The 230686-nt window shown below is 70.3% G+C and carries 191 protein-coding genes, 2 tRNA genes, 3 rRNA genes, 1 other RNA gene, 11 pseudogenes and 1 riboswitch (2 of these 209 cut by a window edge); of the genes and pseudogenes, 79 read left to right on the top strand and 129 right to left on the bottom strand.

Annotated elements, in window-relative coordinates:
• The 4 genes from OHA19_RS25550 to OHA19_RS25535 all read right to left on the bottom strand — a co-directional run.
• Window positions 1–234, bottom strand: partial view of a JmjC domain-containing protein gene (locus OHA19_RS25550; RefSeq protein WP_405751742.1) — the 5' end (the start) only. 672 nt of this gene lie to the left of the window's left edge; the window shows 234 of its 906 coding nt (coding positions 1–234); the start codon lies at window positions 232–234; its stop codon lies beyond the left edge, outside the window.
• 389 nt (window positions 235–623) lie between these two features.
• Window positions 624–1139, bottom strand: a complete 516-nt coding sequence (locus tag OHA19_RS25545) for a hypothetical protein (RefSeq protein WP_405751739.1) — start codon at window positions 1137–1139, stop codon at window positions 624–626.
• Window positions 1140–1245: 106 nt separating this feature from the next.
• Window positions 1246–2226: a hypothetical protein gene (locus OHA19_RS25540; protein ID WP_405751736.1), complete on the bottom strand. Its 981-nt coding sequence runs from the start codon at window positions 2224–2226 to the stop codon at window positions 1246–1248.
• Window positions 2227–2516: 290 nt separating this feature from the next.
• Window positions 2517–3272, bottom strand: coding sequence for an LPXTG cell wall anchor domain-containing protein (locus tag OHA19_RS25535; RefSeq protein WP_405713021.1), 756 nt, complete (start codon window positions 3270–3272; stop codon window positions 2517–2519).
• 243 nt (window positions 3273–3515) lie between these two features.
• Here OHA19_RS25535 and OHA19_RS25530 point away from each other — a divergent pair, with 243 nt between their 5' ends.
• The 8 genes from OHA19_RS25530 to OHA19_RS25495 all read left to right on the top strand — a co-directional run bounded on the left by OHA19_RS25530 (window position 3516) and on the right by OHA19_RS25495 (window position 10390).
• Entirely contained in the window at window positions 3516–3827 is a 312-nt protein-coding gene (locus tag OHA19_RS25530) for an ArsR/SmtB family transcription factor (RefSeq protein ID WP_405713023.1), read from the top strand.
• A 309-nt stretch (window positions 3828–4136) separates the two neighbouring features.
• Complete coding sequence (locus tag OHA19_RS25525) at window positions 4137–5354, top strand: MFS transporter (protein WP_405713025.1); 1218 nt, start codon at window positions 4137–4139, stop codon at window positions 5352–5354.
• A 120-nt stretch (window positions 5355–5474) separates the two neighbouring features.
• Window positions 5475–6257 carry a peptidoglycan DD-metalloendopeptidase family protein gene (locus OHA19_RS25520; RefSeq protein WP_405751734.1) on the top strand — a complete coding sequence of 261 codons (783 nt, stop codon included), beginning with the start codon at window positions 5475–5477 and terminating at the stop codon, window positions 6255–6257.
• 330 nt (window positions 6258–6587) lie between these two features.
• Window positions 6588–7481, top strand: a complete 894-nt coding sequence (locus OHA19_RS25515) for a hypothetical protein (RefSeq protein WP_405751732.1) — start codon at window positions 6588–6590, stop codon at window positions 7479–7481.
• A 148-nt stretch (window positions 7482–7629) separates the two neighbouring features.
• On the top strand, window positions 7630–8109 hold the full coding sequence (locus OHA19_RS25510) for a GNAT family N-acetyltransferase (protein WP_405713031.1): 480 nt from the start codon (window positions 7630–7632) through the stop codon (window positions 8107–8109).
• Window positions 8110–8534: 425 nt separating this feature from the next.
• On the top strand, window positions 8535–8882 hold the full coding sequence (locus tag OHA19_RS25505) for a hypothetical protein (protein WP_405713033.1): 348 nt from the start codon (window positions 8535–8537) through the stop codon (window positions 8880–8882).
• Between the two features lie 273 nt (window positions 8883–9155).
• A complete protein-coding gene (locus tag OHA19_RS25500) occupies window positions 9156–9710 on the top strand; it encodes an NADPH-dependent FMN reductase (RefSeq protein ID WP_405713035.1) in 555 nt (184 codons plus the stop codon).
• Window positions 9711–9823: 113 nt separating this feature from the next.
• The gene (locus OHA19_RS25495; protein ID WP_405751729.1) at window positions 9824–10390 is read left to right on the top strand and encodes a MepB family protein; all 567 of its coding nucleotides are present in this window, start codon (window positions 9824–9826) and stop codon (window positions 10388–10390) included.
• A gap of 15 nt (window positions 10391–10405) precedes the next feature.
• Here OHA19_RS25495 and OHA19_RS25490 read toward each other — a convergent pair whose 3' ends face one another.
• The 3 genes from OHA19_RS25490 to OHA19_RS25480 form a co-directional block, all read right to left on the bottom strand.
• A complete protein-coding gene (locus OHA19_RS25490) occupies window positions 10406–10972 on the bottom strand; it encodes a hypothetical protein (protein ID WP_405713039.1) in 567 nt (188 codons plus the stop codon).
• A 124-nt stretch (window positions 10973–11096) separates the two neighbouring features.
• The gene (locus tag OHA19_RS25485; protein WP_405751727.1) at window positions 11097–11732 is read right to left on the bottom strand and encodes a TetR family transcriptional regulator; all 636 of its coding nucleotides are present in this window, start codon (window positions 11730–11732) and stop codon (window positions 11097–11099) included.
• A complete protein-coding gene (locus OHA19_RS25480; RefSeq protein ID WP_405751725.1) occupies window positions 11729–13231 on the bottom strand; it encodes an MFS transporter in 1503 nt (500 codons plus the stop codon). Before OHA19_RS25480 ends, OHA19_RS25485 begins: the two co-directional genes overlap by 4 nt.
• Window positions 13232–13454: 223 nt before the next feature.
• Here OHA19_RS25480 and OHA19_RS25475 point away from each other — a divergent pair, with 223 nt between their 5' ends.
• A complete protein-coding gene (locus OHA19_RS25475) occupies window positions 13455–13757 on the top strand; it encodes a hypothetical protein (RefSeq protein WP_405713044.1) in 303 nt (100 codons plus the stop codon).
• Window positions 13758–13829: 72 nt separating this feature from the next.
• On the opposite strand, the gene OHA19_RS25470 is transcribed toward OHA19_RS25475, so the two are convergent.
• Window positions 13830–15197 (bottom strand): DUF445 domain-containing protein, encoded by a 1368-nt coding sequence (locus OHA19_RS25470; RefSeq protein WP_405713046.1) that lies wholly within the window; start codon window positions 15195–15197, stop codon window positions 13830–13832.
• 146 nt (window positions 15198–15343) lie between these two features.
• Between OHA19_RS25470 and OHA19_RS25465 the strand changes: the two genes are divergently transcribed.
• Window positions 15344–16603 (top strand): SGNH/GDSL hydrolase family protein, encoded by a 1260-nt coding sequence (locus OHA19_RS25465; protein ID WP_405713047.1) that lies wholly within the window; start codon window positions 15344–15346, stop codon window positions 16601–16603.
• A 52-nt stretch (window positions 16604–16655) separates the two neighbouring features.
• Here the strand turns inward: OHA19_RS25465 and OHA19_RS25460 are convergent, their stop codons facing one another.
• The 4 genes from OHA19_RS25460 to OHA19_RS25445 form a co-directional block, all read right to left on the bottom strand.
• On the bottom strand, window positions 16656–17366 hold the full coding sequence (locus OHA19_RS25460) for a DUF1707 domain-containing protein (protein WP_405713049.1): 711 nt from the start codon (window positions 17364–17366) through the stop codon (window positions 16656–16658).
• 61 nt (window positions 17367–17427) lie between these two features.
• Window positions 17428–18414 (bottom strand): ATP-binding cassette domain-containing protein, encoded by a 987-nt coding sequence (locus tag OHA19_RS25455; RefSeq protein ID WP_405713051.1) that lies wholly within the window; start codon window positions 18412–18414, stop codon window positions 17428–17430.
• A 32-nt stretch (window positions 18415–18446) separates the two neighbouring features.
• Window positions 18447–19271 (bottom strand): ABC transporter permease, encoded by an 825-nt coding sequence (locus tag OHA19_RS25450; protein WP_405721507.1) that lies wholly within the window; start codon window positions 19269–19271, stop codon window positions 18447–18449.
• A 97-nt stretch (window positions 19272–19368) separates the two neighbouring features.
• Entirely contained in the window at window positions 19369–20169 is an 801-nt protein-coding gene (locus OHA19_RS25445) for an ABC transporter permease (protein WP_405713053.1), read from the bottom strand.
• A 192-nt stretch (window positions 20170–20361) separates the two neighbouring features.
• Between OHA19_RS25445 and OHA19_RS25440 the strand changes: the two genes are divergently transcribed.
• Window positions 20362–22824 carry a transglycosylase domain-containing protein gene (locus tag OHA19_RS25440; protein WP_405751722.1) on the top strand — a complete coding sequence of 821 codons (2463 nt, stop codon included), beginning with the start codon at window positions 20362–20364 and terminating at the stop codon, window positions 22822–22824.
• Here the strand turns inward: OHA19_RS25440 and OHA19_RS25435 are convergent.
• The 3 genes from OHA19_RS25435 to OHA19_RS25425 all read right to left on the bottom strand — a co-directional run bounded on the left by OHA19_RS25435 (window position 22818) and on the right by OHA19_RS25425 (window position 24077).
• Window positions 22818–23138, bottom strand: coding sequence for a DMT family transporter (locus OHA19_RS25435; protein WP_405713057.1), 321 nt, complete (start codon window positions 23136–23138; stop codon window positions 22818–22820). The genes OHA19_RS25440 and OHA19_RS25435 overlap by 7 nt on opposite strands.
• A 39-nt stretch (window positions 23139–23177) precedes the next feature.
• Window positions 23178–23243, bottom strand: a riboswitch (guanidine-III (ykkC-III) riboswitch).
• A 114-nt stretch (window positions 23244–23357) separates the two neighbouring features.
• Window positions 23358–23696, bottom strand: a complete 339-nt coding sequence (locus OHA19_RS25430; RefSeq protein WP_030923137.1) for a co-chaperone GroES — start codon at window positions 23694–23696, stop codon at window positions 23358–23360.
• Window positions 23697–23756: 60 nt separating this feature from the next.
• Window positions 23757–24077, bottom strand: coding sequence for a DUF3618 domain-containing protein (locus OHA19_RS25425; protein ID WP_405713059.1), 321 nt, complete (start codon window positions 24075–24077; stop codon window positions 23757–23759).
• 140 nt (window positions 24078–24217) lie between these two features.
• Here OHA19_RS25425 and bcp point away from each other — a divergent pair, with 140 nt between their 5' ends.
• The 3 genes and pseudogenes from bcp (at window position 24218) to OHA19_RS25410 (ending at window position 25594) form a co-directional block, all read left to right on the top strand.
• Window positions 24218–24685: a thioredoxin-dependent thiol peroxidase gene (bcp, locus tag OHA19_RS25420; RefSeq protein ID WP_405713061.1), complete on the top strand. Its 468-nt coding sequence runs from the start codon at window positions 24218–24220 to the stop codon at window positions 24683–24685.
• A 161-nt stretch (window positions 24686–24846) separates the two neighbouring features.
• Window positions 24847–25496, top strand: a pseudogene (locus OHA19_RS25415) (HNH endonuclease signature motif containing protein).
• Window positions 25497–25508: 12 nt separating this feature from the next.
• Window positions 25509–25594 (top strand) — tRNA-Leu (locus OHA19_RS25410).
• A gap of 44 nt (window positions 25595–25638) precedes the next feature.
• Here OHA19_RS25410 and rdgB read toward each other — a convergent pair.
• The 4 genes from rdgB to OHA19_RS25390 form a co-directional block, all read right to left on the bottom strand.
• Window positions 25639–26241 (bottom strand): RdgB/HAM1 family non-canonical purine NTP pyrophosphatase, encoded by a 603-nt coding sequence (gene rdgB, locus OHA19_RS25405; protein ID WP_405713063.1) that lies wholly within the window; start codon window positions 26239–26241, stop codon window positions 25639–25641.
• 21 nt (window positions 26242–26262) lie between these two features.
• Entirely contained in the window at window positions 26263–26655 is a 393-nt protein-coding gene (locus OHA19_RS25400) for a hypothetical protein (protein WP_405713065.1), read from the bottom strand.
• Window positions 26656–26757: 102 nt separating this feature from the next.
• Complete coding sequence (gene rph, locus OHA19_RS25395) at window positions 26758–27495, bottom strand: ribonuclease PH (RefSeq protein WP_405713067.1); 738 nt, start codon at window positions 27493–27495, stop codon at window positions 26758–26760.
• A 193-nt stretch (window positions 27496–27688) separates the two neighbouring features.
• Window positions 27689–27922, bottom strand: coding sequence for a glucose PTS transporter subunit EIIB (locus OHA19_RS25390; RefSeq protein WP_014156020.1), 234 nt, complete (start codon window positions 27920–27922; stop codon window positions 27689–27691).
• Between the two features lie 223 nt (window positions 27923–28145).
• On the opposite strand from OHA19_RS25390, the gene OHA19_RS25385 reads away from it, so the two are divergent.
• Together OHA19_RS25385 and OHA19_RS25380 are read left to right on the top strand one after the other, a co-directional pair.
• The gene (locus OHA19_RS25385) at window positions 28146–29456 is read left to right on the top strand and encodes a PTS transporter subunit EIIC (protein ID WP_405713069.1); all 1311 of its coding nucleotides are present in this window, start codon (window positions 28146–28148) and stop codon (window positions 29454–29456) included.
• A 269-nt stretch (window positions 29457–29725) separates the two neighbouring features.
• Window positions 29726–30991, top strand: a complete 1266-nt coding sequence (locus OHA19_RS25380) for a PTS transporter subunit EIIC (RefSeq protein ID WP_405713071.1) — start codon at window positions 29726–29728, stop codon at window positions 30989–30991.
• Between the two features lie 90 nt (window positions 30992–31081).
• On the opposite strand, the gene OHA19_RS25375 is transcribed toward OHA19_RS25380, so the two are convergent.
• Entirely contained in the window at window positions 31082–31834 is a 753-nt protein-coding gene (locus OHA19_RS25375; RefSeq protein ID WP_405713074.1) for an MBL fold metallo-hydrolase, read from the bottom strand.
• Between the two features lie 178 nt (window positions 31835–32012).
• Here OHA19_RS25375 and OHA19_RS25370 point away from each other — a divergent pair, with 178 nt between their 5' ends.
• Window positions 32013–32528: a type II toxin-antitoxin system PemK/MazF family toxin gene (locus OHA19_RS25370; protein WP_405713076.1), complete on the top strand. Its 516-nt coding sequence runs from the start codon at window positions 32013–32015 to the stop codon at window positions 32526–32528.
• A 100-nt stretch (window positions 32529–32628) separates the two neighbouring features.
• On the opposite strand, the gene OHA19_RS25365 is transcribed toward OHA19_RS25370, so the two are convergent.
• The 7 genes from OHA19_RS25365 to clpS form a co-directional block, all read right to left on the bottom strand.
• Window positions 32629–33579, bottom strand: coding sequence for a PLP-dependent cysteine synthase family protein (locus OHA19_RS25365; RefSeq protein WP_405713078.1), 951 nt, complete (start codon window positions 33577–33579; stop codon window positions 32629–32631).
• Window positions 33579–33857 carry a MoaD family protein gene (locus OHA19_RS25360; protein ID WP_405713080.1) on the bottom strand — a complete coding sequence of 93 codons (279 nt, stop codon included), beginning with the start codon at window positions 33855–33857 and terminating at the stop codon, window positions 33579–33581. Before OHA19_RS25360 ends, OHA19_RS25365 begins: the two co-directional genes overlap by 1 nt.
• A 123-nt stretch (window positions 33858–33980) precedes the next feature.
• Complete coding sequence (locus OHA19_RS25355; protein ID WP_405713082.1) at window positions 33981–34106, bottom strand: putative leader peptide; 126 nt, start codon at window positions 34104–34106, stop codon at window positions 33981–33983.
• Window positions 34107–34228: 122 nt separating this feature from the next.
• Window positions 34229–34660: a Mov34/MPN/PAD-1 family protein gene (locus OHA19_RS25350; RefSeq protein WP_383722100.1), complete on the bottom strand. Its 432-nt coding sequence runs from the start codon at window positions 34658–34660 to the stop codon at window positions 34229–34231.
• 104 nt (window positions 34661–34764) lie between these two features.
• Complete coding sequence (locus OHA19_RS25345; RefSeq protein ID WP_405713084.1) at window positions 34765–36207, bottom strand: amino acid permease; 1443 nt, start codon at window positions 36205–36207, stop codon at window positions 34765–34767.
• Between the two features lie 303 nt (window positions 36208–36510).
• Entirely contained in the window at window positions 36511–37095 is a 585-nt protein-coding gene (locus OHA19_RS25340) for a DUF2017 domain-containing protein (protein ID WP_405713086.1), read from the bottom strand.
• A gap of 64 nt (window positions 37096–37159) precedes the next feature.
• Window positions 37160–37474: an ATP-dependent Clp protease adapter ClpS gene (gene clpS / locus OHA19_RS25335; RefSeq protein WP_405713088.1), complete on the bottom strand. Its 315-nt coding sequence runs from the start codon at window positions 37472–37474 to the stop codon at window positions 37160–37162.
• 78 nt (window positions 37475–37552) lie between these two features.
• Here clpS and OHA19_RS25330 point away from each other — a divergent pair, with 78 nt between their 5' ends.
• Together OHA19_RS25330 and OHA19_RS25325 are read left to right on the top strand one after the other, a co-directional pair.
• A complete protein-coding gene (locus OHA19_RS25330; RefSeq protein ID WP_405713090.1) occupies window positions 37553–38881 on the top strand; it encodes a nicotinate phosphoribosyltransferase in 1329 nt (442 codons plus the stop codon).
• A gap of 235 nt (window positions 38882–39116) precedes the next feature.
• A complete protein-coding gene (locus tag OHA19_RS25325) occupies window positions 39117–39701 on the top strand; it encodes an isochorismatase family protein (protein ID WP_405713092.1) in 585 nt (194 codons plus the stop codon).
• 65 nt (window positions 39702–39766) lie between these two features.
• On the opposite strand, the gene OHA19_RS25320 is transcribed toward OHA19_RS25325, so the two are convergent.
• Window positions 39767–40111, bottom strand: a complete 345-nt coding sequence (locus OHA19_RS25320) for a hypothetical protein (RefSeq protein ID WP_405751719.1) — start codon at window positions 40109–40111, stop codon at window positions 39767–39769.
• Between the two features lie 124 nt (window positions 40112–40235).
• Entirely contained in the window at window positions 40236–42635 is a 2400-nt protein-coding gene (locus tag OHA19_RS25315) for an immune inhibitor A domain-containing protein (protein ID WP_405751717.1), read from the bottom strand.
• Between the two features lie 371 nt (window positions 42636–43006).
• On the opposite strand from OHA19_RS25315, the gene OHA19_RS25310 reads away from it, so the two are divergent.
• Complete coding sequence (locus OHA19_RS25310) at window positions 43007–43372, top strand: hypothetical protein (protein ID WP_405713098.1); 366 nt, start codon at window positions 43007–43009, stop codon at window positions 43370–43372.
• Between the two features lie 117 nt (window positions 43373–43489).
• On the opposite strand, the gene OHA19_RS25305 is transcribed toward OHA19_RS25310, so the two are convergent.
• A complete protein-coding gene (locus tag OHA19_RS25305) occupies window positions 43490–44152 on the bottom strand; it encodes an RDD family protein (protein ID WP_405713100.1) in 663 nt (220 codons plus the stop codon).
• 111 nt (window positions 44153–44263) lie between these two features.
• Window positions 44264–45934 (bottom strand): RDD family protein, encoded by a 1671-nt coding sequence (locus OHA19_RS25300; RefSeq protein WP_405751715.1) that lies wholly within the window; start codon window positions 45932–45934, stop codon window positions 44264–44266.
• A gap of 212 nt (window positions 45935–46146) precedes the next feature.
• Here OHA19_RS25300 and OHA19_RS25295 point away from each other — a divergent pair, with 212 nt between their 5' ends.
• On the top strand, window positions 46147–46623 hold the full coding sequence (locus OHA19_RS25295) for an SsgA family sporulation/cell division regulator (RefSeq protein ID WP_405751713.1): 477 nt from the start codon (window positions 46147–46149) through the stop codon (window positions 46621–46623).
• Window positions 46624–46691: 68 nt separating this feature from the next.
• Here OHA19_RS25295 and OHA19_RS25290 read toward each other — a convergent pair whose 3' ends face one another.
• Window positions 46692–48059 carry an FAD-binding oxidoreductase gene (locus OHA19_RS25290; RefSeq protein ID WP_405713106.1) on the bottom strand — a complete coding sequence of 456 codons (1368 nt, stop codon included), beginning with the start codon at window positions 48057–48059 and terminating at the stop codon, window positions 46692–46694.
• A gap of 97 nt (window positions 48060–48156) precedes the next feature.
• On the opposite strand from OHA19_RS25290, the gene OHA19_RS25285 reads away from it, so the two are divergent.
• Complete coding sequence (locus OHA19_RS25285; protein WP_405713108.1) at window positions 48157–50010, top strand: tetratricopeptide repeat protein; 1854 nt, start codon at window positions 48157–48159, stop codon at window positions 50008–50010.
• Window positions 50011–50046: 36 nt separating this feature from the next.
• Here the strand turns inward: OHA19_RS25285 and hppD are convergent, their stop codons facing one another.
• Window positions 50047–51192, bottom strand: coding sequence for a 4-hydroxyphenylpyruvate dioxygenase (gene hppD, locus OHA19_RS25280; RefSeq protein ID WP_405713110.1), 1146 nt, complete (start codon window positions 51190–51192; stop codon window positions 50047–50049).
• Between the two features lie 133 nt (window positions 51193–51325).
• On the opposite strand from hppD, the gene OHA19_RS25275 reads away from it, so the two are divergent.
• The 8 genes from OHA19_RS25275 to OHA19_RS25240 all read left to right on the top strand — a co-directional run bounded on the left by OHA19_RS25275 (window position 51326) and on the right by OHA19_RS25240 (window position 57955).
• Window positions 51326–51799 (top strand): Lrp/AsnC family transcriptional regulator, encoded by a 474-nt coding sequence (locus OHA19_RS25275; protein ID WP_405751710.1) that lies wholly within the window; start codon window positions 51326–51328, stop codon window positions 51797–51799.
• A gap of 15 nt (window positions 51800–51814) precedes the next feature.
• On the top strand, window positions 51815–52462 hold the full coding sequence (locus OHA19_RS25270) for an ABC transporter permease (RefSeq protein ID WP_405713112.1): 648 nt from the start codon (window positions 51815–51817) through the stop codon (window positions 52460–52462).
• The gene (locus OHA19_RS25265) at window positions 52455–53726 is read left to right on the top strand and encodes an ABC transporter ATP-binding protein (protein WP_405713114.1); all 1272 of its coding nucleotides are present in this window, start codon (window positions 52455–52457) and stop codon (window positions 53724–53726) included. Before OHA19_RS25270 ends, OHA19_RS25265 begins: the two co-directional genes overlap by 8 nt.
• Complete coding sequence (locus OHA19_RS25260; RefSeq protein ID WP_405713116.1) at window positions 53723–54622, top strand: ABC transporter permease; 900 nt, start codon at window positions 53723–53725, stop codon at window positions 54620–54622. Before OHA19_RS25265 ends, OHA19_RS25260 begins: the two co-directional genes overlap by 4 nt.
• Entirely contained in the window at window positions 54622–55602 is a 981-nt protein-coding gene (locus tag OHA19_RS25255) for a glycine betaine ABC transporter substrate-binding protein (protein WP_405751707.1), read from the top strand. Before OHA19_RS25260 ends, OHA19_RS25255 begins: the two co-directional genes overlap by 1 nt.
• A 91-nt stretch (window positions 55603–55693) precedes the next feature.
• On the top strand, window positions 55694–56320 hold the full coding sequence (locus OHA19_RS25250; protein WP_405713120.1) for a helix-turn-helix domain-containing protein: 627 nt from the start codon (window positions 55694–55696) through the stop codon (window positions 56318–56320).
• Between the two features lie 31 nt (window positions 56321–56351).
• Window positions 56352–56552, top strand: coding sequence for a hypothetical protein (locus tag OHA19_RS25245; protein WP_405713122.1), 201 nt, complete (start codon window positions 56352–56354; stop codon window positions 56550–56552).
• The gene (locus OHA19_RS25240) at window positions 56549–57955 is read left to right on the top strand and encodes an MFS transporter (protein WP_405751704.1); all 1407 of its coding nucleotides are present in this window, start codon (window positions 56549–56551) and stop codon (window positions 57953–57955) included. Before OHA19_RS25245 ends, OHA19_RS25240 begins: the two co-directional genes overlap by 4 nt.
• On the opposite strand, the gene OHA19_RS25235 is transcribed toward OHA19_RS25240, so the two are convergent.
• The 5 genes from OHA19_RS25235 to OHA19_RS25215 form a co-directional block, all read right to left on the bottom strand.
• Window positions 57885–58673 (bottom strand): S16 family serine protease, encoded by a 789-nt coding sequence (locus OHA19_RS25235; RefSeq protein ID WP_405713125.1) that lies wholly within the window; start codon window positions 58671–58673, stop codon window positions 57885–57887. The two genes, OHA19_RS25240 and OHA19_RS25235, sit on opposite strands and share 71 nt — an antisense overlap.
• Before the next feature lie 68 nt (window positions 58674–58741).
• Window positions 58742–58912 carry a superinfection immunity protein gene (locus tag OHA19_RS25230; protein ID WP_405713127.1) on the bottom strand — a complete coding sequence of 57 codons (171 nt, stop codon included), beginning with the start codon at window positions 58910–58912 and terminating at the stop codon, window positions 58742–58744.
• Between the two features lie 294 nt (window positions 58913–59206).
• A complete protein-coding gene (locus OHA19_RS25225; protein WP_124723277.1) occupies window positions 59207–59848 on the bottom strand; it encodes an IclR family transcriptional regulator in 642 nt (213 codons plus the stop codon).
• Window positions 59849–60183: 335 nt separating this feature from the next.
• Window positions 60184–62139 carry a hypothetical protein gene (locus OHA19_RS25220; protein ID WP_405751702.1) on the bottom strand — a complete coding sequence of 652 codons (1956 nt, stop codon included), beginning with the start codon at window positions 62137–62139 and terminating at the stop codon, window positions 60184–60186.
• 207 nt (window positions 62140–62346) lie between these two features.
• Window positions 62347–63975 (bottom strand): hypothetical protein, encoded by a 1629-nt coding sequence (locus tag OHA19_RS25215; RefSeq protein ID WP_405713130.1) that lies wholly within the window; start codon window positions 63973–63975, stop codon window positions 62347–62349.
• Between the two features lie 284 nt (window positions 63976–64259).
• Here OHA19_RS25215 and OHA19_RS25210 point away from each other — a divergent pair, with 284 nt between their 5' ends.
• Entirely contained in the window at window positions 64260–64790 is a 531-nt protein-coding gene (locus OHA19_RS25210; RefSeq protein ID WP_405713132.1) for a hypothetical protein, read from the top strand.
• A 121-nt stretch (window positions 64791–64911) separates the two neighbouring features.
• Here the strand turns inward: OHA19_RS25210 and OHA19_RS25205 are convergent, their stop codons facing one another.
• The 3 genes and pseudogenes from OHA19_RS25205 to OHA19_RS25195 form a co-directional block, all read right to left on the bottom strand.
• On the bottom strand, window positions 64912–66693 hold the full coding sequence (locus OHA19_RS25205; protein ID WP_405713134.1) for a DEAD/DEAH box helicase: 1782 nt from the start codon (window positions 66691–66693) through the stop codon (window positions 64912–64914).
• A 151-nt stretch (window positions 66694–66844) separates the two neighbouring features.
• Window positions 66845–67045: pseudogene (locus OHA19_RS25200) on the bottom strand (type II toxin-antitoxin system death-on-curing family toxin); the annotation flags it as partial.
• Window positions 67039–68520 (bottom strand): MFS transporter, encoded by a 1482-nt coding sequence (locus OHA19_RS25195; RefSeq protein WP_405713136.1) that lies wholly within the window; start codon window positions 68518–68520, stop codon window positions 67039–67041. The gene OHA19_RS25195 and the pseudogene OHA19_RS25200, both read right to left, overlap by 7 nt.
• Window positions 68521–68706: 186 nt before the next feature.
• Here OHA19_RS25195 and OHA19_RS25190 point away from each other — a divergent pair.
• Window positions 68707–68778, top strand: a tRNA-Cys gene (locus OHA19_RS25190).
• Between the two features lie 76 nt (window positions 68779–68854).
• On the opposite strand, the gene OHA19_RS25185 is transcribed toward OHA19_RS25190, so the two are convergent.
• Entirely contained in the window at window positions 68855–69475 is a 621-nt protein-coding gene (locus tag OHA19_RS25185; RefSeq protein ID WP_405713139.1) for an AAA family ATPase, read from the bottom strand.
• Between the two features lie 71 nt (window positions 69476–69546).
• Window positions 69547–70060, bottom strand: a pseudogene (locus OHA19_RS25180) (hypothetical protein); the annotation flags it as partial.
• A gap of 214 nt (window positions 70061–70274) precedes the next feature.
• On the opposite strand from OHA19_RS25180, the gene OHA19_RS25175 reads away from it, so the two are divergent.
• Window positions 70275–71537 (top strand): IS110 family transposase, encoded by a 1263-nt coding sequence (locus OHA19_RS25175; protein WP_405751699.1) that lies wholly within the window; start codon window positions 70275–70277, stop codon window positions 71535–71537.
• Window positions 71538–71759: 222 nt separating this feature from the next.
• Here the strand turns inward: OHA19_RS25175 and OHA19_RS25170 are convergent, their stop codons facing one another.
• The 3 genes from OHA19_RS25170 to OHA19_RS25160 form a co-directional block, all read right to left on the bottom strand.
• Window positions 71760–72122 (bottom strand): transposase, encoded by a 363-nt coding sequence (locus OHA19_RS25170; RefSeq protein WP_405713143.1) that lies wholly within the window; start codon window positions 72120–72122, stop codon window positions 71760–71762.
• Window positions 72123–72212: 90 nt separating this feature from the next.
• Window positions 72213–73670 carry an NF041680 family putative transposase gene (locus OHA19_RS25165; protein ID WP_331754634.1) on the bottom strand — a complete coding sequence of 486 codons (1458 nt, stop codon included), beginning with the start codon at window positions 73668–73670 and terminating at the stop codon, window positions 72213–72215.
• 166 nt (window positions 73671–73836) lie between these two features.
• On the bottom strand, window positions 73837–74280 hold the full coding sequence (locus OHA19_RS25160; RefSeq protein ID WP_405751697.1) for a hypothetical protein: 444 nt from the start codon (window positions 74278–74280) through the stop codon (window positions 73837–73839).
• 199 nt (window positions 74281–74479) lie between these two features.
• On the opposite strand from OHA19_RS25160, the pseudogene OHA19_RS25155 reads away from it, so the two are divergent.
• Window positions 74480–74635, top strand: a pseudogene (locus OHA19_RS25155) (DUF6112 family protein); the annotation flags it as partial.
• Window positions 74636–74850: 215 nt separating this feature from the next.
• On the opposite strand, the gene OHA19_RS25150 reads toward OHA19_RS25155, so the two are convergent.
• From OHA19_RS25150 to OHA19_RS25110, 9 genes are all read right to left on the bottom strand, one after another.
• Complete coding sequence (locus OHA19_RS25150; protein WP_405713146.1) at window positions 74851–77202, bottom strand: xanthine dehydrogenase family protein molybdopterin-binding subunit; 2352 nt, start codon at window positions 77200–77202, stop codon at window positions 74851–74853.
• Window positions 77199–79097, bottom strand: a complete 1899-nt coding sequence (locus OHA19_RS25145) for a 2Fe-2S iron-sulfur cluster-binding protein (protein ID WP_405751695.1) — start codon at window positions 79095–79097, stop codon at window positions 77199–77201. Before OHA19_RS25145 ends, OHA19_RS25150 begins: the two co-directional genes overlap by 4 nt.
• Window positions 79094–79990, bottom strand: coding sequence for an FAD binding domain-containing protein (locus OHA19_RS25140; protein ID WP_405713150.1), 897 nt, complete (start codon window positions 79988–79990; stop codon window positions 79094–79096). Before OHA19_RS25140 ends, OHA19_RS25145 begins: the two co-directional genes overlap by 4 nt.
• A gap of 334 nt (window positions 79991–80324) precedes the next feature.
• Window positions 80325–82004: a beta-N-acetylhexosaminidase gene (locus OHA19_RS25135; protein ID WP_405751692.1), complete on the bottom strand. Its 1680-nt coding sequence runs from the start codon at window positions 82002–82004 to the stop codon at window positions 80325–80327.
• A 4-nt stretch (window positions 82005–82008) separates the two neighbouring features.
• Complete coding sequence (locus tag OHA19_RS25130) at window positions 82009–82857, bottom strand: carbohydrate ABC transporter permease (RefSeq protein WP_405751690.1); 849 nt, start codon at window positions 82855–82857, stop codon at window positions 82009–82011.
• Window positions 82854–83828, bottom strand: a complete 975-nt coding sequence (locus OHA19_RS25125; RefSeq protein WP_405713156.1) for a carbohydrate ABC transporter permease — start codon at window positions 83826–83828, stop codon at window positions 82854–82856. Before OHA19_RS25125 ends, OHA19_RS25130 begins: the two co-directional genes overlap by 4 nt.
• A gap of 2 nt (window positions 83829–83830) precedes the next feature.
• Window positions 83831–85135 (bottom strand): extracellular solute-binding protein, encoded by a 1305-nt coding sequence (locus OHA19_RS25120; protein WP_405713158.1) that lies wholly within the window; start codon window positions 85133–85135, stop codon window positions 83831–83833.
• Between the two features lie 224 nt (window positions 85136–85359).
• Window positions 85360–85653: a DUF3039 domain-containing protein gene (locus tag OHA19_RS25115; RefSeq protein ID WP_072484142.1), complete on the bottom strand. Its 294-nt coding sequence runs from the start codon at window positions 85651–85653 to the stop codon at window positions 85360–85362.
• A 30-nt stretch (window positions 85654–85683) separates the two neighbouring features.
• Entirely contained in the window at window positions 85684–86244 is a 561-nt protein-coding gene (locus OHA19_RS25110; RefSeq protein WP_326765863.1) for a YqgE/AlgH family protein, read from the bottom strand.
• Between the two features lie 276 nt (window positions 86245–86520).
• Here OHA19_RS25110 and murA point away from each other — a divergent pair, with 276 nt between their 5' ends.
• On the top strand, window positions 86521–87861 hold the full coding sequence (gene murA, locus OHA19_RS25105; protein WP_124723249.1) for a UDP-N-acetylglucosamine 1-carboxyvinyltransferase: 1341 nt from the start codon (window positions 86521–86523) through the stop codon (window positions 87859–87861).
• Window positions 87862–88109: 248 nt separating this feature from the next.
• Here the strand turns inward: murA and OHA19_RS25100 are convergent, their stop codons facing one another.
• The 6 genes from OHA19_RS25100 to OHA19_RS25075 all read right to left on the bottom strand — a co-directional run bounded on the left by OHA19_RS25100 (window position 88110) and on the right by OHA19_RS25075 (window position 95520).
• Window positions 88110–88391 carry an HU family DNA-binding protein gene (locus OHA19_RS25100; RefSeq protein WP_037692421.1) on the bottom strand — a complete coding sequence of 94 codons (282 nt, stop codon included), beginning with the start codon at window positions 88389–88391 and terminating at the stop codon, window positions 88110–88112.
• A gap of 402 nt (window positions 88392–88793) precedes the next feature.
• Entirely contained in the window at window positions 88794–90230 is a 1437-nt protein-coding gene (locus OHA19_RS25095) for an NAD-dependent malic enzyme (RefSeq protein ID WP_405713161.1), read from the bottom strand.
• Between the two features lie 452 nt (window positions 90231–90682).
• Window positions 90683–93076 carry a HelD family protein gene (locus OHA19_RS25090; RefSeq protein WP_405713163.1) on the bottom strand — a complete coding sequence of 798 codons (2394 nt, stop codon included), beginning with the start codon at window positions 93074–93076 and terminating at the stop codon, window positions 90683–90685.
• Between the two features lie 104 nt (window positions 93077–93180).
• Window positions 93181–94083 (bottom strand): anti-sigma factor family protein, encoded by a 903-nt coding sequence (locus OHA19_RS25085; RefSeq protein WP_405751687.1) that lies wholly within the window; start codon window positions 94081–94083, stop codon window positions 93181–93183.
• On the bottom strand, window positions 94080–94733 hold the full coding sequence (locus tag OHA19_RS25080; protein ID WP_405751685.1) for a sigma-70 family RNA polymerase sigma factor: 654 nt from the start codon (window positions 94731–94733) through the stop codon (window positions 94080–94082). The genes OHA19_RS25085 and OHA19_RS25080 overlap by 4 nt, the downstream gene beginning before the upstream one ends.
• Before the next feature lie 175 nt (window positions 94734–94908).
• Window positions 94909–95520 (bottom strand): CGNR zinc finger domain-containing protein, encoded by a 612-nt coding sequence (locus tag OHA19_RS25075; RefSeq protein WP_405721510.1) that lies wholly within the window; start codon window positions 95518–95520, stop codon window positions 94909–94911.
• 152 nt (window positions 95521–95672) lie between these two features.
• Here OHA19_RS25075 and OHA19_RS25070 point away from each other — a divergent pair, with 152 nt between their 5' ends.
• A complete protein-coding gene (locus OHA19_RS25070; protein ID WP_405713168.1) occupies window positions 95673–96260 on the top strand; it encodes a GNAT family N-acetyltransferase in 588 nt (195 codons plus the stop codon).
• On the opposite strand, the gene OHA19_RS25065 is transcribed toward OHA19_RS25070, so the two are convergent.
• The 4 genes from OHA19_RS25065 to OHA19_RS25050 all read right to left on the bottom strand — a co-directional run bounded on the left by OHA19_RS25065 (window position 96250) and on the right by OHA19_RS25050 (window position 99761).
• The gene (locus OHA19_RS25065) at window positions 96250–96813 is read right to left on the bottom strand and encodes a GNAT family N-acetyltransferase (RefSeq protein WP_405713170.1); all 564 of its coding nucleotides are present in this window, start codon (window positions 96811–96813) and stop codon (window positions 96250–96252) included. The genes OHA19_RS25070 and OHA19_RS25065 overlap by 11 nt on opposite strands.
• Window positions 96814–96910: 97 nt before the next feature.
• Window positions 96911–97291 carry a DUF4259 domain-containing protein gene (locus OHA19_RS25060; RefSeq protein WP_405751682.1) on the bottom strand — a complete coding sequence of 127 codons (381 nt, stop codon included), beginning with the start codon at window positions 97289–97291 and terminating at the stop codon, window positions 96911–96913.
• 79 nt (window positions 97292–97370) lie between these two features.
• On the bottom strand, window positions 97371–98510 hold the full coding sequence (locus OHA19_RS25055) for a uroporphyrinogen-III synthase (RefSeq protein WP_405721513.1): 1140 nt from the start codon (window positions 98508–98510) through the stop codon (window positions 97371–97373).
• Between the two features lie 240 nt (window positions 98511–98750).
• Window positions 98751–99761 (bottom strand): LysR family transcriptional regulator, encoded by a 1011-nt coding sequence (locus tag OHA19_RS25050; protein ID WP_405713174.1) that lies wholly within the window; start codon window positions 99759–99761, stop codon window positions 98751–98753.
• An 82-nt stretch (window positions 99762–99843) separates the two neighbouring features.
• Between OHA19_RS25050 and OHA19_RS25045 the strand changes: the two genes are divergently transcribed.
• A complete protein-coding gene (locus tag OHA19_RS25045) occupies window positions 99844–101124 on the top strand; it encodes an MFS transporter (RefSeq protein ID WP_405751679.1) in 1281 nt (426 codons plus the stop codon).
• Window positions 101125–101184: 60 nt separating this feature from the next.
• Here OHA19_RS25045 and ssrA read toward each other — a convergent pair.
• The 5 genes from ssrA to ftsE form a co-directional block, all read right to left on the bottom strand.
• Window positions 101185–101554, bottom strand: a transfer-messenger RNA (tmRNA) gene (gene ssrA / locus OHA19_RS25040).
• A gap of 108 nt (window positions 101555–101662) precedes the next feature.
• On the bottom strand, window positions 101663–102151 hold the full coding sequence (gene smpB, locus OHA19_RS25035; protein ID WP_124723236.1) for an SsrA-binding protein SmpB: 489 nt from the start codon (window positions 102149–102151) through the stop codon (window positions 101663–101665).
• A gap of 18 nt (window positions 102152–102169) precedes the next feature.
• A complete protein-coding gene (locus tag OHA19_RS25030) occupies window positions 102170–103357 on the bottom strand; it encodes a S41 family peptidase (RefSeq protein WP_405713178.1) in 1188 nt (395 codons plus the stop codon).
• A gap of 67 nt (window positions 103358–103424) precedes the next feature.
• Window positions 103425–104342 carry a permease-like cell division protein FtsX gene (gene ftsX / locus OHA19_RS25025; protein WP_405713180.1) on the bottom strand — a complete coding sequence of 306 codons (918 nt, stop codon included), beginning with the start codon at window positions 104340–104342 and terminating at the stop codon, window positions 103425–103427.
• Window positions 104343–104365: 23 nt separating this feature from the next.
• A complete protein-coding gene (ftsE, locus tag OHA19_RS25020; protein ID WP_124723233.1) occupies window positions 104366–105055 on the bottom strand; it encodes a cell division ATP-binding protein FtsE in 690 nt (229 codons plus the stop codon).
• 269 nt (window positions 105056–105324) lie between these two features.
• Between ftsE and OHA19_RS25015 the strand changes: the two genes are divergently transcribed.
• Window positions 105325–105525: a hypothetical protein gene (locus tag OHA19_RS25015; RefSeq protein ID WP_385200973.1), complete on the top strand. Its 201-nt coding sequence runs from the start codon at window positions 105325–105327 to the stop codon at window positions 105523–105525.
• Between the two features lie 112 nt (window positions 105526–105637).
• Here the strand turns inward: OHA19_RS25015 and OHA19_RS25010 are convergent, their stop codons facing one another.
• From OHA19_RS25010 to OHA19_RS24995, 4 genes are all read right to left on the bottom strand, one after another.
• Window positions 105638–106621, bottom strand: coding sequence for a hypothetical protein (locus tag OHA19_RS25010; RefSeq protein WP_405751676.1), 984 nt, complete (start codon window positions 106619–106621; stop codon window positions 105638–105640).
• A 379-nt stretch (window positions 106622–107000) separates the two neighbouring features.
• Window positions 107001–108107, bottom strand: coding sequence for a peptide chain release factor 2 (gene prfB, locus OHA19_RS25005; RefSeq protein WP_405713186.1), 1107 nt, complete (start codon window positions 108105–108107; stop codon window positions 107001–107003).
• A gap of 117 nt (window positions 108108–108224) precedes the next feature.
• Window positions 108225–109463 (bottom strand): serine/threonine-protein kinase, encoded by a 1239-nt coding sequence (locus OHA19_RS25000; protein WP_405713188.1) that lies wholly within the window; start codon window positions 109461–109463, stop codon window positions 108225–108227.
• 202 nt (window positions 109464–109665) lie between these two features.
• A complete protein-coding gene (locus tag OHA19_RS24995) occupies window positions 109666–111357 on the bottom strand; it encodes a serine/threonine-protein kinase (RefSeq protein ID WP_405751673.1) in 1692 nt (563 codons plus the stop codon).
• 571 nt (window positions 111358–111928) lie between these two features.
• Here OHA19_RS24995 and OHA19_RS24990 point away from each other — a divergent pair.
• The 5 genes and pseudogenes from OHA19_RS24990 to OHA19_RS24970 all read left to right on the top strand — a co-directional run.
• On the top strand, window positions 111929–115594 hold the full coding sequence (locus OHA19_RS24990; protein ID WP_405751671.1) for an FHA domain-containing protein: 3666 nt from the start codon (window positions 111929–111931) through the stop codon (window positions 115592–115594).
• Between the two features lie 193 nt (window positions 115595–115787).
• Window positions 115788–117149, top strand: coding sequence for an ABC transporter substrate-binding protein (locus OHA19_RS24985; protein WP_405713193.1), 1362 nt, complete (start codon window positions 115788–115790; stop codon window positions 117147–117149).
• A gap of 4 nt (window positions 117150–117153) precedes the next feature.
• Complete coding sequence (locus OHA19_RS24980; RefSeq protein WP_405713195.1) at window positions 117154–118572, top strand: carbohydrate ABC transporter permease; 1419 nt, start codon at window positions 117154–117156, stop codon at window positions 118570–118572.
• On the top strand, window positions 118569–119480 hold the full coding sequence (locus tag OHA19_RS24975; protein WP_405713197.1) for a carbohydrate ABC transporter permease: 912 nt from the start codon (window positions 118569–118571) through the stop codon (window positions 119478–119480). The genes OHA19_RS24980 and OHA19_RS24975 overlap by 4 nt, the downstream gene beginning before the upstream one ends.
• Window positions 119481–119659: 179 nt before the next feature.
• A pseudogene (locus tag OHA19_RS24970) lies at window positions 119660–119968 on the top strand (glycosyltransferase family 2 protein); the annotation flags it as partial.
• Window positions 119969–120030: 62 nt separating this feature from the next.
• Here the strand turns inward: OHA19_RS24970 and OHA19_RS24965 are convergent.
• The 6 genes and pseudogenes from OHA19_RS24965 to OHA19_RS24940 all read right to left on the bottom strand — a co-directional run.
• Window positions 120031–120405 carry a hypothetical protein gene (locus tag OHA19_RS24965; protein ID WP_358945953.1) on the bottom strand — a complete coding sequence of 125 codons (375 nt, stop codon included), beginning with the start codon at window positions 120403–120405 and terminating at the stop codon, window positions 120031–120033.
• A 70-nt stretch (window positions 120406–120475) separates the two neighbouring features.
• Window positions 120476–121990, bottom strand: a complete 1515-nt coding sequence (locus OHA19_RS24960) for a methyltransferase domain-containing protein (RefSeq protein WP_405713199.1) — start codon at window positions 121988–121990, stop codon at window positions 120476–120478.
• A gap of 60 nt (window positions 121991–122050) precedes the next feature.
• A complete protein-coding gene (locus OHA19_RS24955; protein ID WP_405751668.1) occupies window positions 122051–123133 on the bottom strand; it encodes a hypothetical protein in 1083 nt (360 codons plus the stop codon).
• A 347-nt stretch (window positions 123134–123480) separates the two neighbouring features.
• Window positions 123481–127038: a CDP-glycerol glycerophosphotransferase family protein gene (locus OHA19_RS24950; protein WP_405751665.1), complete on the bottom strand. Its 3558-nt coding sequence runs from the start codon at window positions 127036–127038 to the stop codon at window positions 123481–123483.
• 35 nt (window positions 127039–127073) lie between these two features.
• Window positions 127074–127337: pseudogene (locus OHA19_RS24945) on the bottom strand (CDP-glycerol glycerophosphotransferase family protein); the annotation flags it as partial.
• Between the two features lie 44 nt (window positions 127338–127381).
• Window positions 127382–127579, bottom strand: a pseudogene (locus OHA19_RS24940) (glycosyltransferase family 2 protein); the annotation flags it as partial.
• A gap of 119 nt (window positions 127580–127698) precedes the next feature.
• Between OHA19_RS24940 and OHA19_RS24935 the strand changes: the two are divergent.
• Window positions 127699–131235, top strand: coding sequence for a CDP-glycerol glycerophosphotransferase family protein (locus tag OHA19_RS24935; protein ID WP_405751663.1), 3537 nt, complete (start codon window positions 127699–127701; stop codon window positions 131233–131235).
• A gap of 207 nt (window positions 131236–131442) precedes the next feature.
• On the opposite strand, the gene OHA19_RS24930 is transcribed toward OHA19_RS24935, so the two are convergent.
• Window positions 131443–132048 carry a TetR/AcrR family transcriptional regulator gene (locus OHA19_RS24930; protein ID WP_405713206.1) on the bottom strand — a complete coding sequence of 202 codons (606 nt, stop codon included), beginning with the start codon at window positions 132046–132048 and terminating at the stop codon, window positions 131443–131445.
• 142 nt (window positions 132049–132190) lie between these two features.
• Here OHA19_RS24930 and OHA19_RS24925 point away from each other — a divergent pair, with 142 nt between their 5' ends.
• The 6 genes from OHA19_RS24925 to OHA19_RS24900 all read left to right on the top strand — a co-directional run bounded on the left by OHA19_RS24925 (window position 132191) and on the right by OHA19_RS24900 (window position 136126).
• Window positions 132191–133132, top strand: a complete 942-nt coding sequence (locus OHA19_RS24925; RefSeq protein ID WP_405713208.1) for an ABC transporter permease — start codon at window positions 132191–132193, stop codon at window positions 133130–133132.
• Between the two features lie 4 nt (window positions 133133–133136).
• Window positions 133137–133916 (top strand): ABC transporter ATP-binding protein, encoded by a 780-nt coding sequence (locus OHA19_RS24920; RefSeq protein WP_405721518.1) that lies wholly within the window; start codon window positions 133137–133139, stop codon window positions 133914–133916.
• Between the two features lie 105 nt (window positions 133917–134021).
• Window positions 134022–134867: a serine/threonine-protein kinase gene (locus OHA19_RS24915; protein ID WP_405713210.1), complete on the top strand. Its 846-nt coding sequence runs from the start codon at window positions 134022–134024 to the stop codon at window positions 134865–134867.
• A 129-nt stretch (window positions 134868–134996) separates the two neighbouring features.
• A complete protein-coding gene (locus tag OHA19_RS24910) occupies window positions 134997–135338 on the top strand; it encodes a hypothetical protein (RefSeq protein ID WP_405713212.1) in 342 nt (113 codons plus the stop codon).
• Window positions 135339–135347: 9 nt separating this feature from the next.
• On the top strand, window positions 135348–135767 hold the full coding sequence (locus tag OHA19_RS24905; protein ID WP_405751661.1) for a hypothetical protein: 420 nt from the start codon (window positions 135348–135350) through the stop codon (window positions 135765–135767).
• Window positions 135764–136126, top strand: a complete 363-nt coding sequence (locus OHA19_RS24900; protein WP_405751658.1) for an FHA domain-containing protein — start codon at window positions 135764–135766, stop codon at window positions 136124–136126. The genes OHA19_RS24905 and OHA19_RS24900 overlap by 4 nt, the downstream gene beginning before the upstream one ends.
• 80 nt (window positions 136127–136206) lie before the next feature.
• On the opposite strand, the gene OHA19_RS24895 is transcribed toward OHA19_RS24900, so the two are convergent.
• Window positions 136207–141207, bottom strand: a complete 5001-nt coding sequence (locus OHA19_RS24895; RefSeq protein WP_405751655.1) for an NAD-glutamate dehydrogenase — start codon at window positions 141205–141207, stop codon at window positions 136207–136209.
• 389 nt (window positions 141208–141596) lie between these two features.
• On the opposite strand from OHA19_RS24895, the gene OHA19_RS24890 reads away from it, so the two are divergent.
• Window positions 141597–142166 (top strand): DJ-1/PfpI family protein, encoded by a 570-nt coding sequence (locus OHA19_RS24890; RefSeq protein ID WP_405713219.1) that lies wholly within the window; start codon window positions 141597–141599, stop codon window positions 142164–142166.
• Window positions 142167–142240: 74 nt separating this feature from the next.
• Here OHA19_RS24890 and OHA19_RS24885 read toward each other — a convergent pair whose 3' ends face one another.
• A complete protein-coding gene (locus OHA19_RS24885) occupies window positions 142241–142912 on the bottom strand; it encodes an HAD family hydrolase (RefSeq protein ID WP_405713221.1) in 672 nt (223 codons plus the stop codon).
• Between the two features lie 163 nt (window positions 142913–143075).
• Window positions 143076–143582 carry a DUF6912 family protein gene (locus tag OHA19_RS24880; RefSeq protein ID WP_405713223.1) on the bottom strand — a complete coding sequence of 169 codons (507 nt, stop codon included), beginning with the start codon at window positions 143580–143582 and terminating at the stop codon, window positions 143076–143078.
• A gap of 292 nt (window positions 143583–143874) precedes the next feature.
• On the opposite strand from OHA19_RS24880, the gene OHA19_RS24875 reads away from it, so the two are divergent.
• Window positions 143875–144303 carry an Rv3235 family protein gene (locus OHA19_RS24875; protein ID WP_405713225.1) on the top strand — a complete coding sequence of 143 codons (429 nt, stop codon included), beginning with the start codon at window positions 143875–143877 and terminating at the stop codon, window positions 144301–144303.
• Window positions 144304–145639: 1336 nt separating this feature from the next.
• On the opposite strand, the gene secA is transcribed toward OHA19_RS24875, so the two are convergent.
• The gene (gene secA, locus OHA19_RS24870; RefSeq protein ID WP_405713227.1) at window positions 145640–148465 is read right to left on the bottom strand and encodes a preprotein translocase subunit SecA; all 2826 of its coding nucleotides are present in this window, start codon (window positions 148463–148465) and stop codon (window positions 145640–145642) included.
• Window positions 148466–148704: 239 nt separating this feature from the next.
• Here secA and OHA19_RS24865 point away from each other — a divergent pair, with 239 nt between their 5' ends.
• Both OHA19_RS24865 and OHA19_RS24860 read left to right on the top strand, forming a co-directional pair.
• Window positions 148705–149274: a GNAT family N-acetyltransferase gene (locus OHA19_RS24865; protein ID WP_405713229.1), complete on the top strand. Its 570-nt coding sequence runs from the start codon at window positions 148705–148707 to the stop codon at window positions 149272–149274.
• A 66-nt stretch (window positions 149275–149340) separates the two neighbouring features.
• The gene (locus OHA19_RS24860) at window positions 149341–150516 is read left to right on the top strand and encodes a winged helix-turn-helix domain-containing protein (protein WP_405751652.1); all 1176 of its coding nucleotides are present in this window, start codon (window positions 149341–149343) and stop codon (window positions 150514–150516) included.
• A gap of 55 nt (window positions 150517–150571) precedes the next feature.
• On the opposite strand, the gene OHA19_RS24855 is transcribed toward OHA19_RS24860, so the two are convergent.
• From OHA19_RS24855 to mtnA, 7 genes are all read right to left on the bottom strand, one after another.
• Window positions 150572–151321, bottom strand: coding sequence for a response regulator (locus tag OHA19_RS24855; protein ID WP_405713232.1), 750 nt, complete (start codon window positions 151319–151321; stop codon window positions 150572–150574).
• A 183-nt stretch (window positions 151322–151504) separates the two neighbouring features.
• Entirely contained in the window at window positions 151505–152194 is a 690-nt protein-coding gene (hpf, locus tag OHA19_RS24850) for a ribosome hibernation-promoting factor, HPF/YfiA family (protein WP_405713234.1), read from the bottom strand.
• 322 nt (window positions 152195–152516) lie between these two features.
• Window positions 152517–153245: a ComF family protein gene (locus tag OHA19_RS24845; RefSeq protein WP_405713236.1), complete on the bottom strand. Its 729-nt coding sequence runs from the start codon at window positions 153243–153245 to the stop codon at window positions 152517–152519.
• Between the two features lie 113 nt (window positions 153246–153358).
• Window positions 153359–155224 carry an LpqB family beta-propeller domain-containing protein gene (locus OHA19_RS24840; protein WP_405713238.1) on the bottom strand — a complete coding sequence of 622 codons (1866 nt, stop codon included), beginning with the start codon at window positions 155222–155224 and terminating at the stop codon, window positions 153359–153361.
• Window positions 155214–157238 (bottom strand): MtrAB system histidine kinase MtrB, encoded by a 2025-nt coding sequence (mtrB, locus tag OHA19_RS24835; protein ID WP_405713240.1) that lies wholly within the window; start codon window positions 157236–157238, stop codon window positions 155214–155216. The genes OHA19_RS24840 and mtrB overlap by 11 nt, the downstream gene beginning before the upstream one ends.
• A gap of 1 nt (window position 157239) precedes the next feature.
• On the bottom strand, window positions 157240–157929 hold the full coding sequence (gene mtrA, locus OHA19_RS24830) for a two-component system response regulator MtrA (protein WP_187438793.1): 690 nt from the start codon (window positions 157927–157929) through the stop codon (window positions 157240–157242).
• Window positions 157930–157933: 4 nt separating this feature from the next.
• The gene (mtnA, locus tag OHA19_RS24825) at window positions 157934–159082 is read right to left on the bottom strand and encodes an S-methyl-5-thioribose-1-phosphate isomerase (protein ID WP_405713243.1); all 1149 of its coding nucleotides are present in this window, start codon (window positions 159080–159082) and stop codon (window positions 157934–157936) included.
• A 140-nt stretch (window positions 159083–159222) separates the two neighbouring features.
• Between mtnA and OHA19_RS24820 the strand changes: the two genes are divergently transcribed.
• From OHA19_RS24820 to OHA19_RS24800, 5 genes are read left to right on the top strand one after another with little or no spacing between them, the layout of a single operon-like run.
• A complete protein-coding gene (locus OHA19_RS24820) occupies window positions 159223–160425 on the top strand; it encodes a glycerophosphoryl diester phosphodiesterase membrane domain-containing protein (RefSeq protein ID WP_405751649.1) in 1203 nt (400 codons plus the stop codon).
• Between the two features lie 4 nt (window positions 160426–160429).
• Window positions 160430–161119, top strand: a complete 690-nt coding sequence (locus OHA19_RS24815) for a DUF4129 domain-containing protein (RefSeq protein ID WP_405713247.1) — start codon at window positions 160430–160432, stop codon at window positions 161117–161119.
• Entirely contained in the window at window positions 161116–162327 is a 1212-nt protein-coding gene (locus OHA19_RS24810) for a DUF4350 domain-containing protein (RefSeq protein ID WP_405751647.1), read from the top strand. Before OHA19_RS24815 ends, OHA19_RS24810 begins: the two co-directional genes overlap by 4 nt.
• The gene (locus tag OHA19_RS24805) at window positions 162324–163325 is read left to right on the top strand and encodes an AAA family ATPase (protein ID WP_405751644.1); all 1002 of its coding nucleotides are present in this window, start codon (window positions 162324–162326) and stop codon (window positions 163323–163325) included. Before OHA19_RS24810 ends, OHA19_RS24805 begins: the two co-directional genes overlap by 4 nt.
• 10 nt (window positions 163326–163335) lie before the next feature.
• Window positions 163336–164646: a DUF58 domain-containing protein gene (locus tag OHA19_RS24800; RefSeq protein WP_405721520.1), complete on the top strand. Its 1311-nt coding sequence runs from the start codon at window positions 163336–163338 to the stop codon at window positions 164644–164646.
• Window positions 164647–164765: 119 nt separating this feature from the next.
• On the opposite strand, the gene rrf is transcribed toward OHA19_RS24800, so the two are convergent.
• The 4 genes from rrf to OHA19_RS24780 form a co-directional block, all read right to left on the bottom strand.
• A 5S ribosomal RNA gene (gene rrf / locus OHA19_RS24795) occupies window positions 164766–164882 on the bottom strand.
• A 76-nt stretch (window positions 164883–164958) separates the two neighbouring features.
• Window positions 164959–168083 (bottom strand): 23S ribosomal RNA (locus OHA19_RS24790).
• Between the two features lie 298 nt (window positions 168084–168381).
• Window positions 168382–169907: ribosomal RNA gene (locus OHA19_RS24785) — 16S ribosomal RNA — on the bottom strand.
• Together the 16S, 23S and 5S rRNA genes form the textbook arrangement of a ribosomal RNA operon.
• A 688-nt stretch (window positions 169908–170595) precedes the next feature.
• The gene (locus tag OHA19_RS24780) at window positions 170596–171603 is read right to left on the bottom strand and encodes a stage II sporulation protein M (RefSeq protein ID WP_405713253.1); all 1008 of its coding nucleotides are present in this window, start codon (window positions 171601–171603) and stop codon (window positions 170596–170598) included.
• A 120-nt stretch (window positions 171604–171723) separates the two neighbouring features.
• Here OHA19_RS24780 and OHA19_RS24775 point away from each other — a divergent pair, with 120 nt between their 5' ends.
• On the top strand, window positions 171724–172680 hold the full coding sequence (locus tag OHA19_RS24775) for an RDD family protein (RefSeq protein WP_405751641.1): 957 nt from the start codon (window positions 171724–171726) through the stop codon (window positions 172678–172680).
• Between the two features lie 281 nt (window positions 172681–172961).
• On the opposite strand, the gene OHA19_RS24770 is transcribed toward OHA19_RS24775, so the two are convergent.
• From OHA19_RS24770 to OHA19_RS24735, 8 genes are all read right to left on the bottom strand, one after another.
• Window positions 172962–173573 carry a hypothetical protein gene (locus OHA19_RS24770; protein WP_405713256.1) on the bottom strand — a complete coding sequence of 204 codons (612 nt, stop codon included), beginning with the start codon at window positions 173571–173573 and terminating at the stop codon, window positions 172962–172964.
• 164 nt (window positions 173574–173737) lie between these two features.
• Window positions 173738–175195, bottom strand: a complete 1458-nt coding sequence (ahcY, locus tag OHA19_RS24765) for an adenosylhomocysteinase (protein ID WP_405713258.1) — start codon at window positions 175193–175195, stop codon at window positions 173738–173740.
• Between the two features lie 305 nt (window positions 175196–175500).
• Complete coding sequence (locus OHA19_RS24760) at window positions 175501–176502, bottom strand: cation diffusion facilitator family transporter (RefSeq protein ID WP_405713260.1); 1002 nt, start codon at window positions 176500–176502, stop codon at window positions 175501–175503.
• 87 nt (window positions 176503–176589) lie between these two features.
• Entirely contained in the window at window positions 176590–177771 is a 1182-nt protein-coding gene (manA, locus tag OHA19_RS24755; RefSeq protein ID WP_405751639.1) for a mannose-6-phosphate isomerase, class I, read from the bottom strand.
• A gap of 152 nt (window positions 177772–177923) precedes the next feature.
• A complete protein-coding gene (locus OHA19_RS24750; protein WP_405751636.1) occupies window positions 177924–179060 on the bottom strand; it encodes an SIS domain-containing protein in 1137 nt (378 codons plus the stop codon).
• A 76-nt stretch (window positions 179061–179136) separates the two neighbouring features.
• Window positions 179137–179319, bottom strand: coding sequence for a Trm112 family protein (locus tag OHA19_RS24745; RefSeq protein ID WP_124722989.1), 183 nt, complete (start codon window positions 179317–179319; stop codon window positions 179137–179139).
• 504 nt (window positions 179320–179823) lie between these two features.
• Complete coding sequence (locus OHA19_RS24740) at window positions 179824–181260, bottom strand: phosphomannomutase/phosphoglucomutase (protein ID WP_405713267.1); 1437 nt, start codon at window positions 181258–181260, stop codon at window positions 179824–179826.
• Window positions 181261–181323: 63 nt separating this feature from the next.
• A complete protein-coding gene (locus OHA19_RS24735; protein ID WP_385329216.1) occupies window positions 181324–181701 on the bottom strand; it encodes a DUF3499 domain-containing protein in 378 nt (125 codons plus the stop codon).
• Window positions 181702–182023: 322 nt separating this feature from the next.
• Between OHA19_RS24735 and OHA19_RS24730 the strand changes: the two genes are divergently transcribed.
• Window positions 182024–182452 carry a metallopeptidase family protein gene (locus tag OHA19_RS24730; protein WP_405713269.1) on the top strand — a complete coding sequence of 143 codons (429 nt, stop codon included), beginning with the start codon at window positions 182024–182026 and terminating at the stop codon, window positions 182450–182452.
• Window positions 182453–182534: 82 nt separating this feature from the next.
• Here OHA19_RS24730 and OHA19_RS24725 read toward each other — a convergent pair whose 3' ends face one another.
• From OHA19_RS24725 to OHA19_RS24715, 3 genes are all read right to left on the bottom strand, one after another.
• Window positions 182535–184061 carry a DUF5719 family protein gene (locus OHA19_RS24725; RefSeq protein WP_405713271.1) on the bottom strand — a complete coding sequence of 509 codons (1527 nt, stop codon included), beginning with the start codon at window positions 184059–184061 and terminating at the stop codon, window positions 182535–182537.
• Window positions 184058–187888 (bottom strand): glycosyltransferase, encoded by a 3831-nt coding sequence (locus tag OHA19_RS24720; RefSeq protein ID WP_405751634.1) that lies wholly within the window; start codon window positions 187886–187888, stop codon window positions 184058–184060. The genes OHA19_RS24725 and OHA19_RS24720 overlap by 4 nt, the downstream gene beginning before the upstream one ends.
• A 369-nt stretch (window positions 187889–188257) precedes the next feature.
• The gene (locus OHA19_RS24715) at window positions 188258–188521 is read right to left on the bottom strand and encodes a WhiB family transcriptional regulator (RefSeq protein WP_003968728.1); all 264 of its coding nucleotides are present in this window, start codon (window positions 188519–188521) and stop codon (window positions 188258–188260) included.
• Window positions 188522–189233: 712 nt separating this feature from the next.
• On the opposite strand from OHA19_RS24715, the gene OHA19_RS24710 reads away from it, so the two are divergent.
• From OHA19_RS24710 to OHA19_RS24700, 3 genes are all read left to right on the top strand, one after another.
• Window positions 189234–189734, top strand: a complete 501-nt coding sequence (locus tag OHA19_RS24710) for a cysteine dioxygenase (RefSeq protein ID WP_405751632.1) — start codon at window positions 189234–189236, stop codon at window positions 189732–189734.
• A 115-nt stretch (window positions 189735–189849) separates the two neighbouring features.
• A complete protein-coding gene (cofD, locus tag OHA19_RS24705) occupies window positions 189850–190806 on the top strand; it encodes a 2-phospho-L-lactate transferase (protein WP_405751630.1) in 957 nt (318 codons plus the stop codon).
• Window positions 190803–192113, top strand: coding sequence for a coenzyme F420-0:L-glutamate ligase (locus tag OHA19_RS24700; RefSeq protein WP_405713278.1), 1311 nt, complete (start codon window positions 190803–190805; stop codon window positions 192111–192113). The genes cofD and OHA19_RS24700 overlap by 4 nt, the downstream gene beginning before the upstream one ends.
• A 71-nt stretch (window positions 192114–192184) precedes the next feature.
• Here OHA19_RS24700 and OHA19_RS24695 read toward each other — a convergent pair whose 3' ends face one another.
• The 3 genes from OHA19_RS24695 to OHA19_RS24685 form a co-directional block, all read right to left on the bottom strand.
• Window positions 192185–193183, bottom strand: a complete 999-nt coding sequence (locus OHA19_RS24695; RefSeq protein ID WP_405713280.1) for a DNA-3-methyladenine glycosylase family protein — start codon at window positions 193181–193183, stop codon at window positions 192185–192187.
• Window positions 193184–193364: 181 nt separating this feature from the next.
• Window positions 193365–194456: a sugar phosphate nucleotidyltransferase gene (locus OHA19_RS24690; RefSeq protein ID WP_405713282.1), complete on the bottom strand. Its 1092-nt coding sequence runs from the start codon at window positions 194454–194456 to the stop codon at window positions 193365–193367.
• 148 nt (window positions 194457–194604) lie between these two features.
• On the bottom strand, window positions 194605–196083 hold the full coding sequence (locus tag OHA19_RS24685; protein ID WP_405751627.1) for a peptidoglycan recognition protein: 1479 nt from the start codon (window positions 196081–196083) through the stop codon (window positions 194605–194607).
• Between the two features lie 137 nt (window positions 196084–196220).
• Between OHA19_RS24685 and OHA19_RS24680 the strand changes: the two genes are divergently transcribed.
• The 4 genes and pseudogenes from OHA19_RS24680 (at window position 196221) to OHA19_RS24665 (ending at window position 202142) form a co-directional block, all read left to right on the top strand.
• Window positions 196221–196973 (top strand): TIGR03089 family protein, encoded by a 753-nt coding sequence (locus OHA19_RS24680; RefSeq protein ID WP_405713286.1) that lies wholly within the window; start codon window positions 196221–196223, stop codon window positions 196971–196973.
• A 202-nt stretch (window positions 196974–197175) separates the two neighbouring features.
• Window positions 197176–198396 (top strand): annotated as a pseudogene (locus OHA19_RS24675) (LCP family protein); the annotation flags it as partial.
• 223 nt (window positions 198397–198619) lie between these two features.
• Window positions 198620–200419: an LCP family protein gene (locus OHA19_RS24670; protein ID WP_405713288.1), complete on the top strand. Its 1800-nt coding sequence runs from the start codon at window positions 198620–198622 to the stop codon at window positions 200417–200419.
• A 49-nt stretch (window positions 200420–200468) separates the two neighbouring features.
• Complete coding sequence (locus OHA19_RS24665; RefSeq protein WP_405713290.1) at window positions 200469–202142, top strand: LCP family protein; 1674 nt, start codon at window positions 200469–200471, stop codon at window positions 202140–202142.
• Window positions 202143–202210: 68 nt separating this feature from the next.
• Here OHA19_RS24665 and OHA19_RS24660 read toward each other — a convergent pair whose 3' ends face one another.
• Complete coding sequence (locus tag OHA19_RS24660; RefSeq protein WP_405713292.1) at window positions 202211–203224, bottom strand: glycosyltransferase family 2 protein; 1014 nt, start codon at window positions 203222–203224, stop codon at window positions 202211–202213.
• A gap of 277 nt (window positions 203225–203501) precedes the next feature.
• Between OHA19_RS24660 and OHA19_RS24655 the strand changes: the two genes are divergently transcribed.
• The gene (locus OHA19_RS24655; RefSeq protein ID WP_405713294.1) at window positions 203502–204866 is read left to right on the top strand and encodes an LCP family protein; all 1365 of its coding nucleotides are present in this window, start codon (window positions 203502–203504) and stop codon (window positions 204864–204866) included.
• Between the two features lie 50 nt (window positions 204867–204916).
• Here OHA19_RS24655 and OHA19_RS24650 read toward each other — a convergent pair whose 3' ends face one another.
• Window positions 204917–205465, bottom strand: a complete 549-nt coding sequence (locus tag OHA19_RS24650; protein ID WP_405713296.1) for an acyl-CoA thioesterase — start codon at window positions 205463–205465, stop codon at window positions 204917–204919.
• Between the two features lie 119 nt (window positions 205466–205584).
• Here OHA19_RS24650 and OHA19_RS24645 point away from each other — a divergent pair, with 119 nt between their 5' ends.
• Complete coding sequence (locus OHA19_RS24645) at window positions 205585–206850, top strand: LCP family protein (protein WP_405713298.1); 1266 nt, start codon at window positions 205585–205587, stop codon at window positions 206848–206850.
• 60 nt (window positions 206851–206910) lie between these two features.
• Here OHA19_RS24645 and OHA19_RS24640 read toward each other — a convergent pair.
• Window positions 206911–207920 (bottom strand): annotated as a pseudogene (locus tag OHA19_RS24640) (DUF5954 family protein).
• A gap of 97 nt (window positions 207921–208017) precedes the next feature.
• Between OHA19_RS24640 and OHA19_RS24635 the strand changes: the two are divergent.
• Window positions 208018–208755, top strand: coding sequence for an SMI1/KNR4 family protein (locus tag OHA19_RS24635; protein WP_405713301.1), 738 nt, complete (start codon window positions 208018–208020; stop codon window positions 208753–208755).
• 39 nt (window positions 208756–208794) lie between these two features.
• Here OHA19_RS24635 and OHA19_RS24630 read toward each other — a convergent pair whose 3' ends face one another.
• Together OHA19_RS24630 and OHA19_RS24625 are read right to left on the bottom strand one after the other, a co-directional pair.
• A complete protein-coding gene (locus tag OHA19_RS24630; RefSeq protein WP_405753309.1) occupies window positions 208795–209001 on the bottom strand; it encodes a DUF397 domain-containing protein in 207 nt (68 codons plus the stop codon).
• A 3-nt stretch (window positions 209002–209004) separates the two neighbouring features.
• A pseudogene (locus OHA19_RS24625) lies at window positions 209005–209312 on the bottom strand (Scr1 family TA system antitoxin-like transcriptional regulator); the annotation flags it as partial.
• Here OHA19_RS24625 and OHA19_RS24620 point away from each other — a divergent pair.
• From OHA19_RS24620 to OHA19_RS24610, 3 genes and pseudogenes are all read left to right on the top strand, one after another.
• Window positions 209309–209701: an ATP-binding protein gene (locus tag OHA19_RS24620; protein WP_405753307.1), complete on the top strand. Its 393-nt coding sequence runs from the start codon at window positions 209309–209311 to the stop codon at window positions 209699–209701. The pseudogene OHA19_RS24625 and the gene OHA19_RS24620 sit on opposite strands and share 4 nt — an antisense overlap.
• A gap of 203 nt (window positions 209702–209904) precedes the next feature.
• Window positions 209905–210417: pseudogene (locus OHA19_RS24615) on the top strand (helix-turn-helix domain-containing protein); the annotation flags it as partial.
• A 67-nt stretch (window positions 210418–210484) separates the two neighbouring features.
• Complete coding sequence (locus OHA19_RS24610) at window positions 210485–211381, top strand: hypothetical protein (protein WP_405751624.1); 897 nt, start codon at window positions 210485–210487, stop codon at window positions 211379–211381.
• Window positions 211382–211460: 79 nt separating this feature from the next.
• Here the strand turns inward: OHA19_RS24610 and OHA19_RS24605 are convergent, their stop codons facing one another.
• Window positions 211461–212618, bottom strand: coding sequence for an acyl-CoA dehydrogenase (locus tag OHA19_RS24605; protein ID WP_342282166.1), 1158 nt, complete (start codon window positions 212616–212618; stop codon window positions 211461–211463).
• Window positions 212619–212827: 209 nt separating this feature from the next.
• Here OHA19_RS24605 and OHA19_RS24600 point away from each other — a divergent pair, with 209 nt between their 5' ends.
• The gene (locus OHA19_RS24600) at window positions 212828–214171 is read left to right on the top strand and encodes a UDP-glucose dehydrogenase family protein (RefSeq protein WP_405751622.1); all 1344 of its coding nucleotides are present in this window, start codon (window positions 212828–212830) and stop codon (window positions 214169–214171) included.
• A 9-nt stretch (window positions 214172–214180) separates the two neighbouring features.
• Here the strand turns inward: OHA19_RS24600 and OHA19_RS24595 are convergent, their stop codons facing one another.
• Complete coding sequence (locus tag OHA19_RS24595; RefSeq protein ID WP_405713307.1) at window positions 214181–214690, bottom strand: CGNR zinc finger domain-containing protein; 510 nt, start codon at window positions 214688–214690, stop codon at window positions 214181–214183.
• 95 nt (window positions 214691–214785) lie between these two features.
• Between OHA19_RS24595 and OHA19_RS24590 the strand changes: the two genes are divergently transcribed.
• Window positions 214786–215148: a VOC family protein gene (locus tag OHA19_RS24590; RefSeq protein WP_405713308.1), complete on the top strand. Its 363-nt coding sequence runs from the start codon at window positions 214786–214788 to the stop codon at window positions 215146–215148.
• Window positions 215149–215206: 58 nt separating this feature from the next.
• Here the strand turns inward: OHA19_RS24590 and OHA19_RS24585 are convergent, their stop codons facing one another.
• From OHA19_RS24585 to OHA19_RS24575, 3 genes are read right to left on the bottom strand one after another with little or no spacing between them, the layout of a single operon-like run.
• A complete protein-coding gene (locus tag OHA19_RS24585; RefSeq protein WP_405713310.1) occupies window positions 215207–216427 on the bottom strand; it encodes a dipeptidase in 1221 nt (406 codons plus the stop codon).
• Window positions 216428–216433: 6 nt separating this feature from the next.
• Complete coding sequence (purE, locus tag OHA19_RS24580) at window positions 216434–216973, bottom strand: 5-(carboxyamino)imidazole ribonucleotide mutase (protein ID WP_405713312.1); 540 nt, start codon at window positions 216971–216973, stop codon at window positions 216434–216436.
• On the bottom strand, window positions 216970–218109 hold the full coding sequence (locus tag OHA19_RS24575; RefSeq protein ID WP_405713314.1) for a 5-(carboxyamino)imidazole ribonucleotide synthase: 1140 nt from the start codon (window positions 218107–218109) through the stop codon (window positions 216970–216972). Before OHA19_RS24575 ends, purE begins: the two co-directional genes overlap by 4 nt.
• Before the next feature lie 176 nt (window positions 218110–218285).
• Between OHA19_RS24575 and OHA19_RS24570 the strand changes: the two genes are divergently transcribed.
• Window positions 218286–218861, top strand: coding sequence for a GtrA family protein (locus OHA19_RS24570; RefSeq protein WP_405713316.1), 576 nt, complete (start codon window positions 218286–218288; stop codon window positions 218859–218861).
• A 42-nt stretch (window positions 218862–218903) separates the two neighbouring features.
• On the opposite strand, the gene OHA19_RS24565 is transcribed toward OHA19_RS24570, so the two are convergent.
• Window positions 218904–220169 (bottom strand): ATP-binding protein, encoded by a 1266-nt coding sequence (locus OHA19_RS24565; protein ID WP_405713318.1) that lies wholly within the window; start codon window positions 220167–220169, stop codon window positions 218904–218906.
• 51 nt (window positions 220170–220220) lie between these two features.
• Entirely contained in the window at window positions 220221–220898 is a 678-nt protein-coding gene (locus OHA19_RS24560; protein ID WP_072488330.1) for a response regulator transcription factor, read from the bottom strand.
• 492 nt (window positions 220899–221390) lie between these two features.
• Between OHA19_RS24560 and OHA19_RS24555 the strand changes: the two genes are divergently transcribed.
• Complete coding sequence (locus OHA19_RS24555; protein WP_405751619.1) at window positions 221391–222881, top strand: peptide MFS transporter; 1491 nt, start codon at window positions 221391–221393, stop codon at window positions 222879–222881.
• Window positions 222882–223023: 142 nt separating this feature from the next.
• On the opposite strand, the gene OHA19_RS24550 is transcribed toward OHA19_RS24555, so the two are convergent.
• The 6 genes from OHA19_RS24550 to OHA19_RS24525 all read right to left on the bottom strand — a co-directional run bounded on the left by OHA19_RS24550 (window position 223024) and on the right by OHA19_RS24525 (window position 228616).
• Entirely contained in the window at window positions 223024–224388 is a 1365-nt protein-coding gene (locus tag OHA19_RS24550; protein ID WP_405721529.1) for a hypothetical protein, read from the bottom strand.
• Between the two features lie 38 nt (window positions 224389–224426).
• Window positions 224427–225575 carry a hypothetical protein gene (locus OHA19_RS24545; RefSeq protein WP_405713322.1) on the bottom strand — a complete coding sequence of 383 codons (1149 nt, stop codon included), beginning with the start codon at window positions 225573–225575 and terminating at the stop codon, window positions 224427–224429.
• Entirely contained in the window at window positions 225572–226579 is a 1008-nt protein-coding gene (locus OHA19_RS24540; RefSeq protein ID WP_405713324.1) for a hypothetical protein, read from the bottom strand. Before OHA19_RS24540 ends, OHA19_RS24545 begins: the two co-directional genes overlap by 4 nt.
• An 87-nt stretch (window positions 226580–226666) precedes the next feature.
• Window positions 226667–227338 (bottom strand): peptidase, encoded by a 672-nt coding sequence (locus tag OHA19_RS24535; protein WP_405713326.1) that lies wholly within the window; start codon window positions 227336–227338, stop codon window positions 226667–226669.
• 201 nt (window positions 227339–227539) lie between these two features.
• A complete protein-coding gene (locus tag OHA19_RS24530) occupies window positions 227540–228055 on the bottom strand; it encodes an ATP-binding protein (RefSeq protein ID WP_405713328.1) in 516 nt (171 codons plus the stop codon).
• 192 nt (window positions 228056–228247) lie between these two features.
• Complete coding sequence (locus OHA19_RS24525; protein ID WP_266732405.1) at window positions 228248–228616, bottom strand: STAS domain-containing protein; 369 nt, start codon at window positions 228614–228616, stop codon at window positions 228248–228250.
• A gap of 283 nt (window positions 228617–228899) precedes the next feature.
• On the opposite strand from OHA19_RS24525, the gene OHA19_RS24520 reads away from it, so the two are divergent.
• Window positions 228900–229904, top strand: coding sequence for an RNA polymerase sigma factor SigF (locus OHA19_RS24520; protein ID WP_405721532.1), 1005 nt, complete (start codon window positions 228900–228902; stop codon window positions 229902–229904).
• A 107-nt stretch (window positions 229905–230011) separates the two neighbouring features.
• Here OHA19_RS24520 and hutI read toward each other — a convergent pair whose 3' ends face one another.
• Window positions 230012–230686, bottom strand: partial view of an imidazolonepropionase gene (hutI, locus tag OHA19_RS24515; protein WP_405751616.1) — the 3' portion only. The gene runs 501 nt beyond the window's last position; 675 of the gene's 1176 nt are visible here — the last part of the coding sequence; its start codon lies beyond the right edge, outside the window; the stop codon is at window positions 230012–230014.

Below are 230686 nucleotides of genomic sequence, written 5' to 3'. Positions count from 1 at the left end.
ATCAGTACGCCCGTTGCGCATGAATGCATCGCGGTTCAGGGAAGGGTTGGGTGCCTTGACGACTGCGATCTCGTTCGCAGGCACACAGCCGGTTTCCACGTACTCGTCAAGGAAGTCTGCGGTGACCGTGGCATCCAATGCTGTCGATCCGCGCTCGTACACACGGGGTTCATCGGGCCAAGTCGTCAAGAGGTCGACGACACCGTTCTCAGGCAGCAAGAGGCGTAGCGACATGGCGGAGTCTCCTTTCGCGCTACGAAGGTGGGTGGGGACAGGGAACCTCCGGGTGGAAGCGGTTTGGGCAGCACACGGCGGAAAGCGAGAACAGGCTCTTCGACTTGGTGTAGTGCACCCAACTCACTGGGTGTCGTGTTGCTCGCTCTGCTGCCGTTGTTCGGGTATGTGCCAAGGGGTTCCTTGCCGCCATACGGCACCAGCAGCTCAGCACATGACGAGGCCCCGCACCTCCGCAGTTCAAAGCGCCCGGGATCGGTTTGCTGCCTCTCTCCGCACCTCGCGACTCACGCCGGGGCTCAGTGGGCACAAGGGCTTTCGGCGTATCCGCACGTCGTTCGCAGGGGTTTTGCGAGGGTGAGTTGACCGCCCGTCACCCGGCGGGCGGTTCACTGCTCGTCGTCGAGGCCCTGGATGTCGGCGGGCTGTGTTCCGTCGAAGGTCACGAGGATTCCGTGGGGGTCGGCCAGCCGGAGTCGGCTCTCGGTGAAGCGGATCGCCCAGGTCCGGTCGGCCCACACCGTTGCTTCGGGAGCTCCCAGTGGCGGCTCCGGGAGGTCCAGCCAGCTCAGTTCCTCCGCTGTGAGTTCGAAGTGTCGTTCCCGGAGTCGGGTGCGGCAGTACTCCAGGGCCTGGCCGACGAAGACGTCGAAACGGCTCACGACATCGTGAGCGAGTCGGAGGGTGGCCTCGTCCGGCGGGGCGGCCGGCTCGACCAGCAGGCTTGTCGCGACTGGGTCCGCTCCTGCCGGATCCGGGAAGTAGCCGGTCCAGCAGGCCAGCGACGGCGGGCTCTCCACTCGGCTCAGCGCGAGCCCTGCGATGTGCAGGACCGCGGGTAGCTCCGCGTCGGCGCCGGGCGCTTCGGTGCCCGAGCCGCTCGGTGGTGCGCCGTTGTCGGACATGCGCTCAGCATAGGGCGAGCCCGGCCGCGACGATGACCCGCAGCCGAGGTGCCTGGGGGGGTCCGTGTGGTCGCCCTGCCCCGCCCGGTGAAACGTGCCCCGGCCGTCAGGTCCGGCCGGGTGCTGCCGCGGGTGTTGTGTTGATCCGCGCGAAGCGTTCGCGCCACGGGATGTGGTCGGGCTCCGGCGAAGGGGGTGCGGCGTACATGGTGTTCGGTGCGACCAGGCGGCACGGGGTGCATTCCGTCTCGTCCAGCAGGGGGCGGAAGGTGTGCTTCTCGCCCGGGCCCTGGCATTCGATCAGGTCGCGGGGGCGTACGGGGTCGAAGGACTGGGGAATCGTCCGGGCCTCGGGGAGTTTCTGGATGAGGCGGTGGCGGAGGAAGCCGACTGCCGACCGCACGCCTTCCGCCGGGCGTTCGGCGAGCAGGGCGTGGCGCAGGTCGGATTCGCTCAGGCCGCGCTCCAGCCACTTGACCGCCTCGACGGCCAGCTTCGCGGCCTCGCGTACGCCCAGGTGCAGTTCGCGGCGGGAGTGGCGCAGGGAGAGCAGGACGCGTTCGGCGCGGGCCAGCTGGGTGGGGTCTGCCGTCGAGGTCGGGCGCTCCGGTTCGGAGGGTGGGTGGGGAGTGGTCTTATCACCGTGGTCTTCTACCGGTTCATAGCCACCGGCCGCCCGGGCAGTCGGTACGCCGACCGTCGGAAAGTGCGTACTCGGCGACGCGGCGACGAGCGGAGCAGTGAGCGGGGTGGCCGACGGGGTTCTCCGTAAGCGGGATGCCTGCGGCTCCGTCAGGGCGGTGTTCGCGACCAGTTGTTCAGTGATCCAGCGGCCGCCGTCGCCCTGGCTGCGCCACTCGTGCACGTAACCGGCCTCCACCAGTTGCTTCTTCGCCTTCTGGTACGCGCGGCCCTTGATGCCCAGCTTCCGGGCCAGTTCGCTCAAGGGCTTGAAGGTGGCGCTGTCGGGGAGGCCCTGGACGTACAGGATCAGGATCTTCGCGTCGCTGTTCAGACGCGGGTGGCGTACGACATCGTTCGATGCCTTCGTATAGCGCGCGGACGGCGCGATAGCATGACGCAGCATTTCCGGTGGGGTCCTAACCATTTCCACTGGTTGTGTAGGCCCTCGGGTTGGTGTTGTCGCACCGCCGGGGGCCGCTCTGTGTGCGCGTGAACACACGGAGCGTGATGACGTCGTCACCGTATCGCACACTCTTCATCTGCCGCCACGCGAACGGGACTTCGCGCCGTCCTCTCGCCACTCCTGAGTGATGGGGCGCCGGACGGCCGGACGTGCGCATGCCGCTGCCCCCGCACTCCGTCGTGGAGTGCGGGGGCAGCAGGGTGGCGGGTCAGCCGGGTCAGCCGGGTGCGTCAGTGCTGCTGCTGCGCCTTGCGGCGGCGGAGCGCCAGGTAGGCGCCGGCCGCGACGAGCGCGGCGGCGGCTGCGGACAGCAGGCCGACAGGTGCGCCCGTGCCGGTCTCGGCGAGGTCGCCTTCGCTGTGCGCGGACGGCGACGACGACGCGGCGGGCGAGGAAGCCGAAGCCTTCGGGGTGGAGACGGTGCCCGCGGGGGCGGAGGACGTGGGCTCCGTGGGCGGCTGTGCCGGGCCGGTCGGGGTGGAGGGGGTCGACTCGGAGGCGGAGGGCGTCGGCTTGCCACCACCGGGCGTCTCGCCACCCGGCTTCTCGCCGCCCGGCTTCTCGCCACCGGGCTTCTCGTCGCCGCAGTCGGTCCAGAAGACCTTGTGCTTGGCCCGGCCGTGTTCGCCGTCGAAGTTCCAGAACAGCTTGTAGTGACCGTCGGGCAGGGCCTGGTCCGGCGTGCGGCCGTGCCCCTCGGCATCGAGCGTCAGCGAACCGGTCTTCACGGTTTCACCCTTGACGTGGGCGGTCGGGGCCCAGGCCTCGATACGCCAGTCGACCTTCTGGGCGCCGTCGAACCCGAAGGCGTCCAGGTAGAACGTGCACACGTGCGGCTCGTTCTTACGGAGTTCTTCACCGGTCTTGGCATCGTGAATCTTCACGGTGCCGTTGTCCCCGGGGGCGGTGGCATGGGCGGCAGGGGCGAGCAGCATCGCCGCGGTGACGGCAGCTGCGAGCGTGCCTGCGGAAGCAAGTGAGCGCATGGGCAATCCAACAGTGAGAGAAGGGCTTCCGTGGGGGGCGCTTCAGCCTCCTGCGACCACATGAGTCCGTCAAGGAACATCGATACACCTATGCCACCTAACGCATCATTCGTCCCACTGGCCTCGCATAACGATTGAGGACGAGCCGCCGCCGATTGCGCGATTTGACTTGGGGCTACATATCGCGAAAGATAGATGCGTATCGTGGAGAGGCCCGTGGAGAGGCCCAAGGAGAGGTGAGCGATGGACCCCCTGGCCGTACACAAGGCGCTCGCCAATCCCGCGCGCCTGCAGTTCATGCAGTGGCTGAGGGAGCCGGAGAAGTACTTCGACGAGGACTCCTACCGGCAGCAGGAGCTCGGCTTCCACATCGGGGTGTGTGTCGGTGACATCCAGAAGCGGGCCGGACTGGCGCAGTCGGTGGTCTCCGGGTACCTCCAGACCCTGAGGGACGCGGGCCTGCTCGTCTCGGAGCGCATCGGCAAGTGGACGTACTACCGGCGCAACGAGCCGGTGATCGCCGAGTTCGCCGCGTACGTGCGCGACGAGTTGTAGGCCGCCCGCTCCGGCGCTTGCGGCGAAAGAGCGCGCCGGAATGCCCCGGGGCTTCCCGCTCCCGGGTCTCTCGTCGTGACCGGCCGGGCCGGCATTCCGGGCAGGCGGAGTCGGGTTGTGTTCGCGTCGACACCCGGGCCCAATCTCCCGCACCCGGTCCCCCGCGCCTTGTTCCCGGCCGTGGCATCCGTGCTGCGCCATGCGTCCATCGGTACATGACGCCGAGCGAGCCGGGCAATCCCTACCCCCGATGCAATGCATCTACTTTTCTAGATTTAATGAAAGGTTCTGAACGTTCCGATGAGCCCCATGAGAAAGACCTCCCTCACCGTCCTCGTACTCGCCCTCGGCGTGTTCGGGATCATCACCACCGAGATGGGCATGGTCGGTGTGCTCCCCCAGGTGTCGGACGAGCTCGGCGTCACACCGTCCACCGCCGGCTGGCTTGTCGGGGTGTTCGCCCTGGTCATCGCGGTGTCCGGGCCGTTCACCACGCTGCTCGCCTCCGGCATCGACCGCAAGAAGGTGCTCGCCGCCGCGATCGCGGTGTTCGCCGTCTCCAACGCCGTCTACGCGCTCACCACGCAGTACGAGGTGATGCTCGCCTTCCGTATCGTCCCCGCCCTGTTCCATCCCGTGTTCTTCGCGGTCGCGCTCGCCACCGCCGCACGGCTGGTACCGGCGAAGGACGCGACCCGGGCCACGACGACCGTGTTCGCCGGTGTCACCGTCGGCTTCGCGTTCGGTGTGCCGTTGACGTCGTACCTCGCCGAGCACCTGTCCCTGGCGTCGGCCTTCTGGTTCGGGGCGCTCGTCAACCTGATCGCTTTCCTGGGCATCCTGCGGTTCGTTCCGTCGATGCCGGTCGGTCGAGGCCAGCGCGTCTCCTACGGCGCACAGCTGAGCGTCCTCAAGCAGCCCCGGATGTGGCTGACCATCACGTCGGTCGTTCTCGTCTTCGCGGCGATGTTCTCGGTGTACGGCTACTTCGCCGAGTACCTGGGCCGGGTCACGCACATGGACGGTACGTGGGTCAGCGCCATGCTGATGGCGTTCGGCATCGTGATGATCCTCGGGAACTTCGCCTTCGGCAGCCTGCTGCGTCGCAGCCTCGTCGGCACCGTCGTCGCCTACCCGGTGCTGTGCCTGCTGGTCTACGTCCTCCTGTACGCCGCCGGGCCGATGTTCGCCCCGATGGTTGCGGCGGTCCTGGTCTGGGGTGCCGTGCATTCGGGCGGGCTCATCGTGAGCCAGAGCTGGCTCGGGCGGGACGCGAGCGACGCGCCCGAGTTCGGAAACAGCCTCTTCATCTCGTTCTCCAACCTCGGCATCACCGTCGGGACCGCGGTCGGCGGCCGAGTGCTGGCCGAGCACGGCGCGCGGCAGCTTCCCTGGGCAGGGGCCGGATTCGCGATCGCCGCGCTGCTCGTCATGGCCTTGCGGCTGAGGCTGGAACGCGGCGGGGAGCAGTCGGCCGCGAAGGCCGGACGGCCGGAGCCCGCGAGCGCCGGGGAAGGCCGGGCCTGAACGGATCGACCGGCGTAAGGCATCACGGGTTCGGCGGGGATGACGCCACAGGATTGCCGGACATGCCGCGAGCATGACAAGCTCCCGTTCCGTCCTCTCCCCCCACCCATGGAGGCAACGATGCGCCGAAGCATCCGGGCCGGTCTGGCCCTCCTCTTCGCAGGACTCGCGGTCATGGTCCCCGCGGCGTCGGCACACGCCGACGCCGTGGTGACGGTGAGCGTTCCCAGCGGACTTCCGCTCCAGATACGGTCCGCGCCCAGTCTGGGCGCCCAGGTGATCGGCAGCCTCGCCAACGGCAGCAGCGTGACCATCAGTTGCTACGGCCGCGGCGACACCGTGGACGGCATCGGCGGCGCCACCAACGTCTGGAACAAGCTCCCGAACGGCGGCTGGGTCAGCGACGGCTTCCTGGAGACCGGGTCGAACGCACCGGTGGTGCACGCCTGCTCCGACGGCGCCCCGTTCAAACTGCCGTTCCGGGCCGGCAGCGCGTACACCGTGACCCAGACCCCGGGCGAGGGCTACTCGCACAACGACAACTACAACCGGCACGCGGTCGACTTCGCCACACCCACCGGGACCCCGATCGTCGCGTCGGCGGGCGGCACCATCTACTTCGAGGGCTGGAACGGCGCGGGCGGCATCATGGCGCTGGTCAACCACGGCAACAACCGGTGCACCCAGTACGCCCACCTGAGTTCGACGATCATCAACGTCGGCGACTCGGTGGCCCAGGGGCAGCAGATCGGCACCTCGGGTGCCACCGGCAACGTGACCGGGCCGCATCTGCACTGGAACGTCGTCAACTGTGACAGCCAGCTCAGCCGCGAGATCCCCAACACCGTCGAGGCCGGCACCAGTTACCCCACCGGCTCCGCGCCGGTGAGCCGGAACGGCTGACGTCGCCGCCTCCCGGAGGCCCTCGGTGGCCCTCGCGCCCCCGTATCCCGCACGCCGTATTCCGTACCTCGCATCCCGTGTCTCGTCCCCCGACTCCCACTGACGGTCGGGGGACGAGGCCGTTCCGGCCCTTGCGGTGGGTGCCGCCAAACGAGTGCCTCCCTCGCCATCTCCTGGGCGCATCGCCAGGGCTTTCGGGAGACTGACGGCCAGTGCGGTGGTGCCCCTTGAACAGTTCGCACCAAGAGGCGATTTCCGGCCACAACACAACACCCCTTACCCTGCGATACATCGGTCACCAACGGTCGGCCGGGACAGAAGGGCGACACCATGACCTCCGAGACCAGCACACTGGTCACCATCGATGCCACAACTACCCTGCTGGAGGCGGAACTTCCGCGCCTGGAGCAGCAGCAGCAGAGTCTGGAGAAGGAACTCGCGACCGTCACCGAACGCCTGGAGTCGGTGCGTACCGCGCTGACCGCACTGCGCGCTCTGTCGGCCACCCCCGCCACCGCCCCCGCGCCCGCCGTGAGTGCCGACGCGTCCCAGGACGCCGAGACCGCAGCGGCCACCGACGCCGGAACCGCGAGCATTCCCGCCGCCCGCATTCCGCAGCAGGCGCAGGACTCCGTGGACTCTGTGGAGCCCGTGGAATCCGTGGACTCCGCCGTGCAGCCGGAAGCGCCGCAGGAAGAGGAGGTGGCCGCCCCCGCGCGCCGCACCGCCCGCAAGGCGCCCGCCGCGCCCAAGGGCCGCAAGCAGGCCGCCGCCAAGCCGCGCGCTCAGCGCGGCCAGGCCAAGAAGGCCGCCGCCAAGCCCGCCGAGGACACCGAGTCCGTCGCCCCCGCCGCCCCCGCCAAGGCGGCCAAGGCGACGAGGACGGCCAAGTCGACCAGGGCGGCCAAGGACACCGAGACCACCGCACCGGCCAAGGGCGCCAAGGCGACCAAGGACGCCAAGCCCGCGAAGGCCCGCGCGCCGAAGAAGGCCGCGACCGACGCACCGTCCGTCGACGACAGCGGCAGCCTCACCGAGCTGACCATGAAGGTGCTCGCCGAGTCCGGCGACACCCCCGTCCGCGCCCGTGACGTGACGAAGGCCCTGGGGCGCGAGCTCACCCCCAACGGCATCAACACCGTTCGCAGCACCCTGGACCGGCTCGTTGCCACCTCCCGGGCCCACCGCGCCGGCCGGGGCCTCTACCAGGCCCCCGCGAACTGACCCTGTTCCAGCGGCAGTTCGCTGGGATGCCCGGTACCGCCATCGCGGCGGAACCGGGCATCCCCGCGTTGTGATACACGTGGCGGCGGGGACGGCGAGGGCGATTATCCGTTCGATGCGGCAGGACATCGGTCCATAGGCTGCCCGCATGTCTTCATCACTGCGACTCGAAAAGGTCACGTCGGACAACGTCGAGGCCGCCTGCCGACTGAAAGTACGGCCCGATCAGGACGGACTCGTGGAGCCGGTCGCCTGGTCGCTGGCTCAGGCCTATGCCTCCCCCGACACCGCCTGGCCCCGGTTGATCTTCGACGGCGAGCAGCTCGTCGGTTTCGTCATGGCCTTCTTCGACGTCCGGTTCTACCCGGACGATCCGAACGACAACAGGCTGCGCTCCGGACTCTGGCGGCTGAACATCGCCGCGGATCAACAGGGCATGGGGTACGGCCGTTTCGCCGTGGAAGCGGTGTGCGAGGAGATCCGGCGGCGGGGGCAGACACGTGCGACCGTGACCTGGGTTCCCGGTGAGCATGGACCCGAGAAGTTCTACTACAAGCTCGGGTTCCGGCTGACCGGGGAGAAGAGCGAGGACGAGGTCGTCGGTGAGCTGGAGCTCGGCGACGTGTAACGCGCAGCGCCCACCTCGCACTGCGCCGCGACGCGTACTGCTGTGGCGTGAGGTGGACAGCGCCGCGACGCGCTATGGGGAGCGCCGCGACGCGTGGTGCTGTGGCCGGAAACGATCAGGGGGTGGTGGGCCGAGGGGGGTGGTGGGCCGAGCCCCGTCACCCGATGTGAGGCCGCCATGCCTGGTACGCGGTCGCCCCGCCCGGCCGCAGTGTGTCGACCCCGAAGGTCAGCCAGGGGTCGGCAACACCTGCGGCGGCCGGCCCCGGCGGTCAACACGGCGGGACCGGCTCATGACCCGCATGGCCGTCGGCAGAACCGATTCGGCAGCTCACGTCCGGGTGACGGAACCCCTTGGTCGACCGTAATCGCAGGTCGGCAACACAGACTTGGGCCGTTTCCGACCCCCGTACAAGGAGTTCCCCCATGCGTCTTCGCTCCACCGTTGCTGCCGCATTCGGCGCGCTCGCGCTCATCGTCGCCGTGCCGACCTCGGCCGGCGCTGCCACCGGAGACTTCTCGTACACGTACTCCGGTCTCGACGGCTCGCCGCAGGTCGGCTTCCTCCTCGACCCGCCGAGCCGGATGTGCATCACGCTGCCCGAGGTCGCCGACCCCAACTCGTCGTACCCCGCCCACACTCCGTGGAACTTCACCGACTCCAGCGCGACGGTCTTCACCGGTCCCGACTGCGAGGGCGACTACTTCACCCTCCGGCCCAACGGCGGCCACGCCAGCAGCCGGCTGAAGCTCCGCTCGGTCGTCTTCAGCTGATCCCACCGCATCGCTAGGGCCTCTCGTTTGGATCATGCCGGGGTCGCGGGGTCTGGCACGCACACTCCTCCGCCTTGCGATCGCACGCACCAGACCCCGCTCCCTGATCCGGCCTGATCCAAACGAAAGACCCTAGCCGCACCACACGACACCACCCCGGCACGAGCCGCCCCGCGCCCGTGCCGGGGTGGTGTCGTGTACGGGGTCGCTCACGGGGCACGTGCGGACATCCGGAAGCGGGAATGGGGTCGGGCTCAAGTTGGTTGAGCGGGTATGCCGACTCCACCTGTCATCCTCCTGCTGTCCGGAAGCCTGCGCAGGGGTTCGTCCAACGAGACCATGCTTCGGACCGCGCAGGCCGTGGCGCCCGTGGGGGTACGGACCGTTCTCCACGACGGCCTCGCGACGCTCCCGCACTTCAACCCCGACGACGATGTGGATCCGCTGCCGGGTCCGGTGGCGGAGCTGCGTGCGGCGATCGATGGGGCGGACGCCGTTCTGGTCTGTACGCCGGAGTACGCGGGAAGTCTGCCGGGCGCTTTCAAGAACCTGCTGGACTGGACGGTCGGCGGCACCGAGATCTGCGACAAGCCGACCGCCTGGATCAACGCCGCGGCACCGGGGCGCGGCCAGGGCGCGGAGGCCACGCTGCGTACGGTGCTGGGCTACACCGGTGCGGACATCGTGGAGCCGGCCTGCGTACGGATCCCCGTGGACCGCAACGCGGTCGGTCCGGACGGGATCATCACCGACCCGGGCGCACGCGAACAGCTGGGGCAGGTGCTCGGGCTGCTGACGGCGCGGGCCGCGGAGGTCGGGCGGGAGTAGGCGGTCACGGCGCCGGCCCGTTCGGGGCGAGGCGACCGCCACTCGCTCCCCCGCCGGTGCCGCGCACCCGCGCAGTGCGCGACGGCGGGGCAGCTGCTGACAGAATGGGTGAAATGGCAACATATTCCGCGCCTCCGCCCGATCCCCGGCCCTCCGAGCCCTGGCCGGACGGCGTAGCCCTCCACGCCGACCTCCTCGCGGCGAAGGCGCTCGTCTACGATCCGAGCGGGCTCGTGTGCACGCGGCCGGTGCCCGAGGCGGAGAGCGCCGAGTACGCGGCGCACGAGTTCACCGTGGACGGCTCCGCCGTCAGGTTCCGGGTGGCCCGGACCACCCCGACCAAGGCCGGCCAGTTCGTGACGGTGTGGAAGCGGTCCGCCGGTGGTGGGCCGATCCGGCCCTACGACTCCGGGGACCCCGTCGACCTCTTCGTCATCAGCACCCGCGACGCCGACGGCTTCGGACAGTTCGTGTTTCCCCGGGCCGTGCTCCGCGAGCGGGACATCGTGTCCACGGACGGGGCCGGCGGGAAGCGCGCGTTCCGCGTCTATCCGCCGTGGGTGACGACGACCAGCCGTCAGGCCGGCCGTACGCAGGAGTGGCAGGTGGAGTACTTCCTGCCGGTCCCGGACGGCGGGGCCGCCGACCCGGGGCGGTGCCGGGCGCTCTACCGGCCGTGACCGTGTGGCGGCCGGTCAGCGGTAGTCCTCCGGGTGGCCCTGCATCCAGGTGTTGATCCGGTCGCGGGTGCCGATCAGTTCGGAGCGGTGCTTCTCCAGGTTGTCCGTGGAGGTGTCGCCGTTCAGCGTCCTGCGCAGGGCGGCGATCCGGGAGATCGGCTCCTTGAAGTGGCCGGGGCCCTGGGCGTCCGCCTTCATGGCCTTGTCCAGGCGGGCCAGTTCGTCGTGGACCCGGCCCAGGAAGTAGGCGCAGTTCGACGATCCCGGGGTGCAGTCGTCGTACAGCGTGGCCTGGAGCCCCGCGAAGGCGTCACGTACGGCCTCCGGCCTGTTGCGCGCCGCCTCGGCCGCCTCGGACGCCTCCGCCACCGCGTCGGCCTCGTCCTCGGCGTCCTGCGCCGCGGCGGCTTCGTCGGCGGCCTTGGACGCGGCTGCGGCGTTCGCGGACGGCGCCACGTAGGGAACGTCACCGCCCGGGCCCTGCGAGGTCTCCGAGCCGGAGCAGCCCACCAGGAACGCTCCGAGAACCACGGCCGCGACCATGGCCGTTGCTGCGCCGCGCGCATCGGTACGGATAGACATGAGGCCCCCCTCGTCCGGTTGGCCCAGACCTTACATCTCCGCCCGGCTGCCCGGCCCGGCCCAGGCCCCGGCGGCCCGCATGCGGTGCATCGTGCCGATCAGGACTGCCGATCAGGACTGCTGGTCAGGGGCGGTCGATCAGGGACTGCAGTGCGGGGGCGTACAGGTCCGCGATGTGTTCGGCGGTGGCATCGGCGCCGGCACCCTCGCGGTGGAGGCTGAGGGTGGCGCCGAGGCCGAGGAGGTGGCCGGCGATCAGTTCGGCGCGCAGGGCGCGTTCGCGGCCGGGGAGGCGGGTGGTCAGGGCGTCGGTGACCTGTTGGTGGAAGCGGTCGCGCAGCAAGGAGCGTTCGTCGCGGTTGCCGAGCGAGAAGACGACGCGCAGCAGTGGGTCGGACTGCAGTTCGCGGCGCCGGTTCACCAGTGTCACGACCATGTGGCGGCCCAGGACCGCGAGCGGCGCGTCGAAGAGTTCGGCGGCGGCGGGGCCGAAGTCGGCGACGGTGTTGAAGAGTTCTTCCTTGCGGCCGAAGTGCTTGACCACCAGGGACGGGCTCACTCCGGCATCGGCCGCGATGCCCCTGATGGTGACCTCGGCGTACGGACGCTGAGTGAACGCCCGGCGGGCGGCGCGCAGGATCGCGTCCCGGCCGCTGCCCGGGTCGGCGGCGGACCGGGCCGGAGCCGGAACCGGATGCGGAGCCGGAGAAGAAGCCGGATGCGGAGCCGGAGCCGGTGCGGTGGCCTGGCCGCTGGTCATGCGCCCTCCTGGATCGGCGTCGTCCGCGCACCGTCCTTCCGGTCGGCGCGAACGTCGCGGTGCTCTTCGACCGTACCCGTCGCGGGGGTCCGGGCGCCGGGCAGGCACAGGGTGACCAGCAGCGCTGCCAGCGCCGCGCCCGCCGCGACCAGGAAGACCAGCTGGTACGCGTGGAGCGTCGGGGCCGCTCGGCCACCCACCCGGAACGTGATGTTGGCGAGGACCGCCGCCACCGTCGCACTGCAGAACGCCTGCCCGATCGACCGCATCAGTGTGTTGAGGCCGTTGGCCGCGCCGGTCTCGCTCACCGGGACGCCGCGCATGACCAGCGCGGGAAGTGCCGAGTACGCGATGGCCGTGCCCGAGGCGACGACCGTCGCACCGGCGATGATCAGCCAGAGGTTGTGGCTGGTGAAGTAGCGCACCACGTAACCGGTGGCGATCACCCCGGCCGCCAGCGCCAGGCTGACCTTCGGGCCGTACTTCGCGGAGATCCGCGCCGAGACCGGCGAGAGCGCCACCATCATCACGCCGCCCGGCAGCAGGCAGAGGCCGCTGACGACGAGCGAGGCACCCAGCCCGTACCCCGTCTCCTTGGGCTCCTGCACCATCTGCGCGGTGACCAGGGAGTTCGCGTAGAAGGCGAAGCCGATCAGCATGGCGGCGATGTTGGTGAGCAGGACCGCCGGGCGCGCCGAGACCCGCAGGTCGACCATGGGCGATGCCACTCGGAGCTCGTACGCGCCCCAGATCAGCGCCACGACGACGGCCGCCACCAGCAGGCCGACCGTCCGGGTCGAGGTCCAGCCCCAGTCGGCGCCCTGGGTGACCGCGAGCAGCAGACAGACCAGGGCCCCGGACAGCCCCAGCGCGCCGAGTGCGTCGAAGCGGCCGCGGGTGCGCACCGGCGATTCCGGTACGCACCACAGCACCAGCGCGATGTCGATGACGCCGATCGCACCCGAGACCCAGAACATCGTGTGCCAGTCGAAGTTCTCGACGACGAGGGCGGCGACGGGCAGCCCGATCGCCGCGCCGATGCCGAGCGTCGAGCTCATCAGCGCCACGGCGGACAGCACCCGCTCGGGCGGGAGTTCGTCGCGCAGGATGCTGATGCCCAGCGGCAGGACGGCGAGCGCCGCACCCTGCAGGGCGCGGCCGGCGATCAGTACCCCGATGTGGGAGCTGACCGCGCACAGGACCGAACCCACCACCAGCACCAGAAGCGAGGCGACGAGCACCCGCCGCTTGCCGTACATGTCACCGGCCCGGCCCAGGACGGGCGTGAAGACCGCGCCGGTGAGCAGGGTGACGGTGACCAGCCAGCTCGCGGCGGCCGGGGTCGCGCCGGTGAGGGCCGGGATGTGCGGGAGCAGCGGGACGACGATCGTCTGCATCACCGCGACCACGACACCGCAGAACGCCAGCACGCCGACGGCGAAGCGGGGGTGCGGCGCCTCATCGGTGGCGGTGGTCGGGGCGGGTATGTCCGCGGGCATGGCTCTCCGTACGGTGCTCGGCGGCAGGGCGTGGTGCGGGGTGCGGCGGCGAAATCGACGCCGATGTGCAGGGACGAAGCGACGCAGGGGTGCACAAGCGTTCACCACCCAAGGTAAACGCTTGTACACCCCCTCGGCGACCGGAATCCCCCGAGCCGCGTTAGCCTCGAAGCCCCGGGCTCAGGGCCCGGACAACACGGATGAGAAGGCGAAGGTGGCTGCGATGGCGAAGGTTCCGGCAGCGGCGGTGGCGGCGAGCGGGCTGGTCGGCGGGTACGCCGTCGCGCGATGGACCAGGAAGCGGCCGCTGGGCGGGGTCGCCCTCGCCGCCGCGGGCACCGTCGCCGCGTACGAGTGGAACCGGCAGGCCGGGCCGCGCGCGGCCGTCGGGCTGACCACGGCGTACGTCGCCGCGTTCGCCGGTTCGCACCCGCTGGCCAAGAAGGTCGGCGCCTGGCCCGCCGTCTTCGCCGTGGCCGGCACCATGGCCGCCGCGTCGTGGGCGGTCACCCGCCGGGCGGCCTGAGCCGCACGTACGGCAGCACGGGAGGGGGCGGGGGCTCCGAAAAGCCCCCGCCCCCTCCCGTGCCGCGCCGCGCTACGCCCCCAGCGCCCACGACACGGTGTAGATCAGCAGCCCCGCCAGCGCACCCACCACCGTGCCGTTGATCCGGATGAACTGGAGGTCGCGGCCGATGTGCGCCTCGATCTTCTTCGACGTCTGGTCCGCGTCCCAGCTCGCGACCGTGTCACTGATCAGCGAGGTGATCTCCGTGCGGTAGGTCGTGACGACATAGACCGCCGCGTCCTCCAGCCAGCCGTCCAGCTTCGCCTGCAGCCGGTCGTCCGTCGCCAGCCGCGCCCCCAGCGCCATCAGTGAGGCCCGCGCCCGCAACCGCAGCTCGCTCTGCTCGTCCTCCGCCGCCGCGATGATCATCGTGCGCACGGACGACCAGGCCGAGGCGATGACGTCCTGGACCTCACCGCGTCCCAGGATCTCCGACTTCAGCCGCTCCACCCGGGCCCGGGTGTCCGAGTCCGTCTGGAGGTCCGCCGCGAAGTCCGTCAGGAACGTGTCGATCGAGGCGCGCGCCGGATGGCCCGGCATGTCCCGCATCTCCGTGACGAACCGCAGCAGTTCCTTGTAGACCCGCTCCCCGACCCGCTTGTCGACGAACCTCGGTGTCCAGCCCGGGGCCCCGCCCTGCACCGCGTCCATCACCGAATCGCCGTGCAGCACCAGCCAGTCGTGGGCGCGTACGCAGATCAGGTCCACCACCCTGCGATGACCGCCGTCGGCAACGATCTTGTCCAGCATCTTGCCGAGCCCGGGACCGATCTCCGCCGCGTCGGCCCGCCGGGTGATCGCCTCACCCACCACGGCCTGCACATCCGAATCCCGCAACACCTTCAGCGCCCCGCGCAACGCGGTCGACAACTCGGCGGTGACCCGGTCCGCGTGCTCCGGCTCGGCCAGCCACGCACCGACACGGCGGCCGACACCGAGCGCGTGGATACGGCCCCGCACGACATCACCGGAGAGAAAATTCTCGCCGACGAAGGAACCCAGCGATGCCCCCAGCTGGTCCTTCTTGGTGGGGATAATGGCGGTGTGCGGGATCGGCAGGCCGAGCGGACGCTTGAACAGCGCCGTGACGGCGAACCAGTCGGCCAGCGCACCGACCATCCCCGCCTCGGCGGCCGCGGCGACGAAGCCCGGCCAGCCGCCCACACCCGCGCTCTTCGCCCAGGTGGCGAGCACGTACACCAGCGCGACCAGCAGAAGGAGGCCCGTGGCCGTGGTCTTCATCCGGCGCACACCGCGCCGTTTCTCCTCGTCGGCCGCCGTGTACGCGAACGAGGCGAGGGGGGCGGGCCGCGTGCCCGGCGCCCGTGCCCCGTCACGCTCCTGCTGCCGCGCAGCCTCTCCCCCGGCTCCGGCTCCGGTCCTATCGATCCGTTCCATCCGCTCCACCCGTCCGCGTACGCCTCGCCCCCGGTGTCCCGTACGCATTGTCCCTACCTGACCTACTCCCGGGCCGCACGTCGAGTTCCCGAGGCCCTGACCCATCATGGGATCAGTCCGATTGATCATGAGGAGACACACCGCCCATGCCCAGGCGCCACGGGTACGCCCTGCACATCGCCCTCGTGGCGGGCACCGCCGCGCTCGCCGCCGCCGTGGCGTTCGCCGGTTCCCTGCTGTTCTCCGGCTCCGGCACCCGGCCGGAGCAGCTGGCCGTACCCGACCCGCGGTCCGTGGCCCGTACGCCCGCCGCCCCCGCGAACTCCACCGGCCTCTGGGCCGCGACCTGGACCGCGGCCCCCGTCACCGGGATCGCCGACTCCTACAACAGCAGCGCCCTCAACCGCCGCACCATCCGCAACGTCGTGCACACCAGCATCGGCGGCGACGCGGCCCGCATCACCCTCTCCAACGCCTTCGGCACCGGCCCGCTGGTCATGGACCGCGTCACCGTGAACACCCGCCGGGTGACCTTCGGCGGCGCCCGCACCGTGACCGTGGCGGCCGGCGGGCAGATCGTCAGCGACCCCGTCACCGTCCCGGTCCCCGCCGACTCCGACCTCGTGGTCACCCTGCGCACCCCCACCGCCCGGGGGCCCGTCACCGTCCACGAGCGCGGCCACCAGACGTCGTACGTGGACACCGCGTGGGGCACCCGGCGGACCGACGGCTGGCGCTACCTCACCGCGGTCGATGTGCACACCCGGACCGCCGCCGGGACGATCGCCGTGATCGGCGACTCGCTCACCGCGGGCACCGGCTCCTCCCTCGACACGAACAACCGCTGGCCCGACGTGCTCGCCGACCGGCTGGACGGCCGGTACGGGGTGGCCAACGCGGGCATCGCGGGCAACCGCATCCTGCGCGACGGACGGGACGGACACGGCGTACGGGCGAGCGCCCGCTTCGACCGCGACGTGCTGGACGTCGCCGGAGTGAAGGGCGTCGTCATCGCGCTCGGCATCAACGACGTGCAGCAGTCCCCGCAGGAGACCGACCCGCAGCGCATCGCGGACGGCCTGCGCGCCATGACCCTGCGCGCCCACGCCCGCGGGCTCCAGGTCGTCGGGGCGACGCTGATGCCGTACGAGGGGTACGCCACCTGGACGCCCAGGAGCAACGACGTACGGGAACGGGTCAACGCGCTGATCCGGGCGGGCGGGATCTTCGACTCCGTCATCGACTTCGACGCGGCGGCCCGTGACCCCTACCGCCCGACGCGGCTCCGGCCGGCCTACGACAGCGGCGACCACCTCCACCTGAACGACGCGGGCTACCGGCAGCTGGGCTCGATGGTGGACCTGACGACGCTGGCGCACGAGCAGCCCGCGTCCGACCAGCTCTGACGGGCGCCAAGACCAACAGTGCGCCCCGGGGCGCGGCCCCTCTCAGTCCGGCTCAGTCCGACGGACCCTTCTCCAGCCGCCCCCGCCCGCTCCCGCGCTCCCCGTCCAGCTCCCGCTGCCGGTCCCGCAACCGCTCCAGCTCCGCGTCCCTCAGCCGCTGCTTCTCCGCCTTGCTCCGCTTACGCTCCACACCGACGCCGCCCAACAGCGCGAGCCCGGTGATCCGCACCCGCGGGGAGTCCGGCGACGGAACCCCGTCGTCCCTCGAACGCTCCCCGAAACCGCCCATGATGCCGACGCCCCGGACCTCCACGTTCAGCTCCGGCGGAACCGTCACCTGCATACCGCCCATGACCGCGAAACAGCGGATGACCACCTCACGATCCTCGAAGTTCGCCTCGCGCAGATCGATCTCACCACCGCCCCACATCGCGAACGCGGTGAACTTCCGGCCCACCGTCCAGTTCCCCCGCCGGCCGAAACCACCCCAGATCGCGAACGCGCCGCTCGACGTGGCGGGCTTCCCGATCCGGTCCGCCCACCGCTTCTGCGAACCCGTCCGCGCCGGCGCCGCCCCCACCGGAGCCACCGCCGCACCCGGCACCGGAAGATCCCGCACCAGCGGCTCCAACTCCCCATGCGTACGGGCCTTGTAAGCCGCTTCGAGCCGCTGCTCGAACTCCGCCATCTCCAGCCGGCCCTCGGCAACCGCCTCGCGCAGGGTCTCGGCGACACGCTCACGCTCGGTATCGGAAGCACGCATTTCCGGAAGCTCACTTGTCATACCGCCCAGCCTATTGAACGTCCGCGCGCTCGTCCCAGCCCTACATGCCGGTGGCCGACTCATACATCTTCGCGATCACCGCCTCGATGTCCGGCTCCCGCACCGAGAGATCGACCAACGGATAGTCCGCAGCGATCCGGGCGACCAGCGGAGCGGCCGACTCCGAGGCCGGGAAGGCCAGCCACTGCCGCGGCCCCTCCACCTTCACCGTACGGACCGATGGCGCCGACTCCAGCCGGATCGGCGGCAGTTGACGCTCAAGATCGACCACCAGCGTCCGCTCGCTCTCGCCCACCTCGTGCAGACCTGCGAGAGCCCCGTCGTACATCAGACGGCCGTGGTCGATCACCATCACGCGCTTGCAGAGCTGCTCGATGTCCGTCAGATCATGGGTCGTGAGCAGCACCGTCGTGCCGCGTTCGGCGTTCAGATCCCGCAGGAAGCCACGGACCTTGGACTTGGAGACCACGTCCAGACCGATCGTCGGCTCGTCCAGATACAACACCTCCGGATCGTGCAGCAGCGCCGCCGCGATGTCACCGCGCATCCGCTGCCCCAACGACAGCTGCCGCACCGGAACGTCCAACAGCTCACCCAGATCGAGGAGTTCGACGCAGCGGTCCAGGTTCTCCCGGTACCGCGCGTCGGGGATCCGGTACATCCGGTGCATCAGCCGGTACGAGTCGCGCAGCGGCAGATCCCACCACAGCGTGGTGCGCTGGCCGAACACCACACCGATCCGGTGCGCCAGCCTCGTACGCTCCCGCGAAGGGTCGATGCCCGCCACCCGCAGCCGGCCACCGCTCGGGGTGAGGATGCCGGTCAGCATCTTGATCGTGGTCGACTTCCCGGCACCGTTCGGACCGATGTAACCGACCATCTCGCCGCGCGCGACGCGGAAACTGATCGAATCGACCGCCCGCACCTGCCGGCGTTCACTGCGCATGAATCCGGTCTTGCGACGCACGTCGAAGACCTTCTCCACCTGGTCGAGCTCGATGAAGCCGGAGGGGTTTTCCGCGTCCATGTGCGATGCCCTGTCCCGTTCGTAGTCGTGGTTCAACTTCCTGTACTGCGGTACGCGCGCAGCCCCGATCGCCAGCCCAGACCGGCCGGCAGCCAGCACAGACCCGCCACCACCGGGGGCAGGAACGCCACCCAGACCGGCAGATCCAGCGGGTAGTCCCGGCCCAGCACATACAGCGAGGGCAGCCAGTTCACGAAGGCCAGCGGCACCACGAACGTCACCCCGCGCACCAGGTCCTTCGCGAAGACCGACGGCGGGTACTGGAGCAGTGTGTTCCCGCCGTACGTGAAGGCGTTCTGCACCTGCGAGGCGTCCTGCGCGACGAACTGGAACGCCGCCCCCGCCACGAACAGCGCCCCGAAGACCGCCGCCCCGCTCAGCAGCATCATCGGCATCATGGCCACCTTCAGCGGCGTCCACTCGATGTCCAGCGCCACCAGCGCGTACCCCAGCACCAGCAACCCCTGGATCACCCGCCCCAGCCTGCGCAGCGCGAACTGGTCCGCCGCCACCTGGGCGAGCACCGGGACGGGCCGCACCAGCAACGTGTCCAGCGTGCCGTCGCGCACCCGCGCGCCCAGCCGGTCCATCGAGCCCAGCAACAGATCGGCGAGACCGAACGCGGTGCCCGCCACCCCGTACAGCAGGGCGATCTCGGGCAGCGTGTAGCCGCCCAGCCGGTCCACGTGCGAGAACATCAACAGGATCGAGACGAAGTCGAAGGCGGTCGCCGCGAAGTTCCCGAACGCCATCATGGCGAACGAGGCGCGGTACGCCATCGTCGAGCGCAGCCACATCATCGCGATCAGCCCGTACGCCCTGACCCCCTCGACGAACCGGGACCGCTCGGCGAACACCGCATCGGGCCAGTCCGCGGGACGGCCGCCAGGCCCGTCCGCAGGACTGCCGCCAGGCCCGTCCGCCGCCCCGGCCACCTCCACCGCACCGGTCGTGTCAGCCACCCTGGACCACCACCCTCCGCGTCGCCACCGACTGCACCATCCGCCCCACCAGCAGCAGCGCCAACGCCCAGCCGGCCTGGAAGGCGTACGCCCCCACCAGCTCCCAGCCCGGGTACTTGCCCAGGAACACATCGGCCGGCACCTGAAGCAGCGACGACCACGGCAGCGCCCGCGCGACGTCCCCCAGCACCCCGGGGAACAGCGTCAGCGGAAGCAGCATCCCGGAGAAGAACATCCCGGCCAGCCAGGACATCTGCGCCATCCCCGCCCCGTCCAGCAGCCAGAACGCGGAGAGCGCCACCAGATAGCGGATCGCGAAACTGACCACGACGCCGAGCCCCACCGAGACCAGGAAGGCCACCCAGACCCCCGGCGAGGAAGGCAGCGCCAGATCGAAGGCGAGCGCTCCCGCCAGCATCGGCACGATGCCCCGCCCCAGCAGATGGAACGCGGCCCGGCCCAGATCGCCCGCCAGCCACCACAGTTGGAGATCGACGGGCCGGTAGAGATCGACCGCGACGTCGCCGGTCCTGATCCGCTCGATCAGCTCGTTCTCGAAACCGCCGCCCATCATGGAACAGGTCATCAGCAGCGCCTGCCCCAGCCAGACATAGCTGAGCGCCTGGGACATGTCGTAACCACCGAGCTGCGGCCGCTCGTCCCACAACGCCACATAGGTGTACGCGAGGATGAACCCGAACACGGTATTGGTGAAGACTCCGGCCGCCGTGGCGGTCCGGTAGGTGGCGAAGCGCCGGAACTGTCCCGCCGCCACCACCGCGTAAAGCCGCACCGCACACACCCCCCATCGCCGGGTGCCCAACGGCTTTGGACACCAAAGCGCAAGACCCTAGTCCAGCGGGGACGACCGCCGCGACCGCTTTTCGGGGGCCGATCCGGGGTCGATTCAGGGTAGATCCGGCGCTTATTCCACAGAAAAGGGCACTATGGGGGAACTGACCGCGGCCGAGGAGTCTGCACGGACATGAGCGACGACCCACAGCAGCCGAGCGGGGAGAGCGAACCCCGCGGCTGGGCTCCCAGGGACCCGGCCGCCCACGGCACCGCCGGAGCATCCGGCGGACCGGGCGGCGGAGCATCCGGCGGACCAGGCGGCGGACCGGGCGGCGATCCCGAGAGGCCCGGACAGCCCGAGCGACCCAAACGCCCCAAACGCACCGGATGGCGCCGCGCCGTCCCCACCTGGCGGATGGTCCTCGGCACCGTCCTCGTCGTCGCCCTGCTCCTGATCGGCGGCTTCATCGCCGGATACAACCTCGTCGACATCCCGCCCGCCAACGCCACCGCCACCGCCCAGTCCAACGTCTACCTCTACAAGGACGGCAGCGTCATCGCCCGCTCCGGCGAGATCAACCGGGAGAACATCAAACTCGCCCAGGTCCCACTCACCGTCCAGCGCGCCGTCCTCGCCGCGGAGGACCGCGACTTCTACTCCGAACGGGCCGTCGACCTCAAAGCCATGGCCCGCGCCGCCTTCAACACCCTCACCGGCAAAGGCAAACAAGGCGGCTCGACCATCACCCAGCAATACGTCAAGAACTACTACCTGGGCCAGGAACAGACCCTCGTCCGCAAAGCCAAGGAATTCTTCATCGCGGTCAAACTCAACCGCGAGGAATCCAAGAACCAGATCTTCGAGGGCTACCTCAACACCAGCTACTTCGGCCGCAACGCCTACGGCATCCAGGCCGCCGCCCAGGCCTACTACTCCAAGGACATCGGCGAGATCACCACCGCCGAAGGCGCCTACCTCGCCTCCCTGCTCAACGCCCCCAGCGCCTACGACATCGTCGTCCACCCCCAGAACAAGGCCGCCGCCCTCGGACGCTGGAACTACGTACTCGACGGCATGGTCAAGGAGAAGTGGCTCGGCCCGGCCGAACGCGCCACCATGAAATTCCCCGTCCCCGGCAAGGTCAAGCCCTCCACCGGACTCTCCGGACAACGCGGCTACATCGTCCAGGCCGTCGAGGACTACCTCACCGGCAACAAAGTCATCGACGAGGACACCCTCGCCACCGGCGGCTACCGCATCACCACCACCCTGGAAAAGAAAAAACAGAACGCCCTCGTCAAAGCCGTCGACGACAACGTCATCTCCCACACCAGCCCCGACCGCGAAGCCGACCGCAACGTCCGCGTCGGCGGCGCCTCCATCGACCCCCGCACCGGCCGCGTCATCGCCATGTACGGCGGCATCGACTACACCAAGCAGTACGTGAACAACGCGACCCGCCGCGACTACCAGGTCGGCTCCACCTTCAAACCCTTCGTCTTCACCTCCGCCGTCGCCAACCGCTCCACCACCCAGAACGGCCGCCGCATCACCCCCAACACCATCTACGACGGCACCAACAAACGCATGGTCCAAGGCCCCGACGGACCCACCGGCTACGCCCCCGCCAACGAGGACGACATCAGCTACGGACCCATCACCGTCTCCACCGCCACCGACAAGTCCGTCAACGCCGTCTACGCCCAGATGGCCGAGGACGTCGGCCCCGGCAAGGTCAAGCAGACCGCCATCGACCTCGGCCTCCCCGAGAACACCCCCGACCTCACCGCCTACCCGTCCAACGCCCTCGGCGTCGCCACCGCCAGCGTCCTCGACATGACCGAGGCATACGCCACCCTCGCCAACCACGGCCGGCACGGCGCATACGTCCTCGTCGACCGGGTCAGCAAGGACGGCGAAGACCTCGAACTCCCCGACACCGGCCACACCGAACAGGCGGTCAGCCGCGAAGCCGCCGACACCACGACCTCGATCCTCCAGAGCGTCGTCGAGAGCGGCACCGGCACCGCCGCCCAGGCCGCCGGACGCCCCGCCGCCGGCAAGACCGGCACCGCCGAGGAGGACAAGGCCGCCTGGTTCGCCGGCTACACCCCCGACCTCACCACCGTCATCGCCGTCATGGGCCAGGACCCCGACACCGGCGTACAGAAACCCCTGTATGGGGCACTCGGACTCGCCCGCATCAACGGCGGCGGCGCACCCGCCCAGACCTGGGCCCAGTACACCGAAGCCGCCCTGCGTGGCACCACGGCCACCGACTTCGACCTCGAACTCGAAAGCGGCGCCGAGGAACCCGCCCCGCCCACCGACGAGGAAACCAACCCCCAGGACACCGGAACACCCTCCGAGAACACCTCCAGCACCGCGCCCGAAACCCCCGGATCCACCCCGCCCAGCAGCCCGACGATCCCCGGAACCAGCGAACCCGCCACCGGCGGCACCGGCACCGGCACCCCGACCAACGGCACCACGGACAACGGCGGCCAGCAGAACGGCGGCGGCGACAACGGCGGCCCACGCGGCGAGAACAACGGCGGCACAGGAGCCGGGAGCGGGAGCGGGAACGACAGCGGCCGAGGAGGCAGCGAACTCCTCCCCGGCACCCGGGGCACACCCACCCCCCGTCAGTGACCAGAAGTCGCCTTCAGCCCCACAACAGCGACCAGCAACAGACAGACGAAGAAGATCCGGGCAGCGGTCACCGGCTCGTTCAGCACCAACATGCCCAGCACCGCCGCACCGGCCGCACCGATCCCGACCCACACGCCGTACGCCGTACCGATCGGCAGCGTCCTGGCCGCATGGGACAGCAACACCATGCTCGCCACGATCCCGAGGCCCGTGAACACACTCGGCCACAGCCGCGTGAACCCCTCGGTGTACTTCATCCCGATCGACCAGGCCACTTCCAGCAGACCGGCGACAACAAGCAGAACCCACGCCATGACGACACCTCCGACGAGACAGAACACGCGAACAACACGGGTGCGTCGTCTTTTCGAAGCCCGGTACGGCGCGTCTCGTCGGGGTCACACCACGATAGCAAAGAACATGCAAAGGGCCTGGTGACACCGGTCACCAGGCCAATCACCCACAGCCACGGACAAGCGCCGCCCACGAATCGGGCAGGGGCAGGGGCCACGGGGCAGGCGCAGTGGCAGGAGCTACAGATACAGCCCCGTCGAATCCACCGACCCCTCGAACCGATCCGCCGCCACCGCATGCAGATCCCGCTCACGCATCAGCACATACGCCACCCCGCGCACCTCGACCTCCGCACGGTCCTCGGGGTCGTACAGCACCCGGTCACCAGGCTCCACCGTCCGCACGTTCTGACCCACCGCGACCACCACGGCCCAGGCAAGCCGACGGCCGACCGCAGCCGTCGCCGGAATCAGAATCCCGCCACCGGAACGCCGCTCGCCCTCGGGCGTATCGGACCGGACCAGCACACGGTCGTGCAGCATGCGAATGGGCAGCTTGTCGTCGGTGTTCTCGCTCACGCCCCGCAACCTACCTGCCCGCCGCGCCCGCACGCCCCTCCGGGGTGCACGGACCGCGCGTCACCTCTTCCGACGCCGCTTCGACGCCACGACCAGACCCACGACACCCACCGCGAGCAACGCCGCCGGAATCACCCGCTCCAGACGCGGGGCCCCGTCCTCGGACACGAACTGCGCCCTCACGTCCGACACCGCCCGGTTCACCGCGACGAACGCCCGCCCCGCCGTCCGGTCCACGGCCTCGGCGGCCTTCGCCTTCATGTCACCCATGATCGTATCCGGGTGCACCCGCACCCCGATCTCATCGAGCACCACCGCAAGCTGCTCACGCCTGCTGATGATGTCCGCCTCGATCTGCGCAGGGGTCCTGGCATCCGACACTGCGCCGCCTCCGTGGTCGTCGTCCGGTAAACCTTCATCGAAACCTTCATCGACAGTCTGTCAGCTCGACCGCCCGCGCACCCGGCGGCACCCCTATTACGCTCGGTCCCGTACACCCCACGTGCCACCCGAGGAGAACCATGAGCGAGCGACTCCAGCCCGGCGACACCGCCCCCGCCTTCACCCTGCCCGACGCCGACGGCAACGAGATCTCGCTCGCCGACCACAAGGGCCGCAAGGTCATCGTCTACTTCTACCCGGCCGCCCTCACCCCCGGCTGCACCAAGCAGGCCTGCGACTTCACCGACAACCTGGAGCTGCTCACCGGCGCCGGGTACGACGTCATCGGCGTCTCCCCCGACAAGCCCGAGAAGCTCGCCAAGTTCCGCGAGAAGGAGGACCTCAAGGTCACCCTGGTCGGCGACCCGTCCAAGGAGACCCTTGAGGCGTACGGCGCCTTCGGTGAGAAGAAGCTCTACGGCAAAACAGTGACGGGCGTCATCCGCTCCACGATCGTCGTCGACGAGGAGGGCAAGGTCGAACGCGCCCTCTACAACGTCAAGGCCACCGGCCACGTCGCCAAGATCATCAGGGACCTCGGCATCTGAGCCGACCCCTGCCCGACCCCCGGAATGGCCTGCACCACTTCAGCCCCGCCCGAAGCGGCGCAGGCCATTCCGCATCTTGTCGTTTATCGGACGTGACCCTCCGATAAACGACTCGTTGATCCGTACGAGGCTGCGAACGTGTGGGGTACGGAGGGGACCCGATGAGGGCGAGCGCTTACACCCGGGAGCATCTGGAGGATGCGGCCCGAGGGGCACGGACGCTGACGGAGGCGTTGGTGCGGCTGGGGGTGGATCCGAAGAGTTCGACACGCCGGTACGTGTCCGAGCGGATGAAGAGGCTGGGGGTGGACACTTCCCACTTCGAGCGGGAGGTCAAGTGGACCCGGGACATCCTCCAGGCGGCGGTCTCGGCGTCGACGAACATGTGCGAGGTACTGCGCCACCTCGGGCTGGACGTGGTTGGCGGCCACCACACCCACATCAGCCGCCGCATCAAGGCGTACGGCATCGACACGTCGCACTTCGAGGTGGAGCGCCGGGGAGGCAGACCTTGGCGCCCTCGGACGCCGGAGGGCCTGCTCGTCGAGCAACCACCGGCCCACGCCCGACGCATTCCGAGCGACCGGATCAAGTGGGCCATGACGGCCTTGGGCGTGCCGGACGGTGCGCCATGTGCGATACCGAAAGCATCTGGCGGGGATGCCCGCTCCCTCTGGAAGTCGACCACGTCGACGGCAACTGGCGGGACAACCGTATCGAGAACCTCCGGCTTCTCTGCCCCAATTGCCATGCAACGACAGACACCTGGTGCCGAGGCGGCCGGGGTAGGCAAATGGCCGCCGACCGGTAGCATGGCAGCCATGCGGCCGTGGCGAAATTAGGTAGCACGCGCGGGTTTTAGGTGCCCGTGGGAGAAATCCCGTGTGGGTTCGAGTCCCACCGGCCGCACATCTCGACGGGCCGCCCGCGACCGGGCGGCCCGTCGGCGTATCTCACCCCACCAACTCCCGCACCACCGGCACCAACGCCCGGAACGCCTTGCCCCGGTGGCTGATCGCGTTCTTCTCCGCCGGGGTCAGTTCCGCGCAGGTGCGGGTTTCGCCCTCGGGCTGGAGGACCGGGTCGTAGCCGAAGCCGTTGGTGCCGGACGGGGTGTGGCGCAGGGTGCCCGTCAGGCGGCCCTCGACCACGCGTTCCGTGCCGTCGGGGAGGGCGAGGGCGGCCGCGCAGGCGAAGTGGGCGCCGCGGTGGGCCTCGTCGATGTCGGAGAGCTGGGCCAGGAGCAGGTCCAGGTTGGCCTTGTCGTCGCCGTGGGTGCCGGCCCAGCGGGCGGAGAAGATGCCGGGGGCGCCGCCGAGGACGTCCACGCAGAGGCCGGAGTCGTCGGCGATGGCCGGGTGGCCGGTGGCCTTGGCCAGGGCGTGGGCCTTGAGCAGGGCGTTCTCGGCGAAGGTGACGCCGGTCTCCTTGACGTCGGGGATGTGGGGGTACGCGTCCGCGCCGACGAGCTCATGGGTGAGGCCGGCGTCGGCGAGGATCGCGTGGAGTTCGGTGATCTTCCCGGCGTTGCGGGTGGCGAGGATGAGGCGGGTCATGTCACCCAGTATCGGGGGTGGTCAGGGGGTGCAGACCTTGCCGATCTCCGTGGCCGCGTCGGTGACCGGGGAGATGTCGGGGGTGGCGTCGCCCTTGTCGATGGAGTCGCGGACGTTGCCGATGCCTGCCTGGAGGTCGTCGACGGCCTTGCCGAGGTCGGCGTTGTCGGTCTTGTCGCCGAGTTCGCCGAGTGACTTCTCGATCTCGTCGAGGGCCTCGGAGGCCTGGGTGGGGTCGCTGGTGGCGTTGGAGACGGCCTGTTGGAGGTTGTCGACGCTGGTGGCGATGGCGTCAGCGGCGCGGACGCAGTCCAGTGCCTTGTCGACGGCGCCGCAGCCGGACGCGGCGGTGAGGGCGAGGGCGGTCAGGGTCAGCGCGACGGTGATGCGGCGGTGGCGGGCGGCCTTGGCCATGGTGCGGTTCCTCCCCGGGTGCGGATACGCGGACGGGCGCACGGTTCGACCCATGCGCCCGTGTTCGTAACGACGCGTTGTGGTGTGTGCTTGGTTGCTTCTTTACTCGCCCAGGGTGCGGGCGAGGGCGTCGTTCTGGAAGACGGTGAGGTCGACACAGCCCGCGGTGGCGAGGTCGAGGAGGGCGCCGAGTTCCTTGCGGTCGAAGGGGGTGGCTTCGGCGGTGCCCTGGACCTCGACGAAGCGGCCGTCGCCGGTGCAGACGACGTTCATGTCGGTCTCGGCGCGGACGTCCTCCTCGTAGCAGAGGTCGAGGAGGGGGGTGCCGTCGACGATGCCGACGCTGATGGCGGAGACGGTGTCGGTGAGCGGCTTGCGGCCGTGCTTGACGATCTTCTTGTGCTGGGCCCAGGTGATGGCGTCGGCGAGGGCGACGTAGGCGCCGGTGATGGCGGCGGTGCGGGTGCCGCCGTCGGCCTGGAGGACGTCGCAGTCGAGGACGATGGTGTTCTCGCCGAGGGCCTTGTAGTCGATGACGGCGCGCAGGGAGCGGCCGATGAGGCGGCTGATCTCGTGGGTGCGGCCGCCGATCTTGCCGCGTACGGATTCGCGGTCGCCGCGGGTGTTGGTGGAGCGGGGCAGCATGGAGTATTCGGCGGTGACCCAGCCTTCGCCGCTGCCCTTGCGCCAGCGCGGGACGCCTTCGGTGACGGAGGCGGTGCAGAAGACCTTGGTGTCGCCGAAGGAGATGAGTACGGAGCCTTCGGCGTGCTTGCTCCATCCGCGTTCGATGGTGACGGGGCGGAGCTGTTCGGGGGTGCGGCCGTCGATACGAGACATGGCGTCGACTTTATCGGGTGCGGGGGTGGCGTCCGTTCGGGTGCGGGTGGCCCCGGTCGACGGCCGTTCGAGGGCGTCTCAGGCCTCGCCCCGGTGCGTCGCCGGTCCCGTCCGGGTGCGTCACAGGCCCCGTCCGGGGGGCGGGGCCTGTTCGTTGCTGAGCGGCCGGCTCAGCGGGGGTTCGGGCGGCCGGTCACATCATGTCTTCGATGTCGGCGGCGATGGGGTCGGCGTCGGTGCCGATGACGACCTGGATCGCGGTGCCCATCTTGACGACGCCGTGGGCTCCGGCGGCCTTGAGCGCGGCTTCGTCGACCTTGCTCGGGTCGTGGACCTCGGTGCGGAGGCGGGTGATGCAGCCTTCGATCTCGTCGATGTTCTCGATACCGCCGAGCCCGGCGACGATCTTCTCAGCCTTGCTGGCCATGGCCTTCTCCCTGGTTGTTCACATGCGTGCGACGGCCCACCCTGGGTCCGTTTCGTCACCGTAACGCACGTTTGGCCCAGCTTCGCGAGCGGGTGGCTGGACCGTCCCCAATGATGACGATCACCGGTGCCCTGTCTTCCAGGCGGGTTACGCACCGTACCTCAACTGGTCTACACCAGTCTGCAAACGACGGCCGTGCGTGCCTTGTTCCGGGAGGATGCCGATGAGTTCGAGCAGCGCCGCAGTGCCACGGAAGACGTGGTGGAACGGCTTCTTCCAGGGGCTCCAGAAGATGGGCCGCAGCCTCCAGCTGCCGATCGCCGTGCTGCCGGCGGCCGGCATTCTGAACCGGTTGGGCCAGCCGGACGTATTCGGTGACGAGGGCCTGGGCTGGAACAGCATCGCCAAGGTGTTCGCGGCGGCGGGCGGTGCGTTGCTCGACTCGGGGCTCGGTCTTCCGCTGCTGTTCTGCGTCGGTGTCGCCATCGGCATGGCGAAGAAGTCGGACGGTTCGACCGCGCTCGCCGCGGTGGCGGGTTTCCTCGTCTACTACGCGGTGCTGCACGCCTTCCCGGTGGACTGCGCCGCAGGTTCGACGTTCACCTCGGGCGGTACCTGGTTCGGCACCTGTGTGACCGGCGATGCCAAGGTCACGGCGGCCGAGTACCAGAACCCCGGGGTGTTCGGCGGCATCGTGATGGGTCTGCTGTCCGCCTGGTTCTGGCAGCGGTATCACCGGGTCAAGCTGGTGGACTGGCTGGGTTTCTTCAACGGCCGCCGGCTGGTGCCGATCATCATGGCGTTCGTCGGCCTGCTCTTCGCGGGGCTGTGCGCCTGGCTGTGGCAGCCGGTCGGTGACGGTCTGACCAGTTTCTCCAAGTGGCTGGTGGATCTGGACTGGGTGGGTTCCGGCATCTTCGGTCTCGCCAACCGTGCGTTGCTGGTCATCGGCCTGCACCAGTTCCTGAACACCTTCGTCTGGTTCCAGTTCGGCGACTTCACCAAGCCGGACGGCACGGTCGTGCACGGTGACATCAACCGGTTCCTGGCGGGTGACCCGACGGCCGGACAGTTCACCTCGGGCTTCTTCCCGATCATGATGTTCGCCCTGCCCGCGGCGGCGCTGGCGATCTACCACTGCGCCAAGCCGCATCGCCGGAAGGCGGTGGGCGGCATGATGCTCTCGGTCGGCCTGACGTCGTTCGTGACGGGCATCACCGAGCCGATCGAGTATTCGTTCCTCTTCGTCGCACCGTTGCTGTACGGGATCCACGCGGCGCTCACCGGTGTCTCGATGGCGGTGACGTGGGCGCTCGGGGCGAAGGACGGCTTCAGTTTCTCGGCGGGTCTGATCGACTACGTCATCAACTGGAGTCTGGCGACGAAACCATGGCTGATCATTCCGATCGGGCTGGCCTTTGCCGCCGTGTATTACGTGATCTTCCGGTTCGCGATCACCAGGTTCAACCTCCAGACGCCGGGGCGCGAGCCCGACGAGGTGGAGGAGGAGATCGAGAGGAACCTCACGAAATAGCAGATCGGGCGGGCTTCGGGCCCGACCGGAGCAGGCCCCGAAGGCCCTCGGACCCATGTGATCCGGGGGTCTTCGTCGTGTCACCGAGCGTGGATGATCGCTCATGCGAAGTAGTCGGAATTTGCAGGTTCCTTATCTAACGCTCACCGTGCTAAAACTGGTCTACACCACTGAGTGGTCCAGACCACGTGGCGCTCTGCCGCGTTTCTCGAGTCGTCGCCTCCCCCCTCAAACGACCTGGGCGGCGCCTTGCCCCATGGAGGAAGTTGATGTCCACGGCAGACACCGCACCCGCGGTCAGCAAGAAAAAGGGTGCCGGCGTGATGTCGGTCATGCAGCGCATCGGCCGCAGCCTCATGCTGCCGGTCGCGGTGCTGCCCGCCGCCGCGCTGCTGGTGCGTCTCGGCAACGACGACATGCTCGGCAGGGCCTCGTTCCCGGACTTCGTCACCAAGATCGCGAGCTTCATGGCCGCGGGCGGCAACGCGATCCTCGACAACATGGCGCTGCTGTTCGCCGTCGGCATCGCGATCGGCTTCGCCAAGAAGTCGGACGGTTCGACCGCGCTCGCGGCCGTCACCGGCTACCTGGTCTTCCAGAAGGTGCTCGCCACCTTCACCGACAGCAACCTTCCGCAGGTCGCGAAGGTGGTCGACGGCAAGATAGTCATGACGGACGCCCCCGTGGACGCCAAGGTCCTCGGCGGTGTGGTGATGGGCATCGTGGTCGCGTTGCTCTACCAGAAGTTCTACCGGACGAAGCTGCCCGCCTGGGCCGGCTTCTTCGGTGGCCGCCGCCTGGTCCCGATCCTCTCCGCCTTCGCGGGTCTGGTCATCGGCATCGTCTTCGGTTACATCTGGCCGGTCCTCGGTACCGGGCTGCACAACTTCGGCGAGTGGCTGGTCGGTTCCGGTGCGGTCGGCGCGGGCATCTTCGGTGTCGCCAACCGTGCGCTGATCCCGGTCGGAATGCACCACCTGCTGAACTCGTTCCCGTGGTTCCAGGCCGGTGAGTTCGAGGGCAAGAGCGGTGACATCAACCGCTTCCTGGCCGGTGACCCGACGGCCGGACAGTTCATGACCGGCTTCTTCCCGATCATGATGTTCGCCCTCCCGGCCGCGTGCCTCGCCATCGTGCACTGCGCCCGCCCGGAGCGCCGCAAGGTCGTCGGCGGCATGATGTTCTCGCTCGCGCTCACCGCTTTCGTGACCGGTGTCACCGAGCCGATCGAGTTCACCTTCATGTTCATCGCCCCGGTGCTGTACGCGATCCACGCGGTGCTCACCGGTGTCTCCATGGCCCTCACCTGGGGTCTCGGTATGAAGGACGGCTTCGGCTTCTCGGCGGGTGCGGTCGACTTCTTCCTCAACCTCGGCATCGCGAGCAAGCCGTGGCTGCTGGTACTGGTCGGTCTCTGCTTCGCGGTGGTCTACTACGTGGTCTTCCGCTTCGCGATCACCAGGTTCAACCTGCCGACTCCGGGCCGTGAGTCGGACGAGGAGCTCGCCGAGCTTCTCAAGGCCGAGGCGAAGTAATCCTCGCCCGCCGTACGCCGAAGCCCTCACCTCCCCGGCGGGAGGTGAGGGCTTCGGCGTGTCCGCGGCGGGAACCCGACGGGGCGGCTCTCAGATCTCGTACACCGCCCCCGGCACCGCGACCTCCGCCGGTCCGTCGAAAACCACGCGGGCGTCGGCCAGGTTTCGGTCGGCGTCGGTCCACGGCGGGATGTGGGTCAGGACGAGGCGCCCCACGCCGGCGCGGGCTGCGATCTCGCCCGCCTCGCGGCCGTTGAGATGGAGGTCCGGGATGTCCTCCTTGCCGTGGATGAACGATGCTTCGCACAGGAACAGGTCGACGCCCTCGGCGAGTTCGTCCAGGGCCTCGCAGGTCCCGGTGTCGCCGGAGTACGCCAGCGAGCGGCCGCCGTGCTCGATACGGATCCCGAAGGTGTCGACGGGGTGGCAGAGCTTCTCCGTGCGGACCGAGAAGGGGCCGATCTCGAACGATCCCGGCTTCAGCGTGTGGAAGTCGAAGACCTCGCTCATCGCGTGCTCGGACGGGGTGTCGGCGTGTGCGGTGGTCAGCCGCTGCTCGGTGCCCTCGGGCCCGTAGACCGGGAGGTGGGCGGGGCGTCCGCCGTCGTGCCGGTAGTAGCGGACGACGAAGTACGCGCACATGTCGATGCAGTGATCGGCATGGAGGTGACTGAGGAAAATGGCGTCGAGGTCGTAGAGACCGACATGGCGCTGCAGCTCGCCGAGGGCGCCGTTGCCCATGTCGAGGAGCAGCCTGAAGCCGTCGGCCTCTACGAGGTAGCTCGAACACGCTGATCCCGCGGACGGGAACGAGCCGGAGCAGCCGACGACGGTGAGCTTCATGGAGCGTGAACCTCCGAGACGTGGGAACGGGGAGGGTTCGTGCGGTCTGTTGAGCGGTTCGTCGAGCGTAAGGCGCGAAACAGCCGGTCGCTCCTCCACGGCCGTCCGTTGTGGGGGAACTCACCTGCTCTGTCACCGGTTCGATGGAAGCGGTGGTGACGCCGGTACGGTCGGGAACATGGACATGTCCTGGTGGTGGATCGCGCTCGCTCTTGTCGTGCTGCTCGCGCTGGTCGCGGCGGTCGCCGATGGGCGGGGGCGGGGCGGGAGTCGGCCCCGTAGAGGTTCCCGCAGGTCGGCGGGGGCGGCGGGGCCGCGCTCCGGTGGGCGTCCGGGTGGCCGGACGCGGCCGCCGGCGGGGCCCGGACGTGAGCCGGGGCCGGAGCGCGGGCCGCGGCCGGGTGAGATCTGGTGGGCGGAGGTGCCGTACGAGGACGGGCCCGGGGCGAAGGACCGGCCGTGCCTGGTGCTGTCGGTGCGGGGCGACTCGGCGCTCGTCGCGAAGATCACCAGCAAGCATCATGCGGAACGGCCCGGGGTGATCGCGCTGCCTGCGGGGACGGTGGGGGATGCGCGGGACCGGGCGAGCTTCCTGGAGACGGACGAGCTGCGGGAGGTGGCCGTGCGCGGGTTCCGGCGGCGGGTGGGCGTCGTGGACGCGGGGGTGTGGGAGCGGGTGCGGGGGCTGAGCTGAGGTGCGCCCCGCAAGGGGTTACTGATCTCTGGTGGGCGCACCTCGCCAGGGGTTACGGCTCCCTGGCGGGTGCGCCCCGCCAGGGGTTGCGGGCCGGCTCTCAGGCCCAGAGCTGGCCGTGCAGTGTCTCGATGGCCGCTTCGGTCGTCGGGGCCGTGTAGACGCCGGTCGACAGGTATTTCCAGCCGCCGTCCGCGACGACGAAGACGATGTCGGCCGGTTCCCCCGCCTTGACGGCCTTGTTTCCGACGCCGATCGCCGCGTGGAGTGCGGCGCCGGTGGAGACGCCCGCGAAGATGCCCTCCTGCTGGAGGAGTTCGCGGGTGCGGGTGACCGCGTCCGCCGAGCCGACGGAGAAGCGGGTGGTGAGGACCGAGGCGTCGTAGAGCTCGGGGACGAAGCCCTCGTCGAGGTTGCGGAGTCCGTAGACGAGGTCGTCGTAGCGCGGCTCGGCGGCGACGATCTTGACGTCCGGCTTGTGTTCGCGCAGGTAGCGGCCGACGCCCATGAGGGTCCCCGTGGTGCCGAGGCCGGCCACGAAGTGGGTGATGGACGGGAGGTCGGTGAGGATCTCCGGGCCGGTGGTGGCGTAGTGGGCGCCCGCGTTGTCCGGGTTCCCGTACTGGTAGAGCATGACCCAGTCGGGGTGCTCGGCGGCCAGTTCCTTGGCGACGCGGACCGCGGTGTTGGAGCCGCCCGCCGCCGGGGAGGAGATGATCTCGGCGCCCCACATGGCGAGCAGGTCGCGTCGCTCCTGGGAGGTGTTCTCGGGCATGACGCACACGATGCGGTAGCCCTTGAGCTTGGCCGCCATGGCGAGCGAGATGCCGGTGTTGCCGCTGGTGGGTTCCAGGATGGTGCAGCCGGGGGTCAACCGGCCGTCCTTCTCCGCCTGTTCGACCATGTGGAGCGCGGGGCGGTCCTTGATCGAGCCGGTGGGGTTGCGGTCCTCCAGCTTGGCCCAGATGCGGACTTCGTCGGAGGGTGACAGCCGCGGCAGGCGGACGAGCGGGGTGTTGCCCACCGCGGCGAGCGGGCTGTCGTACCGCATCAGTTCATGCCGCCGGCGACGGCCGGGAGGATGGTGACGTTGTCGCCGTCGCTGAGCTCGGTGGAGATGCCGTCGAGGAAGCGGACGTCCTCGTCGTTGAGGTAGACGTTCACGAAGCGGCGGAGCTGGTCGCCGTCGACGATGCGCTCGCGGATGCCGTTGTGGCGGCTCTCCAGGTCCGTGAGGAGGTCGGCGAGGGTCGCTCCGTTGCCCTCGACGGCCTTGGCGCCGTCGGTGTAGGTGCGGAGGATGGTCGGGATGCGGACCTCGATGGCCATGGCGTGGGCTCCTGTCGGAAGCGGAGAAGCGGAGAAGTGGCGTGGGGCGCGCGGCTGGGCCCCCGCGCGGGGGTTGGTGCGTATGTGGGGTGCTACGTGTGCTGCTCGGGCCGCGGGCCCGGCTCAGGCCTTGCGGCCGGCGGGCGGGCGGCTCGTACAGATCGCGCTGGAGAGCCTGCACAGGTCGACGTGCAGCCGCGCGACGAGCAGCATGCCCGGCGTCTTTTCGCTCACGTCATGGAGAACCATGGGCTCATCGTATCGATTCCCGGTCCGTAATCCCGAGTGTGATCTCACCTGGTGGATGCTCGGTGTTCGACAGGTGGACGGGACCGTGGTGGGCGCGGTCCCGTCCGGCCACCAGCCAGGGGTCAGGCGGGTTCGTACGCCTCGACGACCTCGACGTCCTCCTCGGTGATCTCGCCGTCCACGATGCGGTACGAGCGGAACTGGAAGGGGCCAGCGTCGTCGGTGTCCGCGGTGGAGACGAGGACGTAGTGGGCGCCGGGTTCGTTGGCGTAGGTGACGTCGGTGCGGGAGGGGTAGGCCTCGGTCGCGGTGTGGGAGTGGTAGACGATCACCGGCTCCTCGTCGCGGTCGTCCATCTCGCGGTAGAGCTTGAGGAGGTCGGCCGAGTCGAACTCGTAGAAGGTGGGCGAGCGGGCGGCGTTGAGCATCGGGATGAACCGCTCGGGGCGGCCGGTCCCGGCCGGGCCCGCGACCACGCCGCACGCCTCATCGGGGTGGTCGGCGCGGGAGTGCGCGACGATCTGGTCGTGGAGCGCCTTGGTGATGGTCAGCATTTCGCCAGGATAGGCATGCGGCCCCTCCCGTACCGAAGTGCGATACGGGAGGGGCCGCATGGTGGACACGGCGGCCGTCGGGGCGGCCGGGTGGTGGAGAGGGTTCAGTTCTTCGCGAAGGCCTTGTTCTCGGGGTTGCGGGCCTTGAGGACCACGTACGAGATGCCGAGGAGCGCGGCCCAGAGCGGGGCGCAGTACAGCGAGATCCTGGTGTCCTCGTCGATGCCCATCATCACGATGACCATGGCGATGAAGAACAGTGCGAAGACGCTGGTGTACGGGGCGCCGGGGGCCCGGAAGGCGGACTGCGGGAGCACACCGCGGCGGGCGAGGAACCAGTAGCGGATCTGGCTGATCAGGATCATGATCCAGGCCCACATGCCGGAGATGGTGGCGAAGGAGACGACGTAGGTGAAGGCGTCACCGGGCCACTGGTAGTTGATCCAGACGCCGAGGAGCATCAGGGCGGCGGAGAAGGTGGTGCCGACGAGCGGGGTGCCGCTCCTGGTGAGCCGGGTGAAGAACTTGGGGCCCTGTCCGTTGAGGGCGAGGTCGCGCAGCATGCGGCCGGTGGAGTACATGCCGGAGTTGCAGGAGGAGAGCGCGGCGGTCAGGACGACGAAGTTGACGATGCCCGCGCCGAGGCCGAGGCCCATCTTGTCGAAGGCTTCGACGAACGGGGAGATGCCCGGCGAGAACTCGGTCCAGGGGACCACGGAGAGGATCATGATCAGGGCGCCGACGTAGAAGACGGCGATGCGCCACGGCACGGTGTTGATGGCCTTGGGCAGGACGGTCCTGGGGTCCTTGGACTCGCCCGCGGTGACGCCGACGAGTTCGACGGCGAGGAAGGCGAACATCACGATCTGCAGCGTCATCAGGGTGCCCTTGATGCCGTGCGGGAAGAATCCGCCGTCGGACCAGAGGTGGGTGACGGACGCGGTGTCCCCGGCGTCGGAGAAGCCGAGGGTGAGAATTCCGGCGCAGATGAGGATCATGCCGACGATGGCGGTGACCTTGACCATCGAGAACCAGAACTCGAGTTCACCGAAGAGTTTCACCGAGATCAGGTTCACCCCGTACAGAATGATCGTGAAGATCAGTGCGGAAACCCATTGTGGAATTTCGAACCAGAACGTCATGTACTGGGCCGCGGCGGTGACTTCGGTGATTCCGGTGACGACCCAGAACAGCCAGTAGGTCCAGCCGGTGACGAAGCCTGCGAAGGGGCCGATGAATTCGCGGGCGTACTCGGAGAAGGAGCCCGAGACCGGCCGGTACATGAGGAGTTCGCCCAGGGCACGCATGATGAAGAAGATCACCAGGCCCGCGACGGCATAGGCCAGGATGAGGCTGGGTCCGGCCTTGGCGATCGCCTTTCCCGCGCCGAGGAAGAGTCCGGTGCCTATGGCTCCGCCGATGGCGATCATCTGGATCTGACGGGCGCCGAGTGCCCGCTGGTATCCCTCGCCGGCCGGGCCGGCGTCCGCGACCTCTACGGCCTGCCCGCCGCTGTTTCCTTTGTCGTCGACCTGCGTCGATTTCATGTGCCGCGCCTTTCTCCACGCCGATCCGCACCGTTGAGGCTGCGGATCAGTTCCTGATCCCCCCGGATATGGATGGAGTGCCGCCGGTGGTGGCCGGCTCGTGGCGCCCTCGGGAACAGGGGTGGCGTCCCCGAGTGGTCGTGAAGATTTATCACGGCCACTCGGGCGACCCACCGGACGTTATGTGGCGTACACCACAGTAAAAAGCGGACAAGGGTTTCCTGCCGCAGCAAAGGCGACCATTCAGGTGACGGGATCGTTATTCGGATTTGAGCATCCGTTGAGCGAACACTCGATGCCGCCTTACGGCATCAGCGTTTCCACGAGCGTCTCCTGGAGCGCACCGAGCCAGAGATAGGCCATGACCATCGGCTTGCGCGGGTCGCTGTCCGGGAGCCGGTAGAGCGAGCCCGCCTCGCCCTCGTCCTCGTCGGAGACCTCCAGGCGGGTGCCGATGGTGATCCGGAGGTCGTTGAGGGCGCCGAGCCAGTTGCGGCATTCGTCGCCGGTGAGTTCGAGCACGGCGGAGTCGTCCCCGGCGACCGTGAGCGAGTCCAGGGTGCGTACGAGGGCGAGGGCGTCGGTGCGCTTGCGGGCGCGCAGATCGTTCTCGGTGAAGCGGCGGAACTCGGCGGAGGCGGCGCGCAGTTCGCTGTCCTGGTCGCCGTACGCCTCGGGGAAGAGGCGGGCCAGGGCGGGGTCGGCGGGGGGTTCGCTGGGCCCCTGCGCGAAGAGGGCGGCGAGCGGGTCCGCGTCCTCGGCGGGTTCGTCGCCGGGACCGATCAGTTCCAGCAGCTGGACGGTGAGGGAGCGCAGGATCGCGATCTCCACCTCGTCGAGCGCGACGGCCGCGCCGCCGCCGGGGGTGGCCTCGAAGTGGCCGGCCATGGGTTTTCTCCGATGGTGGGTCGGGCGGGGCAGGATTCGGGCGGGGTCCGGGAGGCGGTCCGGTCTAGTTGCGGTCCTGCGTGAGGGTGGCCCACAGTCCGTAGCCGTGCATGGCCTGGACGTCGCGTTCCATCTCCTCGCGGCTGCCGCTGGAGACGACCGCGCGCCCCTTCTGGTGGACGTCCAGCATCAGCTTGTGCGCCTTGTCCTTGGGGTAGCCGAAGTAGGCCTGGAAGACATAGGTCACGTAGCTCATGAGATTGACCGGGTCGTTGTGGACCAGCGTCACCCAGGGGACGTCCGGCTCGGGGACGACGACACTCTCCTCGGCCGATTCGGGACGCGTGATCTCTGTGGGTGCGACGCTCACCCACCCCATGCTGCCACTCGGGAGGGTGCATCGCACAAACGACCCGAGATCTCGTCACTCTGACGAAATAGGGGTAGCATCCGGAACATGAACTCTGCGGACCTTGGGCGACGGGTCGGTGTGCCGTCGACCGCGCTCTTCACCGACCAGTACGAGCTCACGATGGTGCAGGCCGCGCTGAAGGCCGGCACGGCCGATCGGCGCTCGGTCTTCGAGGCGTTCACGCGCCGGCTGCCCGAGGGGCGGCGCTACGGCGTCGTCGCGGGCATCGGGCGGGTTCTGGACGCGGTGGAGAACTTCCACTTCGACGACGAGATGCTCACCTTCCTGCGCGAACAGAACGTCGTGGACGCGCCGACCCTCGCCTGGCTGGCCGATTACCGCTTCAGCGGCGACATCTGGGGCTACCCGGAGGGCGAGGTGTACTTCCCCGGCTCCCCGATCCTGCGGGTCGAGGGCTCCTTCGCCGAGTGCGTGCTGCTGGAGACGGTGATCCTGTCGATCCTCAACCACGACTCGGCGATCGCCGCCGCGGCGTCGCGGATGTCCGCCGCGGCCGGCGGGCGCGGCCTGATCGAGATGGGTGCACGACGCACCCATGAACTGTCGGCGGTGGCCTCCGCGCGCGCCGCGTACATCGGCGGCTTCAGCACCACGTCCGACCTGGCGGCGGGCTTCCGCTACAACATCCCGACCGTCGGGACCAGCGCCCACGCCTTCACGCTGCTCCACGACACCGAGCGCGACGCGTTCCGGGCCCAGGTCGACTCGCTCGGCCGGGGCACGACCCTGCTGGTCGACACGTACGACGTCACCGAGGCGGTCCGTACGGCGGTCGAGGTCGCCGGGGCCGAGCTGGGCGCGGTAAGGATCGACTCCGGGGACCTGCTGCTGGTGGCGCACCGGGTGCGGCAGCAGCTGGACGAGCTGGGCGCCACCAGGACGAAGATCGTGGTGACCTCGGACCTGGACGAGTACGCCATCGCCTCGCTGGCCGCGGCGCCGGTCGACGCGTACGGGGTGGGCACGCAGCTGGTGACCGGCAGCGGGCAGCCCACCTGCTCGATGGTCTACAAGCTCGTCGCGCGTGCCGGGTCCGCCGATCCCGCGGAGCCGCTGCGCCCGGTGGCCAAGAAGTCGCTCGGCGCGAAGTCGTCGGTCGGCGGTCGCAAGTGGGCCGCGCGCCGGCTGGACGAGCACGGGGTCGCCGAGGCCGAGGTGATCGGCACCGGCGCCGTACCGCCGGAGCTGGCCGACCGGCAGCTGCTGGTCGAGCTGGTCAGGGGCGGCGAGGTGATCGCCCGCGAGCCGCTGGACGCGGCGCGCGAGCGGCACATCGCGGCACGGGCGGGGCTGCCGATGTCGGCGGTGCAGCTGTCGCGCGGAGAGCCGGTGATTCCCACCGAGTACATGTGACGGGGGCCGTGCGGTGCGGTGACCGGCACGCCCGGTCACCCCCGCGGCCCCGGACGCCGCAAGGGCTCCGCTCCGTCCCCTCCCTATCCGGGTCCGGAGTCTCTAGGCTCGAATGGGCCCCGCAACGGGCCCACAAGGCTCGAATCCACCCCCCACGAGGTTTGAACCCACCCCCACGCGAAGCTCGAACCCACCTCCACGACCGCCGACCGTCCCCCACCGAAGGACACCCGTCATGCACCGCGCCTTGATCGTCGTCGATGTTCAGAACGACTTCTGCGAGGGCGGCAGCCTCGCCGTGGCGGGCGGCGCCGATGTCGCCGCCGCCGTCACCGACCTGATCGGCGAGGCCCAGGCCGGGTACGACCACGTGGTGGCCACCCGCGACCACCACATCGACCCGGGCAGCCACTTCTCCGACCGCCCGGACTTCGAGGACTCCTGGCCCCCGCACTGCGTGGCCGGCACGGAGGGCGTCGGCTTCCACCCGAATTTCGCCCCCGCGGTCGCCTCGGGGGCGATCGACGCGGTGTTCGACAAGGGCGACTACGCGGCGGCGTACAGCGGCTTCGAGGGCATCGACGAGAACGGCGTGGGGCTGGCCGACTGGCTGCGGGAGCGCCGGATCAGCGAGGTGGACGTGGTCGGCATCGCGACCGACCACTGTGTGCGGGCGACGGCGCTGGACGCGGTCCGGGCGGGCTTCACCACGCATGTGCTGCTCGACCTGACCGCGGGGGTCGCCGAGACGACCACGGATCGGGCGCTGGAGGAGCTCCGCAGGGCGGGCGTGAAGCTGTCCGGCAAGCCGGTGGTCTGAGGCCCTCCCGTACGCCGTGTCCGGCCCGGTGGGCCGGACGGGTGGGGCGGGCGGGGGGACCCGTGTCAGGCCGGCCGCCGGACGGGTATGGCCGGGCGGGCCGGGTGGAGCAGGGCCCGGATCGGATGCCAGAGCTCCTGTGCCCGCTCCGGCCTCGCGCGCCAGAGCAGGCCGTCGGGGTGGTGCAGCACGGCGGTGATCTCGTCGGGGGTGGGCGGCTCGGCGTTGCCGCGGAGGTAGACCGCGCGCAGGCCGACGTTGCGCAGCCGGGTCAGGGCGCGGGCCCGATTGGCCGCGTGCACCAGGACCCGGACCGGGGTGCCCGAACCCGCTCCGTCGGCCGGACTGGCCAGGGTGATCGCCACCACCACACTGCCGTTCGGCAACTTGCAGAACCCTCCGCCTGCCATGCTCCGCGCTCCCCCGTGAGACGTCGTGTCAATAAGCATCTGAACAAGACGCACCTAAACACGATCGGCCGCCGCCCGCTAGAGGGCGACGGCCGATCATGCTCTGACCTGGGGTTATGCGGAACTACTTGTGCGAAGGACCGACCTTGACGGTGATCGTCTGGCCGCTGCGGGGCTCCTTGACGATCGAGATCCGGGTGTTCGTGTCAGGAACCTGAACACTTCCGGTCGGGTTCTCCTTGTACCAGTAGGTGCCCTTGTGGTCGTCGAAGGCCGGGACGCCGCTCTGCGACTTCACCCGGACCGGCGCGTCCGCGTTGTGGAGCGTGAAGGCGTCGGTCGGGTACCAGCTGAAAGGCGAGTCGAACGGCTGGATCCTGTTGCGCATGACCGTGCCGTCGGCCCACTTCAGGGGCTTGGCGTGCGAGTCGACCGGCAGGATCAGGCCCTGGCCCGGGTGCTGCGACACGTTGTTGTCCTTCTGGGACTTGTCCCAGAGCCAGACGAGCAGACCGTTCTGGTACGGGAAGTGCTCGACCCAGTCCGGACGGGTGCCGGAGAAGCCGAAGTTGTACGGGCCGACCTTGAGGGTCTTGTCGTAGCTGACGTACTGACGGTTCTCCGCGATGTAGTACTGCGGGTAGTCCTTGGTGAACGACTCGCCGACGCGGGAGAAGCCCTTGGCGGTCCAGCCGTTGTCGTCGCCCTCGGCGTTGTCCGTGAAGAGCGCGGCACCGTCGGCGGTCACCGAGATGGTGTCCGCGGCGAAGCCGATGCCGCCCGCGCCGCCGTCGGTGGCGTAGCGGAAGCGGACGTCGATCTTCTTGCCCGCGTAGGCGTCCAGCGGGAAGGAGAGCTTCTGGTACTGGCCGGAGACGTCGGTCAGGGCCGGCTTGTCACTGGCGTCGCGCGGGATCGCCTTGCCGTCGGCCGTGCCGTCGATCGCGGTCCAGCTGGTGCCGCCGTTGTCCGACACCTCGGTGTAGAGGTAGTCGTAGTCCTTCTCGATGTCCCACCAGCCCGAAAGGTCCAGGGAAGCCTTGGACTTGCCGGTGAGGTCGACCGAGCGGGTCAGGGTGTTGTTCAGGTTGTCGCCCATGTCGCTCCACCACTGCTTGGAGCCCTCCGCCGGCTTGGTGACGGCGGTGGTGACGGGCTTCTCGGGCAGCGTGACGACGAGCGCCTGCTTGTTCTTGGTGTTGTACTCGGACACACCCAGCTTGTGGGTGGACTTCGTCGAGGCCTTGGCCTCGGCGTAGTCGAGCCAGCCCAGCTGGAGCTTGTCCCAGGCGGTCATGTCGCCGGGCAGGTCACCGATCGAGTCCTTGCCGGTGCCGAGCCAGGAACCGGCCGACATCAGGGACCAGAAACCGACCGAGTTCTCGGCGGTGTTGGTGGTGTCGTAGAGGTCCGGCAGGCCCAGGTCGTGGCCGTACTCGTGGGCGAAGACACCCAGGCCGCCGTTCTCGGGCTGCGCGGTGTAGTCGCCGACCCAGATGCCGGTGTCAGCGATCTGGGTGCCGCCCGCCTTGTTCCCGGCCGGGCCGGTCGCGCCGGCGTCCGTGCCGTAGGCGTACCAGCGGTGGGCCCAGATGGCGTTCTTGCCCTCGACGCCGCCACCCGCGGACTCGTCCTCACCGGCGTGGACGATCTGGAAGTGGTCGATGTAGCCGTCGGGCTCGTTGAAGTTGCCGTCGCCGTCGAAGTCGTAACGGTCCCACTGGTCGTACTTGGCGAGATCCGTCTTGATCTGCTCGGGCGTACGGCCCTTGGCCTTCTGGTCGGCGGCCCAGGCGTTCACGCCGTCCCGGATCATGTCCCAGGCGTTGGCGCAGTTGGTCGAGCCGCAGTAGTTCGAGCCGTAACGGGCCTCGTTGTACGGCACCTTGACCCAGTCGGAGACCTCGCCGTCGACCGAGTAGCGCCCGGAGGACGTCTTCTCGTAGTACGTCTTCAGCGAGTCCTTGCCGGCAGCCTCACCGAAGTAGAGGTCCTGGAAGTGCTCCTGGTTGTAATCGGCCTGCCAGGCGGTGCTGTTGTCCTTCTTGGGGTCCGGCTTGGCTATCTTGTTGTGCAGCGGGCCGGGCGTGCCCCCGTACTTCGGGACGGCCGGCTTCGGGCCGTCGCCGTCCGGGTCGAACATCGTGGTGTTGTCGACCTTGTCGCCGAACTCCACCAGGATCGTGAAGATCTTGTCGGTCTTCTCGCGGCCGAGCTCGACGTACTTCTTGTCGTCGAGCTTGACGACCTTGGAGCCGTCGCGCTTCGCGATCTTCTTGTCGCCCGATATCACCTGTTCGAGGGCGGCCTGACGCTGCGCGTCCTGCTGCTCGCTGAACGGGCCCTTCAGGTCGTGCTCGTTGCCCTTGGCCGACCCCGGGTCACGGCGGTCGATGCTGGTGCTGCTGGCTCCAGGCGCCTTGTCATCTGCCTGGGCCGTGGCGAAAGCTGACGCCGTGGCGGCAGTGGCGGCCATGGCCACGACAACCGCAGCGGCGCGAAGCGCCCGTCTGTTTGTGGTCACTTGATGCAGTCCTCCCCGGCACCCGCGGCTGCGGCCTTGAGTGGTGTGGAGGGGCCGCGCGCGAATACGCGTCACAAGTGACGACATTCGACCGGAGTTACGCGAGAAAAGACAGATCTTGACTTGAACAGGCCAAGTGCACTATGTAGGAGAACGCTTCCGTTATCCGGACGTTCAACAAAGGGCCAACCGTCGCGTCACGGTCCACGGTTGGAGCGGCAAATGACTCCGTGCGCCCCCTGTGCACCGGCCCCCTGGGTTAGGCCACGCTTACCGATGGCCCCGCTCGGGCATCCACCGTCGTAGAGTCGCTTGACCGGGCGACCGTGTCGAGAGACCGCCCATCCGATGTCCCGAGGACGGATACCGCCATGCCGCGTCCCACTGCCGCACAGCTCTCCTACGGTTCGGTCACCGTCATCTTCTCGACCCTCGCCATGCTGCTGCTCTCCCGCACGGAGTCGGGCCTCGGCATCGGCGTCATCGGGACCGCGGCGCTCGCGCTCGGCCTGCTGGTGGCCGTGACCGTACCCCAGCCGTCACACGCGAAAACCGCGAACCGGGCCGGTGCCCGCTCCGCGGTCCGCGTGAACCAGGACGCGGTCTCCGCAGCCGTCGAGGCCGAGGGCCTCGCCCACGACGGGGACCGGGGCGCGGCCCCCGTGCCCCACGAGGCCGCACCGCTCCCCTCGGCCCCCGCGGACGAGCACGCGGGCCGGCACTCCATGCGCCACTGACAGCACGCCTGCCCCCCACCGGGCCACACGGAACCACGGGGGCCTCAGGACGGCATCGAGGGGCCGCGGGACGGCGTCCAGGACCGCGGGGACAGCGTCGCCGAGCGTTGTACGACGTCAGTTGGTCTGGACGACCACCGTCTTCGCCGCCTTGTCCTGCAGGCCCTGCCGGTACGGCTTGTCCGTGAACATGAGCACGATGTTGATCAGCCACCACAGGCACGGGCAGCACAGCAGCGCCGGCAGCCAGAGCACCACGGCCCGCAGGAACGCCGCTCCGGTGTCGGGTACCCGGCCGTCGTTGAGCATCGCGACGCGCAGCTTCAGCAGCCGCTTGCCGATGGTCCGGCCGTCCTTGTGCGTGAAGTACGTGTCGTAGGCGACGTACACGACCAGACCGATCAGCGACCACACCAGCTGGTGCCCGCTGTACGTCTGGCTGAAGACATCGCCGACGCCGTTCCCGCTGCCGTTGTTGTCCGACACCTCGACCGCGCCGCCCCATGGCAGCGAGATCAGATAGAGCGGGATCGAGATGATCAGGAAGTCGATCAGCCGGGCCAGGATGCGCTTGCCGGGCTCCCCGAGCGGCGGCATGCCGGCCAGCGGATCCGCGCCACCGTACGGCCCACCGCCGTAGGGACCTGGATCGTACGGCGGCGGAGGCGGCGGCGGAGCGCTGTCGTACGGCGAGCCCGAAGACGGCGGCGGCTCATTCGGCTTCTTGCGGAACGGGTCGTCCTCGGGCGGCTGACCGGACGTCGGCTGATCGTTGCTCATGGGGGCAGTGCACCCCGGCCCGGAGGTGCCCGCAACGGCTCAGGTGCGTTCGGGGGAACGGCCGGGGCCGACGGCCCCTCACCCGATGGGCCGTCGGCCGACCGGGTGCGGTCAGCCCGCCACGAAGGTGTGTGCCGCCTTGTCGTGCCAGCACTGGCGCCACGGCCGGTCGATCAGGCACCACAGCACGTTGAGCACCCCGATCACGAGGATGCCCAGCACGCCGTAGACCAGCCACCGGCGCAGCGCGGCGCCGAAGGACGGGGCGCCGTGGGACTCGATGTCCCGCACTTCGAGTCCGCAGAGCTTCTTGCCGAGGGTGCGCCCCCACTTGGCCATCGGCAGCGCCTCCAGCAGGACACCCAGCACCAGGAACGCACCGAGCACCGCGCCGAACAGGCCGGCCGTGGTGGAGTCCACCAGCCAGACGGTGACCGTCTCACCGGACAGCTTCGCCGCGTCGATCTTCTCGTCGATGTGGTCCAGCGCCTTCGAGATCAGCGGGAAGCCGATCGCGCCGACGAGCGCCATCAGCACGACGCTGTCGATCAGCCGGGCGGCGAACCGCTTGCCGAGCCCGGCGGGCCTGGCCCCCGCCTGGGCCTGCGCGAGCTGCTGGAAGGGGTCGTCGACCGGGGGCTTCCAGGGCACCACGGGCTGATCCGGCTGAGCACCCTGCGCACCGAACTGCGGGCGGGGCTGCTGAGGCTGGAGCGGTGACTGCTGGGGCTGGGGCTGTTGGAGCTGTTGGGGCTGGAATTGCTGAAGCTGGGGCTGGGGCTGGGCTTGGGGGTGGTGCTGCTGGGCCGGGAGTTGGGGCAGCACCGGCTGGCCGGGCTGAGCGGGCTGGGCCGCCTGAGCGGGCTGATTGGCCTGCTGCGCCCAGGGGGCGGGGTTCTGCGCCGGAACGGGGCTCTGCGCCTGGGCGGAAGGCTGTGCGGCCGTGCCGGGGGCGATCGCGCGGATCGCCATCGTCCCCTCCGGTGCCGCCGGATCGGTCGTACGGCGGGCCGGCGGGCCGCCGCCCTGGCCCACGGCCCGGATCGTGACCGTCCCGTCGGTGGGCGGGCGCCCCGCGTCGCCCTCGCCGGAATCCGTACCTCCGCCAGGGCGGCCCTGACGGCCGATCCGGATCGCGACGGTGTTCTCCGGCGCGGGAGAGCTGGAGGGAGCCGGAGACGCAGAGGCGGCGGGCTGTCGCGGGTCCGGCGCCGGGGAGCGGTCGGCAGGGGTGCGGACCGCCGGGAGGCGATCGTCCGGCACCCGGTCGGCCGGGGCGCGGTTCGCGGGCGTACGCGGATCGCCCTGCCCGCCGGGGTGCCCGCCCTGCTCGCCGGGGTGCCCGCCCTGCCCGCCGGGGTGCCCGCCCTCCTCGCCGGGGTGCCCGGTGCCGCCCCAGGAGACCCGCCGGTCGCGTTCCCCGCCGAAGCCGGTCTGCCGGGAGGCGTCGGCCTGCCAGGCGGTGGCCGGTTCGGGGCGGTTGCCCGCGTTCGGCTCGTCGTCCAGGAAGACCGGGCCGGTCTCTTCCACCGGCGCGGGGGCCGACGGCTGCGCGGCCGACGGCCGGGACTGCGGCTGTGGCTGTGGCTCGGGAGCCGGGGCGGAGGGCTCTGCTCCGGAGGGGGCCGCAGGCGTCGACTCACCCTGCTCAGGGGCGGGGCGGCTCGTGCCTGGCACCCATGAAGCGCCGTTCCAGTACCGGACATATCCGGGAATGGACGGGTCGGGGTAGTACCCCTCGCGGGGGCTTTCTTCACCGGGTGCCGGGGTTGGGGCGCTCATCACCGTGGTCCCGTATCTCTTCGAGGCCTGAATACAACGGGTCCACATCTACCAGACGCCCGCGTACCCCTGGGCCACTCCAGGGGTTTGGGCCACTTTCCCGTTGCCCGGAAATATTTTTCGGAAGTCGCGTAATAGATGGCGGGGAGGGCGCTCTCTCCCTGTGCGGACCGGTCATCAGGCCGGCCCACAGGCACCGGAAGGACGCACTCATGCACACCACCGTGGAACGCGAGCTGGAACTCAAGCTGGTCCTGTCGCCCGAGCACAGCATCCCCCTCCCCGCCCGTCTGACGTACCGCACGGAGGACCCGTACGCCGTGCACATGGCCTTTCACATCGGCTCCGACTTTCCGGTGCACTGGACCTTCGCCCGCGATCTGCTCGTCGAGGGCGTGTTCCGGCCGTGCGGTCACGGGGACGTCCGGATCTGGCCGACCAAGGTCGACCGGCGCAACGTCATCTTCGTCGCGCTGAGCTCGCCCGACGGCAACGCGCTCCTGGAGGTGCCGTCCGCCGCGGTGGCCGCCTGGGTGGAGAGGACGCTGCGGCTGGTCCCGCCCGGCACGGAGACCGAGCGGCTCGGGATCGACGAGGGCCTCGCCGAGCTGCTCGCGCCGCTGCCCGCCGACGACCTGTGGATGCGCGACCCGTGGCCGTCGGACGAGTCGCAGGACGGCGAGGCATGAGCCGACGAGGCGTGAGCCGGCACGGTTCCGCCCGGCCGTCGCGCCCGCCGTCGGAACACCGCCCGCCGTCAGAACACCTTGCCGGGGTTGAGGAGCCCGAGCGGGTCGAAAGCCTGCTTGATGCCCCGGTGCAGTTCGACGCTCACCTCGCCGAGTTCGCGCGCGAGCCACTCCTTCTTCAGCAGGCCCACGCCGTGCTCGCCGGTGATCGTGCCGCCGAGCTCCAGGCCGAGCGCCATGATCTCGTCGAACGATTCGCGGGCCCGCCGGGACTCGTCGGCGTCGGTGTGGTCGAAGCAGACGACGGGGTGGGTGTTGCCGTCGCCCGCGTGCACGCAGACGCCGATGGTCAGGCCGTACTTCTCGGCGACGGCCGCGGTGCCCTCCAGCATGGCGCCGAGCTTCGAGCGGGGTACGCAGACGTCGTCGATCATCGTGGCCGACTTGACGGTCTCCAGCGCGGTGAGCGACATCCGCCGGGCCTGGAGCAGCATTTCGGACTCGGCGGCGTCCTCGGCGGGGACCACGTCGGTGGCGCCCGCGGCGGTGCACAGTTCGGCGACAGCGGCCAGATCGGCCGACGGGTCCGGGGTGTCGAAGGCGGCGAGCAGAAGCGCCTCAGTGGTGTCGGGGAGGCCCATGTTGCCCATCCGGTTGACGGCCCGGACCGTAGTACGGTCCATCAGTTCGAGGAGTGACGGAGTGTGACCACGCTCCATGATCCGGCAGATCGCGTCGCAGGCGCTCGCCGCGCTCGGGAACTCCGCGGCCAGGACCAGCTGCTGCGGCGGCTTGGGCTTCAGCGCGAGCACGGCCCCGACGACGATGCCGAGGCTGCCCTCCGAGCCGACGAAGAGCCGGGTGAGGTCGTATCCGGCGACGCCCTTCGCGGTGCGGCGGCCGGTGGTGAGCAGCCGCCCGTCGGCGAGGACGACCTCCAGGCCGAGTACGTATTCGGCGGTGACCCCGTACTTCACGCAGCACAGACCGCCGGAGGCGGTGCCGATGTTGCCGCCGATGGTGCACATCTCCCAGCTGGAGGGGTCCGGCGGGTAGTAGAGACCGTGCTCCTCGACCGCCCGGGACAGCACCGCGTTGACGACGCCCGGTTCGACGACGGCGATCCGGTCGACCGGGCTGATCTCCAGGATCCGGTCCATCTTCACCAGGGACAGCACGATGCAGCCGTCGGAGGCGTTGGCCGCGCCCGACAGGCCGGTGCGGGCCCCCTGTGGGACGACCGGGACGCGCAGGGCCGTGGCGGTGCGCATGACGTGCTGGACCTGCTCGACCGTGCGCGGGAGCACGACGACGGCGGGCGTGCCCGCCTCGCAGAAGCTCGCCATGTCGTGGGCGTACGAGGCGGTGATGTCGGGATCCGTGATCAGGGCCTCGGCGGGCAGACCCGCACGCAGTTGTTCGAGAAGACCGTTCATGATCCCAGCGTGGCACCCGGGCCCATTGGTGTGAACCCGTCTGCCGCGGCCTTCACAAGGCGCGGTGTGCTCGTATTACTGACGCAGAGTGATCGGCATGGATGTCATGCCGCAGCAGCCTCCGCAGTCCCCCGGTCCGAGCCGCCGCGCTCCCCTTGACGCCTCCGACTTCTCCGGTGCCTCCGCGCTGTCCGCGCTCCTCGACCCGGCTTCGGAGGACGGGCTTCCGCCCCTCTCGCTGCGTACGACGCTGCGCCGGGCGGCCGTTGGCGTGGTGGCGGGTGCGGTGCTGGTGACGGGTGCCGTGGTGGCCGTTCCGGAGGACGGGAAGAAGGCGTCGCGGCCGCCCGTACCCGGCCCGGTCTCGCGTGCGCTGGCGGCGACGGCGGCCGGTTCCCCGGCCTCGCTCTCCGATCTGACGGCGCTGATCGGGGACCGGCAGCAGTGGGTGGGCACACATCCGTCCGACGCGCGCTCCTGGGCGGTGCTGGGGACGGCCTACGTGGAGTGGGGGCGGCGTTCCGCGGACTCGGCGTACTACGGCCGGGCCGAGCAGGCGCTGAAGCGCTCGCTGAACGTCCAGCCGGGTGAGAACGGCAACACGGCGGCCTGGGTGGGGCTCGCGGAGCTCGCCGATGCCCGGCACGACTTCGTCGCGGCGAAGAAGTGGGGCGAGACGGTACGGGCGCGGCAGCCGAAGCAGTGGGCCGTGTATCCGGCGCTGATCGACGCGTACAGCGGTCTCGGGGACCACAGGTCCGTGAAGACGGCGGTGGAGCGGTTCACGGCGCTGCGCGCGGGGGTTCCGGCGCTCATGCGGACGGCACGGATGTACCTGGACAGCGGCCGGCCCGAGGACGCGCTGGCCGACGCGCAGGACGCGGCGGGCCGGGCGGGCACTCCCGCGCAGAAGGCGGAGTGTCTGGCCCTGCTGGGCGAACTGGCCTGGGAGCGGGGCGAGCCGGAGGAGGCGGTCGCGCAGTACGGCGCGGCGCTGCGGACCGACCGCGCCCACCATCCGTCGCTCGCGGGCCGGGCCAGGGCTCTGGTGGCGCTCGGCCGCACGGACGAGGCCCGGCGCGACTACCGGGCGGCTCTGAAGCAGCTCCCCCGGCCCGAGTACATGCTGGAGCTGGGCGAGTTGTACGAGTCGCTGGGGCTGGACGCGGAGGCCGGCGACCAGTACGCACGGTTCCGCGAGGCGCTCGCCCGGGACGAGGACCAGGGCGTGGACGGCGCGCTGCTGCGCGGCCGTTTCGAGGCCGATCACGGGGATCCGGCGGTGGCGGTCGGGCTGCTGGACGCCGAGTGGGCGCGCTCGCACCGCAGCGCGGCGGTGGCGGACGCGCTGGGCTGGGCCCTGCACCGCTCCGGCGACCCGTCCGCCGCTCTGGAGTACGCGGCCCGCGCGGTCGACACGGGCGGGCGGAGCGCCTCGTACGCTTATCACCTGGGCGTGATCCAGAAGGAGCTGGGGCGGTACGGCCCGGCGCGCCGCAATCTGGCGGCGGCCCTGCGCACCAACCCCCGGTTCTCCCCACTGGCCGGACCCGCCGCCCAGGAGACCCTGGACGACCTGGCCGCTCCCCCGCCGGACAGCCCGAGGGGCATGCGGCCGCCGCCCCCGGAGCCCGAGCCACAGGCACCCGAGCCACAGGCACCCGTATCCGTGGCGTCCGCTGCTCCGACGACGCGGGCCGTCGCGCCGGAGACGGAGGCGAGGGCGGAGGCGGCGCCGAAGCCCGCGCCGGAGACGGAGGCGAGTGCGGAGGCGGAGGCGGAGACAAGGGCGAAGGCGGCGTCGAAGCCCGCGCCGGAGACTCCCTGGCGGCAGAGGTCCGCCCCTCGGCAGCCCGAATCGAAGCTCCCCGCCCCGCAGAAACCGCAGCAGCCCCAGCAGTCCCAGCCGCAGCAGCCCGAAACGCCGGAACCGGCCCCGGGCACCCGATGACGGGGCCCGGAGCCGGCCGCGTGCCGACCCGGGAGGTCAGAGGTTGCCGCGCTTCTCCTGCTCGCGCTCGATCGCCTCGAACAGAGCCTTGAAGTTGCCCTTGCCGAAGCCCATCGAGCCATGGCGTTCGATCATCTCGAAGAAGACGGTCGGGCGGTCCTGGACCGGCTTGGTGAAGATCTGCAGCAGGTAGCCGTCCTCGTCGCGGTCGACGAGGATCTTCAGCTCGCGCAGGGTCTCCACCGGCACGCGGGTCTCGCCCGCCCACTCGCCGAGGGTGTCGTAGTAGGAGTCGGGCGTGTCCAGGAACTGGACGCCCGCCGCCCGCATCGCCCGTACCGAGGCGACGATGTCGTTCGTGGCGAGCGCGATGTGCTGGACGCCGGCGCCGCCGTAGAATTCCAGGTACTCGTCGATCTGGGACTTCTTCTTGGCGACGGCCGGTTCGTTGATCGGGAACTTGACCTTGAGGGTGCCGTCGGCGACGACCTTCGACATGAGCGCGGAGTACTCGGTGGCGATGTCATCGCCCACGAACTCCTTCATGTTGGTGAAGCCCATGACCTTGTTGTAGAAGCCGACCCACTCGTTCATCCGGCCGAGTTCCACGTTGCCGACGCAGTGGTCGACGGCCTGGAAGGTGCGCTTGGCGGGCGGCTCGACGATCGGATCGGCGGCGACGTAGCCGGGCAGGTACGGGCCCTCGTAGCCGGTGCGCTCGACGAGGGTGTGGCGGGTCTTGCCGTACGTGGCGATCGCGGCGAGGACGACGGTGCCGTTCTCGTCCTTGACCTCGTGCGGCTCGTCGAGGCCGAGGGCGCCGTGCTCGACCGCGTACGCGTAGGCGGCGCGGGCGTCCGGGACCTCGATGGCCAGGTCGACGACGCCGTCGCCGTGCTCGGCCACATGACCGGCCAGGAAGCGGCCGTGGTCGGTGGCGGCCTTGATGACGGAGGTGAAGACGAAACGGGCCGATCCGTTGGTCAGTACGTAACTCGCCGTCTCGCGGCTGCCGTTCTCCGGTCCGGAGTAGGCGACCAGCTTCATGCCGAACGCCGTCGAGTAATAGTGCGCGGCCTGCTTGGCGTTGCCGACGGCGAAGACGACCGCGTCCATTCCCTTGACCGGGAAGGGGTCGGCCTGCCGGGCTGTCTCGGGGGTGGTGTGCAGAGTCTCAGTCATGTCCGAAGGCTCTCGCCGCTTCGCAAGGTGCGCAATAGTTTGCACATTCACTGGGCAATCTGTACAGCGGATAGGGATGAAGGACGGGCTATCTGTACATGATGACCATCACCTCGAACCTACGGAGCGGACCATGGCGATCGATCATCTGGACGGGCGGCTGATCGTGCTGCTGGCCCGCGAGCCCCGCATCGGCGTACTGGAGGCATCGCGCAGGCTCGGCGTGGCGCGCGGGACGGTGCAGGCACGGCTCGACCGGCTTCAGTCGAATGGCGTCATCCGCGGATTCGGTCCGGCGGTCGATCCGGCGGCGCTCGGCTACCCCGTCACCGCGTTCGCCACCCTGGAGATCAAGCAGGGCCAAGGAGCCGACGTACGGGCCCACTTGACCGGCGTACCGGAAGTGCTGGAGCTGCACACCACCACCGGGCACGGCGACATGCTCTGCCGCCTGGTCGCGCGTTCCAACGCCGATCTTCAACGGGTGATCGACCGGGTTGTCGGTTTTGATGGCATTGTCCGGGCCTCCACGGCCATCGTCATGGAGAACCCGGTTCCGCTGCGGATCATCCCGCTCGTCGAGCAGGCCGCGGAGGACACCGACTGAGCCGAGGAGTGACGTGTGAGCTTCTGGGAGTACCTGGGCAACCAGCACCAACAGCTGCTCACCGACGCGTACCAGCACGTCAGCGCCGTGTTCCAGTGCATGGTCATCGCCACCGCGCTGGGCATCCTGATCGGGGTCGTCACCTACCGCAGCGGCTGGGCGGGGGCACTGGCCATCACATCGACGGCGACGATCCTCACCATCCCCTCCCTCGCCGCGATCGGTCTGCTCATCCCGCTCGTCGGCCTCGGGGTCGCGCCCACCGTGATCACCCTGACGCTGTACGGGCTGCTGCCCGTCGTCCGTAACTCCATCGTGGGACTGCGCGGCGTCGACCCGGCGCTGGTCGACGCCGCGAAGGGCATCGGGATGTCGCGGCTGGCCCGGCTGTGCCGGGTGGAACTGCCGCTCGCCTGGCCGCCGATCCTCACCGGCATCCGGGTCTCCACACAGATGCTGATGGGCATCGCCGCCATCGCCGCGTACGCCTCGGGACCCGGACTGGGCAACGAGATCTTCCGCGGCATCGCCTCGCTGGGCAGCGCCAACGCGCTCAATCAGGTGCTCGCGGGCACGCTCGGCATCGTCATCCTCGCCCTGCTCTTCGACGCCGCGTACGTACTGCTCGGGCGGCTCACCATCCCGAGGGGGATCCGTGTCTGAGACCGCCACCGGGAGTGCCGCCGCCGACAGCGCCGGGCCGGAGAGAACCGCGTCCGGGGCCACCATCCAGCTGGAGGACCTGACCAAGCACTATCCGGGCAATCCCAGCCCGGCGGTGGACAGCGTCTCGATGGACATCAAGGCCGGCGAAACGGTGATCTTCGTCGGCCCGTCCGGCTGCGGGAAGTCCACCACCCTGAAGATGATCAACCGGCTGATCGAGCCGTCGTCAGGGCGGATCAGGATCAACGACGAGGACGTCACCGACATCGACCCGGTGAAACTGCGCCGCAAGATCGGCTACGCGATCCAGTCGTCCGGGCTCTTCCCGCACATGACGGTCGCCGAGAACATCGCCCTCGTACCGAAGATGGTCGGCTGGTCGAAGTCGAGGGTGAAGGACCGGGTCGAGGAGATGCTCGACCTGGTGGGGCTGGATCCGCGGGAGTTCCACGGGCGCTATCCCCGCGCGCTCTCCGGCGGTCAGCAGCAACGGGTTGGCGTGGCACGGGCGTTGGCGGCCGATCCGCCGGTGCTGCTGATGGACGAGCCGTTCGGCGCGGTCGACCCGATCACCCGCGACCACCTCCAGGACGAGCTGATCCGGCTCCAGCACGAACTGCACAAGACGATCGTCTTCGTCACCCACGACTTCGACGAGGCGATCAAGCTGGGTGACCGGATCGCGGTGCTGCGGGAGCGTTCGCACATCGCGCAGTTCGACACCCCGGAGGCGATCCTCACCAATCCGACGGACGACTTCGTCTCGGGCTTCGTCGGGGCCGGTGCGGCACTGAAGCGGCTCAACCTCACCCGCGTACGGGATGTGGAGATGGCCGAGATCCCGACGGTGACGGTCGACGACCCGCTCCAGTCGATCTTCAACAAGCTGCGCAGCGGCCCGCACAACGAGCTGTTGATGCTGGACCGCAGGAACCGCCCGTACAAGTGGCTGCGGCGCGGCGACCTGATGCGGGCCCGGGGTTCGCTGGCGCGGGCCGGGCAGCTGGTCCACGACACGGTGACGCGCGACGCGACGCTGCACGACGCGCTGGAGGCGGTGCTGACCGACAGCGGCGGGCGGGTCGCGGTGACGGGGCGGCGCGGTGAGTTCATCGGGGTCGTCGACATGCAGACCCTGATGAACTCCGTCCATGAACTGCTGGAGGCCGACCGGCTCGCCGCCATCGAGCACCAGCACGATCTGGAGGAGCTGCGCAGCCACCAGACCGAGGCGGAGCTGGAGGGCGGTGCGGGCGCATGAGTCCCAACTCACCGTTGAACCCCGAGTCCTCCCGCCGTGCGCGCTCCGGGCCCCCGGTGCCCTCCTCCGACAAGGACCGCCCGCCCGGCGAGCACGACGTCAAGGGCCACGCCTTCCGGGACGAGGAGGAGGAGCCCGCCCCGCCACCGGCCGGTCCGCCGCGCCGGTTCACCTGGCGCAAGCTGGTGGTGATGCCGGTGGCGCTGGTGATCGTGCTGGCCGTCACGTACCTGTGGATCACCAATGTCCATCTCGACTCGATCGCGCGGAACGCGCTCACCGGCGGCAATGTGCAGCTGCGCTGGTGGCAGCATGTGCGGCTGACCGCGATCTCGACGTTCTGGGTGCTGATCATCGCCATTCCGCTGGGGATCGCGCTGACCCGGCGGCGGCTGCGCAAGGGCGCCCCGGTGGTCACGGCGGTCGCCAACATCGGGCAGGCGACACCGGCGATCGGCCTGCTGGCGCTGCTGGTGATCTGGCTGGGCATCGGTCCGTCGACGGCGATCATCGGCATGGTGATCTACGCGGTGCTGCCGGTCTTCTCCAACACGGTGGCCGGTCTCAAGGCGATCGAGCCGAATCTGGTCGAGGCCTCGCGCGGCATCGGCATGTCGGCGACGGGGACGCTCACCAAGGTCGAACTGCCGCTCGCCGTCCCGCTGATCCTGGCCGGTGTCCGCACGGCGCTGGTGCTCAACGTCGGCACGGCGACCCTGGCCACCTTCGTCGGCGGCGGCGGCCTGGGGGACCTCATCACCTCGGGCATCCAGACCCAGCGGATGCCGGTGCTGGTGCTCGGTTCGGTGCTGACGGTGGTGCTGGCGCTGCTGGTGGACTGGCTGGCCTCACTGGTCGAGGTGGCGCTGACACCACGCGGGCTGGAGGTGGGGTGATGGGTCCGCGGAAGGTGCGTGCCAGCCTGGTGGGGGTGGTGGCGGTGGCGCTGCTGCTCTCCGGGTGCGGGCTGAAGAGCGGCTCGCCGATGGTGGACGACGTGGAGCCGGGCTCGGTCGGCCGGGGGCAGCCGCTGGCCGGTGCCTCGCTGACCGTCACGTCGAAGAACTTCAGCGAGAACATCATCCTGGGCCAGATGATCGGCCTGGTCTTCAAGGCGGCCGGCGCGGAGGTCCTGGACCGGACGAACCTGCCCGGCTCGATCAGTGCGCGCGAGGCGATCGTCAAGGGCGACGCGGACGCGATGTACGAGTACACGGGAACCGGCTGGATCACGTACCTCGGCCATGCGAAGCCGATCCCCGACCCGGTGAAGCAGTGGGAGGCGGTCCGCGACGCGGACCGCACGAAGGGGGTGACCTGGCTGACGCCGTCCACGCTCAACAACACCTACGCGCTCGCCATCAGCCGGAAGAACAACGCGAAGTACCACCTCAGGACGCTCTCCGACGTCGCGGCGCTGGCGGAGAAGGACCCGTCGGCGGTGACGATCTGTGTGGAGAACGAGTTCGCCTCGCGCGACGACGGGCTGCCGGGCATGGAGAAGGCGTACGGGATGTCGGTGCCGGCCGCCAACATCAAGAAGATGGACGCCGGGATCATCTACACCCAGGTCTCCAAGTCCGACTCCTGCCTGTTGGGCGAGGTGTTCACCACGGACGGCCGGATCAAGGCGATGGACCTCCAAGTGCTCGTGGACGACAAGCACTTCTTCCCCAACTACAACGCGGCCCCGGTCGTCCATACCAAGACCTTCGAGAAGTATCCGCAGATCGCCGGGCTGCTCGACCCGGTCAGCAAGAAGCTGACCACCGAGGTGGCCCAGGTGCTCAACGCCAAGGTGGACGTGGACGGGCAGGACCCGCACCAGGTGGCGAAGGACTGGCTGGTCCAAGAGGGGTTCATCAAGGAGGGCTGAGCCGGGGAACCTCCTCGCAAGGGTTTTGTTGCAAAGAACCCGCTGCAAAGAATCTGTTGCAAACAGAGCTTTGCAACTCTACGGTTTACCCATGCCCACACCGCAGGACGGCGCCGAGACCCCCGCCGAAGCCGAGAACGTCCACGAAGCCCAGAACATCCACAAGGTCGATGCCCGCACCCTGCGCGGGCTGGCCCACCCCCTGCGGCTGCGCCTGCTGGCCGCACTGCGGGAGTACGGCCCCGCCACCGCCTCCGGTCTCGCCGACCGGCTCGGCGAGTCCAGCGGCGCCACCAGCTACCACCTCAGGCAACTGGCGGCGTACGGCTTCGTCGAGGACGACCCGGAGCGCGGCAAGGGCCGCGAGCGCTGGTGGCGGTCCGCCCACCGGGGCACCGTGTTCGACAGCGGCAGATTCCTGGCCCACCCGGACCCCGAGGTGCGCGGCGCGGTCGACGTCGTGCTCCACGAGATCGCCACCTCGCACTCCCAGGAACTGAACACCTGGATCGGCACCATGCGCGAATGGCCCGAGGAATGGCGCGAGGGCTGGGACATCAGTGACTTCCAGGTGCGCCTCACCCCGGATCTCGCCGAGGAGCTGATCGGGAAGGTCCACGAACTCATCGAGAGCTACCGGGGCCGGGTCCCGGAGGGCACCGAGGGATCGGCCAACGTCCGCAGCCATGTGCACCTCTTCCCGCGCCCCGCGGAGTAGCCAGCCCCCTCCCGACCGGAAGGACACCGTCATGCACTCCGACACACATCTGCTGCTGCACGGCCTGCGCTCCGCCGAACTGCGGTGGCGGGCCGCGGAGTTCGCCGCCGCACCGGCCTCGTCGAGCACCGGTCTGCGCAGCCGGCTGGGCTGGGCCCTGGTCGGCCTGGGGCTGCGCATCCTGCCCCGCAGTCCCGGCTCCGCCGCCTCCTTCGCAGCCGGTCCGGCATGACCGGCCGGGGGAGCCGCGACCGCATCCCGCTCGTCGCCGTACTGTCCGCCAACTCCATATCCAGAGCCGGTAGTTCACTCACGATGATCGGCGTTCCGTGGTTCGTGCTGGAGACCACGGGAAGCGCCGGCCGGGCCGGTGTCGTGGCCTTCTGCGCGACCCTGCCGATCGTCGTCTCCGCGTTGATCGGCGGACCCGTCATCGACCGGATCGGACGGCGCCGGGTCTCGGTCGCCTCCGACCTGGTGTGCGGCCTCTCCGTCGCCGCCATCCCGCTGCTGCACTACGCGGACGCCCTGGACTTCTGGATGCTGTGCGCGCTGATGGCGGTCGGCGGGCTCATGCACACCCCGGGCGACACCGCGCGCTACGTCCTGGTGCCGGATCTCGCCGAGCTCGCCGGCACCACCCTCGCCCGCGCCGCCAGCCTCTTCGACGCCGTCTCGCGCGGCGCCCGGATGGTCGGGGCGGCGCTGGCCGGCGTGCTGATCGCCCTCGTCGGCGCGGAGACCGTACTACTGCTGGACGCGGTGACCTTCCTGACGTCCGCGCTGCTGATCGCGGCAGGCGTACGGGGGGTGCGCGCGGCCGAGCCCCGCAAGCCCGCGGCACCGGTCTCACTGCGGGCGTACCGCACCGAACTGCGCGAGGGATACGCCTACTTGCTGGGTAATCGGCTGCTGCTGGCGGTCGTGGTGATGGTCCTGTTCATGAACGGCACCGACCAGGGCTGGAACGCCGTCCTGCTCCCGGTGCACGCCTCCTCCGAACTGGGCGGGGCCGCGGACATCGGGCTGCTCACCGCGCTGTTCGGCGCGGGCGGACTGACCGGTGCGCTGCTGTACGGGGCGGTCGGGCACCGCTTCTCGCGGCTGGCCGTGTTCACGGTGTGCGTGCTGCTGTGCGGCGCGCCCAGGTACGTGGTCGCGGCGCTGACCGGGACGACGCTGCCGCTCGCCGTGACCATGGCGCTGAGCGGTCTGGCGGGCGGGGTGCTGAACCCGATCCTGACGACGGTGATCTACGGAACGGTCCCCGACGAGCTGCGCAGCCGGGTCTCCGGAGTCCTCACGGCGGGCGGCGAACTGGCCATGCCGGTGGGCGGTCTCGCGGCCGGCCTGCTGGTCGAGAGCGCGGGCGTGCAGGGGGCACTGCTGGCGATGGGCGGGGTCTACCTGCTGGCGACGCTGAGCCCGCTGGTGTTCCCGGTGTGGCGCACGATAAACGACGCGGGGGTGAGCGGTACGGGGGCGGACAGCGCGGGAACGGGCGGCACGGGGACCGGCGACACGGGGGCCGACGGCGTCCCCGTGCTGACACCGCCCGGTGGGATCAGCAGCTCGGGACCTTGTGCCCCTGCTCCAGTGCCCGGAGCGAGGACACCGCGCTCTTCAGGGTCGTGACCGGAATCAGCCGCAACCCCTTGGGCAGCTCGGCACCCGCCTCCCGGCACTCAGCCTTCGGCACGAGGAAGACGGTCGCCCCGTCGCGGCGCGCGGCCTGAGTCTTCAGCGATACCCCGCCGACCGCCCCGACCTCGCCGTTCGCCTCGATCGTGCCGGTGCCCGCGATGTTGCGGCCGCCGGTGAGATCGCCGCCGGATCCGTCCCCGTCGAGCTTGTCGACGATGCCGAGGGCGAAGAACAGGCCCGCGCTGGGGCCGCCGACGTCGGCGAGATGCAGGGTCACGTCGACCGAGCCGGGCTTCTTCCCGAGGTAGTTCAGGGCGGCGTCGACCGCGGAGTCCTGCGACTTCCGCATGTCGTCGAGGTTGTGCTTCTCGATCTCCTTCTCGGAGCCACCGGTCGGGTAGACGGAGTCGCGGGGCAGCACCGCCCGGTCCGTACGGAACCAGCTGTCGACCACATCACCGATGCCGACCTCGGCGGTGGGCCCGGTCGCGACGATCGTCGTCATCCGCAGCTCGCCCTCGGTGGTCCGGGTCGGCGCTCCCTTGATGCTGATCACCGGCTTGCCGTGATCGTTCCCGAGCACGTTCGCGGTCGAGCCGGGCTGCGCCAGGGTGAACGGCAGCGGCGCGAAGGCGGCCACACCGAACAGGGCGAGGACCGGCAGGGCGCACAGGGCGAGGGCACGGGGACGCGAGAGACGAGGGAGCACCCGCCCAATCTAACCGCCGGGCCCCGGTCGCACGGGCCGGGAGCCCCGTACGCGGCCGGGGAGCGTTCCTACGGCGTCCGCCGGCTCCCCATCGACATGGCCAGGGCGACCACCCAGCCGATGAACGTCCAGCCGAGGAAGAGATTGATCACGAACACCGAGCCGGTGTTCACCCCGCGCCCTGCGGCGATGAAGAAGGGCAGGAAGTACACCGCGATACCCACGATGACGAGAACCACAAAAACGGAACCATCCACCAGATACCCCCCGGAAACGGCCACGCACTTCGGTCAAGGTGTGAGCCCCGAAAACATACGGTCCGGCCGGGCGCCCGCGAAGACATGAACCGGCCAGAAATCCGCCCCGAGTACCGGCCACGATCGGCCCCGCAGGGCCCGTCCGGCCCATCGGCCCTCGGGCCCCGAGGTTCTACGGGCCTGGAGCTTCTCCGGGCCCGCCGGTTCTCCGGGCCAGCCATCAGCCCTCCGGGCCCGCCAAATTTCCGGCCCGTCGCTCTGCCGCCCCCGCCGCCCCTATCGGAGCGCGTCCGCCACTTCCCGGGCCGCGTCCACCACGCGGGGGCCGACGCGCTCGGGTACGGAGTCCGCGAGCATCACCACGCCCACGCTGCCCTCGACCCCGGTCACCCCCACCAGCGCCGCCGCCGCCCCGCTCGCCCCGGCCTCCAGCTCGCCGTGGGTGAGGGTGAAGGCGGTCTCGCCGACCGGTTTCTGACGGGCGGCGAGGATCGCCCGGCCCGCGGCACCCCGGTCCAGCGGGTGGCGGAAGCCGGCCCGGTAGGCCACGTGGTAATCGGTCCAGGTCGGCTCGACGACCGCGACGGCCAGCGCGTCGCTGCCATCGACCAGTGTGAGATGGGCGGTGGCCCCGATGTCCTCGGCGAGCGACCGCAGCGCGGGCAGCGCGGCCTCGCGCACGAGCGGATGCACCTGGCGGCCCAGGCGCAGCACGCCCAGGCCCACTCTGGCCCGTCCGCCCAAGTCACGGCGTACCAGGGCGTGTTGTTCCAGGGTGGCGAGCAGACGGTAGACCACGGTCCGGTTGACCCCGAGTTTGTTGGACAACTCGGTGACGGTCAGACCGTGGTCGGTGTCGGCAAGCAGTTTGAGGACCCTCAGTCCCCTGTCGAGCGTCTGGGAGGTTTCCGCTGTCACGACGCCCTCTCCTCTTTGATGAGCGGCAGCGGCTGATTCCCACGGAATGTGCGCCGCCGGTCCCAGCGGCGACGCACGGAGAGGCCGCCGGCCTGGCCAGGCACCGGCTGCGCCCCGCTGCGGCTCTGCCACGGGGCGTTCATTTTTTGGGACAGTAGCGAGCGAGTCCGCTCAGCGGAAGACCTCGTCCAGAATCCGGGCGTCGTCGGAGCGGGAGTTGGCTTGAAGCAGCATAAGCGCCGGTCAGCGCGGCGTCGGCCGGGTCCTGGAGGTCTACGCGCGTCCAGGTCGGCCGACGCCTTCGCGGCACTTCACGCACCGGAAGTGAACTGCCGTTAACTCACGGTGAATGACTGCTGCACAATTTTTCCGTTCACGAGTACCTCGCAGGCCCGGATCGACTTCGTCGCCGGGTCACGGACGGTGAAGTCGAGGGCGAAAGTGCCGTCGAGTCCGATGACCCGGGTGACGTACGGGTCGGCGGTCTGCTTGCCGTCCGCGGTGCGGCCGGTCACCGAGACCGTGGCGACGGGGGCGAATCCCCGTCCGGTCACCTGGACCGCCGTGCCGACGGGCCCCTCGGGCGGCGAGAGCGCGAAGGACGGTCCGGCGGGCACGGTTCCGCCCTGGACGGTGAACGCCGCCGTCTCGGTGCGCGGGTTGACGAGGACCTCCCGGACCCGGATGGCGACGGTGTCGGCGGCGTTGACCGTGAAGGTCTGCGAGAACGCCCCGTCCAGCCCCACCACCTTGGTCTTCGTCGGGTCGGACGTCTGCGAGCCGTCGGCCCGCAGCCCGACGATGGACACGGTCGCGACCTTCGCGAAGCCCTGCCCGATGACGGTGACGGCGGTGCCCTTCGGACCGGCCGAGGGGGTGAGCACCACGAAGGACGGGGCGACGGTGAGCGGGGTGAGGGCCTGCGCTCCCCCGGCGGTGACCTGGAGCGCGTACACGGCACGCGGGGTGGATCCGGCCACGGTGACCGTGCCGGCGAGCGTGCCGTCGGCGCCGATCCGGAGCGTGGAGCCGCTGATCCGGGCACTGTCGCAGGAGCCGCCGTCGGCGGTGCAGAGCGCGGCGGTGGGCGTGGTGCCGGAGGGCCAGTCACCGCCAGAGAGGGCGATCGTTCCGCCCGGCTTGACCTTCGCCGCGCCCGCGGAGAGCGTCGCGGAGGCGTCGGTCACGGTGAACGGTGTCGTCAGCACAGTGGCCGGATCGTTTCCCTCGTCGACCTGGATCGCGGCGATGGCCGGGTCGGAGACGGTGAACTCGGCGGTGAACGTGCCGTCGGGGGTGCTCTTCACATAGACGGCGGTGTCGTCGAGCGTCGCCCCGCTCGCGTCCAGGCCGACGGTGTTGATCCACCGGTCCTGGAAGTAGTTGCTGCCGGTGACGGAGATGACGCTGCCGACCGGCGCGCCGGAGCGGGAGAGCGCGATGGCCCGCGGCCCGGCGGGCACGAAGGCCTTGACGGTCAGGGGCGCGGTCGCCTCCTTCGTACCGTCGCCGACCTTCACCAGGTACGAGCCGTCGGGCACGGCGCCCGCGGCGGCGAGCACCGCGCTGCCGCTCAGCTCCCCCGAGCCGCTGATGGAGAGGGTGCTGGAGGCGAACTTGCCGGTGTCGCAGCCGCCGCCGTCCGCCGAGCAGAGCGACGGTACGGGGGTGGCGCCGGCGGTCCAGAGGCTGCCGGACAGGGCGACCCCGGTGGAGGGCCGGACGGCGGTGGTGGGCGCGGTCAGGGTGGGCGGATGGCCCGCGGTGCCCTCGGCGGTCACCGTGCCGATGGACCCGCCGCCGCTCGTCACGTCGCACGGGGTCTCGTAGGTGGAGCCGAGCACCTTCGTACGCGTCAGATTGCGTATCGGCGTGAAGTCGATCGGACCGCTCGCGTCGGCCGGGATGAGGAAGTCCCCTTCGTACGGCGGGATTTCAATGGGCTTGCCGGACGGGATGTCGAGGTTGATCTGGGGGCCGGTCACGGTGACCGTGCCGGTGGCGCCGCCGGACATCGCGAAGTCGATGCTGGGGGTGGTGGGCACATCGCTCAGGCTGAGACCGCTGGTGGCGGGGGACGGGCCGAGGGTGACCTTGGCGTGGACCTTGCCGCCCGGGTCGACGATCGCCGGCGAGAGGTCGACGCTCATCTGCTGCGGCCCCGTCGCCTCGCCCTGTCCGGCGGGCAGGGAACAGTGCACGGTCGGGGTGACCGTACCGGCCTCGGCGACGGGCGCGAGTGCGACGGTGCCACCGGTCCAGACGAGCACGGCCCCGGCGGTGAGCGCCACGGCACGGCGTAACGCCGAACCCGGCCCATGACCCCTGCGCGGCCGGTCGGTTCTTCCCGGTCTGACGGACACGGACATGTGTCTCCTCCATGGCTGAGGTGTCGGCTGCGGAATTCCCCGGATTCGGAATGGAGGCGCCCGCCCGCTCCGACGCGATACGGAGCGGACGGGCGCCTCCGGAACTTCCCCTTACGGTTCCCGGAGAATTCAGAGAAGGGTGAGGGTGAGAGTGGCGCTGTAATCTCCTGGCTGGGTGAATCCGGGAACGGTGAGGGTGAGATCGGCGTCGGCGTCGAACCGGCCGCCGGTGAACGGGCGGGAGCCGTCCGGATCCATCCGGCACAGGCTCGCCGCCTCACTCCCGAGCGCGGCGGGCGAACCGGCCACCGGCACCCCCACGCTGCCGCTCTGCGCCGTGCACCTGGGTGTCCACCGGACGGCGTCGGCCGGGATGGTGCCGCCGCCGCTGCTGGTGAAGCCGGAGAGAGTGGCGGTCAGCGACCAGCCGCTGTCGACACCGCGGCCGTCCTCCACCTCGACCCGGTTGAGCCGGGAGCGCTGCACACCGCTGCCGGTGCCCAGTACGGTCGTACCGAAGTCGACGGTGTCACCGTCCTGGACCATGGACAGCGTCCCGGCCCTGACCGAGGTGCTCAGCCGCTGGTCGGCACTGCCGCCGCCCCCTCCCCCGCCGTCGGAGACGGTGAACGGCGCGGTCCGTACGGTCGCCGGATCGTTGCCCTCGTCGGCCTGGACCGCGACGACGGCGTCGGAGGTCACGGTGAACTCGACGGCGAACGTGCCGTCCGAGCCGCTCTTGACGTAGACCGCGCTGTCGTCGAGCCCGGTGCCCGACGCGTCGAGGCCGATGACGTTGATCCAGCGGTCCGGGTTGTAGTTCTTGCCGCTGACCGTGATCACGCTGCCGACCGGCCCGCTGCTCCGCGACAGGGAGATCTCCCGGTCACCGGCCGCGACGGCCTTGACGGTGAGGGCGGCCGTGGCCTCCTTCGTACCGTCGTTGACCTTCACCTCGTACGTACCGTCCGGCACCGCACCGGCCTCGGCGAGGGTGGCCGTGCCGGTCAGCGTCCCGTCACCGCCGATGGCGAGCGTGTTGCTCCTGAACTTCAGCGGATCGCAGCCGCCACCGCCCACCGCACAGAGCGAGGGCACGGGCGCCCCGCCCGGCGTCCACCCCGAACCACCCAGTGTCACCTCGGTGTTGGGGCGTACGGGATCGGCGGGGGCGGTCAGCGTGGCGGGCTCGGAGCCGGTGCCCTCCACCGTGACGCTGCCGACGCTGCCGCCGCCGTCGACGACATCGCAGGGTGTCTCGAAGACCGAACCGAGCACCTTGGTCTGCGTCAGCGTACGGATCGGGGCGAACGAGACGTCCCCGGAGGCGTTCGCCGGGACCAGGAAGTCACCTTCGTAGGGCGGAAGTTCGATGGGCGTCCCGGACGGGATGTCCATCGTGAACTCGGCACCCCGCACCGTGACGGTGCCGGTGGCCCCGCCGGACATGGCGAGGTCGAGGCTGGGGATGGTCGGCACGTCCTCCAGCGGCAGCCCGCTGGTGGCGGGGGACGGCCCCAGCGTGACCTTGGCGTGCACCTTCCCGCCCGGGGCGACGACCGCGGGCGACAGTTCGACGGTCATCTCCTGCGGCCCGGTCGCCTCGCCCTGCCCCGCGGGCAGGGTGCAGTGGACGTTCGGGGTGACCGTACCGGCGGCCCGCGAGCCGGCTGCCGCCGCGTCCTGCGGTACGGGCTGGGCGGTGGCCCCGGCGCAGCTCAGGGACAGTACGAAGCAGGCAGCGAGCAGACCGGTCACGCCGGGTCTTCGTCGTCGTATCACCAGACACCCCTCCATGGCCCATTGATTGCGCACATTGAGGAGGTCGGGTGCCAAGAAGTCAAGAGAGAATTGATTGATCCTTATCTGAAATGCCCGAAAAGCATTTCCATGGGAATTTCAAGTGCCTCTGTGGACATCTATTGACTTCTCTGAAGATCACAGTTTCACTGCTGCCGACATGCCGGGCCCGGCACGCAGATCCACTTCTCAGCTCTTCGGTGAATCTGCGGAATTCAGAACCGGAAGGAGTTCCCCCCGTCATGTCGTCGAATCGAAGACACATCCCGCTCGTACTGGCCGCGGCCTGTTCCGTGGCCGGCGCGCTAGCGCTGGCTCCGACGGCCCAGGCCGTGGCTCCGCTCACCGCGACGGCCACGTACAACTGCGGCGCCTGGGGCAGCGGTCTCGCGACCCTGACCGCCGCCGACTCGGGCACGTCCAAGACCATCAAGATCACGTCCACCGCGATCACGATGCCGGCCGGTACCAGTGCCGACCCGAACAGCATCACGACGACGCTCAAGCTCACCAAGACCTCGGGCGGCGTCACCAGTCAGGTGCAGTTCTCCGGAAAGACCAACCCCGGCATGAGCGGCGGCAGCCCGATCACCCTGGGCCCGCTGAAGCTCACCTCCGGCACCCTGGCGGCGGGTGACAGCACGAACTCCGTGGTGCTGCCCGCACCCCCGAGCTCCACCAACTGGTCACTGCAGATCGTGGCCTCGTCCCCGACGTCGGCCACGGTTCCGTGTGTGGCCACGACGAACCAGTCGGCGCCGTTCGTCTGGTAGCCGGGCCGTCCGTCCAGTAGTCGCGCCACCTCATCCGCACCCGCGTCCGCACGCACGACGCCGGCCCGGGGCGAGGACCGCTGTCCCCGCCCCGGGCCGGCACCAGCACGCCCCCGTCGGCTCACGTCATACGGGTGGCCCACTCCTGGACCTTCTTGATCCGCTGCTGGATCTGTCCGGCCGTGGCCTCCGCGCTCGGCGGCCCGCCGCACACCCGCCGCAGCTCGGTGTGGATCACTCCGTGCGGCTTGCCGCTCTGGTGCGTGTACGCCGACACCATCGTGTTGAGCTGCTTGCGCAGCCCGAGCAGCTGCTTGTGCGTGACCACCGGCCGGGCGTCGGCCGGCTTCTCCAGCAGGTCGGCCTCCTCGGCCGGCCTCTGACGGCTGTGCGCGATCTGCCGCGACTGCCGCTTCTGGAGCAGCAGCTGCACCTGGTCGGGCTCCAGCAGCCCCGGAATCCCCAGGTAGTCCTGCTCCTCCTCGCTGCCGGGGTGCGCCTGCATGCCGAATTCGGCACCGTCGTACAGCACCCGGTCGAAGACCGCGTCGGATTCGAGGGCCTCGAAGGGCAGCTGCTCCTCGGTCTCCTCGTCCTCCAGCTTCTCGGCGTCGGCGAGGAGCTTGTCCTCCTCCGCGAACGGGTTCTCCTCGTCGCTGCCCTTCTTGGGCTTGTCGAGGACGTGGTCCCGCTCGACCTCCATCTCGTTGGCGAAGTCGAGCAGCATCGGAATGGTCGGTACGAAGACCGAAGCCGTCTCGCCGCGCCTGCGCGAACGCACGAAACGGCCGACGGCCTGCGCGAAGAACAACGGCGTGGAGATGGTGGTGGCGTACACGCCGACGGCCAGGCGCGGCACGTCGACGCCCTCCGACACCATGCGCACCGCGACCATCCAGCGGGAATCGTCCCCGCTGAACTGGTCGATCCTCTTCGAGGCGGCCTTCTCGTCGGAGAGGACCACGGTGGCCTTCTCCCCGGTGACCCGCTTGAGGATCTTGGCGTACTCGCGCGCCGATTCCTGGTCGGTGGCGATGACCAGCCCGCCCGCGTCCGGAATGCCCTTGCGGACCTCGGTCAGCCGCTTGTCGGCGGCGCTCAGCACATTGGGGATCCACTCGCCGGTGGGCGACAGTGCGGTGCGCCAGGCCTGCCCGATGGCGTCCTTGGTCATCGGCTCGCCGAGCCGGGCGGCGATCTCGTCACCGGCCTTGGTGCGCCAGCGCATGTTGCCGCTGTAGCTGAGGAAGATCACGGGCCGGACGACGCCGTCGGCGAGCGCGTTGCCGTAGCCGTAGGTGTAGTCGGCCGAGGAGCGCCGGATGCCGTCGTTGCCCTCCTCGTACACGACGAAGGGGATCGGGTTGGTGTCCGACCGGAACGGCGTACCGGTGAGCGCGAGCCGCCGGGTGGCCGGGTCGAAGGCCTCCTGGCACGCCTCGCCCCAGGACTTCGAGTCACCGGCGTGGTGGATCTCGTCGAGGATGACGAGGGTCTTGCGCTGCTCGCAGCGGTTGCGGTGCAGCATCGGCCGTACGCCGACGCCCGCGTAGGTGACCGCGACGCCGTCGTACTCCTTGCTGAGCGGGCCCGCGCTGTAGTCGGGGTCGAGCTTGATCCCTATCCGGGCCGCTGCCTCGGCCCACTGCTTCTTCAGGTGCTCGGTCGGCGCGACGACGGTGATCTGCTGCACGACGTGGTGGTGCAACAGCCATGACGCGAGGGTCAGCGCGAAGGTGGTCTTCCCCGCGCCGGGGGTGGCGACCGCGAGGAAGTCGCGCGGCTGCTCCTGGATGTACTTCTCCATGGCGCCCTGCTGCCAGGCTCGCAGCTTGCCGGCCGTGCCCCAGGGGGCGCGGCCGGGGAAGGCGGGTGAGAGGTGGTGGGAGGCGGTAGTAGTCACGGTCTCCGGTTCGGGTCTCTCGGGTACGTGGGGCGCTGTCCCCGCGGGCCGGAACGGACCCGCCCGCGATACGACAACCGGGCCACCTTACCGGGGGACGGCGCGTGCACCGCCTCGGGCTACGCCGCCCCGCACGGAATTGCGATGGCTCTCACACACCCTCGACGACCAGTTCGCGCAGCCCCTGGGAGATGGCCTTCACCTCGTCCATCTCACCAGTGGCCACCGCGATGACCAGGCGTTCCGCGGCGTCGATGTCCGGATGCAGATCGACCCCGTTCATCGCCAGAAAGGTCACGCACGACAGCCAGGCCGTGCGCTTGTTGCCGTCGAAGAGCGGGCGAACTAACGCTCCCGCACGCGGGCCGCCACCCACGCCCCCACCAGCGCCACCCCCGCCATCGGCAGGAAGACCACCACGAACGCCCCCGGATGAGACCCGCCGGCCCCCGCCTCCGCCGCCCCGTGCACGGCGCCCACCGCTCCGCCGCCCAGCGCGGCGAAGGCCGCTCCGCCCGCGGCCAGCAGCAGTACGTTCGACAGCCCGTCGGAGATCTGGAGGGCGGCCGAGTTCGCCCCCGCCTCCTCCGGCGCCGACAGCTTCAGCAGCAGCACGCTCGTCGATGCGATCACCATGCCCATGCCGAAGCACCCGAAGGCCCAGGCCACGGCGACGGTCCAGACCGGCACCGAGTCGATCAGCACGGAGGGCGCGGCCGCGATCGCGGCGGCGACCAGCACCATGCCGCCCACCATCAGGCGCTCCCGGTACGGCTCCAGGCGCGGCCGGGACTGTACGTACGAACCGAGCGCCCAGGTCCCGCCCCCGGCCGCGAGCGAGAACCCGGCCATCGTCGGACTGAGCCCGCGCTGGGTCACCAGCATCAGCGGTACGAACGACTCGGCGGCGATGAACGACCCGGCCGCCACCCCGCGCAGCAGCACCACGGAGGGCAGCCCGCGCGCCGCCCGTCCGGTGCCGGGCGGCAGCAGCCCCCGCACCGCGGGCACGAGCAGCGCGACACCCACGGCGGCCGGCAGCAGCGCGAACCAGTTCAGCTCCTGCCCGGCGTACTGGAGCAGCGCCGCGCCCAGCGAGATCCCGAGCGCGAGCATGATGCGCCGCCGGTCGTACGGTTCGACGGGCGCCGCCGGATCGGCCGGCCCCGACGCCCGCCGCCGGATCGCGGGCAGCGCGAGCGCCAGCGGGAACACCACGAGGGCCGGGATACCGATGAAGACCCAGCGCCACCCCAGGTGCTCGGTCACACTCCCGGCGGCGAGCGGTCCGACGACCGACGGGATCACCCAGCTCGCGGCGAACGCGGCCAGGATCGACGGCTGCAGCCGCTTCGGGTAGGCCCGGCTGATCACCACGTACAACGCCACGATCACCAGCCCGCCGCCGAGCCCCTGCACGGCCCGCCCCGCAACGAAGATCCACATGCTCCCGGCGGTCCCGCAGAGCAGCAGCCCCGCCGCGAACGCGCTGATCCCGGCGGCGAGCGGCCCCAACGGACCGCGCCGGTCCGCCCACTGCCCGGAGAGCACCATGGCGAAGAGGCTGGTCGTGAAGTACGCGGAGAACGCGAACGCGTACAACGGAATACCGTGCAGCTCACGCGCGGCGACCGGCATCGCGGTCCCCACGGCGGTCGCCTCGAAGGCGATCAGGAACACGACGGAGACGATGCCGACGCTGAGTGCCCGGTAGGTCCGCCCGAGCACCCCTCCGGATTCGACGGACGGCCCGGTCCCGCCGGGCACCTCCGCATCGCCGGCGGTGCCGGTCTCGACACCGGCGTCTCGTGGTTCCAGGGCACTCATGAGCCCAAGGGTAAGGGGCAAGATCTCGTTTGAGCCCTGTCGCGAGACGGTCCTCCGGTCGTCCGTTGGTCGTAGGACCACCACGCCGATCGTGAACGCGGTATGGCAGTCGCATTGCAGCCCGCCCCGCGTTCTTGAGCGGCCGGGGCACCTGGCCCTACGGTCGAACCACGACGAGGAACACACGGCCGTGTGCCCGAGTGGTTGAGGGGCTCGACTGCAACTCGAGTTACACCGGTTCGAATCCGGTCACGGCCTCGAACGACCGGAACGGCTGCCCCGCGACAAAGAGGCAGCCGTTCCGCACGTCCGGCGATCCATACGCCTACGAGATTCAGCGAATGAGAAACTCCGGATCAGCCGCCCCCGAAATCCCCACCCGCGCCCGGTCGAGCCCCGCGAGAACCGCGTCCACCGACTCCTCCACGGTCTGCCCGGAGGTGTCCAGCCAGAGCCCGATCCGCGGCGTCTCCTCCCGCAGCACCCGGTCCAGCGACTCCACGGTCCACCCGGCCCCGTAACCGCTCTTCCCCCGCCCGGCCTCCCGCTCGGCGACGGCCCGCGGCTCCGGAGCGAGCACGACGACGTACAGCGGCCGTGTCCGTACGAGCTCGACGTACCGGGCCAACTCCTCGCCCAGCACCACGTCCTGGACGACGGCGGTCCAGCCCTCGTCCGCGTACGCGTCGGCCGTCATCGCCGACAACCGGTACCGGAGCCGGAGTTGGGCCGCGGCCTCCTCGTACGCCCCCGGCACCATCTCGGCCCGCCCGGACACCACCATCCGCCGGAAGACGTCTCCCCGCACATGCACGGCCCGCGGCAACCGCTCGGCGAGGGCCTGCGCCACGGTGGACTTCCCGGAGGCCATCACCCCGGTGATGAGAACAACGGCGGACCCTGGCCCGTCGCCCTGCTCCGGCTCCAGTTCACCGTCTCCGCCCGCAGCCACCATCACGTCATCGCCCGCCCTTCTCTCGCTCCTACTGCCGGAACGGCTCACTGTAGGACCAGAATTCAGGAGCCTTCCATGGGCGCCTCGGCCATGGACTCGCCGGCCCGGAACACCCTGGTCTTCTCCTCGCGAGTGAGTTCCTCGACCTCTTTCTTGCGCTCGTCCACTGACTTGTCCGAGATGTCCCCAACAAACTGGCCAATGACATGCTCCACGGCGCCGCTGGCCGTATCGCTTCCCAGCGTGATGAGTGTTGCTGCTGTCCCTGCCGCCGCGATCGGTGGCAGACAGAAAGGCGACCCCGGCAGCGACTCCCACGCCGGTTCCGAACTCCATCCAGCCCGACCTCGCCGCCACTGCCTTCTCGTAATCCTCTTGCGTCTTCATGTGTGATGCCACGACCTGATCCGCGCGAGACCGGTCAAGCATGCCCTGCACCTCGGCACCCGTGCCGACCACTGCCCGCGCAGCACCGGGCTTGATCTCACCCTCCGGAGTCACCTGGCGTTCCAGCATGCTGGTGCTGTAGATCTGCTCGGCGTTGGAGACCGTCGCGTACGCGTCGGGGTGCTGGCCCAAAGCACTCTGCGCGGTTTGCTGTCCGTAGTTCGAGCCGGTTGTGCGGATCACCTCTCACCTCTGCCTGAGCCTTCAGCTCTGACACGGACCGAGGACCGTATGACTCGCTGGGGTTGCGAACGGCTGGTGGGATGACGTGCCTTGAGCACTTCCATTAGGGAGCACGCGCACCCTGCACAGGCTCTGGCCTGGGAAAAGAGCCGCGACGAAGGAGGGCCGGATGGAGATCGTCGGGTTACCGACGCCAGTGTTCTGTGGGGTGGACTGGGCCGAAGACCACCACGACATAGCCCTGGTTGACGCCGGGGGAAAGCAACTCGCCAAAGTGCGAATCAGTGACGACGCGGCGGGGTTCGCTCAGCTCACGGCCCTGCTGGCTGAACATGGCGACAGCGAGGACGCCCCGATCCCCGTGGCGATCGAGACATCGCGCGGGCTCCTCGTCGCCTGCCTGCGGGCCACCGGCCGGCCGGTCTTCGCGATCAACCCGCTGGCAGTCGCCCGCTATCGGGACCGTCACTCCGTCGCCCGCAAGAAGTCAGACGCCGTCGACGCCGCGGCCCTGGCCAACATCCTGCGAACCGATATGGCCGCCCACCGGCCGCTGCCCGCGGACTCCGAGCTCGTGCAGGCCATCGCCGTGCTCGCGCGTGCCCAACAGGACGCCGTCTGGGCCCGCGGCCAGGCCCAGAACAAGCTCCGTTCTCAGCTCAGGGAGTTCTACCCGGCGATCCTCGACGCCTTCGCCCAGCACAAACACGGCCTGTGCTCGAGGGAAGCCCGCAGCATTCTGGCTGCAGCCCCGACCCCGACCACGGCGGCGAAGCTGACACGTCGGCGCCTGCAGTCCCTGCTCAAGCAGGCCGGCCGGGTCCGCGGCATCCAGACCGAAGCCGAAAGGCTCCACGAAGTCTTCAAGCGCGAGTATCTCCACCAGCTCCCGCAGGTCGAAACAGCCCTCGGGCATCAGACATCCACCCTGCTCAGGCAGCTGAACACCGCCTGCGACAACGCTGAACAGCTCGAAGAAGCCGTCACGCAAGCCTTCGCAGAGCATCCCGATGCCCCGATCATCCGCAGCTTTCCGGGACTTGCCTCACTGACCGGCGCCCGGATCCTGGCAGAGATCGGCGATGACCGGACCCGCTTCGCCAACGCCGGGTCGCTCAAGGCCTACGCAGGAAGCGCCCCGGTCACCAGGTCCAGCGGTAAGAGCTGCATGGTCATGAGTCGGAAGATCAAGAATCAGAGATTGGCTGCCGTCGGCTATGTCTGGGCATTCGTCTCCCTTACCCGCTCACCAGGCGCCAGAGCCCACTACGACCGCCGCCGAGAGGCCGGCGACCGCCACGTTGCCGCACAGAGGAACCTCTTCAACCGCTTCATGGGAATGCTGTTCTACTGCCTCCAGAACGGTCACATCTACGACGAAGCAATCGCCTTCCCGCAGCCGTCACCCGAACTCGCTGCAGCCGCGGCTTGACGCTTATCGGCGTGGGATGTCTTGTCGCCGCGAACCGCACCCGGTCTCGTGCGCGGTCGCCCGACGTTACGGCCTACCCGCAGCTGCTGCAGGAGCGGCAGCAGCATCGGGGAGTCCCCGGTCTGACCGGACGTGATCAGCGTGACCAGAGGCAGCCCGTTGCCATCGACGAGCTGATGGATCTTCGTCGACAACCCACCCCTGGAGCGGCCGATCCCGTGATCAGGCGGCTCGACCGCTGGATTCGTGTAGTTCGGCCCATCCCCCTGTGGGGCGGATCGTGTTCGTCGCATGCTGATGCGCGCGAGCGATCGTCGAGTCCACCGACAGCGACCAATCGATCAGCCCCTCCGCGTCCGCCTGCGCGGTGAGCGTCGCCAGCACCTTGTCCCAGGTCCCCTCGACAGCCATCCGGTGATGCCACGTCCACACCGTCTGCCACGGTCCGAACACCTCAGGAAGATCACGCCACGCGATCCCGCACCGATACCGGTAGATGATCCCTCGACCATCGACCGCGCATCCGAAAACTTCCGGCCCGGGCGTCCCGTCGGTTTCGGGAGCATCCCCTCGATCAACGACCACTGGGCATCCGAGAGCAACTGAAAACGCGACACGGGACCAGCGTTCCAGCCAGAACGCTCAACCTTTGCCAGACACGCCCTAGCTTGATCTTTAACCTGTGCGGCGTGGACGTGGGGTCGTTGGCTTCTTCGTTCGTCGCTTTGCGGGGGCCGTTTTGCCGACCGTGTGCACGTCGTGGCGTGGGGTTGGCCGGGTGTTCTTGCGGCCGGGTGGCCGGCCTGGGCCGGGGTGGGAGGATTTCGGTGCTCCGGCGGGACAGGCTGCCTTGGGGCGGAGGTGCCGGAAATCGCGGCGGACTCGTGCGGGGGTGAGTCTGTCGGGCGGGCTCGGTTTCTCCCACGGCCGCCGGAGGTCGGCTGCCAGCGGGCGGGCCAGACGTAGCTGGGTGAAGACGGCGAGGATCAGCCAGGTCCAGCGGTCGGCTGCTTCGGGGGTGCGGATCTTGGGGCAGGTCCAGCCCAGGGTCTGCTTGAAGAGGCGGAAGGTGTGCTCGATGTCGAAGCGCCGCAGGAATGCCTGCCAGAGCAGGTCGACCTGGGTGGCGGTGGCGTCGGTGCCCGACCACCACAGCCACACCGGCTTCGGTGTCGCGCCGCTGGGCAGGTGCTCAACCTGCAGGCGGATCACGGTCCCCTCGATGACCGGCAGGGAGCCCAGCTGGGCGGTCCAGGCCGAGCGGTGGGTCAGTCTCGGGTGGAGCCGGTCCCAGGCCCGTGCGGTGGCGGTGCCGTAGAGACGGGTTGCGGTCACCGTCTGCGCGTCGGGTGTGTTCCAGGTGGTCGGGTCGCCGAAGACGAACTCGCCGCCGTGGCGGGGCGGGCGGCCCCGGGCGCCGGGCTCGCGGGGCGGGACTGCACGGCGCAGGACGCGGTCCGAACGCATCCGGCCCAGCACCTGCACCGGCAGATCCTTCAGCAGGAAGGCCAGCCGTGGCACGTCGTATCCGGCGTCCACCACGATCAGAACGTCCGGATCGCCGTCCTTCCACTGCCCGGCCGCCATCAGCCGCTCGACGAGCTCACGCATCTGCCCGGCCGTGACCGTGGCAGCATCATCCCCCGGGGCCAGACGCAGCGCGTCCAGCGGCGCCGTCCACGAACTGCGGCCCGTCTCCAGTGCGCAGATCACCGAGTACGGCCAGCCGGGCACGGGAATGTGCTGGTCCTTGCCCCGCCCGTAGGTGTGACACAGGATCCGCTGCGGTGAGGTGTGCGCGCTGGGCCGCAGCCAGCAGGTGATATCGGCGGCCAGGACCAGCCGGCCGTCCGCCGATCGCGGCAGAGGCACCGCGGTCAGGGCCCGCCGAAGCCGGGCCACATCGACCTCGCCCGCGGCCAGAGCGTCGTAGAGCCCACCATGCCCGCGACGATGCTCGCCCACCAGCGACAGCTCCACCAGCGACCGAACCGGACCATCGGCGCACAACACGGCGTCCGCGAGCTCGAACAACGCATCCGCCCGCCTGGTCAGACAGGAATAGAACTCACCCCGGAAGCGTGACAGTTCCGCAAACGGATCCTGCCGTACGACGCGATGCGACAGACTCATTCCCACGGCCTTCGTGCTGAGTGTTGTGTGTTCCTTGGTCGGATCACATGCTCAGACGAAGGCCGCCTGCACGTACGGCAGTTACCGGTCCGAGTGATCAAGTACGAGGACTCGTTCGGGCCCCGAGGTTAAAGATCAAGCTAGGGATCCGGCCAATGGCTTCGGGTCAGGTCCGCTTGCGGCTCGCGATCTCGCCAGAGAGCTGCTGCACGTGGGCGGGGTCCGCGTCCCGGGCAAGGGCGACGTAGTGGTCCATGACGGCCGGCCGGTAGCGCACGGGCAACGTCTGTCCTGGGGCGAGTCGGGTGAGCTCGGTGATCGTGAGGTCTTCGTCTGCGATACCGCGGAACGAGATGCCGTCGGCGGTCTCCACGTCGAACATCAGGACCACGCGTGGACTGCCGTCGCTGCTGACCTCCCGCCAGTCGACGAGAACGCCGAGCGCAAGCGCCCCCATACGCAGTTCCGCATTGCGCTTCCGTGCATCACTGCTCAGGAGCGGGTTCGGGGCGACGCCCGGGAAGTCGGGCCCGACGCCGAGCGATTCCCGACTCAGGTCGGGCCTGAGCTGCGCCATCAGATCGTTGAGCTTCTTCTTCGAACCGAACATCCTGGCCCCTCCCTCACACCGGTGCCGGAATCTCGGCCTGGCGCTTCGCCTTCACTGCGATCGTACGTCGCGGCCATTCCCGACCTCCGTCGCATCGCCCCGTCCCGATGGGGTCGCCGTCTGCGGTCGCGGACGGGCTCGGTCGGTGCACCTGTCTGTCGGACGAGCCACGTCCGCACGCCGACAGGAGGACCAAGCCGTGATCGATATTGACCCCAACAGTAGCGGGCTTCCGGGGATCGCGCAGTTGCGCGACATCGTGGGCGCGGTGATGACCGTCGGCCTGTTCCCGAGCGTGCTCGCGCTCATCATCTCGGCGATCGTCTGGGGTTTCGGAGCCAACAGCAGCAACCCATAGTGGAGTGGCTGTGCCTTGAGGGGCGGGAAGAGGAGCCTCCTCCGGGCACAAGGCATACGTGGCTTGGCCGGAGGAGGCGTTCGGCCTGACCCACCGAAGCGGAAGCGGACGAGACCCTGAAGCTCGACGACTCCTGAAGGCAGCCGGCGCCTGGTGACACCGCGCACCTCCGGGTTGCGCCCGCAACCCGGAGTGCGTCATCCGCGCGGGGCTCAGGAGTTGGACGCCGCCACCGCTGCCTGGGGCCTAATGGGGAGGCGGTTTATCGGGCGGCCGGTGGCTGCTCGTACGGCGGCGGCCACTGCTGCCGGGGACGTCACCACGGGGACCGCCGACGCGGGCTTGGCGCCGAAGGGGGCCACCACGTCTCGTTCCTCGATGAGTTTGACGATGCGGATCTCGGGGGCGTCCAGGGCGGTCGGGAGGGCGTAGCCGGTGAGGTCGGGGTGGCGGATCAGGCCGCGGGCGCTGCGGAGGTTCTCGGTGAGGGCGGCGCCGATGCCCTGGGTGACGCCGGCCTCGATGCGGGTCGCCAGTTGGGACGGGTTGAGGACGCGGCCGACGTCCTGGGCGACCGCCATCTCCACGACCCGGACGGAGCCGAGTTCGATGTCGACGTCCACCACCGCACGGATCGCGCAGAAGGCGAGGCCGACGAAGGCGTCGCCCTGGCCGGATTCGTCGAGGGGTTCGGTCGGGTGGGGGCGGCACTGGGCGGTGGCCCAGAGTTCCTTGCCGTCCATGGCCTCGGTGACCGTCGTGGACAGCACACCGTCGTACGAGGTGATCTTGCCGTCGGCGATCTGCAGCAGCTCCGTGGACATGCCGAACTTGTGGGCCAGGGGCTGGAGGAGCTGGGTGCGGACCATCTTCGCGGCGCGTTCCACCGCCCCGGCCGAGACCCAGGTGTGGCGGCCGTGCGTCGCCGGGCCGGCCGGGGGCTGGTCGGTGTCGACGGAGGCCACGTGGACCTCTTCGATGCCCAGGGTCTCCTGGACGACCTGGCGGGCGAGGGTCGAGAACCCCTGGCCCGTCTCGACCGCCGCGCAGATGACCGTGGCGATGCCGTCGTGGACCCTGACCGTGGCCGTGGAGACCTCGTCGGCGCCCTCCGCGCCGAGCATGTGGACCATGCCGAGCGCGTAGCCGACCCCCCGGCGCACCGCACCGGGTTCGCCCGCGCCCTCTGGGCCGCCGGGGAGCAGCCAGTCGTCCTCCGGGGCGTCCTTGGGAAGGGCGGGGAGGGGGAAGTCCCGTACGGAGGTGAGGAGTTCGGCGACGGGTGCGGGGCAGGTCACCGTCTGGCCGGTGGGCAGGATGTCGCCGGTGGACAGCGTGTTGCGCAGGCGCAGTTCGACCGGGTCGATGCCGAGCTTGGCGGCCAGCTTGTCCATCTGGCCCTCGTACGCCGCGCAGACCTGCATCGCGCCCTCGCCCCGGACGTGTCCGGACGGAGGGTTGTTGGTACGGACGGCCCAGCCCTCGATGAAGGCGTGCGGGACGACGTACGGGCCGCAGGCGAACGCGACCGCGGCGGCCAGCGACTCGGACGAGGAGTCGGCATAGGCACCCGCGTCGAGCAGGATCTGCGCCTCGACCTTCACCAGCCGCCCTTCGGCGTCCGCGTGGTGGCGGTAGCGCAGCAGCGTAGGGTGCCGGTGGGAGTGGCCGAGGAAGGACTCCTCGCGGGTGGCCGCCAGCTTGACCGGGCAGCCGGTGCGCAGTGCGAGCAGGCCGATCGGGAGCTGGAAGCCGGGTTCCTCGCGGTCGCCGGTCGCGCCGGGGACACCCGTGACGACGATCTTCACCCGGTCCGGTTCGAGGCCGAAGCAGGCGGCGGCCAGATCGCGGTCGGTGTGCGGGTCGGTGGAGGCGGTGTAGATCTCCACCCCGCCGTCGGGGCGGGGGACGGCGAGCCCGGCCTCGGCGCCGATGGGGGCCGGGTCCTGGCGACCGATGCGGTACAGGCCCTCGACGACGGCCTCGCCGGTGGCGTCGGGGTCCCCGTAACGCAGCGGGATATGGCGGATCAGGTTGCCGTCGGGGTGCAGCGGTTCGGCGGCGAAGGCCTGCTCCGGGTCGGTGACCGGGTCGAGGACCTCGTACTCGACGGCGATGGCCGCGGCGGCGAGCCTGGCCGTGTCGGGGTGGTCGGCGGCGACCGCGGCGATCGGCTCGCCGTGGTGGCGGACCAGTTCGGACGCGAAGACCGGGCGGTCGACGACCCGGCGTCCGTACGCGGTCTCCCCCGGAATGTCCTCGTGCGTGATGACGGCCTGTACCCCCGCCATCTCGACGGCGGCCGAGGTGTCGATGGACAGGATGCGGGCGTGCGGGTGCGGGGAGCGGAGGACGGCCGCCCAGAGCAGGCCCTCGGCCCAGAGGTCGGCGGCGTACGGGAAGGTGCCCTCGGTCTTGGCGCGCGCGTCGGCGGGCGGCAGCGAGACGCCGAGGCCGAGTACGGGCGGCTCGGTGTCGGGGCCGTCGGCCGTCGGGGTGGTGCCCGTCGGGGTGGTGATCCGTGTGCTGGTCGCGCTGGCAGCGGTGGCTGCGTCGTTGCTCACGCCATGCCTCCGTCCTGCGGGTGCGACTGGACGCTACCGGCGCCGGGGTTCGCCTGGTGCGGGATTCGGGCCTCGTCGGGCTCCGGGGACGTGGAGTCCGACGAGGCGGGGTCGGTGCCGGTGTCGGCCTCGCGGCCCGCGATGACCTCGTTGACGGCGTCGAGGACACCGCGGTAGCCGGAACAGCGGCAGAGGTTTCCGCAGAGCGCCTGGCGCGTCTCCAGCTCGCTGGGGGCGTGGTTGCCCTCCAGCAGGTCGTGGACGGTCATGGCCATGCCGGGGATGCAGAAGCCGCACTGGACGGCACCGCACTTGGCGAGGGCGCGCTGGACGTCGGACGGCTCGCCGTCCACGGCGAGGCCCTCGACCGTACGGACCTCGCTGCCGGCCGCGGTGGCCGCGGGGACCAGGCAGGAGGCGACCAGTCTGCCGTCCACCTGGACGTTGCACGCGCCGCACTCGCCCTGCGAGCAGCCGTCCTTGGCACCGGCGAGGCCGAGGCGCTCGCGCAGCACGTAGAGGAGGGACTCGCCGATCCAGGCGTCGGTGACGGGGCGGTCGGCGCCGTTCACGTGCAGGACGTAGGAGGCGGCCGGGCGGTCGTCGGGAACGGCGAGCGGGGCGGGGTCGACCGGCTGGGAGTCAACCGGCTGGGGATCGAGGGGCCGGGATTCCTCGGGGGGTGATTCGGGATCGGCCGCCCCGGCCTGTGCGGCCTCCAGAGCCGCTGCCTGCTCCGGGTCCTCGGGCGCGGCCTCCGCCGGCTGCTCGGAGGCGACGTCGCCCGTGTCGGGCTCGGGAGCGGTGCCGGGGACTGCGTCGGGGACGGCGTCAGGGGTGGTTTCCGGAGCGGTTTCCGGAGTGGTTTCTGCAGCGGTTTCGAGGGGGGTGTCCAGGGGCCTTGCCGGCTCGGGGTCCGCGTCGATGGGGTGCGGGGCGCCTCCGTCGGGTACGGGGGCGGCCTCCGTCTCCACGGGGGCAGCGGCCTCGGGGGCGCGCAGGACGTCCTCGTTCGCCACGGACGACGCCTCGGCCGACGGCTGCTGCTGCTCGAACCCGGCTTCCGGCGCGTGCTCCGGCTCTATGTCCTCCAGAAGTGCGGGCTCCGCCGCGAACTCGGCCTCGGGCTCCTCGTGGACGGGTTCCGGGGCCGGCTCCTGCGTCGCCCACGGCGCGGGCGCCCCGCCCGGCAGCGTGGCCGGCGGGGTCCGGTCCCCGTACCACTGGGCGGCCAGGGCCGAGGCCGCGAACTCGCCGGATTCCTCCGGGAGATCACCGTCGGCGACCGGAATCGTCCACTGACCGGTGTGGCCCGCGTGGCCGGTGTGGTCACCGTGCTGCCCGGTGTGGTCACCGTGCTGCCCGGTGTGGTCGACGGGATCGGCGAGCCCCGCCCGGCCGGCCTGGGCCGTGTGGGCGCCGAACTCCGCGGACTCGATGAAATTCCATTGGCCCGTGGCCGCCGGGCTCTCCCGGTACTGCTCCTGCGCGTACGGATCGTGAGGAACCTGCGGGGCCTGGGGGGCCTGGGGGGCCTGCTGCGGGTACGCGTAGTCGTACGGGCCCTGCTGCTGGTTCGGGTCCGGCCAGTGCACCGTCTCGGGGGCCGGCTGCTCCGCCCCCGTACCGCGCTCCTGCTGGCTCTGCGTCTGCACGACCCAACTGCCCGTGGCCGACGGGTCGAGCCCGGCCGCGGGGGTCAGCGGCACGATCATGGGCGGTACGTAGCCGTGGCCGGGTGCGGCCAGCGGGATGTTCGCCAGGTCCTCCGGCGGCAGGTGGACGAAGGCGGTCGCCTCCGCGTCGTACTCGCCGCCCTGCGGCGTCGGCTGCCAGCCCCCGTGCTGCAGGTGCTCCTGCTGCCCGTGCTGATCGTTGCGGTCCTCGTTGCTCACGACAGTGCCCTCCCCAGCGCGCGTCGGGCCAGCGCGGCGACGGTCCGCCGCAGGTGCAGTACGGCGGGGGGCAGCGGTTGCGCCTCTCCCCCGTCCGCGGGTGGTGCCTGGTCCGGGATGCAGGCCGCGGCGACGTACTCGCCGAAGGCGGCCAGCGCATCGGGGGCCAGGCCCCGTTCGCCGTCCCAGTCGATCAGCGAGGCGATCCAGCGTTCGGCCTCCAGCGGCCGCAGCGGCATCGGCGCGATGGCGCCGACCGCGCAGCGCACGCCGCGCCGGGCCGGGTCGAGGACGATCGCGACGGACGCGGTGGCGCGGCCGGGGCCGGTACGGCCGGTGGCCTTCAGGAAGACCTGGGGGGCGTGCAGCAGCGGCACCCGGACGAAGCCGATGAGTTCGGCGGGTTCCAGCATGTCGCGGCCGGCCAGCAGGTGCGAGACCGGGATCTCGCGCCGGGCGCCGCCCGGACCCGCGATGACCAGCTCGGCCTCCAGCGCGGCGAGCACCGGCAGGGTGTCGCCGGTCGCGGCCGCGGTGGCGATGTTGCCGCCGAGCGTTCCGGCGTTACGGATCTGGGGCGGGCCGGCGGCGCGCGCCGACGCGGCCAGTGCGGGGATCAGGGCCGCGAAGTCGGGCCGTCCCATGCGTGCGTGGGTGAGGCCGGCGCCGAGCAGGGCGTGGCCGTCCTGGTAGTGCCAGCCGCGCAGCTCGCTGATCCGGCCTAGGCCGACCAGGCCCGAGGGGCGCAGCAGCCCCTTGTTGACGGCCGACATCAGGTCTGTACCGCCCGCCACGGGAACGGCGGCAGGCATGGCTCCGAGCGCCGCCACGGCCTCGTCGAGCGAGGCCGGCAGCGTCACGGACTGCGTCGCCTGCGGTGCGTGCGTGGTCAACCCAGCTGCCCCTTCCCGGTGTCCCGGCTGTCCGGCTGTTTCGCCGTACGGTACGTGCTCGAAGCCTGGACGTGGCAACTCTGGCACATCTTCGGATCGGACCGACGCGAGGGTCCGCGAAGGGCGTATCCATCCCTGATCAGGGGAATGTTCCCGTTTCACCCTGCTTCGGTGCAGAGTGTGAATTGCAGCTCTTCGGCATGGCTCGTTGCTGATTGTTCCGTTCTGGCGCTTCATTGCCGCGTCCCGCTCCGGCAGGGCGAGTTCCGGACAAAAAAACGCCGGCCGGCCCGCCCTCTCGGAGCGGGCGGCCGGGAACCGGGTGCGGCCGGGATCACACGTTCGGGGGCACCCCGTCGATGGGTCGTCCCAGCACGCCGGGGCGCTGCTGCCGGGGCAACGGGCCGCCCGGCGGCCGGTAGTCGACGCCGAGGGCGTCGAGCCGGGCGTAGTGCGTGGTCATCCGGCGCTCGAAGTCGGCGAAGTCCCGCTCGGCCGGGGCGGGCAGCGGCGACCAGGCGACCTCCGCGAACGCGGCGAGGCGCGGGAAGACCTGGTAGTCGACGCGGGCCCGGTTCTGCATCACCTCGGTCCAGACATTGGCCTGGGTGCCCAGGATGTGACGGGCCGCCTCCTCGGAGAGGCCCGCCGGTACGGGCTCGAAGCGGTAGACGTCCTCCAGGGTGCGGACGAAGCCGATGGGCATCGGCTCGTCGGGGCCGCCGTCCTGACGGTGGTCCAGGTACACGTGCTGCTCCGGGCACATGACGACGTCGTGGCCGGCCTCGGCGGCGGCGATGCCTCCGCCGTAACCCCGCCAGGACGACACCGCGGCGCCCGCCGGGAGGCCGCCCTCCAGGATCTCGTCCCAGCCGATCAGCCTGCGTCCGCGCGCGGTGAGCCAGGTGTCGAAGTGCCGGATGATCCAGGACTGCAGCTCGTCCTCGTTGGCCAGGCCGAATTCCTCGATCCGGGCCTGGGCGACCGGCGACTCCTTCCACTGCTCCTTGCGGCATTCGTCGCCGCCGATGTGGATGAACGGCGAGGTGGCCGTGGGGAAGAGGCCGAGGACCTCCTCGAGGACGCCTTCGAAGAAGCGCAGGGTGCTGTCGGTGGGGGCGAGTACGTTCGCGTTGATGCCCCAGGTGTCCCAGACGGAGAGGGCGGTGGTGTCGACGACGTCGGTGTTGCCCAGTTCGGGGTACGCGGCGATGGCGGCCTGCGAGTGGCCGGGGATGTCGATCTCGGGGACGACCCGGATGTGCCGCTCGGCGGCGTACGCGACGATCTCGCGGATGTCGTCCTGCGTGTAGTGACCGCCGTGCGGGGTCTCGTCCCACAGCTCGGAAGCCCGGTGGCCGTGCTTCGTGCGGGAGCGCCAGGAGCCGACCTCGGTGAGCCGGGGGTAGCGCTTGATCTCGATGCGCCAGCCCTGGTCGTCGGTGAGGTGGAAGTGGAAGACGTTCAGCTTGTGCGCGGCGAGGAGGTCGAGGTAGCGCAGCACGTCGTCCTTGGGCAGGAAGTGCCGTGCCACGTCGAGCATCATGCCGCGCCAGGGGAAGCGGGGGCTGTCCTCGATGTCCGTGAAGGGGATCGCGCGCCGTGTGCCGGGGCCGACGGGTGCGCGGCGGAAGGCCTCGGGGCCCAGGAGCTGACGGAGGGTCTGCGCACCCCAGAAGACCCCGGCGGGGCCGCCGCCGGTGATCTCGACGCTCCGGCCGGTCCCGGTGCTCAGCCGGTAGCCCTCCGGCTCCAGTGCCGGGTCGATGCCCAGCCGGACGGTGTTCGTGGCGTGTTCGCCGCCCGGCGCGAGCGGCAGGCCGAAGGCGGCGCCGAGCGTGGTGCGCAGCCAGCGTTCGGTGCTCTCCGTGCCGGGGGCCGCCGTGATGGTGGTGGACGGGTCGAACAGGAAGCCGCAGCGCCCTTCACCACCGGCGCGCACGGGTGCCGGGACGATGTGCGCGGGGGCCGGGGTCGGGGTCGGGTCCATGTCCTTGGCCGTGTCGACGTACATGGCGTCAGTCCTTTACCGCTCCGCCGAGTCCCGAGACCAGGCGGCGCTGTACGAGTACGAAGAAGACCAGTACGGGAATGGTCATCACCGTCGAGGCTGCCATGATCCCTCCCCAGTCGTTCTCATCGGGTTTGAAGAAGACCAGCAGCGCCATGGGGAGCGTCGACTGGGAGGTGTCGCTGATGATGAACGACTTCGCGAACAGGAAGTCGTTCCAGGTGGAGATGAACGAGAAGACGCTGGTCGCCACCAGGCCGGGGAAGACCAGCGGGAAGAGGATCTGCCACAGGAAGCGGGTGCGGCTCGCGCCGTCGATGTAAGCGGCCTCCTCCAGTGCCTCCGGGACCGCCTTGACGAAGCCGCGCAGCATCCAGATCGCGAACGGCAGCGAGAAGGCGAGGTGCGGCAGGATCAGCGAGCCGAGTGTGTTCAGCTGGCCGAAGTCGCGCATCAGGAAGAACAGCGGAATGGTCAGCGCCTCGACCGGCACCATCTGCGCGACCAGGAACATGATCAGCAGCGTGGTCCGGAAGCGGAACCTGAACCGGGTCACGGCCGTCGCCGCCAGGAAGGCGATCAGCGCGGAGGCGATGACGACCGTGCCGGCGACGAGCAGACTGTTGAGGAAGTACCGCCCGAAGTCGTTCTGTTCGAAGACCCGGCGGAACGAGTCCAGGGACGGTGACAGCGTCCACGGGCGGGGGTCGGTGGACTGGATCTCGCCTGCCGGTTTGAGCGCGGAAAGCACCATCCAGTAGAGCGGGAAGGCGACCGCGGCGGCTATCAGCAGAGTCGCGGCCTCGGCGGCCAGCCGGCCGGGCCGGCGGACGCGCAGCATGGTCCGTGCGCTCACAGTTCCTCCCCCTGGCGCCGCACCAGGCGCAGATAGACGAGCGTGACGGCCAGCAGGATCACCAGCATCACGACGCCGATCGCCGAGCCGAGGCTGTACTGCGAGGACGCGAACGCCTTCTGGTACGCGTACACGTTGAGCACCAGGTTCTGGCCGGCGATGCCGCCGCCGCCCGTCATGACGTAGATCTGGGTGAAGACCTTGAAGTCCCAGATGATCGACTGGATGGTGACGACGACGAGGATCGGCCGCAGCATCGGGGCCATGACCGACCGCCAGATCCGCCACTGCGAGGCACCGTCCAGCGCGGCCGCCTCCAGCACCTCGGCGGGAATCGCCCGGATGCCCGCGTACACGGTCACCATGACGAACGGGAACGAGCACCACAGGACTTCCAGCAGCACCAGCGCGAAGGCGCTGTAGCGCCCGTACGTCCAGGAGAAGTCGCCGAGCCCCAGCACCTTGTTGACCGGTCCGAAGTCGGGGTCGAAGAGGAACATCCAGACCGTGGACCCGGTGATCGCCGGGGTCGCCCAGGCACCGAGCGCGGCCATCATCAGGACGAGCCGCGGCAGGGCCCGGACGCGGGTCAGCAGGACGGCGAGCGCGCAGCCGACGAGCAGGGTGGCCAGTACGCAGGTGGCCGCGAAGACCACGGTCGCCAGGAGCACCTGCCAGAACTGACCGTCGCCGAAGAGCGCCGCGTAGTTCCCGAAGCCCTGGAAGGTGGTCGGTTCACCGCCGCTGACCTGGGCCTGGGTGTACTCCAGGAAGGAGATCAGGCCGAGCTGGTAGATCGGGTAGACGAGCAGCCCGCCGAGCAGGACGAGTGCGGGCAGGAGGTAGAGCCAGGGGGTCCAGCCGGTGCGGCGCGCGGACGGGGCCGGGCGGCGCCGCCGGAGCGGGCGCGGGGCGGCGCCGTCCGCTCCTGACGTGCCGGGCGCTTTGTACGCCGTACTGTTCGCGGTCATCGTCAGCCCGCGTCGGCGAACGCCGCGTCCATCTTCTTCGCCGCGTCGTCCGCGGCCTTCGCCACGTCCTTGCGGCCGCTGACGATCTCCTGGAACATCGTCGGCAGGACCAGCGAGGAGTCGATCTGGCCCCAGCCCGGCGAGGCCGGGACGAACTTGGCGCCCGCGCCCAGCGTCTTGACGAACGGCTCGACGAACGGCTCCTTCTTCGCGGCCGCGTCCCGTACGTCGGTGTAGGTCGGCAGGAAGCCCATCGCGTCGAACATCTTGGTCTGGGTCCGCTTACCGGTCAGGGCCTTCATCAGGTCCACGGCGAGGGTGCGGTGCGGGCTGCTCTTCAGTACGCCGATGTTGTTCCCGCCCGCGAACGCGGGGGCGACGGAGCCCTCGGCGACGCCGGGCAGCGGCACCACCGCGTACTTGCCCTTCACCGAGCCCGCCTCGACGGCCGCGTGGCTGAAGTCGCCGCCGATCGCCATGGCGGCCTTGCCGGAGGCGAAGGCGGTGACGGTCGCGTTGCCGCCCATGGCCGCGCACTTGGCGGCCGGACAGTTGTCGTCCCCGAAGAGCGAGGTGTAGGCCTCGATGCCCTTGCGGGCCTTGTCGCTGTTGATGGCCGCCCGGTACTTTCCGCCGCTCTCGTCGGCGAGTTCGCCGCCGGCCGCCCAGATGAACGGCATCGCGCCGTAGGTGTACGCGCCGCCGACCGCGAGCCCGTACAGGTCCGGCTTCTTCTTGTGGATCTTCTTCGCGGTGGAGACCAGCTCGGCCTGGGTCTTGGGGGCGTCGATCCCCAGGTCCTCGAAGACGTCGGTCCGGTAGTACAGCGCCCGCACGCCGACGAAGAGCGGGGCTCCGTAGACCTTGCCGCCGACCGTCACGGACTGCCTGGCGGTCGGGTCGGTGTCCTTGGCCTCGTCCCAGGCGGCGAACTCGGCGCTCACATCGGCGAGTCCGCCGTCCTTGACGTATCCGGCGGTGTCGGTGTTGCCGTACTCGATGAGGTCCGGGGCGCTCTTGGGGTCGTTGAACGCGGCCTTGATGCGCTGCGCCCGGGTATCGACCGGTATGTACTCGATCTCGACCTTCGCGTCCTTGTGAGCCTTCTCGAAGTCGGCGACCGCCGCGTCGACGACCTGTTCCTTGGGCTTGTTGCCGACCTCCTGGAACAGCCAGACACGCAGCGTGCCGGTCTTCTCGTCCCCCTTGGCTCCGGTGTCGGAGGTCTGCGGCGCACAGGCGGTGGCGGTGAGACCCGCCAGCACAAGCGCCGCGGCCGGGGCGGCAATTCGGGCAGAAAGTTTCATCCGGGATCCCCTACCGGTAGTCGTTGCAACATACGCAACGCACGTTTCGTTCTGCACAACTGGCAGGAGAGTAGGTGCGCACGCAGATGCCGACAAGTGGTCTCTACCACTCTGTGACCCGGCGAAGCAGTCCGTGCAACGCGAAGGGCCCCCGGGGCGCGTGTCGAACGCGCACCCCGGGGGCCCGAAGCGATGGTCGCCGGACGGCTCCGGCCCGCTTCCCGCTACTTCTTGTCCTTGCCGCCCTTGCCCTTGTCCTTGTCGCCACCGGCGCCCATGGACTCGTAGATCTCCTTGCACATGGGACAGACCGGGTACTTCTTGGGGTCGCGCCCCGGCACCCAGACCTTCCCGCACAGTGCGACCACGGGGGTGCCCTCGAGGGCACTCGCCATGATCTTGTCCTTCTGGACGTAATGGGCGTAGCGCTCGTGGTCGCCGTCGCCGTTCGACACCTGCGGCGTCGGCTCCACGAGGGTTCCGGTACCTGCCCCGCGCTCGGGCTCAAGAGTGCTCATAACCGCCAAGGGTACCGACCGCCCGGAGCTTCAGTTCAGCGAAGGGTCGTCCGGATACGTGGCGATCATCGCCAGTTCACTGCGCTGACGGCGCAGGACCGCGCGCCAGAGGTGTTCCGGGCGCGGGGAGGAGACGTCCCCGGGTTCGGACTCGACCACGTACCAGGCGCCCTCGGTCAGTTCGGTCTCCAGCTGTCCGGGGCCCCAGCCCGCGTACCCGGCGAAGATCCGCAGCGAGCCGAGCGCCGCGGCCAGCAGCTCGGGGGGCGCCTCCAGGTCCACCAGGCCGATCGCCCCGTACACCCTGCGCCAGCCGAGCGGACCCTCGTCGCCGGGGATCACGGCCACACCGAGCGCCGAGTCGAGCGAGACCGGGCCGCCCTGGAAGACGACGTCCGGCTCACCGGTCAGACCGGCCCAGGGCGTGAGGATGTCACCGACGCCGACCGGGGTCGGGCGGTTCAGGACCACGCCGAGTGAGCCCTCCTCGTCGTGGTCGAGGAGGAGCACCACCGCGCGGTCGAAATTCGGGTCCGCGAGCGCGGGTGTGGCCACGAGCAGTCGCCCTGTGAGCGAGGACACCTCGGTCATGGCAGAAATGATCCCGCATCTTCACCCGCCGCGGGGACCAAGTGGGCCGCCCGGTCACCGGCCGGGCCGGAGCGCAGCTCAGGGCGCACGGATGCACGGGGAGCGCGCGATCCGGAGGGCCTTGCGGACGGTAACCCTCCGCAAGACCCGGGGAGCAGAGCGTGTTGTGGCGGATTCATGACGTTCGTACACCCCCGGTTCTCTTACGGAATGGGGGTAGTCGGCCATTACTCTTTCGTTTGGCCCCCTGCCCGACCACTCCGGAACGCGAGATTCATGACCGGCACAGACGATGTCCTGCTTGTCCACGGCGGAACCCCGCTGGAGGGCGAGATCCGCGTCAGAGGCGCCAAGAACCTGGTGCCGAAGGCGATGGTCGCCGCGCTGCTCGGCAGCGGGCCCAGCCGGCTGCGCAACGTGCCCGACATCCGCGACGTGCGGGTGGTCCGTGGGCTGCTCCAGCTCCACGGCGTGACGGTCCGGCCCGGTGACGAACCGGGTGAGCTGATCCTGGACCCGACCCATGTGGAGAGCGCCAACGTCGCCGACATCGACGCCCACGCGGGCTCCTCGCGCATCCCGATCCTGTTCTGCGGCCCGCTGCTGCACCGGCTCGGCCACGCGTTCATCCCGGGGCTCGGCGGCTGCGACATCGGCGGCCGGCCGATCGACTTCCACTTCGACGTGCTGCGGCAGTTCGGCGCGACCATCGAGAAGCGGGCGGACGGGCAGTACCTGGAGGCCCCGCAGCGGCTGCGCGGCACGAAGATCCGGCTGCCGTACCCGTCGGTGGGCTCCACCGAGCAGGTGCTGCTGACGGCCGTGCTCGCCGAGGGCGTCACCGAGCTGTCCAACGCGGCCGTGGAGCCTGAGATCGAGGACCTCATCTGCGTACTGCAGAAGATGGGCGCGATCATCTCGATGGACACCGACCGGACGATCCGGATCACCGGCGTCGACCGGCTGGACGGTTACACCCACCGGGCGATCCCGGACCGCCTGGAGGCGGCCTCCTGGGCGTCCGCGGCGCTGGCCACCGAGGGCAACATCTACGTACGGGGCGCACAGCAGCGCTCGATGATGACGTTCCTCAACACCTTCCGCCGGGTCGGCGGCGCCTTCGAGATCGACGACGAGGGCATCCGCTTCTGGCACCCGGGCGGCGCGCTGAACGCCATCGCCCTGGAGACGGACGTGCACCCCGGCTTCCAGACCGACTGGCAGCAGCCGCTGGTGGTGGCGCTGACGCAGGCCACGGGCCTGTCCATCGTCCACGAGACGGTGTACGAGTCGCGGCTCGGCTTCACCTCCGCGCTCAACCAGATGGGCGCGCACATCCAGCTCTACCGCGAGTGCCTGGGCGGCTCCGACTGCCGCTTCGGCCAGCGCAACTTCCTGCACTCGGCGGTCGTGTCCGGGCCGACCCGGCTGCAGGGCGCGGACCTGGTCATCCCGGACCTGCGCGGCGGTTTCTCGTACCTGATCGCCGCGCTGGCGGCGCAGGGCACGTCGCGGGTGCACGGCATCGACCTGATCAACCGCGGCTACGAGAACTTCATGGACAAGCTGGAGAAGCTGGGCGCGAAGGTCGAGCTGCCGGGCGGGGCGCTGGTCTGAGACCGGGCGCCGGACGGCTGCTGACGGGGGTTCGGGGCACTGCCCCGGGCCCCCGTTCCTCGTTTCCGGGGCGTTTCCGGGGCGTTCTGCAGGACGTTCCGGGGCGTTCCGAAGCGTTCTGCGGGGCTCGTACCGGTCCGGCCGGGCCCGAAGCGGGCCGCAGAGGCACAGAACGGGGCCTCTCGGGCCGGTACACCGAAGGGCGGTCACCCTGGTGGGGTGACCGCCCTTCGTCGCGCCTGTGGGGCTTACTTGCCCTTGGCGGCTTCCTTGAGCTTGGAGCCCGCGGAGACCTTCACGCTGTAGCCGGCCGGGATGTCGATCGGGTCGCCGGTCTGCGGGTTACGAGCGGTGCGAGCGGCACGGTGGGTGCGCTCGAAGGTCAGGAAGCCGGGGATGGTGACCTTCTCGTCGCCCTTGGCGACGATCTCACCGACGGTCTCGGCGAGGGCGGCCAGAACGGCGTCGGCGTCCTTGCGAGTCACCTCGGCGCGGTCGGCCAGGGCGGCCACCAGCTCACTGCGGTTCATGTTGTTACTCCCGTGTTCTTCTTGCCTGTGAGGCGTGAGATCGAAGCCGATGCTGCCAGGGCCCTCGGACAGTCCCCGGACCCGGGTCTGTCGTCAGACCCTCGCGCCCGATTACGCATCCTGCCCCCACCTGCGGCGGTAACGCCAATCCGGCACCCTCCGGAGTCACACGAAAAGCGCCACCGCCTCCTCGTGGTGACGTTCCGTCGACTCCCCGAAAGCGTTCCGCAGTGGATGCGGGGCTCGGCGGGACGCGCCGCCCGCCCACCCTAAAGGGGCGTTTGGGGCGTCGCGAACCGCGACGCGCCGTAGGCCGGGCCGACGTGGGCCGGACCGGCCCGGGGCGCCGCGGGAACGCACGGCCCCGGCGGGGACGGCGCCGGGCCCGCGGGCGGATCCGGGTCAGCCGAGGTTGCCCAGGGCCGGCCCGGTACCGGCGGCCGCCTTCGCGGCTTCCCGGACGGCACCGGCGACCGCACCCGCGACCCGGTCGTTGAAGACCGACGGGATGATGTAGTTCGCGTTCAGCTCGTCCTCGGCGACCACGTCGGCGAGCGCGCCCGCCGCGGCGAGCATCATCTCCGTGTTGACGGTGCGGGACTGGGCGTCCAGCAGACCGCGGAAGACACCCGGGAAGACCAGCACGTTGTTGATCTGGTTCGGGAAGTCGGAGCGCCCGGTGGCGACAACTGCCGCCGTCTGGCGAGCGATTGCCGGGTCCACCTCGGGGTCGGGGTTCGCGAGCGCGAACACGATCGCGCCCTCGGCCATGGCCGCGACGTCGGCGCCGTCCAGCACGTTCGGGGCGGAGACCCCGATGAAGACGTCGGCGCCCACGACAGCCTGCTTGAGGGTGCCGGTGACGGACTCCGGGTTGGTGTTGTCGGCGATCCAGCGCAGCGGCGAGTCGGCGTCGGCGGAGACGAGGTCCTCGCGGCCGGCGTGCACCACGCCGTGGATGTCGGCGACGACGGCGTGCTTGACGCCCGCGGCGATGAGGAGCTTCAGGATGGCCGTACCGGCCGCTCCGGCGCCCGACATGACGACCCGTACATCCCCGATTCCCTTGCCCACCACGCGAAGTGCGTTGGTCAGCGCGGCCAGCACGACGATCGCGGTGCCGTGCTGGTCGTCGTGGAAGACCGGGATGTCCAGGGCCTCGCGCAGCCGCGCCTCGATCTCGAAGCAGCGGGGTGCGGAGATGTCCTCCAGGTTGATGCCCGCGAAGCCGGGGGCGATCGCCTTGACGATCTCGACGATGGCGTCGGTGTCCTGGGTGTCCAGGCAGATCGGCCAGGCATCGATGTCGGCGAACCGCTTGAAGAGGGCCGCCTTGCCCTCCATGACCGGCATGGCGGCCATCGGGCCGATGTTGCCGAGGCCGAGCACGGCGGAGCCGTCCGTCACGACTGCGACGGTGTTGCGCTTGATGGTGAGGCGGCGGGCGTCCTCGGGGTTCTCGGCGATCGCCATGCAGACCCGGGCCACACCCGGGGTGTAGATCATCGAGAGGTCGTCACGGTTGCGGATGGGGTGCTTGGACGCCATCTCGATCTTGCCGCCGAGGTGCATCAGGAACGTACGGTCGGAGACCTTGCCGAGGACGACGCCCTCGATGCCGCGCAGCCCCTCGACGATCTCGTCGGCGTGCGAGGTGGAGGTGGCCGCGATGGTGACGTCGATCCGGAGCTTCTCGTGACCGGAGGCGGTCACGTCGAGGCCGGTGACCGAACCGCCGGAGGACTCCACGGCCGTGGTGAGCTGGGAGACCGCTGTGCCGCTCGCGGGCACCTCCAGCCTGACCGTCATCGAGTACGAGACGCTGGGCGCCGTTGCCATGGCCGAGTCCTTCGCTTTCCTTAGCTTCTTTGCCGCGCGACCGGGGCGCTCGCCTCGGACACGCTTCCCGATCGTCGCACCTACTAGCCGGTAGCCGGTAATGACTGCCACTCTTCGGAAAGCGGTTTCCACCATACGAGATACGAGGGCTCCAGCGGAAGCCCTCAGCCGGTCCCGGCCTCATTCGGTATCGGCCATCCACGCGGGGACCGGCTCCGTGGGCGGGAATCCGGCTCCGTAAACAAGAACAGACCCGCGCCACCGGGAGGTGACGCGGGTCTGTCTTCTGGGTCTGACGGCACCGACCCGCCATGCTCGCCTCGCGGCAAGTGGTCGCTCGTAGCGACGAAGGTTGGGCCCGGGGGCTTGGATCGAGCCGGTGCCGACACCAGGCTAACAAAGACCCCGAAGAAGTGATTCCCCGAAGCAGAGGTTGACCCGGAAAACAGGCGTCAGTCCCTCAGCAGGTCCGGTACGCCGTCCTCGTCTGGCAGGTCCCGCTCCCCCGAGACCACCGTGAGCTGCTGCGTCGCACGCGTCAACGCCACGTACAGCACCCGCAGGCCCGCCGGGGACTCGTCCGCGATCTCCGCGGGCGAGACGACCACCGTGGCGTCGTACTCCAGGCCCTTCGCCTCCAGGCTGCCCAGCGCCACCACCCGCTCGCCGAGCTCGGCCAGCCAGGCGCGGGCCTGTGCCCGGCGGTTCATCGCGACGACCACGCCCACCGTGCCGTCGACCTCGCCGAGCAGCCGCCGCGCCTCCTCGCGCACCGAGGCGGCCAGATCGCCGTCCCGTACCGTCTCGAAGCGCGGCTTCACCCCGGTGGAGCGGACCGCGGACGGGGACTCCATCCCGGGCATCGCGAGCGCCAGGACCTTCGAGGCCAGCTCCGCGATCTCCGCCGGGTTCCGGTAGTTGACCGTGAGGGTGAAGCGGCGTCGCGGCCGGGAGCCGAGCGCCTCGTCGCGCGCGTGGGAGGCCTCGTCCGGGTCGGACCAGGAGGACTGCGCCGGATCCCCGACGATCGTCCAGGTGGCGTGCCTGCCGCGGCGGCCGACCATCCGCCACTGCATGGGCGTCAGGTCCTGCGCCTCGTCGACGATGACGTGCGCGTACTCCGTACGCTCCGCCGCCAGCCGCTCGGCACGCTCGCGCTGGGTCTCCTCGCGCTGCGGCATCAGCTCCTCCAGACCGGAGAGCTGGTCCAGCGGGTCGAGCTCGCGCTTCTTCTTCGGCCGGTGCGGTGTGCCCAGCAGCATGTGGAGCTCGTCGAGGATGGCCACGTCGTGCACCGACAGCGGCCCGTTCCCCTCGCTGTCGAGCCGCTTCAGGGAGCGGGCGAAACGGCGCACCTCGCCCTGGTTGAGGACCCGGCGGGCCCAGCGGCCGAGCCGCTTCTCGTCGGCCATCGCGGCGAGCACCCCGCGCGGGGTGAGCTCGGGCCACCAGGCGTTCAGGAAGTCGAGGAAGTCCGTCTCGGTGGAGACGTCCTCGTCGAAGGAGGAGCGCAGTTCGGCGGCGAGTTCGGGGTCGGTGTAGCGACCCCGGCCCGAGGACTTGTTCCACAGGGCGTCCAGCAGCAGCCTGCGGGCGCGCGGGCGCAGCAGGTTGACCGGTGCGGTGCCGCCGAGGACGGACTGCCGGATGCGGTGGAGCTCGTCGGCATTCAGCTCGACGCGGGCGCCGAACGCGACGACCCGCAGCCGGGTGGGGTTGCCCGGGGCCGCGTCGGCGCCTTCCGTGCCTTCGTCGCCGAAGGACAGCTGGCCGTCCCGGTCCGCCGCCGCCCTGCGGGAGGTGCCGGGCTGTTCCAGCGCGCCCCGGGAAGCCTTGCGCAGCACCTGGAGCATCCGCGAGGAGCCCTTGATCCGGGCGACGGCGGGTTCGTCGTAAGTGGTGGCGCCCTCGACACCGGCCGCCTCGTCGGAGAGCGAGCCGACGGCCCGGATCGCGACCTGCCCCTCCTCGCCCAGCGAGGGCAGCACGCCCTCGGTGTACGCGACCAGGAGCGGGGTCGGTGACACGACGAGGATGCCGCCCGCGTAACGCCGCCGGTCCTGGTAGAGGAGGTACGCGGCGCGGTGCAGGGCGACGGCCGTCTTGCCGGTGCCGGGGCCGCCGGAGACCTCGGTGACCGAGGCGGCGGGGGCCCGGATCACCAGGTCCTGCTCGGCCTGGATGGAGGAGACGATGTCCCGCATGGTGTGGCTGCGGGCCTGGCCGAGCGCCGCCATCAGGGCGCCGTCACCGATGACGGGCAGCTTGGCGCCGGCCAGGTACGCGGTCAGCTCGGGGCGCATCAGGTCGTCCTCGACCCCGAGGACCTTGCGGCCCTTGGAGCGGATGACCCGGCGGCGCACGACCCTGCCGGGCTCCTTCGGCGTCGAGCGGTAGAACGGTGCGGCGGCGGGCGCGCGCCAGTCGATGACCAGAGGCGCGTAGTCGGAGTCGAGGACCCCGATCCGGCCGATGTGCAGCGTCTCCGCGATATCGGCCGACCGGTCGTCCCGTACCGCGTCCTCGGCCGGCTCGACGGAGGTGTACGCGCCGTCCGGACCTCGTACGCCGTCCTGGCCGAGCAGCAGGTCGATCCTCCCGAAGAGGAAGTCCTCGAACTCGCTGTTCAGCCGGTTCAGGTGGATTCCGGCCCGGAACACCTGGGCGTCGCGCTCGGCGAGCGCCCCCGGAGTACCGACCTGGCCGCGCTTGACGGCGTCATTCATGAGAAATTCCGCCTCGTGGATCTTCTCCTCGAGACGGTGGTACACACGGTCGAGATGTTCCTGCTCGACACCGATTTCCCGGTCCCGCAACGAATCGACAGCGGCATCCTGCGCGGCCACCGAGGCCCCTTTCTGACGTGCATTGGGCAGCCGTCAACCCTATGCGAAGGGGGACCCGCCGCGCACCTGCCGCGCGTCTCGAAATGGTCTGCCGTGGATCTCGGTCAGGCATCGACCTCGACCAGCCGCCTGTCGTCGAACGTACGCACCTCGAAACGGTCGATCTCGCCCCGGTCCATGGCGGCGCCGCCGGAGACAAGGAGCGGCTGTTCCGCTCCCGGGTACGGGGAGTCCTCGATGCCGTATCCCCACTCCGGTACGGACCAGGAGGTGACGACCTCCTCCTCGCCGGTCCTCGACACCGCGATCAGCCGGCATTTCTGCGGACCCGTGACGTTCCTGAGCTCCAGCACGGTGCTCGTGCCCCAGGGCTTCCTCGCCATGCCGATCGTGGCGTCGACGCGGGTGACGGGGTCGGTGGCCCGCACCTTCTCCGGCATGCGGTCGACGGAGGCATCCCCGGCGGGGCCGGTGGAGCGAGTGGGGCTGGTGGGGCTGGCGGGGTTGGTGGGGTTGGTGGGGTTGGTAGAGCCGGTGGGGTACGGTCCGGCGGCCCGCGTCGTCGGGCCGCCGTCGCCGCTCGTCAGGACCGCGACCACCGGGCCGCCGATGATCAGCGCCACCGCCGCCGCCACCAGACACAGGGAGCGGCGCCTGCGCCGGGCCCGCCCGGCCGTCACCTCGTCGAGCAGCCGCTCCAGCACGCGGGGTCCGGGCTGCCCCGGTACGTACCGGTCGGCGGGGGCGCCCGGCGACACGGAGACCTTCGCGAGCACGGGTCCCAGGCCGACGAGCTCGTCGAGCCGGGCGGCGCACAGCTCGCAGTCGGCGAGGTGCGCCTCGAAGGCGGACGCCTCGGCATCGTCGAGGACCCCGAGAAGGTACGCGCCGGCGGCGTCGTGCCCGGCCCCTTCGGCCGCGTGACCACCAGGACCGCGGGGGGCGACGGGGTCGACGGGGCCGGCCGGACCGAGTCCGAAGGGATCCCACTCGTGGTCGTCGTTCATGCCGTGATCCCCCTCTCCTCCAGCGCGAGCTTCATCGAGCGCAGTGCGTAGAAGACCCGCGACCGTACCGTCCCGCTCGGCACGCCCAGCACCTCGGCCGCCTCGCTGACCGTGCGGCCCTTGAAGTAGGTCTCGACCAGGGCTTCCCGGTGCGCGGCGGTCAGATCGTCGAGCGCCTCGGACAGCGTCATCAGCCACAGCGCCCTCTCCATCTCGTCCTCCGCCGGAACGGCCTCCAGCGGCGACGGATCGGCCTCGGGCGGCCGGGCCCGTCGGCTGCGGTGGCCGTCGATGACGATGCGCCGGGCGACCGTCACCAGCCAGGGCCGGACCGATCCGGTGGCGCTGCCCAGCCGTCCGGCGTTCTTCCAGGCGCGGATGAGCGTCTCCTGCACCACGTCCTCGGCTCGCTGCCGGTCACCGGCGACCAGGCGGAGCACGTACGCGAACAGGGGCCCGGCATGCTCGCGGTAGAGCGCCCGCATCAGTTCCTCGTCCGGGGCGGCGGGCGATGACGAGGCCATGGGAGGGGACGGGGACAGGGGCGAGTGCGAGTGCGAGGGCTCGGGAGGTGGCGGTGGCTGTGTCTGCCCGCCGCGGTGCCGAGCCCTGTGCGGACGATCATCGGCCACGGCCGCATCCTTGCGCACCCGAACCTCCCGGTCGAGACCCTGTGGAGCTCCTAGGTCATCGAATACGGAGGCGGGCCGCGATCCGTTCAAACCTCCCTCGGGTTTCCTTGCGGGCTTCGTCCCGGGCTTCCTCACGGGACGGCCGCGTCGGGCTCCCTCTCGGACTTCCTCTCGGGCTCCCTCTCAGACTTCCTTACGGGACGGCCGCGTCCGGCACCGCCACGGCGGCCGCCCGGCGCCGGTGCCGGGCCACCCGCTCGCGGTTCCCGCAGACCTCGCCGGAGCACCAGCGCCGCCGACGGCCGCGCGAGGTGTCCAGATAGAGGCGGCGGCAGTTGCCGGCCTCGCAGCGGCGCAGTCCGGCCCGGGCCACGGGATCGGTGAGGAGTTCGACGGCGTCACGGGCGACGGCGGCCAGCAGTGCCCCGCACTCGGGATCGGCACTCAGCGTCCGTACCAGCTTGCCGCCCCTGTCGCGCACGGCCCGCAGCCCCGGTGGCGCCTCGGCGGCGAGCGCGTTGACCCGTTCCAGTGCGCTCCCGGCGCCACGGCCGCCGAGCTCGGCCGTCAGCAGCCGTTCGACGCCGGTCCGCAGCTGCCGGAAACGCTCCACCCAGCTCTCGTCCACGGCGTCGAGGTGGGTGCCGTCCGGTACGAGTCCGGCGGCGAGCAGCCAGTCGGCCAGCCGCTCGGCGCAGTCGAGCAGTTCACACGCGCCGGTGGTTCCGAACCCGGTCGCCACCAGATCGAGGCAGGGCCGGCCGGAGTCGAACCGCCAGTCGCACGAGCTCTTACCGGCCGCCATGCGCATGTCACCGCCTCGGGGTCACCGGTGGGGTCTCCCCCAGAGTGCCCCTCCCGGGGCCGGCCCGGAACCCCTGGTGCCCCATGGGCCGTCGCACACGGGGCCGCAGCGGGTGTCCGGCGGCTCAGTGCACGGGCCCGTACGGTGTCCGGATGAGCGACGATCTCGTCACCACCGCCCTCTCGGCCGGCCCGCTCCTGCTCCGGCCCTGGCTGGCCTCGGACATCCCGGCGCTGATCGAGGCGTACCGCGATCCCGCGATGCGCGCCATGCTGCGGTCGCAGATCACGGACGAGGCGGAGGCGGAGCGGTGGCTGCGGGTACGGCAGGAGGGCTGGGAATCCGGCAGTTACTTCAGCTTCGCGGTGGTGGACCGCGATCGCGGGGGCGAACCCGTCGGCAATGTGGCGCTCAAGTACCCCGCGCCGGGCTCCGGCAGCGCGGAGGTCGGCTACTGGACGGCGGCGCCCGCCCGCGGCCGGGGGGTCGCATCGCTGGCGCTCGGGGCGCTCGGTGACTGGGCGTTCGAGACGTTCGCCGGGGACGGGCTGACGCGCCTGGACCTGCTGCACCGACTGGACAACGAGGCGTCCTGCCGGGTCGCGGAGAAGAGCGGGTACGGCTTCGTGGAGGTGCTTCCGGCACGGCCGCCCTGGCCGCTGGACGGGCACCGGCACACACGGCTGCGCACCGGGGGCGTCCGGCGGCCGTCCGCCCCCGGCCGGCCGGTCAGCCCGTAGGCGGACCGTCGTGCAGGATCCGCTGGAACAGGCAGTGGTCGCGCCATTCGCCGTTGATGTGGAGGAAGCGCGGGGCCATCCCGAACTGCTCGAAGCCGCACTTGGTGAGCACCCGCTGCGAGGCGAAGTTGTCCGTCACCGTGCCCGCCTCGACCCGGTGCAGGCCCAGCTCGTCCCTGGCCAGCTCGCAGATCCGCTCCACGGCGGCCGTGGCCAGACCGCGGCCCGCGTACTCGACGTCGACCCAGTAACCGAGCGTCCCGCTGCGGAACGGCCCGAGCACGATGCCGTTCAGGTTGAACGCGCCGATCGCGCGGTCCTCCTCGTCGGCGAGCACCCAGGGCATCACCCGCCCCGCGTCGCGGTCCGCGAGCAGCGCGGCCGTCCGCTCCCGCTGACCCTGCTCGGTGTAGAAGAAGTCGGGCCGCACGGGCTCCCAGGGCCGCATGTACGCGCGGCTGCGGGTCAGCGAGACGGCGAGGGAGGCGGCGTCGGCCGGGGTGACGGGACGGAGCCGTACCTCCGCGTCGAGGCGGTGGAAGTCTTGGGTCATCCCGGCACGCTATCCCGGTGCGATCCCGCCCCGCGCCCGGCCCCGCACCCGGCCCGTACATGGTCCAGTGCCTGCCCGCACCTGCCCCGCGCCCCCCTCACCGCACCGCGTGCGCCTGCTCCCCCAGGGCCACCAGCCGGTCGAAGGTGCGGATCAGCTCCGCGCGTCTGTCCTCCTTGTACCCCTGCTTGGGCTCCAGGCCGTCGATGGTCCGCTCCCACACGTCCATGAACGTCTTCTTCCACTCCGCGACCACCGCGGGCTCCGGCACGCTCGCGCCGACGTGGCCCTGCTCCGCGATGAGGCACAGCAGCTCGACGTTGCACGGCACGGCGACGCCGTCGTACTCGTCGGGCTCCAGGCCGACCGGGTCACCGGCCATCGCCTCCTCGATCTCCGAGACGAGCCGTCCGGTGATGCCCGACAGATGGTCCGCAGCCGCGTCGCTGTCGAAATTCCCGCTGCCCCAGGTACCCACGGGGCCCCCTTTCTCCGGTCTTTCCCCTGTCGCCCCCGTTCTACCAAGGGGCACTGACAACGGAGCACCGGCAGCGGGCTCAGCGGCGATCCCCACCGTCCTCCGCCGGGTCCAGCGCCAGCCGGTAGCCGCGCTTGACGACCGTCTGGATGAGCCGGGGCGTGCCCAGTGCCGTGCGTAGCCGCGCCATGGCCGTCTCCACCGCGTGCTCGTCGGTGCCGCCACCGGGCAGTGCGCGCAGCAGATCCGCGCGGGAGACCACCCAGCCCGGCCGGCGGGCCAGGGCGTGCAGCAGCGCCATACCCGCGGGCGACGCCGGGCGCGGCTCCCCGTCGACGATCACCGCATGGCCCCGGATCTCGACCCGGCGCCCGGCGACCGGCAACGCCGGGGCCCTGGCGGGAAGTTCCTGGCAGAGCAGCTGGACGAGCGGGGCGATCCGGAAGCGTTCCGGCTGGACGGTGCCGATGCCGCGGGCCTGGAGCGGCTGGGCGGTGACCGGTCCGACGCAGGCCACGAGGACGTCGTCGCGCAGTGCGCCCAGGAGCTCCGGGAGCAGCCCGCTTCTCTCGGCCCGGCCGAGCAGCGAGACGGCCGCCGGGGCGCTGGTGAAGGTGAGGGCGTCCACACCGCGGGCCAGGGTGGTGTCGAGCAGCCGGTCGAGCGGGGCGATGTCCTCGGGGTCCGTCCAGCGGTAGACGGGTACGGCGAGGACCTCGGCGCCCGCGGCACGCAGCGACTCGACGAAGCCGGGGAGGGGTTCGCCGTGCAGCTGGAGGGCGATGCGGCGGTCCGCCACGCCCTCGGCCAGGAGCCGGTCCAGTACCTCGGCCATGGACTCGGAGGCGGGTGACCACGTCTCAATCAGCCCGGCGGCCCGGACGGCGCCCTTGACCTTGGGGCCGCGGGCCAGCAGCTCGGCGCCGCCCAGGGCCTCCAGCAGCCGCTCGCCCAGGCCCCAGCCCCCGGCTGCCTCGACCCAGCCGCGGAAGCCGACCGCGGTGGTGGCGACGACCACATCGGGGGCGGAATCGACGATTCCCCGGGTGGCGGCGAGGAGTTCGCCGTCGTCCGCGAGCGGCACGATCCGCAGGGCGGGCGCGTGCAGGACCGTGGCGCCCCGGCGCTCCAGCAGCGCGCCGAACTCCTCCGCGCGCCGTGCGGCGGTGACGCCGACGGTGAAGCCCGTGAGGGGCCCGTGCTGTTCGTCCTCGTGCATGTGGTCTTCCCGGCTCTCGTCCCGCTGCTGCCCGATGATGCCGAGGGGCGAGCCTGCCAATGATGCGTGACGGGGCTGGTTCACCCGTATTTCCCGCCCGTTACGTCACCTGGCACCGAACGGCCGTGCCCGTGCCCGGCCCGGCGAAGGTATACCGCACGCAGCCCGTACGCGCGGGCTCAGCCGGACGGGAGCCGCTGGCCGACGGCCTGGACAGGCCCACAACCCGTACGCGCGGGCTCAGCCGGACCCCAACATCAGGGCCTCGTCGGGCCCGGGAAGCCAGCTGTCGGCGGGGCGCACCAGCCAGCCCTCCTCGGAGCCCAGCCGGGCCGCGGCCTCGCGCAGGGCGTCGAGGCCGGGGTGGCGCAGCCCCTTGCGCCAGACCAGCAGGAGCGGCGAGAGCGGCACCGGCCCGACCAGCGGGCGCACCACGGTGCCCGGCACCGGCGGGAAGTCGACGACGGCGAGCACCGGGTGCCGGGACTTGGCCATGACCCGCTGGAACTCGGCCACTCCTATCGCGAGCGGGGCGGGCGGCGCCAGTTCGATGCCCCGCTCGGCGAAGAGCAACCGGGCGAACTCCGTCCACTCCTTCGTGCGCGGGTTCCCGGCGCCCGCGTAGACGGTCTCACCGGCCAGGTCGCCGAGCGCGACGGCATCGCGCGCGGCGAGCGGGTGGTCGTCCGGGAGCAGTACGGCCATCGGCTCGTACCGCACCGGCTGCACGTCCAGCCGGGCTCGCACCGAGGGGTCGAGTCCGGCGGCGCGGCCGAAGGAGACATCGAGCCGCCCGGCGAGGATCTCGTCCGCGGCCCAGGTCAGACCACTCTCGAACCGGGCCATGAGCTCGCAGTCGGGGGCCAGTTCGCGGGCGCGGGCGAGCACCCGGGCGGCCGCCATGCCGTCGGTGTTGAGGTCGACGAAGAGCGGCCGGGCCGCCGGGTCGGCGAAGGCGGCGGCGAGATCGGCGTGCGCCTCCAGCACCCGCCGCGCGTACGGCAACAGCCGCTCGCCCTCGGCGGTGAGGGCGACCTGCCGGGTGGTCCGCACGAACAGTTCCGCGCCCAGTTCGCGTTCCAGCCGGCGGATGTCGCGGCTCAGCGCCTGCTGGGCGATGTAGAGGCGGGCGGCGGCGCGGGTGAAGTGCAGCTCCTCGGCCACCACGACGAAGGCGCGGAGCAGCCGGGGGTCGGTATGGACGTGGGCGGTACGCGCCCGGATGCTCGTATCGTCAGCTGAGGAGGCCACACCAGAATTTACAACACAGATGCGTGAATCGGTGCGGAGAAGGTGTTGGACCCCGGCGGCCACCCGCCCCGACGCTTGCTCCATGCCGTACGAGAGAAACCCCGCCACCGCCGAGAGTGCCCCCGCCACCGGTCCCCTGCTCGCCGTCTCCGGTGACCTGCTGGTCATCGCCCGGCGCACCGCCCCCGCCCGGCGGGCGTCCACCAACCCGTACCGCAGGCTGCTCGCCACCCCGGGCGCCCGCGCCTTCACCGCGGGCAACCTCATCGCGCGGCTGCCCATGGGCATGTTCAGCGTCAGCGCGGTCATCATGATCGCCGGGTCCCGCGGCTCGTACGCCCTGGCCGGAGCCGTCACCGCGACCGGCCTCGCCGCCACGGCGGTGGTCGCCCCCTGGACGGCCCGGCTCGTCGACCGCTACGGGCAGGCCAGGGTCGCGGTGCCCGCCACCGCGATCGCCGCGCTCGGCTCGCTCGCCCTGCTGCTCTGCGTGCACTACGGCGCCCCGGCCTGGACCCTCTTCGCCTCCTACGCCGCGACCGCCACCACCCCCAACACCGGCGGGATGTCCCGGGCCCGCTGGGCCCATCTGCACCGGGGCGACCCGGCCGCCCTGCACACCGCGAACTCCTTCGAACAGGCCGCCGACGAACTCTGCTTCATGCTCGGCCCGGCCCTGGCCGCGCTGCTGTGCGCGGCGCTCTTCCCGGAGGCCGGAACGCTCGTCGGGGCGATCCTGCTGATGACCGGCGTGCTGATCTTCGCCGCCCAGCGCGCCACCGAACCGCCGGTGGCCCCCCGCACCCACGCGGGCTCCCCACTCCGCACCCGGGGCATGCCGGCGCTGCTCGCCGCCTTCCTCGCCACCGGCGCGGTCTTCGGCTCTATGGAGGTCTTCACGATCGCCCACGCCGGGGGCGCGATCCTGGCACTCCAGGCAGCCGGCTCCGGTGCGGCCGGACTGCTGTACGGATCGCTGCGCCCCGCCACGGACATCCGGCGCCGGCTGCTGATCTGCCTGGCCGGAATGACGGCCCTGATGTCCCTGCCGCTGCTCGCCGCCGCCTCGACCGGCTCGCTGCTCGCCCTCGCCGGCGCACTGCTGCTGGCCGGCGCCGCGACGGCACCGACCATGGTCACCGGCATGACGCTGGTGCAGCGCCTCACCCCGGAGAGCCAGTTGAACGAGGGCATGACGCTGGCCGTGACCGCCCTGCTGGGCGGCATCGCCGCGGGTTCGGCGGCCGGCGGCTGGATGGTCGAGCACACGGGGCAGACGACGGGCTACGCCGTACCGGTCTGCGCGGCCGGCCTGGCACTGACCGTGGCAACCATCGGGGTCCGGGCTCCCCGGGGGCGGTGACCGGCACAAGAACGAGGACCCCGTCGCCGGTGGGCGACGGGGTCCTCGTTCACATGGGAATTGTGGAGATGGCGGGAATCGAACCCGCGTCCAACGGTGCAGAATCAGGGCTTCTCCGTGTGCAGTTCGCTGCGCTTTTCTCAGCCCCGGAGATCACGCGAACAAGTCTCCGACGGGCTCAGCCACTGTTTGATTTCCTTCCAGGCCCCGTGACCGGGTCTAGAAGTTTAGATCCCTTGATGATGCCAGGATCCGGGTCGGGATCACCCCCGGGCTGACACTTCGCAAGTCGCTACTTAGGCAGCGAGGGCGAAGGAATCGCGCTTGGTGTTGGCGATTATTGGTTGCGACATATGGTTTACGAGATCATTGCCGCTTCCTCGACACGCTTCCCCTGCTTCGACATCCGCTGTCGAAACCGATCATCCCCATGTTTTGTTTTCAATGCGTGCACCTGCTGTGAGGTGCAGTGCCATCGTACGTGACCAACGCGCGACGATGCCAGCCTATTCCTGTCGCCGCCCGGCACAGCCGGGTGCTAGGCGCTCCGCTGACGCCTGCGCGCCGCCGAGATCGCGCGGTTGGTCTCCCTCGTGTCCTGCTTCTCGCGGAGGGTCTGGCGCTTGTCGTACTCCTTCTTGCCCTTGGCGAGCGCGATCTCGACCTTGACCCGGCCGTCCTTGAAGTACAGCGCGAGCGGCACGATCGTGTGGCCCGTCTCGCCCGACTTCGACTCCAGCTTGTCGATCTCGGCCCGGTGCATCAGCAGCTTGCGCTTCCGCTTGGCCGAGTGGTTGGTCCAGGTCCCCTGCACGTACTCGGGCACATGGATGTTGTGCAGCCATGCCTCGCCCCGGTCGATCTGGACGAAGCCGTCCACCAGGGAGGCCCGGCCCAGCCGCAGCGACTTGACCTCGGTGCCCATGAGCACGAGGCCGCACTCGTAGGTGTCGAGGATGTGGTAGTCGTGCCGCGCCTTCTTGTTCTGCGCGATGAGCTTGCGCCCTGTGTCCTTTTCCTTAGCCATAGTGCGGCCATTTTCGCACTACGACCCACCCCCGAGGCCACTCAATACTGTCTCGGCCCGCTGCTCGGCCTTCGAGCCGACCGCGAGGTCCGGAGTGATGCCGCGTTCGTCGACGCTGCGCCCCGCCGGGGTGCGGTAGTGGCCCACGGTCAACTCGGCCACCGAACCACCCGGGAGCTTGCTCGGCATCTGGACCGAACCCTTTCCGAAGGTCCGCGAGCCGACGGTGACTGCGCGGCCCCGGTCCTGGAGTGCGCCGGTGAGGAGTTCGGCGGCGCTCATCGTGCCGCCGTCGACCAGGACGACGAGGGGGCGGTCGGTGTCGCCGCCCGGCTGCGCGTACAGGGCGCGCTGCTCGCCGTGGACGTCATACGTGGCGACCAGGCCGCCGTCCAGGAAGGCGGAGGCTGCGGTGACGGCCTCGGTGACCAGGCCGCCGGGGTTGCCGCGGAGGTCCAGGAGCACTCCGGCGTCCGACGGCGCGTCCCGGACCGCGTCACGGACCTTGGCGCCCGAGCCCCTGGTGAACGAGTCGACCTCGATCATCACGGCCCCGGAAGAGGCGGAACGGGGCGGTCCGATACGTCGCACGGTCACCGCCTCGGTGGTGAGCCTGGCCCTGTGCAGCGTCTCGGTCCGCAGGCGGGCACCGCGCCCGATGCCCAGGACGACGGCGGAGCCCGCGGCCGCCTCCGTACGGTCTCCGCGCAGCAGGGCGACGACCTCGGCGACGGGGCGCTTGTCGACCCGGTGGCCGTCGATCGTACGGAGCAGGTCGCCGGGCCGGATGCCGGCCCGGTCGGCGGGGCCGCCGGGATGCACCCGGGCCACCTCGACCTGCCCTTCGGCGGAGCGCTTCGCGGCGATCCCGACGCCGGTGTACGAGCCGTCCAGGGCCTGCTCGAACTCCTCGTACTGCCGCTCGTCGTACACCGCGCCCCAGCGGTCGCCGCTGCGGCTGACGACCTCCTCGGCCGCCTCCTTGCCGGACTCGCCGTCGGCCACGGCCCGCGCGGCGGCGTCGGCCACCTCGTCGCGGTCGACGGTGGAGGCGACGGAACTGGTCTCCAGTGCCTCGGACTTCGCGCTGCCGCGCGGCAACGAGCCGGTGGCCGCCGCGGTGGCCAGCACGCCCGCGAAAACCAATGTCAGAGCCGCCCCGCGGCGCACGCCGCGGGGCCCGAAACACTGCGTGGGGCCCGACATGTCGCCGAGTCTAGGACAACGCCCCCTCGGCGCACGGCCGGTTGACCGCGCGCCGAGGGGGCGCTCGTCACACCTTGAGGTACTTGCGGAGCGCGAAGAGCGCGGCAACAGCGGGCATCAGCAGGCCGATTGCCAGGACCAGGGGCAGCTTGGTGAAGACCGCGTCCCAGCCGATGAAGTCGATCAGATTCAGCTTGCTCTGGAGCGCGAGGCCGCCGTCGATCAGGAAGTACCGGCCCGCCAGCAGCATCACGCAGGCCAGGACGCCGCCGATGAGACCGGCGAACGCGGCCTCCATGATGAACGGCATCTGGATGTAGAAGCCGGAGGCCCCGACGAGCCGCATGATGCCTGTCTCGCGCCGTCGGCTGAACGCGGATACCCGGACGGTGTTCACGATCAGCATCAGCGCGATGACCAGCATCAGCGCCATCACGAAGAGGGCGGCCACGTTCATGCCGTTCATCAGCTGGAAGAGGTTGTCCAGGATGCTTCTCTGGTCCTGGACGGACTGCACCCCGTCACGGCCGGCGAAGGCGGTGGCGACGACCTTGTACTTCTTCGGGTCGTGGAGCTTGACCCGGAACGACTCCTGCATCTGGTCCGGCGTGATGTTGCTCGCCATGGGCGAGTCGCCGAACTGGTCCTGGTAGTGATCGAACGCCTCGTCGGCCGACTCGTGCGTGACCGTCTGGACGGCGTCCATCTTCTTGAGGTCGCCCTCGATCTGCTCCCGCTGCTCCTTGGTGACGGCACCCTTGGCGCACTTGGGCGTCGAGGTCACATCGCTCTTGCTGCAGAGGAAGATCGAGACGTTGACCTTGTCGTACCAGTAGTCCTTCATCGTGCTGACCTGCTCGCGCATGAGCAGCGCGCCGCCGAACAGGGCGAGCGAGAGGGCGACGGAGACGACGACGGCGAAGGTCATCGTGAGGTTGCGACGGAGGCCGACGCCGATCTCCGACAGGACGAACTGGGCGCGCATGGCGTCCTTTCAGTGCTCGATGCTCAGTGCTGGTAGCCGTAGACGCCGCGGGCCTGGTCGCGTACGAGACGGCCCTGCTCCAGCTCGATGACGCGCTTGCGCATCTGGTCGACGATGTTCTGGTCGTGGGTCGCCATGATCACGGTGGTGCCGGTCCGGTTGATCCGGTCCAGCAGCTTCATGATGCCGACGGAGGTCTGGGGGTCGAGGTTGCCGGTCGGCTCGTCCGCGATCAGCAGCATGGGGCGGTTCACGAACGCCCGCGCGATCGCCACGCGCTGCTGCTCACCACCGGAGAGCTCACCGGGCATCCGGTCCTCCTTGCCGCCGAGGCCGACCAGGTCGAGAACCTGGGGCACCGCCTTGCGGATCTCTCCGCGCGGCTTGCCGATGACCTCCTGCGCGAACGCCACGTTCTCCGCAACGGTCTTGTTGGGCAGGAGCCTGAAGTCCTGGAACACGGTGCCCAGCTGGCGGCGCATGTGCGGCACCTTCCAGTTGGACAGGCGCGCGAGGTCCTTGCCCAGGACGTGGACCATGCCCTGGCTGGCGCGCTCCTCGCGGAGGATGAGTCGCATGAAGGTGGACTTGCCGGAGCCGGATGAGCCCACCAGGAAGACGAACTCGCCCTTCTCGATATCGAGAGACACATCCCGTAGAGCGGGACGGCTCTGCTTCGGGTAGGTCTTGGAGACGTTGTCGAATCGGATCACGGATGCACCACGGTCGGCCGGGAGTAGGTGTGCGTGACCATACGCGACCCGGACTGAGGCGTGCAGGCGCGCGTCCGGCGATGGGCGTTTTATGGCGGAACGATACCGGCCGAAAGCGGGTCCGAAGCACGACGGATCGGGTGATGTCCGGCGGGCCGCGCCGAAATCCGCGCGAGCTGGCACAGTGGTAGGGGGAACGGTTGCGTTTCCATGAGCGTTGTGCGGAGAGAAGGCGAATGCGGCTCCGCCGCGCGGGAGGAGGAAAGCGCATGACCTATGACCGACTGGTGTGCGCGAACTGCGCGGCGCCCGTCAACGAGGGCCGTTGCCCCGTGTGCCGGGCAAGCCGTGCGCGGCTGCAGCAGGAACAGGAGCAGGGAATGTTCGCCGGGCTGAACCCGGCGATGCTGGTGGCCCTGCTGGTGGTGCTGCTGGGCGCGCTGGCGCTGCTGGCGCACCAGAGCGTGTAGCCGCGCGCTCCACCCGGTCGCCCGTAGGCGCCGGGGCGTGTACGTGGAGGGGCCCGGGATGCCGATCGGCGTCCCGGGCCCCTCTGTGCCTGTCTGTTACCGCGGGTGGCCCTTAGGCGACCGTACGGCCGCTCATCAGGCGCGGCATGATCCGGAAGCCGATGCCTCCGGCGATCATCGTCGCGGCGCCGACCAGCAGGAACGTGGTCTCGGCGGCACCGGTCTCGGCGAGCTCGTCCTTGCCCTTGCCCTGCTCGACCGGCTGGTTGCCGGCGGAGTCGGGAGTGGTGTTGTCCGCGCAGTTCGCGCCGTCGAGGTCGACGGTGCAGGCGTCGTCGCCACCGGTGGCCGAGCCGGTGGAGGCGTTACCGGTGGTACCGGACGAGCCGCTCCCGGAGGTGCCCGACGTACCCGAGTTGCCGGACGTGCCCTCGGTGCCGGAGTTACCGGACGTACCCGAGTTACCCGAGTTACCGGAAGAACCCTCGGTGCCGGAGTTACCCGACGTACCCGAGTTACCCGAGTTACCCGAGCTACCGGACGTGCCCTCGGTGCCGGAGTTACCGGACGTACCCGAGTTACCCGAGTTACCGGAAGAACCCTCGGTGCCGGAGTTACCCGACGTACCCGAGTTACCCGAGTTACCCGAAGACCCCTCCGTGCCCGAGTTACCGGACGTGCCCTCGGTGCCGGAGTTACCGGACGTACCCGAGTTACCCGAGTTACCGGACGTGCCCTCGGTGCCGGAGTTACCGGACGTACCCGAGTTACCCGAGTTACCGGACGTGCCCTCGGTGCCGGAGTTGCCCGACGTGCCCTCGGTGCCGGAAGAACCCTCCGTGCCCGACGTTCCGGTGCTGGACGTCTGACCCTCGTCGACAGCGCCCGGACCGCCGTCGGAGTCGCCCTGCGGGCCCTTGATGTCGGCGTCGATACCCAGGCCGCCCTCGTCGGCCTCCGCCTTCGCGGAGATGCCGCCGAGGTCGACGCCGATACCGACCGCCGAGGCCGCACCAGCGGCGGTGAGCGAGGCGCCAGCGGCGATGACCGCACCCGCGGCGATCCGCGCGACGCGGACTCGCGTCTTCTTCGTCATGTGCTGCTACCCCCAGTAGCTGATCTCGTCAGTGGAGCAGCCATATGCGGGCCCCGGCTCTGCGGGGTTCGCTCCGAACGGCGCCACTCAGAGTCGTGGTCATGCCGCCCGCCCCCGTTCACACCCGTCCCAGACATACGCATGCTGCCCTAGCACCCTGTCCACAGTTAAGGACTACGTCAAGGCCGTTCCGTGCAATATGCACCGCTTCATGCGTAGTTGGCCTTCATTCGGAGTCACGACTGTGACGCACTCGCCACAGCACCCGCGCAACCCGGAGCCCCAACTCCCCTTCGGGCGCGACCCCGTGCGGCCGACGAAAACGGCGGTGCCGGAGACCCCGTGGGGTTTCCGGCACCGCCGTGAACGCTTGCCGTTCCTACTTCTCCCGCTGCTTGCGCCAGCGGATGCCCGCCTCCAGGAAGCCGTCGATCTCGCCGTTGAAGACCGCTTCCGGGTTGCCGATCTCGAACTCCGTACGCAGGTCCTTGACCATCTGGTACGGGTGCAGGACGTACGACCGCATCTGGTTGCCCCAGGAGTTGCCGCCGTCGCCCTTGAGGGCGTCCATCTTGGCCTGCTCCTCCTGGCGTCGGCGTTCGAGGAGCTTCGCCTGGAGGACGTTCATCGCGGACGCCTTGTTCTGGATCTGCGAGCGCTCGTTCTGGCAGGAGACGACGATGCCGGTCGGGAGGTGGGTCAGGCGCACCGCGGAGTCGGTCGTGTTGACGCCCTGGCCACCGGGACCGGAGGAGCGGTACACGTCGACGCGGAGCTCGGACTCGTCGATCTCGATGTGGTCGGTCTGCTCGACCACCGGCAGCACCTCGACGCCCGCGAAGGACGTCTGGCGGCGGCCCTGGTTGTCGAAGGGCGAGATCCGGACGAGCCGGTGGGTGCCCTGCTCGACGGAGAGCGTGCCGTAGGCGTACGGGACCTGGACGGCGAAGGTGGTCGACTTGATGCCGGCCTCTTCCGCGTACGACGTCTCGTAGACCTCGGTCTTGTAGCCGTGCCGCTCTGCCCAGCGGATGTACATGCGCTGGAGCTTCTCGGCGAAGTCGGCGGCGTCGACGCCACCGGCCTCGGCACGGATGTTGACCAGCGCCTCACGGGAGTCGTACTCGCCGGAGAGGAGGGTACGGACCTCCATCTCGTCGAGCGCCTTCCTGACGGACTCCAGCTCCCTCTCGGCCTCGGCGAGGGTGTCGGCATCGCCCTCGTCCTCGGCGAGCTCGAAGAGAACCTCAAGATCGTCGATACGGCCGCGGAGGGCCTCGGTCTTGCGGACCTCGGCCTGGAGGTGCGAAAGCTTGCTGGTGATCTTCTGCGCCGCCTCGGGGTCGTCCCAGAGGGAAGGCGCGGCCGCCTGCTCCTCGAGCGCGGCGATGTCCGCCCTCAGCGCATCCAGGTCCAGGACGGCCTCGATCGACCCCATGGTCGAGGAGAGGGACTTCAGCTCTTCGGAAATATCGACGACTGCCACGGGTCCAGCGTAACGGCTGTCGGCACGGACAATCCTCGGGCCGCATGATCAGGACTCCGCGACCGGGTGCCGAGCGCCTCCGGGGGCCGCCCCGAACCGCCTCACGGAGCCCTCCGGTCAGGGCGTGCCCGGCGCCGAGGTCCCCGTCTCCTGTGCGGGTGCGGCCGCGTCGTCGTCGCTCAGCGCCAGCCAGCCGCCCACGCCCAGCGCCGCGAGCAGCACCAGGGCCGCGGCACCCAGGGTGAGGCGGCGCTTGCGGACGGCCGCGGACTTGTTGCGGGCGGAGCCGGGGCGGGGCGTGCCCGGGGAGCGGGGGGCCCGGGCGGTGCCCCGGGGGCCGCCGGAGAGTTCGTCGGGGGCCGGGACGCGCATGCTCGTGTGGGTGTCGCGGTTGGAGTCGGCGGACGAGCCGGGGACCAGCGGGACCGCGCCGCGGCGGCGGGGTTCCTCGGGGGCGGGGGTGTACTGCTGCTCGTCGTACGTCTGGGGTTCCGGCTCGGTGTCCGGCTCGTCCACGTCGAGCGGCGGGATGCCGGTCAGGTGCGGGAGCTGCTCGCGCAGCCGGGCCGCGAGCTCGGAGGCGCGCAGCCGGGAGGCGGGGGCCTTGGCCAGGCACTGGACCAGCAGCTGCCAGAGCTCGTCGGGGATGCCGGGGAGAGGGACGACCGTCTCGGTGACGTGGCGGCGCAGCACGGCGCCGGGATGTCCGCCGCCGAAGGGCGTGAAGCCGGCGAGGAGTTCGTACAGGACCGTGGCGAGGGCGTAGATGTCGACCGCTGCGCGCGGCGGCAGCCCCTCGACTATCTCGGGCGCCAGGTAGTCCGGCGTACCGATGATCTTGGTGGCTTTGGTGCGGCGCGGGGTGTCGATCAGCTTGGCCACACCGAAGTCGGTGAGCAGCGCGGGGTGCGAGCCGCCGGGGCCGAGCGGGCCCTCCATGTCGAGCAGGATGTTCTCCGGCTTGACGTCGCGGTGGACGATGCCGGCCGCGTGTGCGGCGGCGAGGCCGTCGGCGACGTCCGCGATGATCGCCACGGCGGCCTCGGGCGCGAGACGGCGTTCGCGGTCCAGGCGGGTGCGCAGGTCGGTGCCGCGTACCAGGTCCATGACCAGTGCCAGGTCGTTGCCGTCCACCACGAGGTCGCGGACGGCGACGACGTGCGGATGGTCGAGCCCGAGCAGGGCGGTGCGCTCCTGGACGAAGCGGCCGACGAGTTCCTGGTCGGACGCGAGGTCCTCGCGGAGCAGCTTGATGGCCACCGGGCCCTCGGGCCCTTCGCCGAGCCAGACTGTGCCGGCGCTGCCGCGCCCCAGGATCTGGTGTGCGGTGTACCGGCTGCCGATATTCCGTGCCAAGACTGCTCCCTCAGCGGCTGGCGATGGACCGTCGCTCATGACCCCCGGTCGACAAAGTTACGCGTCGGCCGGGGGGTTGAGTGCCCGGGATGGTGCCAACCTTCACTTCCGCGGGCGATATGCGGTGGAAACTGGCCCGCGGAAGTCGATATAGCTACAGAGTTGATGGTGTTGCGGCCACTCGGGCCGGTGTTGCGGCCACTCAGGGGCCGGTGTTGCCGCCGCCGCTGTCGCTGCCGCCCAGCTTCGAGATCCAGTCGGTGACGGTGGAGAACGTGTCGCTGATCGCGTCCCAGTAGCTCTTGCCCTGGCCGATCCAGTCCTGCAACGGGGTCAGCTCCCAGATCAGCCAACCCGCGACGAACAGCAGCACCAGGGTGAACAGACAGCCCTTGAGGCAGCCGAGGCCGGGGATCCTCATCGGGTTGGCGCTGCGCTGCCTCGGCTCGCGGGGCTGGCGCGGGGCCGGCGGCTGCGGCGCCGGCTGCTGCGGGGGCGCGTACTGCTGCTGTTGGGGCTGGGGCTGCGGCTGGTACTGCTGCTGCCGGCGCTGGGGGTACTGCTGTTGCTGAGGCTGCTGGTACTGCTGTTGCTGAGGCTGCTGGTACTGCTGATGCGGTGGCTGCTGCCTCCGCTGGGGCTGCTGTTGCTGGGGCTGCTGTTGCTGGGGCTGCGGGCGCTGGGGGCGGCGGCGCAGGGGGTCCTGGCCCGGGTCGAGGTACTGGACCTGGGTCTGCTCGTTGCGGTCGCGGGCCGCCCGGAGCTGGGACTGCCAGGGGTGCGGCTCCTCCGGCTGCGGAGGGCCGTCCGGGCGCGGTGGCACGGGCGGCATGACCGAGGTCGGGTCGGCATGCCCGCCCGGGCCCTGGCCGGGGGCGTGCTGCATGACGCTGGTGGCGGCGCTCGGGTCGTACGAGCCGGCGTTGCTCGGCAGCACCTGCGTCGGGTCCGCCGCGTCGGGGGTCCCCGGAACCGCCGCGGGCGCCGGATCGGGGGCGAGCAGGGCCCCCACCCCGTCGGCCGCGGCGATCTGGGCGGAGGTGGCGTGCACGCCGATGCCCTCCGCGACGACGCGCAGGCCGCGGGCCAGGTTCTCGGCGCTGGGCCGCCGGTCGGGGTCCTTGCTCAGGCAGCGCTCTATCACCGTCCACAGCGGGGCCGGGACGGTGCTGGGGCGGCGGGGCTCCTCGCTGAGGTGCCGGTGCAGGACTTCGAGTGCGGTGCCGCCGGCGAACGGCGGACGGCCGGTGACCAGCTCGTAGAGCAGGATGCCCGCGCCGTAGATGTCCACGGCGGAGGTCTGCGGGCGGCCCTCGGCGGACTCGGGCGCCACATAGGCGGGCGTGCCGACGAACTCGTGGGTCCGGGTGAGCCCCGGGGAGTCGGCCAGGCGGGCGATGCCGAAGTCGGTGAGCATCGGGTGCATCTGGCCGTCGCGCTCGTCGAGCAGGACGTTGGCGGGCTTCAGGTCGCGGTGGACGACGCCGTCGGCATGGCTGGCGGCGAGCGCGTCCGCGATCTGCGCGGTGAGCAGCGCGGCGGCGACCGGGGTGAGCGGGCCGTTCTCGCGGAGGTAGCGGTGCAGGTCGGGGCCGTCGATCAGGTCCATGACGAGGGCGAGGAGGTCACCCTCGACGACCAGGTCGCGGGTGCGCACGATGTTGTCGTGGGTGAGCCGCAGCAGCACGGAGCGCTCGCGCAGGAACCGCATCACGACGTCGGCGTCGTTGGCGAGCTCCTCCTTCAGGACCTTGATCGCCACGGTCTCGCCGGGCTCGCCGGCGACTGCCGCCTCGGCGCCCGCGGTCTCCCGCTGGCGGGCACGCCAGACGGTGCCCGTGGCGCCGCGTCCCAGCGGCTCCTCCAGGAGGTACTTGCTGCCTACCGGCCGCACGTCATGCGCTCCCTGCAGATCGTGGTGCTTACGGTCTTCCCGGATCCGCCCGGGAGTTCGGGCCCAACTCTAGGGCCTGTCGTCAAACCGCCGCCGACGCCCGGAGGGCGGCCGGGCGGCGTCCGGCGACGTGCCCCGGTGCGAGGTGGGCGGCGAGGCCGGACCGCTCCCGTCCAGATCGTCCGCCCGCCGCGCCGCCCGCCATGGCCGGTGCCGCCCCGAGGCGGCACCGGCCGGTTGCGGAACAAGACGCTCACATCAGGCGGATGGTTGCCGCACACGCGTCCGACGAAACGTCCGGGGCGCTCTTCCGGGACGGGTTCCCTCGCCGCCGGTGACGTTCCAAGCAGGCACTTATGGGCGCACAGCCGACGTTTCAAGATCACTTAGCGGTGACCGCCGGGCGTGTTGTCAGTGGCAGGTGCGAGGATGCCTCCAGCACGGACTGTGGGGTCGGGAGCCCCGCGGCACGTGACGAACCTGTACCGGACGACGCGTCCGTGTCGGGTGGGGGGAATCACAGGGCGTTTCCCCTGCCCGGCGCCCCGCGCAGAAGGGACCGCTGACGGCGATGCAGATCCGGCTGACCGTCCTCGCGCCGCGCAGCGGCCAGACCCCGGCGCGCGCGTGCGACGTGCTGGTCACCGCCCCGCCGGGGACGGCGCTCGCCACCGTGGCGTCCAACCTGGCCACGGCCGTTCTGGGGCCCGACGGCTCGCTCGGCAGCGGCGCGGTGGTGCTGTTCGCCGGGCGCGAGCGGCTCGACGCGCAGCGGTGCGCGCTGGGTGAGCCACCGCTGGTCGACGGAGCGGTGCTCTCGCTCCAGGTCCCCGGCGAGGACGAGGCGGTGGACGACGCGGTCCCGGCGCGGCTGCACGTGGTCGCGGGGCCGGACGCGGGCGGGGTCCATCTGCTGCACGGCGGCCGGATCCGGATCGGCCGCTCCGCCGACGCGGACGTGCCGCTCGACGACCCCGATGTCTCCCGGCTGCACTGCGCGGTGACGGTCTCCGCCGACGGCCTGGTCTCGGTGGCGGATCTCGGCTCCACCAACGGCACCCTGCTCGACGGCGCGGAGGTCCGCGACCGGCCGGTCCGGCTGAAGCCCGGTGCGCTGCTGCGGCTCGGCGAGTCCACGCTCCGGCTGACCTCCGGCGCGCCCGCTCCGGCGCTGGCCACGGCGCCGGACGGCGAAGGCCATCTGCGGGTGTCCGGCACGATGGCCGCGGCCGGTGCCGACGGCCGCTCCGCCGAGGAGCACGGCTCCGGCCACGGGTACGCCACGGCGGCCTCCCCCCGCTCCGGGCCCGCCCCTCACGAGGTCTCCGGTCACGCGTACGGGGACGGCGACGACGGACGTACCGGCGGCGGGCGGGCGGCCCCTGGCGACGAGTCGCCCCGGCGGGGCGGGATAGGCGCCTGGGCCCGCAGACTCGCGGGCAACAAGGGCGAGCCCGTCCACGAGGCGACGCCCGACGGGACGGGGGCGGCCGAGCCGCTGTTCCCGGCCGCCCACGAGGCGCCGTCGGGGCCCGCCGCGCAGAGCGTCTGGCCCGATCCGGCGGCCGTGCTGCTGACCGCGCTCGGCCCCGGCCCCCGGCTGTGGGAGCGCGGCACCTCCCACCCCGAGGCCCTCGTGGTGCGGCTGGGCACGACGGACCGGGCCGAGCTGCCCGCCGTGCCGGTGACGGTGGGGCTGCGGGAGGCCGGTTCGCTCGGGCTCGCCGGGCCGCGGACCAGGCTGGCCGGACTCGCCCGTTCGACGGTGGCCCAGCTCGCCGCGCTGCACTCCCCCGCCGATCTGGAGATCGTGCTGATCAGTACGGACCGCGCCCGGGGCGCCGAGGAGCGCAGGCGCGAGTGGGCCTGGCTCGGCTGGCTGCCCCATCTGCGGCCGATGCACGGCCAGGAGTGCCGGCTGCTCCTCGCGTACGACCGCGAGCAGGCCACCGCCCGTACGACGGAGCTGGTGCGCCGGCTGGACGACGGGCCGCTCGGGCCCGGCTGGGCGAGCCAGGACCGCGCCACGATCGCCGAGGCCGCACAGCGGTACACCGGTCCGTACACCGTGGTGGTCGTCGACGGCGACCCGGGTTCGGCGGCGCTGCGCGAGGACACCGCACGGCTGGCCGCCGCCGGTGCCGCGGCGGGCATCCATCTGATCTGTCTGGCCGAGACCCCGGCCGCCACCCCCACCTCTCCGGTCGCGGCGACGTACGAGGCCGCCTGCCACGCCTCGATCGCGTTCCGCGAGTGCGGGGCGGTGGCGATGCTGAGCGGCGACGTGGCGACGGCCCTGCGGCTGCTGCGGACGGCGGACGGCCGGGCCGCGGGCCGGGGCACGGTCGCCGCGGTGGACGCGGTGTCGGCGCACTGGGCCGAGCGGTTCGGCCGAGCGCTGGCCCCGTTGCGTACGGAGGGTGCCTCCACGGCCGCCGGCCGGCCGACGGCGGCCGCGCTCCCGACGACCGCCCGGCTGCTGGACGAGCTGGGCCTGGCCCGCGCCACCCCGGCCTCCCTGATGGCCCGCTGGGCCTCCACCGCGGACGACCAGCCCGGTGCCACGGTGCGCGGTTCCGGCCGCTGGACGGGCGGACAGGCGGGCGGCACCGACGCGGACACCCCCGGCTCGGGCCGTACGGAGTACCCGCGCTCCACGGCTCCCCGGGTGGGCGCCCAGCGACTGGGCGGCGCGCCGGGCCCGGACGGCCCGGGCGGGTACGCGCCCGGCTCGGGCCGCACCCCGTACCCCGGCAGTGAGAACGCCACCCACATCGGCGCCCCTGGCCACCCCTTCGCCTCCGACGACGCCCACGACTCGGGCCGCACCCCGTACCCGGACTCCGGCCGCACCCCGTATCCCGGCGGTTCCGTGCCCCGGATCGGCGGGCAGCGCCACGGCGGCGCGCCCGGGGACACCCCGAGCTCGCGTACCGTGCCCGGGTCGGGGACCGGAGCGGCGACCAGGTCCGGGACGGGTTCCTGGGGCGGCGGTGATGTCCGGGGGACCGACAGTTCGCGCACGGCCGGATCCGGGCGCGGCTCGAACCGGGTCAGCGGGCCGCGCGGCAGCGACACGCCCCGGATCGCCGCGCGAGGCGCCACCAGCGCCGCCACGGCCGGGCACCCCGCCGCGGAGACCGCCGCGGGCGACGAGCCGAACACCGGCACGCCCGCCTCCGCCGAAAGCACCGCCCCCGCGGTCGTCGGGCGGCCCGTGCTGGTGCTCGGGGCCGGGCCCCGGGGCGCGGTCAGCGTGGATCTGGCGGAGGAGGGCCCCCACCTCCTCATCGAGGGACCGGCCGGCAGCGGACGCACGGAGCTGCTGCGGGCCGTCGCCGCCTCGCTCGCCGCGGCCGCCCGCCCCGACCTGCTGGGCATCCTGCTGGTGGACGGCGCGGGCAGCGACCGCGGCGAGGGCCTCGGTCCCTGTACGGAACTCCCGCACGCGTTCATGCACCTGGTGGCCTCCGATCCGGTGCGGATGCGGGAGTTCGCCCAGGCGCTCGGCGGCGAGCTGAAGCGTCGGGCCGAGCTGCTCGGCCCGTACGACTTCACCGAATGGCATCACCGCCAGGAGACGGCGCGGCGGATGGTCGGCCGGCGCCCGCCGGCCGGCGCGGAACAGCGCGGTGACGTGGACGCCCCGATGAGCGGGACGCTCCGGCTGCGCCCCGCCGCCCCGTCCTCGGACCCCGGGCCCTCCCCGCTGCCCCGGCTCGTCGTCCTGGTCGACGACTTCGACGCGCTGGTCGCCCCGGCGCTCGGCAGCCCCGGCCGCCCCGCCGCGGGTTCGGTGGTGCGGGCCCTGGAGGCCGTGGCGCGGGAGGGCGGCCGGCTGGGCGTCCATCTGGTCGCGGCGTCCGCCCGCCCGGAGCGCACGGAGGACACGGACCTGGCCCACGGGGCCCGGCTGCGCATCGTGCTGGACGCGCCGGTGGTCCAGCCGTCGCCGGAGGACCCGGCGCCCGGACGGGGCAGGCTCGGGCATCCGGACGGGCGGGTCACGCCGTTCCAGGCCGGCCGGGTGACCGGACGCATCCCGCGTACCGCCACGCTGCGGCCCACCGTCGTGCCGCTGGAGTGGGAGCGGATGGGCGACCCGCCGACCCGGCGCCCGGTCCGCGAACTGGGCAACGGACCGACGGACCTGGCGCTGCTGGCCAGTGCGCTGGAGCGGGCGGCCCGTTCGGTGAACGCCGAGCCCATAGCCCCGCTCGGGCCCGTCCACACCTGACGGGGGGCGGGTCCGTTCACACCTGACGGAGAGCGGGTCCGTCCACACCTGACGGAGAGCGGGTCCGGACATCCACTGACATCACGTCACGAGCCCATTACGATCAAGGAGTTGACACGAGAAGCGGTATTGCGGCACCCGAACACCGGGCGTAGGACTGTGCGCACACAACGATGTGAGAGACGGGGAAGCAATGCGCACAACCCTTCGGATCAGCAGGGCCGCCGCGGTGTTCACCGCTGTCGGCGCCCTGGCCCTCACCGGGTGCAGTGACGACGGCGGCGGGAAGGACAAGTCGGACAAGAGCTCGGGGAGCGGCAAGCAGAGCTCATCCGTCGCCCTGCCCAAGCTGGACGGCGAGAAGCTCTCGGTCGCGGCCGTCTGGACCGGTGCCGAGCAGGCCAACTTCGTCAAGGTCCTCAAGGAGTTCGAGAACCGCACGGGCGCGAAGGTCACCTTCGTCCCGGCGCAGGACCCGATCGTCAACTTCCTCGGTACGAAGATCGCGGGAGGTCAGCCGCCGGACGTCGCGATGATCCCGCAGGTCGGCGCGATCCAGCAGGCCGCGCAGAAGAAGTGGGCGAAGCCGGTCGGCCCCGAGGCCAAGGCCCAGCTGGCCAAGAACTACTCGAAGGTCTGGCAGGACCTCGGCGCGGTGGACGGTACCCAGTACGGCGTCTATTTCAAGGCCGCCAACAAGTCCCTGATCTGGTACAACGCCAAGGCGTTCGAGAACGCGGGCGCGGCCGAGCCGAAGACCTGGAAGGACTTCCTGAAGACGGCCGAGACGGTCTCCGCATCGGGTGTCACCCCGGTCTCGGTGGGCGGCGCGGACGGCTGGACGCTCACCGACTGGTTCGAGAACATCTACCTCTCCCAGGCCGGCCCGGAGAAGTACGACCAGCTGGCCCAGCACAAGATCAAGTGGACGGACCCGTCCGTCAAGGCCGCGCTGACCACGCTCGCAGAGCTCTTCGGCAAGCCGTCGCTGATCGCGGGCGGCGCCGACGGCGCCCTGCAGACGGAGTTCCCGGCCTCGGTCACCCAGACGTTCACCGGTGGCGACCAGCCCAAGGCCGCGATGGTCTACGAGGGTGACTTCGTGAGCGTCAACATCGCGCAGACGAAGGCGAAGATCGGGACCGACGCCAAGGTGTTCCCGTTCCCGGCGGTCGGCGCCGAGTCCCCCGTCGTGACCGGCGGCGACGCCGCGGTGGCGCTGAAGGACGGCAAGGGTGCCCAGGCCCTGCTGACCTGGCTGGCCTCGACCGACGCCGCGCAGATCATGGCCGAGCAGGGCGGGTTCATCTCGCCGAACAAGGCCCTGGACGCCGCCGCGTACCCGAACGAGGTGCAGCGCACCATGGCGAAGGCACTGATCGCGGCCGGTGACTCCGTCCGGTTCGACATGTCCGACCAGGCGCCGCAGTCGTTCGGCGGGACGCCCGGCAAGGGCGAGTGGAAGACCCTCCAGGACTTCCTGAAGAACCCGAAGGACATCGCGGGGACTCAAGCGAAACTGGAGTCCGACGCGGCCAAGGCGTACAAGAGCTGACGCGATGACGACAGCCGCAGCGGGGGGCGCCGACGCGGTGCCCCCCGCCGACAAGCAATCGTCCGCCGAGCCGTCGGTTCCCGCGCCCAGGAAGCCGTCCGATCCGTCGGCCGGCGGCGCGGGACGCAGCCGCAGGAGTGTGACCGGCACCCGCCGGTTCATCGCCGCCCTCTTCCTGGCACCCGCGCTGGTGCTGCTGGGCGCGCTCGTGGTCTATCCGATCGTGTACTCCGTCTACCGGTCGTTCCTCGACCAGGCGGGTACGGGCTTCGCCGGACTCGACAACTACAAGGCGCTGTTCACGGACGACACCATCCGTACGGCGGTCAAGAACAACGCGATCTGGGTCGTGCTCGCGCCGACGGTCTCCACGGCCCTCGGGCTGATCTTCGCGGTGCTGACGGAGCGGATCCGCTGGGGAACGGCGTTCAAACTGGTGGTCTTCATGCCGATGGCGATCTCCATGCTCGCCGCCGGCATCATCTTCCGGCTGGTGTACGACGCCGCCCCGGAGCGCGGGGTCGCCAACGCCGTGTGGGTGGGTGTGCACGACACGTTCAACGAGTCGTCGGGATACCCGAAGGCACACCCGCTGCCCGTCCACCCGCTCAAGGCGGGCCCCGGCGGCTCGTTCGTCACCAAGGTGCCGGTGCGGGCCGGGCAGCCGGTGCAGCTGCCGCTGGTCGGTGTGATCCCGGCGAACATGCCGAAGGACGCGAAGCCCGCGAAGGCCGCCGCGGCGAAGGGCGGCGAGATCGCTGGCACCGCGTGGCTGGACTTCACCAAGGGCGGTGGCGGCCGGCCCAACGTGATCGACACCAAGGAGCTGGGGCTCAAGGGCCTCAAGGTCGAGGCCGTCAAGGACGGCAAGGTCGTCGCGTCGGCCACGGCGGGCGCGGACGGCACGTTCACCCTGCCCGCCTCGGCGGACGGCGCCGGACTCAGGCTCCCCGCCTCGAACTTCGAGGAGCCGTACCACGGGGTCGAGTGGCTCGGCCCGACCCTCGTCACCCCCGGGATCATCGGTTCCTACGTCTGGATGTGGGCCGGGTTCGCGATGGTGCTGATCGCGGCGGGGCTCGCGGGGCTGCCCCGTGAACTCCTCGAGGCGGCCCGGGTGGACGGCGCGAACGAGTGGCAGGTGTTCCGCCGGATCACGGTGCCGATGCTCGCGCCCGTGCTCGTGGTGGTGCTGGTCACGCTGATGATCAACGTGCTGAAGATCTTCGACCTGGTCTTCATCATCGCGCCGGGTTCCTCGCAGGACGACGCGAACGTGCTGGCGCTCCAGCTCTACCGGTCCTCGTTCGGCACGGACGCGGACCTCGGGATCGGCAGCGCCATCGCCGTACTCCTGCTGCTGCTGGTACTCCCGGTGATGTACGTCAACATCCGCCGGATCCGGAAGGAGGGGCGCCGATGACGACAGCGTCGACCACGGCCACGAGCACACCGGCCGACGATGCTCCGGTGAAGGCCGAACGGTCCCTCGGGGCACGGATCGCCGCCCGCGCCGGCGGCGGTGCGATGCGGATCTTCCTCGTCCTGGTGGCCCTGTTCTGGCTGATGCCGACGGTCGGGCTGCTGCTGTCCTCGCTGCGCGGGGCGGACGACATCGCGGCGACCGGCTGGTGGAAGGTGCTCACGGCACCGTCCCAGCTCACCTTCGACAACTACGCCACGCTGCTCGACAATTCGACGATCACCCACTCCCTCCTCAGTACGGTCATGATCACCGTTCCGGCGACCGTGCTGGTCGTCGTGATCGGTTCGCTGGCCGGATACGCCTTCGCCTGGATGGAGTTCCCCGGCCGCGACTGGTGGTTCCTGGTGGTCGTGGGGCTGTTGGTGGTCCCGGTGCAGGTCGCCCTGGTCCCGGTCTCCAAGCTCTTCGGCGCGGTCGGGATCTTCGAGACGACCTTCGGTGTGATCATCTTCCACACGGCCTTCGGCCTGCCCTTCGCGATCTTCCTGCTGCGGAACTTCTTCGCGGAGATCCCGAGGGAACTGCTGGAGGCCGCCCGGCTCGACGGGGCGGGCGAGATCCGCCTCTTCACCCGGGTCGTGATGCCGCTGGGCGGTCCGGCGATCGCCTCGCTCGGGATCTTCCAGTTCCTCTGGGTGTGGAACGACATGCTGGTGGCGCTGATCTTCGCCGACTCGGACTCGCCGCCGATCACGGTGGCGCTCCAGCAGCAGGTCAGGCAGTTCGGCAACAACATCGACGTGCTGGCGCCCGGCGCCTTCGTGTCGATGGTGATCCCGCTGGCGGTCTTCTTCGCCTTCCAGCGCCAGTTCGTCTCCGGCGTGATGGCGGGCGCGGTGAAGTAGAAAGCGGGCGCGGCGGAGCAATACGCAATGCCGTTCGTCAACACGGGGCGGGGCCGCTCACCATGGCGGCCCCGCTCCACCTGCCTTTTCACATACTTGCCACGTTCTGACGTAACCCGGCCACTCCATCGGGCGTTTGCGGACAACCCGCCCGCGCAGCGAACGACTCATGATGTGTTGTGCCCCGGTTCAGTGTCATCGTGCCCGCGTACCGGGTTCAGGCGTATCTGCACGAGAGCCTGGACTCGGTGCTCACCCAGTCCTTCGAGGGCTTCGAGATCATCGCCGTGGACGACTGCTCACCGGACGCCTGCGGCACCGTCATCGACGAGTTCGCCGCCCGCGACCGCCGGGTGCGGGCCCTGCACCTGCCGGAGAACACGGGCCTGGGCCGGGCCCGTAACGCCGGGATCGCACAGGCCACCGGCGACTGCCTGATCTTCCTGGACGGCGACGGGCGGGCCGCGGAGCGGGTGGTGCGGCGGGTGCTGCTGGGCGATTCCGGGGCGGCCGTCGGGCGGGGCTGAGGCCCGCCCGACGGCCGGCGCCGTCAGCGCTGCTGGCCCGCCATCACCGTGACGAGGCCGATGACCACGAGCAGCGAGCCGCCCCAGGTCCACATCGAGGTCCGTTCGTGCAGCACGGTCGCCCCGGCCAGCACGATCAGCAGGTACCCGAGGGCGTTGAACGGGTAGGCGATGGACAGCGGCACCTTGGCCAGGGTCGCCATCCAGGCGAGGGCGGACACCGCGAAGACGACCAGGCCCAGGACCACCCAGGGGCTGGTCGCGGCACGCAGGGCGACGGACCCGCCGCCGTGTCCCGCGGCGGCCGCCGCGCCCTTCATCCCGTGCTTGAGCATGATCTGGCCGCCCGCCGAGGAGAACACGGCGAACAGCAGCAGCATCAGACTGGGGAGGGTCAAGACCTTGCTCCTGACTGCGGCGCCCGGGGACTGCTGCTCGGGGGCGGGGGCGGGACCGGGGACGGCGCGCTCAGACGCCGACCCGGTCGGCATGGACGTACTGTCGGTTGAGGATGTCCTGTACATCGACGTGCTCTCCAGCGATGATCGTCTCGGCCGCATGCGGGGTGAGCAGTGCGACGTGCTGATAGCCGAACAGCGTCGGCCGGATCCGGGTGAGCAGCTTCGACACTCCGCCCAGGACCGCGGGGAGCGGACCGCCGCCGAGCAGCGCCCAGAACGGGGCCCCGGTCGACGCGATGCCGAGGACGTCGAAGCCCGCTTCCCGGACCGTGCGGCGCAGGCTGGCCCGGGTGAAGAAGCGCAGATGCGTTTCGTCGAGGATGCCGCGCCGGTCGTAGCCGAAGACGCCGAGCGCGACCCTCAGCCGTGAGTACCAGTGGCTGAAGTTCGGTACGGAGAGCAGTACATGGCCGCCGGGCCGCAGCACCTCGGCGACCTCGGCGAGCACCCGCTCGGGTCGGGAGAGGTGTTCGATGACGTCGCCGGCGACCACGTAGTCGTAGTCGACACCGATCTCGACCGGCAGCCCCTCCTCCAGGTTGGCGAGGTGGAAGCGGGTGCACTTCTCGCGTACTCCGGGGACCTCGACGTAGTCCACGCCGGTCACCTCGTGGCCGAGGGCTTCGAGGCGCTGGGCGAACAGGCCGCCGGAGCAGCCGAGGTCGAGGACCCGGCCGGGCGGGAGGCTGCGCATCCGCTCCAGGATGACGGCGTGCGAGGAGCCGTCGCCCTCCTTGAACGCGTACTCGACGGGCTTGGGGATCCAGCCGCAGGTGCCGAACCCCTTGACGGCGAGCCGGTATTCGAGGACGTCCTTGACGACGTCCTTCGCGTACTTCATGCCGTTGACGTAGCAGATCTCGTCGCCGTAGTACGTGGGGACGGGGATCTCCTTGATCCGCATCCCCTCGTTGAGCAGCTGGACGATGATCTGGGTGTCGAAGTCGAACGCGTCGGTGTTCCGGTGGATCGGCAGCTTCTTGAGCGCCGCGACGCTGTAGGCGCGGTATCCGGAGTGGAATTCGGTGAGCTGCGATCCGAGGAGGGCGTTCTCCACGCGGGTGAGAATGCGGTTGCCGAGCCATTTGTACATCGGCATACCGCCCTTGAGCGCGGATCCGGATTTCATCATCCGCGATCCGAAGACGGCCTCGCATTCGCCGCGTTCGATCGGTGCGACCATGTCCGGGAGAAATTCCGGGGCATACTGTCCGTCGCCGTGCAGCAGCACGATGATGTCGAGTCCGTGCTCGGCGGCCAGCGCGTATCCGGCCTTCTGGTTTCCGCCGTATCCGAGGTTCTTGGTGTGCCGTATCACCACGGTCCGCGGCATTCCCTCCGTCTGCGACCAGCGGCAGCCCGCGGTGAAGGTCGCGTCATGGCTCGCGTCGTCGAGAATGAGGATTTCGGCGACCTTGGACCGGAAGTCCTCCGGAATGCGGTCGAGGGTCCTCTCCAGCGTCGTCTCGGCGTTGTACGCGACCACCAGGATGCCGATCCTGGGGCTCGGGCTTTCCTTCACGGGGCGTTCTCCAGTTGCGCTCGGTGCTCGGTGCTTGGTGTCTGGCGCTTGCGGGGAGGGTCAGTTGACGGCGCAGTCGGTGGGCTGCGAGGTGCAGGGCGCCGGGAGCGGGTTCTGCCCGGCGGGGGGCCGGGCGGGCGGCTCCGGCCGGGCGGCGAGGATCTTGCGGACTCCGCTGACGAGGCCCGCGGCGAGAACCACCCAGCCGAGCTCGGCGAGCCGGAGTACCGTTTCGCTCCAGTGCACGGCGGACCGTCCCTGGTAGCCGAGGACCGCCGTCAGGCCGAGCAGGCAGCTGTACGCGGCGCCCTCCCAGAACCCGACGACGAACAGGCCGGCGGCGGCCCAGGTCAGGTACTGGAGCGCGGACGCGGTGGAGAGCAGCAGCAGCAGGCTCATCGTGACGGCGACGACGACCGGCAGCTGCGCGGGCCGCAGCCAGGCGAGCCAGACCCCGGCCGCCACGCAGGCCAGCACGAAGAGGAAGTGGCCGTCGCCCTCGATGAAGGTGATGAAGGACTGCGGCAGGCCGAACAGGTCGGCGAACCGGACGAGCCCCCAGAGGCGGTAGCCGCCGCCCGCGTACTCCAGGACGTTCTCCTTGAGGTTCTGCGGGACGGTCAGCAGGACCGGCCCCCAGACGAGGGCGACCAGGGCCGCGAACCCGGCGGAGAAACGGACGAGAACCGGCCGGCCCGCCCGCAGCGCCACCAGGAACAGTGCCGGGATCACCACCACGGGGATGAACTTGACGCTGATCGAGAGCGCGGCGGCCACCCCGGCGGCCAGCGGTGCCTTCCGGTCCACGAGGAGGTGGGCGGCGACCAGGGCGAATGCGATGGCGACCGCGTCGGTGTTGCCGTGGTACCCGGAGGTGGCGATCAGTACGGGGCTGGCGGCCACGCCCACACCGCAGGCGACGGCGGCGCCGAGCGAACCGCGCCGGCGCACGATCTCGAACACGACGAGCGCGCAGAAGAAGTCGGCGATCGAGGCGGGCGATCTGATCAACGTGCCGAAAGGGATGCCGAGTTCGGAGAGTTCATTCAGACCGAGAAGCATCCAGCCGGCCAGTGGCGGATGGTTGTAGACGGGAAGTCCCGGCAGCGGCTGTTCGTAAATCCGAATGGGCCCGTACCGCACGATCGCCTTTGCGAAACCACGAAAGATTCGCACATCGGCCGGGCCGGGCATATTCGCCGCGATCAGCATTCGGGTGATAAGACCCGCTGCCGCGGCAATGATGACCACCACCCTTGCTCGTGGCACGTCCCAGGTTTCGCATCGCATTCGGATACCCATGAAAACAGAACGTAGCAACCCGAAGACGCTGAGCGACGTACCGATGGCCACACTTAGATGGACCATTACTTAAATGTGCCGCGCATTCGCGCAAACATTCGCACCCCTGAATCACTCGAACGGTTCAGGGGTGTGGGGTGGCGGAGGAGATCTGCCCGGCCGGGAGCGGCACGGCCGGGCAGTGCGGATCACAGCATTCGGTCGACCACGCCCGCCGCCGCGTGCCCGTCGTCCAGGTCGCAGAAGTCCCGGCGGAACGCCTCGTACGCCTGCGCGTGTCCCGCGGTGGACCGCTCCGGGTCGCGCAGCGCCTCGACCAGGCCGGTGGAACCGGGGATCAGCGGGCCGGGGGCACGGGCCTCGAAGTCGAAGCAGAAGCCGCGCAGGGTGTCGCGGTAGTGCGCCAGGTCATAGGTGTGGAAGAGCATCGGGCGGCCGGTCTGGGCGAAGTCGAACATCAGCGAGGAGTAGTCGGTGACCAGAGCATCGCTGATCAGCATCAGTTCGCCGGCGTCCGGGTAGCGCGAGACGTCCCGGACGAAGCCGCTGCCGCTGTCCGGCAGGCGGTCGGTCACCAGGTAGTGACGGCGCACCAGCAGCACGGTGTCCCCGCCGAGTTCGCGTTCGGCGGCGGCCAGGTCGAGCCGCGGGCCGAGGGCGTAGCGGCCGCCGCTGAGCAGCTGGTCCTCCCGCCAGGTCGGCGCGTACAGCACGACCCGCTTGCCCTCGGGAAGGGCGAGCCGCTCGCGTACCGCCGCGGCGACCTTCGCCCGGTCCGGGGCGTGGAACAGGTCGTTGCGGGGGTAGCCGCACTCCAGGATCTCGCCCCGGTAGCCGAAGGAGCGTCTGAGGACCGGGGTGGAGAAGCTGTTCGGCGAGACCAGGTAGCTCCACTGGCGGGCGCGCCGTTCGATGGTGGCGATGTAGGCGGCGTTGGCCCGGGCGGTGCCCGCCAGATCGAGGCCGATGCGCTTGAGGGGGGTGCCGTGCCAGGTCTGGACGACGCACTGGCCCTCGCGCCGCTCGAACCACTGGGGCAGCTGGGTGTTGGTGACGACGTACCGGCTGCGGGCCAACGCCTCGTGCCAGGCGGCGGAGCCGTGCTCGACGGCGGTGGCGCCGGCCGGGATCCGGGCCTGCTGGTCGCGCACCACCCACAGGTGTTCCAGCTCGGCGCCGCGCCGGGTCACCTCCTCATGGACGGCGCGCGGTGAGTCGGAGTACTGCCGGCCGTCGAAGCTGCTGTACAGCACCGTGTCGCGCAGCGGTGCGGTGCGCCGGGCCCGGTAGCCCTCGCGCAGCAGCCGCTCGCCGCGCGGGCCGCGTTCCGCCGCGGCGAGCACCGGCGCGCTGTTGATCAGCAGCTGGTCGTGGAAGCGCCGCTCGACGGTGTACGTCCGGCCGCCGAGGGCGCGGGCGGCGGGCAGGGTGCGGTGGGCGGCGGCCGGGATGCGCAGTGCGGCGTCGTCCGCCTCGTCCCGGGCGCCACGCTCGCGGAGGAAGAGGTACCACTTCCCCTGGCCCAGCGGCAGCTTCCCGCCGGGGCCCTCGACGGCGTCCGGCCTCAGCGCGGCCCGGAACCGGCGGGTTCCGGCGGCCCCGGAGAGGGTGAGGCCGAAGAGGGCCTCCTCGCCGTGGCCGCTGTGTCTGGCCACCAGGTCGACGGGCCGTTCCGGGAGGTCGGGGAAGGTGCCCTCCAGGAGGAGCTGTCCGTCCTGCGTCCAGGTCGCCAGGTCGACGGCGGGCTGCACGGCGCGGTCACTGATCAGCAGATTGCCGCGGGAGCCGGCGGTGAGGCCGAGTTCGCGCCGCTCCCCACCGTTCCCGGCCAGCGGATAGCGGCCCGGCGGCACCGGCCCCGGCACGTCGACCGGGGTGCGACGGCCGTCCGGTCCGACGAGGTGGAGGCTGTACGACAGCTGGGCCCGCCCCGCCCCCTCGGCCGTGTCCGGCCGGGCGTCGGCGAAGGCGCCGAGCGGGACGTCCACGGTGAACCGCCGCCAGCCCGCCGCCGACGGAACAGCCCCCTCGTGCACCGTGACCGGGCGGTCGAAGGTGGTGCCGGAGGGGCGGTGGGTGAGGGCGAGGCGCAGCGGGCCGTTGCCGAGCCGGTCGCGGATCATGCCGTCGATGACCACGGCGGCGGTCCCGTCGCCGGTGTCGCCCGCGCGGTGCGTCTCGAAGCGGGCGTCGATCCGCTCGGCGTGCAGCACCAGCCTGCCGCCGTCGAAGGCGGGCACGATCCGGTGGTCGCCGTCGGGTCGGTGCACGGGCGGCGGGGCGGCCGCCTCGTGGGTGGAGAGCTCGGAGCGGCGTAGCAAGCCGTGTCCGGCGATGCCGATCTCCGGCCGCCAGGTGAGGCGTTCGGGGCCGGCGCCCGGGGCGATGCGGAGCCTGGCCGGGTCGATGACGGTCTTGAAGCCGGACCGGTCGTAGTCGTACAGGCTCTGCCGGGACCGGGCGGTGGCCTCCGGCTCGTCGGCCGAGCGCAGCCGCAGCGGCACCACGTGCCGGCGTCCGGCCCGCAGCCAGCCGGCCCGGAACTCGGCGGCGCGCGATCCGGCGGGCAGGTTGCGGATGTACGCGTACCCCTTGAGGTGCAGCTTGCCGCCCTGCCAGCGGGCGTCCAGCAGCCGGGCGGTGAGCGGCAGGTCGCGCTCACCCACGCGCAGCACCGAGCGCGGCACCGGCCGGGTGAGCACCGGGTAGGAGGCGCTGCGGCGGCGTACGCCCCGCACCGTGAAGGCGCCCGGCTCGGCCTTGTCGAGGGCGAGCAGGTCCAGCAGCTCGCCGGTCCGCCGTTCGCGCACGAGGTGCCACATCAGGCGCAGCCGCAGCGGCAGCGCGTCGAGGACGGCCGGGTCGACCTGGTCGGTGAACTCGTTGGCGTACGTGAGGAAGGCGCGCCGGTACTCCTCGTCGCCGTCGGGCAGCGCCTCCATGAAGTACCAGAGGTCGTTGGCGAGCACATGCGCCTCGTACCGCCGTTTGTCGGCGGCGTCGCGGTGTTCGTCGAGGAAGGCGGAGACGCCCAGCACGTGCGAGACCCGGTCCTGGACGCCCCGGACGACGGCGCGGCGGGTGGTGATCGAACCCGCACGGTCGCGCCAGTGGTAGACGGGGTCCTTCAGCACGTCGACGGAGCGGGCGAGGAAGTGGGCGGGCAGGACGACCGGGATGTCCTCGTAGAGGGCGCCGACCGGGAAGGCGAAGGCGTGCTCGTCCCAGAAGGACCGGCGGAAGACCTTGTTGCAGGCGATCCGGTCGGCGGCCAGGTCCCAGTCCCGCGAGATGTGGGTACGCAGCCGGGTGGTCGCCATGGGCCTGCGGAAGTTGGGCGACTGCTGGAGCCGGCCGCCCGCCCGCAGCCGCAGCACGTTGCCGGACGCGATGTCCGAGCCGGTCTCGTCCAGGGCACCGACGAGGAGTTCGTACGCGCGGGGCGGCAGCACGTCGTCGCTGTCGACGAAGGCGAGATGGCGGGCGCCCGGATCGCAGTTGCGGACCCCGGTGTTACGGGCGTGCCCGAGCCCGCCGTTCTCCTGGCTCACCAGCCGGAACCTGCCGTCCTGTTCCGCGAAGGCGGCGGCCAGGGCCGCGCTGTCGTCGGTGGAGCCGTCGTCGACCATCACCACCTCCAGGTCGGTCATGGTCTGCTCCGCGAGGGACTTCAGGCAGTCCGTCAGATAGAGCTCCACGTTGTGGACGGGTACGACGACACTGAGCCGTGGCGACATGGTGGGCACGTCCGTTCATCGGGGGCCTGATTTGTCCGTACGGCTCAACCCCGTGGCGGGCCGGGGGTCACCGGTCCCGGTCTCTCCCGAACGGGTGACATCGGCCGTGCCCCGGTTGCCGTACGGTCCGGCTCCGCGCCGCTGTCGTCGCGGGCATTGCTGTCGTCGCCGGCGTCGCCGGCGCCCAGGAACAGCCGGCGCACCACGCGTTCGGCCGCGTGCCCGTCGTCGTACGGACAGAAACGCTCTCGGAACGCCGCCCGCAGCCCGGCCGTCCGCGCCGAGCGCCACTCGCCGGTCCGGAAGATCCTGAGCGCCCTTCGGCCGCGGCGCAGGGCGGCCCGGCGTTGAGGGCCGGCCCGGCGCCGAGGTGCCCGGGGAGGATGATCACCCTGACCCGGGGGTCGCGCCGGGCGAACCCGGCGGCGATCTCCGCGCCGCCGTCCCGGGATCCGTCGTCCACGACCAGGAGCTCCGGCTCGCCGGGAATCTGGTCGGGCACGGACTCGATGGCCGCCCTGGGACAATCCTGAACGCGGTGGACGGGCACGACGACACCGAGAAGCACGGCAGCCGAGCGCAATCGCGCGGTCACCGCGTGCCGAATCCTGTGTTCACCCGTTCGGGGCAGTGTCGGTGACCCGGGGCTTCCGCCCCGGTTGACCGGGCATGAAGCCGCGCCTCAGTGTCGTCGTCCCGGTCCACAACGTCGAGGACTACCTGGAGGACTGCCTGCGTTCGGTGGCCGAACAGGCGGTCACCGACATCGAGGTGGTCCTCGTGGACGACGGTTCGACGGACGGAAGTTCGGCCATCGCCGCGTCCTTCGCCGCCCACGACCGCCGCTTCCGCCTGGTGCGCCGCCCCAACGGCGGGCTGAGCGCGGCCCGCAATACGGGCGTGCGGCACACCACGCCGGACGTGCCGTACCTGGCGTTCGTCGACAGCGACGACGTCGTCGTCCACGACGCCTACGCGCGGATGCTGGCCTCCCTGGAGTCGACCGGCTCCGACCTCGCGACCGGCAATGTGTGGCGGCTGACCGAGCAGGGGCGGCAGCAGGCCTGGCAGTACCGCTGGCTGACCGGCAGCCGAGCCCGCACCCACATCAGCCGCGACCCCCGGCTGCTCGCCGACCGGGTCGCCTGGAACAAGGTGATCCGGCGCTCCTTCTGGGACCGGCATTCCTTCGCCTTCCCGGAGGGCAGGCTCTACGAGGACACCCCGGTGATGATCCCGGCGCACTACCTGGCCGGCTCGGTGGACGTGCTGCACGAGCACGTCTACTACTGGCGGGTCCGGGAGGGTTCGATCACCCGGCGGCGCACGGACGTGCGGGGCGTACGGGACCGGATCTCGGCGTGCGAGCAGGTCAGCGCGTTCCTGGCGGGCCGGGGCGGGGTGACGAACGGCGCGGCGCGGCGCCGCTACGACCTGTCGTGCCTGCGCGACGACTTCGTGTACTTCCTGGAGGGGCTCCCCATGGGCGGCCCCGAGTACCGGGAGGCGTTCATGGCGGACGCCGGGGCGTTCCTGGACCGGATGGAGCGGATGGACGGGGCGGGCCGCGCGGACCGGGCCGTGGCCCACGAGTTGCCGGTGGCGCTGCGGATCAAGTGGCAGCTGGTGAAGGAGCGCCGGCTCCCGGAGCTGCTGGAGGTGCTGGCCTTCGAACGGGCCAACGGTGCCGGGACGTTCCTGGTCGGCGGTGTGCCGGGGCGGCGGCAGGCCGGTTTCCCGGGTATCCCGGACACCGCCCGCCTCGCCCGTACCGATCTGCCGGCCGTGGCGCGGCTGGTGGACGCGCGGTGGGGCGACGACGGGAAGCTGCGGCTGCGCGGTTACGCGTACATCCGCAATCTGCCGGCCACGACGCCCCGCCACTCACTGAAGGTGGGCATGGTGCGCGCGACCCACGGCCAGCAGCTGCGGACGGTTCCGGTGCGGAGTGTGCCCGCGCCCGAGGCGACCGTCGACTCCGGCCAGCAGCTGCACGGTTACGACCACTCCGGCTTCGAGATGACCCTCGACCCGCGTCGGCTGCGGCCCGGCGGCTGGCTGGTGGGGATGATGGTGGCCGCCCAGGGCACGGTCCGCCGGGTGGCGGTGCGCGCCCTGGAGGCGGGGGCCGCCCAGCCGCACATCCATGACCTGGGCGACGGACGGCGGGCGGTGCTCGACTACCTGGGCGGGCGGCTCCGGCTGACCCTGGAGCGGCTGCCCGCCCGCTGCGAGTCCCGCCGCTTCGGCAAGGACCTGGAGCTGACCGGCCGGCTGTACGGGGGTGCCCGGCCGAAGGCCCTGGTGCTGACCTGCGACGGGGTGGCGGACCAGGAGTTCGGCCATCCCGTCGAGTGCCGGCCGGACGGCCGCTTCACGGTACGGATCCCGCTCGCCGACCTCGCCGGGATGGCGGCCGCGCCACCGGCGCCGCACCGGGCGCCGCGCGAGGTCGAGCCGGAGCCCGGCGGGCGGTGGCGGGCGCGTCTGGTGCTGGCCGACGGGGCGCGGGTGCCGCTCGCGGTGGCCCCGGAGTCGGTGCCGCCGGTGGTGGCCGACGCGGCGGGCGAGCTGGTACTGGACCTGAGCGGGCAGCCGTTCGTGGACGGGGCGGTGTGGACGCCGGACGGTGCGCTGCGGGTGGAGGGCGTGACCGGCGCCGGTACGGGCGTACGGCAGGACGAGGGCCCGGACCGCCTGGTACTGCGGCACGAGGCGCTGCGCGAGACGGTGTCGGTGCCCGTCACCCATGACGAGCGGCGCGCGGGGGTGCCGGCGGGTGCGGACGGTAAGGCGTGCGAAGGGGCGTACGGGGGGTGCCGGTTCACCGCGTTCCTTGCGCCGTCGGTGGCCGCCGGGCTGCACGAGGGCCGCTGGGAGGCGTATCTGGGCGGCCGGCCGGTCCGGGTGCTGACCTCGCTCGCCGCCCGGCTGCCGCTGCGCCGCAGCGGCCCGGTCGCCACAGCCCCCGTGCCCGGCCGGGAGTTCGCCCTGGACCGCCGGTCCGGCGACCGGCTGAACGTGCAGGCCGGGCCGGTGCTTGCGCTCGCCGAGCGCGGCGCGTACCGCGGGGCCGAGCTGCGGAGCAGGCACTACCCGGCCCGGCGCGCGATGCCGCTGCGGGACACGTTCCTCTACACGGGCGGCGACTCACCGCGCGCCGTGCACGCCGAACTCCTGCGCCGGGGAGTGGAGTCGGAGCACCTATGGGTCACCGACGGGGTCCACGGGCACGTACCGCCCACCGCCGTCCCGTTGATCGAGCACAGCGCCGCCTGGTACGAGGCGCTGGCGCGGTCCCGCCGAATCGTCACGGCGGACCAGCTGCCCGAGTGGTTCGAGCGGCGGCCCGGCCAGACCGTCGTGCAGACCTGGCACGGCACCCCACTCGGCCGCTTCGGCGCGGATCTGGCCGGCACCCTGTACGCCGACCACCAGGAGCTCGCCACGCTGCCGCGCCGCTCGGCCCAGTGGTCCGTCCTGGTCTCTCCCAGCCGCCACTCCACCCCGCTGCTGCGGCGCGCGCTCGGCTACCGGGGCGAGGTCCTGGAGGCGGGCTCTCCCGCCAACGACCTGCTCTTCTCGGCCGACCGCACGAAGACCGCGGAGCGGGTACGGCGCAGGCTCGGCATCCCGGACGGCCGCCGGGTCGTGCTCTACGCCCCGACCTACCGCGATCAGCTGGCCCACCCCTGCGGCGCCGACGGCGAGCGGCTCCGCTACCGCTGGGACCGGGCGCTCGACCCGGCCGCGCTGGCCCGGTCCATCGGTGCGGCCCACACGGTGCTGGTGCGCCGCCATCCCCGGGTGTCCGGGAGCGTGCCCGAGTGGGCCGATGTGCGTGACGTGTCGGCGCACCCGGACACCGCGGAGCTGCTGCTGATCGCCGATGTGCTGGTCACGGACTACACGGGCCTGATGTTCGACTTCGCACACACCGGCCGCCCGATGCTCTTCCACACCTACGACCTGGCGCACTACCGCGACACGGTGCGCGGTTTCTGCCTGGACTTCGAGAGCCGGGCACCGGGCCCGTTGCTCGCCGGGGCGGACGAGATCGCCGCACTCCTTCGCGACTCCGGCTCCCTGACCGCGTCGGCGGCCCGGCACGCGGACGCGTACGAGAGCTTCCGCCGGGACTTCTGCGATCTGGACGACGGCAAGGCGGCGGCCCGGGTCGCGGACCGGCTGCTGGCCGAGAGCTAGGGTCTTTCGTTTGGATCGGGCCGGATCAGGGAGCGGGGTCCGGTGCCGTGCGTCGCAAGGCGGAGGAGGGAAGCGACGCGGAGCGTCGGTGACCGACGACAACGCGGCGAGGCGCGGCACCGGGGCACGCGAGCCCGGCATGATCCAAACGAAAGACCCTGGCCCCCGGCCGGTCAGCCCGCGGCCGAGGGCCAGAACCCCGGCCGGTCAGCTCTTGAGGGCGGCGACCGCGGCCGCGGCCAGATCGTCGAGATAGCCCTTGGGCAGCGGGCCCCGGACGACGGCGAGCCGCCAGTACAGCGGGCCGACGATCAGGTCCAGCGCCCGGTCCGGGTCGCTGTCCCCAGGCAGCTCGCCGCGGGCCACGGCGTCCCGTACGACCACGGCGGCGATGCCCTGCTGCGGGTCCAGCAGGGCGGCCTTGATCGTGTCGGAGATCTCCGGGTTGCGGGCCGCCTCGACCAGCAGGTCCGGGATGACCTGCGAGGCGACGGGGTGGCGCAGGGCGTACGAGGCGAGTTCGAGTACGGCCCGGACGTCCCCGTACAGCGAACCGGTGGCCGGCGCCGGCATGCCCTGGGCCGCGACGGCCGAGACCAGGTCGAGGACCAGGGCCAGCTTGGACTTCCAGCGGCGGTAGACGGCGGTCTTGCCGACGCCCGCGCGCCGCGCGATCCCCTCCATCGACATCCGGGCGAAGCCCACCGCGGCCAGCTCCTCGAAGACGGCACCGCGAATCGCATCGGTGACGTCCTCGCGCAGCACGGCGGCTCCGGCGGGGACACGGCGGCGGGTTCCCGGGTCGGTGGTCATGGCCGAATCATAGTCCGTGACGACGGAACGGTTGCGTTGCGACGTGAATGCGCCCTACCCTCGGCGTTGCGACGATACGGTCCCGTTCCGTCGGTCGCCGCGTGTTCCCGCCTCCCCTTCCACCCTCCCGTCGAAAGCGATCGTGGTGAGCCAGACAGCAACCCCAGCGGCCCCGGCCGACACCCCCGGCACGGCGCCCTTCCCGGTGTACGCGCCGGGCGAGCTCGCCACGCTCGCCGCCCGGCACGGACTCACGATGAGCGGGGCCCGGCCCTCGCTGGTGACGTACATCCGGCAGCTGTGGGGGCGGCGGCACTTCATCACGGCGTTCGCCACCGCCAAGCTGACCGCTCAGTACAGCCAGGCGAAGCTCGGCCAGATCTGGCAGATCATGACGCCGCTGCTGAACGCGACGGTCTACTACTTCATCTTCGGTGTCCTGATGAACACCAAGCGCAACGTCGAGGACTTCGTGCCCTTCCTCGTCACCGGCGTCTTCATCTGGACCTTCACCAGCAGCTCGATCACCGCGGGCACCCGGGCGATCAGCGGCAATCTGGGGCTCGTCCGGGCGCTGCACTTCCCGCGCGCCTCGCTGCCGATCGCCCTGGCCCTGCAACAGCTTCAGCAGCTGCTGTTCTCGCTGGGCGCGCTGGTGCTCATCCTGGTGGGGTTCGGGCAGTTCCCGAAGCCGTCCTGGCTGCTCGCCGTTCCGGCGCTGTTCCTCCAGGCCGTGTTCAACACCGGTGTCTCCATGGTGGTGGCGCGGCTGGCCGCCCGGACGCCGGACATCGCCCAGCTGATGCCGTTCGTCCTGCGGACCTGGATGTACGCGTCCGGGGTCATGTGGAGCGTGGACACCATGCTCAAGGGCGACCGGGTCCCGCACTTCGTGATGGTGATGCTGGAGTGCAATCCGGCCGCCGTCTTCATCGACCTGATGCGGTTCGCGCTCATCGACAGCTTCGGCGCGTCCCATCTCCCGCCGCATGTGTGGGCGATCGCCGCGGGCTGGGCGCTGGTGTGCGGTGTGGGCGGATTCGTGTACTTCTGGCAGGCGGAGGAGCGGTACGGACGTGGCTGATCACATGAGTGACATCGACGTGCGGGTGCCGACCGTCGTGGTGGACGACGTGCACATCACGTACAAGGTGAACGGCGCCCGTACCGGAAAGGGCAGCGCCACCTCGGCGCTCAGCCGGATCGTCTCGCGCCGGCAGAGCCCCGGGGTGCGCGAGGTGCATGCCGTGAAGGGGGTGAGCTTCGCCGCGTACAAGGGCGAGGCCATCGGTCTGATCGGCTCCAACGGCTCGGGGAAGTCGACCCTGCTCAAGGCCATCGCCGGGCTGCTGCCCGCGACGAAGGGCCGGGTGCACACCCAGGGCCAGCCCTCGCTGCTCGGGGTGAACGCCGCGCTGATGAGCGATCTGACCGGCGAGCGCAACGTGGTGCTCGGCGGCCTCGCGATGGGCATGACGCGCGCCCAGATCCGCGAGCGCTACCAGGGGATCGTCGACTTCTCCGGGATCAACGAGAAGGGCGACTTCATCACCCTGCCGATGCGTACGTACTCCTCCGGCATGGGCGCCCGGCTGCGCTTCTCCATCGCGGCCGCCAAGAGCCACGACGTCCTCCTCATCGACGAGGCGCTGTCCACCGGCGACGCCAGGTTCCAGCGGCGCAGCAAGGAACGGATCATCGAGCTGCGCAAGGAGGCCGGCACGGTCTTCCTGGTCAGCCACAGCAACAAGTCGATCACCGAGACCTGCGACCGGGCGATCTGGCTGGAGGCCGGGACGCTGCGGATGGACGGTCCGGCGGACGAGGTCGTGGCGGCGTACGAGAAGTTCACCTCCGGCAAGAAGTAGTACGCGGCACCCCGGGCGATAAACTCCCCTGCCGCACAACGGGGTTGCGTCGCAGCGGTTGCGTCGCAGGTTGCGTCCGGCCCCGGATCCGCTCGAGGGGGACACATGCAGGACGGCGTGCCGGGACCGCTGCGGGCGGACGATCCGCGCGAGATCTCCGGTTACGTGCTGCGGGCCCGGGTGGGCGCGGGCGGGATGGGTACCGTCTACCTCTCACACACCCGGGGCGGCCAGCCCGTCGCCCTGAAGGTGATCCGCCGGGAGTACGCGCGGAGCCCGGAGTTCCGGGTGCGGTTCGCGCGTGAGGTGGCCGCCGCCCGCCGGGTCTCCGGATACCACCTGGTGTCCGTCGTCGACCACGACACCGAGGGGCCGCAGCCCTGGCTCGCCACCCACTACGTCCCCGGCCTGCCGCTGGACACCGTCATCGGCGCGCACGGTCCGCTGCCCGCGGCCGCGGTGCTCCGGCTGACCGGCTGCCTCGCCGGTGCGCTGGACGCCGTCCACGGCGCCGGGGTCATCCACCGGGACATCAAGCCCGGCAATCTGCTGCTCGCCGCGAGCGGCCCCTGGCTGCTCGACTTCGGGATCGCGCGGGCGGCGGACACCCGGACGCTCACCACGGCGGGGCGGCTGATCGGCAGCCCGAAGTACATGTCGCCGGAACACGCGCTGGGCAGGCCGCTGACGCCCGCGTCCGACGTGTTCGCGCTCGGGCTGCTGGCCGCCGAGGCCGCCGCCGGGGAGCACCCGTACGGCCGGGGCCACGGTCTCGCGGTGGCCGCCCGCATCGCGGACACCAACCGCGAACCCAGGGTGCGGAGTGCGGACTGGAGGGCCGTGGCGCTGCGGGCGCGAGCGAGGTCGATCCGGACCCGGTCCACGGTGGCCAGCCGGAATTTCTTCGCCGACAGGCAGGTGGTGAGGGCGTTGGTGAGGATCGGCCCGTAGCGCAGACCGGCGATGAAACGGCGGGCCGGGGCGCTGACGTCGAAGTCCTCCGCGTAGAGCTCGCGTGTCTGCCGGTCGGTGAGCCTGCGCAGCGCGGCGGCGTGGGCGAGGGGGGCGCCCAGCATGTAGATGTCGAACCGCTCGGAGGCCGGGGCGAGTTCGGAGGGCTCGTCGGTGCCCTCGGCGGAGGGGGGCGTAGGCGCTCGTGGTGGTGCGGATGCGTTCGCCGATCTGGACCGCGGCGTCGTAGTCGATGAGCACGTACCGGGCGGGCGGCCCGAGGACGAGGATGTTCTCCGGTTTGATGTCGGCGTGGATCCAGCCCTTGGAGTGCTCGTCGCCGTTGTGCCGGTCGGCGTGCAGCGCGGCCAGGGTGTTGCACAACTGCTCAGCCAGGTCCAGGAGTTGATCGGGCTTGAAGCGGCGGTGCGATTCGGCCCGCTCGTCGATCTCCTCCTGGAGGGTGCGTGAGATGCCGCCGTGGTGCCCGATGAACTGCTGCACGAGGAAGCCCTCGTAGGGCACCTCACCACCCTGCTGTCCGCCGGGTCCGCCGTTCGCGAGCAGGGAGGGGGACGGCTGGGACTCCACGCTGATCACGACGGGGCACTGCTGGGTGAGCTGGGCGGCCTGCCGGGCCGCCCGCAGTCCCTGGTCGCGCTGTTTCTTCTGTTCGCCCAGCGCCCGGTGGACGCTGCGCGGGTCGTCCAGGTCCGTCCGCGACCACCACATGCCCTTGATCACCACGTCGCCGCCGGACCAGCGGTCCTCGGCGAGCACGGCGTATCCCTGGCCGGCACCGGCGAGGAGGCGCTTGGTGCGGAAGCGGCCGTCCTCGCCGTAGCTCTCGGGGAGCCAGGCCAGCGGCCCGGTTCACGCTGGAGGACGGCACGACGGTGAAGGTCGGCCGGGCGCCCGGCGAGGGCGGTATCTCCTTGCACGACCTGGTCCCGGAGCACCGCACCGCCGGCCTCAGCCGCGCCCATGCCGAGCTGCGGGTGACCGGCGGCATCGTCCACGTACGGGACCACAGCACCTACGGCACCCGGTGGCGCTCGACGGCCGGCAGATCGGGACCGGGACCGTGGAAGAAGCTCGGCACCACTGAGCGGCAGTACCACGGCGGGGACGAACTCCGGCTGGTCGAGGGCGTGATCCTGGCCCGCAGCGGCCGCCGCTTCCCGACCGAGCTGGCCCAGGAATGGCAGCGCCGCCGGCCGACCCCGCCGGACGCGGCGGGCGAAACCCGCATGTACTGACGCCCCACACGCGACAACAGAAAGGGAGGCGGCCACCGGCACCCGGTGACCGCCTCCCTCGACTACGGGCTCTCAGCCCGTTATGCGTGCGTACGGAGCAGGGTGCGCATCGTCCGCATCGCCACCGACAGGTTCGCCAGGTCGAACGCGTCCGAGCCCTGGATCTCCTCAAGGGTGGAGCGGGACCGCGTCAGGATCGCCGCGTTCTTCTCCTCCCACGCCTGGAACCGCTCCTCCGGCGTCGAGGTGCCGTTGCCCACCGCCAGCACGTCCGCGGTGAGCGCGGCGTGCGCGGCGTACAGGTCCTCGCGGATGGAGGCACGGGCCATGGACTGCCAGCGGTCGGCCCGCGGCAGCTCGATGATCCGGTCCATCAGCTGGGTGACGCCCAGCCGGTCCGCGAGGTCGTAGTACACCTCGGCGACGGAGAGCGGGTCCTTGCCGGTGCGCTCCGCGATCGCCACGATGTCCAGCGCCGGGAAGGCGGAGGAGAATCCGGCGACCCGCTGGGCCAGCTCGCCCGGGACGCCCGCCTCAGTGAGCTCGTCCAGGATCGACTGGTACCACTCCAGGTCGGCGCCCATCAGCATCTTGGGCAGCTCGGCCCAGACCTGGTCGACGCCCGCCTTGAAGAAGTCGATCGTCGCGGCGATCTCCAGCGGCTGCGGCCGGTTGCCGAGCAGCCAGCGCGAACCGCGCTCGACGAGCCGGCGCGAGTGCAGCCGGATCCGGGTCTGCACATCGGCGGCGACCTCGTTGTCGAGCGCCTCGACGGCGTCCCACACCTGGCCGAGGCCGAAGATCTCACGGGCCGCGAACTGCGCCCGCACGATCTCCTCGATCGATGCGCCGGTCTCTTCCCGCAGCCGGTGCAGGAAGGTCGAACCGCCGCTGTTCACGGTGTCGTTGACCAGGACCGTGGTGATGATCTCGCGCCGCAGCGCGTGCCCGTCGACCGCCTCGGGGAACTGCTCGCGCAGCTGCTCCGGGAAGTAGGCGTGCAGCAGCTTCTGCAGGTGCGGGTCGTCCGGCAGGCTGGTCCGGATGAGCTCCCGGGCCGCGGTGATCTTCGTGTACGCGAGCAGCACGGCCAGCTCGGGCTGGCTGAGCCCCTTGCCGCCGCTGAGCAGCTCACGGATCTGGCGGTCGGCGGGCAGGAACTCCAGACCGCGGTCGAGGTCACCGTCCCGGCCCAGCCGGCGCATGAAGCGCTGGTGGGCGTGGAGCAGCGAGGAGGACTGGGACGTGGCGTTGGCGAGCGCGACGTTCTGCGCGTAGTTGTTGCGCAGCACCAGGCGGCCGATCTCGTCGGTCATCTCCGCGAGCAGCTTGTTGCGCTGCTTGACGGTCATGTCGCCGTCCCGGACCAGGCCGTTGAGCAGGATCTTGATGTTCACCTCGTGGTCGGAGGTGTCCACACCGGCGCTGTTGTCGATCGCGTCGGTGTTGATCCGGCCGCCGCCCCGGGCGAACTCGATCCGGCCGAGCTGGGTGGCGCCGAGGTTGCCGCCCTCGCCGACGACCTTGGCCCGCAGGTCCTCGCCGTTGACCCGGATCGCGTCGTTGGCCTTGTCGCCGACGTCCGCGTTCGACTCGGCGGAGGACTTGATGTACGTACCGATGCCGCCGTTCCACGCCAGGTCCACGGGGGCCTTGAGGATGGTCTGCATCAGCTCGGCGGGCGTCATCTTGGTGACACCCGGCTCGATGCCGAGCGCCTCGCGGATGTGGGCGTTGACCGGGATGGACTTGGCGCTGCGCGGGTGGATGCCACCGCCCGCGGAGAGCAGGTCCTTGTTGTAGTCGGCCCAGGAGCTGCGCGGCAGCTCGAACAGCCGGCGGCGCTCGGCGTACGAGGTGGCGGCGTCCGGGGTCGGGTCGATGAAGATGTGCCGGTGGTCGAATGCGGCGACGAGCCGGATGTGCTCGGAGAGCAGCATGCCGTTGCCGAACACGTCACCGGACATGTCTCCGACGCCGACGACGGTGAAGTCCTCGGTCTGGGTGTCGTGGCCCAGTTCGCGGAAGTGCCGCTTGACGGACTCCCAGGCGCCGCGGGCGGTGATGCCCATGCCCTTGTGGTCGTAGCCCGCGGAGCCGCCGGAGGCGAAGGCGTCGCCGAGCCAGAAGCCGTACGAGACGGCGACCTCGTTGGCGATGTCGGAGAACTTCGCGGTGCCCTTGTCCGCGGCGACGACCAGGTAGGTGTCGTCCTCGTCGTGCCGGACGAGGTCGGTGGGCGGCACGACCTCGCCGGCCACCATGTTGTCGGTGATGTCGAGCAGCGCCGAGATGAAGGTGCGGTACGAGGCGATGCCCTCGGCCATCCAGGCGTCACGGTCGACGGCCGGGTCCGGGAGCTGCTTGGCGACGAATCCGCCCTTGGCGCCGACCGGCACGATGACGGTGTTCTTCACCATCTGTGCCTTGACCAGGCCGAGGATCTCCGTACGGAAGTCCTCCCGCCGGTCCGACCAGCGCAGACCGCCTCGGGCGACCTTGCCGAAGCGCAGGTGCACACCTTCGACGCGCGGCGAGTAGACCCAGATCTCGAAGGCCGGCCGGGGCGCCGGCAGGTCCGGGATGGACTGCGGGTCGAACTTCATCGAGACGTAGCCGTGCGGCTTGCCGCTGTCGGCGCGCTGGAAGAAGTTGGTGCGCAGGGTGGCCTTGATGACGGTGAGGAAGGAACGCAGGATGCGGTCCTCGTCGAGCGAGGCGACCTGGTCCAGGGCCCCGTCCAGCTCTTCGAGGAGGCCGTCGGTCAGCTCGGTGCCGGCGTTCTGCCGCTCCGGGGACATCCGGGCCTCGAAGAGCGAGACCAGCAGCCGGGTGGTGTGGACGTTGTTGCGGAGCGTGCTCTCCATGTAGTCCTGGCTGAACGTCGACCCGGCCTGGCGCAGGTACTTCGCGTAGGCGCGCAGCACCATCGCCTGGCGCCAGTTCAGACCGGCGCCCAGCACCAGCGAGTTGAAGCCGTCGTTCTCGGCCTCACCGGTCCACACGGCGGCGAAGGCGTCCTGGAAACGGTCCCGGGCGTCGTCGGCGAGGTAGTTGCCGCTCCCGTTGACCTGCGGCATCCGGAGTCCGAAGTCGTAGATCCAGGCGTGCGTACGGTCGGCGCAGCGCAGCTCGTACGGACGCTCGTCGACGACCTCGACACCGAGCCGCTGGAGGGCCGGGAGCACGGCGGACAGGGAGACCTGCTCGCCGGTCCGGTAGATCTTGAAGCGGCGTTCGCCGGGGGCGGCGCCGACCGGCTCGTACAGGCTGAGGGCGAAGTCGGTCTCGTCCTGCTTGAGCGCTTCGAGGTGGACCAGGTCGGCCACGGCGGAGCGCGGCGTGTGGTCGGCCTTGTAGCCCTCGGGGAACGAGTGGCCGTACTGGCGCAGCAGTTCGGCGGCGCGCTCCTCGCCGCATTCGGCGCCCAGCGCCTCCTGGAAGCCGTCGGCCCAGGAGCGGGCGGCCTCGACGAGCCGGGCCTCGATGCGGTCGGCCTCGGCGTCGGTGAGGTCGGGCAGCTCGGTGCCGGGTGCGACGCGGACGACGAAGTGCAGCCGGGAGAGGATCGACTCGGTGTTCCAGGCGGTGAAGTCGACGCTGGTGCCGCCCAGTTCCTCCTTGAGGATGTCGATCAGGCGCAGCCGCACACCGGTGGTGTAGCGGTCGCGCGGCAGGTAGACGATCGCGGAGTAGTAGCGCCCGTACTCGTCCTGGCGCAGGTAGAGCCGCAGCCGACGGCGCTCCTGGAGGTACAGCACGGAGGTGACGACGGAGCGCAGCTGGTCGACGGGCGTCTGGAAGAGCTCGTCGCGCGGGTACGTCTCGAGGATCTGGAGCAGGTCACGGCCGTCGTGGCTGTTGGGCGAGAAGCCCGCGCCCTCCAGCACCTCGGCGACCTTGCGGCGGATGACGGGCACCCGGCGCACGGACTCGGTGTAGGCGGCGGAGGAGAACAGTCCGAGGAAGCGGCGCTCACCGATGACGTTGCCGTCCGCGTCGAACTTCTTCACACCGACGTAGTCGAGGTAGCTCGGCCGGTGGACGGTCGAGCGGCTGTTGGCCTTGGTGAGGACGAGGAGCTTGCGCTCGCGGGCCTTGGCCCGGGCGTCGACGGGCAGCCGGTCGAAGGACGGGCTGACGGGGTGCGCCTCGTCGACGCTGTGGTGCGGGTCGGAGCGCAGGATGCCGAGGCCGGTGCCGGGGACGGCGGCCAGCGAGTCGGTGTCCTTCAGCTCGTACTCGCGGTAGCCCAGGAAGGTGAAGTGGTCGGCGGCGAGCCAGCGCAGCAGTTCCCTGGCCTCGTTGACCTCTTCGTCGCCGAGGTCGTCGAGCGGCTCACCGGGCAGGTCGTCGGCGATGCGCAGCGCGGCGTCGCGCATCTTGTCCCAGTCCTCGACGGTCTCCCGTACGTCGGACAGCACGCGCAGCAGGTCGGCGGAGATCTGCTGGAGGTCGGCGCGGTCGGTCTCGCGGTCGATCTCGACGTGGATCCAGGACTCGACGAGCGCGTCGTGCGGCAGCTCGTGCTCGGCGTCCTTGGAGCCGCGGCCCTGCGGGCCCGTCGCGATGCCGTTGCCCTCGGCGAGGACCTCGATGAGCTTGCCGGTGACGTCACGGCGTACGACGACCTGCGGGTGGATCACGACATGGATGCCGCGTCCCTGCCGGGACAGCTCATTGGTGACGGAGTCGACCAGGAACGGCATGTCGTCGGTGACGACCTCGACCACCGTGTGGCTGCACGTCCAGCCGTTCTCCTCGACGGTCGGGGTGTGCACCCGGACGTTCGCCGTGCCCTGCGGGCGCGTCTCGGCCAGCCGGTAGTGGGAGGAGGCGGCGCCGAAGACGTCCACGGGGTCGCGGCCCGCGATGTCCTCCGGAGCAGTGTGCAGGTAGTAGCGCTGGAGGTAGGAGAGGAGCACGTCCTGCCCGGGACGCTCCTGCTCGGCCCCGGCGGCCGCAACACGCACCCGGGAGGTACCGCCCGGGCCACCGACACCACCGCCCGGGCTGTTGTCAGCTACCTTCGCCGCCCGTGCGAGCAGCTCGGCCTTGGCTTCGTCCAGCTTGGTCTGCATGTCCTCTGGCTCCTGTCGCGCGCCGTTGCGTGACGTAGGTGGAAAAGACGACGTACCGCCACGACACGGGGTTTCCGGTCTGAGTCGACGCTATGCCGCTATGAGAGATGCCCGGGGCCGAATCGACCACTTTTGACATTCGGTCCGGGCTGAGGGAATCAGCGACGGCCCGGGTGCTGTGGCACTCCGGGCGCAGGCCGGGGGCTTCGCTGCCCCCGAGGCGTATCGCGCTGATCACGGGGTCCAGGCTATATCGCCCGCCCCCATGACCGTCACGAGCCGTTTGTGTAAAAAGATGGGCCCGAACTTTGACAGTCTGGACAGCGCGCGCGTCCGTATTGCCGCACTCTGGTAGGCGGAACAGGCCGACGAACCGTGGGAGCCCCGCCATGGCACCGAAGATCCTGATCGTCACCGGCGACGCCGCAGAGTCCCTGGAGGTCCTCTACCCCTACCAGCGGCTGCGCGAGGAGGGGTACGACGTCCACATCGCGGCCCCCGCCCGCAAGACGCTCCGCTTCGTGGTCCACGACTTCGAGCCCGGTTTCGACACGTACACCGAGAAGCCCGGCTACACCTGGCCCGCCGACCTGGCGTTCTCCGAGGTCGACCCCGGGGAGTACGTGGCCCTGGTCGTCCCGGGCGGCCGGGCCCCCGAGTATCTGCGCAACGACGCCGAGCTGCGCAAGATCCTCAAGGCGTTCTTCGACTCCGACCGGCCGGTGGCCCAGATCTGCCACGGCCCGCTGATGACGGCGGCGGTCGGCGCACTGACCGGCCGGCACGTCACCGCGTATCCCGCGCTGGAGCTCGACATGCAGACGGCGGGTGCCACCTTCGAGGACCACGAGGCGGTGGTCGACGGTGTGCTGGTCTCGTCCCGCGCCTGGCCGGACCACTCCGCGTGGATGCGCGAGTTCCTGAAGATCCTCCGCACAAAGGCCCCGGTCACGACCTGACGCCCCCCTCGCCGGGCTCCCCTGCCCGTACCCGCACCCGGCACGCCCTGCCCTCTCTACCTGCTCTGCCTGCTCTACCCGGCGATCTGCTCGGCGAGGTGCGCGGCCTCGGCCAGACTGTCCACGACCGGCACCCCGGCCGCCTCCAGACTGGCCCTGCTGTGCGACCCGCCGGTGTAGAGCACGGCCTTCGCTCCGACGTGGGCCGCGGCCACGGCGTCGTCCACCGCATCCCCGATGACCACCGTGTGCTCGGCGGATATCCCGTCCAGCGCGGCGATGTGCCGCTCCATGTGCCGTGCCTTGCTGCCGCCGGAGGGCCCGGTGCGCCCGTCGACCCGCACGAAGTGCCGCTCGATGCCGTACCCCCGCACCACGGGGACCAGCTGGTCGTGGCCGTACATGCTCAGGAGCGACTGGCTGCCCCCGCTCAGCCGCCACTGGGAGAGCAGCGCCTCGGCCCCTTCGGTGAGCCCGCAGGCGGCCCGCCGCTCGGTGTAGTGCTGGTGGAAGATCCCGTCCATCCGCTCCCACTCGGCCTCCGTGGGCTGCCTGCCCATCAGCCGTTGGTAGAAGCGGGGTATCGGGATGCAGTACATCTCGCGGTACTGCTCAAGGGTGATCGGCGCCAGGCCGACCTCGCCGAACGCCGCGTTGGTCGCGCCGATGACCGCGTCGTTGTCATCGAGCAGTGTGCCGTTCCAGTCCCAGACCAGATGCGTGCGGTGCTTCCCATGCGTCCCCATGCATAAGAAAGTACCCGCCCCCTCCGACAACCGTTCGGCTCCCGCCCGCTGTCCTCGGGCGACGAGAACCTCGGGGATCCGGCTCCTCGGGCCGGATCCCCAGGAGACCAACTACCCGGGCGACCAGCTCCTCAGAAGACCAACTGCTCGGGCGACCAGCTGCTCAGGGAAGCAGATTCGGGATCTCCTGGATGCCGAACCACAGCAGCTCGTGGTCCTCGGCGCCGTCCACGGTGAACTGCGCGTCGTCGTCCCCGAGGTCCGCCGCCCCCAGCGCCGCGGCCGCCGCCGTGACGTCCTTCTCCGCGTCATCCGCGTCGACATGCACCGCGGCGGCCTCGGCGAGCGCCACGGGGGACGCGATCCGCACCTCGCCGAGCGAGGACGGGTCGAGGCCGTGGTCCGGGTCGGCGACTGCCGCACCGTCCGGCACTTCGACGGCGATGACGACGCGCCTGCGCACCGCGCCGGGGTTCTGCGCGATCATGCGCAGCGAGGCGGAGGCGGCCCGGTTGAGCGCCGCGTACTCCAGCTCCTCGATGTCGTCCGAGACGTACCACTCACGCAGTGCGGGGGTCACCGCGTACGCGGTGAGCGGACCGGGACCGATTTCGCCCGCCCGGTGCGCCGCTGCGAGACCGGACAGGGTCAGGGGGACATACACGCGCATGGCCGGGTCGCTTTCGTAGTCGGAAACGCCCTCAGGATACGTGTGACGTCCCCCTTTGGGGTCACGTGCATCGATGCTGCCCCGTCCACCCGGCAACCGCCCCTCACCCTCCTTGCGCCCGCCTCACGCCCCGCTCGACACCGGCCGCATCACCCGGATAGGTGATTCCTCCCGGTCGTCCCCGTCACTCCCCTGCCGCTTGCGGCCCCCTCGGCCGTCGCCGTAGAAGGTCCACAGCAGAAGTTACCGCCCGGTAATTCACCGGGCCTCTGAAGCACGGGGGCGATGATCGATGAGCACGAACAGGACCCGGCCCGCCGGACGACGCGACCAGCGCAGGCCCGAAGCCGTACCACCCCAGCGCACCCGGACTCCCCGGCGCGTACGCCCGCACCACTGGTTCGCCGACCGCCTCCTGGCGGTCCTCAGCGGCCAGCGCCCGGTGCACTGGATGCTCGGCCACACCATCGGCGAGGCCTACGACCAGCTGACCGAACTGGCCCCACGCACCCCCCTCAGGGCCCGCGGCGCCCGCCCCGTCATCCGCATGTGCCACGGCGCCCAGCCGGCCCCGGGCGTGGTGGAGGCCTGCGCGAGCATCGCGGCGGGCGAACAGGTACGCGCGATGGCCTTCCGCCTGGAACAGGGCACCGACCTCCGCTGGCGCTGCGCCGCAGTGGAACTGGGCGACGAACACCTGCGGGCAGCCGCGTCCCGCTAGCCAGGGCGGGGCCACGACGGAGCAGAACCCCGAACAGGACAGGAAGGGAGGCAGACCGAGCGGCCAGGACGGGGCGGCAGAACCACCGAAACCGACAACGCGACAGATCCCCGGCACGCCAGAACAGGAACGAAGAACCAAGCGCGGTGCAAGCCCATCCTGGTCCCGTCCCGGCGCGGGGCAGCCCGCCCCGGGACAGAACCAGCGAAACCACGTACACCCCGTTCCGACCCCTCCCAGCCCCAGCGTGGCCGGGAGGGAACAGCCAACACACCAGGAGCCCCACCCAAGCCCCTCCAGCCCCTCTCGACCCCATCCGGCCCACCTACCCCGCCGCGCCCCCACCAGCCCCGCCTCTCAGCCCCGCCCCGGCCGCCCTGGCCCCTTCTCAGCCCCGCCTCGCCCCCATCCCGACCAACCGGGCCCACCGAGCCGCACCCCGACCACCGGCCCCTCCCGGCCCCGTCTCGACCCTCCGGCCCCACCAGCCGCCTCTCAGCCCCGCCTCGCCCCCATCCCGACCAACCGGGCCCACCGAAGCCGCACCCCGACCCTCCGGCCCCTCCCGGCCCCACCAGTCGGCCTCTCAGCCCCGCCTCGCCCCCATCCCAACCAACCGGGCCCACCGAAGCCGCACCCCGACCCTCCGGCCCCTCCCGGCCCCACCAGTCGGCCTCTCAGCCCCGCCTCGACCCCGCCCTGGCCCCCGGCCACCTCCCAGCGCCACCCCGGCCCCACCCCGACCACCGGCCACCTCTCAGCTCAGCGCCACCCCGGCCTCATCCCGACCCACCGGCCACCTCCGCCCCCACCCCACCCCGCCCCTCCGGGCCCCTCCCGACCCTTCCTCGGCCCCACCAGTCGGCCTCTCAGCCCCGCCTCGACCCCGCCCTGGCCCCCGGCCACCTCCCAGCCCTACCTCGCCCCCCACCCCGACTCACCCACCACCTCGGCCCCACCGGCCCCCTCGCCTCCACCCCAATCCCAACCCTCCGGCTCCCCTTCTCAGCCCCTCCGGCGATTGAGGAGCGGGGCCCGGGGCAGCGCCCCGGTTCCGGGAAGGGGCGGGGAGGGGACAAGCCCCGCGCAGCGGCCCAGCCCACCACCCCGCCCCCGCCGAACACGCCCGCCCCCACTCCCGACAAGGCCAGAACCTCAAGGTCACACCCCACAAGCCACCGCCCACCGTCTCACCGCTCCGCCACCTCACCGCCCCACCGCCCCCGGTCCCAAAAAAACCGGGGTCGGGCGCCCAAACCACGCGCGCCCGACCCCGGCAACAACCCGACTACCCGACCACCGCAAGAACGTCCAAGGACGTCCCCGGCAGCCGCTACTACTTCTTACGGCGGCGCCCGCCCCCACCACTCTTCTGGGCCTTGCGCCGCTCCGCCCTGGTCAGCCCATCGGACTCGGCCCCGGCACCGGCCGTACCCTCGCCGCTGGTGAAGTCGCCCTCGACGACCCCGCCCTCCCCGTCCACCGTGGGAGCGGAGAAGTGCAGCCGGTCCGGACGCTGCGGAGCGTCGAGCCCCTTGGCGCGGATCTCCGGACGTGCCGCCGGCACGGCGTCCTCCTTGACGAGCGAGGTCCGCTCGGCCTCGTCCTGCACCGGCACCTCCTCGACCTGCTGCTCGACCTGGACCTCCAGGTTGAACAGGTAGCCGACGGACTCCTCCTTGATGCCCTCCATCATGGCGTTGAACATGTCGAAGCCCTCGCGCTGGTACTCGACCAGCGGGTCCTTCTGCGCCATGGCACGGAGGCCGATGCCCTCCTGGAGGTAGTCCATCTCGTAGAGGTGCTCACGCCACTTGCGGTCCAGGACGGACAGCACCACACGCCGCTCCAGCTCACGCATGATGTCCGAGCCGAGCTGCTTCTCGCGCTCGTCGTACTGCTCGTGGATGTCGTCCTTGATGGACTCGCCGATGAACTCGGCCGTGATCCCGGCCCGGTCGCCGGCCGCGTCCTCCAGCTCGTCGACGGTGACCTTCACCGGGTAGAGCTGCTTGAACGCGCCCCAGAGCCGGTCCAGGTCCCATTCCTCCGCGAAGCCCTCGGCGGTCTCCTGGCGGATGTAGTCGTCGATCGTGTCGTCCATGAAATGGCGGATCTGGTCCTGCAGGTCCTCGCCCTCCAGGACGCGGCGACGCTCGCCGTAGATGACCTCACGCTGCCGGTTGAGCACCTCGTCGTACTTCAGGACGTTCTTACGCGTCTCGAAGTTCTGCTGCTCGACCTGCGACTGGGCCGACGCGATCGCCCGCGTCACCATCTTGTTCTCGATCGGCACGTCGTCCGGCACATTGGCCATCGACATGACGCGCTCGACCATCTGCGCCTTGAACAGCCGCATCAGGTCATCGCCGAGCGACAGGTAGAAGCGGGACTCGCCGGGGTCGCCCTGACGGCCGGAACGACCGCGCAGCTGGTTGTCGATACGCCGCGACTCGTGGCGCTCGGTACCCAGGACATACAGCCCGCCGAGCTCCTTGACCTCTTCGAACTCCGCCTTGACGGACTGCTCGGCCTTCTCCAGCGCGGCGGGCAGCGCGGCCGCCCACTCCTCGACGTGCTCGACGGGGTCCAGGCCACGCTGGCGCAGCTCCGCCTCGGCGAGGTCGTCGGGGTTGCCACCGAGCTTGATGTCGGTGCCTCGTCCGGCCATGTTCGTCGCGACCGTGACCGCGCCCTTGCGGCCGGCCTGGGCGACGATCGTCGCCTCACGGTCGTGCTGCTTGGCGTTGAGGACCTCGTGCTGGACACCGCGCTTGGAGAGCTGCTGCGAGAGGTACTCGGACTTCTCGACCGAGGTGGTGCCGACCAGGATCGGCTGGCCCTTCTCGTGCTTCTCGGCGATGTCGTCGACGACCGCGGCGAACTTCGCGACCTCGGTGCGGTAGATCAGGTCCGACTGGTCGGCACGGACCATCGGCCGGTTGGTCGGGATCGGCACCACACCGAGCTTGTAGATCTGGTGGAACTCGGCGGCCTCGGTCATCGCCGTACCGGTCATGCCGGAGAGCTTGCCGTAGAGACGGAAGAAGTTCTGCAGGGTGATCGTGGCGAGGGTCTGGTTCTCGTCCTTGATGTCCACCCCTTCCTTCGCCTCGATCGCCTGGTGCATGCCCTCGTTGTAGCGGCGGCCGGCGAGGATACGGCCGGTGTGCTCGTCGACGATCATGACTTCGCCGTCGATGACGACGTAGTCCTTGTCCTTCTTGAAGAGTTCCTTGGCCTTGATGGCGTTGTTGAGGTACCCGACGAGCGGCGTGTTCACCGACTCGTAGAGGTTCTCGATACCGAGCCAGTCCTCGACCTTCGAGACACCGGGCTCATGGATGGCGACGGTCCGCTTCTTCTCGTCGACCTCGTAGTCGCCGGTCTCCTCGATGCCCTTGAGCGGGTTGCCCGCCTCGCCCTTGGTCAGCCGCGTGACCAGCTTGGCGAAGTCGCCGTACCACTTGGTGGCCTGGTCGGCCGGGCCGGAGATGATCAGCGGCGTACGGGCCTCGTCGACGAGGATCGAGTCGACCTCGTCGACCACCGCGAAGTTGTGGCCGCGCTGGACGAGCTCGTCGGCCGACCACGCCATGTTGTCGCGGAGGTAGTCGAAGCCGAACTCGTTGTTCGTGCCGTACGTGATGTCGCAGGCGTACTGCTCGCGGCGCTGGGCCGGCGTCATGTTGGCGATGATGCAGCCGACGGTCAGGCCGAGGAACTTGTGGACGCGGCCCATCAGTTCGGAGTCGCGCTCGGCGAGATAGTCGTTGACCGTGATCAGGTGCACGCCCTTGCCGGAGAGCGCGTTGAGGTACGCCGGCAGGGTGCCGACCAGGGTTTTGCCCTCGCCGGTCTTCATCTCGGCCACGTAGCCGAGGTGGAGGGCTGCGCCGCCCATCATCTGAACGTCGTAGTGGCGCTGTCCGAGGACCCGCTTGGCGGCCTCACGGACGGTCGCGAATGCCTCGGGGAGCAGGTCGTCCAGGCTCTCGCCGTCCGCGTACCGTTCCTTGTACTCGTCGGTGAGCGCCCGCAGCTCGGCGTCGGAGAGGTTGACGAAGTCCTCTTCGATGGAGCTGACCTGGTCCGCGATGCGGTGCAGTTTGCGCAGGATCTTGCCTTCGCCTGCACGCATGAGCTTGTTGAAGACGGACACTGAGGCTGGTCTCCTTGCCGGTCGGGCCTGGCACTGGGTCGTGTTATGGACTCTGGCGCGGGCACGGCAGGTGGGCCCCACCGCAACGGCCATCGTAAGCGAGGACCCCGCCGCCCCGGGAGGGCTGCCGCCGCGTTGGCCCCGCTGTCCCCTCCGAGTCAACGGCCGGGGAGCGCCGAAGGTGCCGGGAAGTCCGAAAAGTGTTCGCTTCCCGAGCACTCCCTCCCCAGAATCCCTGCATGGAGCCGATCACCCTCACCAGCGACCGCCTACTGCTGCGACCCTTCGCCGAAAGCGACGTGGACGCGATCCACGCGGCCTGTCAGGACCCGGACATCCAGCGGTGGACGGTCGTGCCCTCCCCGTACGGCCGCGCCGACTCGGAATTCTTCGCGACAGAGCTGTCTCCTGGTGGCTGGCACGACGACTCCATGTACAACTTCGCGGTGGTCCTGCGCGAGACCGGGGCCCTGACCGGCGCCCTCGGCATCAACCGCCGCCTGCCGGGCACGTACGAGGTGGGGTTCTGGACCGCCGGGGAGCACCGGGGCCGCGGCTACATGACGGAGGCAGTGCTGTGCGCCGCCCGCTGGACCTTCACCGCACTGGGCGGCGACCGGCTGGAGTGGCGCGCCGAGGTGGGCAACGTCCCCTCGCGCGCCGTGGCGCTGAAGGCCGGGTTCCTGATGGAGGGCGCACAGCGGTCGGGCCTGCTCAACAAGGGCGTACGGCGCGACTCCTGGATCGGTGCGCTGCTGCCGTCCGACCTCGGCCTGCCGGGCACCCACACCTATCTGCCCGCCCCCTGACCCGTCGGGCCGGGGTTCCGCGGGAACCCCGGCTCACTGTCAGTGCCTGCCTCTAGGGTTCGGGGCATGACGCCTGTGCCGCCTCCCGCCGTTGAACTCTCCGCCGACCAGGCCCGCAGGATCGCCCTGCGCGCCCAGGGCTTTCTCGGCGCTCCGGACCGCCGGGCCGGGGTTCCGGGCGTGCTGCGTCATCTCGGCGCCGTGCAGCTCGACACGATCTCGGTGCTCGCGCGATCGCACGAGCTGATCCCGTACGCGCGCCTCGGCGCCGTCGGCCGGCGTTCCGTCGAGGAGGCGTACTGGTCGGGTGGCCGCACCTTCGAGTACTGGTCGCACGCGGCCTGCATCCTGCCGGTCGAGGAGTGGCCGCACTTCGCCTTCCGCCGCCGCGCCTACCGCTCCCGCCCGCACTGGCACCACGACCTGCCGGACGGTGCGTACGAGACGGTGATCAAGCAGCTGCGCGCCGAGGGCCCGCTGACGGCCACGGAGCTGGGCGGCGCGAAGAACGGAGGGGAGTGGTGGGACTGGTCGGCGTCGAAGGTCGCCGTCGAGCGCGCCCTGATGTACGGCGAGGTGGTGTGCACCGAGCGGCGCAGCTGGAAGCGGGTTTACGACCTCGCCGAGCGGGCCCTGCCCGACGCCGTGCTGCACGACGATCTGGACGACACGGAGTGCCTGCGACGCCTGGTCGCCCTCGCGGGGCAGTCCCTGGGGGTCGGCACCCGTGCGGACATCGCGGACTACCACCGGCTCAAGGGTGAGCAGTTCGACGCGGTGGTGGCCGACTCCGGGCTGGTGCCGGTGAGGGTGCAGGGCTGGGCGAAGCCCGCCTGGGCGGACCCGGCTGCGCTGGCCTCGGAGCCGCGCGGGCGGCACCGTACGACACTGTTGTCGCCGTTCGACTCGCTGGTCTGGGAGCGGGCGCGCACCGAGCGGATCTTCGGCTTCACCCACCGTCTGGAGGCCTACGTCCCCAAGCTCAAGCGGGTCCACGGATACTTCGCGATGCCGCTGCTGGCGGGCGGAAAGCTGCAGGGCCGGGTCGACCCGGCACGCGAGGGCAGCACGCTGGTCGCCCGGCAGGTGTCGCTGGCGAGCAGGAAGGCCGTGGCACCGATGGCCGAGGCGCTGGTGGAGGCCGCGTCCTGGGTCGGATGTACGGATGTCCAGCTGGAGCGGGTCGACGCACCGGAGCTGCGCGGACCGCTCACTCAGGAAATCGCCCGCGTCCTGGCCTGAGCACCCATGCCCTCGGCCGGCCCGATATCAGCTGGCCCGCTCTCCCCCGGCCGGGTCACCTGATCTCCAGGATCTTCTCCCGCATGGCATAGACCACGGCTTCCATCCTGGAGTGCAGCTGCAACTTCTCCAGAATGTTGCGGACGTGGTTCTTCACGGTGTTCTCGGAAATGAACAGTTCCTTCGCGATATCGCGATTGTTCATGCCCGTTGCAACGAGTTTGAGGACTTCGAGTTCCCGGTCGGTGAGTCGCGGTGCCGGCACCAGCCTGCGCTCGTCGGTGCGCTGGATCATCGATTTGAACTCGGTGAGCAGTTTGGACGCCATGGAGGGGCTGATCTGCGACTGCCCGTCGGCAACCGCGCGAATGGCCGTGGCCACTTCGTCCGTGGAGATCTCCTTGAGGAGATAGCCGGTGGCTCCGGCCTTGATCGCGTCGTAGAGGTCCGCCTCCTCGTCACTGATCGTCAGCATGATGATCTTCGCGCTGGGGGCCACCTCCTTGATCGCCGTGCAGGCCTCGATGCCACCGCGCTTGGGCATCCGGACATCCATCAGCACGATGTCGGGGAGCAGATCGGCGGCCTTGTCGACCGCCTCCGACCCGTCACCCGCCTCGCCGACGACCTGGATGTCCTCCTCCTGAGCCAGGACGATCTCCAGACCTCTGCGGAAGAGCGCGTGGTCATCCACCACGAGGACCCTGATCGGCTCCCTGCGGAAACCACTGTCCGCGCCGGTGCCGGCACTGCCGACGTCGTCGGCGTCATTCGCATCGCGCACGGGCCCGAAGGCGTCCGCCATCGTTCCTCCCCCTGAAGGCCATGGCCTGAAGTTCACACGGTCCGCCAACGGCAGTTCACAGAGCACCGATTGGCCTGGGACGCCATGATTCCATGCCTGGACGTCAGAGCGGTGATCCTGTGGTCGCACGCGGGTGCCCCTGGGGGCGCACAGACGCTCCAGGGGCACCGCGGAAGCGTGGCGTCAACCGCCGAGCGCACCGCCTGCGCCGCCCGCCTCATCAGCGGCCAGCGGGTCGGTCCTCAGGTGGATGACACCGTAGTCATAGGCATGCCGTCGGTAGACGACACTGGGTTCCTTCGTCTCGGAGTCGACGAACAGATAGAAGTCGTGCCCGACCAGCTCCATCTCGTAGAGCGCCTGGTCGAGCGACATCGGTGCGGCGACGTGCGTCTTCTCGCGCATCACCAGCGGTCCCTCGCCCTGGACCTCCAGCGAGCCGAACCTCGTGGTCGGTACGGACTCGGCCGACTCATCGGCGATCAGATCACCCTCGCCGTTGAACGACGCCGCCCCCGGCACGGTCTCGCCGACCTCTGCAGCAGGAATCCGGCCGTTGCCGCGGCGGCTGTAGCGCTTGTCGTGCTGCTTGCGCAGCCGCGCCTCCAGCTTGCCGGTGGCCAGGTCCAGCGCTGCGTACGGGTCGCCTGCGGCCGCTTCCGCCCGGATGACCGGACCACGCGAGCGGAGCGTGATCTCCACCCGGTCGGAACGGTCGGCCTGACGGGGGTTCGGCTCCTTGGACACCTCGACGTCGAGGCTGATCACCTTGCCGTCGAACTTCTGGATCTTGTCCAGCTTCAGCTTCTCGGCCACGTGCTTGCGGAACCGCTCGGGCACCTCGGTCTTGCGGCCCTTGACGACGATGTCCACGCAGAACTCCGTTCCCGGATCGCTCCGCTCAGAGGCGGAGCATCTCCCTTTTGCACCAGGCCCCGGTGACAACCGGAGCCGCGGACTCGGTGACTTCCACCTCCTCCTCCCCCATCGGTGAGGTCTCCACCCCACCGAATTCCCAGCTCCTGGACTACTGGTGTGTTGCCTGCCCGAAACCTGGTGGTGCATTCATCGAGGTCTGGCATTCACCATTCCTCACAACCGAACATAGCCTGCCCGGCCGGATGTCGGCACCCGCTACTCGCACGTACCTCCGTTAGGGGCGTTTTTCTCACTCACTACCTGCAACGATGCAAGTTCATCGACAGTTCCGGTTTATTTCGAAGGCCGACGGAGATACTGCGACAACGGCCGCCTGCCCACTGCCGGAGACAGCACCGGCGTGCCCGCACGCCACCGCCACCGCCCTGGCCGCCTCGGCGAGCGAGGCGCCCGTCGTCAGAAGGTCGTCCACCAGCACCACCCGTCCGGCCGCAAGCAGCCGCTCACCCCCGGCCACGACCGCCAGCGCCCCCGCCAGATTCGCCAGCCGCTGACCGGCGCCCAGCCCCGCCTGGTCGGCCACCGCACGCCGCTGCCGGAGCACCGCGACCACCCGGGCCGGGATGCCGCCGCGTCTCAGCTCACCCGCCGCGGCCAGCGCGATCCGGCGGGTCGGATCATGGCCGCGTGCCGCCACCGCGCGCCGCGCCGAGGGCACCGGCACGAGCAGCAGGGGGCCGCCGTCACCCGCATGCCCCGTCCCGGCCCGTACCGCACCCGCCAGCGCCTTGCCGAGCGCTCCGGCCAGCCCCGTCTCGCCCCGCTCCTTATGGGCCAGCAGCACCGCGCGTACCGCGTTCTCGTACGCGGCGGCCGCGTGCACCACCGGCAGGCCCGGCGGCTCCGGAACACGCCTCACCCGGCGCGGTGCCCCACCGTGGAGTTCCGCCCGGCATTCCTCGCACAGCTGCACACGCGGCCTGCCGCAGCCGCCGCAGGACACCGGCAGCACCAAGCCGGAAATCTCCCGCCACCACCCCCGCATGACTCCACTGTGCGCTTCCCTCAGCGACCCGGCCACCCCTGTGGAAAACGCGGACCAGGCCCTGCGGCTCCCGCCTCGGGCCGGCCCGGCGGATCCCGGCCGTGGAGTGGCTCTCAGCCCGGGTAGACCAGCGACGAACCTTCCTTGACCACTGTCTGCCAATTGTCACCGGGCGACAGTTTCACGATCCCGTCACTGGACGTGGCCGCCATCAGCGGAAGCTGCTCGTCGTCCGCCGCCGCGACCGACAACACCTGGTTCACGCCGGGCAGCACGCCCGATGCGGACGTCGAGCCGTCCGCCTGCACGTAACGCACCTGCTGCACGCCACCCTGCTCCTTGCCGACCACCACGAGGCGACTGCGGCCCGACCACGACATCGCGGTCACATCCGTCAGCTGTGGCGCGGCCTGGCGCAGCTCCACCACCGACACCTGCTGCGCCGATTCCCGCCCGCGCCGTTCGATCCGGCCGATCTTCAGCGTGGTGCGGCCGTCCTGGGTCACCAGCAGGGCTATCCGGACTCCGTCCGCGGACATGCGCAACGCCTCGATCCGCCCGCCGTCCAGGTCGGGCACGGCGACCTGCTGCGGCTCCCCGGTGCCCCCGGCCAATCTCAGCAGTCTGGGCCTGTCGCGATCCCGGTCGGCCACCCACAGGTCGCCCCGGTCGTCCCAGCTCGGTGTGGACAGACGGTTCTTGACGTCGTGGGACCTACTGGTCACCGAGGCCACGGGAAGTTCGCCGTCCGAGACGATGGACGACACATACAGAGAGGCCCCGTCGCGCGAGACCGTCGCCGCCGACTGCTCGTCCCTGGCCACACCGACCGCGCCCATCCGCACCGGCCCGTCCCCGAGCGGACCGGCCACCGGCTCCGGCGTCCCGCTGCCCTTGTTGCTGCCGGGAATTCGTTCCACATGCCCCTTGGCATCGACGAAGTACTGGCTGTCCGGCCCGCTCGACGAACCGTCAGGAGCGAACTCCTCCGCCTGGTCCGCTCCGAGCAGACACAGCGGGGAGCCGTCGGAACGCTGGAGTTCGACCTGCTCGACCCGGGCGGACGTCAGGTCCCTCAGGGTGTAGAGGATCTGCGAGGCCATCATGCGACAGGTGCGCTGCCCGACGCCGTCCGCCTTCTTGTCGAGCGGGACCTTCAGTACGTTGCGGTCGTCGGGCGCCAGCGAGGTGACCCCCTTCTTCAGCGCCGTACCGGGCGGGAACCGCGATGCGACCACGGGCTGAAGCCAACTGGTCGGCCCCGCAAGCAGGCTGCGGACGGACTGCGTCACGGTGTCCATCCCCGTGACGGGGTCCGTCCGGCTGCGGAGATAGACGGGATCGGCGACCAGGGCCGACTGCCCGTCGGACCGCCCCGCCGCGAAGTAGTACTTGTTGACGGAGCGGTAGAGACGCCTGAAGTCCGACTGCCCGAGCAGCAGGCCGTCCGGCACGAGATCGATCCGCCACTCCCTGCCGCCCGGCCCGTTCTCCTTCACCAGATGCAGGGCCTGGTTGTAGTCCGTGGGCGCGAGCGGCTGATAGGCGCTCTGCTCGTCGACCGTCGCCACCTTCTCACCGGTCAGCGTGTAGGTGACCTCGGTGACGTTGCGGTCGCTGGCGTGGAGGGGTCGGTCGTTCCGGTTCGGCGCCTTGGTGAGCACGGTGGTGACCGCGTTCGGCTTCCACGTCTCGGCCGCCTTCTTCGTCAGGTACCGGCGGGTCGTCCTGAAGTGCGGGTCATCACTGGTCATGGACTCCAGGAAGCCGTCGACCACCTCGTTGGGCGTGGCGTTGTCACGTGGCGCGACGGCGTACACCTGCACCTGGGAGTCACCGGGCTGCGAGGCGTCGACAGCCTTGACGTCCCCGGTGACGGGCATCGAGCCGCACGCGGACAGCAGCACCACACCGCACCCGAGCAGCGCGAACAGCCCCAGCACTCGTCCATGGCCGTCCTTGCGACGGTCAGTCCGCACGATTCGTGTCCCCCCGTTCCCGGTCCTGCACCGCAGTGTCGAATTCGCCGTCCGACCGCTCCTCGGCGTGGCGCGCGACCACTCGTGCGCCGCTCCCCGGAAGGGCCGCCGGATGAACCGAGGCCGGCGCCGTGCGCGGAGCCGCCGGAGTGCGGGACGGTACGGGCAGCGCGGATCTGTCGCTGTTGCCGGGCTGGGCCGGCACCGCCGTCAGCCGGTGCTCGCTCCCGGCCTTCGGCGTGGCCGCGGCCCGCTCACGGTTCTCCCGATTGCGACGGGAGTCCTCGGGTTCCAGTGGTATCGGCGATCCGCGCAGCGGCTCGTCCGCCGTACGCGGCAGAGTCAGCCGGAACTGCGAACCGCCGCCGGGCTCGCCCCACGCCTGGAGCCAGCCGCCGTGCAGCCGGGCGTCCTCCACCGCGATGGAGAGCCCGAGCCCGGTGCCGCCGGTCGTCCGCGCGCGGGCCGGGTCCGCTCGCCAGAAACGGTTGAACACCCGCGTCGCCTCGCCCGGTTTCAGCCCCACCCCGTAGTCCCGGACGGCCACGGCGACCGCGCCTCCGGCCGCCCCCATCCGCACCACGACGTCACGGCCCTCGCCGTGTTCGACGGCGTTGACCACCAGGTTGCGCAGGACGCGCTCGACCCGTCGTGCGTCGGCCTCCGCGATCACCGGCTGCTCGTCGCCGACCACCCGGATCCGGGTGCCCTTCCGCTCGGCCAGCGGCTCGGCCCCGCCTATCACCCGCCGTACGACCTGCCGCAGATCTATCGGCTCCGCCTCAAGGGCCGCGGCCCCCGCGTCGAAGCGGCTGATCTCCAGCAGATCGGAGAGCAGCGACTCGAACCGGTCGAGCTGGTCCCCGAGCAGCTCCGCGGAGCGCGCCGTCACAGGATCGAAGTCGACGCGGGCCTCATGGATGACATCGGCGGCCATCCGTACGGTCGTCAGCGGGGTCCGCAGCTCGTGGGAGACGTCGGAGACGAAGCGCCGCTGCATCCGGGAGAGCTCCTCCAGCTGCTGGATCTTCAGCTGCAGGTTCTGCGCCATTTTGTTGAAGGCCTCGCCGAGCCGGGCGATGTCGTCCTCGCCGGTGACCTTCATCCGCTCCTGGAGCCTGCCGGCGGAGAGCCGCTCCGCGATGCCGGCCGCCATGCGCACGGGCGTGACGACCTGCCTCACCACGAACCAGGCGATGGCCCCGAGCAGTACGACCACGAAGAGTCCCGCGGTCGCGAGCGTGCCCTTGATGAGCGTCAGCGACTTCTCCTCCTGCGTCAGCGGGAAGAGGTAGTAGAGCTGGTACGGATTGTGGTCGTTGTCGTAGAGCCGCTTGCCCACGACAAGTCCGGGCTGCGGTTGCTGCCCGTTCGCGTACTGGATCTCGGAGTACGTCTGGAACGCTCCGGACCCCTTGTTCACGGCATCCCGCAGGCGCTGCGGAATACTCACCGCCTCCACGCTGCCCGAGCCGCGTGGGGCACGGGTTCCCTCGTCGGCGCTGAGCGCCACCACGTTGAAGGCGTTCTTGCCGCCGCTGGCGAGCTGGTCGACGAGCTCGGTCCGCCACGAATTGTTGGCAGTGGCGCCATCCGCCGTGTCACCGCCCTGCCCACCGGGGGTGAGCGGGGCGTTGGCCTTCTCCTGGGCAGCGGCGAAACCGCCGGCCGCCTGCGTCTGGGCGGCCTTGCCCTTGGCTTCGAGCAGGCCGTTGCGCACCTGCCCGATCACGACCAGCCCGAGAAGCAGCACCACACCGAGCGACATGAGCAGCGTGCCCGCGACGACCCGCAGCTGGAGATTGCGCCGCCAGAGCCTTACGGCGGGCAGCAGCGGACGCCGCACCCAGCGCATCAGCAATCGCGGCACAGGACCGCCGGGCGCCCGGTCGTGGAACAACCGGCCGCCCTGCAGAAGACGTCCGACCCGGAACGTCCTGTGTCCTGGACCGGCAGCCCGCTCCGCACGGGCTCCCGGCTCCCCGGGCTGCGGAGCAGCGCTACTCGGGGGCATCTCAGCTCGGTCCGGCCTTGTAACCGACCCCTCGGACGGTCACCACGATCTCCGGCCGCTCCGGGTCCTTCTCGACCTTGGAACGCAGTCGCTGGACGTGCACGTTCACCAGCCGGGTGTCGGCGGCGTGGCGGTATCCCCACACCTGCTCCAGCAGCACCTCACGGGTGAACACCTGCCACGGCTTACGGGCGAGCGCGACCAGCAGGTCGAATTCCAACGGGGTGAGGGCGATCGACTGCCCCTCCCGCTTCACCGAGTGACCGGCCACGTCGATGACCAGGTCCCCGATGGCCAGCTGCTCCGGCGCCGGCTCCTCGGACCTCCGCAGACGTGCCCTGATCCGGGCAACCAACTCCTTAGGTTTGAACGGCTTGACGATGTAGTCGTCGGCCCCGGACTCCAGGCCCACCACCACGTCAACCGTGTCGCTCTTGGCAGTGAGCATGACGATCGGCACACCCGACTCGGCCCTGATCAGCCTGCAGACCTCGATGCCGTCCCTACCGGGCAGCATGAGATCGAGCAGGACCAGGTCCGGCTTGGCCTCACGAAATGCGGCAAGTGCCTTGTCGCCGTCCGCTACGAACGACGGCTCGAACCCTTCACCACGCAGCACAATCCCGAGCATCTCGGCCAGTGCGGTGTCGTCGTCGACGACAAGGACGCGTCCCTTCATAATCGACATCATCCCATTAGCTAATCGTTACCTGCGATGATCTGGCACACAGCTCTGCCAGTCCGGCCCCCGTGACCGGGGAAACTGCGCCCTCCTCCGTGACGATCGCCGTGATCAACTCCGGCGGCGTGACATCGAACGCAGGGTTGTATGCCTGGGTTCCCGCCGGGGCCACAAGCAGTCCGCCGGCATCCTCGCCCGCCACCCCGGCCCACGGCGATGTGAGCTCCGTCACCTCGGTCCCCGGTCGCTGCTCAACGATGATCGACGCTCCGTCCGCGGTGTCCAGATCCACGGTCGTGATAGGCGCGACCACGATGAACGGCACGTGGTGGTACTTCGCGAGCACCGCGAGCGGATAGCTCCCCACCTTGTTGGCCACCGACCCGTCCGCGGCGATGCGGTCCGCCCCGATGAGCACGGCATCCACCTCGCCCGCGGCGAACAGCGAACCAGCGGCGTTGTCCGTGAGCAGGCTGTACGACATTCCGTTGCGCGCCGCCTCGAAGGCCGTCAGCCGGGCGCCCTGCAGCAGCGGACGCGTCTCATCCACCCACAGCTGCCGCAGCCGCTTCTCCCGGTGCGCCGCGAGCGCCACGGCGAAGGCGGTGCCCTCACCACCCGAGACGAGTGCCCCCGTGTTGCAGTGCGTGAGCAGACGATGCCCACCGCTGCCGGGCAGCAGCTCGTCCAGCAGGGCAAGGCCGTACCGCGCCATGCGCCCGCTGGCCTCCGCGTCCTCCCGGTGCAGCGCCCTGGCCTCGGCCAGGGCCACCGCTGCGGCCCGCTCCGGATCCGCCCCCATCGCGACGGCCCCCCGGTATGCCCTGTCGGCCCGCCGCACCCCGTACCCGAGGTTCACCGCGGTGGGCCTCGCCCGCTCCAGCAGCTCCGCGGCCACCGCCACGTCGTCCCCCCGGGCGGCCGCGAGAGCCACCCCGTAGGCCCCCGTGATACCGAGCAGTGGGGCGCCGCGCACCGCCAGCGTCCGGATCGCCCGCACCAGCGCGGGCACATCGGTGCACACCAGCTCGGCTGCCTCCGCTGGCAGTCGCGTCTGGTCGAGAAGCACCAGCGCGGGACCTTCCGGCGGCTCGGCCCAGCGAAGTACGGGAAGCGCGGGAGGCTCGATGCCCACCGGCGATTGCGCGTCCAGATCAGCCATCCACCCAGTCTGCCCGGTGTGTCACCCGCAAATGAAGGCAGGAAGGAGATACAGCGCCCGGCCCAGACCCGGGCAACGCGTGGCACGATGGCTGCCAACCTGCCGCCCCGATGAGCGGGCAGGACCGTTAAGGAGCGAGAATGAACGACACTCCGGGCTGGGCCTCGCCCGGATCTGCCCCCTCCGAGGGTCAGGGGGCCGGTGTTCCCCGGCCCTCCGAGCCCGTCGACGGCAGCGGCCCGGCAGGGAACTGGTCTCCCACGCAGCCGCCCGCGGGGCAGTGGTCCCCACCGAGCTCTCCCGGCTCCGGACCCGGCGCACCGCCTCCCCCCGCGGGCTGGGGCGGCGGACCTCAGGGCCCCGGCTGGGGACAGCCGCCCTTTGCGGCCAAGCCCGGCGTCATCCCTCTCCGGCCTCTCGGCGTCGGCGAGATCCTTGACGGCGCGGTCTCCACGATGCGCGCCCACTGGCGCACGGTTCTCGGCATCACACTGGCCGTGTCCGTGATCGCCCAGATCGCGATCATCCTCGTGGAACGCTTCCTGCTGCCGGAGCCTCCGCGGATCGACCCGAACGCCACCGGCTCGGAAGCTCTGCGGCAGGCAACCGAATCGGCTCAGTCGACTCTGTTCAGCAGCTTGCCCTCCCTGCTCATCACCATGATCGCCACGTTGATCACGACATCTGTGCTGACCGTGGTGATCAGCCGCTCCGTGCTGGGCCGCTCCGTGACGCTTTCCGAAGCCTGGGCCGAGGCCCGGCCCCGGCTTCCTCAGCTGCTGGGGCTGACCCTGCTGCTGGCCCTGATCAGCTCCGCCATCCTGGCGGTGGGCCTGCTGCCGGGCATGCTCCTCGGTTCCACCGCAGGTGCCGGGCTCGCCCTCCTCGGGTTCATGGCCGCGTTCGTCGTCGTCATCTGGCTGATGGTCCGCTTCTGCCTCGCCTCGCCGGCCCTGATGCTGGAGCGGCAGTCGATCACCACCTCCATGCGCCGTTCCGCGAAGCTGGTCAGGGGCGCCTGGTGGCGGACCTTCGGCATCCTGGCGCTGACCGGGCTGCTGACGCTCATCGTGGCCGTGATCGTCACCATCCCGTTCGGAGTCATCGCGGTGGCCGTGGACGGCGACGGAATCGGCTCCGCCCTCACGGACGGCTCCACAAACTTCGGCTGGCCCTTCCTGATCGTCTCCGGCATCGGCGAGGTGATCATCGCGACGATCACGTACCCGCTCTCCGCCGGCGTGATGGCGCTGCTCTACATCGATCAGCGCATCCGCCGCGAAGCACTCGACCTCGAGCTCGCCCGCGCGGCGGGCCTGCCCGGATACGACACCAGGAGCTGATGCCGTGTCGGGGGCGGGGGGCACCACAGCAGTACGGCTACTGATCCGCGCGAACGGCGACATGCCCGTGGACACTCCACGTGTCCCCGCCCGCGAGGCAGCAAAGCACGAGCTGTCCAAACCGATGTACCACGAGAACGATCCCAACCTCCTCCAGCGCGGCCTCGACCGGCTCTGGGACTGGATCGGCGACCTCCTGGACACGGCTTCCGGCGCCGCACCGGGCGGCCCTGCAGGTCTTGTCGTACTCGTACTGATCGTCGTGAGCATGGTCGCCGCACTCTGGTGGCGGCTGGGCACTCCGCGCCGCACCGTGCGGTCCGTGGACGCCCTCTTCGACGACAGCCCCCGCAGCGCGGCCGAGCACCGGAAGGCCGCCGAGGCCCACGCCGATGCCCAACGCTGGAACGACGCGGTCCAGGAACGGATGCGCGCCATCGTCCGCTCCCTGGAGGAGCGCGCCCTGCTCGACCCCCGCCCCGGGCGCACCGCCGACGAGGCCGCCGCCGAAGCGGGTCGGCCACTGCCCGCACACGCGACGCGACTCCACGCGGCCGCCAGGGAATTCGACGATGTCACGTACGGCGGCCGTACCGCCGACCGGCAGGCATACCTGGCCCTACGAACTCTTGACCTCGACCTCGAAACCGCCAAGCCTCTCCTGACAACCACGACCCAGGGGGCAGGCGAATGACCGGGGTCACCGCCGCCTCCACCTCGTCGGCCCCCACCCCTCACCAGGTCTGGGTCCGCATCCGCGGTCTGCTCCTCGCCCTCCTCGTACTCATCGCCGCCGGAATCGCCCTGGCAACCGTCCGCTCCGGTGACCAGCACGGCCTCCTCGACCCACGCTCCGCCGACCGCTACGGCAGCCGGGCCATCTCCGAACTCCTCAAGGAACGCGGCGTCTCCGTTGACGTGGTCACCACCCTCGACGAAGCCACCGCCGAGGTCGGCCCCGACACCACGTTGCTCGTCACCTCCCCCAATCTGCTGGCACCGCGCCAGCAGAGCGAGCTCCGGGCCGCGACCGACGATTCGGCCGGCCGCACCGTCCTGCTCGCAGCGAGCCCGTCCTCCGTGCACACGCTGGTCCCCGGTGTCAGGGCAAAGTCCGCCGGACCGGTGGCCCCTCGCTCCCCCGAATGCTCCCTGCCCGCCGCCCGGAGCGCCGGCGACGTCGAAACGGGAGGCGTCCGCTACGCCTCGGACGGACTCGACACCATCGGCTGCTTCCCGAGCGGCGGCCTCCCCACCCTGCTCGTGGTCGAGCAAGGAGCGGGTGACACCGTGCTCCTCGGCTCCCCCGACCTCCTTCACAACCACCGACTCGCCAACCAGGGCAACGCGTCCCTGGCCCTGCAACTTCTCGGTTCCCGCCCTCATCTGGTCTGGTACCTCCCCTCACTCGCTGATACATCCGCCACTGCCGGGTACAGGGGTACGGAAGGCGACGATGCCCCCGACAACCGCAGCTTTGCCGACCTGATCCCCCAGGGCTGGCTGTGGGGCACGCTGCAACTAGCTCTTGCCGCCGTACTCGCCGCCATCTGGCGCGCCCGCCGTCTGGGCCCCCTGGTGACCGAGCGACTGCCCGTGGCCATCCGTGCCTCCGAATCCACCGAGGGCCGGGCCCGCCTCTACCGCAAGGCGAACGCCCGCGACCGGGCCGCCGAGTCACTGCGTTCCGCCGCCCGGACCCGCATCGCCCCGCTCGTCGGCGTCCCCCCACGCGACGCCCACTCCCCCTCAACACTCGTCCCTGCCGTTTCCGCCCGCCTGGGCAGCGCGGACGACAGCCTCCAGACATTGCTCTTCGGACCCGCCCCGTCCGAGGATGCCGCTCTCGTTCGACTGGCAGACCAACTCGACACCCTCGAAAGAGAGGTACGCACGTCATGAGCGCCTCGCCCCCAGTGCCCGCCGAGACCACCGAGTCCCTCGGGAACGGCGACACAGCCCGCGCATCTCTGGAAGCGCTGCGCTCGGAGATCGCCAAGGCCGTTGTCGGCCAGGACCCTGCAGTGACCGGACTCGTCGTCGCTCTGCTCTGCCGAGGCCACGTCCTCCTCGAAGGCGTCCCCGGAGTGGCCAAGACCCTCTTGGTACGGGCTCTCGCCGCCTCACTCGAACTCGACACCAAGCGCGTCCAGTTCACCCCCGATCTGATGCCCAGCGACGTCACCGGCTCGCTGGTCTACGACGCCCGCACAGCTGAGTTCTCCTTCCAGCCCGGCCCCGTCTTCACCAATCTGCTGCTCGCCGACGAGATCAACCGCACCCCTCCCAAGACCCAGTCCTCCCTCCTCGAAGCCATGGAAGAGCGCCAGGTCACCGTCGATGGAACTCCTCGACAGCTGCCCGACCCCTTCCTCGTAGCCGCCACGCAGAACCCCGTCGAGTACGAGGGCACCTATCCGCTCCCCGAGGCCCAACTGGACCGGTTTCTCCTCAAACTGACGGTGCCTCTTCCCTCACGGGAAGAGGAGATCAACGTCCTCACCCGTCATTCCGACGGCTTCAATCCCCGTGACCTCAAGTCGGCCGGCATACGCCCCGTCGCCGGCCCGGCCGATCTGGAAGCAGCCCGGAACGCGGTCGCCCAGACCAAGGTCTCTCCCGAGATCGCCGGCTATGTCGTCGATATCTGTCGTGCCACGCGTGAATCCCCCTCGCTCTCCCTCGGCGTCTCCCCCCGAGGGGCCACCGCCCTGTTGTCGACCGCGCGCGCCTGGGCCTGGCTCACCGGCCGTGACTACGTCATCCCGGACGACGTGAAAGCCCTGGCACTCCCCACACTTCGCCATCGCATCCAACTGCGGCCCGAGGCGGAGATGGAGGGTGTCACCCCCGACTCCGTCATCACGGCCGTCCTCGCTCACGTCCCCGTACCCCGATGAGGCGGTGACCGTGGCCCTCACCGGACGTACCGCCCTGCTGGCAGCCCTGGGGTCACTCCCTGTAGGCATCCTGGCCCCGAGCTGGACCGGAATGCTGGCAGTCAACGCACCGCTCTCTTTGGCAATTCTCTGCGACTATGCCCTGGCTGCACCAGTGCGAACACTCCAGTTCACCCGATCCGGTGATACAAGCGTTCGACTTGGCGAGTCCGCCGAAGTACAACTCACCGTAACCAACACTTCCCGTCGCAAACTGCGGGCACACCTTCGCGACGCCTGGCCTCCCAGCAGCTGGCCCGCCGACACGGACCAGGCTTCCTCACGGCACACACTGGCGGTCCCGGCAGGCGAACGCCGTCGGCTGACCACCTTCCTGCGGCCGACACGGCGGGGTGACCGCCGAGCCGAACGCATCACCATCCGCTCGTTCGGACCGCTGGGGCTTGCCTCCAGACAGGGGACTCACCACGTCCCGTGGACGGTGCGCGTCCTGCCTCCCTTCACCAGCCGGAAGCACCTGCCGTCCCGTCTCGCCAGACTCCGCGAACTCGACGGCCGCACCAGTGTTCTCACCCGTGGCGAAGGCACGGAATTCGACAGCCTGCGTCCGTACGTGCCCGGCGACGACACCCGCTCCATCGACTGGCGGGCCACCGCACGTCAGTCCGCCGTCGCCGTGCGTACGTGGCGCCCAGAACGGGACCGTCACATCCTCGTCGTCCTGGACACCGGCCGTACCTCGGCAGGGCGTGTCGGTGATGTGCCCCGCCTCGACGCGTCTCTGGACGCGGCCCTGCTGCTCACGGCACTTGCCACTCGCGCGGGCGACCGCGTGGACCTGCTGGCCTACGACCGCCGCATCCGCGCACAGGTCCAAGGCCGGTCTGCGGGAGATGTCCTGTCGGCCATGGTCAACGCCCTGGCGCCCGTCGAGCCGGAACTCGTGGAAACGGATTCCCGAGGTCTCGTCGCCGCGGCGCTCGCCGGAGCTCCTCGCCGCTCTTTGATCGTGCTTCTCACCGGTCTGGACGCAGCCCCCGTGGAGGAAGGTCTACTTCCCGTACTCAGTCGTCTGACCCAGCGCCATACCGTGCTGGTGGCTTCTGTGGCGGACCCGCATGTCGAGCAGATGGCGGGTTCGCGAGGCACAGTGGACGCGATCTACGAAGCTGCGGCAGGCGCACAGGCCCAGGCAAAGCGACTTCGCACCGCAGAACAGCTCCAGCGTCACGGCGCGGTGGTTGTCGATGCCACTCCGGACAATCTTGCCCCGGCCCTCGCCGATGCCTACCTCGCCCTGAAAGGGGCAGGCCGGCTCTAACTCATCTCACTGCCGAAAACAAACCGAGTCGCACATCGGGGAAAGGGCTTCCCGATCGACCACCACAGAACGCAGAAAAGCCCCGTGCCACAAAGGGCACGGGGCTTTCTACAATGATTGTTCGGCGGCGTCCTACTCTCCCACAGGGTCCCCCCTGCAGTACCATCGGCGCTGAAAGGCTTAGCTTCCGGGTTCGGAATGTAACCGGGCGTTTCCCTAACGCAATGACCACCGAAACACTATGAAATAAACAACACCGGAACAACACGGCCGTTCGTTATTTCAGAACTAACACAGTGGACGCGAGCAACTGAGGACAAGCCCTCGGCCTATTAGTACCAGTCAGCTCCACCCGTTACCAGGCTTCCACATCTGGCCTATCAACCCAGTCGTCTACTGGGAGCCTTAACCAATCAAGTTGGTGGGAATACTCATCTCGAAGCAGGCTTCCCGCTTAGATGCTTTCAGCGGTTATCCTTTCCGAACGTAGCCAACCAGCCATGCCCTTGGCAGAACAACTGGCACACCAGAGGTTCGTCCGTCCCGGTCCTCTCGTACTAGGGACAGCCCTTCTCAATATTCCTACGCGCACAGCGGATAGGGACCGAACTGTCTCACGACGTTCTAAACCCAGCTCGCGTACCGCTTTAATGGGCGAACAGCCCAACCCTTGGGACCGACTCCAGCCCCAGGATGCGACGAGCCGACATCGAGGTGCCAAACCATCCCGTCGATATGGACTCTTGGGGAAGATCAGCCTGTTATCCCCGGGGTACCTTTTATCCGTTGAGCGACAGCGCTTCCACAAGCCACTGCCGGATCACTAGTCCCGACTTTCGTCCCTGCTCGACCCGTCGGTCTCACAGTCAAGCTCCCTTGTGCACTTACACTCAACACCTGATTGCCAACCAGGCTGAGGGAACCTTTGGGCGCCTCCGTTACTCTTTAGGAGGCAACCGCCCCAGTTAAACTACCCATCAGACACTGTCCCTGATCCGGATCACGGACCCAGGTTAGACATCCAGCACGACCAGAGTGGTATTTCAACGGCGACTCCACAACCACTGGCGTGGCTGCTTCAAAGTCTCCCACCTATCCTACACAAGCCGAACCGAACACCAATATCAAACTGTAGTAAAGGTCCCGGGGTCTTTCCGTCCTGCTGCGCGAAACGAGCATCTTTACTCGTAGTGCAATTTCACCGGGCCTATGGTTGAGACAGTCGAGAAGTCGTTACGCCATTCGTGCAGGTCGGAACTTACCCGACAAGGAATTTCGCTACCTTAGGATGGTTATAGTTACCACCGCCGTTTACTGGCGCTTAAGTTCTCAGCTTCGCCGACCCGAAAGTCAGCTAACCGGTCCCCTTAACGTTCCAGCACCGGGCAGGCGTCAGTCCGTATACATCGCCTTACGGCTTCGCACGGACCTGTGTTTTTAGTAAACAGTCGCTTCTCGCTGGTCTCTGCGGCCACCCCCAGCTCATGGAGTAAATCCAATCACCAGTGATGGCCCCCCTTCTCCCGAAGTTACGGGGGCATTTTGCCGAGTTCCTTAACCATAGTTCACCCGAACGCCTCGGTATTCTCTACCTGACCACCTGAGTCGGTTTAGGGTACGGGCCGCCATGAAACTCGCTAGAGGCTTTTCTCGACAGCATAGGATCATCCACTTCACCACAATCGGCTCGGCATCAGGTCTCAGACTATATGCACGACGGATTTGCCTACCGTGCGTCCTACACCCTTACCCCGGGACAACCACCGCCCGGGCTGGACTACCTTCCTGCGTCACCCCATCGCTTACCTACTACCACCTTGGTTCATCGGCTCCACCACTACCCTCAACTCCGAAGAGATCGGGCCGGCTTCACGGACTTAGCATTAATGGGCTCAGTACTGGGCGTTTCAAAGCGGGTACCGGAATATCAACCGGTTGTCCATCGACTACGCCTGTCGGCCTCGCCTTAGGTCCCGACTTACCCTGGGCAGATCAGCTTGACCCAGGAACCCTTAGTCAATCGGCGCACACGTTTCTCACGTGTGTATCGCTACTCATGCCTGCATTCTCACTCGTGAACCGTCCACAACTCGCTTCCGCGGCTGCTTCACCCGGCACACGACGCTCCCCTACCCATCCGTACTCCCGTTGGGGATTAATGTACGAATGACACGACTTCGGCGGTACGCTTGAGCCCCGCTACATTGTCGGCGCGGAATCACTTGACCAGTGAGCTATTACGCACTCTTTCAAGGGTGGCTGCTTCTAAGCCAACCTCCTGGTTGTCTCTGCGACTCCACATCCTTTCCCACTTAGCGTACGCTTAGGGGCCTTAGTCGATGCTCTGGGCTGTTTCCCTCTCGACCATGGAGCTTATCCCCCACAGTCTCACTGCCGTGCTCTCACTTACCGGCATTCGGAGTTTGGCTAAGGTCAGTAACCCGGTAGGGCCCATCGCCTATCCAGTGCTCTACCTCCGGCAAGAAACACACGACGCTGCACCTAAATGCATTTCGGGGAGAACCAGCTATCACGGAGTTTGATTGGCCTTTCACCCCTAACCACAGGTCATCCCCCAGGTTTTCAACCCTGGTGGGTTCGGTCCTCCACGAAGTCTTACCTCCGCTTCAACCTGCCCATGGCTAGATCACTCCGCTTCGGGTCTTGAGCGTGCTACTGAAACGCCCTATTCGGACTCGCTTTCGCTACGGCTTCCCCACACGGGTTAACCTCGCAACACACCGCAAACTCGCAGGCTCATTCTTCAAAAGGCACGCAGTCACGACTGCATGTGCAAGCACATACAGCGACGCTCCCACGGCTTGTAGGCACACGGTTTCAGGTACTATTTCACTCCGCTCCCGCGGTACTTTTCACCATTCCCTCACGGTACTATCCGCTATCGGTCACCAGGGAATATTTAGGCTTAGCGGGTGGTCCCGCCAGATTCACACGGGATTTCTCGGGCCCCGTGCTACTTGGGTGTCTCTCAAACGAGCCGTCAATGTTTCAGCTACGGGGGTCTTACCCTCTACGCCGGACCTTTCGCATGTCCTTCGCCTACATCAACGGTTTCTGACTCGTCCCACGGCCGGCAGACCGCAGAAGAGAGATCCCACAACCCCGCATGCGCAACCCCTGCCGGGTATCACACGCATACGGTTTGGCCTCATCCAGTTTCGCTCGCCACTACTCCCGGAATCACGGTTGTTTTCTCTTCCTGAGGGTACTGAGATGTTTCACTTCCCCTCGTTCCCTCCACACTGCCTATGTGTTCAGCAGCGGGTGACAGCCCATGACGACTGCCGGGTTTCCCCATTCGGACACCCCCGGATCAAAGCTCGGTTGACAGCTCCCCGGGGCCTATCGTGGCCTCCCACGTCCTTCATCGGTTCCTGGTGCCAAGGCATCCACCGTGCGCCCTTAAAAACTTGGCCACAGATGCTCGCGTCCACTGTGCAGTTCTCAAACAACGACCAGCCACCCATCACCCCGCTCCGAAGAACAGGTTCACTGGGGCCGGCAACTGAAGGCGACCATACGGCCGTACCCTCAGATACCCAACAACGTGCCCGACCCGACCTGCCGTCCCCCACGTTCCACGCCGAAGCAGTACTAGTGAAAAACAACCTGTCGTGCCGAATAGTCAACGTTCCACCCATGAGCAACCACCGTCGAACATTTGCCGACGTAGTGGCCTCTGACCAGGCAAGCCCGGTAAGAAGTGCTCCTTAGAAAGGAGGTGATCCAGCCGCACCTTCCGGTACGGCTACCTTGTTACGACTTCGTCCCAATCGCCAGTCCCACCTTCGACAGCTCCCTCCCACAAGGGGTTGGGCCACCGGCTTCGGGTGTTACCGACTTTCGTGACGTGACGGGCGGTGTGTACAAGGCCCGGGAACGTATTCACCGCAGCAATGCTGATCTGCGATTACTAGCAACTCCGACTTCATGGGGTCGAGTTGCAGACCCCAATCCGAACTGAGACCGGCTTTTTGAGATTCGCTCCGCCTCGCGGCATCGCAGCTCATTGTACCGGCCATTGTAGCACGTGTGCAGCCCAAGACATAAGGGGCATGATGACTTGACGTCGTCCCCACCTTCCTCCGAGTTGACCCCGGCAGTCTCCTGTGAGTCCCCATCACCCCGAAGGGCATGCTGGCAACACAGAACAAGGGTTGCGCTCGTTGCGGGACTTAACCCAACATCTCACGACACGAGCTGACGACAGCCATGCACCACCTGTACACCGACCACAAGGGGGGCACCATCTCTGATGCTTTCCGGTGTATGTCAAGCCTTGGTAAGGTTCTTCGCGTTGCGTCGAATTAAGCCACATGCTCCGCTGCTTGTGCGGGCCCCCGTCAATTCCTTTGAGTTTTAGCCTTGCGGCCGTACTCCCCAGGCGGGGAACTTAATGCGTTAGCTGCGGCACCGACGACGTGGAATGTCGCCAACACCTAGTTCCCAACGTTTACGGCGTGGACTACCAGGGTATCTAATCCTGTTCGCTCCCCACGCTTTCGCTCCTCAGCGTCAGTAATGGCCCAGAGATCCGCCTTCGCCACCGGTGTTCCTCCTGATATCTGCGCATTTCACCGCTACACCAGGAATTCCGATCTCCCCTACCACACTCTAGCCTGCCCGTATCGAATGCAGACCCGGGGTTAAGCCCCGGGCTTTCACATCCGACGTGACAAGCCGCCTACGAGCTCTTTACGCCCAATAATTCCGGACAACGCTTGCGCCCTACGTATTACCGCGGCTGCTGGCACGTAGTTAGCCGGCGCTTCTTCTGCAGGTACCGTCACTCTCGCTTCTTCCCTGCTGAAAGAGGTTTACAACCCGAAGGCCGTCATCCCTCACGCGGCGTCGCTGCATCAGGCTTTCGCCCATTGTGCAATATTCCCCACTGCTGCCTCCCGTAGGAGTCTGGGCCGTGTCTCAGTCCCAGTGTGGCCGGTCGCCCTCTCAGGCCGGCTACCCGTCGTCGCCTTGGTAGGCCATCACCCCACCAACAAGCTGATAGGCCGCGGGCTCATCCTTCACCGCCGGAGCTTTCAACCCCGTCCCATGCGGGACAGAGTGTTATCCGGTATTAGACCCCGTTTCCAGGGCTTGTCCCAGAGTGAAGGGCAGATTGCCCACGTGTTACTCACCCGTTCGCCACTAATCCACCCCGAAGGGCTTCATCGTTCGACTTGCATGTGTTAAGCACGCCGCCAGCGTTCGTCCTGAGCCAGGATCAAACTCTCCGTGAATGTTTTCCCGTGATCGGGACAACACAACACGAGAGCGGAACGACCGGACGGAATAAGACCGGTCGTTCACAGCGTCCTCGCTGTGTAATTGCCTACCGGGTCAGTGACCCCGTAGGACTTTCAAAGGAACCACCAACCTGCCGAAGCAGGCCGGGGTATCAACATATCTGGCGTTGACTTTTGGCACGCTGTTGAGTTCTCAAGGAACGGACGCTTCCTTTGTACTCACCCTCTCGGGCTTTCCTCCGGGCTTTTCCCTTCGGTCTTGCGTTTCCGACTCTATCAGACTCTTTCGTGTCCGATTCCCGGTCGAAGCGGGCCCTGCTTTCGCTTTCCAGTTCTTCGCTTTCGCGCTTCCCTTTCCGGCGGTTCCAACCTTACCAGACTCTTTTTCGTTCCGTTTCTGGTTCGAATTTGAATTCTGGTGACCGTTGAAGTGGTCTTTGCCTTTCGGCTGATTCGACTTTATCAGAAACATTCGGCCGAAAAATCGGCTTCGTGATTCAGAGGAAGGAATCAATGGCTCTGCGGAAATTCATTTTCCGATGAGAGCGAGGTAGACACTAACTGCTGGGCCCGGACTTGTCCAGTCCGAGGCAACCGTTAAAATATACCTCCCCATGTCGGCCGTGTCAATGGCTTTTGGGGGCGAGGAGGAGACTAGCAGGTCAGCGGGGTCGCGCGCACATCAGGCGGCAACCGGAAGTTCGGCGCTTCGTTCCGTGGGATCGACATCTCCGCCGTCTCCGGCTCGCGCGGCTCGGCCGCCCAGAATGTAGACGTAGGCGAGGAAGGCCAGCTCGGCCACGATGCCGATGGTGATGCGCCCCCAGGTCGGGAGGCCGGACGGGGTGACGAAGCCTTCGATGAGACCGGAGACGAACAGGACCAGCGCGAGGCCGATGGCCATGCCGATCGCGGCCCGGCCCTGCTGTGCGAGGGCTGAGCGCCTGCTGTTCGGGCCCGGGTCGATGACCGTCCAGCCGAGACGCAGGCCCGTACCCGCGGCGACGAATACGGCGGTGAGTTCGAGCAGGCCGTGCGGGAGGATCAGCCCCAGGAAGGTGTCGAGCCGGCCGGCTGAGGACATCAGACCGATGCCGACCGCGAGGTTGAGCACGTTGATGAACAGGATCCAGATCACCGGGATACAGAGGAACGCTCCCAGGACCAGGCACATGGCTGCGGCCTGGGCATTGTTCGTCCACACCTGGGCGGCGAACGATGCTGCCGGGTGGCTGGAGTAGTACGTCTCGTACTCCCCGCCCGGGCTGGTCATGCGGCGGAGGTCCTCCGGGGCGGCGATGGCCGACTGGACTTCCGGATGCGTACCGATCCACCAGCCGATGACTGCCGCCAGCAATGTGGAGAGGACCGCGGTGGGTATCCACCAGTGCCTGGACCGGTAGACGGCGGAGGGGAAGCCTGCGGTGAGAAAGCGGGCGGCGTCGCGCCAGGAGGCTCGGCGGGTGCCGGTGACCGTGGCTCGGGCGCGGGCCACGAGCTGGGTGAGGCGTGCCGTGAGCATCGGGTCCGGGGTACTGGACTGCAGGAGCGAGAGATGGGTGGCCGTGCACTGGTAGAGCTCGACGAGCTCGTCGGCTTCCGTGCCGGTGAGCCGGCGCCCTCGGTGCAGGAGATGGTCCAGGCGGTCCCACTCGGTGCGGTGGGCGGTCACGAAGACATCGAGATCCATGATCGGCTGCTGCTCCAGGCATGGGTGCGTACGGGTTCGTACTACGGCGGCGCGCTGCCGGTCAGCTTGGCAGACTGAGGCCCCGAGGGGCAGGGATGGTCGGCGAAGGGTGGGGCGGCGATGAGTGAGCTCGTGACCGGGGACGCGGTCGTGTTGGGGCTGCGGCCGGCGAAATTGCCGAGCCGGGCGCTGGCATTGGCCATCGACCTTGCCGTGGTGGGGGCGGCGTTCGTCCTGGTGTCGATCGGGCTGGCCATCGCGACGGCGACGCTGGACGACGCGGCACTCGCCGCGGTGTCCGTGGCGACCTTCCTTCTGGTGCTGGTGGGCGGGCCCATCGCGGTGGAGACGCTCAGCCACGGGCGTTCGCTGGGGAAGCTGGCGTGCGGGCTGCGGGTGGTGCGGGACGACGGAGGGCCGATCCGGTTCCGGCATGCGCTGGTTCGTGGAGCCATGGGGGTCGTCGAGATTCTGATGACGTTCGGAGTTGTCGCGTGCATAGCCTCGCTCGTGTCGGCGCGGGGCCGTCGGCTCGGGGATGTGTTCGCGGGGACGCTCGTCGTACGGGAGCGGGTGCCCGCGGGGCGGGCTGCTGCCGTGCCGCCTCCGCCGCCGTGGTTGGTCGGGCGGTTCGCGGGGCTGGACCTGTCGGCGGTGCCGGAGTCCCTGTGGCTGGCGGTGCGCCAGTACCTGACCCGTATGCATCAGCTCGATGCCCAGGTGGGGTGGTCGATGGCGGAGCGGCTGGCCGGGGAGTTGGCGGAGCGGACCGGAGTCCCTGTGCCTGAGGGGGTGCCGGCCGTGGCCTATCTGGCAGCGGTGGTGAACGAGCGGCAGGCGCGGGATGCGCGGCGGGTGTTCGGTGCCGCTCAGGACGGGACTGCGCGTGGTGGTTCGGAGGGGGAGGCCGGACGGCCGGTGAGTGGGGCTCCGGTGAGCCGGGATGCCGCCGTCCGGGCGCCGGTCGGGGCTGCGCCTCCCGCCGGGACTGCCCAGGCGGGTGCGCCTGCGGCGGCCCCAGGGGTGGAGGGCGGGCAGGTCCCGCCTGCTGCCACGGGGTTCGCGCCACCCGCCTGAGGGCTGTCCCGTGATCCCTGGTGGATCGGGTGGATCGGCGTGCGGCGCGGACGCAGTGCATCGCAAGGCGGAGGCCTCCGAATACTGGGTGTATTCGAACGTACTGACGATGCGGCGCGGAGTGGGGTCTCCCCTGCTCGAAGGCAGTTGAGAGCTGGAGGACGGAGCTACCAGGGCGTTCTGCAACGCCGCGGGGGGCTCCCCCCTCCTCTTGGGCACGATGTCGAGAGCTCGGGGAAGTGCCGGATGCCGCTCGGCAGACGGCAGATGGACGCCGGGGGTTAGAGCGGGGAGGGCGGGGACTCCAGGTCCTCAAGCTCGATGCCCGGCGCCGCGAGGACCACGTCGCCGGCGATGTGAATGGTGTGCTGTTCGCCGGTGTCCAGGGCGCTGACCTGGTATTCGTCCACAGCCAGGGGGCCGTTGTCAGTGGCGTGCGCTTCACTGTTCACCAGGGCCCAGGACTGGTCGACAGTGCGGGGTGCGAGGACCGGGTCCGTGAAGGCGACGAGGCGGACGCGGGTCGCGGGGGAATCGGGGGTGAGGCGCAGCAGTCGTGCGGTCGCGATGAGGAATGCGGGGGATGTGCCGGTGAAGGCGTGGGCGCGGACGTTGCCTTCGGTGGCATGACTGCCGGTCGGGTCGGTGCGCACCCAGGTGACGCCTTCGAGGGCGGCGCCGCGGACCTGCCAGCTCGCGGCGTGGAGTTCGAGACGGATGGGCCGGCCCAGTTCGTCGAGGGTGAGGTCGACGGATCCGAGGTGGTCGCCGGAAGGGGCGGTGGTCCGGGAAAGGTAGCGCCAGCCGGAGGGGCCGGGTGCGCACTGGAAGTGTTCTTCGCCGAGGGGGGTGTGATCGTGAAGATCGTGGAGCGAATATCGGCCGCGGGGCATGGGGTCCTTCGGGGTTCCTCGGGCTGAACGGGGCGCGGTACGGGCAGGCCCCCGACACGGGGGTGCGGGGGCCTGCGCTCGTAGCTGCTGCTGAAGCTGTTCCGTCTGCCAGCGGCCGGTCGTCACTGACCGGTGGTGACGTGCGCGGTCGCTGACGGGCGGGATCAGTAGCGGTAGTGGTCGGGCTTGTACGGGCCGTCAACCTCGACGCCGATGTACGAGGCCTGCTCGGGGCGGAGCGTCGTGAGCTTCACGCCGAGCGCGTCGAGGTGGAGGCGGGCGACCTTCTCGTCCAGGTGCTTGGGCAGCACGTAGACATCGGTCGGGTACTCCTCGGGCTTGGTGAACAGCTCGATCTGGGCCAGGGTCTGGTCCGCGAACGAGTTGGACATGACGAACGAGGGGTGGCCGGTGGCGTTGCCCAGGTTCAGCAGGCGGCCCTCGGACAGCACGATGAGGACCTTGCCGTCGGGGAACGTCCAGGTGTGGACCTGCGGCTTGACCTCGTCCTTGACGATGCCGTCGATCTGCGCCAGACCGGCCATGTCGATCTCGTTGTCGAAGTGGCCGATGTTTCCGACGATGGCCTGGTGCTTCATCTTGGCCATGTCCGCGGCCATGATGATGTCCTTGTTGCCGGTCGTGGTGACGAAGATGTCGGCCTGGCCGACGACGTCGTCGAGCGTGGCGACCTGGTAGCCGTCCATCGCCGCCTGCAGGGCGCAGATCGGGTCGATCTCCGTGACGATCACCCGGGCGCCCTGGCCGCGCAGGGACTCCGCGCAGCCCTTGCCCACGTCGCCGTAACCGCAGACGACGGCGGTCTTGCCGCCGATCAGGACGTCCGTGGCGCGGTTGATGCCGTCGATCAACGAGTGGCGGCAGCCGTACTTGTTGTCGAACTTGGACTTGGTGACGGCGTCGTTGACGTTGATCGCCGGGAAGAGGAGGGTGCCGTCGCGGTGCATCTCGTACAGCCGGTGCACACCGGTCGTGGTCTCTTCGGTGACGCCGCGGATCTCGGACGCCAGCTGGGTCCACTTCTGCGGGGACTCGCCGAGGGTGCGGTTCAGCAGGGTGAGGATATGGGCGTACTCCTCGCTGTCCGCCGTCGACGGGTCCGGGGCGGCGCCGGCCTTCTCGAACTCGACGCCCTTGTGGACGAGGAGGGTGGCGTCACCACCGTCGTCGAGGATCATGTTCGGGCCGCCGGTGGGGGTGTTCGGCCAGGTCAGAGCCTGCTCCGTGCACCACCAGTACTCCTCCAGCGTCTCGCCCTTCCAGGCGAAGACCGGGACGCCCGCCGGGGCTTCCGGGGTGCCGTTCGGGCCGACGGCGATGGCCGCGGCGGCGTGGTCCTGGGTCGAGAAGATGTTGCAGGAGGCCCAGCGGACCTCGGCGCCGAGGGCGACCAGGGTCTCGATCAGCACGGCCGTCTGCACGGTCATGTGCAGCGAACCGGTGATGCGGGCGCCGGCCAGCGGCTGCGTGGCGGCGTACTCCTTGCGGATCGACATCAGGCCGGGCATCTCGTGCTCGGCGAGGGTGATCTCCTTGCGGCCGAACGTCGCGAGGGAGAGGTCGGCGACCTTGAAGTCCTGTCGATTGGCGACCGTCGTCATAACGGGCTGCTCCTCGTAATGGGGTCGAGGTGGGGCACGGATGGCTCTGCGGCGGCGGGCACACGAATGCCCGGATGCTCGCAGCGCAGTCCGTCGGAGGCCCTCTCTCCCTCGGCCGGTCCGCGCGTACGGACCGATCGACCGCCATCAGCAGCGACGTCTGACACTGCCGTCGAATCTACACCGATCGGCCCAGCCGCTCCCAGTCCGCCCCGGAACGGGAAGCGGTCGGACGCGGTCGGACGCAGTTGGACACGCCTGAGTGACGTACTGGGAGCGGGAGGGAGGGCGGATGGAGGGGTCGGTCAGTGGCCGCCGGATTCCGTCGGGGTGTCCGGGGTGTGTCCGGGGGTTCCGCCCGGGACCTTGCCGGGGTTGATACCGGCTGCGGCGGCGGCCTCGCTGTAGATGTCCGGTTCCAGGTAGATGACCCGGGCGATCGGGACCGCCTCGCGGATCCGGCTCTCGGCGGCGTTGATGGCGTTGGCGACCTCGGTGGCCGTGTCGTCGTGCTGCACCGCGATCTTGGCGGCGACGAGCAGTTCCTCCGGGCCGAGGTGGAGCGTCCGCATGTGGATGACCTTGGTGACCGTTTCGCCGTCGACGACCGCGGCCTTGATCTTCTCGACCTGGTCGGCGCCGGCGGCCTCGCCGAGCAGTAGGGACTTCGTCTCGGCGGCGAGGACGATCGCGATGATGATCAGCAGGACGCCGATGCAGAGGGTGCCGATTCCGTCCCAGACGCCGTTGTCGGTCGCGAGGGCCAGGCCGACACCCGCGAGGGCGAGAACCAGGCCGATCAGAGCGCCGAGGTCCTCCAGCAGGACGACGGGGAGTTCGGGGGCCTTCGCCCGGCGGACGAATTCCTTCCAGGAGAGCGAACCGCGGGTCTGGTTGGACTCCTTGATGGCCGTACGGAAGGAGAAGCCCTCGGCGATGATCGCGAAGACCAGCACCCCGACCGGCCAGTACCAGGCCTCGATCTCGTGCGGGTGCTTGATCTTCTCGTAGCCCTCGTACACCGCGAACATGCCACCGACCGAGAAGAGCACGATGGAGACGAGGAACGCGTAGATGTAGCGCTCGCGGCCGTAGCCGAAGGGGTGCTGGGGGGTGGCTTCGCGCTGGGCCTTCTTGCCGCCGAGCAGCAGCAGGCCCTGGTTGCCCGAGTCGGCGACCGAGTGGACGCTCTCCGCGAGCATCGACGACGAGCCACTGAACAGGAACGCCACGAATTTGGCCACTGCGATCGCGAGGTTGGCGCCGAGTGCCGCCACGATCGCCTTGGTTCCGCCTGACGCGCTCATGGGTGCCTGGTGTCCCTTCTTCGATGCTGCGGCCCTGACGCCGCGGTACGGCCGGACATTGTTGCAGTCACTGGCGCGGACGGTACGTCAGGCCACCACTGCGGCACGGAACAAAGTGCCCATGCCGGACACTTCGACCTTCTCTCCGGAGGGTACGAACACGGAGGCTCCGGGAGTGAGGCCGAGTTCGCCCGCCTTCGGGGCTCCCCCGGTGCAGAGCAGGATCTGCGGGGTGTCCCTGGTCAGGTCGACGGGGGCGGCGCCGGGCGAGAGGTCGAAGCGGGAGAGCCGGAATTCGTCCACGGGCGTCTCGTACAGCTCCTCGCCGGACGGCGAGGCCTCGGGGCGCAGAACGCCGGGCTCGGTCGCCTCGAAGCGGACGATGCGGAGCAGTTCGGGTACGTCGATGTGCTTGGGCGTGAGTCCGCAGCGCAGCACGTTGTCCGAGTTGGCCATGATCTCGACGCCGAGGCCGTCCAGATAGGCGTGCGGGACGCCCGCACCGAGGAACAGGGCCTCGCCGGGCTGGAGTTCCACGTAGTTCAGCAGCATCGCCGCGATGACACCGGGGTCGCCGGGGAAGTGGTGGGCGATCCGGGCGTACGGGGCGTGGGCGCCGCCGAGGCGTTCGGCGGCGGCCGCGGCCAGGTTCACCGTCTCGGCCGTCTCCACGGGGTCGGCGCCGAGGATCGCGGTGAGGACCTCGCGCAGGGCGGCCTCCTCGGGGTGGGCGCCGAGCAGGTCGACGTACGGCTTGAGCGAGTCGACGCCGAGCGCCGCCATCGTTTCCGCCGCCTCGGCGGGGCGGCGGAAACCGCACAGGCCGGCGAAGGGGGTGAGCGCGCAGATCAGCTCGGGCTTGTGGTTCGCGTCCTTGTACGTGCGGTGGGGCGCGTCGATCGGGACGGACCGGCGCTCCTCGTCCTCGTAGCCCCGCTTGGCCTGCGCGAGGTCGGGGTGGACCTGGAGGGAGAGGGGCGCGCCGGCGGCGAGCAGTTTGAGCAGGAAGGGGAGGCGGGGGCCGAACTTCTCGACGGTGGCCCGGCCCAGTTCGCGCTCGGGATCCGCGGCGATGACGTCGGTGAGGGGTCGTTCGGGGCCGGCCGCTCCGGTGGTGGTCATGCGGGTGAGGAGAGAGGGGGCGCCGGGGTGGGCGCCCATCCACATCTCGGCCTGGGGCTCGCCGGTGGGGGCGATGCCGAGGAGTTCGGGGATGGCGGTGGTGGAGCCCCAGGCGTAAGGGCGCACTGTGTTGGAGAGCCGGTCCATGGTGTTCGTCCTTGTGAGATGCGTGGATCGGGGTGCGGTGCTCTGGTGGGGCTGTGGTGGGGCTGTGGTTCGGTGGGGCGCGGTGGAATCCGGCGGAGTGCGGTGCGGCCTTCTGGGGGTCAGGGCCTTTGGTCAGGGGGCGAGGGCCTCGGTCAGGCGCCGGCTGCCGACGCCAGGGCCAGATAGACGGCGGCGAAGTCGGTGACCGCGAGCAGTTCGGCGAGGGCTTCGAGCTCGGTGCCCCCGTCCGGTTCGAGTTCGCTGATCGCCGTGTCGTGGCCGAGGGCCAGTTCGCGGGCGGCGGGGGCCGCGCTCAGCCCACCGGTCGGGCGGTCGCGGAGCAGTACGACGCGGGCGTGCAGCGGCTCCGGCTCGTCGACCCGGTCGCGGAAGAAGTCGTCGGGGTCGGCCGCGGCGGCGAAGGTGCCCGCCAGCAGCGTGCCGTGGGCGGGAAGCGCCTCGGGCAGTTCGGCTACGAGGGCGGGGCAGCCGGACAGTTCGGCCAGGACAGCGGCGAATCTGCGGCCGATCGGGGCGGCGGCGTCGCCCTCGGTCCAGATGAGGGGCAGGCTCTCGGCGAGTTCGGCCGCGAGGGTCTTGGCGGGGTTGCTGTACGTGGCGATGGCAGGGCCGCAGCGTTCCGCGGTGCGGTCCAGGCGGTCGGCGACGCTCTGCAGTGCCTCGGCGGGCGCGGTGAGCAGGCCGACCCGGTCGAGCAGCGCGAGCAGCGGGGTGAACAGGGCCCAGAGCGTGCCGGGTCCCGCGGCCGACGTCTCGGCGTCGTACTCCCCGTGCGGGGCGGAGGCCATCGGTACGACGAGTCCGTGCGCGCCGTCGATCGCCTCGCGCAGCGGTGACTGGCGGGGGGTGACGGCGACGACGCTGCAGCCTCGGCGGTACGCCTGTTCGGCGAGGAGTGCGAGGCCCGGCTCGGAGCCGTCGGCCGTGACGATCAGCAGCAGGTCCACGGAGCCGGCCCAGCCGGGCAGGGCCCAGCGCATCGCGCCCGCTGCGGGGGCGACCCCGGTGGGGTGGATGCGGGTCACGGGTGCGGAGGCGCCTGCCAGGGCGGTGATCAGGTCGGCGACGCCGGACGCGGCGGTGCCGGAGCCTGCGACCAGTACGGCGCGGGGGCGGCCCTCCGGGTTCAGTTCGGCGATGCCCGCCTCGACGGCGTGCCGGGCGGCGGTACGAACCCTGGCCCCGGCCTCGGCGGCGCCGCGGAGCAGGCCGCGGCGGTCGGCTCGGGCCAGGGCTTCCGGGGCGTCGAGCAGCGACTCGTCGAGCATGGGGACGGTCCTCCGATCACGTGCTGATCACCGTGCGGGGTGTGGGCGGCGGGTGCCGTTGCGGACCCGTGCGCCGTTACTCGGGGCGGCGGGCCTCGTCGACGAGGAGGACGGGGATGCCGTCCCGTACCGGGTAGGCCAGGGCGCAGTCCTTGCCGGTGCAGACCAGTTCGGGGGTGTCGGCCGCCGACCGGTCTTCGAGCGGGGAGTGGCAGGCCGGGCAGGCGAGGATCTCCAGGAGGCCGGCTTCGAGCGGCATGGGGTGGGTCCCTTCGAGCTACGGATCAGGCGACGTCAGCCTACCGCCGGGGGGCGGGGTGGGCCCGGGGGGCCTGGGGGTGGGGGCCTGGGGGGCCTGGGGGTGGGGGCCTGGGGGGCCTGGGGGGAACGCGGGGACGCGGGGCGGGGCGCGGGCGCGGGGGCGGGGCGCGGGAGTGCGGGTACGGGGCCGCCTGCGGCGGGGCTGTTCCCCTACCCGCCCCTTCCCGTAACCGGGGCGCTGCCCCGGACCCCGCTCCTCAAGCGCCGGAGAGGCTGGGAATGTATTGGCTGGCCGGCACGAAAAGGGTGCGGAAGGGCCGGAAGGCGTGTCGGAAGGGTGGGGCTGAGGGGCGAACCCAGGGCTCCGCCCCCGGCCCCTGGCGCCTCAGGGGCCGGGGGGTCCGGAGGCCGGGGAGCCGGAGGAGCCGGGGGGCCGGGGAGCCGGAGGCCGGAGGCCGGAGAGACCGGAAGAACCGGAGGAACCGGAGGAACCAGAAACGCCTCAGGCGCCGGCGGAGCCGGAAACGTCGGAGTGGCCGATGGAACCGGAAACGTTGGAGGGCGTGATGGCGTCCGGGGTTCGGATCATGGTCAGGACCTCGTCCCGTACCGCTGTCATCGTCCGTTCGTCGCGGGCTTCCACGTTCAGGCGCAGCAAGGGTTCCGTGTTGGAGGCCCGGAGGTTGAACCACCAGTCGGGGGTCGTGACCGTCAGGCCGTCCAGGTCGTCGATCGTGGCTCCGGCGCGGGTCTCGAAGGACGCGCGTACCGCTGCCGTCCGGGCCTCCTGGTCGGTGACCGTGGAGTTGATCTCGCCGGAGCCGGCGTAGCGGTCGTAGCGGGCGACCAGCTGGGACAGGGGGCCCGGTTGACCGCCCAGCGCGGCCAGCACGTGGAGCGCGGCGAGCATGCCCGTGTCGGCGTTCCAGAAGTCGCGGAAGTAGTAGTGCGCGGAGTGCTCGCCGCCGAAGATCGCGCCGTGTTCGGCCATCTCCGCCTTGATGAAGGAGTGACCCACGCGGGTACGGACCGGGGTGCCGCCGTTCTCGCGGACGACCTCGGGGACCGAGAGGGAGGTGATCAGATTGTGGATGACGGTCCCCTTGCCGCCGTTGCGGGCGAGTTCCCGGGCCGCGACCAGGGCGGTGATCGCGGACGGCGAGATGCCCTCGCCCCGCTCGTCGACGACGAAGCAGCGGTCCGCGTCGCCGTCGAAGGCGAGGCCCAGGTCGGCGCCCTCGGCCACCACCCGGGCCTGGAGGTCGACGAGGTTCTTCGGGTCGAGGGGGTTGGCCTCGTGGTTGGGGAACGTGCCGTCGAGCTCGAAGTACATCGGCACGAGGTCGACGGGCAGGTCCGCGAAGACGGTGGGGACGGTGTGGCCGCCCATGCCGTTGCCCGCGTCGACGACGACCTTCAGCGGCCGGACGGATGTCAGGTCGACCAGGGACAGCAGGTGGGCCGCGTAGTCGGCGAGCGTGTCGCGCCCGGTGACGGTGCCGGGGGCGGCGACCGGCTGCGGGGCACCGGTCTCGGACCACTTCTCGACCAGGGCGCGGATCTCCAGGAGCCCGGTGTCCTGGCCCACGGGGGCGGCGCCCGCCCGGCAGAGCTTGATGCCGTTGTACTGCGCCGGGTTGTGCGACGCGGTGAACATCGCGCCGGGGAGGCCCAGGCTGCCCGAGGCGAAGTACAGCTGGTCGGTCGAGCAGAGGCCGATGAGTGTGACGTCCGCGCCGCGCGACACGGCTCCGCGTGCGAAGGCTCCCGAGAGGCCGGGCGACGAGGGCCTCATGTCGTGGCCGATCACGATCGCGTCCGCGTCCGTCACCTCGACGAACGCCGCCCCGAACTGCTCGGCCAGGGCTTCGTCCCACTGGTCGGGCACCACTCCGCGCACGTCGTACGCCTTCACGATCTGCGACAGATCAGCAGCCACGGGCCGGTCCTCCTGAGATTTCTGCGGACCGCCCAAACTACCCGGAGGGCTCGTACGCCGAGTTCAGGAGTCCGGGGAGCGCAGCACCCGCAGATGACCGCGGCGTGCGACCTCCATCGGATCGGCCGCGTGCGGACCGCCGCCCCGGCCGTCCGTCCCACGGTCCTGCGGCCGTGCCGCTTCCCGGACGGCATTGGCGAGCGCTTCGAGATCGTCGCCGCTGGGGCGGGTGGGGGCGGAGGGGTCGGAGAGCCGGACGACCTCCCAGCCGCGTGGGGCCGTCAGCCGCTCACTGTGCTCGGCGCAGAGGTCGTAGCAGTGGGGCTCGGCGTAGGTGGCGAGCGGGCCGAGGACCGCAGTCGAGTCGGCATAGACGTACGTCAGTGTCGCGACGGCAGGGCGGCCGCACGCGGTGCGCGAACAGCGACGTACAGGGCTCACGATGTTGGACGGTACCGCACTCTTGAGCGGGCTGCGACGACTCTCCCTCAGCTCACCCCACCGTGTCGGCCTGTCTCCTCCGGTGCGAACGCCTTCCTGACCCTCCATCTGACCTGCGGGAGGACGGAGAAGCCCGGGTCGTAACGGCAACGATTCCGGTCACCACTCGGCACAAAAGCTGTCATGCAGCGGGAGACCAACGGTCAGGTGCGAGGCCTGAAACGTGCCCCTGGTCGGCCGGATTGTTCAGGATTGGACATGCCGATGCCTTGTCGGCCGTCGGTGATCCGTCCGCCCCGCCGAGGGTTACCCTGCGTCAGTGATGGACAGTCCCGTACCTCCGCACCCGTCCGAGCCGCGCCCACGCCGTCGTGACCGTCATGGCCGCGGCATGCGGGGGCCCGTCGCCCCGCCCCAGGTGCCGCTCTCGGTCAGCCGGGCGGAGAACTTCCGCGATCTCGTGCAGGACTCGGTGGAACGGCTGGAGCGGCGCTGGCCGCAGCTGGCCGAGGTCGACTTCATGGTGCTCGACGTGCCGGGTACGCAGGAGGAGACCGTGCCGCTGGGGCGGGCGGTCTCCGCGGAGAAGGGCCGGCCCGCACAGATCGTGGTCTACCGGCGGCCCGTCGAGATCCGTACCAAGAGCCGTGACGAGCGCGCCCTGCTGGTGCACGAGGTCGTGGTGGAGCAGGTCGCGGAGCTGCTCGGGCTCGCCCCGGAGTCCGTGGATCCGCGGTACGGGCAGGAGTAGCAGGAGCGGCGGGAGCGGCGGGAGACCGACGGACGGGCGGGGGGGCGGCACGCTGGCCGGCACCCCGCCCGTCCCGTCCCGGTCAGTCGTCGAGGACCGACAGGTCCTGCTCGGCCGTGGGTACCTCGACCGTTCCCCTGTCGTCCGGCAGTGTCTGCACGGTGAACATCTGGATGCCGTCCTGTGTGACGGTGAGCGTGCGCGCGGCGTGGACCGGACCGCCCGACTCCGTCTCGACCGTCAGGGCGTAGCCGCCCTTGAGGCCGGACGGTACGGGCGGGGTGACCGCCAGCGTCGTACCGCCCTTGACCGTGTACTTCTTGACGGTCTGTTCGCCGCCCCCGCTGCCCGCCGACGCGGTGACCTTCACGGTGGCGGTGGCCCCCGGCGCGGTGAGCGAGAGGACCGAGCCCTTGTCCCGGTTGTCGGCCACGGTCGCCCGCGCGCCCACCGGGCCGGTCGCCGGGATGTAGCCGACCTCCTGCTTGTCGCCGGTGCCGCGGACCACGCGCAGCGCGGCGACCACCGGAGCGTTCCTCTTCCCCGGGGCCGGGGTCAGCAGCAGCGAGCCGGCCTCGCCCTTGGTGATGTCCTTCAGATCGGCGCCCGCGGTCATCCGGGACTTGACGTGGAGGCTCTCGTTGCCGACCGGGGAGATCGCGCCGGTCTTGCCGATCAGTTTCACCGTCAGATCGGCGTCGTCGTCGCCCGTCGCGAAGGCCACGAGACGGACCGAGGTGGCGTCCGCGGGGATACCGGGGAGCACCAGGGTGCCTGTCGGGTCGGCGGACGCGGCCAGCCAGTCGCTGCCGGTCTTCTCGTCCGCGGTCCTGACGGCTGCGCCGACACGTCCGGCACGGGTGGTGACGTGGACGGTCACGTCCTCGGTCGCCTCGCTGGTGAGCGTGGAGATCAGGACCGGGACGCCGGACCGGGCGGGCACCCTGATGCCCTCGCCGGCATCGGACTTGAGCGAGCCGTCGGGGCCGTACAGCTCGATGTCGGCGACGGCCGCCGTGTCGTCCGGGTTGGTCAGGTGGACGTAGTCCTCGCGGGACTTCGCGGTGCTCGCGGCCGGGAACCAGAAGTCCGTGCCGGGCCTGGTGCAGCTGACGCCGAGCAGGCCGCGGGAGCCGCCCGCCTCGACCACGGTGGTCTGCTGGGTGGTCCAGCCGGGGGCCAGCCGGCCGGTGGCGGTGCCGACCAGTGCGGGGGCGCCGGAGCCGGACTCCTCGGCGGTGGCCGGTCTGCCTGGCTCCTTGAGCGAGACGACCGGCTTCTTGGGGTCTTCCTTCTTCTCGTCCTTCTTCTTGCCCTTCTCGTCCTTCTTCTCGGCGTCGGCCGTGGTGGAGGTGGCCTTCTGCAGTTCGGCCGTACCGGCCTCGCCGCCGCTGCCGCCGCCCGCCGGGGTGAAGGAGGTGTAGGTCGTCTCCGCGAGGTCGGAGAGGCCGGGGGCCGGGCAGAGCAGGCTGGTCCGTTCCACCGGCAGGCGTGCGGCGGTCTTCGCCTCTGCCGTGTCCCCTTCGCCGGGCGCGGTGAGCGCGGCGAAGCCGGTGACTGCGGCGAGGGCGACGGCGCCCGCGATGAGGGACAGGCTGGTGGACTTCACTCGGACTCGCCTCGCGATGCGTTACCGGTCGGCCACGGGTTCTGGCCCGGGGCGGGGTTCTCGTCGGGGTTGTGCGGTTCGTACTGGCCCTGCCCGCCGTAGTGGGCCTCGGGGGCGTACGGGGGCTGGGCCTGGGGGTCGTACTGCTGCTGGGCGTAGCCGTACGGGTCGTAGGCGTTCTGCTGGTACGGGTCGGCGGCGAGGTGGTCCTGCTGCGTGCCGTACTGGCCGTCCTGGTACTGGCCGTCCTGGTACTGGCCGCCCTGGTACTGGCCGCCCTGGTACTGCTGGTAGCCGGCGTCCGGGTACTGCTGCGCGTCCCATTCGCCGTACTGCTGCTGCGGCACTGCCGCGTACTGGCCGTCGCCGGCCTGCGGAGCGAAGGCGCCCTGGCCGTCGTCCTGGCGCGGTTGCTGCTCGGGGATCTGCCGGGCCGGGTCCTGCTGGACGGGGATCTGCTGGGCCGGGTCCTGCTGGGCGGGGTCGTACTCCGCCGCCTGCTGCGACGGGATGTACTGCCCCGGCGCGTCCGGCGCCTCCCCGTCCGGTTCGCCCTCCGCTTCCGCCTGGGCGGCCGCGCGCAGCCTGCGGGCCCGGCGCCCCTCGCCGGCGACCGGCTCCGCGGGGACCGTCACGGGCTCCTCGGGCAGGTCGTCGTCGATCTCCCGGCGGCGGCCGGGCAGGGCGAGGACCAGCAGGACGACGGCCAGCGCCGACTGCATCCAGATCCAGGCGGTGTGGGTGAGCGGGGTGTCGTACGTGAGGTCCAGCGTGCCGCCCTCGGCGGGGAGTTCGAAGCCCTGGGCCCAGCCGTCGACGGTCTTGCGGGTCAGCGGCCGGCCGTCGAGCGTGGCCTGCCAGCCGGGGTCGGCGGCGTCCGCGATCCGCAGCACGCGGCCGGAGCCGCCCGCCGGGATCCTGGTGTGCGCCTCGACGGGGAGGGAGCCGACGGGCAGCGGTTCCCCGTCGGTGCCGGACGGCATGATCATGACTCGGGCGACCTGGCGGTCGACCCGCCACAGCGCGCTGCCGTCCAGCTGGCTCAGCCGGCTGAGCCCCGGGGTCGCGTCGAGGACCCGGCTCATCTGCTTCGGGGCGCCGTCGCGGACCAGGACGTAACGGATCGCGAAGCCGCTGAGCTGGCTGCCCTGGTCGGCTCCGGAGCCCGCGACCAGGTTGGCGACGACCTTGTCGAAGTGGCTGTTGCTGCCGCCCGACTCGGTCAGCTCGGCGTCGCCGAGCCGCGCGCCGGAGCCGCGTACCAGGGTGTACGAGACGTGGGCGGGCGAGGTGCCGCCGAGGACCAGGGTGCGCGGCTGGTCGCGGGTGGTGCTCTCCTCCGCCACGAACGCGGGCACCTGCACCGGGTCGCGGCGCTCCAGCGGGCCCGACGCGCCGCCGATCATCCAGCCCACGGCGGCCAGCACCGGGGCGAGCCCCGCGGTGAGGGCGATGAGTACGGCGACGGGCTGCCGCCAGCCGAAGCTGAGCTCGGCGACGCGGATCCGGGCGCCGTCCGCGCCGACCAGCGCGGCGGCGATCAGCGCGATGCCGTAGACGAGGGTGGCGGGACCGGCCCAGCCCGAGCCGTTGGCCAGCGCGGCGAAGACCAGTGCCACGAGCGCGACCGCCCACGCGGTGCGTACCGCGAACTGCCGCTCCCCGCGCAGCAGCGCGGCCAGCGCGGCGAGCACGATGCCCAGCAGCAGCACTCCGCCCGCGGCCTTGGGGCCGCCGGGGCTGATGCCGAGCAGGTCGAGCGCGGAGGCCGTGCCCGTACCGATGTCCAGGCCCGCCTCCTTCAGGAAGCCGGACGGGCTGGTGAGGAGCGAGAGCGACCAGGGCGCGAGGACGAGCAGCGGGGTGCCGATCGCGGCGAGGAAGCGGAGCCCGTACGCGGTGATGTCGTCGCGGCGCAGTACGAGCACGCCGATGCCGAGGACCACGGCGAGCGGCCACACGATCGGCGTGAACGCCATCGCGAAGGTGAGGAGCAGGGTGTACGCCCAGGTGGCGCGCCAGCTGCCACGGGCGTCACCGGCGGCCCGCATGCCGTGCGCGGAGACGGCGGCGCGGGCGATCAGCGGGAGCAGCACGGCCAGCACGGCGGTGCCGAGGCGGCCGGTCGCCAGGGCGCCGGTCGCGGCGGGCAGGAAGGCGTACGCGACGCTCGCCCAGGCCCGCAGCAGCCTCGATTCGAGCAGCGGCCGGGAGACGAAGTAGGCGGTGAGTCCGGCGAGCGGGACCGAGCAGACCAGCAGGAGCGTGAGCGCGAAGCCGGTCGAGCCGAGGAACAGCGCGGACAGGGCCGAGATCACGGCGAGGTAGGGCGGCGCGGTCTGTGTACCGCCGGTGCCGACGGTGTGCCAGCCGTCCGCGTACTTGCTCCACAGGTCGGAGACATCGGCGGGTGCGGGCAGCAGCGCGCCGCCGGTCAGCGCTCCGCCGCCGAGGAGGCCGCGGCAGGCGACGAGCGAGACGAGGAGCAGCACGGCGAAGAGCACCGGGCCCGGCTTGCGTCCGATCCGCTTGAGCCGCGCGAACTGCTCGATCTCCAGGAAGTCGGCGTCGTCGCCGCCGGGGCCGGACTCCACGGCGCCGTGCCGGGAGCCGCCCGCGTCGGCGTCGGAGCTGCCGAAGTTTCCGGCGACCTGGTCCACGGTGGCGCGGACGGTGGCGCCGGGCGGCGGGAAGAGGCCGCGCAGTTCGGTCTGGTCCACGACGCCCTTGCCGCGGCTGCGCCGGGCCGAGAGGATCCGGCCGGGGCGCAGCAGGGTGCCGAAGAACCCGGCGACCTCGTCGAGTGCCTGGCCGGGCACCTTGCCGACGAGATAGGCGAGGGTGCGCAGCAGGGTGCCGACGACGAGCCGGAGCATCACCCAGGGCAGCGCCTTGGCGCGGGCGTTGACCAGCATCGTGTAGACGGCACCGGCCTTGTCGACGCGGTGCGGGGAGGCTACGGAGCGCCCCGCGCAGTCGATCGGGCGGCGTTCGCGGGCGGACGCCTCGGCATGCCTGAGGACGGCGTCGGGGGCGACGAGGACCCGGTGTCCCGCGACGTGTGCGCGCCAGCACAGGTCGACGTCGTCACGCATCAGGGGGAGCCTGCGGTCGAACCCGCCGAGCTCCTCCCAGATGTCACGGCGGATCAGCATGCCGGCGGTGGAGACGGAGAGCACAGTACGGACCTGGTCGTGCTGGCCCTGGTCCTGCTCGCGGCGGTCGAGTCCGGTCCAGCGGCGTCCGCTGTTGGCGATGGAGACACCGACCTCCAGCAGCTGCTTGCGGTCGTACCAGCCGCGGAGCTTGGGGCCGACGATCGTGGCGTGCGGGTCGGTGTCGACGACGCGCAGCAGTTCGGCGAGCGCGTCGGGCTCGGGTGCGCAGTCGTCGTGGAGCAGCCAGAGCCACTGCACCGGTTCGCCGTGCGGCAGTTCGGGCAGGTCGTAGGCGTCGTCGCGCCAGCTCCTGCTGACGGGGTCCCAGCTGCTGGGCCGCTTCAGGTACGGCAGGTCCTCGGGGGTGAGGACACCGGCCGTGCGGGTCGCCTCGTCGACGGCGGTGCCGAAGCTCGTACGGCGCGCGAGGTGCAGGACCTGTTCGGCGCCGAGCGCCTCGGTGACCAGCCGCGCGGAGTCGTCGGCGCTTCCGGTGTCGGCGGCGACGATGTTCTGTACGGGGCGTTCCTGCCCGAGCAGCCCGGCGAGCGCGTCGGGCAGCCAGCGTGCGCCGTCGTGGGAGACGAGCACGGCGGTGACGACATGCCGGGGGAACTCTGGGGTGGCGGCGGCCGCGTACGGCGCCGCCGATTGGCTGTGCACGGACATTGAGGTACGGGCCCTCCGGCCGGGTCCGGGGGGCGTCACCCCGGGGGCTGCATCGGTGTACACGCGCGCCCTGTCGGGGCGTTGGCGAGTCTCGGACGGGGCCCCACACTAACGGTACGGATAACCGCGATGGCGCCGAGCGCTCGAACGAGGCCGCGGCCGGACGGGGGTGGAGCCGCGGCGGGTACGGCGATGGCCCGTCGTCTGCGGGCCGGGTGCAGACGGCGGGCCATGGTCGGTCGTGGTCCGTGGGTTCGATTGTCGAGCGGGTCGAGCGGGTCGGACGGTCCGGGGTCCCGGGGTTTCCGGGTGCTCCGGCGATGAGGCGTTCCGTTGTCGCGGTGTTCCGCGGTCGGACGGCGGCCTTCCTCAGATGGCGGCCTTCTTCAGACGGCGCCGTTCGCGTTCCGAGAGGCCGCCCCAGATGCCGAAGCGCTCATCATTGGAAAGGGCATATTCAAGGCATTCGGACCGGACCTCACAGGCGAGACAGACCTTCTTGGCCTCGCGGGTGGATCCGCCCTTCTCGGGGAAGAAGGACTCGGGATCGGTCTGGGCGCACAGTGCGCGCTCCTGCCAGCCGAGTTCCTCGTCCGCGTCCTCGACCAGCAGTTGCTGGAACAGCTCGGTCATGTGCGCCCCTCGTCTGTCTCTTGCGTCCCGTGATGCGGCCGTTACTGATTGCGGCCGAACGACACGAGTGAAATTACAAGTGTGTAGCTCCAGGCCAGTCAAGCGAGGATCTGCTATCGGCCCAGGTATTCACCCTGCAGAACCAAGCGTATGCGGAAAGTGTGCAAATCACCAAAAACCTGACATATGCCACGGGTCTCACTGTGACCCCGCTTCTCACTGGGTGAGACGACCGGGGCAACCGCGATGTTGCGATTCGATCACCGAAGCGACCAAGATCACATTCGGGTCACGGTGCCTCAATGGCGTTTGGAGGCACGGCTGGTGCGCCACATCTCCGGCGCGGCAGCCGCATAAACCTTTCTCCACTCGTGGCAACCGGATGAGGTGAATCATTAGCCACCAAATCGGGCATCGGGTTGACAGCGCAGGACTCAGCCGGTCTCCTTGACTGCATGCCAGCGACCGCCGCGATGTACGCCACCCACGTCCGTGGGTTCCGCACCGCTGTCCAGGCCCGCTGTTGCTGTTCCAGCTGTCACAGCTGTTGATGCCCCCAGGGCGCCGGCTCTGACCCGCCTCCTCTCGCCGAACCTCTCCGCAGCACTTTCCGCAGGCTTGTTTCCCTGCTTCTTCCTCCGCGCGGCCGAGGCTCTCCGGTCTTCGTGACACCCCCGCACACGCACCCCCACGCCGAGGAACCACCTCATCCATGAACAGCAACAGCGACCTCCAGATCGCCGGCGACATCCTCGAAGTCCAGCGCCTTCTCCAGCCCGCCCGCGAGCACCCCGCCACCGTGGCCGAATTCGTCGGGCTCGCCCGCACCATCGCGGCCGACCGCGCGCAGTGGGAGCCGCGCGTCCGGTACGACACCACCACCCGCTGGTACCACCGGCTGCGCACCGGACCCGGCTACGAGGTCTGGCTGCTCAGCTGGGTGCCCGGCCAGGGCAGCGGGCTCCACGACCACGGTCCGTCCTCCGGCGTACTGACCGTTCTGGAGGGCCGGTTGACCGAGCGCACCGAACGCGCCACCCGGACGCTGGACTCCGGCGCGCAGCGGGTCTTCGCGCCCGGCTATGCGCACGAAGTGGTCAACGGCTCCCTCGAACCGGCCGTCAGTCTGCACATCTACTACCCGGGTCTGACCGAGATGCCGATGCACACGGCCCAGTGCGCCCCGTCAGCCGTGGATGTCGTACCCGCCTGACAGCCCGCCCGTCGCCCGCCACCGCCCCCACAAGGATCAGGCTCCGCCCGACAGCCCGCCCGTCGCCCGCCACCACCCCGGCAACGGATCAGGCTTCGCCTGACAGACTGTCTGCATGCGCATTGTGGTTCTGGCCGGCGGTATCGGTGGTGCTCGTTTTCTGCGTGGCCTCAAGCAGGCCGCGCCCGACGCGGACATCACGGTGATCGGCAACACCGGTGACGACATCCATCTGTTCGGGCTGAAGGTCTGCCCCGACCTCGACACCGTGATGTACACCCTCGGCGGTGGCATCAACGAGGAGCAGGGCTGGGGGCGTACGGACGAGAGCTTCCACGTCAAGGAGGAGCTCGCGGCGTACGGCGTGGGGCCGGAGTGGTTCGGGCTCGGCGACCGTGACTTCGCGACGCACATCGTCCGCACGCAGATGCTGGGCGCGGGCTACCCGCTGAGCGCCGTCACCGAGGCGCTCTGCGCACGCTGGAAGCCGGGGGTCCGGCTGCTGCCGATGTCCGACGACCGGGTCGAGACCCATGTCGCGGTCGACATGGACGGCGAGCGCAGGGCGATCCACTTCCAGGAGTACTGGGTGAAGCTGCGTGCCTCGGTCGAGGCGCAGGCGATCGTGCCGGTCGGTGCCGAGCACGCCAAGCCGGCTCCGGGAGTGCTGGAGGCCATCGCCCAGGCGGACGTGATCCTCTTCCCGCCGTCCAATCCCGTCGTGTCGGTGGGGACGATCCTCGCCGTGCCCGGGATCCGCGAGGCGATCGCCGAGGCCGGGGTGCCGGTCGTCGGCCTCTCCCCCATCGTCGGCGACGCGCCCGTGCGCGGCATGGCGGACAAGGTGCTCGCCGCGGTGGGCGTCGAGTCGACGGCGTCGGCCGTGGCCACGCACTACGGCTCCGGACTGCTCGACGGCTGGCTCGTCGACACGGTGGACGCCGGGGCGGTCGACGAGGTGGAGGCCGCGGGCATCCGCTGCCGTTCCGTGCCCCTGATGATGACCGATGCCGACGCGACGGCCGAGATGGCCCGGCAGGCCCTGGCGCTGGCCGAGGAGGTACGGGCGTGAGCGCCGGCGAGGCGCCCTCGTACCGGGTCTGGGCGCTGCCCGGGATGCCCGAGGTGCGGGCCGGGGACGACCTGGCGAAGCTGATCGCCGCGACCGGCCCGGGGCTGGTAGACGGCGATGTCCTGCTGGTCACCTCGAAGATAGTCTCCAAGGCGGAGGGCCGGATCGTCGAGGCCACCGACCGCGAGGCGGCGATCGACGCCGAGACGGTACGGGTGGTGGCGCGTCGCGGCACGCTGCGGATCGTCGAGAACCGGCAGGGTCTGGTCATGGCCGCGGCCGGGGTCGACGCCTCGAACACGCCCGCCGGGACGGTGTTGTTGCTGCCCGAGGACGCCGACGCCTCGGCGCGGGCGATCCGTGACGGGCTGCGGGACGAGCTCGGCGTCGAGGTCGGGGTCGTCGTCACGGACACCTTCGGGCGCCCCTGGCGCAACGGGCTGACCGATGTGGCGATCGGGGCGGCCGGGGTCCGGGTGCTGGACGATCTGCGCGGCGGAACCGACGCGTACGGAAACCCGTTGAGCGCCACCGTGGTCGCCACCGCCGACGAGCTGGCCTCGGCCGGTGATCTGGTCAAGGGCAAGGCCGACGGGCTGCCCGTCGCGGTGGTGCGGGGGCTCGGTCATGTCGTGGACCCCGCCGATGCCGGTGGTGCCCGCGCGATGGTGCGGGTCGCGGCCGACGATATGTTCCGGCTCGGTACGTCGGAGGCGGTACGGGAGGCGGTGACCCAGCGGCGTACGGTCCGCGAGTTCACCGACGATCCGGTGGACCCGGGAGCGGTGCGGCGGGCCGTGGCCGCGGCGGTGACCGCGCCCGCGCCGCATCACACGACGCCGTGGCGGTTCGTCCTGCTGGAGTCCGAGGAGTCGCGGACCCGGCTGCTCGACGCGATGCGGGACGCCTGGATCGCGGACCTGCGCCGGGACGGGAAGAGCGAGGAGTCGGTCGCCAAGCGGGTGCGACGGGGCGATGTACTGCGCCGGGCGCCGTATCTGGTGGTGCCGTGCCTGGTGATGGACGGCTCCCACACCTACGGGGACAAGCGGCGGGACACCGCGGAGCGCGAGATGTTCGTGGTCGCCGCGGGGGCCGGGATCCAGAACTTCCTGGTGGCGCTGGCGGGCGAGCGGCTCGGCTCGGCGTGGGTGTCGTCGACGATGTTCTGCCGCTCCGTGGTGCGCGAGGTGCTGGAACTGCCGGAGAGCTGGGATCCGCTGGGTGCGGTGGCGGTGGGGCACGCGGCGGCCGACCCCGCGGCGCGGGCGGGGCGGGACCCGGAGGGGTTCATCGAGGTGCGCTGAGAGCCCGTCGGGTGACCTCCCGATCGCCCGATCGGGGATCACCCGGGGGGCGCTGGGGCGGGGCGCGGGTTCTACAGGCGGGCGATGTCGCCCCGGGTCATGCGCGGGGCACGGCGGGCCGGGGTGTGGCCCGAGAGCAGGATGAGGCGGGTCGCCCGGTGACGCTGGCCCTCGTACGGGGCGAGCAGGGCGAGCATCTCCTCGTCGTCGGCGTCCCGGTTGCCCGCCAGGGCGTGGCCGACGATGCCGGGGAGATGGAGGTCGCCGACCGTGACCGCGTCCGCGGCACCGTTCGAGCGCTGGAGCGTCTCGGCCGAGGTCCAGGGGCCGATGCCGGGGATCAGCTCCAGGCGGGCCACGGCCTCCGGGAGCTCCATGGCCGCCGCCTCCTCCAGACGGCGGGCCACACGTACCGCGCGCAGGATCGTGCCCGAGCGTTTGGCGTCGACGCCCGCGCGGTGCCATTCCCAGGACGGGATCAGCGACCAGGTGCGGGCGTCCGGCATGACGTGCAGCCCCAGCGCGGTGAACGCGGCGTGGTCCGTGGGTCCGGGCGCCGGGGTGCCGTGGTCACGGACCAGGAGCCGCCAGGCGCGGTAGGCCTCGTCCGTGGTGACCTTCTGTTCCAGGATCGACGGGATCAGGGACTCCATGACCAGGCCGGTGCGCAGCAGGCGCAGGCCGGGGCGGCGGTGCCGGGTCAGGGCGAGCAGGCGGTGGCGCGGGCGGAAGGCGTCCGGGTCGTCCGTCGCGCCGAGCAGTGTCGGGAGCCGGTCCAGCAGCCACGGTGCGCCGGGGCCCCAGGCCGCCGCCTCGATCCGGCCGCCCCGGGCGGCGAGCCGGAGGGTGCCGGGGCCCGCGGGTGTGCGGCTGGCCCGCCAGGCCGTGCCGTCCCCGGTCATCCGGTACGTGGGGTCGGCGGGACCTCGGCGCAGCGGGCCGACGACCAGGCGCAGGTCGAACGGTCCGGGCGGGGTCCACTCACGGGTCAGCGCGTCCGCCGCCGGGGCCGCCGCCTGGCGCGGGACGGCCGCGCGAGGGGTACTGCGGGGGGCGAATCGTCCTGCCACGGTGAGGTCCTCGGTCGTGGTCGTCGGGGTGCCTGTCGAGCGTAAGCGCTGCGGCCGGTGCCCGGCTGCCCGTCGGAACCGGCCCCTGTTCGCCGGCGGGACCCGGTGCCCGGTCGCCCCGTCGGAACCGGCCCCTGTTCGCCGGAGGGGCCCGGTGTCCGGCTGCCTGTCGGAGCCGGCCCTATTCGTCGGAGGAGAAGCGCACCGCCGCGTCCGGGAGGACCGCCCCGCACCAGACGCGGATGCCGTCGCGCAGTTCGTTGTCGGCGCCGACCCGGGCACCATCCCCGATCACCGCGCCCGTGAGCACCGTACGGCTGCCGATCCGGGCACCGGCTCCGACCAGGGAGTCCTTGATCACGGCTCCTGGTCCGACGACCGCGCCGGCCAGTATCGCGGAGCCGTCGATCCGGGCCCCCTCGCCGACCAGGGCGCCCTCCGAGACCACCGTACCGCCGCTGATCTTGGCACCGTCGGCGACGGAGGCCGTCGGCAGCACGAGCGCCTCGCCGCACCTGCCGGGGACGGCCGGGGAAGGGGCGCGGCCCAGGACCAGGTCGGCGGAGCCGCGTACGAAGGCCTGCGGGGTGCCGAGGTCCAGCCAGTACGTGGAGTCGACCATGCCCTGGAGGTGCGCGCCGGAGGCGAGCAGTCCGGGGAAGGTCTCGCGCTCGACGGAGACCGGGCGGCCGGCCGGGATGGTGTCGATGACCGAGCGGCGGAAGATGTACGCCCCGGCGTTGATCTGGTCGGTGACGATCTCCTCGGGCGTCTCGGGCTTCTCCAGGAACGCGGTGACCCTGCCACTGCCGTCCGTCGGTACGAGGCCGAAGGCGCGCGGGTCGTCGACGCGGGTGAGGTGGAGGGAGACGTCCGCTCCGGAGTCGGTGTGCGAGGCGGTCAGGGCCCGGATGTCCAGGCCGGTGAGGATGTCACCGTTGAAGATGAGCACCGGGTCGTCCGGGCCCGCGGTCAGCCGGGACGCGACGTTGCGTATCGCCCCGCCGGTGCCGAGCGGTTCGCGTTCGGTGACGTACTCGATGTGCAGGCCGAGCGACGAGCCGTCGCCGAAGTACGGTTCGAAGACCTCTGCCAGGTACGACGTCGCGAGCACGATGTGCTCGACCCCGGCGGCCCGGGCGCGCGCCAGCTGGTGGGTGAGGAACGGAACGCCCGCTGCCGGAACCATGGGCTTGGGCGTGTGCACCGTGAGCGGGCGCAGCCGGGTCCCCTTCCCACCCACCAGGAGGATCGCTTCTTTTGCCTCTGTCACAGCACTGACTCTGCTTCCTGCTGGGGCCTGGCCTGGTTTCGGCTGGCCAGTGTATGCAGACCGGTTCGGTCGTCCCCGGTCAGCGGCCCGCAGCGGTCCGCAGCGGTCCGCAGCAGCCTCCCTGTCCCGTTCAGCGGCCCTGTCCCGTTCAGCGGCCCTGGAGCTTGGCGGAGCTGGTCCGGGCCGAGCCGAGCTTCTTGTAGAGACGCGCTCCGGGGCATTCGGTTACGAAGCCGTCCCGGTGACCGGAGATGACGTTGAGTTTGACCTTCCTGCCCTTCTTGTACTTGTTGCTGCCGCCCGAGACGAGGGTGACCTTGCCGCGCGGGTCGGCGCCGAACAGGCCGAGCTTCCAGGCGGTGAGCTTCGCGACGGCGTTCACCGCGGCGGCGGGCGGGTTCGACTTGGTGAAGGTGCCGAGCACCGCGATGCCCATGCTGTTGGTGTTGAAGCCGAGCGTGTGTGCTCCCAGGACGGCCCTGGTGACGCCTCCCGCCCTTCCCTCGTAGATGTTTCCGCACTTGTCGACGGCGAAGTTGTAGCCGATGTCACGCCAGCCGCTGCTCTTGACGTGGTAGCGGTAGATGCCGCGCAGGACCGAGGACGCCTGGGAGCACTTGTAGTTGTTGCCGGAGGCGCTGTGGTGGATGAAGGCGGCCTTGACCGTGCTGGTGTAGACGAATTTGCGTTCCCTGAGCTTCTCGTCGGCGCCCCAGCCCTTGCGGGTGATGATGCGCGGACGGGGACCGATGTACGGCTGGGCGCCGGGGGCGAGACCGGCCTGTGCCTCGCCCTGTGCCTCGGACTGTGTCTTGCTCAGGGCGGGGAGCACGCTCGGGGAGAGGGCCGCGGTGCGTCCGTCCGCTGCGGGGGCCTGGGCGCCCGCCGTGGCCTGGGTGCCCGTGCCCGCACCGGTTCCGGTGCCGGTCGCTGTTCCGGTGCCGGTCGCTGTTCCCGTGTCGGTCGCGAGTTCGGTGCCCGTGCCCGTCTCGGTCTCGTCGCCCGCCTCGGTCCCGTCGCCGGTCACGGGGGACTCCTGCGGGTCCTTGCCGGGGTCGACGAGTTCGAGGCGCAGCCCGCCGGGCAGCGGTACGGCGGAGCCGGTCCGGTCCTGCGGGTCCGGGGCCTCGGGGCGCACCCGGACCGCGACGGCGTCCGAGTCACCGACCCAGAGCGGGGCGGTGGAGCCCCGTACGGTCCCGGAGTCGCGCTCGGCGGTGCCGGGATCGGCGGAGTGCTCGGCGTTGTGCGTCTCCAGGTCCTGCCAGTCGGACCAGTCGCCGGTGCCGGTCGCGCGGGTGCGGACCTGGACGGTGCCGTGGAGTTCGGTGTTCGCGTCGTCCCAGACGACGCCGACCATGGAGAAGGGGTGGACCTCTCGTTCCGGCAGCCCCTGCTCGGGGGCGGCCGCGCTGGTGGGTTCGCCGGTGGACCGGTCGGACGACGGTGACAGGGTCCGCATCGGCAGGGACTGCGTCGAGCCCGGCATGTCGGCGGGCTCGGCGGACTCGACGGACTCGGTGGGGACAGGGCTGGTGTCGGGGGCGGCGACCGCGGGCACGGCCAGCGGCAGTGCGAGTACGGCCGCGCAGGTGACACCGATCGAGGATGCAATGAAGGCGCGCATGCGAATAATCCTGGGCATACACATGCAACTCCGGCCACCCGGACGGATCCGTGCAATTGACGGTCCGTCTGCCGATCCGGTGCAGCGGCCGCTCCTCCGTCCCGTCGGGCCCGCCGCCGCCGCGTAATCTTGCGCGGATGAACGCCACCGACCGAACCCCTGCCGACCTGCTGCGTTCCGCGCTCGCCACGGACCCGGCCCGTCCCTTGGTCACTTTCTACGATGACGCCACCGGAGAACGCGTCGAACTGTCGGTGGCCACCTTCGCCAATTGGGTGGCCAAGACCGCCAATCTCCTCCAGGGCGATCTCGCCGCCGAGCCCGGCGACCGGCTGGCACTGCTGCTGCCCGCGCACTGGCAGTCCGCGGTCTGGCTGCTCGCCTGCTCCTCGGTCGGCGTGATCGCCGATGTGCAGGGCGACCCGGCCGCCGCCGACCTCGTGGTCAGCGGCCCGGACACGCTGGAGGCCGCCCGGGCCTGCCGCGGCGAGCGGGTCGCCCTGGCGCTGCGCCCGCTGGGCGGCAGGTTCCCGCGGACGCCCGAGGGTTTCACGGACTACGCGGTGGAGGTGCCGAGCCAGGGCGACCGGTTCGCACCCTTCGCACCCGTGGACCCGGACGCCCCCGCACTGGCGGTGGACGGCGTCGAGCTGACGTCGGCGCAACTGGTGGCACGGGCCCGCGAGGATGCGGGCGCACTCGGTCTGACGGCCGGATCGCGGCTGCTCACGGGGCGTTCGTACGACACCTGGGAGGGACTGGCTGCGGGGCTGTTCGCGCCGCTGGCCGCCGGGGGCTCCGTGGTCCTGTGCCGGCACCTGGACCAGCTGGGCGAAGAGGGACTGGCGAAGCGCGTCGAGAGTGAGCGGGTCACCAACAGCACGGCATGACAAGCACGCTGAGGACCACTCGTCCGGCCCAAGCCGGGCCGAGTCCTCACTGCTGGGCGTCAACTCCGGTACATGATCGGCGGTACGGACCACCGGAGACACAACCAAGCGTGAGGTTCAGCCGTCTACTTCTGCGACCGGCGGCCCGACGCGCCGCCGAACGTGAAGGATGGACGCAGACGTGAGCGAAAGCGCGGGCCCGCCGGACGACTCCGACGCCCCGGCGGCGGGCGGGGACGGGTCGCGGTCCGGGGACGGACCCGGCTCCGCCCCGGCAGCCGCGGCCTGTCGCCGACACCACTGGCTGCGCTGGACCGCGCTCGGCGCCTCATTCGTCGTCCTGGTCGCGGCGGGCGTCGGCTGGTGGCTGTACAGGAAGCTCGACGGCAACATCAGGACCGACACCTCCGCCGCCGCCGAACTCAAGGTGTACGAGCGGGAGCGGCCCGCCTCCGTGGTGCACGACGCGGAGAACATCCTGCTCATCGGCTCGGACAGCCGGGCCGGCGACAACCGCAAGTACGGCCGTGACGACGGCGGCAGCCAGCGATCGGACACCACGATCCTGCTCCACCTCTCGGCGGACCGGAAGAGCGCCACCGCGATGTCCCTGCCGCGCGATCTGATGGTGCAGATCCCGGTCTGCCACAGGGCGGACGGCACGGCCACCAAGAAGCAATTCGCCCAGTTCAACTGGGCCTTCGAGTTCGGTGGCACGGCCTGCACGATCCGTACGGTCGAGAAGATGACCGGCGTCCGGATCGACCACTACATGGTCGTCGACTTCAACGGCTTCAAGGACATGGTCGACGCCGTGGACGGGGTCGAGGTCTGTCTGAAGAAGCCGGTCGACGACACCGACGCCCATCTGAAGCTCCCCGCCGGGCGCCAGACGCTCGACGGCGAGCAGGCCCTGGGGTACGTACGGGCCCGGAAGTCGATCGGCAACGGCAGCGACACCGAACGGATGGACCGCCAGCAGCAGTTCCTGGGCGCGCTGGTGAACAAGGTGCAGAGCGACGGCGTCCTGCTCAACCCGACCCGCCTCTACCCGGTGCTGGACGCGGCCACCAAGGCGCTGACCACCGATCCCGGGCTGGACAGCCTCAAGGACCTGTACGAGCTGGTGCGCGGCATGCGCGACGTACCGACCGACAAGGTGCAGTTCCTGACGGTGCCCCGGCAGCCGTACACAGCCAACCGGAACCGGGACGAACTCGTACAGCCCGACGCGGACCGGCTCTTCAAGCGGCTGCGCGACGACGATCCGGTCGCCGTGGTCCCGGCGGACCGGCTGGGGCATGACGACGAGAAGAACAACGGGAAAAACAATGCCGCGACCGATACCCCGGATGCTTCCGGCCCCACTCCCACACCGACTTATTCGGGCAACAACGCGGCGGCGGACCTGTGCAAGCAGTAAAGCAATTCCCAAACAGAAGCCGGTGATCGGCGTGTAATGAGCAGTATGACCAGTTGTAAGGACCGTGGAATTTGTCACGCACGTCGCTCGACGTCGAACTGGGCCGATAGTGTGACGCGATCCGGTGCTGCCGGCCTCCTGGCCGCGCACTTCTGGAGCGAAAGATCGAGCGCCTGATCGGGGGAGGCGCCTCGCGTGGCACCGACGGAGGACTCAAGCAACCGTGGATGCGCAAAGCCGTGGGCGGGCGGACGGAATCGACCCCGCAGACCAGTGGGTACTCAACCCGCACACCGGTGATTACGAACTGCGACTGAATCATTCCGGAGGGGATTCGGGAGAGTCTTCCCGTACTTCCGGCCCGCGTGTTCCCAATAGCAGAGGACCGGCCCGGGACAGTGGCGGCGGTCGCAGAAGTGCCTCCCGCGACGGCAGGGGCGAGCGCCGGAATCCGGCCCGCGAGGGCCAGGAGCCGGGACCGAAGCGCGAGGTGCCGGGGCAGCGCAGCCGCCGCTCGGCCAACGGCGCGCGCGGCCAGGAGAGTTCCGGTCCGGCGGGACGCCGCAGCCGCAAGGCCCCCAAGGCCCGCCGCAAGAAGGCGCTGCTGTGGACGGGCGGCACGATGGCGTTCCTGCTCGTCGGTCTGTCGGTGGGCGGGTACGCGCTGTACCAGCACTTCAACGGCAACCTGAACACGGTCGACGTGGGCGGGGCCGGCAACAAGAACGTCTTCGACAACGACGCCCCGATCAACATCCTGATCATCGGCACCGACAAGCGCACCGGCAAGGGCAACGAGGGCTACGGCGACAAGGGCAGCGTGGGCCACGCCGACACCAACATCCTCTTCCACGTCTCCGAGGACCGCACCAACGCGACGGCGCTCAGCATCCCCCGCGACCTGATCACCGACATCCCGGAGTGCCGGGCCAAGCAGCCGGACGGCTCGGAGAAGGTCATCCGGGGCACGCAGGGGGTCCGCTTCAACCAGAGCCTCGGCCAGGAGGGCCGTAACGCCGGCTGCACCATGGAGACGGTCAAGAAGATCACCGGCCTGAAGGTCGACCACTTCATGATGGTCGACTTCAACGCGGTGAAGGAGCTGTCCACGGCGGTCGGCGGGGTCAAGATCTGCCTGGCCAAGCCGGTCAAGGACCCGGACTCGCACCTGGACCTGCCGGAGGGCGAGCACCGCATCCAGGGCGAGGACGCCCTGGCGTTCGTACGGACCCGGCACAGCTTCGGCAACCATGGCGATCTGGACCGCATCAAGGTCCAGCAGCAGTTCATCGCCTCGATGATCCGGCAGATGCAGTCCGACTCCACCCTGACCAGCCCGACCAAGCTCTACAAACTGGCGGACGCGGCGACCAAGGCACTTACCGTCGACACCGGCATCGGCACGGGTAAGAAGCTGGCCTCGCTGGCCCAGGAGCTCAGCAAGGTCAACACCAAGAACATCACCTTCACCACGGTGCCGGTGCTCGACAACCCGGCCGAGAAGACACCGGTCACGGTCGTGCTGAACCCGCCCAAGGCCGACCCGCTGTTCGCGATGATGCGCGACGACACCTCGCTGACCGAGGTGAAGTCGAAGAAGAAGGCCGCGAAGAGCAAGCAGGACGCGCTCCTCAAGGGCCCCAAGGCGGCCGCGGGCGACGTACGCGTCGATGTGTACAACGGCGGCAAGGTCCCCGGCGCCGCGCAGACGACGGTGGTCTGGCTGCAGAACGACAAGGGCGTGCTCAAGTCCACGAACAAGGCGAACGCCCCGGCGAAGGTCAGGACGACGACGCTGGAGTACGCGCCGAACCAGGCGGACCAGGCCCGCGCCCTGGCCGCCATGATGGGCCTGCCCGGCTCGGCATTGAAGCAGGGCACCACGGACGCCGAAGGGCTCCAGGCGATGGTGCTGACGCTGGGGGACGACTTCAAGGGCGCGGGCACACCCATCACCGGACCGGCGAAAGTGCCGGCCGACATTCAGCAAGCAAACGCCGACAAGGCAGAGTGCGCCAAGTGACACCGGGTCACTGCGCGGAACCACGAGTCTGAGCAGCAGGGGGGTCCTGGTGGCACGGAGCGGTACGCCCGGGGAGGGGACGCGGCCACGCGTCCGGCAGGCCGGTCGACTCGGCGGGGACGACAGTCCCCACGAGGAGGGGCCGGAGAGGAGCACTGGCTCCGGCGCCGGCAGGCGGCAAACCGCCCCGGCGGAGAGCGGGCACCGGCGCGGTGGCCCGAAGCGGCACGGCAAGAAGGGCAAACGCCGGGTGCTGCGCTGGGGCGCGTCGGTTCTCGCGCTGCTCATAATCGGCGGCGCGGGCGCCGGTTACCTCTACTACGAGCACCTCAACGGCAATATCAAGAAGGCCGATCTGACCCTCGGCGACAAGAAGATGGCCGACCACAAGGCCAACGCCGCCGGTCAGACCCCGCTGAACATCCTGCTCATCGGCTCGGACGCGCGGGACTCCAAGGAGAACCAGAAGCTCGGCGGGGCCAAGGACACCTTCGGGGCGCCACCCCTGGCCGACGTACAGATGCTGCTCCACCTGTCCGCCGACCGCACCAACATGTCGGTGATCAGCATGCCGCGCGACACGATGCTGAAGATCCCGAAGTGCACCGACCCGGAGACGAAGAAGGTCTACCCCGCGACCACCGGTCTGGCGATGACCAACGCGACGCTCGGCCGCGGTGGTCCCGGTTGCTCTGTGGCCACCTGGTACGAACTCACCGGCATCACCATCGACCACTTCATGATGATCGACTTCTCCGGTGTGATCTCGATGGCCGACGCGATCGGCGGTGTCCCGGTCTGCGTCAAGGGCAACGTCTACTCGCACACCAGCCAGGGCAAGGGCTCCGGGCTGAAGCTGGAGAAGGGCACCACGAAGATCAAGGGCAAGCAGGCCCTCCAGTGGCTGCGCACCCGCTACGGCTTCGAGGACGGCACCGACCTCGGCCGTACCCACGCCCAGCACATGTACATGAACTCGATGGTCCGCGAGCTGCGCAAGGGCACCAAGCTCACCGACCCGGGCAAGCTGATGGATCTCGCCGAGGCGGCGACGAACGCGCTGACGGTCGACAAGGGTCTCGACACGGTCAAGAAGCTCTACGACCTCGCGGAGGAGCTCAAGAAGGCTCCCACCGAGCGCATCACCATGACGACGATGCCGAACGTCTACGGAACGGGCACGCTCAAGGAGCGGGTCCTCCCCAAGCCCGGCGACGCCGACCAGCTCTTCCAGATGGTCCGTGACGATGTCCCGCTCGACGGCAAGGCGTCCAAGCGCAAGAAACCGGCCGCCGCCAAGAAGCCCACCGCGTCCCCCGCCGAGATCCCGGTGACCGTCCGCAACGGAACGCGTACCGAAGTCGACTATCCGGTCAAGGGCCGGGCGACGGCGGTCAAGGACCTGCTGGCCGGGAAGGGCTACAGCCAGACCACGATCGACTCGCAGAACACCGAGCCGGCGAAGCGGACCGGGATCCTCTTCCCCACCGTGGACATGGAGGGCAACGCCCAGGCGGTCGCCAAGGCGCTCGGCATCCCGCTGACGGCGGTGAAGAAGTCGACCGACGTCTCCGGCATCACGCTGACCGTCGGGGCCGACTGGCGCGAGGACGGGGACTACCACGCGCCCGCCGCGAAGGAGAAGACCCCGGACAGCGCACGGGCGCTCAACGGCGACGACAAGACGGCGTGCATGGACATCCAGCCCGGCTTCGGCTGGTAGCGCGCCGCGCACAACGCACCGCAGGGGCCTTCCGGCACATCGGAAGGCCCCCGCGGTGCGTCCGGGTGTCACACGGTGACGGCCGGCCGGCGGCTGGCGATGACCTTCTTCGCGAGCGAGCGGGGGCTGGTCAGGAAGCCGTACCCCCACGACATGTGCATGGTCGCGAGGGCCACCGGGATCTGTGCCCGCGCCTTCAGCGACAGGCCCTTGCCCGCCGGTACGGACCCGGCGACGATCGCCGCGACGTACCCGGCGGGGACGACGAACGCCCACGGGGTGACCGCCGCGCCGACCACGATGCCCGCCGCGATCGCGCAGACGGCGGTGGGCGGCGCCAGGTAGCGCAGGTTGATCGAGCCGGAGTGGTAGCGGGCGACGACGTGGCGCCAGCGGCCGTAGTCCTTGTACTGCTTGGCCAGCGCCCGCACGGAGGGGCGCGGACGGTACTGCACCTTCAGCTCGGGCGAGAACCAGATCAGGCCGCCGGCCTCACGGATGCGGAAGTTCAGCTCCCAGTCCTGGGCCCGGATGAACTCCACGTTGTAGCCGTCCGCCTTCTCCAGCGCCTCGCGGCGGAAGACGCCGAGGTAGACGGTCTCCGCAGGGCCCGCCTGGCCCCCGGTGTGGAAGGCCGCGTTGCCGACGCCGATCCTCGACGTCATGGCGGCTGCGACGGCGTCCTCCCAGGCGTTCTCGCCCTCGGCGTGCATGATGCCGCCCACGTTCTGCGCGCCGGTCTCCTCCAGGAGGCGGACGGCGGTCGCGATGTAGTTCGGCGAGAGCATGCCGTGGCCGTCGACCCGCACCACTATCGGGTGGCGGGATGCCTTGATCGCGGCGTTGAGGGCGGCCGGGGTGCGGCCGGTCGGATTGGGGACGGTGTGGACGCGGGAATCCTCGCGCACCAGCTCAGCAGCGATCTCGTCGGTGCGGTCCGTGGAGGGGCCGAGCGCGATGACCACCTCCATCTCACCCGCGTACTCCTGCTCCAGGATGTGCCGGACGGAGTTCCTGAGGTGACGTTCCTCGTCGAGCACCGGCATGATCACGGAGACGGCGGGGTACTGCGCGGCAGGCATGGTGGTCCTCGGGTGGTCCTCGGGTGGCGCCGGGGGTTCGCACCCCACCGGGCGGCGTTATTCGGCCGCCACGTTACCGCGAATGGGGGACACCGGCGCGCCCCGCCGGGTCGCGCACCGGGCCGTTGATCATATGGACCTACTGTGCGAACGGTCCCCTCGCACCGCGGAGGTCTCCCCCGTGCCCACACCTCACCGTTCCCCCGGTCCGTCGCGTTCCCACCCGGTTCCGCCCCGGCGCAGGTCCAGAAAGCAGGACGAGCGGCCACGCTGGGGCATGCGGATGGTGACCGGTCTTTCCGTGCTGGTGCTGGGGGCCGGCGGGGTCGGTCATGCGGTGGTCACCAATCTGGAGACCGGGATCGACAGGATCGATCCGTTCAAGGACATGAAGAACCGGCCACGCGCCGGTACTGGCATGAACCTGCTGCTCGTGGGCACCGACGGCCGCGACCGGATCACCCCGGAGGAGAAGGAGAAGTACCGGCTGGGCGGTGCGCCCTGCCACTGCACCGACACGATCATGCTGGTGCACCTGTCGGCGGACAGGGAACGCGCGAGCATCGTCTCGCTGCCCCGCGACAGCTACGCCGAGATCCCCGAGCACACCGACCACAACACCGGTGAGCAGCACCCCGCGCACCCGCTGAAACTGAACGCGGCCTATGCCGAGGGCGGGCCGAATCTGACCGTGCGGACCGTCGAGCACATGACGGGCGTCAAGGTCGACCACTATCTGGAGGTCGACTTCACCAGCTTCATGAAGACGGTGGACACCCTGGGCGGCGTGAAGATCTGCACCACCCGGCCGCTGAAGGACTCGTACACCGGTCTCGACCTCGCCCCGGGCACCCATGAGCTGGACGGCGGGCAGGCCCTCCAGTACGTACGCTCCCGGCACATCGACGGGGCCGCCGACCTGGGCCGGATGCAGCGCCAGCAGAAGTTCCTCGCTTCGCTGATCGCGCGGGCGACCAGCAACGGTGTGCTGCTGAACCCGGTGAAGTTCCGGGACGTCGCCTCGACGATGCTGAGCTCGGTCCGGGCCGACAAGGGGTTCGGTACGGAGCAGATGCTGGAGCTCGGGCAGGCGATGCGCGGCTTCTCCCCGGCCTCGTCCGAGTTCGCCTCCGTACCGATGGGGAGCGTCTCCTACCCGGTCAAGGGCATCGGCTCGACGGTCAAATGGGACGAGGCGAAGTCGGAGAAGCTCTTCCGGGCGCTGCGCGAGGACAAGCCGCTCGCCCCCGCGCGGCCCGGACAGCCGGAGGCGGAGAAGGTCGACGTCGCCCCCCGGCAGGTCCGGGTCCAGGTCTACAACGGGACCCCGAAGGACGGCCTCGGCAGGACGGTCGACGACGGGCTGCGCGCCACCGGCTTCGACACCACGCGCGCCCCGCTCAATGGGGAGCTGCGCGGTCTCAAGCACACCCTGATCAGCTACGACCCGCGCTGGGACCGGTCCGCGAAGTCACTGGCGGCCGCGCTGCCCGGGGCCGAGCTGCGGGCGGTACCGGGGCAGGGGGCCACGATGCGGGTGACGGCGGGCGCGGACTTCGAGAAGGTGCGGCGGGTACGGGCCGAGGAGACGGACCGCGGCGAGTTCGACACGGTCACGGGCGACCAGGTGGCCTGCCCGTGACCGCGCGCCCGGGGCCGTGACCGCGTCCCCGCGGCCGGCCCCGCAGGGGCTCAGTCCTCGATGCCGTCCGCCACGCGCTTCTCGCGCAGCTCCCGGATCGCGCGTCGGCGGGCGAGGCGGTGGGTGCGCCGGATCTGCGCCTCCTGGTAGCGCCGCTTGTCGCGCTCCGTCTCCGGGATCACCTGCGGCACGGGACGCGGCTTGCCGTCCGCGTCGACCGCGGCGAACACCAGATAGGCGCTGCCGACCTGTTGGGCGGGGGTGGATTCGTTCCATCGCTCGGCCATGACCCGGACACCGACCTCCATCGAGGAGCGGCCGGTCCAGTTCACCTGGGCGCGGACGTGAACGAGATCACCCACGCGGACCGGCTCCAGGAAGACCATCTCGTCCATCGAGGCCGTCACGGCGGGGCCGCCGGAGTGCCGTCCGGCCACGGCGCCCGCCGCGTCGTCGACCAGTTTCATGATCACGCCACCGTGCACGGTGCCCAGCAGATTGGTGTCGTTGCCGGTCATGATGTGGCTGAGGGTGGTCCGGGAAGCGGCGGTCGGCTTGCCCGGGATGTCGCCCTCCGGGCGCGGGGCCTGATCTGTCATACCGTCCACCTTATGCGGGGGCTTCCGCCCGGCGGCAATGCATCAGCTTCGCAACAGCCCTGGTGCGATTTCCCGCACCCCCTGTAATACCGGCACACCTGGCCTGCACACTGGACCGCATGAACGATTGGCCCGAGGGATGGTCCGACGACAACCGCCGCGGCAACCGCTACGGGCAGGGCAGCGCCGGTGAGCAACCGGAGAGCGCCCGCTCGATGCCGCACGTCCAGCGGCGCCCCGCCCCGCAGCAGCAGCGCCCCGCGCCGCCGAGGCAGCGGCCGATCCCGCAGCAGCCGGGCGGCTACGACAACGGTGGCCCGCAGTACGACAGCGGGTACAACTCGGGCCAGGTCTACGGCGGCCGGGGCGACGGCCCGGGTGACGGCGGCTACACGCAGGGGCGCCCGGCGCCCGACTGGCGCCGCCGGATCAAGATAGGCGCGCTGACCCTGGTGGTCGTGGTCCTCGGGGTCTCCATAGGCACGTACTTCTGGGCCGACTCCAAGCTCAAGCGCGAGGTGGACCTCTCCAAGGTCATCGAGCGGCCCAGTGGCGGCGACGGCACCAATTACCTGATCGTCGGTTCCGACAGCCGTGAAGGCATGACGGCCGAGGACAAGAAGAAGCTCCACACGGGCTCCGCCGAGGGCAAGCGGACCGACTCGATGATGATCCTGCACGACGGCTCCAACGGGCCGACGCTGATCTCCCTGCCCCGTGACTCGAACGTCGAGATCCCCTCGTTCAAGGGCTCCGACTCCGGCAAGCTCTACCCGGGCCGCGGCCGCTTCACCAAGCTGAACGCCGCGTACGCCATGGACGGCCCCGAACTCCTCGTCCGCACCGTCGAGTTCAACACCGGACTGCGCATCGACCACTACTGCGAGATCGGCTTCGGCGGCTTCGCCAAGATCGTGGACGCGATCGGCGGCGTGGAGCTGGACATCCCCAAGGCGTTCAAGGACAAGTGGTCCGGTGCCGACTTCCAGGCGGGCAAGCAGACGCTGAACGGCGAGCAGTCGCTGGCCTTCGTCCGGACCCGGCACGCCTTCAGCAGCGACCTGGACCGGACGAAGAACCAGCAGAAGTTCCTCGCGGCGCTGGCGAGCCAGACGGCGACGCCCGCCACGATCCTCAACCCGTTCAAGCTGTACCCGACGATGGGCGCCGGCCTGGACACCCTGGTCGTGGACAAGGACATGTCGCTCTGGTCCCTGAGTCAGATGTTCTTCGCCATGAAGGACGTCACGGGCGGCGACGGCAAGTCGATGAACATGCCGATCTCGGGATCCACCGGCGGCAACCTGGTCTGGGACAAGACCAAGGTCAAGCAGTTGGTGGAGCAGCTCAAGAACGACGAGAAGGTCACCGTCACCGAGAACTGACGACGCCCGACAGCAGGGCCCGGACGGCACCCCGTCCGGGCCCCGCTGCTGCTCACCCGCTCATTCGCTGTGGTCGACGTTGCCCCACTCGTCCATCGTGGGATGGATCTTCGTGGGTCCTTGGTCGTCGATGTCCGAGCGCCGTGGACCTTCGGGGCCGGCGGGGCCGACGCGCATCATCCGCTCGATCCGCGCGATCTCGAAGCAACGCCCCCGTGCGCTCAGCTCGTTTGGCCGCACCCGCCGTGTGAACGCCTCCGCCGCCCGCGCGTACACGGCGGCCTCCGGCTCGTCGATCTCCCCGGTCAGCGGCAGCATCGTCGTCAGATGGTGGACCAGTGAAGCCCGCGCGCCCTGCGGGGTGGGGTGCTGACTCGACTCCATCGACCAGGACTTCTCCTTACGTTCCATCACCCGGAAGACGACCGGCAGCAGCACCAGGCCCGGATGGGTCCGCAACGCCCGTTGTGAATCCGCCAGTACATCGGGCGGGAAGCGCTCCGAGGTGTACGAGACCGGCACCAGCCCCATCCGGTCGAGGCCCTCCTTCAGCCCCACCGCCGCCGCGTGGTCGATGACGAAGCCCTTGGTGGTCGAGGGCTCGCGGGGCAGGGCGCCCCAGCCCTCCGGGTCGACGTCCGTGGGCCTGGGCGGCTCCAGGCGCCCCTCGCCGGTCCGGGCGAACTCGTCGGCGCGCACGACGCGGTAGCACGTGTCCCCCACGGTCAGTTCATTCAGCGGCTCGGTCTCCAGCCGGGCCATCGCGTCCAGCAGGACGCGCCGCTCACGGGGATCTTTCGCTTCGTCCTTGGCCTTGAACCAGAGATAGGAGTTCAGCTCGTCGCGGGCATCCTGCGGATACCCGGTGTCCATGTGGTCAGCAGCCGCCACCGCGGCCGCTCCCCGCGGCGCTGCTCGGCAATGCCGAAGAGCGGCCCCCGGACCACGATCTTCCCGTACGTCCGGGACGCGGCGAACGCGTCCGCCTCGGTGACCAGGGACACCGGGTCGTCCCGGCGCTGCACATTGATGACGAGGTGATCCGGCGGTGCCTGACGGTGATCGCTCATGCGCCCAGTGTGCCGAGACCGTGGCCGCCGGAAGGTACGGGGAATACGGGAAGGAGGGCGCGGAACCTTGTCAGTGGCGGCGCCTACAGTCGCACGCATGACCCAGGAGCCACAGCCCCCGAACCTCATGCTCGACCTCGACGCACTCGCCACGGCCGTCGGCGAGCAGCCCGACAGGCAGGCGGCATGGCGTTTCATCCGCGCCTTCGCCCGCGACTGGAGCCAACGCCCCCTCACCGAGGCCGACGGCTACGCCCCCGCCGATCTCGACGCGGCACAGGCCCGGCTCGGCCTGCCCCTGCCCGCGACGCTGCGCGATGCCTACCAACTGCTCGGACACCGCAAGGACCTGACTGACAATCACGACTCCCTGCTCGCCCCGCAGGACCTCTACGTGGACGAGGACCGCGGCGTGCTGGTCTTCCGCGTCGAGAACCAGTCCTGCGCCTACTGGGGCATACGCGTCACGGACCTCGACCAGGAGGACCCGCCGGTCGTCGTACGCGCCGACCTCGTCCGGCCCGCCGCCGACGACTGGGCCACGTGGCTGGGCCGGGTCAGCGTCGCGTTCGTCGAGATCGTCCTGTCCGAGGCCCTGTGCGCCGATGAGGACCTGATGGGATGGGTGACCCCCGACGGCACCGACCTGCCCGAGGACATCGCCGCCGCCTTCCGGCGCCTGCCGTTCCCGGAGTACCCGATCAGCCAGCAGCCGGGCTCACGCTGGTACGCGCACGACGAGATCATCCTCCGCGACGATCGCGGGACCGCGTTGTTCCGCGCCCGCACGGAGGCGGCCTTCGACCGCTTCGACGGCGAGGACGAGGAGGTCTGACGGAGACCGTCCCGCCCGGCGGCCGGCGGCCGAGCAGGATCAGTGCTCGGCAGCGTAGACGAAGCCGGTCCAGGCGGCAGAGGTGAAAGCCAGGCGGGCGCCCTGCACGTTCTTGGAGTCGCGGACATGCACCGAATCGGGGGCCGCCTCGACCTCGACGCAGTCGCCTTCATTGCCGTTGCTGCTGTAGCGGCTCTTGAACCAGGCCAACTCGGAAACGTCCTGCGCGGAAGTTCTGCGGATCATGTTCTCTCGCAGCATTTGCTCAATGAGGGCCAGAGTCTCTCGGGGCGTGAGAGCCTCGGCTCGGATGATGCCATACCGCAGTTCAAGGATACGGAGCTGCTTCGCGTCGGAGACCGCCCGACCACTGAACACCCCTTCCGAGCGCCCCATGGCCGTACCGTCAACTTCAGCACCTGCGTCTCCCCCTGCATTCCGGCGTGCTCCTCTCACGCAGTCGGCATGACCTGAATCGCGACATTCCGCAACTGAGCGATCAGCAGAAGGTGTTCGAGCTGTCGACGCAGAACCCGCCAGACTCGCCCGCCTCCTGGCCACGGCGCATCTGGGCGATTGGGGGATCGTCTGCGAACCGGCCGCGCACATCGTCGCCGAGCTGGCCGCCAACGCCGCCGCCCACGGCCGCGTACCCGGCCGGGACTTCCAACTCAGCCTCAGTGCCCGGCGCGACGAGCTCCTGCGGATCGAGGTGACCGACACCCGGGGCGAACAACTGCCCGTCGTCTCCACCCCCGACCAGTACGCGGAGAGCGGGCGCGGCCTGCTGATCGTCGAGGCGCTGGCCGATCGCTGGGGCATCGACGTCGGACCCGTCCCGCGCAAGACGATCTGGGCCGAACTCGACCTCGTGCCGCACCCGCTCCACCGGGTCGCGGAAACCCACGACCCGGTGAGCCACGTCCCCGCGCTCCACGACGCATAAAGCTTCAAAGAACCTGGAGAGATCACCCTTCCCACCCAAACCCGACCCCGTCACTCACTCGGGTGACATGGGGCAACTGGGCTGGATTTCATGCGGGTTGGCTGGCATATGCTCGCCGCGACAACTCCAGACATGCGACGGCCCCCGACGAGATTCGCACTCTCAACCGGGGGCCTGACCACCGAGGAAGTAGGAGCTTCCCGATGGATACCTCGCAGATTACCGCGCCCTCGTGCACCCCGTCCCCCGTACCCGGAGACGCCACACCGTCATCCGGCGTCATCCACGTCAACTTCCGGCATGCCGCAGGCTTCACCGTCATCGGCAACCACCTCGCCCAGCACCGCGGACTCTCCCTCGCCGCGATCGGCCTCGCCGCCCACATCCAGTCGCTCCCCGCCGGAGCCAGGATCGGCATCAAGCGCCTCGCCGAACGCTTCCCCGAGAGCGAGACCCGCGTCGCCGCCGCCCTGCGCGAACTCGAAGCCCACGGCTACCTCCACCGCAGCCGCGTACGCCTCGCCGGCGGCCGCATCGTCACCCGCACCGTCTCGTACAACCAGCCCGGCGCGGTCACCCACCCCGTCGCAGTTCCCCGGCCTCGGACGGCCCCCAGCAAGCCGACCCCACAGACCGCACCGCCACCCCGCGCAACCACTCCCGAACCGCGTCCGGCTCCGGCCCCCGCAGCACCCCCGGCACCCAGGCCACTGCCGCGACTGCCGGTCAGACCTCCACACAGCCGCCTGACTGGAACATCACCCACAACCCGAACGGATCTGCATGGTCAGCTCGCCCCACGAAGCAATGCACCGCATCTTCCAGGAGTACCCCGGCCTCTTCTCCCGCGTCTCCGAAGTACTCGGAGTCGACATCCCACCACCCACCTCGGCCACCGCGCTGCCCACCGACCTCACCGAAGCCCGTCCCGTCGAACGCCGGGTGGACACCCTCCTGCGCATCGAAACAGAGCACGACGGGCCCTTCGTCCTCGCCATCGAGGCCCAGGGCAAGAAGGACCCGCGCAAGACCGCCAGCTGGCCGTACTACGTCAGCTATCTCCACAACAGGTATGGGCTGCCCGTCCTGTTACTGGTCGTCTGCCAGGACCGCGCAACCGCCGAATGGGCCGCGCGACCCATCGCCATCGGCATCCGTCAATGGCAGACCCTCGCCCTGAACCCCCTCGTCGCGGGACCGCACAACATGCCGGTGATCACGGACGTGGCCGAAGCCCGCAAAGACCTCGCGCTCGCCACCCTGGCCGCCATCACACACGCCGACAATCCGGGCGTCGGTGCCATACTGAAAACCCTGTCCGCCGCGCTGCGGGACACGCCGGAAGCAATCGCCGACCCCATCGTCGAACTCACCGCACAGGGCCTGGGCAACCGCCCGGCCGCACAACAGTGGAGGAACCTGGTGGCCGTGGACCTCTCTTTCTACAAGTCCTTCATGTCGGAGGAAATCCGGGACGAAGGCCGAGCCCAAGGCCGAGCCCAAGGCCGAGCACAAGGCCGTGCAGAAAGCCTGCGGCTGGTCCTCGAAGCACGCGGTATCACCATCACCGACGAGCTCCGCGAGAAGATCGACAACTGCAATGACCCCCAGCTCCTGCACGTGTGGCTCAACCGCGCCGCCACCGCCGCCTCCGTCGAGGAGGTCTTCGCCGGGGAGTGATCCAGCTCCTGTCTCCACGCCCAGACAAACGTCCGGCCCCCGAGCATGCGTCGGGGGCCGGACACCGAAGCAACAACCGCTACGGCAGGTTCCTCGCCATCACGATGCGCTGGACCTGGTTCGTGCCCTCGTAGATCTGGGTGATCTTCGCGTCGCGCATCATCCGCTCCACCGGGTAGTCCCGCGTGTAGCCGTAGCCGCCGAGCAGCTGGACCGCGTCCGTGGTGATCTCCATCGCCACGTCGGAGGCGAAGCACTTGGCCGCGGCGCCGAAGAAGGTGAGGTCGCCGTCGAGGCGTTCGGACTTGGCGGCGGCGGAGTAGGTGAGCTGGCGGGCCGCCTCCAGCTTCATGGCCATGTCGGCGAGCATGAACTGGATGCCCTGGAAGTCGGCGATCGGCTTGCCGAACTGCTTGCGCTCCTGGACGTAGCCCTTGGCGTAGTCGAGGGCGCCCTGCGCGATGCCGAGGGCCTGGGCCGCGATGGTGATGCGGGTGTGGTCCAGGGTCTTCATCGCGGTGGCGAAGCCGGTGCCCTCCTCGCCGATCATGCGGTCGGCCGGGATGCGGACGTTGTCGAAGTAGACCTCGCGGGTCGGCGAGCCCTTGATGCCGAGCTTCTTCTCGGGGGCGCCGAAGGACACGCCCTCGTCCGACTTCTCGACGACGAAGGCCGAGATGCCCTTGGAGCGCTTGGTCGGGTCGGTGACGGCCATGACCGTGTAGTACTCGGAGACGCCCGCGTTGGTGATCCAGCGCTTCACGCCGTTGAGCACCCAGAAGTCGCCGTCACGGACGGCCTTGGTCTTCATGCCGGCCGCGTCGGAACCCGCGTCGGGCTCGGAGAGGCAGTACGAGAACATGCCGTCGCCCTTGGCGAGCGGGCCCAGGTACTTCTTCTTCAGGTCCTCGGAGCCGGAGAGGATCACCGGGAGGGAACCCAGCTTGTTCACGGCCGGGATGAGGGAGGAGGAGGCGCAGACCCGGGCCACCTCCTCGATCACGATGACCGTGGCCAGCGCGTCGGCGCCGGCGCCGCCGTACGCCTCGGGTACGTGCACCGCGTGCAGGTCCGCCGCGGTCAGGGCGTCCAGCGCCTCCTGCGGGAAGCGCGCCTCCTCGTCGACCGCCGCCGCGTGCGGGGCGATCTTCGCCTCGGCGAGCGCACGCACCGTCTCCCTGAGCATCTCGTGCTCCTCGGCCGGACGGTACAGGTCGAAATCGGTCGAACCCGCCAAGACGCTCACTCCCCAAGACGCTAACTACCGTTAAGTAACCCAATTTTAGAGCGCTGCTCCCGCAATGGCCTATGCAAAGCCCGCGTGAGCTTCACGACAGGGGCCGGAAAGGGGCGGGCGAGGCTGTGCGGACGGCCGGAATCCGGGTCTTCGGGAGCACGACTATGCTCGTTCACCGCACGTCTGTCCGCATCTCCCAGGAGCGTTCCATGGCCCTCAGGATCACTGTGATCGGCACCGGCTACCTCGGTGCCACCCACGCCGCGGCCATGGCCGAGCTGGGCTTCGAAGTGCTCGGCCTCGATGTCGTGCCCGAGAAGATCGAGATACTCGGCACCGGCAAGGTCCCGATGTACGAACCGGGCCTGGAGGAGCTGCTGCGCAAGCACGTCGAGGGCATCGAGGGGTCCACGGGGCGGCTGCGGTTCACCACCTCCCCGGAAGAGGTGGCGGCCTTCGGCGATGTGCACTTCGTCTGCGTGAACACTCCGCAGAAGCATGGCGAGTACGCCTGCGACATGAGCTACGTGGACGCCGCCTTCGAGTCGCTGGCGCCCCACCTGACCCGGCCCGCGCTGGTCGTCGGGAAGTCGACCGTCCCGGTGGGCTCGGCGGCCCGGCTCGCGGCGCGGCTGGCGGAGCTGGCGCCGGTGGGCGCCGACGCGGAACTGGCCTGGAACCCGGAGTTCCTGCGCGAGGGTTTCGCCGTGAGCGACACTCTGCACCCGGACCGGATCGTCGTCGGTGTGACGAGCGAGCGGGCCGAGAAGCTGCTGCGCGAGGTGTACGCGGTGCCGGTCGCCGAGGGGTCGCCGTTCGTGGTGACGGACTTCCCGACCGCCGAGCTGGTGAAGACCGCGGCCAATTCGTTCCTGGCCACGAAGATCTCGTTCATCAACGCCATGGCGGAGGTCTGCGAGGCCGCCGACGGCGATGTGAAGAAGCTGGCCGAGGCGATCGGGCACGACGAACGCATCGGCTCGAAGTACCTGCGGGCCGGGATCGGCTTCGGTGGCGGCTGTCTGCCGAAGGACATCCGGGCCTTCATGGCGCGCGCCGGTGAGCTGGGCGCGGACCAGGCCCTGACCTTCCTCCGCGAGGTCGACTCGATCAACATGCGGCGCCGCGGCCACATGGTGGAGCTGGCCCGCGAGGCCGTGGGCGGCGATTCCTTCCTCGGCAAGCGGGTGGCGGTGCTGGGCGCGACGTTCAAGCCGGACTCGGACGACGTACGGGACTCGCCGGCGCTGAACGTGGCCGGGCAGATCCACCTCCAGGGCGGCCAGGTCACCGTCTTCGACCCGAAGGGCATGGACAACGCCCGGCGGCTCTTCCCGACCCTCGGTTACGCGGACACAGCGCTGGACGCGGTGCGTGGCGCCGATGTGGTGCTGCATCTGACGGAGTGGCGCGAGTTCCGCGAGCTGGACCCGGCGGCGCTCGGCGAGGCCGCGTCCCGCCGGATCATCCTGGACGGCCGCAACGCGCTCGACAGCGAGCTGTGGCGCGGGGCCGGCTGGACGTACCGGGCGATGGGGCGTCCGACCGCCTGATCCCGTGCCTCACCCGCGCTTCGCGCGGTAGGTGCGCATCTTGGCGCGGGCGCCGCACACCGACATGGAGCACCAACGGCGGCGCCCCGCCGGGCTGCGGTCGTAGTACGCCCAGCGGCAGTCCGCCGCCTCGCACACCTTGAGCCGGGCCCAGGTGCCGTCGGCCGCGGCAGTGGCGATGGCCGCGGCGACGCGTGCGGTCAGCCCGGCCGGTTCGGTGGCGGGGCGCAGTGCGGCGACGCCCGCCGCGTCCACGGTGACGCGCAGCGGCGCCCCGGCGAGCAGCCGGTCGAGCGGGGAGGCGGTGCCGTCCGGCGGGCGGTGGCCGGCGTGGGCGAGGCAGACGGTACGGAGCGCCTCGCGCAGGTCCCTGGCTTCCGGGACGTCCCGTTCGGTGAGGCCGAAGGCGGCACGCCCGTCCGCCGTATCGAGAGTGTCCGCACCCGTCTCCACGTCCAGGGTGTTGACCAGGGCCTCGACCAGTGCGAGCTCCCCGGGCGCGGATTCCTTCTCACTCATGGTTGCGACGTTACCTCCCATGCGGCAGCATGCAGTAACGGTTACCGGTTAAGCCCATGAGGGGGTAACCGTTTCGTCCGGAGGAGGAATGTGTCATGGCTGTCGCCACACTGGGTGCCGTCGTCCTGGACTGCCCCGACCCCGCCGCACTCGCCGGCTTCTACGCCGGGCTGCTCGGCGGTGAGATCACGCCCGGCGGCGAGGACTGGGTGGAGCTGACCGGGATCCCGGGCACGGTTCTCGCGTTCCAGGCCGCGCCCGGCCACGTACCGCCGCGGTGGCCGGGTACGGACGGCTCGCAGCAGTTCCATCTGGATCTGACCGTGCCGGACCTGGACGCGGCGGAGAAGGAGGTGCTCGCGCTGGGCGCCACCGTGCTGGAGGCTCAGGACCGGGAGCGGAGCTTCCGGGTGTACGCGGATCCCGCGGGGCACCCGTTCTGTCTCTGCGCGTCCTAGCTAGACGACGTGTGGGGGCGCCCCGGAGGGCGCCCCCACACGTGAACGGCTCAACGGCTCAGACGGTCGCGCCGTCCAGCTGCTCGATCGTGGCGTGCGACGGGCCGCGGCGGGTCCGCAGCTCGCGGGCCACGTCCTCGGCGTCGCGCAGCACCCGTACGGCGTTTCGCCAGGTGAGCTTGGCGAGGTCGGCGCCGGACCAGCCGCGGCCGAGCAGCTCCGCGATCAGGTTCGGGTACCCGGCGACGTCCTGGAGGCCCTGGGGGAGGAAGGCGGTTCCGTCGTAGTCGCCGCCGATGCCGATGTGGTCGATGCCGGCGACCTCGCGCATGTGGTCGAGGTGGTCGGCGATGGTCGCCACGGTGGCCATCGGGCGCGGGTTGGCCGCCTCGAAGTCGGCGTGGACCCGCATGGCCTGCGCGGTGGTGTCGAGGTGGTGCAGGCCGTGCGCTCGCATGTTCTCGTCCGCGGCCAGGGTCCAGGCGACGGCCTCGGGCAGGACGAACTTCGGCACGAAGGTCACCATGGCGATGCCGCCGTTGGCGGGGAGCCGGCCGAGGACGTCGTCGGGGATGTTGCGCGGGTGGTCGCAGATCGCCCGCGACGAGGAGTGCGAGAAGATCACCGGCGCCGTGGAGGTGTCGAGCGCGTCGCGCATCGTGGTGGCCGCCACGTGGGAGAGGTCGACCAGCATGCCGGTGCGGTTCATCTCCCGTACGACCTCGTGGCCGAACGGCGAGAGGCCGCCGACGCCCGGTCCGTCGGTCGCCGAGTCCGCCCACGCGATGTTGTCGTTGTGCGTGAGCGTCATGTAGCGGACGCCCAGGGTGTGCAGGGCGCGCAGGGTGCCCAGCGAGTTGTTGATGGAGTGGCCGCCCTCGGCGCCCATCAGGGAGGCGATGCGGCCCTCGGCGCGGGCCGCCTCCATGTCGTCGGCCGTCAGCGCACGCCGCAGATCGGCGGGGTGGCGGCCGATCAGCTCGGCGACCACGTCGATCTGTTCCAGGGTGGCGCTGACGGCTTCGTCGCCCGCCATGTCGGACTGTACGTAGACGGACCAGAACTGGGCGCCGACGCCGCCCGCGCGCAGCCGCGGGATGTCGGTGTGCAGATGGGCGGACTGATCGGTGGAGATGTCGCGGGCGTCGAGGTCGTAGCCGACCTGTTCACGCAGCGCCCACGGCAGGTCGTTGTGGCCGTCGACGACGGGGTACTGGGCGAGGAGCTCCCTCGCTCGCTCCAGCCGGTCCGCCTGCTGTGCCTGCTCCGTCTGCTGCACGGCCGCCTACTTCCCGAAGCCGAAGGAATCGGCGCCCTGGACCTTGCTGCGGAGCCGCTTGCCCTTCTCCGTCGCCTGGTCGTTCAGCTCCTGCTGGAACTCCCGCATCCGGGCCAGCAGCTCGCCGTCGTGGGCGGCGAGGATCCGGGCGGCGAGCAGACCCGCGTTGCGCGCGCCGCCGACCGACACGGTCGCGACCGGCACACCGGCGGGCATCTGCACGATGGAGAGCAGGCTGTCCATGCCGTCCAGGTACTTCAGCGGGACCGGTACGCCGATGACCGGCAGCGGGGTCACGGAGGCGAGCATGCCGGGGAGGTGGGCGGCACCGCCCGCGCCCGCGATGATCGCCTTCAGACCGCGGCCCGCCGCCTGCTCGCCGTACGCGATCATCTCGTGCGGCATGCGGTGGGCGGAGACGACGTCGACCTCGTAGCGGATCTCGAACTCGTCGAGGGCCTTGGCCGCTGCTTCCATGACGGGCCAGTCGGAGTCCGAGCCCATGACGATGCCGACGAGGGGCGCGGCGGTGGCGGGAGAGGTCATTCGGTGATCGTTCCTCGCAGGTAGTCGGCCGCGTGCCGGGCGCGCTCGCGCACGTCCGCCAGATCGTCGCCGTAGGTGTTGACGTGTCCGACCTTGCGGCCGGGCTTCACGTCCTTGCCGTACATGTGGATCTTGAGCTGCGGATCGCGGGCCATGCAGTGCAGGTACGCCTGGTACATGTCCGGGAAGTCGCCGCCGAGGACGTTGGACATGACCGTCCAGGTGGCGCGCGGGCGCGGGTCGCCGAGCGGCAGGTCGAGCACGGCCCGGACGTGGTTGGCGAACTGGGAGGTGATCGCGCCGTCCTGGGTCCAGTGGCCGGAGTTGTGCGGGCGCATCGCCAGCTCGTTGACCAGGATGCGTCCGTCGCTCGTCTCGAAGAGTTCGACGGCGAGGTGGCCGACGACACCGAGCTCGGAGGCGATCCTGAGCGCGAGCTGCTGGGCCTCGCCGGCCAGCCGCTCGTCCAGCTCCGGCGCCGGGGCGATCACCGTGTCGCAGACCCCGTCGACCTGGATCGACTCGACGACCGGGTAGGCGACGGCCTGGCCGTGCGGCGAGCGGACGATGTTGGCCGCCAGCTCCCGTACGAAGTCGACCTTTTCCTCGGCCAGGACCGCGACACCGGCCCGGAACGGGTCGGCCGCGTCCGCCTCGGAGCGGACCACCCAGACACCCTTGCCGTCGTAGCCGCCGCGGACCGTCTTGAGGATGACCGGGAAGCCCCCGACCTCGTCCGCGAAGGCCGCGGCATCGGCCGGGTCCGTCACGATGCGGTGGCGGGGGCAGGGCGCGCCGATCTCGGTGAGCTTCGCGCGCATCACCCCCTTGTCCTGGGCGTGCACCAGAGCGCCGGGCCCCGGGCGCACGGGGATGCCGTCCGCCTCCAGGGCCCGCAGGTGCTCGGTCGGCACGTGCTCGTGATCGAAGGTGATCACGTCGCAGCCGCGCGCGAAGGCGCGCAGCGTGTCCAGGTCGCGATAGTCGCCGACGACGACCTCGCTCACCACCTGGGCCGCCGAGTCCTGAGGGGTGTCACTGAGGAGCTTGAACTTGATGCCGAGGGGGATGCCCGCCTCGTGGGTCATTCGGGCGAGCTGACCGCCACCGACCATGCCGACTACCGGGAACGTCACTCCTCCAGGGTATCCGCCGCTCCGGGAAGCTCCCGACGACGCCCTCCGTCCGCCCCCGGACCGGGCGGTCGTGTCACAGCATCGCCACACCACTCACGATGTCCCCGGGCGGCCCGCGGGCCGGCTGGATAGCATGACGGGGTTGACGTAACCGACGGACGGGCAGAGCGATCACCATGAGCGAACGGGGCGCACTGCGGGCGCGGCTGGAGCTGCTTGCCCGGGAAGTCGCCAAGTTCGGCGTGGTCGGCGGGGTCGGCCTGGTGGTCAACATCGGGGTGTCCAACCTGCTCTGGCGCTACACCACCATCCCGACGGTACGGGCCGGTCTGCTGGCCACCTTCGTCGCCGTCCTCGGCAACTACATCGGCTTCCGCTACTGGACGTACCGGGACCGTGACAGGAGCGGACGGACCCGTGAGCTGACGCTGTTCCTGCTGTTCAGCGCGGTGGGCGCGGTCATCGAAACCGGTGTGCTGTACACGGCGACGTACGGCTTCGGCTGGGACAGCCCGGTCCAGAGCAATGTCTTCAAGGTCCTCGGGATCGGCCTCGCGACGCTCTTCCGCTTCTGGTCCTACCGGACGTGGGTGTTCAAGGCCCTGCCCGTGGAGAAGCCCGCGCCGGCCGTCGAGACCCCCGTGGCCGGTGGGGCCAGCGGGGCCGAGGGGGCTGGTAGGGCCGAGGGGTTCCTGAAGCAGGGGCGCACGGAGCCGGTGCCGCGGGTCGGGGCGGATTCCGCACGGGGATAGCGCCACCGCGCCTCCGCACGGCGACAGCGCCTCCCGCGCCGCTCACCGCACCGGGCGTTCCGGTTCCTGCCTCTTCAGGGCCACCCGGCTGAGGAACAGGGCGAAGACCGCGGGCTGCTGCTGGAGCAGTTCCAGGCGGCCGCCGTCCGCCTCCGCGAGGTCCCTGGCCACCGCGAGGCCGATGCCCGTGGAGTTGCGGCCGCTGATCGTCCGCTCGAAGATCCGGGCGCCCAGGTCGGGGGGAACCCCCGGGCCCTCGTCCGTGACCTCGATGACCGCCTGATTGCCGGTGACCCGGGTGCGCAGCGCGACCGTACCGCCGCCGTGCATCAGCGAGTTCTCGATGAGCGCGGCCAGCACCTGGGCGACGGCGCCCGGCGTGCCGACGGCCCGCAGGCCCTGCTTGCCGGAGCGGACGATGGCCCGGCCCGCGCTCCGGTAGGCGGGACGCCACTCCTCGATCTGCTGCTTGACGACTTCGTCGAGGTCGAAGACGACGGCGGAGCCGGTGCGCGGATCGCGGGCGTTGGTCAGCAGCCGCTCCACCACGTCGGTGAGCCGCTCGACCTGGGTGAGGGCGATGTTCGCCTCCTCCTTCACCGTGTCCGGGTCGTCGGTGACCGAGATCTCCTCGATCCGCATGGAGAGCGCGGTGAGCGGCGTGCGGAGCTGGTGCGAGGCGTCGGCGGCCAGCCGGCGTTCGGCGGTGAGCATCCGGGCGATCCGTTCGGCCGAGGCGTCCAGGACATCGGCGACCCGGTCCAGCTCCGGCACTCCGTACCGCTTGTGGCGCGGCCGCGGGTCGCCTGAGCCCAGGCGTTCGGCGGTCTCGGCCAGGTCGGTCAGCGGTGAGGTCAGCTTGTTGGCCTGGCGTACGGCCAGGAGCACGGCGGAGACGATGGCCAGCAGCGCCACCGCGCCGATGATCATCAGGGTGCGGCCGACCTCGCGGGTGACCGCGGAGCTGGATTCCTCGACGGTGACCCGCTCGCCGCGCTCCCCCTCGGCCGTGCTCCTGATCACACTGCCGGTGGGGCGCTTGCCGATTTCGAAGGGCTCACGGCCGGGGATCTTGACCAGCGCGTAGCGTTTGCCGGCGATCTGCTGGGACAGCAGTGCGTGGTTGATCCGCTCGTCCTCCAGCAGCCGGCTCTCGACGACGCTGATCAGCCGCAGCGCCTCGGAGTCGACGCTCTCCTGGGCGCTGTTGCTGATGGTGCGGGTCTCGACGATGACGAGGGAGACGCCGAAGACGGCGATCACCACGAGCACCACGGCGAGAGTGGAGTTGATCAGTCTGCGGCGCATGAATACTTCTGCTCGTCGGCTCTTCCCGGAACGGTGGCCCCCCTCGGAACGTCAGCTCTTCTCGAAGCGGAAGCCGACGCCCCGTACGGTCGCGATGTAGCGGGGGTTGGCGGCGTCGTCGCCGAGCTTCTTGCGGAGCCAGGAGATGTGCATGTCGAGAGTCTTCGTCGACGACCACCAGGTGGTGTCCCAGACCTCGCGCATCAGCTGGTCCCGGGTGACGACCCGGCCGGCGTCCCGGACCAGGACCCGCAGCAGGTCGAACTCCTTGGCGGTGAGCTGGAGTTCCTCCTCGCCCATCCAGGCGCGGTGCGACTCGACGTCGATCCGGACGCCGTGCGTCGCGGGCTGCGGCGCGGGCTCCGTGGCGCCGCGGCGCAGCAGGGCCCGGACGCGGGCGAGGAGTTCGGCGAGGCGGAAGGGCTTGGTGACGTAGTCGTCGGCGCCCGCGTCGAGGCCGACGACGGTGTCCACCTCGTCGGCGCGGGCGGTCAGCACCAGGATCGGCACGGTGTGACCCTCGGCACGGAGCCTGCGGGCCACTTCGAGGCCGTCCATCCCGGGCAGTCCCAGGTCGAGCACGACCAGGTCGATTCCGCCCTGGAGGCCGGCGTCGAGTGCGGTCGGACCGTCTTCGCGGACCTCGACCTCGTAACCCTCCCGACGCAGTGCGCGGGCCAGCGGCTCCGAGATGGATGCATCGTCCTCGGCGAGCAGTACACGGGTCATGGAGTGATGGTAGTCCGCGTGGGGCGGATGCCGTGAGGTGATCCAAAAGCCCTGCAGGTCTGCGAAATAAACGAGTGGACGCCTTCGAATGTGTGGGCTTGGCTCCATTGAAACCTGTGATCCATCTCTCAAGTCCATTCATATCCGGCTCTGTCGTGGCGTATGGTGGCTCGACGCCTGTTGCACTACTCAAGGACCCTTGGGCAGCTTTTAGCGCCAAGGGTCTCTTTTGTTGGCCGACTGGTACCCGCCAGTCGCGGACTTCAGTGAATGACCTGCGGCCGGGCCCGGAACGCGAGAATGCGCTCCGGGCGTGGATCCCGACACGGTCGGTCCCCGTCTCCTTCAGCCGGCTCCTTCGTGAGCCGGGCGGTCGGGACGAATCCCCTCTCGGGCGTGAGGGGTGGGACGCGCCCGTGCCGGTGCCGGCCTCCCCCCACCGGGCGCACCACGCTCACAAGGCGTCGCGTCCCGAGCACACAAGGATCGACCATGGCGTCCAGCCTGACGAAGGACCCGGCCAGTACTTCTGGATCCGCGAAGACCTTCTTCGGCCACCCCCGCGGCCTGGCCACTCTCTTCATGACCGAGATGTGGGAGCGCTTCAGCTTCTACGGCATGCGGGCCCTGCTTCCGCTGTACCTGGTCTCCAGTTCCGGCCTGCACATGAACGCGGCCACGGCCACCGCGATCTACTCCATCTACATGGCGATGGTGTACCTGCTGGCCATGCCCGGCGGCTGGTTCGGCGACCGGGTCTGGGGGCCGCGCAAGACGGTCACCATCTCGGCCGCGATCATCATGCTGGGCCACCTGACGCTCGCACTGCCGGGCTCCGGCACCTTCTTCGCCGGTCTGGCGCTGGTCGCGCTGGGCTCCGGGCTGCTGAAGGCCAACATCTCCACGATGGTCGGCCACCTCTACAACGGCCCGGACGACCCGCGTCGCGACGGTGGCTTCACCGTCTTCTACATGGGCATCAACCTCGGTGCCTTCGCCGCGCCGCTGATCATCGGCACCGTCGGCGAGAAGGTGAACTGGCACCTCGGCTTCGCCATCGCCGCGGCCGGCATGGCGCTGGGCCTGGCCCAGTTCCTGATCGGTACCCGCCACCTCAGCGCGCGCAGCAGCGTCGTCCCGAAGCCGCTGTCGGCCGAGGAGCGCCGTACGACCCTGCGCAAGGGTCTGCTGTGGCTGATAGTGGCCGTCGTCTTCTACGGCGTCCTCGTCGCCACCGACGTCTACACGCTGAACTGGGCGCTCGTCCCGATCACCATCGCCGGTCTGATCATCCCGATCGCGGTGCTGGTCCGGATCAAGCGGGACCGGGACCTCTCGCAGACCGAGCAGTCGAAGATGTCCGGCTACATCTGGTTCTTCGTCGCGGCTGCCGTGTTCTGGATGATCTACGACCAGGGCGGCTCCACGCTGTCGCTCTTCGGTGAGTCCTCCACCACCAACAGCGTGTTCGGCCTGGACTTCCCGACCTCCTGGTACCAGTCGGTCAACCCGGTCTTCATCATGGCGCTGGCCCCGGTCGTCGCCTGGATATGGCTGGCGCTGAACCGGCGCGGCAAGGAGCCGAGCACGGTCGTCAAGTTCGGTTCGGGCCTCTTCCTGGTCGGCGTCTCCTTCCTCGTCTTCATGCTGCCGCTGACCATGACGACGGACGGCGACAAGGTCAGCCCGATGTGGCTGGTTTCGATCTACTTCCTGCAGACCGTCGGTGAGCTCTGCCTCTCCCCGGTCGGCCTCTCGGTCACCACGAAGATGGCGCCCGCGAAGTACGGCAGCCAGATGATGGGTGTCTGGTTCCTCGCGGTCACCGCGGGCGACTGCACCACCAGCCTGCTGTCGCTGGCGGGTGTCGATCTGAACAAGACCGGCATGGTGGGCCTGGAGGCGGCGCTCGCGATCGTCGCCGGGTTCGCGATCTGGATGTACCGCAAGAAGGTCACCCAGCTCATGGGCGACGTGTGCTGACGCGCTGAAGCGCTGGTCGCACACCGCGCCCGAGGGCCGCCGCACCGTACTGGTGCGGCGGCCCTCTTGCTCTTGGTACGGCGGACCTTCCGCCGTGCCTGAGGCGTCGATACGGCCCGTCGGCGTCGTTACCTGAGCCGGCTCACCTGGTGCCGCGCAGCCTGCGCCACGGGGTGAAGGTGAACACGGCGCCGCCCAGCAGGATCGCCGTGCCGGCGACCAGGCCGAGGGCGCGCAGGGTGCCGTTGTCCTCGGCCCCGGTGGCGGCCAGCCCACCGGAGGCGGTTCCGCCGGCCGTGGAGCCGGACGTGGAGCCGGTGGCGCCCGAGGAGCCGGAGGCGCCGCCCTCCTGGGCAGCGGTGTCGAGCTCCAGCGACGGGGCCGCCGAGCCCTTCACCTTGCACGGGATGCTGAGCTTCTGGCCGCCCAGGGTGACATCGATCGTCAGGGTGCCGGGGCTGAGCGTGGACTTGCCGGACGCGCCGGGCTTGTACGTGCCGGTCATGTCGGCCAGGTCGACCGGCTTGCCCAGCTTCAGCGGTTCGGCGTTGGCGGGCCCGGTGACCTTCACCGAGCCCTTGTCCGCGCCGCCCAGGGTGACGTCCATGGACGGCTTGAGCGCGCCGGCGGGCAGGTCGGCCGGGCTGTCCATCACGCCCTTGGCCGTCTTGACCGTGAGAGCGTAGTCCCCGCCGCTCTTCTTGGCGTTGATCGTCACCTTGGAGCCGATGTCGGCCGGTCCCGGGGACGTACAGGTGAAGTGGACCGCGACCTCCTTGCCGGGGAAGTCGGTCTGCCCGCCGCCACCGCCGGAGCCGGAGCCCGAGGTGGAGCCGCCGGAGTCGCCGCCGGTCGTCGTGCCGCCCGCGGTCGTACCGCCTGTGGTCGTACCGCCCGCGGTGGTGCCTCCCGTGGTCGTGCCGCCCGAGGCCGTGGAGCCGGAGGTGGTCCCGCCCGCGGTGGTGGAGCCACTCGTCGTACCGCCCGAAGCGGTGGATCCGCCGCCGTCCGTGACCTTGATGGTCGCGCCCGGCTGCACGGCCTCCTTCGGGGTGCACTTGGTGTCCGTGGAGATCGGCTTGGAGACGTTGATGTTGTACGCGTCCGGCGTCAGCGTGATCTCGCCGGCCTTCTCCAGCTTCAGCGTGCCCTTCATGTCGGGCAGCACCATGGGGCTGTTCTTGGGGATCGGCGGGTTCTGCCGCGGCCCTTCCATCTGCACGGTGCCAGTGGCCGCGCCGCCCACCTTGAGCGTGCCGGTCGGCTTGACCGTGTCCTTGCCCAGATCGAGCATGTCGGGGTTCTTGGAGGCGGCCGCGACCGTCTTCCACACCACCTCGACGGTGTCGCCGACCTTGGCCTCGGCGGGCGCGGTCAGCTGCACCTGGGTGGTGCCCTGCACGGGTGGCAGCCCGGAGATGGGCGGCGGAATGCACTCGGTCGCGTACGAGACGTCGGCGGCCTGGGCCGGACTCGCGGCCAGCAGCATGCCCGCGCCGCCGAGCATCATCGCGACTCCCGCCGCGACTGTTCTGCGTTGCGTACTCACGAATGTCCCTTCGTCGTCGGTCTGTTCTCTGACGGTGCGGAATCGGGTGTGAACCACGGCAGCGCGGCCGTGGTGGTGGCCGGGCCGTCGGTGGACGCGGCCGTGGGGTCCTCGGCGGGCGCCGGCGTACGGCGCGGCTTCGGGGTCTTCACGGACTTTCCGGCGGCCCCTCCCCGGGGGCGCCGTCGCCGGGCGCGGCCCGGGGCGCGTGAGGAGCGGGGCCGTATCTTGTCGACGACCGCCATGCCGATCCGGAACACGGCGGCCGGCACGACGAGGCACAGCAGGATCCAGAAGAGCGTGACCCCCCAGGGACGGCCGACCCCCCAGGGCTGTTCGGCCAGCACCTTGCCGCCGTAACGGAGCGAGACCTGGTAGTCGCCGTGGGCGCCCGCCGTCAGTTCGACCGGCAGCTTGATCTGCGCCTTGCGGCCGGAGGCGATGGTGCCGCGCCACTGCTGCTCCTCCCACTGCGGGGCGAAGACACCGTGCGCGGTGCCGACCTCGAAGACCGGGTCCTTGACCGGGGCGGAGCCGAGGTTGCCCACGGTGAGGACCAGCCGCCTGGAGGGCGGGGCGCCGAACCAGGTGAGGATCCCGCTCTCGCCCTCCAGCCGGGTAGTGGCCAGCACCGCGAGCCTGCCGCCCCAGGTGTCCTTCGGCAGCGCGGCGATCGGGTGGCCCGCGACGACGAACACGGCGTCGGCGGCGGCCTGTTCCCCGGTGACGGTGGCGACGTGCACCACGCAGGGGCAGGGCACGGGCGGCTCGGCGACCGGCATCTTCTTGCGGAAGGCGCCCTTGCCGTCGGTGGTGACGGCCCGGCCCTCGGCGTTGGCGCAGGAGTTGGTGCCGCCGATCACGCCCCGGTCCTGCGTGGACCGTCCGCAGATCAGCATCATCAGCAGTGCGTTCGGGCGCCAGCCGCTGCCCTTCACGGTGATCTCACCGCCCTTGCCCGCCTGCTGCTTGGAGAGGGTGACCACGGGCTTCGCGTCCGCGGCCCTCGCGTCCGCCGCGCCGGCCCCGGGCGCGGAGAGCATCAGCAGGGCGGGCAGCAGGGCCACGAGCAACGCCACGAACGGCGTCGTGGCCCTCCGGTGACCGCTGCCGCGGGGTGCTGCCGGTCCGGCCTGTCCAGTCACGATTCCGCTCCCGCCTTCGCCAAGTGCCTGCGCCCTGAGTGCTGTTGACCGCCCGGCGACCCCCCGGGCCGTTCTCCGTCATCGACGCCGACATCGAGATCGGCATCGGCATCGGCATCGGTCCGCTGCTGCCGCCGGCGCGATCGCCTGCGCCGGTACGCGTACACGCCCGCGCCCGCACCGGCCAGAACCAGCAGTGCGCCGGCGGTCAGCGGCGCCCACGGCACGAAAACGGCGCGGGCCGTCGCCTCGCCGTGCGCGCCGCCCGCCGCCGTGACGCGCAGCCGTACGGTCGCCGAGTCGAGCGCGGGTGCGCCCCGCCACGGCTCGGTCAGCCTGAGGCGCTCTCCGGGCCGTACCTCCACCGGCAGGGCGCGGGCCTCGCGCCGCAGCAGCGTCCCGAACACCCCGTCGGCCCGGACAGCGAGCCTGGGGGCGAGGACCGCGTTGCCCCGGTTGACCAGCGTGTAGTGGATGGTCCGCCCGGACACGCTGACGTTCTCGACGGTGAGCGCGGCCAGTGTCGGCCCGCCCACCCGCAGCCGGACCGGTACGCCCACCGTGCGGTCGCCGCCGTGTACGACGATCGCGGCGGGGCGGTCGCCGGGCGTCGCCCCCGTCGGCACCGTGACGGTGAACGGCACATCGGCCCGGGTGCGGGCCGGGACGGTCACCTCGGTGGCGGCGGTCCGCAGCCAGCGCCCGGTCCCGGTGGCGCTCCTGCCGCCCTTCGCGTCGGCCCCGCTCAGCCGCACGGTGACCGGGGACCGCCCGCGATTGGTGACGGAGATCCGGTCCTGGAGAACGGTGCCGGGCGGGCCCTCCAGGTAGACGTACGGTCTGCCGCCCGTGCCGGAACCGCTCACCGCGGGCTGCGCCGTCCACGAGGCGGCGCCCGTGTGCGGCGGCGTCCGCGGCGCGGCACCGGCCACCGGTGTCATGGCGAGAGCACACAGCAGTACGGCAAGGGCGAGTCGGGCGGCGTGACCGGTCGGCGACGGCATGGGCGGCTCCCTGGTGCGTGACGGCGGCGGCTGGATCCCGGGCCCCGGGCCGTTCCGGATCCGGGCCCGGTCCGGCAGGAACGGCCCCTATCGGCCCGCGACCCCCTGTCCGCGCCTGGTCAGCCAGAGCACCCCGGCCGCACCGGTCAGCAGCACCGTGCCGCCCAGCGTGCCGAGCGCCACGGCCGAGTCGAGCGGTCCGGTCTTCGGCAGCTGCCCGCCGCCGTCGTCCGGGGCGCCCTGCGCGTTGCCCGCGGCCGTCACGTCGAGCTGGAGCGACGGTCCCGGCTTGTTGGCGGGGGTGCAGGTCGTGGTCGTACCGAGCGCCTTGATGGTGAGCACTCCGGCGGTGAAGTCGACCTTGCCGCTCTTCTTCGGGGTGTACGTACCCGACAGGTCACTGATCTTGATGGGGCTGTTGGCAGGTATGGCGGTGGAGTTCGGCGCGCCTGAGACCTGGACCTGGCCGGAGTCGGCGCCGCCCACCTCGATGACGGCGCTGGGGCTCATCGCACCCTTGCCCAGTTCGACGGGGCTGGAGGAGACACCCTTCTGGAATGACATCGTGAGCCGGTAGCCACCCCCGCTCTTGACGCTCTTGATGTCGATGGGCGACACGGCGCTCTTGTCGCCGATCGGGGTCTTGCACTTGTAGTCGACGTCCACGACCGTGGCGTGGGCGGCGGGCGCGGCCATCAGCACCACCGTGCCCGCCAGCGCGGACGCCAGCGCAAGAGCTGTTCGCTTCTGGTAGGACACCTGAGTTCCCCTCATGCCGGAAGTCGCCGCACGCCGGTTCGCACCGACGCAAGTTACTGACGACACATCAGATCGGGCGCTCAAGGTACGCCGGGTGTCTTGTGGAGGGAAGACAAAGAGCGCGCCGATCCGGCGCGCTCTTCGGGGGCTGTCGACAACGGGGGGCACACCTGCGCGGGGCACCCCGGCGGGCCTGCCTGCCTACACGGGGGCGGCCAGCTCCGCCCAGACGGTTTTCCCGGACCGGCCGGGCACCCGCAGGACGCCCCAGTCCAGGCAGAGCCGCTGCACGATGAACATGCCGTGCCCGCCGGGACGTCCGGCCCGGTGCGGGGTGCGCGGCGCGGGCTGCCCCGCGCCCGAGTCGGAGACCTCCACCCGCAGCACCTTCGCCGTGCAGGCGATACGCATCGCCTCCGGCCCGTCGGCATGCAGACAGGCGTTGGTGACCAGCTCGGAGACGACCAGCAGGACATCCTCGGCGGCGGCCCGGCCGTCGGCGCTCGACGCGGGGAGCCAGCCCCATTCGTGGAGCGCCTGGCGGGCGAAGTCGCGGGCGGTCGGCACGATGCCGCTGACCCCGCGCAGCGACAGGGTGAGCCACTGCCGCTCGGCCGGCTCGGAGGGGACCGCACCGGCGCCCGCGTCCGCCTCCACGCCGGCGCCCTCCGGCTCGCGGCCGAGGTCGCCCGGCGGATGCTGCCGGGTGGTGCTCATCAGCGCTTCACCTCACCGATTCACCATGTCGCCATCGAACAATTACAAGTACGGATTCAGATTCTGGTGGTCGCCCACGGCTCCGCCGGATGACTTCTGCCCGGCCGAATCGTGACAACACCCACTTCGCCTACGCGGATCGCGTGACACGGGCAACACCTGGGGCGCCCGGGGCCGCGAAACGCGCCGCGGTCACGTGTCCAGGGCCGCTTCGAGGGAGTCGTGGACGGTGAAGACCGCCTCGGCCCCGGTGATCTCGAAGACCCTCGCCACCACCGGCAGCATTCCGGCCAAATGGACCCCTCCCCCGGCCGCCTCCGCTTTCAGGCGGGCACCGAGCAGCACATTGAGCCCGGTGGAATCACAGAATTCGAGTCCCGAGCAGTCGACCACCAGGCGCACCCGCCCCTGCTCGACCGCGTGCTCCAGGGGCTCCCGCAACAGATCCGCCGTGTGGTGATCCAGCTCACCCACCGGCGTCACGACCTCGCTGCGCCCTTCGGTCCGGACCTCGACATGAAGTCGACCCCGGTTCGCACTGCCGACCGTCCCGCGGTCCATGCCCGTCCCTCTTCGCCGTTCGTCACTGCCTGCGCCTTCGCGTGCGCAGATGCGTATGTGCTGCCTCTGACGTTCTCGAAACAGTACGCGGTCTGTGCGCCACACGATACCCGAAGACCTCAACAAACCGGACATATAGCGTCAATTGGAGGTTGTAACTGTCCGTCCGAAGCGGGTAAGGGTAGGAGGACACCCAAAACACGGCCGGCTTCGGAGGCGCCGCTTCACCGCAGGAACACGTATGGGCATCGGCAGCCATATGCCGAGAACGATGGAGGAGACCATGTCACCCCGGCTCGACGGACCGCGTCCCCACAACGCGACGTCAGCATGTCCTCAGGGACTGACCCACTCAGACTCCCCTGCCGCGAGCGCCGAGGACGGCACCCGCAGCAGCACCGGTACCGGCATCGGTACCAGCACCACCAGCACCATCAGCGACACCGACCACGCCGGCGGCTTCGACCACGGCGCGAGTGACGGTCTCGAAGGACTTCCCGAGATCCCGCCCTATGACGAAGTGGGGCCGCTGGACGCCCGGGCACTGTCGAAGACACTCTTCGAACGGCTCGTATCCCTCGAAGAGGGCACCCACGAGTACTCGTACGTCCGCAATACGCTCGTCGAACTGAACCTGGCCCTGGTCAGGTTCGCCGCCTCCCGGTTCCGCTCCCGCAGCGAGCCGATGGAGGACATCATCCAGGTCGGCACCATCGGCCTGATCAAGGCGATCGACCGCTTCGAGCTCAGCCGGGGCGTGGAGTTCCCGACGTTCGCGATGCCGACCATCGTCGGTGAGATAAAGCGCTTCTTCCGCGACACCAGCTGGTCCGTGCGCGTCCCGCGCCGGCTCCAGGAACTGCGGCTCGACCTGGCCAAGGCGGGCGACGAGCTCGCCCAGCGACTGGACCGATCGCCCACCGTGGGCGAGCTCGCCGACCGCCTCGGCATCACCCGCGACGAGGTCGTCGAGGGCATGGCCGCGAGCAACGCGTACACCGCGAGCTCGCTGGACGCCAAGCCCGAGGAGGACGAGCACGAAGGCGCGCTGGCGGACCGCATCGGCTACGAGGACCACGGACTCGAAGGCATCGAGTACGTCGAGTCCCTGAAGCCGCTGATCGCCTCGCTGCCACGCCGCGACCGCACGATCCTCTCGCTCCGGTTCGTCGCCAACATGACGCAGTCGGAGATCGGCGAGGAGCTGGGCATCTCCCAGATGCATGTGTCGAGGCTGCTCTCCCGCACCCTGGTCAAGCTGCGCAGGGGGCTGACCCTGGAGGAGTGAGCGGGCGCGCCGTACCGCCCGCGACAGGCCATGTGGAAGGACCCGCCTCGGCTGGAGGCGGGTCCTTCCACGTGTTCGGCACCCCGCCGTCGTCCGGCGGACGGCGGCTACCGGACGACGCGTTCGCCCCGCCGCCAGACCGTGTGGACCAGCGGGACGCCCGGCCGGTAGGCGAGGTGGACGTGGCTGGGGGCGTCGAGGAGGGTCAGGTCGGCGCGGGCGCCCGGGGTGATGCGGCCGATGTCCGTACGGCGCAGGGCCGCGGCGCCGCCGGCGGTGGCGGACCAGAGCGCCTCGTCCGGCGTCATGCCCATGTCGCGTACGGCGAGGGCGATGCAGAAGGGCATGGAGGACGTGAACGACGAGCCCGGGTTGCAGTCCGTGGAGAGGGCGACGGTGGCGCCCGCGTCGAGGATGCGGCGGGCGTCCGGCCAGGTGGCGCGGGTGGAGAACTCGGCGCCGGGGAGCAGCGTGGCGACGGTGTCGCCCTGGGCCAGGGCATCGACGTCGGCGTCGGTGAGGTGGGTGCAGTGGTCGGCGGACGCGGCGTCGAGCTCGACGGCCAGCTGGACTCCGGGGCCGTGGCCGAGCTGGTTGGCGTGGACGCGGGGGTGCAGCCCCTTCGCCATGCCCGCGGTCAGGATCGCGCGGGCCTGGTCGCCGTCGAAGGCGCCCTTCTCGCAGAAGACGTCGATCCAACGGGCGTACGGGGCGCAGGCGTCGAGCATCGGCCCGGTGACCAGGTCGACGTAGCCGGCCGGGTCGTCGGCGTAGTCCGGGGA

It is taken from the genome of Streptomyces sp. NBC_00012 (assembly GCF_045040875.1).
In the GTDB taxonomy this organism is placed as follows: Bacteria; Actinomycetota; Actinomycetes; order Streptomycetales; family Streptomycetaceae; genus Streptomyces.
Note: the sequence above shows the minus strand (reverse complement) of the source record. Positions and strands in the feature narration are given on the sequence as shown.

Excerpts from the sequence above, each read along its gene's own strand:
- OHA19_RS25545 (WP_405751739.1), bottom strand. The coding sequence starts at position 1,139 with ATGTCCGACAACGGCGCACCACCGAGCGGCTCGGGCACCGAAGCGCCC.
- OHA19_RS25540 (WP_405751736.1), bottom strand. The coding sequence starts at position 2,226 with ATGCTGCGTCATGCTATCGCGCCGTCCGCGCGCTATACGAAGGCATCG.
- OHA19_RS25535 (WP_405713021.1), bottom strand. The coding sequence starts at position 3,272 with ATGCGCTCACTTGCTTCCGCAGGCACGCTCGCAGCTGCCGTCACCGCG.
- OHA19_RS25530 (WP_405713023.1), top strand. The coding sequence starts at position 3,516 with ATGGACCCCCTGGCCGTACACAAGGCGCTCGCCAATCCCGCGCGCCTG.
- OHA19_RS25525 (WP_405713025.1), top strand. The coding sequence starts at position 4,137 with ATGAGAAAGACCTCCCTCACCGTCCTCGTACTCGCCCTCGGCGTGTTC.
- OHA19_RS25520 (WP_405751734.1), top strand. The coding sequence starts at position 5,475 with ATGCGCCGAAGCATCCGGGCCGGTCTGGCCCTCCTCTTCGCAGGACTC.
- OHA19_RS25515 (WP_405751732.1), top strand. The coding sequence starts at position 6,588 with ATGACCTCCGAGACCAGCACACTGGTCACCATCGATGCCACAACTACC.
- OHA19_RS25510 (WP_405713031.1), top strand. The coding sequence starts at position 7,630 with ATGTCTTCATCACTGCGACTCGAAAAGGTCACGTCGGACAACGTCGAG.
- OHA19_RS25505 (WP_405713033.1), top strand. The coding sequence starts at position 8,535 with ATGCGTCTTCGCTCCACCGTTGCTGCCGCATTCGGCGCGCTCGCGCTC.
- OHA19_RS25500 (WP_405713035.1), top strand. The coding sequence starts at position 9,156 with ATGCCGACTCCACCTGTCATCCTCCTGCTGTCCGGAAGCCTGCGCAGG.
- OHA19_RS25495 (WP_405751729.1), top strand. The coding sequence starts at position 9,824 with ATGGCAACATATTCCGCGCCTCCGCCCGATCCCCGGCCCTCCGAGCCC.
- OHA19_RS25490 (WP_405713039.1), bottom strand. The coding sequence starts at position 10,972 with ATGTCTATCCGTACCGATGCGCGCGGCGCAGCAACGGCCATGGTCGCG.
- OHA19_RS25485 (WP_405751727.1), bottom strand. The coding sequence starts at position 11,732 with ATGACCAGCGGCCAGGCCACCGCACCGGCTCCGGCTCCGCATCCGGCT.
- OHA19_RS25480 (WP_405751725.1), bottom strand. The coding sequence starts at position 13,231 with ATGCCCGCGGACATACCCGCCCCGACCACCGCCACCGATGAGGCGCCG.
- OHA19_RS25475 (WP_405713044.1), top strand. The coding sequence starts at position 13,455 with ATGGCGAAGGTTCCGGCAGCGGCGGTGGCGGCGAGCGGGCTGGTCGGC.
- OHA19_RS25470 (WP_405713046.1), bottom strand. The coding sequence starts at position 15,197 with ATGGAACGGATCGATAGGACCGGAGCCGGAGCCGGGGGAGAGGCTGCG.
- OHA19_RS25465 (WP_405713047.1), top strand. The coding sequence starts at position 15,344 with ATGCCCAGGCGCCACGGGTACGCCCTGCACATCGCCCTCGTGGCGGGC.
- OHA19_RS25460 (WP_405713049.1), bottom strand. The coding sequence starts at position 17,366 with ATGCGTGCTTCCGATACCGAGCGTGAGCGTGTCGCCGAGACCCTGCGC.
- OHA19_RS25455 (WP_405713051.1), bottom strand. The coding sequence starts at position 18,414 with ATGGACGCGGAAAACCCCTCCGGCTTCATCGAGCTCGACCAGGTGGAG.
- OHA19_RS25440 (WP_405751722.1), top strand. The coding sequence starts at position 20,362 with ATGAGCGACGACCCACAGCAGCCGAGCGGGGAGAGCGAACCCCGCGGC.
- OHA19_RS25435 (WP_405713057.1), bottom strand. The coding sequence starts at position 23,138 with ATGGCGTGGGTTCTGCTTGTTGTCGCCGGTCTGCTGGAAGTGGCCTGG.
- bcp (WP_405713061.1), top strand. The coding sequence starts at position 24,218 with ATGAGCGAGCGACTCCAGCCCGGCGACACCGCCCCCGCCTTCACCCTG.
- rdgB (WP_405713063.1), bottom strand. The coding sequence starts at position 26,241 with ATGACCCGCCTCATCCTCGCCACCCGCAACGCCGGGAAGATCACCGAA.
- OHA19_RS25400 (WP_405713065.1), bottom strand. The coding sequence starts at position 26,655 with ATGGCCAAGGCCGCCCGCCACCGCCGCATCACCGTCGCGCTGACCCTG.
- rph (WP_405713067.1), bottom strand. The coding sequence starts at position 27,495 with ATGTCTCGTATCGACGGCCGCACCCCCGAACAGCTCCGCCCCGTCACC.
- OHA19_RS25390 (WP_014156020.1), bottom strand. The coding sequence starts at position 27,922 with ATGGCCAGCAAGGCTGAGAAGATCGTCGCCGGGCTCGGCGGTATCGAG.
- OHA19_RS25385 (WP_405713069.1), top strand. The coding sequence starts at position 28,146 with ATGAGTTCGAGCAGCGCCGCAGTGCCACGGAAGACGTGGTGGAACGGC.
- OHA19_RS25380 (WP_405713071.1), top strand. The coding sequence starts at position 29,726 with ATGTCCACGGCAGACACCGCACCCGCGGTCAGCAAGAAAAAGGGTGCC.
- OHA19_RS25375 (WP_405713074.1), bottom strand. The coding sequence starts at position 31,834 with ATGAAGCTCACCGTCGTCGGCTGCTCCGGCTCGTTCCCGTCCGCGGGA.
- OHA19_RS25370 (WP_405713076.1), top strand. The coding sequence starts at position 32,013 with ATGGACATGTCCTGGTGGTGGATCGCGCTCGCTCTTGTCGTGCTGCTC.
- OHA19_RS25365 (WP_405713078.1), bottom strand. The coding sequence starts at position 33,579 with ATGCGGTACGACAGCCCGCTCGCCGCGGTGGGCAACACCCCGCTCGTC.
- OHA19_RS25360 (WP_405713080.1), bottom strand. The coding sequence starts at position 33,857 with ATGGCCATCGAGGTCCGCATCCCGACCATCCTCCGCACCTACACCGAC.
- OHA19_RS25355 (WP_405713082.1), bottom strand. The coding sequence starts at position 34,106 with ATGGTTCTCCATGACGTGAGCGAAAAGACGCCGGGCATGCTGCTCGTC.
- OHA19_RS25350 (WP_383722100.1), bottom strand. The coding sequence starts at position 34,660 with ATGCTGACCATCACCAAGGCGCTCCACGACCAGATCGTCGCGCACTCC.
- OHA19_RS25345 (WP_405713084.1), bottom strand. The coding sequence starts at position 36,207 with ATGAAATCGACGCAGGTCGACGACAAAGGAAACAGCGGCGGGCAGGCC.
- OHA19_RS25340 (WP_405713086.1), bottom strand. The coding sequence starts at position 37,095 with ATGGCCGGCCACTTCGAGGCCACCCCCGGCGGCGGCGCGGCCGTCGCG.
- clpS (WP_405713088.1), bottom strand. The coding sequence starts at position 37,474 with ATGGGGTGGGTGAGCGTCGCACCCACAGAGATCACGCGTCCCGAATCG.
- OHA19_RS25330 (WP_405713090.1), top strand. The coding sequence starts at position 37,553 with ATGAACTCTGCGGACCTTGGGCGACGGGTCGGTGTGCCGTCGACCGCG.
- OHA19_RS25325 (WP_405713092.1), top strand. The coding sequence starts at position 39,117 with ATGCACCGCGCCTTGATCGTCGTCGATGTTCAGAACGACTTCTGCGAG.
- OHA19_RS25320 (WP_405751719.1), bottom strand. The coding sequence starts at position 40,111 with ATGGCAGGCGGAGGGTTCTGCAAGTTGCCGAACGGCAGTGTGGTGGTG.
- OHA19_RS25310 (WP_405713098.1), top strand. The coding sequence starts at position 43,007 with ATGCCGCGTCCCACTGCCGCACAGCTCTCCTACGGTTCGGTCACCGTC.
- OHA19_RS25305 (WP_405713100.1), bottom strand. The coding sequence starts at position 44,152 with ATGAGCAACGATCAGCCGACGTCCGGTCAGCCGCCCGAGGACGACCCG.
- OHA19_RS25300 (WP_405751715.1), bottom strand. The coding sequence starts at position 45,934 with ATGAGCGCCCCAACCCCGGCACCCGGTGAAGAAAGCCCCCGCGAGGGG.
- OHA19_RS25295 (WP_405751713.1), top strand. The coding sequence starts at position 46,147 with ATGCACACCACCGTGGAACGCGAGCTGGAACTCAAGCTGGTCCTGTCG.
- OHA19_RS25290 (WP_405713106.1), bottom strand. The coding sequence starts at position 48,059 with ATGAACGGTCTTCTCGAACAACTGCGTGCGGGTCTGCCCGCCGAGGCC.
- OHA19_RS25285 (WP_405713108.1), top strand. The coding sequence starts at position 48,157 with ATGGATGTCATGCCGCAGCAGCCTCCGCAGTCCCCCGGTCCGAGCCGC.
- hppD (WP_405713110.1), bottom strand. The coding sequence starts at position 51,192 with ATGACTGAGACTCTGCACACCACCCCCGAGACAGCCCGGCAGGCCGAC.
- OHA19_RS25275 (WP_405751710.1), top strand. The coding sequence starts at position 51,326 with ATGGCGATCGATCATCTGGACGGGCGGCTGATCGTGCTGCTGGCCCGC.
- OHA19_RS25260 (WP_405713116.1), top strand. The coding sequence starts at position 53,723 with ATGAGTCCCAACTCACCGTTGAACCCCGAGTCCTCCCGCCGTGCGCGC.
- OHA19_RS25255 (WP_405751707.1), top strand. The coding sequence starts at position 54,622 with ATGGGTCCGCGGAAGGTGCGTGCCAGCCTGGTGGGGGTGGTGGCGGTG.
- OHA19_RS25250 (WP_405713120.1), top strand. The coding sequence starts at position 55,694 with ATGCCCACACCGCAGGACGGCGCCGAGACCCCCGCCGAAGCCGAGAAC.
- OHA19_RS25245 (WP_405713122.1), top strand. The coding sequence starts at position 56,352 with ATGCACTCCGACACACATCTGCTGCTGCACGGCCTGCGCTCCGCCGAA.
- OHA19_RS25240 (WP_405751704.1), top strand. The coding sequence starts at position 56,549 with ATGACCGGCCGGGGGAGCCGCGACCGCATCCCGCTCGTCGCCGTACTG.
- OHA19_RS25210 (WP_405713132.1), top strand. The coding sequence starts at position 64,260 with ATGTCGTCGAATCGAAGACACATCCCGCTCGTACTGGCCGCGGCCTGT.
- OHA19_RS25195 (WP_405713136.1), bottom strand. The coding sequence starts at position 68,520 with ATGAGTGCCCTGGAACCACGAGACGCCGGTGTCGAGACCGGCACCGCC.
- OHA19_RS25185 (WP_405713139.1), bottom strand. The coding sequence starts at position 69,475 with ATGGTGGCTGCGGGCGGAGACGGTGAACTGGAGCCGGAGCAGGGCGAC.
- OHA19_RS25175 (WP_405751699.1), top strand. The coding sequence starts at position 70,275 with ATGGAGATCGTCGGGTTACCGACGCCAGTGTTCTGTGGGGTGGACTGG.
- OHA19_RS25165 (WP_331754634.1), bottom strand. The coding sequence starts at position 73,670 with ATGAGTCTGTCGCATCGCGTCGTACGGCAGGATCCGTTTGCGGAACTG.
- OHA19_RS25160 (WP_405751697.1), bottom strand. The coding sequence starts at position 74,280 with ATGTTCGGTTCGAAGAAGAAGCTCAACGATCTGATGGCGCAGCTCAGG.
- OHA19_RS25135 (WP_405751692.1), bottom strand. The coding sequence starts at position 82,004 with ATGTACGTCGACACGGCCAAGGACATGGACCCGACCCCGACCCCGGCC.
- OHA19_RS25125 (WP_405713156.1), bottom strand. The coding sequence starts at position 83,828 with ATGACCGCGAACAGTACGGCGTACAAAGCGCCCGGCACGTCAGGAGCG.
- OHA19_RS25120 (WP_405713158.1), bottom strand. The coding sequence starts at position 85,135 with ATGAAACTTTCTGCCCGAATTGCCGCCCCGGCCGCGGCGCTTGTGCTG.
- OHA19_RS25115 (WP_072484142.1), bottom strand. The coding sequence starts at position 85,653 with ATGAGCACTCTTGAGCCCGAGCGCGGGGCAGGTACCGGAACCCTCGTG.
- OHA19_RS25110 (WP_326765863.1), bottom strand. The coding sequence starts at position 86,244 with ATGACCGAGGTGTCCTCGCTCACAGGGCGACTGCTCGTGGCCACACCC.
- murA (WP_124723249.1), top strand. The coding sequence starts at position 86,521 with ATGACCGGCACAGACGATGTCCTGCTTGTCCACGGCGGAACCCCGCTG.
- OHA19_RS25100 (WP_037692421.1), bottom strand. The coding sequence starts at position 88,391 with ATGAACCGCAGTGAGCTGGTGGCCGCCCTGGCCGACCGCGCCGAGGTG.
- OHA19_RS25095 (WP_405713161.1), bottom strand. The coding sequence starts at position 90,230 with ATGGCAACGGCGCCCAGCGTCTCGTACTCGATGACGGTCAGGCTGGAG.
- OHA19_RS25085 (WP_405751687.1), bottom strand. The coding sequence starts at position 94,083 with ATGAACGACGACCACGAGTGGGATCCCTTCGGACTCGGTCCGGCCGGC.
- OHA19_RS25075 (WP_405721510.1), bottom strand. The coding sequence starts at position 95,520 with ATGGCGGCCGGTAAGAGCTCGTGCGACTGGCGGTTCGACTCCGGCCGG.
- OHA19_RS25070 (WP_405713168.1), top strand. The coding sequence starts at position 95,673 with ATGAGCGACGATCTCGTCACCACCGCCCTCTCGGCCGGCCCGCTCCTG.
- OHA19_RS25065 (WP_405713170.1), bottom strand. The coding sequence starts at position 96,813 with ATGACCCAAGACTTCCACCGCCTCGACGCGGAGGTACGGCTCCGTCCC.
- OHA19_RS25055 (WP_405721513.1), bottom strand. The coding sequence starts at position 98,510 with ATGCACGAGGACGAACAGCACGGGCCCCTCACGGGCTTCACCGTCGGC.
- OHA19_RS25045 (WP_405751679.1), top strand. The coding sequence starts at position 99,844 with ATGCCGTACGAGAGAAACCCCGCCACCGCCGAGAGTGCCCCCGCCACC.
- smpB (WP_124723236.1), bottom strand. The coding sequence starts at position 102,151 with ATGGCTAAGGAAAAGGACACAGGGCGCAAGCTCATCGCGCAGAACAAG.
- OHA19_RS25030 (WP_405713178.1), bottom strand. The coding sequence starts at position 103,357 with ATGTCGGGCCCCACGCAGTGTTTCGGGCCCCGCGGCGTGCGCCGCGGG.
- ftsX (WP_405713180.1), bottom strand. The coding sequence starts at position 104,342 with ATGCGCGCCCAGTTCGTCCTGTCGGAGATCGGCGTCGGCCTCCGTCGC.
- OHA19_RS25015 (WP_385200973.1), top strand. The coding sequence starts at position 105,325 with ATGACCTATGACCGACTGGTGTGCGCGAACTGCGCGGCGCCCGTCAAC.
- OHA19_RS25010 (WP_405751676.1), bottom strand. The coding sequence starts at position 106,621 with ATGACGAAGAAGACGCGAGTCCGCGTCGCGCGGATCGCCGCGGGTGCG.
- OHA19_RS24990 (WP_405751671.1), top strand. The coding sequence starts at position 111,929 with ATGCAGATCCGGCTGACCGTCCTCGCGCCGCGCAGCGGCCAGACCCCG.
- OHA19_RS24985 (WP_405713193.1), top strand. The coding sequence starts at position 115,788 with ATGCGCACAACCCTTCGGATCAGCAGGGCCGCCGCGGTGTTCACCGCT.
- OHA19_RS24980 (WP_405713195.1), top strand. The coding sequence starts at position 117,154 with ATGACGACAGCCGCAGCGGGGGGCGCCGACGCGGTGCCCCCCGCCGAC.
- OHA19_RS24975 (WP_405713197.1), top strand. The coding sequence starts at position 118,569 with ATGACGACAGCGTCGACCACGGCCACGAGCACACCGGCCGACGATGCT.
- OHA19_RS24935 (WP_405751663.1), top strand. The coding sequence starts at position 127,699 with ATGAAGCCGCGCCTCAGTGTCGTCGTCCCGGTCCACAACGTCGAGGAC.
- OHA19_RS24930 (WP_405713206.1), bottom strand. The coding sequence starts at position 132,048 with ATGACCACCGACCCGGGAACCCGCCGCCGTGTCCCCGCCGGAGCCGCC.
- OHA19_RS24920 (WP_405721518.1), top strand. The coding sequence starts at position 133,137 with ATGAGTGACATCGACGTGCGGGTGCCGACCGTCGTGGTGGACGACGTG.
- OHA19_RS24915 (WP_405713210.1), top strand. The coding sequence starts at position 134,022 with ATGCAGGACGGCGTGCCGGGACCGCTGCGGGCGGACGATCCGCGCGAG.
- OHA19_RS24910 (WP_405713212.1), top strand. The coding sequence starts at position 134,997 with ATGTCGAACCGCTCGGAGGCCGGGGCGAGTTCGGAGGGCTCGTCGGTG.
- OHA19_RS24895 (WP_405751655.1), bottom strand. The coding sequence starts at position 141,207 with ATGCAGACCAAGCTGGACGAAGCCAAGGCCGAGCTGCTCGCACGGGCG.
- OHA19_RS24890 (WP_405713219.1), top strand. The coding sequence starts at position 141,597 with ATGGCACCGAAGATCCTGATCGTCACCGGCGACGCCGCAGAGTCCCTG.
- OHA19_RS24885 (WP_405713221.1), bottom strand. The coding sequence starts at position 142,912 with ATGGGGACGCATGGGAAGCACCGCACGCATCTGGTCTGGGACTGGAAC.
- OHA19_RS24880 (WP_405713223.1), bottom strand. The coding sequence starts at position 143,582 with ATGCGCGTGTATGTCCCCCTGACCCTGTCCGGTCTCGCAGCGGCGCAC.
- OHA19_RS24875 (WP_405713225.1), top strand. The coding sequence starts at position 143,875 with ATGAGCACGAACAGGACCCGGCCCGCCGGACGACGCGACCAGCGCAGG.
- OHA19_RS24865 (WP_405713229.1), top strand. The coding sequence starts at position 148,705 with ATGGAGCCGATCACCCTCACCAGCGACCGCCTACTGCTGCGACCCTTC.
- OHA19_RS24860 (WP_405751652.1), top strand. The coding sequence starts at position 149,341 with ATGACGCCTGTGCCGCCTCCCGCCGTTGAACTCTCCGCCGACCAGGCC.
- OHA19_RS24855 (WP_405713232.1), bottom strand. The coding sequence starts at position 151,321 with ATGGCGGACGCCTTCGGGCCCGTGCGCGATGCGAATGACGCCGACGAC.
- OHA19_RS24845 (WP_405713236.1), bottom strand. The coding sequence starts at position 153,245 with ATGCGGGGGTGGTGGCGGGAGATTTCCGGCTTGGTGCTGCCGGTGTCC.
- mtrB (WP_405713240.1), bottom strand. The coding sequence starts at position 157,238 with ATGCCCCCGAGTAGCGCTGCTCCGCAGCCCGGGGAGCCGGGAGCCCGT.
- mtrA (WP_187438793.1), bottom strand. The coding sequence starts at position 157,929 with ATGATGTCGATTATGAAGGGACGCGTCCTTGTCGTCGACGACGACACC.
- mtnA (WP_405713243.1), bottom strand. The coding sequence starts at position 159,082 with ATGGCTGATCTGGACGCGCAATCGCCGGTGGGCATCGAGCCTCCCGCG.
- OHA19_RS24820 (WP_405751649.1), top strand. The coding sequence starts at position 159,223 with ATGAACGACACTCCGGGCTGGGCCTCGCCCGGATCTGCCCCCTCCGAG.
- OHA19_RS24810 (WP_405751647.1), top strand. The coding sequence starts at position 161,116 with ATGACCGGGGTCACCGCCGCCTCCACCTCGTCGGCCCCCACCCCTCAC.
- OHA19_RS24805 (WP_405751644.1), top strand. The coding sequence starts at position 162,324 with ATGAGCGCCTCGCCCCCAGTGCCCGCCGAGACCACCGAGTCCCTCGGG.
- OHA19_RS24780 (WP_405713253.1), bottom strand. The coding sequence starts at position 171,603 with ATGGATCTCGATGTCTTCGTGACCGCCCACCGCACCGAGTGGGACCGC.
- OHA19_RS24775 (WP_405751641.1), top strand. The coding sequence starts at position 171,724 with ATGAGTGAGCTCGTGACCGGGGACGCGGTCGTGTTGGGGCTGCGGCCG.
- OHA19_RS24770 (WP_405713256.1), bottom strand. The coding sequence starts at position 173,573 with ATGCCCCGCGGCCGATATTCGCTCCACGATCTTCACGATCACACCCCC.
- ahcY (WP_405713258.1), bottom strand. The coding sequence starts at position 175,195 with ATGACGACGGTCGCCAATCGACAGGACTTCAAGGTCGCCGACCTCTCC.
- OHA19_RS24760 (WP_405713260.1), bottom strand. The coding sequence starts at position 176,502 with ATGAGCGCGTCAGGCGGAACCAAGGCGATCGTGGCGGCACTCGGCGCC.
- manA (WP_405751639.1), bottom strand. The coding sequence starts at position 177,771 with ATGGACCGGCTCTCCAACACAGTGCGCCCTTACGCCTGGGGCTCCACC.
- OHA19_RS24750 (WP_405751636.1), bottom strand. The coding sequence starts at position 179,060 with ATGCTCGACGAGTCGCTGCTCGACGCCCCGGAAGCCCTGGCCCGAGCC.
- OHA19_RS24745 (WP_124722989.1), bottom strand. The coding sequence starts at position 179,319 with ATGCCGCTCGAAGCCGGCCTCCTGGAGATCCTCGCCTGCCCGGCCTGC.
- OHA19_RS24730 (WP_405713269.1), top strand. The coding sequence starts at position 182,024 with ATGGACAGTCCCGTACCTCCGCACCCGTCCGAGCCGCGCCCACGCCGT.
- OHA19_RS24720 (WP_405751634.1), bottom strand. The coding sequence starts at position 187,888 with ATGTCCGTGCACAGCCAATCGGCGGCGCCGTACGCGGCCGCCGCCACC.
- OHA19_RS24715 (WP_003968728.1), bottom strand. The coding sequence starts at position 188,521 with ATGACCGAGCTGTTCCAGCAACTGCTGGTCGAGGACGCGGACGAGGAA.
- OHA19_RS24710 (WP_405751632.1), top strand. The coding sequence starts at position 189,234 with ATGAACAGCAACAGCGACCTCCAGATCGCCGGCGACATCCTCGAAGTC.
- cofD (WP_405751630.1), top strand. The coding sequence starts at position 189,850 with ATGCGCATTGTGGTTCTGGCCGGCGGTATCGGTGGTGCTCGTTTTCTG.
- OHA19_RS24685 (WP_405751627.1), bottom strand. The coding sequence starts at position 196,083 with ATGCGCGCCTTCATTGCATCCTCGATCGGTGTCACCTGCGCGGCCGTA.
- OHA19_RS24680 (WP_405713286.1), top strand. The coding sequence starts at position 196,221 with ATGAACGCCACCGACCGAACCCCTGCCGACCTGCTGCGTTCCGCGCTC.
- OHA19_RS24660 (WP_405713292.1), bottom strand. The coding sequence starts at position 203,224 with ATGCCTGCCGCGCAGTACCCCGCCGTCTCCGTGATCATGCCGGTGCTC.
- OHA19_RS24655 (WP_405713294.1), top strand. The coding sequence starts at position 203,502 with ATGCGGATGGTGACCGGTCTTTCCGTGCTGGTGCTGGGGGCCGGCGGG.
- OHA19_RS24650 (WP_405713296.1), bottom strand. The coding sequence starts at position 205,465 with ATGACAGATCAGGCCCCGCGCCCGGAGGGCGACATCCCGGGCAAGCCG.
- OHA19_RS24645 (WP_405713298.1), top strand. The coding sequence starts at position 205,585 with ATGAACGATTGGCCCGAGGGATGGTCCGACGACAACCGCCGCGGCAAC.
- OHA19_RS24635 (WP_405713301.1), top strand. The coding sequence starts at position 208,018 with ATGACCCAGGAGCCACAGCCCCCGAACCTCATGCTCGACCTCGACGCA.
- OHA19_RS24630 (WP_405753309.1), bottom strand. The coding sequence starts at position 209,001 with ATGATCCGCAGAACTTCCGCGCAGGACGTTTCCGAGTTGGCCTGGTTC.
- OHA19_RS24610 (WP_405751624.1), top strand. The coding sequence starts at position 210,485 with ATGGTCAGCTCGCCCCACGAAGCAATGCACCGCATCTTCCAGGAGTAC.
- OHA19_RS24600 (WP_405751622.1), top strand. The coding sequence starts at position 212,828 with ATGGCCCTCAGGATCACTGTGATCGGCACCGGCTACCTCGGTGCCACC.
- OHA19_RS24595 (WP_405713307.1), bottom strand. The coding sequence starts at position 214,690 with ATGAGTGAGAAGGAATCCGCGCCCGGGGAGCTCGCACTGGTCGAGGCC.
- OHA19_RS24590 (WP_405713308.1), top strand. The coding sequence starts at position 214,786 with ATGGCTGTCGCCACACTGGGTGCCGTCGTCCTGGACTGCCCCGACCCC.
- purE (WP_405713312.1), bottom strand. The coding sequence starts at position 216,973 with ATGACCTCTCCCGCCACCGCCGCGCCCCTCGTCGGCATCGTCATGGGC.
- OHA19_RS24570 (WP_405713316.1), top strand. The coding sequence starts at position 218,286 with ATGAGCGAACGGGGCGCACTGCGGGCGCGGCTGGAGCTGCTTGCCCGG.
- OHA19_RS24565 (WP_405713318.1), bottom strand. The coding sequence starts at position 220,169 with ATGCGCCGCAGACTGATCAACTCCACTCTCGCCGTGGTGCTCGTGGTG.
- OHA19_RS24560 (WP_072488330.1), bottom strand. The coding sequence starts at position 220,898 with ATGACCCGTGTACTGCTCGCCGAGGACGATGCATCCATCTCGGAGCCG.
- OHA19_RS24555 (WP_405751619.1), top strand. The coding sequence starts at position 221,391 with ATGGCGTCCAGCCTGACGAAGGACCCGGCCAGTACTTCTGGATCCGCG.
- OHA19_RS24550 (WP_405721529.1), bottom strand. The coding sequence starts at position 224,388 with ATGCTCGGCGGCGCGGGCATGCTGCTGGCCGCGAGTCCGGCCCAGGCC.
- OHA19_RS24540 (WP_405713324.1), bottom strand. The coding sequence starts at position 226,579 with ATGCCGTCGCCGACCGGTCACGCCGCCCGACTCGCCCTTGCCGTACTG.
- OHA19_RS24530 (WP_405713328.1), bottom strand. The coding sequence starts at position 228,055 with ATGAGCACCACCCGGCAGCATCCGCCGGGCGACCTCGGCCGCGAGCCG.
- OHA19_RS24525 (WP_266732405.1), bottom strand. The coding sequence starts at position 228,616 with ATGGACCGCGGGACGGTCGGCAGTGCGAACCGGGGTCGACTTCATGTC.
- OHA19_RS24520 (WP_405721532.1), top strand. The coding sequence starts at position 228,900 with ATGTCACCCCGGCTCGACGGACCGCGTCCCCACAACGCGACGTCAGCA.